This window comes from Enterococcus sp. DIV1411a (assembly GCF_050531945.1).
Lineage (GTDB): Bacteria > Bacillota > Bacilli > Lactobacillales > Enterococcaceae > Enterococcus_B > Enterococcus_B faecium.
In genome coordinates this window covers 1,425,415-1,647,500 of sequence record NZ_CP172892.1, presented here as the reverse complement: position 1 = coordinate 1,647,500, position 222,086 = coordinate 1,425,415, and the positions used below count along the sequence as shown (strand labels likewise).

The following is a 222,086-nucleotide window of genomic DNA, read 5'->3' as shown; positions in this document are numbered from 1 at the left end:
GAGTTGTCCGAGAGGCCGAAGGAGCATGATTGGAAATCATGTAGATGGTGCAAACTGTCTCAAGGGTTCGAATCCCTTACTCTCCGTAGCAAATTTACCTGGCCCGTTGGTCAAGCGGTTAAGACACCGCCCTTTCACGGCGGTAACACGGGTTCGAATCCCGTACGGGTCATTTTAATTGAATGTTGGAGGTTTAGCTCAGCTGGGAGAGCATCTGCCTTACAAGCAGAGGGTCAGCGGTTCGATCCCGTTAACCTCCATAATGAACTGGTTCCGTGGTGTAGGGGTTAACATGCCTGCCTGTCACGCAGGAGATCGCGGGTTCGATTCCCGTCGGAACCGTCGTTCTTGTTATTCAATTAATAATTTTAAAATATGGCGCGGTAGCTCAGTTGGTAGAGCAACGGATTGAAGCTCCGTGTGTCGGCAGTTCGATTCTGTCCCGCGCCACCATGGAGGAGTAGCGAAGTGGCTAAACGCGACGGACTGTAAATCCGTTCCTTAGGGTTCAGTGGTTCGAATCCACTCTCCTCCATTTTATAGGGGCATAGTTTAAAGGTAGAACAGCGGTCTCCAAAACCGTTAGTGTGGGTTCAATTCCTGCTGCCCCTGCCATGGCGAATGTGGCGAAGTGGTTAACGCACCGGATTGTGGCTCCGGCATTCGTGGGTTCGATTCCCATCATTCGCCCTTTTTATTCTTGGGGTATAGCCAAGCGGTAAGGCAAGGGACTTTGACTCCCTCATGCGTTGGTTCGAATCCAGCTACCCCAGTTTCTATAATTTATTCTTTATTTTATAGATTGATAATAGTATAATGGCGGTATAGCCAAGTGGTAAGGCAGAGGTCTGCAAAACCTTCATCACCGGTTCAAATCCGGTTACCGCCTTAGTACTAATAAATCAACTTGCCGGCGTGGCGGAATTGGCAGACGCGCTGGACTCAAAATCCAGTGCCCGTTGAGGGCGTGCCGGTTCGACCCCGGCCGCCGGTATTGACTAAGATGTCTTCATCTTAGTTTTTTATTGAGAAATTAAATAACATCTTTTATGATGGCGAATGTGGCGAAGTGGTTAACGCACCGGATTGTGGCTCCGGCATTCGTGGGTTCGATTCCCATCATTCGCCCTTTATTCTTGGGGTATAGCCAAGCGGTAAGGCAAGGGACTTTGACTCCCTCATGCGTTGGTTCGAATCCAGCTACCCCAGTTATTATTTTTAAATTTGCCGGCGTGGCGGAATTGGCAGACGCGCTGGACTCAAAATCCAGTGTCCGTTGAGGACGTGCCGGTTCGACCCCGGCCGCCGGTATAATTATCAATATAGCAACTTTCTTATAGAGAGTTGCTATATTTTTTTTGTTTTTATGTAATTACCTCCAAATCAATTCGATACAAGTATTATCATAAAACGAGTAAAAAAGATATTGATAACGCTTTTATTATGTGTTAAACTATTTTTGTAAATTATGTAGGGTGCTACTATTCAATTAGGCACGACCTAAGAAAGGGTTCTTTCTTAGGTCGTTTTTTGTCTTTAAAAATTATTTGGAGACAAAAATATGTATGAAGGAGTCTGCAAGTTGTTTTGTTTTATCATATAGAGGAGGTGAATTAACGGTGTATGTGATGAAAAAGCTGAATCATAATGCTGTATTGATCGATGACGATGGAATAGAAAAAATTGCGATGGGGAAAGGGATTGGCTTTTCTGCTAAAGTGAGTAAGCCATTTGATGTTGAGGATGCTGACAAATTATTTGTATTAGATTCTAAAGAAAAGATCAAACGATTCAGTGAGATAGTCTCGCAGATTCCAATCGAATTTATGGATTTTGCGGAAGAAGTGATTGAACTGATAACAGCTAGGATCTCCTCTCCATTAGATTCAAATATCTATATTACATTGACAGATCATATTTATTTTGCTATTCAACGAAAAAGAGAAGATAGAGATGTCACAGCAATTATGTTGCCAGAAATGAGATTCCTTTATCCAAATGAATATGATATAGCAATAGAAGTGGTCGAGCGAATCAATCATCGATATCAAACCGAGTTAGGGTCAAATGAAGTAGGATTCATCACTATGCATATCATTAATGCTGAGCTAGGAGAGCCTAATAGTTTAAAGAGCTTAAAAATAGTAGAAATGACGACCACGATTTTGTCCCATCTAGAAAAATCCTATTCAAACGTTTATGATAAAGAATCACTGACTTATCATCGCTTAATGGTTCATATCAAATTCCTGGTTAAACGCTTGATTTATCAGGAAGAAACGCCAGTAGAAAATATTGTTTTTTTTACTGAAATATTTAAACATAGCAAAGCGTATTGTACAGCACTAAAGATTAAAGATATCATCGAACAGCCATTTCAACTTGCCATTCAAGAAAATGAAATCATCTATTTGGCAATTCATCTAGCACGAATCTATTAAAATAAGGGCGTAACTATCTATAGGCGCAACCAAATGACACATAGTAAATGGACTATGATTATTTGGTTGCGCCTATTTTAGTAGAAAAAAGAAGGAGAATGAAATGGGAAAAGTGATTTTTAATTCGGATGATTTTGGCTATAGCCATGGTGTGAATTATGGGATTATGGATGCTTATCAGCGAGGAATTTTGACATCAACTACATTGATGGCAAATATGCCGGGTTTCGAGCACGCTGTGAAACTAAGAAAGGAAATGCCTAGGCTAGGTGTAGGAGTCCATTTAACATTGACGTGTGGCAAACCACTTCTCAAAACTGTCGATACTCTTATCGAAAGCGGAGAGTTCAGATCCTTATCTTATTATCAGCATCCATTAACATTGACAAAGATCAACTGTATCAGGAATGGAATGCTCAGATTCAAAAAATTTATCATGCGGGGATCATACCAACTCATTTAGACAGTCATCATCATACTCATACTTTGGATAAAAATCAGGAGGTAGTTGTTACATTAGCAAAAAAATATGATTTGCCGGTTCGGAGCAACTTTGAACGAAAAGATGAAGTTCGTCATGTCGATTATTTTGAGCCTTGTTTCGATGTCGTAGGAGAAACTGATGAAAAAAAACGACAAATCAATACGAGTGTGGAAGAATATTTGGCAAGTTTACTCATGATATTGAGAGAAGATAAAACGATCGAAGTCATGTGTCACGCAGCGTATTTGGATCAGGAATTGTTAAATGGTTCAAGTTTTGTGTATCCTCGTACCCACCAAGTCGAATTTTTAATTCATTCAGCATTTTCTCAAAAAGTGAAAAATGATTCTTTGATTGAGTTAGTAACATATGAGGATATTTAATAGAGGAGGAATAAAAATGAATGTTAAATCAAATGTGCAGAAACTTGGAAGAGCGATGCTACTTCCAGTTGCAGCGATGCCATTAGCGGGATTGATCATGCGTTTATCAGCTGATGATATGCTGAACATCCCAGTAATCGGTGCAGCTGGAAATGCCGTTTTTGGAAACTTGGATATCTTATTTGCTATAGGAGTTGCAATCGGTTTTGTCAAAAATAAGGACAAAGGAATACCTGCACTTACTGGTTTTTTAGCGATTGCTACCTTGAAAAAAGGCTTAGAAATTATGGACCCAGAAGTGAATATGGGGATTTTTGGTGGAATTATTTCCGGTTTAGTAGCGGCATGGACGTATAATCGCTTTAAAGAACAAAAATTACCAGTAGTTTTTTCTTATTTTGCGGGCGAAAAATTCCCATTGACTATGGTGATGATTCTACAAACAATCGCAGCTGTTTTTTTGGGCTTTATCTGGCCGCTCATCCAAATTGGGATTGATAATTTTGCAAAACTGCTCGTTGATATGGGGGCATTAGGTGTGGGGATATTTATGTTTTTGAATCGTTTGCTGATCCCCTTTGGACTGCACCATGTGTTGAATACGTATATTTATTACGATTTAGGAAGCTATAAATCTCCTAGCAAGGAAGTTTTCAGAGGAGAGATGACACGCTTTATCAACGGAGATCCTCAGGCTGGACTGTTTTTATCAGGTTTTTTTGTAGTAATGATGTTTGGTATACCAGCTATATGTCTAGCTATCTATAAAGCAGCTTATAAAGAAAATAAAGAGATGGTCAAAGGAATCATGGGAAGCGGTGTAGGAACTTCATTTATTGCAAATATCACTGAGCCTGTTGAATTTAGTTTCATGTTTCTTTCTCCTATGTTGTACGTGATCCATGCACTTTTTGCCGGTTTAGCAGGGATTGTATGTTACTTATTCAATATACGAATTGGTTTTACATTCGGAGCATGTATTGTTGATTATCTCATCAATTTTCGAATCGCTACCAATGCTATTTTGATTCTTCCAATCGGAATTTTCTTTTTTGCCTTGTATTACGTTACTTTTTATTATTTGATCAATAAGAGAAACATTCAGACATTAGGACGTGAAGCTAAGGCAGTGTTTGGCAATGAAGTAACCTTAGAAGAAACAGAGTTAGGGTTAGCAAGTAAAAATTATGAATATATGGCAACAAAAATGCTACAAGCGTTTGGAGGAAAAGCCAATATCCTGGATGTCTATAGTTGTAATACACGCCTACGGGTAGAGGTAGTGGATCCCACCATGGTCGAGGAACAGCGAATCAAGCAATTAGGGATAAGCGGGATCATTAAACCAACTGAAAAAAATTATCAAATTATCATCGGCTTAGAAGTGACTTATGTTATGGCAGAATTCAATAAATTATTAGAAGAATAGAAAGGAAAAGATGATGATGAAAAAACAGATTATCACTATAGCTGGAGGCGGGAGTACGTATACACCAGGAATCGTTCAAGCCATTTTGAACAATGAAAAACGGTTGCCATTATCTGAAATACGTTTATATGATATTGATGAAGAAAGAAATATGGATATGTACTTGATTGTTAAATTTATGCTGAAAAGAAAAGGTTTTTCAAATATTCGCATTCGTGCAACGGATGATCCAAAGCTTGCTTTTACAGGATGCGATTTTGTTTTCTCACAAATTCGTGTTGGAGGATTGGAGATGCGAGAAAAGGACGAAAAGATTCCACTTAAACATGGATTAGTAGGACAAGAAACGTGTGGACTCGGAGGATTTGCTTATGGGATGCGCTCAATCAAAGGTTTATTGGAAATTGTCGATCATATACAAGACTATGCCCCCAAAGCATGGATTTTGAATTATACAAATCCAGAGTCGATCGTTTCTGAAGCTGTTCGTCGTAAATATCCGAATGTAAAAATGATTAATGCCTGTGATATGACTATTTCAATTGAAGAAACGATTGCAGTGAATTACGGTTATGATCGTAAGAATTGGATCGTTACGTATTATGGTTTAAACCACTTTGGCTGGTATACATCGATTTATGATAAAGAATTGCAACGAGAAATTATGCCAGAGATTATTGAAAAACTAATAACAAAAGAAATGCAAGTCGCCGATTTTAATATAGGAGACAAAACTTGGCAAAAAACATTTCAAATGATGTCAGTCATCACGAAAAATTTTCCAAGTAATATCCCGAATAATTACTTAGAGTATTACTTATATCCTGATATGGTCGTTGAGCATACTGACAAAGAGTATACACGTGCTAATATGGTCATGGATGGACGAGAGAAAAATACCAAAGAAATGGCTGATAAAATACGCCGCGGTATTGTGGAAGAAGTATTGAACTTTAATTTTGGGGAGCATGGACAATATATCGTCGATATAGCTATTTCCTTGTTGAATGATGATCGTCGTCGCTTTATGCTAATCGTTCCTAATCAAGGGGCGATTCCGAATCTACGGTCAGATGCAATTGTTGAAATACCGGCATATGTTGGTGCAACTGGTGTGGAGCCAATTACACTAAGAAAACCAATCAGTGATTTTCATAAAGGATTGATGGAGGCACAAGTTGCAGCAGAGAAGTTACTAGTAGATGCTTACTTTGAAGGTTCTTATCAAAAAGCTTTACAAGCATTTACATTGAATCAAACCGTACCAAATGCCAGAGTCGCAAAAAAAATACTAGATGAAATGATCAAAGTAAACAAAAAATATTGGCCAGCATTAAAGTAGAGGTGATAAAAAGTGCATTTCTTTAAAACAAGAAACATTCTAAAAGCTGTAGCTAGTGGTCAAATTATTCCATTAACAGCAGTAAAAGACGAGGTCTTTTCTTCAAAAATGATAGGAGTTGGATACGCTATAACGAATCATGATGGATATATCCATGCGCCAGTTAAAGGAATAATCGATAATATATTTCCTACCCGACATGCCATAACGATCGAAAGTGAATCTGGCAGAAAAATACTGATCCATATGGGTTTAGATACGGTTGAACTCGAAGGAAGTCCGTTTCAGATACGGGTTGAAAGTAACCAGGAGGTAAAAGAAGGGACACTGTTAGCTATTATAGATTTGAAGAAGTTGGAGCAAGCACAAAAAGATACGGTGATCATTGTAGTTTCTCCAGGCATTTTTGAAGGAAATTTATTAAAACAAAACCAAGAAGTAAAGATTAAAGATAGTTGTTTTGAATTTTAGTGTACGATGAAAAAAGTTAAATAGGGTGATATTTATGGGTGAATTTACAAAATTTTTTTGAAATGATATGTTTCAATCACTAGATTTAATCATTTTGATTTTTGTTAATTATCGAATTTTTTTGTTGCTCCTATGATTTAGAAAACTTATTTTCAGGATTCTTAAAAATAAATTTGATTATTTAAGAGAATATATTGGGGAGCGTCAATAATTTTGTGTAAATAACTCGTCCTTCTGCAAAATAATGGGTTACTCAGTAAACATTGAAGCTAATGTATCCGTCACTTGTTGGAAGCCTTTATGGCTTCTATTTAAGAATTTTTGATTGTATGTATCAAAGATGGATACTAGGAAACGCTCTAGTGATTCTTCATTTTGAAACTGCTCTTTTCTGCGGCTGTATTTCTTGATTTGTTTATTGAAAGATTCGATTAAATTAGTTGAGTAAATGCTTCGGCGGATACCAGGCGGAAACTCATAAAAAGTCAATAAATCTTGATTTTTTATCAGTGACTGCGTCACTTTAGGATAAGTTTTCTGCCACTTCTCAATCATACTCCCTAAAAAGGTATTTGCCTCTTCCTTTGAGCTAGCTTGATAAACAGCCTTAAAATCATCACAGATTTCTTTTCGATCTTTGACACGTACTTTATGAGCAATATTACGGGAAACGTGAACACAGCAATGTTGGTATTTAGCTTTAGGATAAATCTGGTGAATCGTATCTTTCATGCCTTTTAAGCCATCGGTAATAAACAGTAAGACATCATGAACCCCTCTGGAGTAAATGTCCTGTAACAACTCATTCCAAACGTAGGTCGATTCAGTCGGGGCAATCGCATAACTTAGTACTTCTTTAGTGCCGTCTTCTCGTATACCAATGGCAATATAGATTGCTTCTTTGGAGACGATTTGCCGTTTTAAAGGAATATAAGTAGCATCCATGAAAATAGCGACATACTTATCATTTAGAGTTCTAACTTTAAATGCATTTACTTCTTCAGTCAGCACTTTAGTCATGTTGGACATGGTTTGGGGCGTGTAGTGATGCCCATACATTTTCTCAATCAAGTCTGCGATTTCCGACATGGTAATACCTTTTCGGAAGAGGTGAATGACGGTCTCCTCTAAGGTATCATTCGTCCGTCTATAAGCAGGAACAGTCTGTTGCTTGAACTCGCCGTTGCGGTCGCGCGGAATCTGGAGATGAAGTTCCCCGTACTCGGTCTTGACCGTACGGTCATAGGAGCCGTTACGAGAATTACCCGTGTTAAAACCAATGCGATCGTACTTTTCGTAATCGAGGAAAGCCGTTAACTCCGTTTTGAGAAGCGTATTGACAGCTTTTTCCAAATGGACACGGAATAATTCATTCAAATCGCCTTTGTTCGCTAGAGTCTTTAGAATTTCTGTAGTAAAATCGTTCATATGGAAGTCCTCTTTTCTGTGAATGTGTTGTGGTAACTCTATTCTACAGAAGGGACTTCCTTTTTTCTATTTACACAAAATATTTTACACTCTCATATATTGAAATAAAATTTCTTAATTATATAATTAGTTATGAACATTCTTTGCGTTGTCATGCAATGAATGGTTCATATTTTATTGAAAAGGAGTGGTTTTAGTGGAAAAGATGATGAAATGGGTCGAAGAGAAACTTGTCCCACCAATGGCAAAAATTGGTACACAGCGTCATTTATTAGCAATTCGTAATGGGGTTGTTTCAACATTGTCATTGATTTTGATTGGGACATTTTTTATGGTCTTTATCAATTTACCGTTTCCTGGATGGAATGAATTTATTGCCCCTTATTCGGCAACGATTGTTTTACCCTTTAGGATGACGATGGGATTGATGGCTATTTATGCAACTTTTGTTATGGGTTCGGATCTAGCTAAATCATATGGATTAGATAGTGTGACAGGTGGTATATTATCTTTAGGAACGTTCTTTATGTTACAAGTTCCTGTAAACGTTTTAACTCCTGAAGAGGCACCTCTTGGCTGGGTCTTACCTATGAGTTCTTTGGGAGCATCTGGGATGTTTGCGGGGATCTTATCTATGATTTTTGCAGTGGAAGTATATCGTTTCTTTAAAAATCGAAATATTACTATCAAAATGCCAGAACAAGTGCCACCTGCTGTTGCCCGTAGTTTTGAGGCATTGATTCCAGGTGCAGTCATTTTAACAATTACTTGGCTGATTCGAAGCGTCGCGGGCTTTGATGTAAACGCTGCCTTATTATCGTTATTCGAGCCTTTAACCAATATTTTAGGGAATAATTTGCTTGGTGTTTTACTACCAATGTTTTTGATCCATTTGTTGTGGTCATTTGGTATCCATGGCATGAGTATTGTAGGGGCTGTTGTTCGTCCAATGTGGCTGATCATGTTGGATGAGAATGCAAAGGCATTGGCAGATGGTACAGCTGCCACACAATTACCCTATATCGCTCCTGAACAGTTTTATCAATGGACGGTAACAATTGGTGGTGCAGGAGCAACGATCGTGGTATCTGTTTTGTTTATATTCTTCTGTAAATCAAAATTCTTGAAAGAGGTTGGTCGTTTTTCTATTATTCCTGGTATCTTCAATATCAATGAGCCCATGATTTTTGGAGCTCCTATGATGTTGAATCCTTACATGTTCATCCCGTTCAACTTAGTTCCTTTAGTTTTGACTATTATCAGTTATTTTGCAGTCAAATTAGAAATGGTCAATAGATTTACTGTTTTGCCAACATGGACATTACCAGCTCCAATCGGCGGTTATCTTTCAGCAGGAAATGACTGGCGTGTTGTTATCTTGATCATGATCAACACATTGATAGCATTTATTATCTATTATCCATTTGTAAAAGCTTATGATAAAAAGATGCTGTCAGATGAACAAAGTCGTGGAGAAAACGAAGTCCAAACTGTCTAAGTTTGGTTTTTAGAAGGTGGGAAACAATGTATTGGCTGACTTTATTTTTTGTTTTTATCTTTTTATTAACGGCTAGTCACCTTATATTGAATATGCTAGCTACATATCATATTCAAATCAATCGATGGATTTGGGCACTGGCATCATTTTTGATCGTGATTCTTCCAAAGATCATTGTACCGCATATGAATGTTTTGTTTTCATGGGGGACATATGTACTCTGTGGAATTTTTGCTATCAATTTTATGATCGAGCAGCATAGATGGTTTGTCACATCGAAGCTTTAAATGTTCTAAAAGTGGTTGTGACAGAAGTGGTTAGCTTCAAGAAATAAGAAGAAATTTACGAAAATTGCTTCTTAAATTTTTGTGAAATGTTGGCTTATTTTTCGTTTGGTTGAACTTATTACCGCAGATGCAAGCTTTTGACCACCGTTTATTCGGAATATGGGACTGTGACAAGGCTTTTGTCACAGCCCTTTTTTACATAAAGATTATTATTGTTTTAACTGTTTTGGCAGAAAGAAGGAGGCAAAAATGAAAATTTTATCAGCAATGGATTTAGAATTAGTAGATCTACTACCAAAGTGATCAAGTCAAATATAGATTTGGGAGCTTACAACCATATAGTAGGGGCTGCAGTATGGTGTATGAATGGTAATATGTATGATGAGAGTGTTTATTCAAATCATGAAACGTGTATAGAAATAATTGCGCTGGGAATAGCAATCAGTCATGGTGAACGTGACTTTTAGTGTATCGTTGCTGACGACATAGAACATTCTGACATGATCTACTCAATATGTGGGGATTGCTGGCAGTTTATATAGGAGTATGCATCGGATTGCGAGATCATTGTCTCAACAGAAGAGGGAGGTTGATTATCAAAGATAAAGTGGTAAATCCTACATTTGATTTAGTAATTGTTGAGGGGACTAGCGGCACAAATCTCTACAAAGCGATGCTTCTAGATCTATATGACACATTTTAAGAAAATGTATTTGCCTAATTATTATGGTCTTTCTTTTGAAGAAACGTTGAGATGATCCAACCAGAGAAAGGTGTCAAAGAATTTGACTAAGAATAAATGGCAGACGCTACCTATGCTCATTTGGATAGCGTCAGATCTTTTATTTTAAGGATGATTTTGTGTTTTTTAGACACCGTAATTTAAGTAACTCTAACTTTTCAATCCACTATTTACTTTTTTTGTATTTTCACTGTCTGGGTCTCGAATAGCGAAATTACTGATGAGTCTCTATTAAAAAAGCTTTTTCTACTTGAAACTATATTGGGTGGTTGCTCAGGAAGGTTTCGATTTCTTGAATTGCTTGTTGTGGACCATTTATTGGAAAAACGGCTTGCAGCGTGCGTGCCTGCTGACGAATCTTGGGTGAAGAAACTTCGCGCAGAGCAATCTGCAGTTTTCTTTCAGTCACTGGTTTTGTGAGGGCGATTGCGTTTCCGTATTTTACACAATAGTCAATATTACAGCTTTGCTCAAATTGCATCCCCACACCGATAAACGGTTTGCCGGATTCACAGGCAGTTTGGACGGTCCCTTCCCCGCCGTGGATAAAAGAAAAATCAATGAATTCATGCAAAAGATGACTAGACAGATATTCTGTTATTAAAAGATCTTCTGAGTCAGATTGAATGTCATCAAGCAGATAGTCAATAGGTGCAATAACCGCTAGATCCGGTTGTTTTTGTAAGAAGAACAAAATTTTGCGTAACATACGCGGATTGCCTGAACTACCCATTGCGAAATAGATAATACGTTTTCTTTCTTGTTGCTTTCGCTGTATAAAAGTTAGCACTTCTTCAGGCAAGGAAGTACTGAGCTTAGCAAAAATTGGACCAACGATTCGATAATTTTCCGGCAGCTGTTCTTCTTCCAAAAATAGTTTAGGCGTTGTGATGAGATTTAGATCAGCATCCATCATTTGTAAACTTGTTTTTGGTAAAGGAAGCATTTCTTTTTGTGCAGCGTGTTTGAAGGCATTGGGGATCCATCGGGTATTTACTATACGCTTTTTTGTCCAGTGCCAAAGGGGATTGCTTAAAGGGCCGAAGAAACGTAACTCGTGGGGCATCAGCGCATGCTCTGATTGAAAAAAAGGTTCACTCAAAGCATAGGGTTTAACATATACTAAAGGAATCTTTTTATTGCGGGCCGATAAAAAAATTGTCACATTCGAACCTGTCACAATCAGTCGAGGCTCAAACTTAGCAATCAGACTCTGTTCACTAGTGATACGAGAGGCAACCATTTCTTTGGTAAAAGGGTTTTTAAGTGTACGCAACTGGTCAAATTTTATGATTTGTTCTTCTTGTTTTTTCGTAAGGATCGGCGCTAGTAAATGATACTCAAAGCCACTTTCTGTGATCAAAGGAGCAAAAGTTTTAGAAAAGCCAAAGAATACACAGTAATAACGGTCTTTCATAGCTTTGGCAACCTCAATCATTCGTGTTGTCTCAGCTAAATTGAATACTGCAGGAGCAAAAAGAATTGTCTTCATGAAATCCTCCTTATTGGAATGAGTCTATCCCTTCGTTTCTTACTAGTATACTAAAAAACACAGCGTTCGAGTAGCCTATGTATATTTTGAATATTAAACTGTCTCTCGCTGTTTTCACAACTTCTAAATTTAAATTTTGTAATCAAGTTGAAACTCCAATTTTCAAAAAAACACGCAACAATTTTTTGATCGATTTATATGTTGTGCCAGATAAATACGAGAAGTTGTGTCATTAAAAATAAACATGAGAACATAAAAAAATAAAATAATTATATTAATTGATAGGTGTGCTGTCGTCATTATACACACGTAAGAAAGAAATAGTTATGTTTAAAAATATTCTTAGACTTTCTCGCCATGACAATTTTCACTATGTGTTATAACTGTAAACGATAATTATTCAGATAACACAAAAAGAAATCAAGGAGCAGATACGCCAGTTGTTTAATTTGAATATTATTTTAAAATTAAAATTTTTATTCTGTTCTAAACATTTTTGGTTGTTTAGAACTTTTTTTTGTGTATGATATAAAGGAGAAATAATTTTTTAAAGGGAAGGAAATTGTTTTGATTAAAGTAGATGGAGCATTACTAAAAGAATACCGAAAGAAAAAGGGGTTAACACAAGTACAATTAGCAGAAGGCATTTGTGAACAAGCAACTGTCAGCAATATCGAAAACAAGAATATGTCGCCAGGCATCAATATCTTAAGTGCGCTTTGCAAAAAGCTGAATGTCGAGATCTCCGATATATTAGTAGAAACAGAAGAAGACAAAATCAGGAAAAAAATAAATGAGATTCAATCATTGAATTCTGTATCAAAATACCAAGAATCTTATAAAATTTTACAAACGATCGACCAGGAAAAAGTAAGTAATTCTGATCTTTTAAATCAAATTTTATTTTATCAAGGACTGCTTGATCATCTTTATGCGAAAAAACCAGATGCAGCATTATTTTATTTTAATCAAGTGTTGGAACAAACGACCGAAACAGATATCCATCACTTACAAGCAGCTGCAAACGTGGCAATGATCTACTTGTCAAAAGGAGAATTAGATTTTGCGAAAGTTTATGTGGAGCGTACACTTAAAATATTGAGTGAGACTGATTTTGATAATCTGATGGTCTGCATTGTATATTATGATATCGCCACCTATTACCGTAAAATCGAGGATTATGATAAAGCAATCCAATTATGTGAGAAGGGTATTGAGTATAATAAGAAACATAAATCGACTTATGCATTGGAATACTTGCTTTATGAAATTGCTTCTTGCCATAAGCAATTAGGAGAAGATGATTATTTAGAAAGATATATGGACGCAAAAAAAATAGCGCGTTTCAACGGAAATGATTACGCGGTAAAGGTGATTGAAAACGACCTGAAATAAAGTGGTTGTGAAATCAGTGTTCTGATTTGAATACCGTTTATTCGAAAAAAGGAGGTGTGACTTTTGTCATACCTCCTTTTTTCGATATTGTTTGATTCCTATTTAGGCAACATATAACGGTTATAAAAGAAGCAATAGATTATGATGGTATCGATTGGATGGATACATCTTGGGATTCCTTTATCAATTTGAGCGTAGCGTGTTTTTCATTTATCGATAAATTTGTTATTCATTTTTTTGATAATCCTATTTACATATTTACGTCCTGGTTCTTAAAATGAATCTACTTGAATGGTTTTTATCCCCGTATTTCTGATCTCCTCTAATACTTTTTCAGAACAAAATTTATCAGTGATCAAATAATCAAAGACTGAAATATCAGCAATCTTGAACTTTGATGTCAGTCCGATTTTTCGATGATCAGCGACTAAAATCTTACATTTGATTGTCTTGTTGACCATCATTTCGTTGATCGTTGATTCATTTAATATCTTTGTTGTGACCCCATGTACTACATCGACTCCGCTACAGCCAATGATACAAATGTCTGCATTGACTGAAGAAATCGTATTTAATGCGATGTCGCCCACTAGTGCTTCTTTTGGAAAGCGCATCTCTCCACCAGTTAAAATATAACTACAATTATCTTTGTGCGGAGAGTAATTGATTTTCACGTTGTTTGTAATGACTGTCAAATGGTTAGATTGAAGAAAATCCAGTGTTTTCAACGCAGTCGAGCTAGAATTGATAAACAGCGTATCATAATCGTTAATGTATTTACTAGCTTCTCTGGCAATCGCTTGTTTAATCCTTTCAGGACCAGATTGATCAAAATCAGTCTGGTTTTTGTAATTATAAGAACAATAACCGTAATTGCGTATGATCTCGTTTTTTTCTTCTAATAAATTTAAATCTCTTCGTATCGTACTAATAGATACATCAAGGGATTCAGCTAATTCGAAAGTTGATAGTTGTTCAGTCTGCTGAAGCAGTTCCAAAATTTCTTTTTGACGTTTTTCAATATTGACAAGTGAGTTTTTCATGACTTTTGCCTCCTGAGGGACATCTTGATCCATGGATTTATTTGACTAGTTGTTCATTTAAACATTCATATCTGTCTTTATTATACTGAAACAATCATTGATTACTGAAAGAAAATCATATAAAAAACAAACGGTCATATGAAAGAGCTTTCATGGATGCTGATACACATTAATATTTACTTGTAAGTTGGAACAACGATATGGGGGGAGCAAGCAAATGAGTAAAACTGTCAATGAAGTAACAAAAGAAAAGTGGTTAGTAGAAACATTTCCTGAGTGGGGCACATACTTGAATGAAGAAATCGAAACAGAAGTAGTGGATCCTGGAACTTTTGCTATGTGGTGGCTGGGCTGTACGGGAATTTGGCTGAAAAGTCATGAAGGAACGAATATTTTATGTGATCTATGGTGTGGGACGGGAAAACGTAGTCATGGGAATGGCATGATGAAAAAAGGCCATCAGATGATGCGTATGAGTGGCGTTCAAAATATGCAGCCTAATTTACGTACTCAGCCTTTCGTAATCGATCCTTTTGCGATAAAAAATGTAGACGCTTTAATCGTTACACATATCCATTCCGATCATCTAGATATCCATACAGCCGCAGCAGTTCATCAAAATTGTCCTGAAGCAGCATTCATTGGGCCAAAAGAAGTGGTTCGCACGTGGCAAAAATGGGGAATTCCTGAAGAAAAAACGATTACAGTAAAGCCAGGTGATGCAGTCAAAATCAAAGACATCAATGTAGTAGCTTTAGAAGCGTTTGATCGGACAGCGTTGGTCACTTGTGAAGATCCAGAAGAGGTATTAAAAGGAAAAATGCCTCAGGAGATGGATCAAATTGCAGTAAACTATTTATTCGAAACATCAGGAGGGAATCTTTATCATGCAGGAGATTCACATTACTCCAATTTATTTGCCAAACATGGTAATGAACACAAAATCGATGTCTGTTTAGGGGCCTATGGTGAAAACCCACGAGGGATAACAGACAAAGTTACTTCTGTTGATATGCTGCGCATGGCGGAGTCATTGAATGCAAAAGTAGTGATTCCTGTCCACTACGATATTTGGTCTAATTTTATGGCTGATCCAAAAGAGATCACTGAAATTTGGAAATTCAAAAAGGATCGCCTGAAGTATGGATTTAAACCTTATATCTGGCAAGTAGGCGGGAAATTCATCTATCCGACAAACAAAGATGATCTTGAGTTTAATTTTTATCGAGGATTTGAAGATGTCTTCTCGATTGAAAATGATACACCGTTTCCGTCGTTTTTATAAGAAAGAAGGGGAGTTTCTTGCTGAAATACTTTTTTGACCATCAATTGATTCATTACCCAGATAAAGAAATCACGGATTGGCGTGAAGCTATCGCCGAAAGCTGTCTTGTATTGATCGATAAGGAAATTATTGATGAAACGTATGTGGAGGAGATCATCCATTGTGTAGAAAAATACGGTCCTTATATTGTGATCGCACCTCAAGTAGCAATGCCGCATTCTTCAGAAAAAAGTGATGGTGTTTTTGGAACAGCTATTTCATTTACCAAGTTGAAACAGCCAATCCGTTTTGAAAGTGAAGGGGAGAATGAGGAGAAAACGGCTAGTTTGTTTTTTACACTCGCAGCAAAAGATCCAGAAGAACATCTAGAAAATATCCAAAAATTATCCGAATTATTAATGACAGATGGATTGGTTGAGCGTCTCATCTCTACGAACTCCATCGATGATTACCAAGTTGTGATGGCAGAATATAATTAATTGATAGAGGAGAAAAAAGATGGGGGAATTTTTGTTAAGCATTTGGACGTATTTTGCAACAAATATCTTGACGCAGCCAGCATACCTGATTGGTTTTATCGTGTTATTAGGCTATATTTTGCTGAAACGCCCGCTTCATGAATGCATCGCTGGATTCTTAAAGGCAACGGTCGGTTACTTTATTTTGACTGTTGGCTCTGGTGGTTTGGTCAATAATTTTCGGCCAATCTTGGTTGGACTAAAGGAACGGTTCAATTTGGATGCCATAGTTACAGATCCTTATTTTGGACAAAATGCTGTGGATGCTGGATTAATGGAGACATTTGGCCGTACCTTTGGAGATGTGATGATTTTATTACTGATTGCATTTGTTTTAAATATCTTATTAGTCCGTTTTCAGAAATATACGAAACTGCGTTCCGTTTTCACTACCGGAAACGTTCAGGTTCAACAAGCAGCTACCGCTTTTTGGATTTTACTGTTTTGCTTTCCTGATCTAGGTAGGATACAAGTATTGATTTTTATGGGACTGATTTTAGGTTGTTATTGGGCAGTAGCTTCTAACTTAACAGTAGGAATCACGCAGGAATTGACAGAAGGTGCCGGATTTGCAGTGGCACATCAGCAAATGTTCGGAATCTTTATATTTGCAAAATTAGCTGAGTGGATGAAAAAGCGGGATGAAAAGAAAAATAGATCAATCAAGCAAGACAAAAAAATTGAAGATATCAAATTACCAGGATTCTTGTCGATTTTCAATGAGAATATGGTTGCTACTTCGTTACTCATGCTATTTTTCTTTGGGATCATTCTGATTGTACTAGGCAAAGATTATTTGATTCAAGCGCAATTCATGCAAGAAGGGCAGAGTTTCTTATTCTACATTATGACGACTTCTTTAAATTTTGCGGTATATCTGGCGATCTTGCAATTAGGTGTTCGGACATTCGTCGATGAACTAACTCAATCTTTCCAAGGAATCTCAAACACGATTTTACCAGGAGCTGTTCCAGGAATTGACGTAGCTGCTACTTTTGGCTTTGGTTCGCCAAATGCGGTAACGATTGGGTTCTTGTTTGGTGCTTTGGGACAGTTTTTGATGATTGGTTTACTGATTTTATTGAAATCACCAACGATCGTCATAGCCGGTTTCATTCCGTTGTTCTTTGATAATGCCGTTATAGCAGTTTATGCCAATAACCGAGGTGGATTCAAAGCCGCTTGACTGTTCCCGTTTCTTTCAGGAATCATACAAGTAGGCGGTTCAGCATTATTCGCTACATGGATTGGGATGTCAACATACGGTGGTTATATCGGGATGTTCGACTGGGCAACAGCTTGGCCATTGTTTACAGTAATCATGAAAGTCCTAGGTTATGCTGGAATTGCCGTAGTTGTCATTGGTTTATTGGCTATTCCGCAGTTACAATATCGGAAAAATCCTGATGGTTATTTTTTGATTGTAGAAGACTATGACACATATGCAGAAAAGCAGAGAGTATAAAAGAAAATCTGATTAGACAACACTCATAATGGAGGGATTAAGATGAGAATTTTAGTATCGTGTGCAAATGGATCAGGAACAAGCTTGATGATGATGAGAAGTGTGGAAAAAGCAATGAAAGAACTAAACGTACCAATTACCAAAATCCATCATTGTGCCATTTCAGAGGGAAAAAGTTCAGCTGGCCAATACGATGTAGTTTTTACGCCAGTCAATTTTTTGAATATGTTTACTCAGGCAGAGAAAAAAGGAGTTACAGTTATCGGTATCAAAAATGTGATGTCAGTCAAAGAAATCAGTGAAAAATTTGCTGAAACAAAGTGGTACCAAAAAAACAAGTAAAGGAAGGAACTAAGATGAGCAGGCCGAATTTGCAAATTGCGTTAGATCACAATGACTTAGAACATGCATTAGGAGATGTTATGAAAGTTGGTGATGTAGTAGATATTATTGAAGTGGGCACAATTCTTTGCTTACAGGAAGGACAAAAAGCGATTCGCTGTATTCGCAGTATGTTCCCAGATAAAAAACTAGTCGCTGATACGAAATGTGCAGACGCTGGAGGAACAGTGGCGAGTAATGTTGCAAAAGCAGGAGCAGACTGGATGACAGTCATTTGTTGTGCAACGATTCCAACTATGGAGGCAGCACAAAAAGAAATAGGTGAATTGCAAGTAGAACTCTACGGCAATTGGACTTTTGAACAAGCCATGGATTGGCATAACATCGGTATCCGGCAGGTAATCTACCATCAAAGCCGTGATGCGCTGTTATCTGGTGAAACTTGGGGTGAAAAAGATTTATCGAAGATCAAAAAACTGATTGAACTAGGCTTTAATGTTTCTGTAACTGGTGGATTAAATCCACACACATTACACTTATTTGAAGGGATCGATGTGTATACCTTTATCACTGGTCGTGGTATTACAGCAGCAAATGATCCGATGAAGGCCGCACAAAACTTCAAAGATGAGATCATTCGTATCTGGGGGTAAGGAAATGGCTCAAATTGGGATTTATGAAAAAGCGTTACCCAAAGATATTTCATGGAAAGAACGTTTTTCCCTTGTAAAAGAAATGGACTTCGATTTTATCGAGATGTCGATTGATGAGACGGATGAGCGGTTAGCACGATTAGATTGGTCTGAAGAAAAGATAGCTGAGCTGAGAGAAGAGATGTTCAGCTCCGGTGTACGTATCCATTCGATTTGTTTAAGTGCGCATCGGCGATTTCCGTTTGGTTCTGCTGATCCAGAAAAGAAAAAAGCAGCGAAACAACTAATGAAAAAAGCAATCCATTTGGCGCATAATCTAAGCGTCAAAGTAATCCAAATAGCTGGATACGATGTTTATTATGAAGAGAAATCAATGAATTCCAGAGAAGACTTTATCGAAGAAATAAAAGAAAGCGTAAAGGAAGCTTCTAAATATGGCATCATTCTTTCCGTGGAAATCATGGATGATCCATTTATGAACTCCATTTCAAAATTTTTAGAAATCAAAGAACAGATTCATTCACCTTTTCTACAAGTATATCCAGACCTAGGCAATTTGTCCGCATGGCCGGAAAATAATCCGGCTCGAGAACTTGAGAAAGGGATCGATTATATCACTGCTATCCACTTAAAAGATACTTACCCTGTAACAAAAGAATATTCAGGCCAGTTTCGTGATGTTCCTTTTGGTAGCGGTTGTGTTGATTTTCTTGGATTATTAAGACATTTGAAACGTCTAGATTATGATGGAACATTTCTGATTGAAATGTGGAGTGAAAAAAGCCAAGACTTTCGAAGAGAAATCCAGCAGGCAAAAGACTACTTAAGTTCTAAATTGAAGGAGGCTGGCTATGATGTCTTGTGAAGAAAAAATTGCAGCAATGAAGCAACGTGTCCTTGAAGCAAATCTGGCATTGCCGCGATACGGATTAGTCAAATTGACTTGGGGCAATGTGAGTGAAGTGGACCGTGAGCTAGGAGTCATCGTCATTAAGCCAAGCGGTGTCAGATATGAATGCATGCAAGCAGATCAAATGGTGGTAACAGATTTGTCGGGAAATATAATAGAAGAAGATAGCTTAAAACCATCTTCAGATCTCCCCACACATGTTGTTTTGTATCAAACTTTTGAAGATATAACTGCTATTACTCATACTCATTCCACGCACTCCGTCATGTGGGCGCAAGCAGGACGCGATTTGCCAGCTTATGGCACGACTCATGCTGATGCTTTTTATGGTAAGGTTCCTTGTACACGCCAATTAACGAAAGAAGAAGTAAGAGAAGCTTACGAAGTTCATACAGGGAATGTGATTGTCGAGACGTTTAAGGAAAGAAAATTAGATCCAAACGAAGTCCCTGGAGTACTTGTCTATGGACATGGACCGTTCACATGGGGGGATTCACCTATGAAAGCAGTAGAAAACAGTTTGATCTTAGATGAAATTTGTCTGATGGCCAAAGAAAACGAGCTGATCAACCCCAATATATGTGAAATCCCGCAATATTTACTAGATAAACATTATTTTCGCAAACATGGAAAGTATGCATACTACGGGCAATAGAGATGCTAGGGTAAGGGTAGAAAATTAAAAGATAACACTTGATAGAGAGAAACAGAGGTTGTGAAGAAAATTTATCACAACCTTTTTATTTATCAAAAAGGATGCATTCTAAAAGGAAAGAGGAATTTTAAGGAATCGAGAGAATCTTTACAGGAGAGTTATATGTGATAGATTAAATAGTCAAAGAACTGTATTATTAGAGGGAGAATTGTATAAGAAAGGAAGAAAAAAATGAATATTGATTCCCTTATGATCGATGAGATTTCTGAATTATATAAGAGCGTTGGTTGGACGAATTACACAAAAGACACTGCAAGGTTAGCTAGAGCATTTGAACAATCTGAATCTCTGATAAAGCGTAATGGGGAAGGGAAGATTATCGGAATCGTTCGTTGGATCACTGATTTTGCGACGATCGCATTTATTCAAGATATCCTCATTCATCCGAGGTATCAGCGCCAAGGAATAGGCAAAGTGCTTTTGAATGAAGCTTTGGAGAAGATCACTAGTTATGGACCAGTCCAAATCGAATTATTGACAGATGATACTGAGAAAACAAAAAAATTTTATGAATCAGTAGGATTTGTTCAAGTAAAGGAAATGGGTGGTATTTCTTATGTCATAGATACTAGAAGAAAAAAGGTGCTTTTTGGTAATGACAAATAACATATAATAACGTACAAAAGAAAAAATTCTAGCTTAGTTCTTTAGAAAAACAAGAGGATAGACTTAGTATCACTCAATCTATCCTCCAATGCTCAGCTATTTTATTTTTTTACTCACCTCTTTATCAAATACAATTTTTTGCAAATTCGAACTAATATAAAAAATGAACACATGATTTTTTTTTAAAGCAAATGCTATGCGATAATTTTTTTTATTAATTTTGACTTTCATCTCGTATATTCCTTTTGCCGAACGAGTACGCACTGGCTTTATACGAAAAAAATTATGCTCCAAATACTCTGTCACTTTGTGGGAAATTGCTTCTTTATACATGAAATGTTCTTCTTGTGGAAATTGCTTAAGTAGTTCACTGTCAAATTCAACAGTATAATCCATGTTTTATTTCCTTTCTATACTGATACATTATAAAAATAAACAATTTTATAAGTCTCTATATTTCATGATGAATGACAAGTATATTTGATTCATCTTGATATAGCTCTACGAGATCTCCAATTCCAGGATACATATTGAAATAATCATATGGTATACAAACATTTATTTTTTTTCAATTGTCAACACTGCGTCTTCTTCTTCTAATTCTATAATCTTAGCAATTTGTACGTCGCTTTTCATGTGTGATCTTCCTTTCTATACATTGGATTTACTTTTCGATGATATCTACAACAGCTTTGCCACAAGTCAGTTCTTTTTCTAGCTCGTTCTTTATTTTTATGGCACATGGTTTGGAAAAAGGAGCAGCTTCTTTCCATGAACCAAGTAAAGGATATTCGTTACTGATACCTTTCACATATTGTTTGTTTTTGACGCCTTTTGTTTTTACTTCTACATAATACATTTGATCCTCTTCGGGAGCGTCAATAATTTTGTGTAAATAAATTGTCCTCCTACAAAATAATTAGTTACTCAGTAAACATTGAAACTAATGTATCGGTTACCTGTTGAAAACCTTTATGGCTTCTGTTTAGAAATTTTTGATTGTATGTATCAAAAATGCTGACTAGAAAGCGTTCTAGTGATTCTTCATTTTGAAACTGCTCTTTTCTACGGCTGTATCTTTTAATTTGCTTATTGAAAGACTCGATTAGATTGGTTGAGTAAATGGTTCTACGAATGCTAGGTGGAAAATCATAAAAAGTTAATAAGTCTTGGTTTTCTATGAGTGACTGCGTCACTTTAGGATAGTTTTTCTTCCATTTCTCAATCATGCCGGATAAGAAGGTATTCGCTTCTTCTTTTGAGTTAGCTTGATAAACAGCCTTAAAGTCATCACAGATTTCTTTTCGGTCTTTGACACGTACTTTATGAGCGATATTACGAGATACATGGATACAACAATGCTGATATTTTGCTTTAGGATAAATTTGATGGATAGTATCTTTCATGCCTTTTAAGCCGTCCGTAATAAAAAGCAAGACTTCTTGAACTCCTCTGGAGTTAATATCCTGTAGCAGCTCATTCCAAACGTATGTTGATTCAGTTGGAGCAATCGCATAACTCAGTACTTCTTTAGTGCCGTCTTCTCGTATACCAATGGCAATATAAATCGCTTCTTTGGATACGGTTTGACGTTTTAGTGGAATGTAAGTAGCGTCCATAAAAATAGCGACATACTTATCATTTAAGGCTCTGGATTTAAAGGCATTTACTTCTTCAGTCAGAACTTTAGTCATGTTGGACATGGTTTGTGGAGTATAGTGATGACCGTACATTTTTTCGATCAAATCAGCAATTTCAGACATCGTAACACCTTTTTCGAATAAATGGATAATAGTGGTTTCCAATGTATCGTTTGTTCTTTTGTAGGCTGGTAAAGTTTGTTGTTTAAACTCACCATTACGATCTCTAGGTATTTCCAATGTTAATTCACCATATTCGGTTTTGATTGATCGAAAGTAAGAACCTTTTCTCGAATTACCTGAATTAAAACCAGTGCGATCATATTTTTCGTAATCTAAAAAAGCCGTTAATTCAGTCCGTAGGAGTGTGTTTATCGCTTTTTCTAAGTGCGAACGGAATAATTCATTTAAATCGCCTTTAGTGACTAGAGTTTGCACAATTTCTGTAGTAAAATCATTCATAGGGAAGTCCTCTTTTCTGTGAATTGGTTGTCGTTAACTTTATTCTACAGAAGGGACTTCCTTTTTTGTATGGATTTTTTCATTTACACAAAATATTTTATACTCTCTAATTGACATCGATGAAACAGATAACGTCAAGGATTTGATCAAAAAATTATTATCGGATGACCGAACGGTGATTGTCACGACCATTCAAAAAATGAATCATGTGATGCGCCGTTTTTCTGATAAAGAAGGGACTAAACGCTTTACACAATTAACGCAACTGCGCGTAGCTTTTGTTGTCGATGAATGTCACAGAGCAGTTAGCCCGGCGAAGAAAAAAGAAATCGAAGAATTTTTTGTCCAATCATTATGGTATGGATTTACAGGAACACCTATTTTTGTAGAGAATGCTCGAAAAGAAATCGGTAATCTACCAAGGACAACCAAACAACAGTATGGAGAATGCCTACATGAATATACAGTAAAAGAAGCTATTCACGATAATGCTGTACTAGGCTTTCAAGTAGAATATAAATCGACGTTTTCTGAAGAAGAATTAGACAAGACAATCATTGCGTTAGATAATTCCGGTGAATTAGACCCGGATACTCTAGAAGTAGCAGAAAAAGAAGCTCGTCTTCCTAAAAAAGTATATGAGAATGATAACCATATGTTGGAGGTCATTCATTCGATTATCAATAAATCTCGTAAAAAATTAGGATTTGCGAAAGGTGTCGGACAAACCTATAACGCTATATTGACAACGAGTTCGATTGCTCAAGCCCAACGTTATTATGATCTCATTAAAGCAGTGAAAAAAGAGGAGTCATCGGTAAAAATTGATGAAGCAACGAAGAGAGTCTTGCCAGATTTTCCTAAAGTGGCAATCACTTATTCTATTTCTGAAAATGAAGAAGCATCTATTTCAAATCAGGAAAAAATGAAAGAATCTATCAAAGATTATAATCAAGAATTTGGGACCAATTTTACCCTCGAAACAATGAGAGCTTATAATCGAAATATAAATGATCGCTTAGCTAGAAAGAAAGAGAAGTATTTAGCTAGATCAGAACAATTAGATTTGGTTATCGTAGTTGATCGATTACTTACAGGTTTCGATGCGCCTTGTTTATCTACGTTGTTCATTGACAGGGCACCTATGCAACTACATGAATTGATTCAAGAATTCTCTCGAACGAATAGATTATTTGACAAAAGCAAGAAATATGGACAAATCGTAACTTTCCAGACGCCAAAAATATTTGAACAAAAAGTGAAAGAAGCGTTGATTCTTTATTCAAATGGGGGAGAAGATGAAGTGCTTGCGCCTACTTGGCTAGAAGCTAAAGAACGTTTTGTAGAGGCAAGTGAGCAATTAATCGAAATAATGAGTGATCCAGTCAATGCTCAAATAGACAATCTAAACAAGGCAGATTTGAAAAAATTTGTTAAAGCTTTTCAAAAATTTGACAAAACCTTTACTGCGATACAAGTATATTCGGAATTCGATTCAACTCAAATGGGCACAGAATTTCCAATTTCTATTGATGAAGTAGAGATATATCATGGGAATTATGTAAATGCATTGGAACTTCTTAAAGCTGAAATAGATGATGGAAACGATCCAGAAGTAGAAATTGATATCGAATATGAATTAGAATCAATTAAAACAGAAGAAATCAATTATGAATATATACTAATGTTGATTCAAGCTTTTGTACCGAGTGGTAATACAGAATACGAATTATTTGCGAAAGAAGATAAAAAAGCAACAGAAGAAATCGATCGTTATTTAAATGATTTAGAGAAAACTAATCCGCAAATTGCACGGTTAATGCGTAGCTTATGGAAAGATATTTTAATTGATCCTGAAAATTATCGAGATAAAAATGTTTCTCATTTACTAGAAGAGATGATTCAAGCAAAACAATATGCGGCAATCAAAGATTTTTCTGATAAATGGCATGTTGAAGAAGAAGAATTAGCGTATGTCGTCGCAAATTATAATGTAAAAAAAGAAAAACAAAGTGGTGAAAGTGAGTTGAAACAATCAGCTGATTATGAGGGATACAAAGCATCCACTGAAAAACCACTTTCTAAATTGAAATATTGGAAAACGGTACGTAATGATTTTGAGAATGTAATGAAAAACCAAATATTGCCATTGCAAAGAAGATAAGGAAACTATATCGTTTTGTGGTATGTTCTTTATTAGAACGTTAATACATGTGGATGTCAGGACTTATTCGCTGTTTAAATAATCTAGTTGATTTTGCTTCTCGTAAAATAAATGATAAAAGAGTTAAAAGAAACATTTCAGAAGATTTCGAAGGTTATATTTATTTACAAAAATCAGGAAATATCTATCAAACCCTTTAACCTACAATTTAATTTATTGTTAAATATCTAATTTTGCTGAATCTATAATTGGTTCGACAAGATGTAAGTTCGAACTAGCAAAAAAGATAGATTGTTTGTTTAGACACATTAATAAAAAGCTAGTCATCGTAATAAGTAAGACTTGTTTACGATGACTAGCTTTTTATTTTAAAATTGAAGAAACTAATTCATCTTTGCGACCCAATCCCTCGCTTGCTCGATTTCGTCCATCGTCAACTGATGACCTGTTACAGTTAGCTGGATGGTCACATTTGCTTGGCGTGTTTCGAATTGATCGGCCAATTCTTTAAAGGAAGCAGGGGAAACGATTGGATCGTTATCACCATAAGAAAGCCAGACGGTTTTATCCTCTAATGTGGAATGGCTTTGATGAACACCTAGAGACATTGGATGGAAAAACAACCCTTTATTTAGCTCGGTCTCACGCTCCAATAATAGATGGGCAGCGATATTTGCGCCATTTGAATAGCCGACAAGCAGCCAATCACTTAACGGTATCTGTTCTGTTTCGCTGATTTCTTTGATTTTTTCATGGAGTTTATCTGTTTCTTTTTCCAAACTGTCCAGGTCGAATTGATTCAATCCATTACGCTTGAAAAAACGATTCATCCCATCTTCTTGGACCGTGCCACGAAAAGAAAGCAACGTACTGTTTGGTGCAAGAAAGTGAGCGATATCCAGTAAAGAATGTTCGTCTCCACCTGTGCCATGAAGTAAGATCAAATGTTTGCCACTTGTTCCTTTTTCAAAAATGTAGGTCATTTTGTTCCCTCTTTTCTGTTTCTATAGATGCAAATGAAGTAGCATGAAGAGATTATTCACGTTTTTTATTTGCATCACTTGTATCGAAAGGACGGACATAGGCTTCAATGGCTTCACGACGTTCTTCTAAGAATGGAGGAAGAGATAGTTTTTCTCCAGCGGATTCTGCTGGTTCATCTTCAAGGAATCCAGGACCATCAGTTGCTAATTCAAACAGTACGTGATGAGCGGCTAGGAAGTACTCAGATTGGAAATAGAAACGATCGACGAAACCAGAATTTGGCAATTCAATCTTATTGATTACTTGAATCCAGTATTCCAATGCTTCTTTGTCTGCTACACGCAATGCTAAGTGATGGATATTTCCAAATCCTTCGATTGCTTTTGGCAAGTCTGTCCGATGTTCAATAATGATGCTTGCACCATTTCCGCCTTCACCGATTTCAAATAAGTAGAAATCTCCTGAATGGTCTGTTTCTTTGAATCCTAAGATTTTTTCAAGAATCAAGCGGATATGCTCTAATTGACTGACACGGACAAAGACAGGTCCAAGTCCTGTGATCGCAAACTCTGTCGGTACATTGCTGTTTTTCCAAGGAATGCCAGCTGCTACACCTTGATTGTTTTCGTCAGAGATCAATTGATAATACTGATTATCGAAATCTTCAAATTCGATATATTTTTTGCCGAAACGTTCATTGATTGCTGAATGAGTAACGTCATATTTTTCAAAACGTTCCAACCAAAAGTCTAATGCTGCGTCACTTGGCACACGGAAATAAGCACGAGAGATCGTATCTGTTCCTTTTTTTCCTTTTGGCTGATTTGGAAAATCAAAGAAAGTCATATCTGTTCCTGGCGCACCAGTATCGTCTGTAAAGTAAAGATGGTAAGTTTCGATGTCATCTTGGTTAACTGTTTTTTTGATTAAGCGCATTCCTAAAATATCTGTAAAAAAGCGGTAGATTTTTGTAGCGCTAGATGTCATTGCTGTGACGTGGTGAATTCCTCTGATTTGTGTATCCATGATAAATTTCCTCCTGTTAACTTACAAAAAGTAAGTAATTGATTTAGACATAGTATAGAGGGTGCATCTCTATTTTGCAATTAATTTGTCTTCTAAAGTATCAGGAAGGAATCAAGAATGGAAAAGAGGAGGGACGGATCAATAAAATAAAAAGACTTACGACTAGCTGTATCGATTTCAAAAAAACTAGCTTTAAAAAGCTAACTTTAGAATCATTACGGGTGGTCATAAGTCTTTTTATGCTGAGTTATTTTTTCATTTTTGAGCTAATGCTTAGGATAGGATAGAATGTTGATTTCACGATCTCTTCTTGTTACTTGAAACTGCTTACCACTGTCACGATCTCTTGGTAAACGGCTTTTTCACAACCTCTTTGGTTAAGTTGAACGCACATCCAGCACAGAATAGTTCCGAACATCAAATCGGTTTCGGCTGGAAGAATATTCAATCGGCTGTCCATCTTTGAGATAGACGACTTGCTGAACTTCCAGTACAGGATCGTTTTCTGCACAGTTCAAATATTGCTGATCATATTCATCACTTTTATCTGCAGAAATAGCACGATAAGCCCCTGCAAAATGGACATTCAATTCTTGATGAAGATGATCATAGATAGAGGCTAACAAATGTTCTTTTTTTAAACCCGGCACAAGATGGACTGGCATAAAGGTATGCTCTAAAACATATGGCTCGCCATCTAAGATCCTTAACCGGTGAATATTGTAGACAGGTTGCTCGGCATCGATCATCAATCGTTCTTGGATATATTGATTAGGGAATTCAACATCAAAATGAATGATTTGACTCTTCAAAGAACGATGTCTGCGTTTCATTTGGAGACTCAAACCTTCATACTCGTTAGCGGGCGATGTGTCTTTTTGCATAAATGGATGATTCAAGATTTTCGTTCCTGATCCTCGCTGCGAATAGACAAGTCCTTCCATTGCTAAGATATTGATGGCTTTTTTGATTGTCATCCGGCTCGCACCAAATTCTTTTACCAAGTCGACTTGATTAGGCAAAAAACTATCGGGAGGATACTCTTTTGAACGGATACGTTCTCTTAAAATATTTGCGATTTCTTCGTATTTTGGCACGTTATTCACCTCTTCTAGAGTATAACGAAAGATTATGCTTCCGACAACTCGAAGTAGCATCTGGAACATTGTTTATTCGAAAAAAGAGGTCATGACAAGTTTTTGTCACAACCCCTTAATGATCTATTAAGCAATATCTAAATCTGGTTGTTTATCTAGTACTTTCAGGAATGGGTACCAGATAAAGGCAACGATGACAAAGTCGATGACTTGCAGCATACCACCAAGCCATGAATTTGTTGCTAAGACACCGCTTGCAATGATTGGCACAGTCCATGGAACAGAGACGCCAGTTGGTGCAGGGACAAGTCCAGCAGCCATTACCAAATAATTGAACGTCGTTACGATTAGAGGTGCCACAACCCAAGGAATAAGGATTGTTGCATTCAATACGATCGGTAGACCGAAGATCGCTGGTTCATTTACATTGAAAATACCAGGTGCTAAAGCTAATCGTCCAACATCACGATACTGTTTCTTTTTAAGAACAAAGGCCATCAATAAAACGACAGCTAAAGTCATTCCAGAACCACCAATACCAACAGTGAAGGTTTCCATGAATGGTTTTGTGATGATGTGTGGTAATTCTTTTCCATGTTGATAAGCTTCTAAGTTATCAAGCATCAGTGTATTCCAAATCGGGTCCATTACAGAGTTGACGATGATTTGTCCGTGAAGTCCGAAGAACCATAAGAATTGGACAAAGAACAAAGCAATCAATGTTGCAGGTAAACTACTTCCCAAACCAGTTAATGGTTTTTGGATCACTTCATAAACGACGTCATGTAAGTTAGCATTGAAAATACCAGTCATCACAGCATTGATTACTAAGAAAATAGTTAGTGTCACTACAGCAGGGATCAAAGCGGCAAATGATTTTGTTACTGCAGGCGGAACTCCATCAGGCATTTTGATCTGCCAGCCGCGTTTCGTGATTCTGCAGTAGATTTCTCCAGCCAAGAAAGCAGCGATCATTCCAATGAACATTCCTTTTGCGCCAAGACGATCAAGTGAAAGCACACCAGTCACATCTTCACCGCCAGCGGTTTTCATTGCAAAAGGCGTAAGAATCAAGAAGCTGGCAAAAGACACGGCACCACCGAAAATACCTTCAACGTCATAAGATTTTGATAAATAATAGCCGATACCAAAAGTAACAAAAACCGACATGATGCTCATTGTTGCATTTTGCCCATTACCGAATAAGTTCGATAAAGTTCCCTTTGTTGCGTCACTGAAAAAAGGCAAGTTATTGATAACGACAACGATCGAACCGAACATCGTTAAAGGGAAGGAAAGCATGAAAGCATCCCGCAGCACTGTAAGGTAACGATTTTGCCCTAATAAATTAGCTAAGGGCATGATTTTCTCAGAAAGCTTGTCCATAAAACCGTTCATTTTTATTCACCTCAAATTTATTTGCAATCGATTACATACAAAGTATAACGCCAAAAATTTTAAATGTCTAGTCATTTTCATAAAAAGTATTGATTTATTTTTTAGGGTTCGTTATGATTACGGTATCAAGAAAAAAGAGAGGAAGTAAAAAAATGAAAACCTACACATTCCCAGAAAATTTTTGGTGGGGTTCTGCTGCTAGCGGACCGCAAACAGAAGGAAGAGTAAGTGATGATGGTAAAGGAGAAAATATTTGGGATCATTGGTATGAATTAGAGCCCGAAAAATTCTTCGATCAAGTAGGACCTGAAAAAACTTCGCAAGTTTACACAAAATACAAAGAAGATGTTCAGTTAATGAAAGAAACTGGCCATAACACATTTCGTACATCTATCCAATGGAGTCGTTTGATTCCAGAAGGGACAGGTGAAATCAATCAAAAAGCTGTTTCTTTTTATCGAGATTATTTTACTGAATTGCTGGATAATGGTATTGAACCTTTTGTGAACCTTTACCATTTCGATATGCCACTACCACTGCAAGAAAAAGGCGGGTGGTTATCAAGAGAAACGGTCGACGCTTATGTTTCTTATGCAGCAGCGTGCTTTGAACTGTTTGGAGATCTGGTCAAAAAATGGTTTACTCATAATGAACCAATCGTACCTGTAGAAGGAGGCTACTTGTATCAATTCCACTATCCAAATCATATCAATATGAAAGAAGCGGTCCAAGTAGGCTATCATGAGAATCTAGCAAGCGCAAAGGCAATCAAAGCCTACCATGAAGGCGGACATGATGGTGAGATCGGAATCATCTTGAATCTGACACCAAGCTATCCGAGAGATGAAACGAACCCAGAAGATGTAAAAGCGGCGAAGATCGCTGACGCATTCTTCAACCGATCATTCCTTGACCCTGCAGTGAAAGGAGAGTTTCCACAAGAGTTGATCGAAATTGTCAAAGAATTGGCTATAATGCCAGAGATCCATGAAGGAGACCTAGAACTCATCCGTGAAAACACGATTGACCTGCTAGGAATCAATTACTATCAGCCTCGTCGAATCAAAGCAAAAGAAACTCCAATCAATCACGAACATAGCCCCATGCCAGATGATTATTTTGATAATTACGACATGCCCAATAAAAAAATGAATCCATATCGTGGATGGGAAATTTACGAAAAAGGAATCTATGATATTTTAACGAATACAAGAGAAAACTATGGTAATATCAAATGCTATATTTCTGAAAATGGGATGGGGGTCGAAGGAGAAGAACGATTTGTTAACAGCGAAGGAACTATTGAAGATGATTACCGGATTGAGTTCGTTACGGATCATTTGAAATACGTCCATCAAGCAATCCAAGAAGGAACCAATTGTGTGGGTTACCACATGTGGACATGTATGGACAACTGGTCTTGGACAAATGCTTATAAGAATCGCTATGGCTTTATCGCTGTTGATTTGGCACAAGACGGTAAACGGACGATCAAAAAATCAGGTCGCTGGTTTAAAACGGTCTCTGAAAAAAACGGATTTGATGCCTGATATTTTTTGATAAAACGTTCACAAAATGTTTGTTCTAACACTGTAATCGTGCTACACTAACAGTGAAGGAGGCGTTTACAATGGTAGATACTTATCGTAATATTTTAGTAGCAATTGATGGTTCTGAAAAGGCAGAAAAAGCATTTCTTGAGGCAATCACGATTGCCAAACGAAATCAGGCAACGTTGCACATCCTGTATGTCAATGAAGTAACAGGAAATTACTTTGGTGATTTTGCATTTGTTACAACAAGCCTTCAGGAAGAATTGGATGAGGTTGCGGAAAACCAGATGAAAGAACATCGAAACTTGGCAATTGAAAAAGGCCTGACAGATATCGAGACATATGTTCTTTACGGTTATCCAAAGACACTGATTGCTAATTTCCATGAATCGAAAGAACCAATCGATCTGATTGTCATGGGGGCGACAGGTCTGAATGCGGTAGAACGTGCACTAGTAGGTTCCACTACTTCCTATGTAGTCAACCACGCATCATGTAACGTCATGGTTGTAAAATAAATAAATTAAGGAAACAGAAAGCAAAAAAGCATAACGCTTCTTTTGCTTTCTGTTCCTTTTATTTTTTTGTAAAAAATTACTTTACCTGATGAAGTAATCATGCTATTCTAATTACAACGACAGATGGAGTAATATGGAGGAAAGAAAATGATTTCAAGTGATGGAATACGCGGATACAATGATGCGATTATTTTATCGATCCTTAACAAAAACGATTCTTATGGATATGAAATTTCTAAAACGATTCGTGAGATGACAAATGATTCCTATGTGATCAAAGAGACAACACTTTACTCCGTTTTTGCCCGTTTAGAAAAGAATCAACTGATTGTTTCGTATCCTGGAGAAGTGACTCATGGAAAAAAGCGGACATATTATAAAATCACTGAAATAGGGCGTAATCTTTTAGAAGAAAAAAAGCAAGAGTGGCTGACGACGAAAGACGTAGTCGATCAATTTTTGGAGGGAAATTAAATGGATACAATCCGTAATTATTTAGACAGTCTTTTTTATCGGAGTACCTCAAAGTACCGAGATAGATAAGCTGAAAACTGATTTGTTGGCAAATATGGAAGACCATTATCATGAATTGATGGGAGAAGGAAAAAATGAACAGGAGGCCATCGGTACAGTAATTTCGACATTTGGTTCAATCGATGAATTATTAGAAGAACTAGATGTCGAAAAAAAACATCAAGCTGACGAGACGGAAACAAACACAGCTTCTATTTATTTAAGCGAAGCAGAAAACTACTGGAAAGAATACAGAGCGGCAAGTCTCCAAGTGGCATCAGGTGTTCTATTCATTAGCTTATCTTTTGCAAGTTTTCTTTTCTTTTGTTCAGCAGGATATGTGTTCATGGGTATTTCTTGTCTGATTTTCGGTATAGCATTAGCTGTCGGTTTTTTTATTGCTTCTGGTATGAAAATCACACGTTTAAATCACTTTTTGCACCATCGGAAAATACCTGAAAAAGTATTAGCAGAAGCAAAAGAAAAAGAAGAAGAGTATCAGCGAAGTTTTGGCTTCTCACTGATTGCAGGAATTGGATTATGTATTTTTTCACTTTTCCCACTTTTGGCTTCTTTAATGTGGTATATGGATGGTAGTATCGGTGCCTCTATATTTTTTGTTACGGTAGGAACGGGAGTCTTCTTGATCATTTATGGCAGTCTGGTCCGTCATTCTTATCGTCAATTCACTCAAAGTGCTTATTACTGGTGAATGTATTCAGATTTGTAAAAATATTCTATTTATCCGGCGTAGAAAAAAAGACTGTGACACGCTTTTGTCACAGTCTTTTTTATATATAATAATTTAAAAATTCATCATCTAAATCCGTAGAATTTTCTAGATTGCTTACCCATGTAAAATCGTTATAGACAGATTTCAGTTGACTTCTGCGCCATTGTACAGGGATAAAAAGACGCATACTATCTTCATTGAATCCGACTAATAATTTCTTTCCGTCAGTAATGATGGGACGTTGTAACAAAGTAAAATGCGAGACGATCAGATCGACAAGCTCTGAGGTCGTACATTGGTCGATTTGATCTTTCAAATTTTTATAATCAATCGAGCGTTTAGCTAATAGATCGTCAAATCCGTTTTCTGTTAATGACAATAAATAAAATATCTCTTTCCTTGTTAAAGGCTGTTTAGGTGTGAAAATTCGTTCTCTGTAAGGCATTTGATGGTCTTTCAGCCAGTTTGCCATCAGATGGTAACTATGTGTGCGAGAAGAATAGATCGTAAGCATAAAAAAACTCCTTAAATAGTCCATTAATTTGTTAGATCTGTTGAGATAAATAATAGGTAAGGAGCTGTGCATAAGCATTGATCAAAACAACCCAAACATCATTAGAAATAACTTTCTAAAGTCTTAAACTTGCGACGAGAAACAACTAGACTAATAGAAAAAATGTCTTAGCCATTTGGCTTCCTGTTTGTTTTTTTGCTTATGCTGCAGCTCCTCGGGAAAGGGTTCTAACAATTTGAAGAAGGTTGATGATTGATCTAGTTTAAATTGTGTGAAATTTGAAATCTGGTGTTTTTACTAGATGAATCACCTAACAACTATGATTATAACTTATAGAACTTCTGTTTTGTATTCGGTTTTGTTATAGTTGTTATAAAGTTTTATTTTATTACAGAACATTTTTAATTAATAAAGAACAGTTAGAAGTTAAAATTGCTGATTCACATAGAGTTTATGACTTCTTGGAAATTCTTTTTCAATCAGTTTTTTCATCTGTTTATGAAATTCTTTTTTTTCAGTAAACATAAAGGTTTGGGTATCGTAACCTTCTTCATGTAGGAAATAGATTATTCCTTTTTCTGTGTTTTGCGTATAAGCTTTTATACTCCTGTCTTTTTTGAAAGAACAGATCGTATAGCCATCTATTTGGTCTGGTAGTCGTTTGATTTTCTTCAAAATGACTTTTTTATCCTCAAGTTTCATTTTTTTCACCTGACTTTATTTTTTTCATATGGAAATCATAGCGCCTTTGGTTATATGAAAACAAGAAGGATACTGAAATATATATAAATCAAATAGTGGTTATTTATTATTAGAATAGCGAATACAAATAAACGACCACTATTTTCTGATTTATTGCAAATGTTTTTTCAAATAAATTTGATTACCAAGAAAAGGTAGTGGTATATTTACTGAGGGATACTTTGAAAAACATATGATAGAAACAGTAACAGCATTATGAAAAATCTTTTTATAAAAATGGAGGAATCGATTTGATGGAAGATCAGTATGTACAAGCAATGACGATCGCAGGATCAGATAGCGATGGAAGCGCAGGGATGCAAGCAGATATGCATACATTCTTTACAAGAAATGTTTACGGTGTTTCTGTCATGACCGCATGTGTTGCAGGTAATTCTTACGGAATCGGAGCAAGTGTGACATTGCCAACAGATTTTATCGACAAAGAATTTGAACTGATTGCGAAGGACTTTCAAATACGTGCAGCTAAAACAGGTATGCTAGCAGATTCAAAGTTGATTGAGACAGTTGTAAAAAATTACCAAAAATATGATTTTGGACCATTAGTCGTGGATCCCGTAATCGTAACGAAACATGGAAATCTTTTACTAGAAGAATCTGCTTTGCAAAGCTTGAAAGAAAAGCTTGTCCCTTTGGCCGAAGTACTGACACCTAATTTTTATGAAGCAGAAAAGCTGACTGGACGGACATTAGCAGCTGAAGAAGATTTTGTGCAAGCAGCAAAAGAACTGCAAGATATGGGTGCAAAAAACGTTATGATCAAAGGACATCATGCTAAAAATGCGCAGCAAGAAACAGTCAATGACTACGTATTGCTCGAATCAGGAAAATCATTTTGGTTAAATGCACCATTTTATCCTACCGACCGGATCAACGGAACTGGCGATTCGCTATCTGCATGTATTGCAGCTGAGTTAGCGAAAGGAAAAACAGTTGAACAAGCGATCCGATTGGCAAAAGACTATGTAAACCGTGCAATTCGTGAAGAAATAAATGTAGGGCACAAATATGGCCCCATCAATCATTGGGCAGCTGGTGAATTAGAGTAAAAGAAAGAGGTCGTGAGCCTGCCGTCCAGCTCCGAGTCACAAGGAACAAGTTCAAAAAACAGCTTCTCATGTTTGTTGAATATTGTGACTTGTGACCGAGGAGTTGGCAGGAGAACACCGTTTGTTCGGAAGAAGGGACTGTGACAAGATTTTTGTCACAGTCCCTTTAATCTTAGTATATTTTTCTCTACTTGAATAAAAAAATTATAGGATTGGAGAAAATAATCGAGAAATTTGTTGCTTGAATAATAGCCAGTTAGACATTTCCTTGACTGTTTCAGTTGTCATGGATGAACAATGTGTCTCATCTTCTTTGAACTGAGTAGCAAGTTCTTCTAAAAACTCAGGATCGTAAATGACAGCACTTGTTTCAAAATTCAATCGGTAGCTACGAATATCTTGATTTGCTGAACCTACCATGCAGATTTCATCATCCATTATCAATGTTTTTGCATGGAGGAAGCCGTTCTCATAGACAAGGATTTGTACATTTTCCTTGATCAGCTGCCGAGCATAATATTGTGTTGCTCGATAAATAAAAGGATGATCCGGTTTGTTGGGAATCATGATTTTCACATCTACACCAGAGGCAGTTGCGATTTTTAAAGCAGCAATGACACTTTCATCAGGAACAAGGTAAGGTGTCTGTATCCAAACACGTTTTTTAGCAGAAGTAATCAATTTGATAAATGAAAGCTTGATTTGTTCCCTTTCGTTATTCGGTCCGCTTGAAACAAGCTGGATGGATGTATCAGCAAGCTTAGATTCATCTCGATCTGCTTTTTTAAAGAAATAATTCAAATGATAGCCGACCTTTTTTTCTTCAGGTACCGAGACGTTCCAGTCTGTTAAGAAGCGAAGCTGGAGCAAAGAAGAAGCGGCACCGAAAATCCGTATATGCGTATCGCGCCAATAGCCGAATTTTTTTGTTGTATTTACATATTGATTGGCAATATTGAAACCACCGGTATAACTAATCTTTCCATCGATCACAACGATTTTTCGGTGATCATGGTAATTCAATCGGAAACGAAGTAATGCCTTTTGTGAGGTAACAAATGTATGGACATGTCCACCATTTTTGATTAGACGATTGAAATCTTTTGCTTTTGTGCCATGAGAGCCAAATGCATCATATAATATTCGAACTTCCACGCCTTCTGCGGCTTTTTCTTCTAAAACATGTAAGACTTGCTGGCCGATATTATCTGTCACAAATGCGTAATATTCGATATGGATCGAATGTTTGGCTTTTTTTAGATCTTGAAGCAGTGAATCCAATTTCTCTTGTCCGTCTGTGAGAAGAGTGACAGAATTCATTCTTGTCAGCGGCATACGATTTAATGAAGAGAAGAAGTCAACAAATTGCTGTTTGTCTTTATCGCCCATGTCAGGATCGTAATGTTCAATGTTATCTCCTCTAAAAGACTGAAAGTTTTCTAATTCTTTCAAGTCACTTTGTCGGAGATAGAATTTTTTCTTATCCGTTAATCCACGTCCGAAAAATAAATATAATACAAAGCCCACCCCAGGAAGGGCAAACAATACTAAGAGCCATGCCCAAATGGCTGCTACATCTCGGGGTTTGATCAAAATAGCCACCAAAGCAATAAGTGCATTTAATAGATAAAGGGCGGTTATAATACTAGATACCACAAAAATGTTCCTCCTTACATACAATAACATTAGTATAGCATGATAGAAGAAAGAAGCCTACCAAGGTGAATATACTTTTCACTCCTTTCATGAAAATGTAGGTAAATCGGGCTAAAGTAGTTGCTTTTTGTAGGTTAATAAGGTAGGATATTAGTACAGTTGAATATCTCCTTAGGGGAGTAACCGGCAACGTTTGTTGCGATAATATCAACAGTAAGTTAACCAAATGGTTTTCTGGTATTGTATGAAATGGTGAGACCTAAGACAAATGCGTATTTGTCTTAGGTCTCTTTTTTTTCAGACAGGACTAGGGCCAAGATCAAAAAATGGGGGATGAAATTTGGAAAACAAGGAACAAGCACAACAAGCGGTCTATAAAGAAACGATCGACTCGTTGATGCAGCAAACGCAGAGCTCAACCGATGGATTGAGCACCACGCAAGCGAAGGAAAAATTAGAAAGAGATGGCTTGAACCAGCTAAAAGAAAAGCCGAAGAAGCCAACTTGGAAATTGTTCTTAGAAACTTTCAAAGATGCAATGGTTATCGTATTGCTGATTGTCGCACTGATTCAGATGGTCATGGGTGACTACATCGAATTCTTAGTTATTTTTGCAGTATTGATGTTGAATTCTATAATCAGTGTTGTCCAAACAAAAAAAGCAGAAGGTTCTTTAGAAGCGTTGAAAAACCTTTCAGCGCCCGATGCTCGAGTGATTCGTGATGGTAAGGAAAAAACGATTCCGGCAAACGAACTTGTGGTAGGAGATATCGTGTTGTTAGACGCAGGCGATTATGTACCTGCTGATGGACGTTTACTAGATGCGGGATCATTAAAAGTAGATGAAGGTATGCTGACAGGAGAGTCGACTTCTGCAGAAAAAGAAGTAACGGATATCACAAGTACGGTACCAATCGGAGATCGTACAAATATGGTATTCAGTGGAACGATCGTAACTTACGGACGCGGTAAATTCTTAGTGACTTCAACTGGGAATAATACGGAGATCGGACAAGTTGCTGGCCTTTTGGAATCAACAACTGAGCAAGTCACTCCGTTACAACGAGGTCTGGATAAATTCAGTAAAAAACTAAGTCTGGCTATTTTGGCATTGTCTTTATTGATTTTAGGTATCCAACTGTTTCGTATTTATCTTGGAGAAGGTACAGGAGATATGACTGCAGATATCGTCAGCGCAGTGATGTTTGCCGTAGCCGTAGCCGTAGCTGCTATTCCAGAAGCATTACAGTCTATCGTAACAATCGTGTTATCTTTGGGAACGAATAAAATGGCGAAACGTCATGCCATTATTCGGAAGCTTCCAGCAGTTGAAACACTTGGTTCGACAAGTATCATCTGTACAGATAAGACTGGTACATTGACACAAAACAAAATGACAGTTGTTGACTACTTTTTAGGTAATGGCGATACTGGGGATTTCACAAATGACCCTTCAAAATGGACAGCTGACGAACGTCGCTTGATCGAAATCAGTGTTTTAGCGAATGATGCATCGATCAGTGAAGACGGTACTAAATTGGGCGACCCTACGGAAGTAGCGTTTATCGACTTTAGTGAAAAATTAAACCAGCCTTATCAGGAAATCCGAAACAACTACCCAAGACAAGCAGAACTTCCTTTCGATTCTGATCGAAAATTAATGTCTACTGGACACACAATTGATAACAAAAATTACTTGTTTGTCAAAGGCGGACCAGATATCGTCTTCCAACGCAGTAAAAAAGTATTGCTAAATGGTGAAGTCGTTCCGATGACGGATGAATTGATGAAAAAATTCCAAGAGCAAAATGAAGCTTTTTCAACACGCGCATTACGTGTACTAGCTTTTGCTTACCGTCCACTTGATAATTTTGATTTATCATTTGAAGATGAAGACGATTTGATCCTTGTTGGTTTGCTTGCTATGATCGATCCTCCACGTGCTGAAGTGACTCAGGCGGTAACAGAAGCAAGAAGTGCAGGAATCAAAACAATCATGATTACTGGTGACCACAAAACAACAGCTGTTGCTATCGCAAAACAAATCGGGATTTTTGAAGAAGGAAACCTGGCTTTGACCGGGACGGAACTAGATGAATTGACAGAAGATCAACTAAACGAAGTTTTAGAAAAAGTCACTGTTTATGCACGTGTTTCACCTGAGAATAAAATTCGTATCGTTCGTGCTTGGCAAAATAAAGGTCATATCTCAGCTATGACAGGTGATGGTGTAAATGACGCACCAGCATTGAAACAAGCAGACATCGGAATTGCTATGGGAACGGGTACAGATGTGGCAAAAGATGCAGCAGCGATGGTATTGACGGATGATAACTTTGCTTCTATTGTCAGCGCAGTAGAAGTAGGACGTAATGTGTTTGATAATATCAAGAAAGCTATTTCTTATCTATTTGCAGGAAATTTAGGTGCGATCATTGCGATCATCTTTGCCTTAGTTGCTGACTGGTCCAATCCATTTACAGCATTACAACTGTTGTTCATCAATTTAGTCAATGATTCACTGCCAGCAATTGCATTAGGTACAGAAAAAGCTGAACCTGCTACGATGAACCGCCCGCCAAGAGATCCAAATTCAGGAATCTTTACGGACAAAACATTGATTTCTGTAACGTATCGTGGTGTGCTGATTGGGATTGCTGTTATCTTTGCTCAATGGCTTGGCATGCAGCATTCACCTGAATTCGGTGTAGCCATGTCATTTTCAACATTGATTTGGTGTCGGACATTGCAAACATTCCCAGCACGTTCAAACACACAAACAGCTATCCAAGCAGGGTTCTTCTCTAACAGAAGTGTCTTACTAGCTGTAGTTGTATGTAGCGCGCTTTACTGCTTAACAATGATCCCAGGACTGAAAGAAGTCTTCTCTATCCCATCAGCATTTGGATTGACAGAAGTCTTTACATGTATGGGAATCGCACTTGTGACAATTGTTTTGATGGAGATCACTAAATTGATCATTGTACGAGTACAAGGAAATAAATAAAACGAATCAACGAGGTTGTGAGCCTGCCGTTTAATTCTGAGTCACAAGGTGCAATTTCAACAAACAGCTTCTCATGTTTGTTGAATATTGTGACTTGTGACCGAAGAGTTGGCAGGAGAACACCGTTTAAGGAAGAAGTTGTAAAATCAGCATTTTGAGCTAATACTGAGGGTCATCTGATTGGACACTGTTTATTCGGAAAGAGGGACTTTGACACGACTTTGGTCACAGTCCCTTTTTTTATTTATGATAGACGGAAAGCCAATCATTTTATTATTCATCAAAAGAGATAGAATAGATAAAAGAGGAGAATAATTTATTCCGAAAAGTGAAAACATATAACAAAAAATTAGAGGAAATCAAATGAATGAAAAAGAATGGGATGAATTTGCTGAAGAATATTATGAAATCCAGCAAGAATCGCAAGTAACTATTGCTGAAGATGTAAAAAATTATCTGAAAACGGAGAAAGTCCTGCCTGCTGAAACAGCAGCAGACGTTGCTGGAGGATCTGGCAGATTTCTTTCCTTAGCAAAAGAAATTAATCGCTATGATTTGATCGATTTTTCTTCAGGAATGCTAGAAAATGCAAAAAAAGAAGCAGAAAAAAATGAGTTGCCAAATGTTTCCTTTATCAAACAGTCGTTAGAAGAATTTATCCAATCAAATGAGACATATGAAATGGTTTTTACAGCAGCAAATCCAGCATTGGTACATCTTATTCAATTAGAAAAATTGATGAAAAAGTCAAGCAAATGGTGCGTGATAATCAGGGTAGTGGAATCAATCGATGATGTTTTTTATCCTATCGAAAAGCAACTAGGAATGATAGAAGAAGATCCTAATACATCGCCAGTTGTAATGGATCAATTTGAAACATACTTAATTGATGAAGGATTCAAAGTGAAGAAAAAAGATTTTACTTATTTTACACAGGAATCAATTACTGAAGAATTGATGAAGCTATACTATGACGCGTACGCAAAAGATCCTGTTGTGACCAGGTACATTCGCAAACTATTCAGTGAAAAACGAGAAATCCTTAGTACGACTAAGCTGACCTATAGACTGCTCCTTTGGTCCGCAGATAAAAAAAGAACCTTTCACGACTCGTGAAGGGTTCTTTTTATGATTTTATTATATTTTGTAGTAACGAATATCATTTTCGATCTTTGTAATCGAAAAAGGTACATCTGAAGTATATTCTGCACATTCTCCGTGTTCAGGAAGCGTCTCACTGAAAATCGTTTCATATTCGTCAACAGTGATCCGTGTTCGAGAATCTAGCATCTCTTGATGAGATTGTGCGAAGAGATATTCTTGATAGTTTTCTTCCAGATAACCTGTAAAAAATTCACTTACTGCACCAGAACCGTAGCTGAATAGACCGATGCGATCTCCTGGCTGTAGTGATTTCGAATTTTCCAGTAGAGAAGTTAGCCCCAGGTATAATGAACCAGTGTAAAGATTACCGATTCGTCGGCTGTAACGGATGCTTTCTTCATAGCGAGCCATAAGACGTTCCTGATTTTCTTCGTCTGTTTGGTCTAATACGCTTTGCAATGCCTTTTTTCCCATCTTAGTATACGGAATATGGAAAGCAATCGCCTGATAATCTTCGAGTCCTCGACCCGACAATTCTTTATGTCGATTCCAAACTTTTTGGAATGATTCGATATACGTAGAATTAGATAAAGGACCATCAACAACAGGAAATTCGCTATAATCTGGACGCCAGAAATCATAGATATCTTCTGTCAGAAATACGCTGTCGTCTTCAATCGATAAAATACGCGGGTTTTGAGTGATCATCATCGCAACAGCACCGACACCTTGCGTCACTTCACCACCGCTTGCCAAGCCGTAACGAGCAATATCACTTGCTATGACTAGTACTTTTCGTTCTGGATGATTTTTGACATATTCTTTCGCCATGTGCAAAGCTGCGGTGCCACCGTAGCAAGCCTCTTTTACTTCAAAAGAACGAGCAAAAGATTGGATTTTCAGTAAATGGTGGATAATTACCGCACTCGCTTTTGAATGATCAATCCCGGATTCTGTTCCGACGATGACCATGTCGATTAGCTCACGGTCTTTTTCTGTTACGATTTTGCTGGCAGCATTTGCTCCTAGTGTAATGATGTCTTCATTTGCACGATTGACTGCCATTTGGTCTTGACCAATCCCTATATGGTATTTTGCAGGATCATCCCCACGGCTTTCTGCCAACTCTGTCATATCTAAATATAAATTAGGAATAAAAAAGGAAAGACGATCAATCCCTATTTTCATTTCAACACCTCTTTACTTATGATAAAAAACTTACTTTACTAAGGTATCATAAAAAGATTAAAAGAAATATAAAAAAGAGAATATTTAAGGATTGTTAAAATTTAATCTTAGAAAAAAATAACTGGAACAAGAGCTATTTGTTTTTACAGCAAAGAATGGTATATTTTTGTAGGAGGTGGCTTACTTGAAAGAAGTCGTTATGATAGATGCTGCAAGAACGCCGATAGGAAAGTATCGCGGAAGTTTAAGTCCATTTACTGCAGTTGAATTAGGCACACTTGTGACTAAAGGATTATTAGATAAAACAAAACTGAAAAAAGATAAAATCGATCAAGTAATATTTGGAAATGTCCTGCAAGCTGGTAATGGTCAAAATGTTGCCAGACAGATTGCTTTGAACAGCGGTCTCCCTGTAGATGTCCCAGCAATGACGATCAATGAAGTTTGCGGATCTGGTATGAAAGCAGTGATCTTAGCACGCCAGCTGATCCAATTAGGTGAAGCAGAACTTGTGATAGCCGGCGGAACAGAGAGTATGTCTCAATCACCTATGCTGAAACAGTATCAGTCAGAAACAAATGAATATGGTGAACCAATTTCCAGTATGGTCAACGACGGATTGACTGACGCATTTTCAAATGCACATATGGGATTAACCGCAGAGAAGGTTGCAACACAATTTTCTGTGAGCAGAGAAGAGCAGGATCGCTATGCCTTGTCGTCCCAGTTGAAAGCAGCACATGCTGTCGAAGTCGGTGTATTTTCTGAGGAAATCATCCCAGTCAAGATTTCTGATGAAGACGTGTTATCTGAGGATGAAGCAGTTCGTGGAAATAGTACATTGGAAAAACTGGGCACGTTACGTACAGTATTCTCAGAAGAAGGAACTGTAACAGCAGGAAATGCTTCCCCGTTGAATGACGGTGCCTCTGTGGTGATCCTTGCATCCAAAGAATACGCAGAAAATAATAATCTGCCTTATTTAGCAACCATCAAAGAAGTAGCGGAGGTCGGTATTGACCCAAGTATCATGGGAATCGCTCCAATCAAAGCCATTCAAAAATTGACAGATAGATCAGGAATGAATTTATCAACAATCGATCTTTTTGAGATCAATGAAGCATTTGCAGCTTCTTCTATCGTAGTTAGCCAAGAACTGCAGTTAGATGAAGAAAAGGTCAATATATATGGAGGAGCAATCGCATTAGGCCATCCAATTGGTGCAAGCGGTGCACGTATCTTGACTACATTAGCTTACGGATTGCTTCGTGAACAGAAGAGATACGGTATTGCTTCATTATGTATTGGTGGAGGTTTAGGCTTGGCAGTCTTGTTAGAAGCGAATATGGAGCAAACACATAAGGATGTGCAAAAAAAAAAGTTTTATCAGCTTACGCCATCTGAACGGCGCAGTCAATTAATAGAAAAAAATGTATTGACACAAGAAACTGCGTTGATTTTTCAGGAACAAACACTTTCTGAAGAGCTCTCCGATCACATGATCGAAAACCAAGTGAGTGAAGTGGAAATCCCAATGGGCATCGCGCAGAATTTTCAAATCAATGGCAAGAAAAAATGGATTCCGATGGCAACAGAGGAACCATCTGTCATTGCAGCTGCAAGTAAAGGTGCAAAAATCTGTGGAAATATCTGCGCAGAAACACCTCAGCGGCTGATGCGAGGGCAAATCGTTCTATCAGGAAAATCGGAGTATCAAGCAGTGATCAATGCAGTTAATCATCGAAAAGAAGAGCTGATTCTTTGTGCAAATGAAAGTTATCCTTCAATCGTGAAACGCGGGGGCGGTGTTCAAGATATCTCTACTCGGGAATTCATGGGGAGTTTCCATGCATACTTATCTATTGATTTTTTAGTGGATGTAAAAGATGCAATGGGCGCTAACATGATCAACTCGATTCTTGAGAGTGTGGCAAACAAGTTACGGGAGTGGTTCCCTGAAGAAGAGATTCTATTCAGTATTTTAAGTAATTTTGCTACAGAATCATTGGCTTCTGCCTGTTGTGAAATCCCATTCGAACGCTTGGGGAGAAACAAAGAAATCGGTGAACAAATTGCCAAAAAAATCCAACAGGCAGGGGAATATGCGAAGCTTGACCCTTACCGTGCAGCAACGCACAACAAAGGGATCATGAATGGTATAGAAGCTGTAGTGGCAGCTACAGGAAATGATACACGTGCGGTTAGCGCTTCGATCCACGCCTACGCGGCAAGAAATGGATTATACCAAGGATTAACAGACTGGCAGATCAAAGGGGATAAACTAGTTGGAAAACTAACGGTGCCTTTGGCTGTTGCCACAGTAGGCGGAGCTTCCAATATCCTGCCAAAAGCAAAAGCATCTTTAGCTATGTTAGATATTGATTCAGCCAAGGAACTAGCACAAGTAATTGCTGCAGTAGGGTTAGCTCAAAACCTGGCTGCTTTGCGTGCATTAGTTACAGAAGGAATCCAAAAAGGCCACATGGGACTTCAAGCTCGTTCATTAGCGATCTCAATTGGGGCTATTGGTGAGGAAATCGAGCAAGTTGCGAAAAAATTACGTGAAGCAGAAAAGATGAACCAGCAGACAGCTATACAAATATTGGAAAAAATCCGGGAAAAATAAAAAAGCAATATCTTTAGAAGAATAAAGCAAGATTTACAGTTATTTTATTTACTGCAGATCTTGCTTTTTTCTCTATCAGAAAATATGTTTATTATTAGAATTTTTTATAGTTAAGGTTAGGCATCTTAAGAAATCAGGCAACTCCAAGATATCTTCAGGTAGAAGAGAAGTCGCCTAACATTGTAGGATCATAGGTGATTTGTTGGACAGGTCAAGCTGATATTTGAGCCTGATGTTAGAAGGAATTTCTTTTTACTTGCTGTAGAAATTATTATATGACTAAAAAGGCTGGGATTTTAAATCCCAGCCTTTTATGACAAATAGAATTTTTATCGATCAGTAATCGCTGTCGCTGCAAATTGTTCGATCAAAGGAATCAAAGTCAATTTGACTTTGTATTTCCGTTCGAGTGCTTTTTCGATAACGAACTCATTTTCAGTAGTCATAGAAATAGTTGCTAATTTACGAGGTTCATCAGCATTTTTTTCATTAATAACTACTTCATGTTCATTTTGTTCTGTGTAAAATTTAGGATACTCAGCAACGGCTTTTGAAAAATCAGCAAAACTTAAAGCGGCATTCGTATCAGTTGAGCGTGTATTTTCAGTTGTGTCCGCTTTTGGTTTTTCTGTTTTTTCTTCTGGCACACTGACTGTTTCTTCTGTAACTGGTGTCGCAACAGCTTGCGCAGTTGGTTCATCGTTTTTCAATCGTTGATCATTCCAGTAAGACACGATTTCAATAAGAAGATTGTCACGGAATCGTTCGAAAATCCCGTTTTCTCCTGAACGAATTCTCTTTAATACAGTATTGAAGTTGTCATCGATTGGCACGTTGATCCGTGTATCTTCATTTGTTTTCCCAGCTAATCCGATCGTTAAGATTTGACGGTTTTTGGGATCAAGCATGACTTGTAACGGCAAACCATAACGTCGCAAGCTTTCTTCTTCTAGAGAACGGAATAATTGTCCTCTTACACCATCCAATGAAGGACGGAATTGATTTAATAATTTTTGTTTCTGTTTTTTCTTCATATGTTCTCTCCTTCGCTCATACCCTTTCGATTATAAGAAAAAAACAACCAAATGAAAAGGAGTAATGCAAAAAAACTTGCGTATACGCAAATTACAACAGAAAAATTTGCGTATTTTCCCGTTTTTTGAAAGAAAAATAAAAAATGGAACGGATTATGTATATATACATAATCCGTTCCATTCTTTCTATTTTTTCGGTATCAAGGCAAAAACAGGTAGTTCAGGTGAATAAATGACTTCATGTTCGTGCCAGGGTTTGACCATTAGCGAATGATCGAACCGTTTTTTCAGTTCTTCGATGATTTGATCATGTGTCCAGTTTCTTGCAGGAAAATGTTGGATTTTCTCTGCATCGATCAAAAAGACAAAATCGGAATGAAAAGTCTGGGTAACTTCTTCCGAGAGAGAATTCAAGCGTTCGATTGGATCCATAAAATCACCTTTCGACTTAAAATTGGGTAGTATCTGGGTCTTTTGCTTTGCCGACTACACCATCTAACTGATCGATTTGTTTCATTTCTTCTTCTGTTAATTCAAAATCAAATAATTCAGTATTTTCTTTGATTCTGCTTGGTGTCACTGACTTAGGAAGAGGAAGGAATTCGTGTTGCAGCGACCAACGCAAAGCAACTTGTGCAATCGTCTTGTCATGTGCTTCAGCGATTTGTTTCATTTCAGGCACATCGAAGATTTTACCAGTGCCTAATGGACTATATGCTTCGAGGATCATATCATGTTTTTTTGCATACTCAACTACAGTTGGCTGTAATTCGCCTGGTGCAAGGAAAACTTGATTGACCATCGGCATAATTTTTGCTGTTTTTGCTAGTGTATCTAGATGGTGGGGTAAGAAATTGCTCACACCGATTGCTTTTATTTTACCTGCTTCATACAGTTCTTCAAATGCTCGCCATGTATCTGCATTTGCTTGTTCCCAATTATCACGAAAAGCAACAGGGTTTGGCCAGTGGATCAAAAACAGATCTAAATAATCTGTTTGGAGCTTCTTCAATGATTCTTCAAAAGAAGACATCACAAGTTCATAGCTGTGGTTTGCATTCCATAATTTTGTTGTCAAGAATATCTCTTCTCTAGGAATTCCACTTTCCTTAATCGCTTGGCCGACACTTTCTTCATTCTTGTATCCTTGGGCAGTATCGATATGGCGATAACCTGCAGCCAGCGCTTCTTTAACAGAGGAAACAGCGACATCCCCATCAGGTGTTTGCCATGTGCCGAATCCTACTACCGGGATTTCGTAACCATTTGATAGACGATAAGTGCTTGTTAATGAATTCATACTTTCAGCTCCTTTTTTATTCGTTCAACTATAAGTGTAGCGCATTTTTCGAAAAAAAGAATCCATTTTGTTTCTACTCTTGAAATTTTTGTTTAAAAGAAAATGATTTTGATTCTGGTATTTTTGATTTTTTTTCCGTAAACTAAGACAGAAGGGAATGAGAAAATGGATATCTATTTAAAAAAAGCAATTCTGCATATTATTGACAGAGAAACTGGTTCTCCAGTCTTTTCACAAAAAGAGCTGGATCTGACAAAAGAATATATTCGTGATTTTCTTCAAAAGAAGATCCAAAAAATCTCTTCTGCTCAAACAAAAACTGGACAACTAGCAGAAGAAAGCATGATCGTTGAATCACTTAAAATCGCTCAAGAAAATTTTGTGGAAGCAAGTGAAGCAATCGTTCAGCGGTGGTTCGATATCTACCAAGAAAGTGAAGAAGCACCTAGTGCAGATGTATTTGTTGTTTTGTATGAATTAGATACAGTGATGTACTTATCTTTATTGAAAGTCAATTATCGTGAGGCTTACACTCACTTTGTTGAAGCAGACGAAGCAGGGATCGACAACCGCTTGATTTTGAATCGAGCAATTCTAGGGGCGAAAACACAAAAAGCAGATGAAGCATTCGCTGTGAATTTGACTGATTGGACCTACGAATTAATTGAAAAAAAATATGAGTTTTCTGGCAAAAAAGAGCTTTATTTTTCTGGAAGAGTGATCGAAAGTGTTCCTGCACCTTCTTTAGAAGAAAATGTAAAAGTGATCCAAAAAGTAGCCAAGCATCTTGGAAAAAAATTTGAGACAGAAGAATTTGATATCATGGCTGATTTGAAAGAAGCTGTCTATGATACGATAGAAGAAAAAGGTCGGTTGGATCATGAGATGATTGCGGAAAAAGTCTTCAAGGAAAACATCACGGCAAAAATGGCTTTTAAAGAAGAAGTACAAGAGCAAGGATTTGTCCCAGAAGCACCTCCTGTAAAAGAAGTACAAGAAATTTCTGAGAAAAAATTTGGAAAACAAAAATTCAAGCTATCAAACGGGATCGAACTGATCGTACCAGTAGATGTATATCGCAACCCAGATTTGATTGAATTTGTGAATAATCCGGATGGTACGATATCCGTGATGATCAAAAATGTGGATGAAGTATTGAATCGTTTATAAAAATGACTAGAACATTAGGTGTTCAAGTACCAGTGATCAGTTAAATGAATTGTGTCAAGAGAAGGATCGGAAAAGACGAATATAACAAAAAAAGAGCGTGAGACAAAAGTAAAGAACACTTTTGTCTCACGCTCTAAACACGTATAAATGGCGGAAGCAGAAGCAACTCCTTCGGAAATAAGCTGAAATTCACAAAAATTTGAAAAGCAATTTTCGTGAATTTCTTCTTATTTCTTGGAGTTAAACGCTTCTGTCCCAGCCTCTTTTTATCTAATAAAATTTTAAGACCATTTACTAATTATCGATTTTTTCTGCCGCATTTTTAGGCACTTCAGAAGCCTTTATTTCTTCCCAGCTTAATACACCTTTACGAGGATTGACTTTGAGTTTAAGATACGCATTCATCTTTAATGGATGTTCTCTTTCTTCGCGAAGCGTCACCTGTTTTTTTTCACCATCTTTATTATAAGCCGCTTGCTTGTAGGTATAAGTCGTGAATTTCTCTCCGCTATCTGCTTGGGTAGCTGACATTTCGCCATTCGTCGTGATTTTTGTATAATAAGCTTCGCCGCCGTAAAAATAATGATAAGCTGCAAAACTTCCGCCGAGAAATATGCCTAAAACGACAAGTACGCCAATTAATTTTTTCATGTACTTCACCTCTTTCCTTATTATTAACGAAATAGAAGATTTCGTCTATTGAAAGTTGTTGGCAACAGCTGAATTTTAAACTTTTCCTCATTTTGTTCTTATTGCTTCAAAAGAAAGTTAAGGACTATCTTGAAGTTTTTCTCAAAAAACACATTTTTTTATTTATAAAAGGTACTTTTTTCGCGTATAAGACAAGCGAGTGCTCTTAGTTGACTTTGACCAATATTGACGTATAATAAGCTTAGTTCTAATCTTACAAAAAGTAAGTCGGACGTATTCTTTTTGATTTAGTCAAAAAAAGACTATAATAAAAAGGTGAGAGCTGAAATTTTTCAGTGATCTATATTATTTAGGAGGTTTGTAAATTATGGCAAAAGAACATTATGACAGAAGTAAACCACACGTTAACATTGGTACGATTGGACACGTTGACCATGGGAAAACTACTTTAACTGCTGCGATCACTACAGTATTAGGCAAAAAAGGCCTAGCAAATCCTCAAGACTATGCTAGTATTGATGCAGCTCCAGAAGAACGTGAACGTGGGATTACGATCAATACCGCACACGTAGAATATGAAACAGAAAAACGCCACTACGCGCATATTGATGCACCAGGACACGCGGACTATGTGAAAAACATGATTACAGGGGCAGCACAAATGGATGGTGCAATCTTAGTTGTTTCTGCAACTGACGGTCCGATGCCTCAAACACGTGAACACATTTTATTGTCACGCCAAGTTGGTGTAAAATACCTGATTGTTTTCTTGAACAAAGTTGATTTAGTCGATGATGAAGAATTGATCGATTTGGTAGAAATGGAAGTTCGCGAGTTATTGAGCGAATATGGTTTCCCAGGCGATGACACTCCTGTGATCAAAGGTTCCGCATTAAAAGCATTGCAAGGCGATCCAGATGCTGAAGCTGCTATTATGGAATTGATGGATACAGTAGATGAATATATCCCAACACCAGAACGTGATACAGATAAACCATTACTATTGCCAGTGGAAGACGTCTTCTCAATTACAGGTCGAGGAACTGTTGCCTCAGGTCGTATTGATCGTGGTGCTGTTCGTGTCGGTGATGAGGTAGAGATCGTAGGGATCAAACCTGAAACACAAAAAGCAGTTGTAACAGGTGTAGAAATGTTCCGTAAAACGTTAGATTACGGGGAAGCTGGGGATAACGTAGGCGTGTTGTTACGGGGGATCCAACGTGACGATATCGAACGTGGACAAGTACTTGCTAAACCAGGTTCCATTACTCCACATACAAAATTCAAAGCAGAAGTGTACGTGTTGACAAAAGAAGAAGGTGGACGTCATACTCCATTCTTCAACAACTATCGTCCACAGTTCTACTTCCGCACAACTGATGTTACAGGAACAATCACATTGCCAGAAGATACAGAAATGGTCATGCCTGGTGACAACGTGACGATTGATGTTGACTTGATCCATCCAATCGCTGTTGAAAACGGAACGACATTCTCAATTCGTGAAGGCGGACGGACAGTAGGTTCAGGTATCGTTACAGAGATCGAAGCATAAGAAACGCGACTCGAATATTTTGGTAATGAAAAATGTTTAAAATAAAAGAGCGGTCCAAACAGGATTTCTGTTTGGACCGCTCTTTGTTCTTCAATTGTATAAGAAGAGATTGTAGAAGCATGAACTTTCGTTTTACTTCAGTCTCTTTTATTCATCATGAGAGTGTTCATCTATCGGTATGCAGTTTTTAATACTTTCTTCGTATCCATTTTTTCAAACCACTTATTCTACCTTGTGTCTGCTCAACTGGCGCATTATCAATAATCAGCAAAGCAATCATAACATATGCAATCCAACTATCTCTAGAATATAGAGTATAACGTGAGACCCAGTTTGTAGCGTACTTGCTTTTATATTCTCTTAATCCATGGAAAGAATAAAAATGAGAACCAAACTCGTAAACCAAGTATGCAATCCTTTCCTGTAAAAAACTCTTTCTGGAAGTTCCGACATTTGAAAGAGGGGCCATCCCTAAATTGAACCATTGGATATGTTCTTCTTTCATATAGGCAAACAAATGCAAGAACAAGAAATCCATACTGCCAGAAGGTGCTTTTTTAGGATCATATCGCATCAGATCAATCGTTCCTACTTTATTGTTCGTGTAAGTAGGCATGATCGTTGCAAAAGCGACAATTTCTTCTTGGGTATTTTTGACAACTGCAATAGGCGCTCTTTGTAGATAATCTTCAGAGAAAAAGCCTAAAGAAAACCCTTTTTCCTTTCGTGAACCCAACCAATTATCAGAGATATTTTTGAAAGTACTCATTTGCTCAGTAGAAAATGGTGGTTGTAAGACATCAAATGTAAATCCTTCTCGTTCGATCCGATTCAAGACAGCACGAGTGCCCTTCATTTTTTTCCCTGAAGTTGTAAAACTATTCAGGTCTACATAAGCTTCTTCCCCCATCTTAATGAAATCGTAGCCGAATTCATGCAAAATCATAACAATCTCTTCGCTTGTTTCGTAGAAAACTGGTAAATAGCATAGTCGATCTGTTTCTTCGATAAAAGCTTCGATTGCTTCTGGAAAATCTTCTTTCTTACCAGAAGGATCACCCATTACAATACATTTATTATTGAAGCAAGCGAATTGGAGAAGAACAGTTGGTTCACCGTCTTTTTCATAGGCAAACATCCGCTTATCTTTTAAGAAGATCAATTGACTATCGGAGTTTCCTCCATAAGTTGTAAGGATCTTCAGGGCCTTTTCTTCATTAAAGGCTTCGCCAATCTGTTTCTTTTCTCCTTGAAGGAAATGAACAAATAGAACGATCATGAAACTAACAGCGATGATGGCCAACAATCCCGAAAACCAAATCTTTTCAGAAGGAAATAAGAAAAAGGAAATAAAATGGTGACGCCGATGAGGGAAATCCGGCAGATTGTATACCCCAATAACGATGTAAAGCAAGGACAGTGCACCAATAATGATTCCATCGATCGTACGCCACTCCCATGAATAGATCAATTGTTCCCGAAATAATTCGTTTTTAGAAGCAAGAATGATCAGAAGCAGAATAGACAAGAAAACCACCGGTGTGAAACTAAAATCACTTAATAAAACATAAAGTAAAGCTAGAACAATCAAGAAGATTGTAGGCAAATATGCTCGTTTCACACGTGCTGCGATCCCTCTGCCCATAATGATTAAAAGAAATCCCAATAGTATACTAGGAAATTGGATAATAAAATGAAATTTCAATGGGTTCAAACTATGAAGCCAGCGAAACTCTGTAAAAGCTTGCGGGATAGTGGCAGAAAGTACTAGCATGATTCCAGAAAAGTATAATAAGACAACCACGATTTTATGCGCAATTTCTGTTGCTAATTGTTTAGGGATACCAGAATAACGCTGATCAAAAGTGGAACCGATATTTTTGAAGAAAAAGACGATTCCAATCAAAAACGGAATGATGTAGTAGAACAGGCGATAGAGCAAGATCCACACAACGACTATTTCTCTTGGCACACCAATAGCGGACAACCCGATAATCATCATTACATCGAAACTCCCAATTTCTCCTGGAATCATAGACACGATTCCTATCACTGAAGCAGCAATGAATAACGGAATTGTTTGCCACAGATCAATCCGGATTTCCATTAAATAACCAACAGAAAGGAAACTAAACAGGACACCGGTCCATTCCAACAATGAAACTAGCAATAGCTGTCCTTGAGTTTTAAGTGAGGTACCACCAAGGAATCCTTTCTTTTTGAAAGTAGTAAATAAAAAGACGACAGGAAAATATAGACCGCCGCCGATCAACCATATCCAATATTGCTTCAAAAAAGGAGCAACTGGCGTGAAGACTACAAGTAAAAAAGAAAGCAGACTGTAAATAGAAAGTCCAGCCATCAAAAACAAGAAAACTTTCGATAATGCTTGGATCACGTTTCTGCTCTCTTTCTTTTGTCCATATAGTTCAGAGCGAAGCCCCACACTAACAAACCCGCCGAAACCGGCAATATTGTTGATTGTATTGATCAGCCAGCTTGTCTCAAACAAGTAACGAGGATTCTGCTTTTGTTCAAGCATCCGATTCAAAATAATATCATAACCAATCATAGGTAACACAGAGACAAGACCAATCAACAGCATAAGTCCGCTTTTCCATACAGGTATAGTGGCAAACGTTTCTCCTAATTGCTGGATAGATAGAGTTTTACCGATGGACATCAATTCACCGACAATAATGACAATGACAGAAATCAAAAAGATTGTTTTGAACAGTCCTAGGTGGTTTTTCAGCCATTGTATGGTATTTTTTAACAAATAAATCACCTTCTATTCCTAATAGTTATGTTTCAGAAAGAAATTGAAGAACTTCTCGATTGAAGCGTTCAGGATCTTTTCTAGCTAATTCATGTCCTTGTTCTTTCACAAGCACAAAGGAAGCTTTTGGTATAGTTTTAGCTATATACAAAGAATGTTTTAGCTTGATTATATCTTTTTTTCCCACGATGATCAAAGTGGGGGAGTTGATTTTTTTTAAATCATTTTCTGTAAGCCCGATGTCATGCAGCAAAAGTTTGATAACTAAAAGATTTTTGCGAAGACTTGGGCGAAATAAAGAGAGTAACCATACCCATGCATAATGAATATTACTGATGACTCTGGCAGAAAAACGAACGCCTTTAACAAGCGTGTTTCCAGAATTTAAAATCAATCGATGAACTTTTTTAGGGAAGCTGCTGGCAAATACCAGTGCTAGATTTGCTCCATCACTAAATCCAAGAAAATCTGCCTGATCCATTTTTTCCAGCAACATGATCGTATTCAGATCCTCGGCCATTAACTGAAAATTCAACATAGATGCTTCGTTTGTCGAACGACCATGTCCTCGGCTATCTACTAGATACACGGTATAGTAGCGTTCGAGTACAGGGACCTGTTCTGAAAAAAAGCGGCCGCTGCCGTCATTGCCATGCAGTAAAAAGAGAGGGAAGCCTTGACCGCTCTTTTCATAGTAAATTTCGCTCCCATCTGGCATTTTTGCATATTTCTTTTCTTTTTTCACATAATCACCTACTGTGTAAAGTATAACGATTATATCAGTCATTGGGCAATTGTTTTTACTGAAAAACAACGATCATTTTCGTAAGATGACAAAAAATACAGGAAAATTCATTTTTTCTTAAGGCGTACACAGAAATCAAGGAAGAAATAGCCAAGAAGATAAAGAAATAGTAAGATAAAAAAAGATGTCAAAATAACTAGGTGATGAAATGAAGCGAAAACGATTATCTATTATCCGTATTCTTTTTTACATGATCATTCTGACGGTTATTGGTGCGGTGTTGTTTTTAGGAGGAAGAACTTATCGTTCGGTAAAACGAGTGGAAAGCTATCAAATAGAAATAACAACAGCTGCAAAAAATTATCATATGGAAAACTACGAGAATTTGATCAAGGCGATAATATTGACCGAATCAAAAGGAAAAGGGACAGATCTCATGCAGAGCTCGGAAAGTCTGCATGGAGAAGCTGAGATCATTGATAATCCAGCTGACAGTATTGATCAAGGTGTCAAATATTTGGCGGAAATGATAGTAGAAGCAAAGAAACAAGGATGCGATTTATGGACAGCTGTCCAAGCATATAATTTTGGGAAAGATTATATTGCCTATGTAAAAAATCATGGCGGAGAAAACACAGTAGAATTAGCAGAAGCGTATTCTAAAGATGTGCTGAGCCCACTTTTAGGAAATGAGGAAGGGAAACAATACCGATATTGGCGGATCCAGTCCTTGCTTTACAATGGCGGCTATCTCTATCATAATGGAGGTAACATGTTTTATCCTGATATTGTCAAAATGAATGAAAAAATAATAGAGACCTATGAAAAAGTCTTTAAGTAAAATAGCAGGAAATGTTCAATCATGAATAAAATTAAATGAAAGAAGGAGTGCGCAAATAGTGGAAAAAAGGCAAAAAATGGAAAATCAAAAAGTGGGGTACACAACCAAAGACTGGATGTTACGGTTTGTGAAGGGAATGTTTATCGGTTCAGGATTTATCTTGCCAGGAGTCAGCGGTGGTGCATTAGCAGCTGTCTTTGGCATGTATGAGCGGCTGATTTCTTTTTTAGCCCACCTTACAAAAAATTTCAAAGAAAATGTTTTGTTTTTTCTGCCTGTTGGTCTAGGCGGAGTGACAGGCATCTTTCTACTTTCTTTTTTAGTCAGTTTTTTATTAGGTGCGTATGAAACAACGATATTATGGTTTTTTGTCGGATGTATCGCTGGAACTGTTCCTGCGTTATGGAAAGAAGCAGGGAAAAAAGGAAGAGATACTTCTGATGTGATCATCATGGTTGTTACTTTTGTTCTGGCTTATTTGTTTTTATTATACGGCGCTCAATTATTTGACGGGCAAGTCGATCAGAATTTTGGAACATGGCTGATTGCCGGCGGATTGATTGGTTTGGGTATGATCGTCCCAGGATTGAGCCCTTCTAATTTTTTGGTGTATATGGGATTGTATAAAGCGATGGCTGACGGATTTAAAGAAGTACGACTTGAAGTGATTGTGCCGATCGGAATTGGTGGGATTCTTTGTGTTCTTGGATTGTCAAAAATCATGGATTACATTTTCTCAAAGGCATATAGCAAGCTATTCCATTTCATTTTAGGTGTAGTTTTTGCTTCAACGATTATGATCATTCCTACCGATTACGCGGGATTGGGAGTTGCTGGGGTACTAGCTTGTCCTGTTCTTTTTATAGCCGGTACAGCACTAGGTTGGTGGATGAGCCGTTTGGAGGAACAATATAAGTAAAGATAGATTGATAATAAAAACAGCACACGGGTGATTCAAACAAAAAGGTTGGCATCTTTTTTGTAAAATCATTCGTGTGTTTTTCTATAAATTTTATAAAAACAAGTTGTTTTTAATCTTGGAACACGCTAGACTTAAACACGTGATTATTTTTGAAAGTTGGCGGAAAATGGAGAAAAAGAAAATGAATGGACTTACACAGCAAGAGGTAGTTCAGAAAATGGCTTCTGGCCAGCAAAATGACTACCAGGAAGATGCATCAAAAAGTACAAAACAAATATTCAGCGATAATATATTGACGTTATTCAATTTTCTGAACTTTGGTATTGGGATTTGTCTGTTATTTGTAGGTGCGTATTCCAACATGGCGTATTTAGCAATTATTGTCGTCAATATCGTTATTGGAATTTATCAAGAAATACATGCAAGAAATCTTGTACGGAAATTATCGATTGTTTCCCAATCAGAAGTACTAGTGATCCGGGACGGTAAAGAACAATCGATTTCTACTAAAGAGCTGGTATTAGGAGATTTGGTAAAAATTGGAGCAGGAGAACAGATACCAGCCGATTTACAGGTTATATCTGGACGGGCAGAAGCAAATGAAGCTCTTTTGACAGGCGAATCTGATTTGATTGTCAAAGAAACTGGAGCTGAATTGCTTTCTGGAAGCTTTTTGACAAGCGGTTCTGTCATGGCTGAAGTTATCCGAGTAGGTGCAGATAATTATGCTGTCCGCTTGACTAGCGAGGCAAAGACTCACAAAGCTATTCGTTCTGAACTTGTAGATTCGATTCGCAAAGTATCCAAATTCACTAGTTTCGTGATTATTCCTTTGGGGATCATACTATTTTTGGAAGCACTGTTCATCCGCGATGCTTCTATCAAAATTTCTGTTATTGCATCTGCAGCAGCTTTGTTAGGCATGCTTCCAAAGGGTTTGGTATTGCTAATAAGTATTGCATTAACGACAGGGGTAACCAAACTGGCAAAAAAACGAATCCTTGTTCAAGACATGTATTCAATTGAAACGCTGGCCCATGTCGATACATTATGCTTGGATAAAACAGGGACCATTACTGAAGGAAAAATGAGTATCCAGCGGGTAGAAGCACTACATCCGCTGTACGAGAAAGCCATCCCAGAAATTATGGGGACGTATCTGGCAGAAAGCAGTGATAACAACATCACTATGCGGGCTATGAGAGATTATTTTGAGCTTTCTAATCGGTATGATGTGACAAACAAAGTCGCATTTTCTTCTGATCGCAAATGGGGCGCGATGGAATTTCCAGAACTGGGAGTCGTGTACGTAGGAGCGCCTGAACGTTTGGTGGAAGAAGATCGGCTTCCGGACAGTCTAAAAACAGCCCAAGCGAATGGCTATCGCGTACTTATGTTAGGGATCGCTCCAAATCAGCAATTGAACGAAGAAAAACCAGCATTTGTTGAGCCGGTTGCTCTGTTTGAAATCGATGATCCAATCCGAAAAAACGCTCAAGAAACACTAGCTTATCTTCATGAGGAAGGTGTGGATCTGAAAGTGATTTCTGGAGACAATCCTTTTACTGTCTCCAATATCGCTAGACGTGCAGGATTACCGAATTATGATGCGTATGTCGATCTTTCTCAAATTACTGAAGAAATGGAAGTGCGAGAAGCTGCTCATCGCTATACGGTTTTTGGACGAGTGAGTCCTCAGCAAAAGAAATTGCTGGTAAATGAATTGAAAGAAAGCGGCAGAACGGTTGCAATGACAGGCGACGGTGTGAATGATGTTTTGGCGTTAAGAGAAGCAGATTGTAGCATTGCTATGGCAGAAGGTGATGGAGCAACACGTCAGATTGCGAATCTGGTATTGTTGGACTCTGATTTTACTACATTGCCAGAAGTCCTGTTTGAAGGACGCCGAGTGGTCAACAATGTGACGAAAGTCTCAGGCATCTTTTTTATCAAAACGATTTATTCATTTATTTTATCGATTATATGTGCCGTTACAGCAATTGGATTTCCGTTTATCCCTATCCAAATCACGCTGATTGATTTAGCGATTGAAGGGTATCCTTCCTTCTTTTTATCTTTTGAACAAGATAAAAGAAAAATCACTTACCGTTATTTGCCTACAGCACTTATTAATGCTTTACCAAATGCCTTGCTTGTAGTAGTGAATATCATTGCGGTGTATCTACTTGGAAAAACATTCGCATGGGGAAATGCTGAAACTACTACTTTGATGTATTACTTGCTGATTGGGATCAGTTGCATGGCAGTTGTAAAAGCTTGTTATCCCTTCAACCCATTGCGCATCTTCCTAGCAGTAACGACGATCGTAGGGATATATGTAGCTGCAATGCTGTTCCATGGAATTTTGGAAGTAAACTTAGGGTTGGGAGAGAGCGTAGGATACTTCTTTGTATTCATGCTCGTAAATATTGTTCTTCGAGTTTTGTACTGGAAGGCTGATATTCAAAATCAGTTACTGAAAAGAGTAGCAAATTGATGCTTAATGAGATAGAAATGTGTTATACTTGAAAAAGCAATGAAATATGATACAATCAAACATGTATAATTGTGTCCTTTAAAATCGCACTGATTTCAGTTAGTGCGATTTTTTACCGGTTATTCTCCTGAAATATCTTCTGTTAAACCCAAAAGATATCAATAGAGCAGGGGGTGAAAAAATGGCTCAACGGATTCCTCAAGAGGTTATCGAAACAGTACGCAGTCAAACGAATATCGTTGAGGTGATTGGACAATATGTCCAGTTGAAAAAGTCTGGTAAAAATTACTTGGGGCTGTGTCCTTTTCATGAAGAACGTACACCGTCTTTTTCTGTTGCAGAAGACAAGCAGATTTTTCATTGCTTTGGTTGTGGTAAGGGCGGAAACGTGTTTACTTTTCTTCAAGAACTAGAAGGTCTAAGTTTTCCAGAAGCAGTGGTAAAAGTGGCAGACTTCGAACAGATACCGTTAGAAGATCAATGGCGTCAGCGTACTATAGCTGTCCAAAATCCTGAATCTGCTACGGGGAAACTGATTGCTGCTCATGAAAAAGCAGCGGAAATCTATCATCACATGCTATTGCATACAAAAGCTGGACAGCCAGCTTTAGAATATTTGCAAAGTCGTGGGTTGTCTTTAGAATTAATTGAAGAATTCAACATAGGTTTTGCACCTAATGAGCGTTCTTTTCTTCAGCAAGTATTCAAGAATGAATCAATTTCAAATGAATTGTTAGAACGCTCTGGATTGTTTGTCACGCATGATGATGGCCGTATGTCTGATCGTTTTTATCAAAGAGTGATGTTTCCACTTCGTAATTCTCAAGGCCAGACGATCGGTTTTTCAGGACGCTGGCTTGCACCTGAAAAAGGGCAGGAAAAAGATCAGCCCAAATACTTGAATAGTCCAGAAACAGAACTGTTCAATAAAAGACAAGTTTTATTTAATCTTGATAAAGCAAGAAGCGATATCCGGAAAAACGGAGAAATTTTGTTGTTCGAAGGGTTTATGGATGTGATTGCTGCATGGCAGGCTGGTATCAAAACTGGATTAGCTTCTATGGGGACAAGTCTAACAGCTCAACAGATCCAACAAATGGAAAAGCTGACGAAAGAATTGGTCTTTTGCTATGACGGAGACAACGCAGGTTTTGAAGCAACCAATCGAGGCATTGAATTGCTTCGGCAAAACAGTCGCTTAGCACTTTCTGTCGTAGTCGTTCCAGAAAAGCTTGATCCTGATGAATATCTCCGTAAGTATGGAGAAGCATCTTTCCAAGAATTAGTGGCTCATGGGCGCGAAACAGTCTTTACTTTTAAATCACGTTATTTAAAACAAGGGAAAAATTTAGATAATGAAAAAGACAAGATCGAATACCTCGAAGAATTACTAGTTGAACTTAGTCGAGTTGTTTCACCAATCGAACAAGATATGTATCTATCTCAACTGTCAACAGAGTTTCAGATCGGCAGAGAGACGATACAAAAACAACTGCGCGATCTTCGAAGGACAAATCAGCAAAATCGTCAAGAACCTCAGGAAAGTCAACACACTCAGGTTACGAGACAAGAAACTGCACGAAAAAAGAGACCATTGACGCAAGTAGAAAAGGCAGAGCAGATTCTATTATATCGTGCATTTAAAGAAGTTTCTGTCCGTAATATTTTAAAAGAACGAGAATTTCAGTTTATTCATGATGCATATGCAGAAGTTTATTTTTTATTCGATGCATATGTCTCACAACATTATGAATTCAACCTTGCAGAGTTTTTAGACTTTTTGCAAGATGAAAATTTAAGGCGGTTGGTGGTGGAAATCGAATATTTACCGGTGGCAGAAGAAAGTTCGCCACGAGAAATCCAAGACTTGCTAGATGTGATCAGCAAATCTGGCTTAGCTGATGAAATAACATTAAAAAAACAAATGCAGCAAGAAGCCAGACGAACTGGAAACAAACAGCTTGAGCTTGAATTGACGATTGAAATCATCAATTTAACGAAACAGTTAAAACAAGCCAAATAGCTACTCAAGGGGGGCCTTCTTTTATGGCAAATGGAACAGATAAAAAAACGTATGAAGCAGCAGTAGCAGCTTTCATCAAAGAAAACAAACCCAAACGACAAGTTGTATATGATGATTTATCCAATCAGCTTGCTACACCATTCACTTTGAATGCAGATGAAATGGACAAATTGATCCAAAAGATTGAAGACGCAGGTATCAGTGTGGTGGATGAAAATGGTGATCCATCAATTCACAGCTTGAAGAGTGCTGAGAAAAAAGCTGAACAAGCAAAAACAGAAGATCTATCTGCGCCAACCGGTGTAAAAATCAATGACCCGGTTCGTATGTATCTGAAAGAAATTGGCCGTGTCTCCCTTTTAACTGCGGAAGAAGAAGTAGCGTTAGCATTGAAAATCGAAGAAGGCGACCAAGAAGCGAAACAGCGTCTGGCAGAAGCAAACCTTCGTTTAGTAGTAAGTATCGCTAAACGTTATGTAGGACGAGGCATGCAGTTCCTTGACTTGATCCAAGAAGGAAACATGGGACTGATGAAGGCAGTTGAAAAATTTGACTACCGCAAAGGATTTAAGTTTTCAACCTATGCTACATGGTGGATTCGTCAAGCTATCACTCGAGCAATCGCTGACCAAGCACGTACGATCCGTATTCCAGTTCATATGGTTGAAACAATTAATAAATTGATACGTATCCAACGTCAATTGCTGCAAGACCTTGGAAGAGAACCTACGCCAGAAGAAATCGGTGCGGAAATGGATCTTCCAACAGAAAAAGTCCGAGAAATCTTGAAAATCGCGCAAGAACCTGTTTCACTTGAAACGCCAATCGGTGAAGAAGATGACTCTCACTTAGGTGATTTCATAGAAGACCAGGAAGCAACAAGTCCAGCAGAACACGCAGCTTATGAGTTACTAAAAGAACAATTGGAAGATGTACTAGATACATTGACTGACCGGGAGGAAAATGTCCTTCGCTTACGTTTTGGTTTAGATGATGGCCGGACGAGAACATTGGAAGAAGTAGGGAAAGTATTTGGTGTTACTCGGGAACGTATTCGTCAGATCGAGGCTAAAGCATTAAGAAAATTGCGCCATCCTTCTCGTTCAAAACAATTAAAAGATTTCTTAGAATAAGCATGAACTATTGACCAGAAGAGAAATCAGTAAAACTGTTTGGTTTATTTTAAAAGAAAAAAAGCTTGAGACTACGCAGTCTCAAGCTTTTTTTTCTATAGGAAGGAAATTCATTCATTATTTTTAAGTAAATCCTAAAAATAAGCTATTGGCGTGACGTATAGAATATGATAGATTAAATGGTAGCGTAAACCTAGTAAAGGAGCCGATCGCTAAGTGATGAAAAAATGTCCAAATTGCGGATCGAAAAAAATGGAGAAGAATACTATCTGTCCAGACTGCGGTCATCAAATAACTGCAGAAGATCAGCAAATAAAAGAATCAATTGAAGAAACAAATACAGATGCAGCTATGCAGGATAAATCAACTGAAGATGCAGTCTTTCCTGATACAGAATTAAACGATCCAATCGAATGGTCGGAATTGAAAGATTTACCTCTAGAATCTGTAATGGAATTATTCGAAAAAGCAGAACCAGAAGACGAAGAACCACCTGCTCACGATCAAGTAACTAATATAGAGAAAAATGAACAGAAGAAAGCAACTGTTCATGAGACTTCGGAAGAATCAGGAAAGAATCAAGAAGAAACGCTTGAATCAAAACAAAAAAGAAGAGTAGCTGAACTGAAAGAAATCGTCGATAATGAGGAAGAAAATTCGATACTATCCGCTTATATCAAAGCACATCGTGAAGATACAAAAGAAGAGCACGCGAAAGAGCTGCTCAAAATGATCAGTGAAAAAATTGCACAGGAAAACAAAGTAGAGCCAGAACATGAAGCTGAAAAAGACACTGAAAAAGACATTAGTGGAGTAAACGCTGCAGGTAAAGAATCATTAAAAACGAATGATCTAAAAACGAATGATCTAAAAACGGATATCCCGGAAAAAACTGAAACATTGTCTGAAAAACAATCAGAAGACGAGAAATCGAATGGGTTGCCGGAAGCAGATAAAAAAGAAATGCTCGAAAAAGCAGACAAGAAGGCAACAGAGTCGGATGGAATAAATAATGAAGCCGATGCTGAAACTCAATCTGCAAGTGAAGATAGCACTGCTCTTGAAGCTAAAATAGAAAAAGAAGAGAACCAGCCTGAGCTGATTGAAGCAGAAACAGAACCAATAACAATCGTGCCAAATACTGAAAAAACGCCTCAAGAATCAAACCCAGAAAAAAAAGATTTAGATAAGACACAAAAGAAAAAATCAAAAAAAGTGCCGTATCTCGCTTTAGCAGCAGTTCTTCTACTAGGTGGGGGAGGCTGGGCTTATTATGACCATCATCAAAAAGTAGAAGCCGAAGTAGCAGCAGAAGCAAAAAGACAGCAACAAATGGAAGAACTTCATGAGAAACTTGCTGCCTTTTATACAGATGATCACCATCAATTTATTCGTGCAGATATGATTCATCAAGATTTATCAAAACTAAAAAATGATTTATCCAGTCTTAAGAATGAAAAAGGATATTCAGAGTTAGAAACAACTTACCAAGATATCCAATCTAAGATCCGAGATATCCAAAAAGTGAATGAGTGGTTCATAGCACCTGCCATCGTCGATGATCATCTAGCAGATGACATCAAGTTGAAAGCAGATAAAGAGATCCAAGCAATCGAAACGGATAACACAGATTTTGGAAAATTGATTCAACAAGCACAAACAGAAGCTAAAAATCAATATGCTGAATTGCAAACAGCTAAAGAAAAAACAGCTATAGTCTTTAAAGACGGAAAAGTAGTGGATTCAGCAACACGCGACCAATACAAGACGGCAAAAGAAGCAGTAGAAAAAGTGAAAAATACAGATCTATCTGCTCAGTTGAATGAACAATTGCAACAAGTAGATAAGATGCTCACTGATAAAGAGAAAAAAGAAGAAGAGGAAAAGAAAAAAGCAGAAGAAGCGAAAAAAGCAGCTGAAGAACAAGCAAAACAAGCCGCTCAAGCAGCAGCTGCAGCTCAAGCCGCTCAACAAGCTGCGGTCGCACAAGCAGCACAGCAAGAAGCGGCATCCTCGACCCCTTCCTCTTCAAACTCAGCGAATCAGCCAATCAAATCTGCCAGAGCAAGTGATATTGCCGATGCATCTAATCCAGCATGGACGTGGGCACCAGGTGTCCAAAGCAAAGTGATTGCTACATGTATCCAACGTGGATATATCGTTGAAGGAGGATACAGATTAGAAAAAGCCAGAATCGAAAATGGGGAAGGCTATTACAATCTATATGCCACTTCAACAAAATCTGCATTGATGAAAGGCATTGGAGAAAGTGCTTTGCCATTTTACATCGTAACCATCAACTGTAAAACTGGATGGTTCGGAGGAAATGGGAGCAATTAATTTTAGGCAAATGAAAGAGGCTGTGAGCCTGCCGTTTAACACCGTTTATTCGAAAAAGGGGAGTATGACACAACTGTTGTCATACTCCTTTTTTCACCTTTCCAAACCAAGGCTCAGCTATTCAAGTAGATAACATTATGTTATGATAGCAAAGAAATGTATTAAGAAAACCTTTCACTATAGAGGGAGAAAAAAATGAACGATTTATTAGCAACTATATTTACAGGTATTATTATTGATGAAAATGAAAAAAACTACTTTGTCCAAAAAAACGGACAAACCTTTGGCTTAAGCAAATCAGAAGGTGAACACAAAATCGGTGAAGCAGTGGAAGGATTCGGCTACCAAAATCAAAAACATGAAAATCGGATCACTACACAAATTCCTAAAAGCCGTATCGGTCATTACGCTTTTGGAATCGTTACTGCTACACGAAAAGATTTAGGTGCGTTTGTCGATATCGGTCTTCCAGATAAAGACTTTGTCGTATCTCTTGATGAATTGCCGACAATGACAGAGCTATGGCCTAAAAAAGGGGATCGCTTGATGATTTCCCTTAGAGTTGATGCAAAAGACCGTATTTGGGGCAGTTTAGCAGATGAAAAAATATTCAAATCTTTAAGCAAATATGGAACAGAAGAAATGAAAAACAAAGATGTGATAGGAACAGCATACCGCTTGAAATTAACAGGTACGTACGTTTTAACGGAAGATTTCTATCTTGGGTTTATCCATCCTTCTGAACGATATAATGAACCTCGTCTAGGCGAGCAAATAAAAGGTCGAGTGATTGGTGTCCGACCAGACGGTGTACTGAATCTTTCATTGAAGCCAAGAGCATATGAAGCTATATCAGATGATGCACAAATGATTTTAACCATTTTAGAACGTTCTGCAGATCAGCAAATCAACTTTACAGATAAATCGGATCCAGAAGAAATCATGAAAGCTTTTGGTATCAGCAAAGGAGCATTTAAGCGCGCATTAGGTAATCTTTTGAAACAAGGATTGATTACACAAGAAAACGGTGTGACAAAACTAGTCAAAAAATCTAATTGAGAATCCCTTGCATGTTTTTCTTAACTAGCTTATAATAATTTTAATTAACATAGTGTTATATCTTTTTTTTATTTGTAATTATTATAAATTGTTGGGGTTGAGTAAATGGTCATGAATGCTATTTCGGCGATGAAAAAAACAAAACAGCAGCTACATGAAGCGGGGTTTAAGCTGACACCGCAAAGAGAAGCTACTCTGCTTGTGCTTTTGGAAAATGAGAAAGAGCATTTATCTGCAGAAGAAATCTTCTTTTTAGTGAAAAAAAAGAGTCCGGAAATTGGACTTGCTACTGTTTATCGAACCCTTGAAATCTTGACAGAATTGAAAATTGTCGATAAAGTAAGTTTTAATGATGGATTAGCCCGTTATGATTTGAGAAAAGAAGGCGCCAAACATTTCCATCATCATTTACTATGCTTGAACTGCGGCACGATCGAGGAAGTAGAAGAGGATCTTTTACTTGAAGTGGAGCAAGTAGTAGAAGAACGTTATCATTTTTTAGTAAAAGATCATCGGCTAACGTTCCATGGAATCTGTCAGGAATGCTATGAAAAAGAAAAAAGAAACCAGTCCGTCTGAGTGTCTAGACGGCTTTTTCTTTGCTCAGATTATGGAAAAAGACTATCAGAATGAAGCGGTATCTGATATGATAGAGAGGCATGAGGGGGATTATTATGAAAGAGCAAATCAACGATTATCTCCACTACTTGAATATTGAACGGGGATTGTCCGCCAATACACGACAAAGCTATGAACGTGATTTGGAACAGTACTTGCATTTTCTACAGGAGCAGAAAATTGCTTCATGGCAGGATGTCGATCGCTTTTTAGTCATCCGTTTTCTGGAGAAGTTGCATGAAGAAAAAAAAGCGACAGCAACTGTTACTCGGATGATCTCAAGTCTCAGAAGATTCCATCAGTTTTTACGGCAAGAGCGTATCACTGATCATGATCCGATGCAACATATCGATACGCCGAAGAAAGCACAGAAATTACCAAGTACATTGACTCTGACAGAAGTAGAAAAGCTGATTGAAGCACCTGATACGACAAAAACGTTAGGGATAAGAGATCGTGCAATCTTGGAAGTCATGTATGCTACAGGGATGCGCGTCAGTGAATTGATTGGATTGAAATTGGGAGATCTTCATCTTTCTCTTGGACTGGTACAGACAGTTGGAAAAGGAGATAAAGAGCGGATCATTCCTTTAGGTGATTATGCGATCCAATGGCTGGAACGCTACTTAGACGAAGCACGTCCATTACTTGTAAAGGACGCATCTGAAATGCATGTATTTGTCAATAATCATGGGAAAGGTCTTTCTCGGCAAGGAATCTGGAAAAATCTGAAGCAGCTAGTACGAGAGGCTGGGATTTACAAAGAAGTAACACCACATACGCTGCGGCATAGCTTTGCCACACATCTGCTAGAAAATGGAGCTGATTTGCGGACAGTACAGGAATTGTTAGGTCACGCGGATATCTCTACGACTCAGATTTATACACATATCACGAAGAAAAGAATGACGGATGTTTATAAGCAGCATTTTCCAAGGGCTTAGTCATAGGAAGGTGAGAAGATGTTAACACATTACCGGAAAGAAAACCGTAAAATTGCTATGGGACTATTGAGTTTCCATAAGAAACTGACAGGTAAAACTTCTTTGTTGAAGGAGATTGATACGTACGAATCTGAAGACGATTATGAACTTTTTTTCTTTACGCCAGAAGGTTCAACCAACATTCAAGGGATTATTGGTGTTTACTGGGCAACGAACGATCAGCTGATCATCCATGACATTTCTTTGAATCCGTCTTATCGCGGTGAGAATATGGGCTTTCAAATGTTAGATGAATTACAGGAAAAGTACCCGGATGTCTCCATCCGTGCAACTGAAATCACAGAGCCTTACATTGGAAAATGGCTAGCAAAGAAAAAGAAGAAAGAGTGAATGAGTTGACGGAGATCAATATTAAATTAGATGTATTCGAAGGTCCTCTCGATCTGCTGCTTCATCTGATTCAGCAAATGGAAATCGATATATATGATATACCGATCGCTACGATCACGGAGCAATATATGAATTATATCCATACAATGAAAACACTAGAGCTAGCTGTTGCAGGAGAATACTTAGTGATGGCTGCTACATTGATGGCAATCAAAAGCAAGACATTGCTTCCTGTCCAAGAATTCGTCACAGATGATGAAGAATTATGGGAAGAAGATCCTCGAGAAGAATTGGTCACTCAGCTTTTAGAATACCGTAAATATAAATATGCAGCTGAAAGACTGACAGAAAAAGCAGAGGAACGAAGTCTTTATTACACAAAAGAACCTATGAACATCGATGGGTTAGCGGATGCTGAAAAGCCGTTGAAGCGAGGACAAGTCAAAAAAATCGATTTGATCCGTGCCATGCAGAAAATCTTAGAACGTAAGAAATTTTCTCAAAAAGTGGAAAAAACGATCACGCCCGATGACACAACGATCGAAGAACGAATGGTATTTATCGAAGAGCGTATAAAAAGAAATGCGCATGGCTGTACTTTCGATTCTTTTTTTGAGTCACCTTCTAAAAGTGAAGTTGTCACTACTTTTATGGCTTTGCTAGAATTGATGAAAAAAGGGCAGATCATTGCGCAACAAAAAGAAAACTATGAATCAATTATGCTTTATCCAGCAGTAGGAGATACCGAACATGACGAAATTAAGTGAACTTGAAGCCCTTCTTTTTATTGTTGGCGAGGAAGGGATCAGTAATGAAGAATTAAGCGGACTGTTAAATCTCAGCGAAGCAGAAGTCACAAGTTTAGTGAAAGAATTAAAAGAATCTTACACTCAAAACTCGCACTCAGCTTTGCATATTTTTGAAACGGAAAGCCATTATGTATTAACGACTAAAAAAGAGCTGGCTCCCTTACTTAAGCGATATGCGCAAGGGACATCAAACACATTATCTCAAGCCGCTGTCGAAACCTTAGCAATCATCGCTTATAAACAGCCAATCACAAGAGCTGAAATCGAGCAGATTCGAGGAGTTCAGGTTTCAGGAGCGGTACAGCGTCTAGCTGCCCATAAACTGATTGAAGAAAAAGGTAGAGTAGAAGGGCCAGGTCGGCCGATATTATATGGAACAACTGGCTACTTCTTAGATTATTTTGGTTTGAAATCATTAGAAGAACTGCCTGATACACAAGAAATGGAAATTTCACTTGAAGAAGACGTGTCACCAGATCTATTCTTTGATGGAATGAATAAAGGAGAATAATTGTAATGGAAAGATTGCAGAAAGTAATTGCCCACGCTGGCATCACTTCTCGTCGAAAAGCAGAAGAATTCATCCTTGCAGGACGTGTAAAAGTAAACGGACAAGTTGTAAGGGAATTAGGGATAAAAGTTGGGAAACATGACACTGTGGAAGTGGATGAAGTCCCAATTTATCAAGAAGAATACGGTTATTATTTATTGTACAAACCTAAAGGAGTTATTTCTGCTGTTGCAGATGACAAAGGAAGAAAAGTTGTTACGGATCTTTTGCCGATGGTAAAAGAACGTATCTATCCTGTAGGTCGACTGGATTACGATACTTCGGGGATCTTGCTACTGACAAATGATGGAGATTTTGCTCAGCGCCTGACACATCCAAAACATGAAGTGGATAAAGTTTACGTTGCAAAGGTAAAAGGGATCGCTACAAAATCGATGCTTGCACCTTTGACAAAAGGAATAAAGATCGAAGGACGAAAAACATCTCCAGCTAAATTCCAAATTTTATCAGTGGATCCTAAGACAAACCACAGTATCGTGGAATTGACGATCCACGAAGGACGTAATCATCAAGTGAAAAATATGCTTCAAGCAGTTGGTCTTCCTGTGCAAAAACTAAAACGTGAAAAATACGGAGATCTGACTTTACAAGGCCTACGTCCTGGGGATTACCGTGAACTGAACAAAAAAGAAGTCAGCAGTTTGCTGAACCACTCAAAATGAACACTTACTTTTTATAAGTGTTAGATGTTGCGTTTTTTGAATAGATATGTATAATGAATATGTAAACAAAAATTATATAAGGTTCGTCTTCAGGGGCAGGGTGAAATTCCCGACCGGTGGTTATAGTCCACGACCTATTTTGCAAAAAATAGCTGAATCGGTGAAATTCCGATACCGACAGTATAGTCTGGATAAAGAAGATAGAGCTTATTTGACGACGCTTGATCAAATAACTCTAACTCTATTTTCCCTGGAAAATAGAGTTTTTTCATTTGGAGAGAAACGTCAAAAAGTTCGCTGAAGAGGAGTCCTAACAGGAGGATTTCAAATGAAGAACACCCGTGTACAGAAAATGGTTGCAGTAGCGATGTTTGCTGCGATCGCGTTAGTTTTACAGTATTTTGCTTTTCCGATCATGCCGGCTTTTAGTTTTTTGAAGATCGATTTTAGTGATATCCCGGTATTGATCAGCATGTTCTTATTCGGTCCAGCGGCCGGAGTTGCAACAGCGTTCTTGCGTTCAGTATTACATCTGCTGACTACAGGTTTTTCTCCGGATAATTTGGTAGGAGACACTGCTAGTTTCTTATCAACAACGATCTTTACATTCCCGATTTATTATTTCTTTAGTGTAAAGAAACAGCATAAAGGAAGAAACAAATTTTTAGGTGTCATTACAGGAACCATCGCTCTAACTATTTTTATGAGTATCGCAAATTATTTCGTTATTACGCCGCTTTACTTAATGTTTTTAGGACTGAACGCAACACAGATGCTAGGCATGTCTTTAGCAAACTATGTACTGATTGGGATCGTTCCTTTCAACTTGATCAAAGGATTCATCGTGAGCGCTGTCTTTTTAGTGCTGCATGCGCAACTTCTTCCATGGTTAAGTCGAAAACAACATCAGTTCGAACAACGTCATACAGCAGTCAAATAAATATCAAAAAGATCAAGAAATTTCTTGGTCTTTTTTTTTGGAAAAAAATACAAGACATGCAATAATGTAAACGTTTTATTTGTTTGTTTTGAGTATTTTTTTGATTTATGCATAAAAATCAATCAATTCTTTGCAAATGTGAAATTCTTCTCCTTTTAAAAGACGAAAATGTTTGTTTATAAAAAAAAGGAAACGCTACAATGAAAAAGAAGAAAGCTTTAAAAACCTGAAAAAAGAGGAGGGAATAGGGAAAAACGAACTTTTTGAACAAAAGTTTTACAAAATGCGTGTTATTATTTTTGTTCTGATACTCTTTTTGATAAAATAACATTAGAGCCAAAATTGTTGTCTCTAACGGAAAAGAAAGGAAGAAGAAGATGGAACAAACAAAAAAGAAAAAATTTCAAATGCCTTCAGCGTATACGGTCTTATTTATTATTATTGCAGTAATCGCTGTACTTACTTGGTTTATACCAGCTGGGCACTATAGTGTAGACGATGCAGGCAACATCGTCGCTGGATCATATGAACGAGTACAACAAAATCCTCAAGGGCTGTGGGATATTTTCATGGCGCCAATCAATGGGATGTTAGGTGTACCAGCGGGGGAGCTAACTAAAGAAACACCTGCTGCAATCCCAATCTCTTTCTTCATTTTGGTTGTTGGTGGATTTTTAGGTATTATCAACAAAACAGGGGCACTAGATGCCGGGATTGCTTCAGTTGTGAAGAAATTCAAAGGAAAAGAAAAAATGCTTATTCCAGTATTGATGCTGTTATTTGCATTAGGCGGCTCTACTTACGGAATGGCAGAAGAAACGATTCCATTCTATGCTTTACTGATCCCAGTTATGATGGCTGTAGGCTTTGATACAGTAGTAGCAGTAGCAATCGTATTAGTAGGGTCTCAAGTAGGCTGTCTAGCTTCAACGGTAAATCCTTTTGCAACAGGCGTAGCTTCACAAGCTGTTGGGATTTCGATGGGTGAAGGTATTGGTCTTCGATTCTTGATGTTCGTTATTTTGTTAGCTATTTCTATTGTATATGTGTATCGTTATGCATCAAAGATCGAAAAAGATCCAACAAAATCATTAGTATACAACCAACGTAAAGAAGATATGAAGCATTTCGATATTGAAGCAATCGGTCGTCAAGAAGTAATCACGAAAAAACAAAAACATGTTAATGTATTGTTCTTTATTACTTTTGGTATCATGATCATCAGTTTGATTCCTTGGACAACCTTGAATCCGAATTTCACGATTTTTGAATCATTGACAAACTGGTTAACAAACCTTCCGGTACTAGGTACTGTTCTAGGTAAAAGCATGCTTCCATTAGGTGACTGGTACTTCCCAGAAATTACTATGTTATTCTTAGTAATGTCCATCGTAGTAGCAATCACTTATGGCATGAAAGAGTCTGAATTTGTCTCTGAATTTTTAGCTGGTGCTTCTGATTTGATCGGTGTAGCAATCGTAGTAGCTGTTGCTCGTGGTATCCAAGTGGTTATGAACAATGGATTAATCACAGACACCATCTTACATTGGGGCGAACAAGGATTAAGTTCATTATCTTCAAGTGTATTCATCATTATTACATTTATTTTCTATATCCCTATGTCATTCTTGATTCCTTCAACTTCCGGCTTAGCTGCTGCAACAATGGGAATCATGGGACCTATGGGTGAATTTGCCGGCGTCGGTAAGGATTTAGTAATCACTGCTTATCAATCTGCATCTGGTTTAGTAAACTTAATTACACCAACATCTGCTATCGTAATGGGTGCTGTAGCAATTGCTCGTTTCGATGTTTCAGTGTGGTGGAAATTTACCGGTAAATTAATTGCGATATTATTTGTAGCCATCTGTGTGATCCTAGGTGTAGCAGCAATGTTCTAAACCTAGACAAATACAGGTACAAGGTCTATCATAAGAATGAAGAAACCGATAAACGGCTATCGATAAGCACGTGGACAAGTCAATAGCTCCATTCAGTGAGTGTTTTTTCTTTCATCATTTGTTAAGAACATTCTGCTTGCTGATGGAGCAGGCTTAAAACGTCATTATTTGAGAAGAAGAGGTTGTGTCGGAGGAATTTGACATGACCCTTTTTAACATATTAGGAGGATAATATCATGAAAAAATTTGTGACAGAACAACATCATGAACAAGCATTAGAATCATTGAGCGAATTGATCCGAATTCCTTCCGTACTAGATGAAGCAGATTCAGGACAAGGACATCCCTTCGGTAAAAAAGTGATTGAAGCTTTGGATAAAGTATTGGAAATCAGTGAAAAGCTAGGATTTAGAACATTTAAAGATCCAGAAGGCTATTACGGTTATTCAGAGATTGGCTCTGGAGATGAATTATTCGGTATCTTGTGTCATATGGACGTTGTTCCAGCAGGGGACGAAAATAATTGGGAAACAAAACCATTCGATCCAACTATAAAAGACGGCTGGTTAGTTGGTCGCGGATCCCAAGATGACAAAGGTCCTTCTATTGCGGCAATGTATGCCGTCAAAGCTTTGATTGATGCTGGCGTGGAATTCAAGACACGTATTCGTTTTATCTTTGGTACAGATGAAGAAAATTTATGGCGTTGTTTAGAAAAATATAACGAAAAAGAAGAAGGAATTACGCAAGGATTTGCGCCAGATGCTGAATTTCCTTTAATTTATGCAGAAAAAGGCTTATTGCAAGCTTACTTGACAGGACCAGGAACGAACGAGTTTTCTGTAAAAGCTGGAGGAGCGTTGAATGTTGTTCCTGATGCAGCTCCTTACTCTGGAGAAAAGCTTTCTGAAGTAAAAGAAGCATTGAAAAAACACGAATTCGATTTCGAAGAACAAGGTGAAGGCATCGTCGTTCTTGGTAAAAGTATCCACGCGAAAGATGCAGCACAAGGAGTGAATGCTATTTCTCGTCTGGCAATTGCTCTTTCAGAAGTATTCGATTTTGGCCCAATCAATTTCTTAGGAAAATTAGTTCAAGAAAATGCAACTGGTGAAGCTGTCGTGGGCAAAACAGAAGATGAACAATCCGGCGAGCTAACGATGAACTTTGCAAGTTTGGAAATCACACCAGAACAAACAAAAATCGGTGTAGATATGAGAATCCCTGTTACATTCAAGAAAGATGATTTAGTAGCTAAATTAACTAAAACAGCAGAAAAATATGGGTTGACTTATGAAGAATTTGACTTCCTTGATTCATTATACGTGCCACTAGACAGTGAGTTAGTGAAAAATCTATTGGGGACATATCGCGATATTACTGGAGACATGACTGAACCGTTTGTATCAGGCGGCGCTACTTTTGCTCGTACGATGAACCAGTGTGTGGCATTCGGTGCGATGTTCCCTGATACTCCTGACTTTATGCACCAGGCGAATGAACGATGGGAATTAAGTAGTATGTATAAAGCAATGGAAATTTATGCAGAAGCTGTGTATCGTTTATGTGCTAAATAAAAATAAACATACAAAAAGGGCGGATATTCAAATGGATATTCCGTCTTTTTTTATTTGATGCTGGAAAGTTTGCATTTCTCTCTTATTTTTTTTAAGGTATAATCATACTTGATTAAGAAAAAGGGGTCACTCAGATAGAAAAGGTGGGAGAAAGTGAAAATATTTAGACGAATACTAATTGGCTTAGTCATCATTTTAGGATTACTCGGTGGAGCCGGTTATTACTATATACAGCAAAATACGTACGAACCATCGTCAGAAGCGCAAGTGTTGGTAAAAGAAGGAAAAAACAAAGAAGATTACTTATTTTTTGAAGGAGAGAAAAAGAATCATGGAAAGTCTCCATTACTTATTTTTTATCCTGGTGCTCTCGTAGAGCCAGAAAGTTATAGTATTTGGGCGCAAGATTTAGCAAAAAACGGCTTTTCAGTCGCTATTGTCAAAATGCCACTTGATCTAGCAGTGATGGGCGGAAACAAAGCGGATAAGGTCAAAGAAGATTTTCCAAATTCCGATTATGTGATCGGTGGCCATTCATTAGGTGGCGTAATGGCAAGTCGTTATGTCAATAAGAATCATTCAGACAAACATTTAAAAGGGGTATTCTTCATGGCAAGTTATCCCGACAAAAAAGGAACATTGACAGAATCAGCTGTTCCTGTTTTATCGATCACGGCGACAAAAGATAAAGTATTGAATCAGGAAGCTTATCAAGAAGCTAAGCAGTATTTACCGGAAAGAACAGAGTATGTATCAATCAATGGCGGAAATCATGGAGGTTTTGGCAGCTATGGTGAGCAAAAAGGAGATGGAGAGGCAGAAATTTCTAACGCAGACCAGCAAACTGTGATCGTCAATACATTGGAAAACTGGCTGAAAAAGTTGAAATAATATAAATGGGTCCTATAGGGTCCGTGAAAAAACTAGTCAATTAACTATAGATAGCAAATGAATCTTTCAAAATAAGTCGGGATTTCACGGAACAAGAGAAACAGATCCCGGCTTATTTTCAAGTTTAGAGAACTTAGTGTACGTTTTTAAAGTTTCGTTTATATTTATATTTTATTTTCTAATAAAATCGCTCGAACTGGACATTTTTGATACGCTTTTTTTACATATGTTTCTTCTTCCGGCATCACGAACTGTTGATGAGCCTCTGGTTCTTGGGCAAATAAAACGATTCCTTCTTCATCATAATCGAAAATATCTGGCGCTTCGATTTGACAAAGACCGCATGCAATACAGCGTTCAGGTACAAGTTTACATAGTAGTGACATTTCTAACCATCCTAACTTAAGGAGAATAATATGATTGTTTTTATTTTATCGCTATTTTCATCAGGACACAAGCTGCGGATTAGTTCTCTTTACCAACTCCTTGTGGGAAAACGAACGACTTCAGTACTTATTTATGGATTTACCCACGAACTTTTGTTTATCCATAACAGTTTTCCAGAATTGAAGCAGGATAAGTTTTATCAAATTTTGCAAAAAATTGCGCAGCAAGGTTGGATCGAAATAAATGAAAATGAAGCAAAGCTAACGCCTGCAGGGGCTGATATGTTGTCCGAACATCAAATAGAACATACTGGTTTGCGTTTTGACCGCTATGGCAGAACAGGGGAAACTAGTTGGCGGCTCATTAAATTTGCTGTTCAAGTAATTTCTAATCTGGCAACGGGTATTCAAGACTATCTTCCAGCAGAGACAAGTCCTTTTTATACTTTCCAACTAAAAAAATGGCTTAGTGAAAGCCAATTGCCACGTGAAATTTTGATTGATACTGCGTATGAGAGTTTGGTGCAGCTGTTTTCGGAGATACCAGAAGAAGCAGCAGATTTTTTAGCTAACCAATTATCTGGAAATGAGCGAACAGGGCTGCTTCCTTATCAGCTGGCAAAAAACAATGATGAGTCAGCGGTTTATCTGCAACAAAGCAGATGTATCCACCTTTTGTTAGCACAAATCGAAAAACGGCCAGATTCGCTTTGGCACGCTTTGATCGATTCATTATTACAGCAAAATTTCAATCAAAGCATGATGATCACCAAGCAGATGTTTATGAATGGTCAGACAATTGACCAGATTATGGCAATCCGTCATTTAAAAAGAGGAACAGTAACAGATCATCTTATTGAGTGGGCCTTGTTTTTTGATGATTTTCCATACGAGCGGATTCTCTCTGCAGAAACAATCGAACGTTTGGAACCAAATAAGGATTCCGTGCGAGAGTGGCGCTTTAGCGAATGGAATGTAGATGGACAATTAGATTATGGAGAATTTCGTTTGTATCAAATCTATCTATTGAGAAAGGAAGCGATACAGAATGTTAATAAATGAATTAAAAAAATATTTTGGATTTGATTCATTTCGTCCCGGCCAAGAAGAAATCATTCAGGCGTTGCTTGATGGAGAAGATACTCTCGCTATTTTGCCTACAGGAACGGGAAAAAGCCTTTGCTATCAATTGACGGGGTATTTAATGGAAGGTCTGGTCATCATCGTGTCACCGCTGCTTTCTCTAATGGAAGATCAAGTGACGCAATTACAAAAACGAGGGGAGAAACGAGTAGCTGCTTTCAATAGTTTACTTTCGCAATCTGAAAGAAGATACGTCCTCCGTCATCTATCGCAATATAAATTTTTGTTTTTGAGTCCCGAAATGTTGACTAATCCTTCTCTTTTAGAGCATCTGAAAAAACAAAATATTGCGTTATATGTAGTAGATGAGGCTCATTGCGTGTCTCAATGGGGAGTTGATTTCCGTCCAGAATATCAACAGTTAGGAAAAATCCGAAAGCTTTTAGGAAACCCGGTCACACTGGCACTAACGGCGACAGCAACAGATTTAGTAGCAAGAGATATACGTCATGTACTATTTGATCGACCACCAAAAGAGATCAGACAATCAGTCAATCGGCAAAATATCTCGCTTTTTGTTCGGAAAACGCAGCAAAAAGAACAAGAACTTGAACACTTCATGGAAAGAGCACAAGGAGCGGCAATCATTTATTGTGCAACAAAAAAAGAAGTCGAACGATTGTATCATTTATTCAGGGAACGTTTTACAGTTGGATACTATCACGGTGGTCTTGATGCAGCTCAAAGAAGACAACTTCAACAGCAGTTTGTAAAAAATCAGCTGCAGTTTCTCATTGCTACGAATGCATTTGGTATGGGGATCGATAAATCTGATATCCGTTATGTGATCCATTATGATTTGCCAGACAGTCTAGAAAACTATGTACAAGAAATCGGTCGAGCAGGCAGAGATCAGGAAGAAAGTGCAGCAATTCTTTTTTATCAAAGTGGGGATGAACGTATCCATTATTTCTTTAATCAACTTTCTAGAGAACAGCGACAAAGTTTTGAGCTTTATTTGGAATATGCCACAGAGCAAGCTCCCTTTGATGAGCTGCAAAAAAAATGGATGGAGCTGATCCAGCAGTCTGAAAAACCAGAAAATTGGGTGGAACGGCTCAAACATCAGGAAAAAGAAAAAGAATTCCGCCTGCAGCAGATGCTTCGCTATATTAATGAAGAAAACTGCCGCAGAAAATTCATCTTAGCTTATTTTGGCGAAAAACTCTCCGAAAAGCCGCAGAATTGTTGTGATATTGATGGAGCAAAAGCAGAACTTCTGCCAAAGAGGAAGCTTTTTTCTAAGACTGAACAACTTCATTGGGAAACGATTTTACTAAATTTATTTAAAAAAAACATGGAACATTGATTTTTTAGGACAAGACACTTTTTCCTATGGTATAATACACACGATAGAGTTTAGGAGGTAAAACAGTGAGCAGAAAAGATAGACATCAATCTACAGAAAATAACGAAACACAAGAACCATGGGAACAACCAATCTACGATACAGATGATGAAGTTTCATCAAGAAGTTCTCAGAGACAACAAAAGAAAGGAAATACATTATTTCTTTCGCTATTTTTGATTTTACTGGTCTTATGTATCGCTATTCCAGCAGGTGCTTATTTCTGGATCAGAAATGGATCAAGCAACAATGCAACAGCAGCAACTTCTTCTGAAACTTCGACATCAGTAGTAGAAAGTTCTACAAGTACAACAAAAGAGGAGTCAACTGAGACTTCAACAGTAGAATCTAGTACAATCGCGGAAGAATCTACTGTGTCTCAAGATACAGGTGTAACGTCAGAAAGCAGTATTGCAGCAGAGACAACACCGACTTCCTCAAGTGAGGCAACTTATCAAGCAGGGGATTCAAGCAGCAATGCAGCAGAAACAACACCTTCTTCATCAGCTGCAGCCGGTTCAACAACGACTGTTCAAGCAGGCGAAGGTCCAAAACAAGTGGCTGAGCGTGCAGGGATCACCACTGATCAATTGTTTGAATTGAATGGCTTAGATCCAAACAACTTTATGCTTTACCCTGGTCAAGAATTAAGAATTAAATAATAATAGCCGCGCTTTGCGGCTTTTTTTTTGAGAAAAAGGAGTTATATCATGACACAAATCAGTATTGCAATCGACGGGCCTGCTTCATCTGGGAAAAGTACCGTTGCCAAGATATTAGCAAAAGAATTGAATTATATTTATACAGATACCGGTGCCATGTATCGCGCAGTAACTTATTTAGCTATTACGAACAATGTATCTTTTTCAGATGAAGAAGGGCTAGTTTCGCTGATCAAAAAGTATCCTATCTCTTTTTCGCAACAAGAAGATGGACAGCATGTATTCATAGCATCAAAAGATGTGACTTTAGAAATCCGTCAACCAGATGTCACAAAAGCTGTTTCTGAAGTCTCTGCACATGGAAAAGTCAGAGAAGAATTAGTTGCTATCCAACGAAAAATAGGGGAACGCGGTGGCGTTGTCATGGACGGAAGAGACATCGGGACAGCTGTATTACCGAATGCAGAAGTGAAAATCTTTTTAGTAGCAAGCGTAAGTGAGCGCGCAGAAAGACGTTTCAAAGAGAACCAAGAAAAAGGAATTCCGACTGATCTTGAAACACTGACGAAAGAGATACAGGAAAGAGACCATTATGATTCAACAAGGGACGTCTCTCCGCTGAAGCAAGCAGAGGATGCTGTTCGTATCGATACGACTGGCAAATCGATTCCAGAAGTCGTTGCAGCAATAAAAGCTGTTGTTTTGAAAAAAGGTTATCTTCTTTTTTAAATTAAGAAAAAAAATGAAAAACAATTGTTTTTTCAAGGAAAACGAACGAAATCGCTTTATTTTTTTTGAATAATCAATTAAACTAAAAACAGTACCGTACTTACGGCAGAATGTTGGTTAGGAGGACAAGTGTTATGACAGAATTTGATCAAAATCAAGAGAACAACCAGTCAATGGAAGACGCAATGAAAAGCGTACAAGAAGTAAAAGTTGGCGATGTTGTTAAGGGCGAAGTTTTAGTCATTGAAGACAAACAAGTGATTGTCGGAATCGAAGGGGCTGGAGTTGAAGGAGTCGTTCCGGCAAAAGAATTATCAACTTTGCCGGTAGAAGATATCAGCGAAGTAGTAAAAGTCGGTGATGTATTAGACTTAGTCGTTATCAGTACGATCGGCAAAGATAAAGAAAACGGCAGCTACCTACTTTCAAAACGCCGTTTAGATGCTAAAAAAGTTTGGGAAGATATCGAAAGAGATTTCCAAGAGGGCAAGGTGATCGAAGCACCTGTTACAAATGTTGTCAAAGGCGGTTTAGTCGTTGACGTCGGTGTACGTGGTTTTGTCCCTGCATCAATGGTGGAAGATCATTTTGTTGCAGACTTTTCAGACTATAAAGGCAAAACATTGAGCTTTAAAATCATCGAAATCGAACCATCAGAAAATCGTTTGATCTTATCGCATAAAGCGGTAGTGGAAAACGAAAGAGAAGAAAAGAAAAAAGAAATTCTTTCAACTATCCATGAGGGAGATGTTCTCAGTGGACGTGTTGCACGTCTTACTGATTTTGGCGCATTTGTCGACCTAGGCGGAATTGACGGTCTAGTCCATGTCTCAGAGATTTCACATAGTCATGTAGCAAAACCAAGTGATGTATTGGCTGTCAATGATGATGTAAATGTCAAAGTGTTGTCTATCAATCCTGAACAAGAACGTGTTTCCTTGTCCATCAAAGACACACAGCCTGGACCTTGGTCAGAAATCGATACAAAAGCTCCAGTTGGCACAGTATTAGACGGAACAGTTAAACGTTTGACAAGCTTCGGTGCCTTTGTTGAAGTGTTCCCTGGAGTAGAAGGGCTAGTCCATATCTCTCAAATTTCACATAAACATATTGCGACACCACATGAAGTGCTTCATGAAGGTGACGAAGTGAAAGTGAAAGTATTAGAGATCCATCCAGAAGAACATCGTATTGCATTGAGTATCAAAGCTTTAGAAGAAAAACCAGCTTCAGAAGAAGAACCAGCTTCAGAAGAAGAACCAAAAAATGTTGAGTCTTATGAATTACCAGAAGAAAATACTGGATTTACTATGGGAGACATTTTAGGTGATGCGTTGAAAGAAGAAGTAGAAGAAAAAGCAACCGATGATTCTGAAAAATAATTGATTTTGTATCTGTGACTGAGATGAAAGCAGCTGCTTTTGTCTCAGTTTTTCTTTTGAAAAGCGATTAGTATTTCAATAAGGAATAAAAATACTTCGTTTAATTGACAATCTATGCTTGAAAGTTGGCAATGCATTCGTTAAACTAAGTGAGATTGGAAACTTGTGAGGAGGAAATAATATGGCAAATCCAACAATTGCAATCGTTGGCCGCCCGAACGTCGGTAAGTCTACGATTTTTAACCGCATCGCTGGTGAGCGTATCTCGATTGTCGAAGATACTCCTGGAGTAACTCGTGATCGTATTTATGCAAAAGGTGAATGGTTAGGTCGAGAATTCAGCGTGATCGACACAGGCGGAATTGATCTTGGCGATGAACCCTTTATGGATCAGATCAAGCATCAAGCAGAAATCGCGATTGAAGAAGCAGATGTAATCATTTGTGTAGTCAGCGGACGCGAAGGCGTGACAGACGCAGATGAGATGGTTGCGAAAATTTTATACAGAAGTAATAAACCAGTGATTTTAGCAGTCAATAAAGTAGATAATCCAGAAATGAGAAACGATATCTATGAATTTTATTCCTTAGGGCTAGGCGATCCTTATCCTGTTTCAGGAAGCCATGGACTAGGGATTGGTGATATTTTAGATGAAGCAGTGAAGTATTTCTCTGAAGAGACTGAAGAAGAGGACGACGACACGATTAAGTTTAGTTTGATTGGTCGCCCAAATGTTGGTAAATCCTCTTTGATCAATGCGATTTTAGGAGAAGAACGTGTAATTGTTTCGGATATTGAAGGAACGACCCGAGACGCAATCGACACCCACTTCGTTTCTGAAAGTGGTCAGAAATTCTTAATGATCGATACAGCTGGTATGCGTAAACGCGGAAAAGTATACGAAAATACTGAAAAATACAGCGTGATGCGTGCAATGCGTGCCATTGACCGTTCTGATATCGTTTTGATGGTACTGAATGCTGAAGAAGGGATTCGGGAACAAGACAAGCGAGTAGCGGGTTACGCCCATGAAGCTGGTCGTGGAATTATTATCGTCGTGAATAAATGGGATCTTGTAAAGAAAGAAACCAATACAATGCGTGATTTCGAACAAGAGATTCGTGATGAATTCCGGTATCTTGATTACGCTCCAATCGTTTTTGTTTCTGCAGTGACTAAACAACGGTTGGAACGTCTGCCTGAAATGATCGAACAAGTAAGTATGAACCAGAATCTTCGTATCTCTTCGGCTGTGTTGAATGATATCATTATGGATGCTGTAGCAATCAATCCAACACCAACAGATAAAGGAAAACGCCTGAAGATTTTTTATGCTACACAAGTCGCTGTCAAACCACCTACATTTGTCGTTTTTGTCAATGAAGAGGAATTGATGCATTTTTCTTATGAACGTTTCTTAGAAAATCAAATCAGAAAAGCATTTACTTTTGAAGGGACGTCCATCCGAATTATCCCTCGTAGGAGAAAATAGGCATTTTACCATATCGACGTTTTTTTTCAAAAGAAAAAGACAGTTTCGTTTGTTACGTTTCTATGACTAAAAAAAGCATGTGAAAATTGGTAAAAACCTTGCTATTAAGCGGTTCATATGATATCGTGATAACAGAATATTGAAGTTAATCAATATTTCTTTTTAAACTTCTGGACCACTCAGAAAGTTTTAACTAAATGATATTTCTATCATATCTCTTGTGGAGGAGGTGAATCTATCCATGGCAAACAAAGCAGAATTAATCGAAAAAGTTGCTTCAGCTACTGATTTAACTAAAAAAGATGCAACTGCAGCAGTAGATGCTGTATTTTCAACTATTCAAGATGCTTTAGCTAACGGCGAAAAAGTTCAATTAATCGGTTTTGGTAACTTTGAAGTTCGCGAACGCGCAGCTCGCAAAGGTCGCAACCCACAAACTGGTGAAGAAATCGAAATTCCAGCTAGCAAAGTACCTGCATTCAAACCAGGTAAAGCATTAAAAGACGCTGTTAAATAAGACAGTTGAAAAAGCGCTTGTGGCTCTAGGGCTACAAGTGCTTTTCTTTTTATTTCCTAGCAGAAAAGGAATAAATAAGAGACAGAGATTCCGAATCCGTATGTCATACATAGAAAACACATGTATTTTATTTAATTTTTATTTATTTCCAAGTTATGAGGTGAGCTTTGCTCTTATCTTTTCTAGAATTTGCTTACTAATGGTAAAATAAAAATAAGAAGAGGAGGGATGCGTATGGAACTTGATTATCAAGTAGAAGATGCGTTGACGAAAGTGTTTTACGGAGAAACGCTAGTCAGCCAGCTAAGAGAACTTTCCATTGATCAGCCAATCTTATTTTTAACGAATCAGCGCTATTATGATTTGTTTGCAGATAAGATCAACCCGTTATTTGCAAATCAAGCAAACAATGACTGGTATATTTGTGCCAACACTCAATGCAATCATTTAACAGAATTAAAGAACCTGCTTGATTTCGTCAAACGCTATCCCGAAAATCAATCCATGTTTATCATCGGATTTGGAAATGAAGGGATCATGGATCTGGCAGGTTTTTTTCAAAAACATACAACCCTTGATTCATCACTATGGATGATCCCTGTATCGATCCGTTCTCTAAGCCGAGCATTAACACCGCAGCGGACGATTTTGCAGCTACCAAATCGTGTAGTACTGCAAACCATCAATCTGCCAGAACGCATCGTTTATGATCAAACAATCAGCGAGCGGCAAGTGGACGGAAAGCAGATTGACTTTTTGACTTTTATCTGTTGCGGAATGATTTGTGATCATCGTTTTTTGCAAAATCTGTATAAAAACTATCCAAATAAAAAGCAATCAACGACTCGGCCGTTTGCCGGGATGATCGAAGAAATGATCTATTTTTATCAATTAGAGGCAGAAAACCTGTCAAATTATGGTAAACTGTTTGAACAAGCTTTTTATCTGACCGAAAATGGCCATCTACTTTCTGCTAGTATGAAAAAATTTTTAGGAATGATGTTTCATTTCGTGTGGAATCTCCAAGCATATCCTTTTGATTTCCAACTAAAAAACTTTTTTGTGTGGCTGGACTTGCTTGGCTATCCAATCCACTGGCTGGAACAGATTTCAAAGATGGAGTATTTGGAAAAAGTTCTTTTTTTGGCAGAAAAAAGCAAAAAAATACTTGTTTTAGAAAAAATAGGTATAATAGACGGATACCAACGTCCAAACGAAAAAGAATTATTGAGAACAATGACGGTATTTCAACAAATCGTCAGTGAGATAAGAGGGAATTGAAATGAATACAAATAGCGAAAAAATGTTGCAAGCTTTATCAGATGAAGACTTGTCACAAGCACAAATCTTTTTAGAAAAAGCATTAAAAGAAGACCCAGCAGATATATTAGCTGAACTAGGCGAAGAATTGCTGGCTATTGGCTTTTTGATCGAAGCAAAACAGATTTTTGAACAACTGATCAACCAATACCCAGAAAATGACGGACTGAACATCCCGTTAGCAGAAATTGCAATCGAAGATAATGAGATCGACTTAGCTTTTGAATACCTGGAAAAAGTGGATAAGCAAAGTGATTACTATCCGCAAAGCTTATTGGCGATAGCTGATTTGTACCAAGTTATCGGAATCCCTGAAGTGAGTGAAGCAAAATTGAAAGAAGCAGCTGGGTTGCTTCCTGATGAACCATTGATCCAGTTTGCGCTAGCTGAATTGTATTTTTCAGTTGATCGTTTCAAAGAGGCAGCAGTGGTTTATGAAACATTGTTGGCAAGCGGGATAAATGAAATTTCAGGAATCTCGATGCAGGAACGTTTAGGACAATCCTTAAGTATGCAAGGAGAATTCGAAGCAGCTATCGCACCTTTAGAAGAAGCACTGAAAGAAGAAAGGACAGATGATCGACTGTTCCAGCTAGCTTTTACGAATCTTCAATTGAAAGAAAATCAGCAGGCAATCAACTATCTGGAAGAACTTCGAGAAGTTAATCCGCATTATCAATCGTTATATCTATATCTAGGACAAGCTCTTCAAGAAGAAGAAATGATTGAAGAAGCACAAACAGTGTTAGAAGAAGGAATCAAAGAAAATCCTTACCAAGTCGAACTTTATCACCTGGCCTCGGAAAATGCTTTCCGTCTGCATGATAGACAGCGAGCAGAAGAACTTTTACTGAAAGCTTTAGAAGTAGGAGACAAACAAGATGAAACATTACTTACTTTAAGCAATCTTTACTTGGATGATGAAAGATATGAAGATGTGATACAAGTGATCAATCAGATGGAAGAAACTGCTAATCCTTATGCAGAATGGAACCTAGCCCATGCTTATAATGAATTAGAAGACTTTACCGTTGCAGCTGTACACTATGAACAGGCTTATCATGAACTATCACATGAACCAGATTTCTTGAAAGAGTATGCCTTTTTCTTAAGAGAAGAAGGGCAGCTGAAAAGAGCGCAAGAATTATTGACTTATTATTTAACACTTGAACCAGGAGATATGGAGGCACTGTCATTATTAGATGACCTAACAGAGAGGTGAGAAAAATGCTAATTGATGTACGGGAAAAGAAGAATTTTTTAACGTGGATGGTCAATCATGTATCTTTTAGCCGAAGAGAAGTTTTTTGGATCTTGAATTATCTTGCCAATCATGAAGCGATTTTAAGCAATGTCCACTTTGTTGAAGGGGCGAATTTTGCGGATCGAGGACTGCAGATCAGTGATCTATCTGTTGAAGGGGAACCCATGAAATTGTTTTTGCAGGGAAAAGAATTTACGGACACAGACCAGATTTTTCATGAAATCCGTTTGAATTGGAAAAAGCCTTTATATGTGGAATGTATATTCGAAAATGCTTGGCAGACAAGAGAATATCTATCTATCTTAGAAGACAATCCATTTTCTTCTTGGGATTCTTCAGTCAGTGAAGAAGATACTGAATTAATTGAACGATATTTTCAAGAAAAAGAAGAAGAGGCAAAACTAAAAATGCTTTATGCTCAAATCGATCAAGCACTAGAAGATGGAGATAGGGATGCTTTTTTGAAATTATCTGATGAAGTTAACCGAAAGATCCTTTTGCAGACACAAAAGAAAAGTAACCGGGTAAGTGAACATAACAATTAGTTAAAAATAGTATAGTACTAAAAAAGACAAAGATCAGCTGGATGTGGAATCTTTCCTCATAGCCTATCTTTGTCTTTTTTCTTATAGTTTTTTCAGTAATCTTGTCTGTGGCTTCAAATAAGTAAAGCCTTGCCCTTCCACTTCATGCACATTGATGATTGAAAGGAAAGCTTTTTCGTCAATCTCGTGGACGATCCTCTTAGCTTCAGTTAATTCACTAGAGCTAACGACCATATAGATGATTTTTTTTGAATTACCAGAGAATGCGCCTTCTCCAGAAAGAAAAGTCACACCTCTTTGCAGACCGGTCATCAGTAGTGGTGCAATCTCTTCGCTTTTGTTGGAGACGACAAGTAGACCTTTTGCAGAATATCCGCCATCTAAGATCGAATCAATCACACGACTGAAAACATACGAAACAATCAACGTATACATCATACGTTTCAAGTCGATATAGGTTAATGAAGCAAGTAAGACGATGATATCAAATGCCAATAGGGAACGCCCCATAGTGATGCCGTAATTTTGTTCTAAAATCCGAGCAATAATATCGCTGCCACCTGTTGTTCCACCCATGCGGTAGACGATCCCGCTTCCTACACCTGCAACTAAACCCGCAAGTAGAGAAACGATCAGTAGATCATGCTGTAAATTGATTTCTAGTGGAACCCTTTGCCAGATCCATAAAAAGAATGACAAAGAAAGTGTACCTAGAACTGTATAGGCCAAGGAACGTTTACCGAGGATCTTTCCTCCTAGTAAAATCAATGGGATGTTGATTAATAAAGTCGTATAAGCTGGATCAATTCCGAATAAAGCTCTTAAGATCAAGGTGATCCCTGAGACGCCCCCTTCTGCTAAATGATTAGCGATGTTCAAGTAAACAAGACCAAATGCATAAATACTTGTTCCTATAATGATAAAAAGAACTTCTTTTACTGTTTTTCGTTTGACCATATGAATTCCAGCTTTCAATTATGTATTTTCACAGAATTTCCATTTAGAAATTCCTTTCTAAATGTAGCATGGAAATTCGATTTTCTCAATTGCTCTTATCTAGGATTTGCGTTAAAGTTTTGGTAAGATAGTTTTGGAGGGAAAAAGATGGATAAAAAGCGTTCTTTATACAGTATGCAGCAGGAAGTGGATGAATATATCCAGCAATTCAAGGTGGGGTATTTCTCTCCATTAGCTCAGATGGCTCGATTAACTGAAGAAGTAGGTGAATTGGCAAGAGAAGTCAACCACACTTATGGAGAAAAAAGCAAAAAGGCTTCTGAACCAGTTAACTCGGTAGCAGAAGAACTTGGTGATGTTTTATTCGTTACGATGATCATGGCTAATTCATTGAATATCGACTTAACTGAAGTTTTTGAAAAAAACATGGAAAAATTCAATCAAAGAGACCATAATCGCTTTGAGCGTAAGGACGAGTAAACAAGATGAAGTGGTCCTGGCCTTGAAGACTCTGAAACGGACTTGTCAAACAGTCACCATGCAACTGAGTCTTTATCTCAGTACAAGAAACACGCAGGAAAGGTTGGAAAAATGAAATTAAAACAATTACCTCTGGAATACCAAAAGGCAATTCCAGTTCTGAAAAAATTAGAGAATGCAGGATATGAAGCTTATTTTGTAGGTGGAAGTGTACGTGATATCTTGCTGAACCAGCCAATCCATGATGTGGATATCGCAACAAGCGCATTTCCAGAAGAAATCAAACAGCTTTTTCCAAAAACGATAGATATTGGGATCGAACATGGAACTGTGTTGGTATTAGAAAATGATGAACAATATGAGATCACCACATTTCGGACGGAATCAACTTATCAGGACTACCGCAGACCAGATCATGTCGAATTCGTTCGTTCGTTGGCAGAAGATTTGAAAAGAAGAGATTTTACGATCAATGCGTTTGCTTTGAGAGAAGATGGAGAAATCATCGATTTGTTCGATGGTCTGCAAGATTTAGAAGAACAGATCTTGCGAGCTGTAGGCAATCCTCATGAGCGGTTCCATGAAGATGCCTTACGAATGATGCGCGGGTTGCGTTTTGTCAGTCAACTAGGGTTCAAATTAGAGGAAGAAACCTTCTACGCCATCAAAGAAAACCACGAGCTATTAGGTAAAATATCTGTAGAACGTATAAATGTGGAATTCATCAAGATGCTCTTGGGAAATGAACGGGCCGCGGGAATCCATGCATTTATTGAAACAGAGTGCTACATTTGCTGTCCCGGTTTGAAAGAAGAAGGCGAAGCACTTTTACGTTTTGCTGAATTACCATCCGTCCCATTGAAAGAAGAGAGCCAAGTATGGACATTATTGATCAGCCAACTGGGTCTAAAAGAAAATGAGATTCGTTCCTTTTTGAAATCGTGGAAGTGTTCTAACCAAATGATTAAAGACGTTCAAGCACTTGTCCAAGGACTACGACAACGAGAAACTGGAGCTTTGGAACCATTCGAATTGTACTTCTTAGGCAAAAAACATGCACTGCAAGTAGAAGAATTGATGATCTATTTTGACGAAACACCTCAGATGGATGCCGTAGGAGAATCCTATGATCGTTTACCTATCAAGTCATTAAGCGAATTAGCAGTAGATGGTAAAATCTTGCTAGAAGAAACTGGAAAAAAACCTGGTAAGTGGGTTAGTGAAGCTTTGCAATTAGCTGAAAAAGCCGTCGTAGAACAAAGAATAAAAAATGATAAAAAACAGGTTTTGGATTTTTTATCGAAAGAAAAATTGATTTAAAAAACACTAGACTGTATCTGCTCAGCTTTGTTGGCTACTTAAAGTGGGCAGATAAGTCATTAGAAGAAAAAACATAAGATGTGACCACTTACATAAATTTGTGCTAAACTGAGGTAGTACAAGAATAAATTACATCATAAAGGAGTCTTTTTAATGAGTAAAGAAATGACAGCGCTAAAATTTTATTTTAGAAATGGAGAAACCTGGACGATCAACCGCCGTCATATCGGCGATCTTTGGATCAAACAAATCACAACAAGTTTTGGACGAATCAATGGCAGTGAATTTGTTGAAATCCATCCGTGTGCTGGATTTAAAATCGAAATCTTCCATGAAGGGGACGCAGTTGCGACACATGATATCAACCTAGGCGGACTGGAAATGGGCATGTTTAATCGCGCATTGAAATACGAAGATATCGAGCGAATGGAAATCCTTTACCGAAATGGCACACCTGATCTTGTGTACTTCCCATATCTAGATAAAGGAACAGAAGGATTAGACAATCAATATCAATCAACAAAAATCAGCGAAAAAACAGGTAACTTGTATATCGTGATCAATCCAGATCAACGTGTAGAAGATGTATACGGGGAATTTTTCGAATAAATCGATTTTTACGCAAAAATGAGGCTGTGAAAGAGATGTGTCTTATTACTACTGATAGGCTGTCTCTTCCACACCGTTTATTCAGAATAAGGGACTGTGACAAGATTTTTGTCGCAGCCCCATTTTTTTGTTGTGATAAAAGAACAAGAAAGGCAGGAATGGAAAAGTAAACATCCTTTTGTCAGAAACTTTTATCTTTCTTAAGTTTTACTTGATATCTGATACTATTTGGAATAGAATGAGGCGTTGAAAAATTTATGGAAATTTCTAACTAGCAATAAACGATGAAACAATGAAATATTTTTCATCCAAAAAGAACTTTGCTATAATGATGGAAGTTTGTGTATAGGAGATCTGGAAAATGAGAGAGAGTTTTGAACAACAAAAAAAACTGTTGCATGATCGCTATGGCGCCCTTTCGATGGATGACCGCCGTCAAATACTTTGTAAGTTGCGTAAAAGAAATATATTGATGTATCGTCAGTTGGAACGTCTGAAACATGATCTGCTTCGTTTGGAGTCAAAACGTGTACAGTGTGAATTAGAGGGTAACCAAACACAGGTTGAAGTAGTCGAAACCAAAATTTTAAAGAAAAAAGAACAATTTTTAAAAATGCTTACACAAAATAAAAAATAAAGGGGATGGACGATGGAATTTGCTGAGTTAGTTATTGTATTTGCAGTAACGATCACCTTATCGAACATAGCTAGCCGCATTTTGCCAATGATTCCAGCTCCACTGATCCAAATTTTCCTTGGAGTGGTATTAGGTCTGACAGAGTGGGGACAATCAATCGATTTTGAACCTGAATTGTTCTTAGTTATGATTATTGCACCATTGTTATTTAGAGAAGGAGAAAAAGCAGATATTTCTTCGATTCTCAAAAATTTCGGGACAATTTTGTTCTTGGCATTTGGAGGAGTCATTTTGACCCTTGTCGGGGTAGGTGCGACGTTATCATTCCTGTTGCCAAGTGTCCCACTTGCTGCCTGCTTTGCTTTTGGAGCAGCGTTAGGTCCGACAGATGCGGTAGCAGTCAGTTCTCTTTCTGGACGAGTGAATATCCCTAAAAAGGCGATGCATATTTTGGAAGGAGAAGGTCTTTTGAATGATGCATCTGGTGTTACTGCCTTCCAGTTTGCTCTTGGTGCGCTGATCACCGGATCTTTTTCAGCAGTAAACGCGGGGATGAGTCTAGTAGTTTCTAGTATTGGGGGAGCTTTGATCGGCTTTTTGCTTGTCTGGTTCAAACAAAAAATAATTCATTTGATCGAAAAAGCATCAGCACAAGATGTCACAGGGTATCTGCTGATCGAACTTTTGCTTCCTTTTCTAGCCTATGTATTGGCAGAGGCATTTGATGTATCTGGAATCATTGCTGCAGTGGCAGCAGGTATTCTCCAAGCTTCTGGTTTTAGGAAAATCTCTGTGTTTGATGCAGAATTGTCGAGCTTGTCCCACAGTACATGGACAACTATTGCTTTTACACTGAATGCATTAGTATTTATATTTTTAGGAATCGAATTGACGCAAGTGTTCTCGCCAGTATGGGGAGACGGTTTATATCCAAACGGTCTTTTATTAGCGATTATCGTATTAATCTCTGTCATGCTTTTTGTGATCAGATTCATTTCTATCAGTCTTTTTTATGTATTCAAAGATGGCAGTAAAAAGTTCAAAAAACAGTTGAACGAGATCTTGATCTTAACATTTGGCGGTGTAAAGGGAACAGTCAGTTTGGCTACGATTTTTATTTTGCCATTTTCAATCAATAATATGATGTTTTACCAGCGGTCTTTGCTTTTGTTTCTGACGGCGGGTGTCATCTTAGTGACTTTGGTCATAGGGATCATTGTCTTGCCTATGCTGACGGAAACAGAGGAAGCGAAAAGCACGGATTTGAATGCTTTGATGATTTTAGAAGAGGTCGTTGAAGTTTTGCGAAAAGAAATAAAGGAAATTGATCGTAATACAAAAGAATTTTTAGCCACTGAAGCAGTGATAGAAAATTATCAAGAACGGATACGTGATCTGTACTTGGAAGATTTAACCGATGATGAAAAGCAAGAAGTACAAGAAATACAAGCACTGATTTTGTCGATCGAACGGGATGGATTGGATGAAAGTTATCGTTCGGGCAAGCTTTCTTCTAATGGTTATCGTTTTTACTCCCGTTTTCTTTCTCGATTCGAACATTCTATCACAAGCCAGATTTTGTCTTTTATCGGCTTTTGGTTCATTGTTGTCCGTAGGTTAATGCGAATCGTTCTCCATCCGAAAATGTTTTGGCAAAGAAGACATGCTGATCGTCAGACATTTATTAGTGATGAAGATATCCAAGAAATCAGAGAGACATATCAAAAAAATACTCAGTTGATTATTGAAAGTTTAGATAACTTGACTGATATTTATGATGAAACGATGGTTCAATTTTTTATCCAGCAACGCAAACTTGAAGGAATAAAAATGAACTCGGGGAATTTGATTTCTTCGTGGATGATCCAGCAAGATAGTCTGTTTACAAAAAAAATGCTAAGAGGTTATTATCTTGAAAGAAAAATCATTGATGAATACGAAGTTGCTGAGAAAATCACGACGTTTTCTGCGAACAGCTATCGCAGGAATATCAATTTGTTAGAATCTTATACGATGAACAAACCATCTGATAACTTTTCTTTCCGATTTGCGTTTCGAGCAAAGTCAAAAAAACGAGTCCAATAAAATAAAAAGGTAAAAATTTTCAAGTTTTATAAAAAACAAAACATATCAGAACAGGATCGAATCGGTCCTGTTCTTTTTTTGAGAACACAAAAAGAACAAATACCAAAAAAATTTTCCTGAAGTTCACTATTTTTATGATACAATATCCAAGATAAGGAGGGAACATGTTGAAAGAATTAAAAGTAACTGACCTCAAAAAAACTTATGGTGAAAAAGATTTGTTTGACCAGATTTCTTTTTTGGTCCACGAAAAAGACCGTATCGGGTTGATTGGGACGAACGGGACGGGTAAAACAAGTCTCTTAAATATTATTGCCGGTATCGATAGCGGCGACGGTGATCGGCAAACAGTGTTTTATCCAACTGATTACCGTATTGGTTATCTTTCTCAAGCAGCTGAATTTTCCGATGAATTAACTGTTCTCCAAGCAGTCTTTCAAGGAAACAGCCCCTTGATCCAAACTGTTCGAGCATATGAGGAAGCATTGATCGAACTAGGGGAAAACGGAGAAGACCCTGATGTGCAAAAACGTTATGCTAAAGCAGAAGAACAAATGAATAAAGAAGATGCTTGGACTACAGATACCAACGCAAAGATTATTTTGCAAAAATTAGGAATCAGTGAATTAGATAAAAAAATCAGTACTTTATCAGGTGGTCAGAAAAAACGAGTTAGTCTGGCGCAAGTGTTGATTGATGAACCCGATTTACTATTACTAGACGAACCAACAAACCATTTAGATTATGAAGCGATCGAGTGGTTGGAAAACTATTTGAAACAATACCGTGGCGCACTATTGATGGTTACCCACGATCGTTATTTTCTAGATAGAGTAGCAAACCGAATCTTCGAACTTTCATTTGGAAAATTATACGAGTATAAAGGAAATTATGAAGCTTACGTCTTAGAAAAAGCAGAACGTGATCGTGTAGAAGTAGAACAAGAAGAAAAGCGCAAGCGGCTTTATAAACAGGAATTAGCTTGGATGAGGGCTGGCGTACAGGCACGTGGCACCAAGCAGCAAGCACGGATCAACCGTTTCGAAGATCTAAAGGAGAACTTGTACCAAGTAAACCAAGAAGATGATTTAGAGCTGAACCTAGCGACACAACGTTTAGGGAAAAAAGTACTGGAAATCAAAGATGGCAGTTACCGTATAAATGACCAAACACTGCTAGAACATTTAGATTTACTGATTCAATCTCGGGAAAGACTAGGTATTACTGGTAAAAATGGTGCGGGAAAATCGACATTGCTTAATATTCTAGCTGGCAGAATTCCCCTGGATAGCGGTACAATGTCTATCGGTGAAACGGTTCATCTTGCGTATTATACACAAGAAAATGAAGAAATGGCACCAGATAAACGGATGATTGCTTACTTACAAGAAGCTGCTGAAGAAGCAAAAACAGCAGATGGCAGTCAAATCGGAGTAGCAGAATTACTTGAACGATTTTTATTTCCAAGATTTATGCATGGGACACTGATAGGCAAACTTTCAGGCGGAGAAAAACGCCGGTTATTTTTGTTGAAACTGCTGATCCAGCAACCTAATGTTTTATTATTGGATGAACCGACCAATGATTTGGACATAGCAACATTGACGATTTTGGAAGATTATTTTAGAAGTTTTCCAGGTGCTGTGATCACTGTTTCCCATGACCGTTATTTCTTGGACAAGGTAGCAGATAAGTTATTAGTATTCCAAGGAAACGGAAAACAAGAACTTTATTACGGAAACATGTCCAGTTATTTACTGAAGCAAAAAGAGACCCAGCAGCCTGCTGAAAAAGCGAAACCAAAAATACAGAGCAAGGAACCTGCTGAAAAGAAGAAATTATCTTACATGGAACAAAAAGAATGGGAAACGATTGAAGATGAGATTGCAGAACTTGAAGAAAAAATCTCATTGCTCCAAGAAGAGATGAATCATCAAGGAGATAATTTCACTCGATTACAAGAATTGCAAAACGACGTATCTGAAACAGAAGCACAACTTGAAGAAAAAATGGCACGGTGGGAATACTTGAGTGAATGGGTAGAAGATTAGGAGGAAAAAGGATGGAACAAGCGTATCTTGACTTAGGAAGAAAATTGTTGGAAGAAGGGCATCGTAAAGAAGACAGAACAGGCACAGGCACATTAAGCTTATTCGGATACCAAATGCGGTTTGATCTGCAAAAAGGGTTTCCTTTGTTAACAACGAAACGAGTACCTTTTGGATTGATCAAAAGCGAATTGCTTTGGTTTTTAAAAGGAGATACGAATATCCGCTATCTATTACAAAATAAAAACCATATTTGGGATGAATGGGCATTTGAACGCTACATCAAAAGTCCAGACTATAATGGACCAGATATGACTGATTTTGGCCATAGATGTTTGACAGATCCTGAATTCAATGAAGAATATAAAAAGCAGAGCAAGCTTTTTTGCGAGAAGATCCTAACCGATGATTCCTTTGCTGAAACATACGGCGATCTTGGACACATCTACGGCTATCAATGGCGTCACTGGGAAACAAAAGACGGTGGCTTTATCGATCAAATCAAAGAAGTGATCGAAGCAATCAAAAAGACTCCTGATTCTAGAAGATTGATCGTTTCTGCATGGAATCCGGAAGATGTTCCTAGCATGGCTTTGCCTCCTTGTCATACGATGTTTCAATTTTATGTTCAAGAGGGACGGCTAAGCTGCCAATTGTATCAACGCAGTGGAGATGTGTTTCTAGGCGTTCCGTTCAACATTGCAAGTTATGCGTTGCTGACTCACCTAATTGCACATGAAACAGGTTTAGCGGTTGGCGAATTTGTTCACACATTAGGAGACGCTCATCTTTATATCAATCATATCGAACAAATGAAAGAACAATTGAGCCGAGAAATACGCGCATTTCCGACTTTAGTTTTGAATCAGGAAAAGCAGTCAGTATTTGATTTTGAGATGGAAGATATCCAATTAGAAGGATATGACCCACATCCGGCGATCAAAGCTCCTATCGCTGTTTAGAATCAGAAAGGATGAGAAAATGTTAGCTGCAATTTGGGCACAGGATGAAAACGGATTGATTGGAAAAGAAGACCGTCTTCCTTGGCGTTTGCCAAATGATCTGAAATTCTTCAAACAAATGACAGAAGCAAATACACTAGTGATGGGACGAAAAACTTTCGAAGGGATGGGTAGCCGTCCGTTGCCGAATCGTCAGACGATTGTTTTGACGAGAGATTCTTCCTATAAAGCAGAAGGCGTGCATGTCATGCATAGTGTGGAAGACGTGCTTGCTCTGGAAAAAGAAACAGACGGTATCTTTTTCATCGCTGGAGGGTCAGCTGTTTATCAAGAATTTCTGCCATTTTGTACGATATTATACCGTACAGTCATCCATCATGTATTCGATGGAGATGCTTATTTTCCACCTGTTGACTGGTCTGATTGGTCACTGATCAATACTAGTCAAGGAGAAATAGATGAAAAAAATCGTTATCCGCATCAATTTGAAACGTATCAGCGTAATGAGAATCCTGTAAAAAGCGGGACAGGCGAATTGACGATATAAAAAAGCTATGGATAGACTAGCTGTTATTTAGAGCTGTCCCATCCATAGCTTTATTTTTTTTATTAAGTAAAGAATAAAACAGAGAAGTACATAAAACCTGCACCTAACATAACAAACAAATGCCAAACAACATGCATATAGCGGATAGAATTCAAGCTATAAAAGAATGCGCCTATCGTGTAAGAAAGCCCGCCTGCTACCATCAAAATAACACCAGTCATTCCAAGAGAGTGATAAAGAGGAACAGCAGCCACGACACAGAGCCACCCCATAAAAATATAGATGATCGTAGATACTTTTGATACTCTCTCCCGTTTATGCAACGTCAACGCTTTATATATAATGCCAAGAATCGCAAACAACCAGATTAATACAAATAAAGTCCAACCTAGCCATCCTCGGATACTCAGCAAACAAAAAGGAGTATAACTTCCTGCAATCAAAAGAAAAATCGAACTATGATCGAATACTTGGAACACCTTTTTTGCTTTTGTAAAAATCAATGAATGAAACAAAGTAGACGTTAAAAATAAAAGAATCATCATCGATCCATAGATAGCATAAGAGACAATATGGAGGGAGGAATGCAAGTGGGCACCTTTTACTAAAAGAACCACTAGTCCCGCGATACTCAATCCAGTCCCAATTCCATGGGTGACTGCATTAAACACTTCATTTAATATTTCATACGTTCGATTAAATTTCGTTTTTTCCATGAAAACGGCTCCTTTACTAGGTGTAATTAATGAAAAATCATTATTTGTCTGTTATACTAAAAATAGAAATTGTCTTACATGTAGTTTAACATGAATAAGGCATCTTGTTAAAGAAAGAGAGAGAGAAAATAATGACAAATGTAAAAATCGTAACAGATTCTTCATGTACGATGGAAAAAAATGTACGCGATGCTTTAGGCATTCGTGTCATGCCGCTATCCATCATGATCGACGGAACAGTATATCCCGATGATGACCAACTAGACGGCGAAAGATTTATGGAAATGATGGCAAAAGCAAAAAATCTGCCCAAAACAAGCCAACCACCGATTGGAGAATTTATCTCGATGTATGATGAGCTAGGAGAAGACGGCAGTGAAGTGATTTCGATCCATATGACAAAAGGCTTGAGTGGAACAGTAGAAGCAGCAAGACAAGCCAGTAATCTAACAAAAACGAAAGTAACGGTTATCGACAGTGATACCACTGACCAAGGATTATCTTTTCAGGTAATTCGAGCAGCTGAATTAGCAAAAGAAGGTAAAACAGTAGAGGAAATCCTTGAAGAAGTCAAAAAAGTACAAGACAATACAAAATTATACATCGGAATATCCACACTAGATAACTTGGTAAAAGGTGGAAGAATCAGTCGAACAACTGGTTTGCTGTCTAGTGTTTTGAACATACGCGTGGTGATGAATTTCGCCCATTCTGAATTAATCCCTGTAACTAAGGGGCGAGGAAAGAAAACGTTCGATAAATGGTTTAATAATTTGAAAAATGAACTGAAAGAATTGCCAAATGTGCGACAAATCGGTATTTCACATGCGGATGCAAAAGAATTGGCGCAAGAATTCAAAGAGGGTTTGCAAGAATTATTCCCGGACATGCATATCCCTGTACTGCATACGAATCCGGTTATCGCTACGCATACTGGTAAAGACGCGTTTGCAATCATGTATTATGTAGATTAGTCGAAAAGAGGATAAGCCCTCAGCCTGAAAGGCTTGCAGCTTATTCTCTTTTTCTTCGCCGTTTGTATAATTAAGCGAGACAAATAAAAAAGCCATTTATGTTACACTCAAATTGTAATACCCGCTAAAGCATACAAGGAGAGTGAACATAAATGACTTATACCCATCTTACACCAAACGAGCTTGTAATGATAGAAGCATATTTTCATCAAGAAACTCCGGTTGCTATCGTTGCGAAGCAGCTTAAACGTGGACGCCAAACAATTTACAATGTCTATAACTTTCTCAAATGTGGTGGAACAGCACTTGAATACTTTGAACAATACAAAGAAAATAAGCGACGTTGTGGGAGAACCGAAATCATTTTTCCTGCTGAGGAAAAAGAATACATTGCAAAAAGATCAACTGAAGGTTGGACCCCAGACGTCATTATTGGCCGTGCAGAGCGAACCTTCTCTTGTTCAGTAAGTACCCTCTATCGCCGGTTTAAAACGGGAGAATTCAATGTTTTACATTTACCGATGCAAGGAAAACGAAAACCAAATGGTTATAAGGAAAAACGTGGAAAACAGGCATTCAAAAGAAATATTTCTGAACGTAAAAAAGATTATGTCGTTTTCGAAGAAGAATTTGGACATTTAGAGGGTGATACGATTGTCGGCATCCGCCATAAAAGTGCCGTCATCACACTCGTTGAGCGACTTTCAAAAGCCATTATCGTCTTGAAACCAGAAGGCCGTAAGGCAGTTGATATTGAAAATTCGATTAATGAATGGCTTCAATCCGTACCCAAAAATCTTTTCAAATCAATTACCTTTGATTGTGGAAAAGAATTCTCTAATTGGAAAAGTATTAGTAATACGAATGATATTGATATTTATTTCGCAGACCCAGGAACGCCTTCCCAACGGGGATTAAATGAACATTCAAACGGACTCCTCCGAAAAGATGGACTACCAAAAGAAATGGACTTCAACCAAGTCAATCAAGGATTCATCTCATCCGTTGCGTCCAAAAGAAACCATATCCCTAGAAAATCACTAAATTACCAAACACCATTAGAAGTTTTTTTGAGTTACGTAAATGGAAAGTTTTGTCTCGCTTAATTTGACAAATAATACTTTATAAAATTAGGAAAATAATTGTTTTCTTTTTTCATAAAGACTACCTTTTTGATAAAATTTTTGATAACATTAGAACCAATCGAATACAAGAGGTGAAAAAATGAAATTAACGAAACGACATCTGATCCTCGTTTTGTTCCCATTATTAATTGCGATCATCATCTATGCAGGTTTAGCTGCTTCTATACCGAAAGCTGGCCCACTAATGAAACCAGTAACTACTGTGAGAGAAGATCCAAATAAAAAAGAAAAACTTCACTACATAGCTATCGGAGATTCGCTGACTGAAGGAGTAGGAGATCAAACCAAGCAAGGAGGATTCGTTCCCCTTGTCGCAAATGATCTAAAAGACCGTTATAATTTGACCGCGGTTGAAACAGAAAACTATGGTGTAAATGGTGAACGAAGTGACCAGATCTTAAAGCGAGTAAAAACAAAAGAAGAAATTCGAAACAATATCAAAACAGCTGATTTTATCACACTGACTGTTGGCGGTAATGATTTGATGAAAGTTATCCAAAATAATTTATTCGGGTTAACGGTCAATTCCTTTAAAAAGCCACTGAAAAACTATCAGGAAAATGTCACAGAACTATTGGAAGAATTTCGATCCCTCAATAAAACCGCACCTATTTACATTTTAGGCATCTACAATCCATTTTATTTGAACTTTCCTGAGATCACTGACATGCAGACAATTGTTAACAATTGGAACAAAGGAACAGAAACGGTGACAAAAAAAATGCCGAACTGCTACTTTATCCCAATCAATGATTTGCTTTATCAAGGATTGAATCAGGAAGTAGGTGTCACAGAAGAAGGAACAGATCAAACAACTAGCACGACAGAAAATCTAAATGGCATCAAAAATAATGTGCTCTATGAAGAAGATCATTTCCATCCAAATAATTTAGGTTATCAATTGATGGCAAATGCAGTGAGAGATCAGCTGATCGAGACACAAAACCAATGGCTAGAGAAGGAGGATGATCAATAAACATGAAAACAAGATCTGACGTATCTTCAAACAAAACAAAGAAAACAAATTACTGGAAATTCGCCTTCCTTATCCTTCTTGGGGTAGTACTTGGTTCGACCGTATTTTTAGGCAGCCGTATTTTTGCTAATCGGGAACCAGAACTCCCAGAAATACCAGCTCTTACGGAAAGACAAGGAGATCCTGTCTTAACGATCAATTCAAATAAAGAAAAAGTCAATCAAATCATCAGCTTTTTCCTTAGTGAGTATCAAAAAGATAGTGATATTGAATATAAATTTTATTTGGAAAATGAAGCACTACTCAATGGTACTTTCGAAGTACTAGGTTTTCCTATCGATTTCTATTTATATTTTGATCCGTATGTGATGGAAAACGGAAATGTCCAACTAAAAGCTAGAAGTCTTTCTATCGGAACATTGAGTTTGCCAATCAAAGATGTGATGAATATGATCAAGAGAAACTATAAATTACCAGATTGGATCGAAGTCAATACAGATGATCTGACTATCATGCTTAGGTTGGATCAATTCCGAATGCAAAACGGGATGTATATTAAAGCAGATAAAATCGACTTAGTAAATGATGACATTCGGTTTAGTCTATATTTGCCAAAAGATACCTCTGATGCTTCAAACAACTCAAATACCAACAAAACTAGCACCAGCAGTACTGAAAGCAAGACAAAAGAAAATAAAAAATCATCGGATGAGTAGTATTAGAGGGGGAATCATAATGGAACGAGCAATATTTGCAGGAGGCTGTTTCTGGTGTATGATCCAGCCTTTCGACACGCTTCCTGGTATCCATACAGTGATGTCAGGATATACTGGAGGGCATGTACCAGATCCGACTTATGAACAAGTAAAAAGCCAAACGACTGGACATACAGAAGCAGTGGAGATTATCTATGATCCAACATTGATTTCATATGAACAATTAGTAGAACTTTACTGGCAGCAAACTGATCCAACTGACGCTTTCGGACAATTCGAGGATCGCGGTGACAATTATCGCCCGGTGATCTTTTATTTGACAGAAGAACAGCGGATCATTGCTGAAAAAAGTAAGAAACAGTTAGCTGAAAGTGGACGTTTCGAACAGCCAATCGTTACAAAAATCGAACCAGCCCAACCATTTTATCTAGCAGAAGAAGACCATCAAGAGTATTATAAAAAGCATCCTGAAAATTTTAAAAGAAACCATGCACGCCGGGCTGCCTTTATCGAAGAAAATTGGAGGAACGAAGGGTGAATCGAAGCTTTTTTCATTATTTAATGACACTGCGAGGCGGTGGCACACATGATGCTTTATCTGTTTTCGCTACAGAAGCCGGTAAAGACATCCAATTTCCTAAGCACAGCTCTAGCTACGAAGAAATTTCTAATTATCTGGAACTGAATGTCGACTATTTGCCGTCCATGGATATCTTTGACGAAGCATGGGAAAAATATTTAGAAAATAATCATGACATATAAGAGATAGTTTTGTACTTTATGATCAAAAAAGTTTTTTGTCCAATAGCCTAATTGAAAGAATTATTTTTATTTCAGCTATCTAGTCGCATTTTTTTGATATTTTTCTTATAATAAAGAAAGAATGAAAAAACGAGGGATGGATTGATAGAGATTGACAAAAAAACAACGCTATATTAATCGCTTCTGGCTTGTATTCAAATACTTACTTGTTTCTGTATTCCTTGCGTTCATGTTGCGGGGATTTTTATTCATCCCGGTACCAGTGGAAGGCAATTCAATGGAAAACGTGTTGAAGCAAGGTGATATGGTTGTGATGGAAAAATTTTCGGAGATCAGACGATTTGATATTGTTGTTTTTCAATTAGCAGATGGCACGATTTATATCAAACGAGTAATCGGTCTTCCAGGAGAAAATGTCAGCTACCAAAATGATCAATTGAAGATCAATGGGAAAGTAGTTAAGGAACCTTATCTAACTAAAAACCTGAAATCAGATCATGCAAATGCATCCTATACGACGGACTTTACACTACAAGAGCTAACGGGACAATCCAAGCTTCCGGAAGATAATTATTTTGTACTTGGAGATAATCGAAGAGTTTCAAAAGATAGTCGTTCGTTTGGCACGATCAATAAAACTGATATTCTAGGTAAAGCAAGATTTGTCTATTATCCACTTGATGAAATAAAATGGATCCAGTGAGAAACAATAAAGCGTGCAATCTGTTGAGACTGCACGCTTTATTGTTTAATCCAAAATCAGTTTACTACCTTAGTACGTAAAATCAAACAGCTCGTTTAAACACTTTTCTAGCCTCTAAAGTTTTGATAAATGAATAAACAACCATTATTTGAATAGGGATTTGGATCATATTCCTGATGACTCTACCTAGAAAAATCACTTTGAAATCTGCACCAAACAAAACAGACATCAGCCAAGAATTGATAAAAAGGCTGACTGGGATCATAATCAATAATTGGGCAGCGATGACGGAAGGCAGGTTTATCTTTTTATGATATAAAAATAAGCCATTAATAAATCCACCAAGGAAAGCCGTGATAAGAAAAGCAGCTTGAAACGTTCCTGAACCAAATATCGTGAAATTTAAAGTGTTCGACAACATTTCAAGCAAACCAGCCCAGATCGGTCCATATAGATAACCCATAAGCGCCATACTTAAAAATCCGAATGTGATTTGAAAATAAGCAGGACCAATCGCTATCTTGTATAAGATGACATCAAGGGCTAATAAAAGAGCAGAGGTCGACAACAATCTTGCATTTATTTCGGGCAATCTAAAAACGTCTTTTGCAATCAAAGTGTTCAAAATATTCTCTCCTTCGTCAGTTAATAATAAAAGGATACCATAAAATCACCAATGTGTCATGACACATTGGTGATTTACATACACTGGCATCTAACAATTAAAAAAAGGGTGAGAAGACTGCTTTTATAAACTGTAAAAAAGAGATTGTACGAATGAAAAAAATAGAGGCGGAGAATACTTATCGTATCATCCGCCTTTGTTTTTTTGTTATAAAAAACGTCAGATTAGTTATCTGCTTACATCTTCATCCATACGGGTTCTAATGTATTTCCGTCTAGATCTTGGACTTCTAATGAAAACATTTCTTCTTCAGGCATTCCCATATCTACTTCGTGGAAAGTACCACCATTTTCTTTTGCAATTTGAGCAAATTTTTTTACTTCATCCGCGTTTTCAACACTAAACGAAATCAAAGCACCACTTGTTTTTTTATTATCAGCTATTTCTTTATCTTTTATAAATTTTTTATAAAAATCATGAGAGAGAAGCATTACCCAAAAAGTGTCATCCCATACCATTGAACCAGCTTCTTCAGTAGAAAATTCTTCATTTTTTTTTAAACCCAGCTTTTCATAAAAAGCAACGGAACGATTGACATCAGCAACAGGAAAATTAACAAAAACCATACTATTCATTTGTTTCGTCTCCTTTCTGTTTTGTTCGTCTATCATCTCTTATTTAGGAAACGTTGTCAAAAATTTAGATTCATATATAGAAACCAAAATAAAAATTTACATCATCAAAAAAGTGAAGATGTGATAGAATGAGGACTGGTTCACTTTCACTTAACTAATAGATGGAATTTCTTTATAATAAAAAAGTGAATTTATATTGAAAAAGAAAAAAAACAAGTAAAGCCGGGGAATATTCCGGTATGAAAGGAATGGAGAGAACAATGACCATCCAATGGTTTCCGGGACATATGGCAAAAGCCCGACGAGAAGTTTCTGAAAAAATGAAATATGTGGACATCGTATTTGAATTGGTAGACGCACGATTACCTTTATCTTCTCGTAATCCAATGCTAGATCAGATCATTCAGCAAAAACCTCGCCTTGTTTTATTGAATAAAGCGGATCTGGCAGATCCACAACAGACAAAGCTGTGGCAAGAATATTTTCGTAAACAAGGCCATCTTGCATTAGCTATCACGGCACAAGAAAGTAAAGGAATTAAAGGTCTAGTACCTGCGGCTAAAGAAGCATTGAAAGAAAAACGGGCAAGAGATGCTGCTCGGGGGATCAAGCCTCGCGCTATTCGGGCAATGGTCTTAGGTATTCCAAATGTTGGGAAATCTACGTTGATGAATCGACTAGTAGGCAAGAAAATTGCACAGACAGGAAATAAGCCTGGCGTAACAAAAGGTCAGCAGTGGCTTCGTTTAGGTAATGAGTTGGAATTGTTAGACACACCAGGGATTTTATGGCCCAAATTTGAAGATGAAGAAATCGGCAAAAAACTAGCGCTGACAGGCGCGATCAAAGACCAGCTTGTCCATTTAGATGATTTAGCGATTTACGGATTAGACTTTTTTGCCCGATATTATTCAGGAAGAATCAGCGATCGTTATGGTTTATCAATCGAGCAAGAAGAAAAATTGGCACCGGAATTACTGATGGATATTACAGCAAAACGTGGGTATAAAGAAGACTATGATCGCGGCAGCGAATTAGTCGTGCATGATATTCGCCAAGGAAAACTTGGACGATACACACTGGATCGTTGCGAAGAAATGGAGCAAAAAAGTGATGACTGAATCCATCCAAAGTATCAAAGAACGATTGAAAAGCATACAGAGAATAGATGATCCTACACTAGAATCATTAAGAAATGATCCACGCAAAGGCGTGCAGCAAGCACTGGCTTCTTTTGAACGACGATTGAAAAAGGAAGCATTAATTAAGGAAAAATATGAAGAAATGTTTTGCTTTGAAAAGCAAGGGTACGCACAAGGTCACCAATGGATTGCCGGCATTGATGAAGTAGGAAGAGGACCATTAGCTGGACCTGTCGTGGCAGCTGCAGTTATCTTGCCGAAAAATGAGATCATATTAGGGCTGAATGACTCCAAACAATTATCAGAGAAAAAGCGAGAACTTCTTTATCAACAAGTTCAAGAAAAAGCCCTGGCAATCGGGATCGGGATCGTTGATCAGCAGACAATCGATGATGTGAATATTTATGAAGCAAGTAAATTAGCGATGATCCAAGCAGTAGAAAAATTGTCCATTGTACCAAGCTATTTGTTGATCGATGCGATGACCTTGGATTTGCCTATCCAGCAGGAAAAAATAATCAAAGGGGATGCACGATCTGTGTCGATTGCTGCTGCAAGTATCATTGCTAAAGTATATCGAGACCAATTGATGAAAGAATATGACGTGCTTTATCCTGGATATGGTTTCTTGCATAATGCAGGTTATGGAACAAAGGAACACTTAGAAGGACTTGAACGACAAGGAATTACGCCAATCCATCGTAAAAGTTTTGCACCTGTAAAAAAATATTTACAATAAAAAACAGCCGCTTTTACGTATCTTATTAGAAAGAGAGACGAAAGGCGGTTTTATGATGTATCAAATAGAAGAGAATTTATTGAAACTTGCTTATGCAAAAGGAATCAGTAGTCAAGGAAAATGGGCACTTGCTAACTGGATGATGCAGTATCCTTATAAAGAAATCGGATTTGAAGACATCATTAAGATAGGTAAAATAACCACACATCGGGAGCTGTTTCGCAAAAGTTGGCAGGAAATTCACGCTAACTGGGGCAAAATCCAATCGAAACAGTCGTTTATCACTTGCTTTGATCCCAAATATCCCCCTCAGCTACTTCACTTGACCTATCCGCCAATTGTACTGTTTTATAATGGTGATCTATCTTTACTTTCTTGTAACATGTTAAGCGTTGTTGGTGGAAGACACACTTCTGCTTTAGCCAAAAAAACAGTTTATTATTTACTAAAACCAGTGGTAGAAGCTGGATATGTGATCGTCAGTGGCTGCGCGAAAGGGATAGATACATACGGTCAACAAGCAGCAATCTCTCATGGTGGACGGACAATCGCAGTCATTGGAACAGGGATAGAGCAAGTCTATCCTGCTGAAAATCGTGACTTGCAAGAGGTGATTGCAAATGATCATCTTCTTTTGAGTGAATATCCTCCTCAATCCGGCCCGAAAAAGCATCGTTTTCCAATGAGAAATCGGATTATCGCAGCTTTGTCTAAAGGAACATGTGTCTTTGAAGCCAAGAAAAAAAGCGGCTCTCTGATAACAGCACAGCAAGCATTGGATCTTGGAAGAACAGTTTTTTCTGTTCCAGGAAATATTTTAACAGAACATTCTACCGGATGTCATCATTTGATCCAAGACGGTGCAGTTTGCACGGTTTCGGGTGAAGATATCTTGGCAGAATTTAAAGAATAACACCATACTTTTCATTTGCTTTTCTTGACAAACGTTTTCTGAATGGATATGATTAGCTACGATTTGTATGAATCCTCTTTTAATAGTAGGAACACGACAATGGAAAGGAGTCCATTCAGTAATGGCGTATAAATATTTAGTGATTGTAGAATCACCTGCAAAAGCCAAGACAATTGAGAAATATCTTGGACGAAACTATAAAGTAATGGCCAGTGTTGGCCATATAAGAGATTTACCGAAAAGTAAAATGGGTATCGATTTTGAAAACAATTATGAACCCCATTATATTTCTATACGCGGAAAAGGCGATGTCATCAAAAGCCTTAAAGCCGCAGCAAAAAAAGCTCAAAAAGTTTACTTGGCAAGTGACCCGGATAGAGAAGGAGAAGCGATTGCTTGGCATTTAGCGTACCTACTTGGGTTGGATCTGAAAGAAAAAAATCGGGTGGTCTTCAATGAAATCACAAAAGACGCAGTCAAAGCAGCTTTTAAGGAACCAAGAACGATCGATGTAGATTTAGTAGATGCACAGCAAGCTCGTCGTACCTTAGACAGAATCGTTGGTTATTCGATCAGTCCTATTCTCTGGCGTAAGGTCAAGAAAGGGTTAAGTGCAGGACGTGTCCAATCTGTCGCTTTAAAAATTATTATTGACCGTGAAAAAGAGATCCGAGAATTTGTTCCAGAAGAATATTGGAGCATCGACGGTAATTTTAAAAAAGCTCGCAAGAAATTCAAAGCAAATTTCTGGGGAATCGACGGTAAGAAAAAGAAATTACCAGATGCACAAAGTGTAAAAGAAGTCACTGCTAGAATTGATGGAACAGACTTCGAAGTTAAAAAAGTAGAAAAGAAAGAGCGCAAAAGAAACCCTGCGAATCCTTTCACTACAAGTAGCCTGCAACAAGAAGCTGCCCGTAAGTTAAACTTTCGAACAAGAAAAACCATGATGGTAGCACAGCAATTATATGAAGGAATCACTTTGGGTAAACAAGGAACAGTCGGCTTGATTACATACATGCGTACTGATTCTACCCGGATTGCCGATACAGCAAAAGCAGAGGCCGCAGCATTTATTGAAGATACGTATGGAAAAGAATTTTCTAGACATGATCACCGAAAGATCAAAAATGCTCAAGGCGCACAAGATGCCCATGAAGCTGTGCGTCCAACGAGTGTGCTTCGTACACCAGATGAACTCAAACAATATTTAGATAAAGATCAATTGAAACTTTATACATTGATCTGGTCACGTTTTGTGGCTAGTCAGATGACACCAGCTATTTTAGATACAATGAAAGTGACATTAGAACAAAATGGTGTCATCTTCATTGCGAACGGTTCAAAAATCAAATTCAAAGGATTCATGCAAGTGTATGTGGAAGGTAGAGATGACGGCAAAGAAGAGAAAGAAAATATTCTTCCAGAACTTGAAGAAGGCGATATAGTCCAATCTGTTGATATTGAACCAAAACAACATTTTACTCAACCACCAGCACGTTTTAGTGAGGCTACGTTGATTCGTGCACTAGAAGAAAACGGGGTAGGGCGACCTTCCACTTATGCACCAACACTTGATACGATCCAAAGACGCTACTATGTAAAATTGACACAAAAAAGATTTGAGCCGACTGAACTAGGAGAAATTGTCAATTCACTGATCTGTGAATTCTTCCCTCAAATCGTCGATATCCATTTCACAGCAGAAATGGAAGGAGATTTGGATAAAATTGAAGAAGGCACGGAAGCGTGGGTCAAAGTGGTTGATCGTTTCTATAAACCGTTTGAAAAAGAACTGACGAATGCGGAAGAAAAAATCGAAAAAATTCAAATCAAAGATGAACCAGCAGGATTCGATTGTGATGTCTGTGGACATCCGATGGTAATAAAATTAGGGAAATATGGGAAGTTTTATGCTTGCAGTAATTTTCCTGATTGTCGGAATACGAAACCAATCGTAAAAGAAATCGGTGTGACTTGCCCAGTATGTCATGAAGGACAAGTCATTGAACGAAAATCTAAGAAAAACAGACTATTCTATGGTTGTTCCCGTTTCCCAGAATGTGAATTCACTTCTTGGGATAAACCAGTGGGCAGAAATTGTCCAAAATGTGACGGATATCTGGTCGAGAAGAAAGTCAAAGGCGGTAAACAAGTAGTCTGTGTAAATGGAGATTACGAAGAAGACATCCAAAAATAATAGAAAAGAGGTTCTTTCATTGAAAATGGTAAATGTTGTTGGAGCAGGGCTTGCCGGAAGTGAAGCTGCTTGGCAAATCGCACAAGCAGGAGTCCCTGTCCGTTTATATGAAATGCGTCCAGTCAAATCGACTGAGGCGCATCACACAAGTAATTTTGCTGAACTAGTATGTTCCAATTCATTAAGAGGAAACAGTTTGGCTAATGCAGTAGGGTTATTGAAAGAAGAAATGCGCCGATTGGATTCGGTAGTAATCACTTCGGCAGATGAAACAGCAGTGCCAGCTGGTGGTGCCTTAGCTGTTGACCGCGATTCTTTTTCTGAAACAATTACCCGAAAAGTCAAAGAGCATCCATTAGTAACAGTGATAAACGAAGAAATTACTGAAATACCGGAAGGAATCACCGTAGTAGCAACAGGACCTTTGACTTCTCATCCATTAGCAGAAAGCATCAAAGCATTCAATGGTTCAGATGGTTTTTATTTCTATGATGCAGCTGCACCAATCGTAGACAAAGCTACGATCGATATGGATAAAGTATATTTGAAGTCCCGCTATGACAAAGGAGAAGCAGCTTACTTGAACTGTCCGATGACAGAAGAGGAATTCAAAGCTTTCCATGAGGCACTAATCAATGCCGAAGTGGCAGAACTTAAATCTTTTGAGAAAGAAAAATATTTTGAAGGATGTATGCCAATTGAAGTAATGGCACAGCGAGGATTCAAAACGATGCTTTTCGGACCTATGAAACCAGTTGGATTGGAAGATCCTAAAACTGGCAAACGTCCTTATGCTGTTATCCAGCTGCGTCAAGACAATGCTGCAGCTTCTTTATACAACATCGTGGGCTTTCAGACTCACTTGAAATGGGGCGAGCAAAAACGTGTTTTCCGGATGATTCCTGGGTTAGAAAATGCTGAATTCGTTCGCTATGGTGTGATGCACCGAAACAGCTTTATGAATTCGCCAGAATTGCTGAAACCGACTTACCAATCAACGAAACGCGAAGATCTGTTCTTTGCAGGTCAGATGACTGGTGTAGAAGGCTATGTTGAAAGTGCAGCGAGCGGACTACTTGCTGGAATCAACGCCGCACGCTTAGCAAAAGAAATGGAACCAGTCGAGTTTCCACAAGAAACAGCTATTGGAAGTATGGCATACTACATTACTCATGCGGAAGGAAAACATTTCCAACCGATGAATGCCAACTATGGTCTGTTTCCTGAACTGCCAGAGCGCATTCGAGACAAAAAAGCAAGATATGAAGCAATTGCACAACGAGCTTTAAAAGCTAATGAGGCAATAAAAACAGAATTAGAAAAAACTGCAATCCCAAATGAGTAAGGAAACTCCATGAAGAGGGTGAGACGGATAGTCTCGCTCTTTTTCTTGCGTTTTTCTTAAGAATTTCTCAAACAAAATGTGAGGAATTGCGCCAATTGTGAACAAACTTAGAAATATTGGTTAAATTCTGACAATTTATTTGTCTTTTTATAAACGCTGTGCTAAATTATTCTCTGGGACAAAAGGAAGGTGAGAAAATGACAGAAGCCACGTGGGAACAAAAATTTTTGCGTTATTTGATTGTCGAAAGAGGATATTCAGAAAAAACGAAAGAAGCATATGAAGAAGACATTCTCCATTTCAAACATTTTTTGGAGGAATCTGGAGACGCTGATCTGCTGAAGGCGGAATATTTTACGGTTCGTGTCTATTTGAGTGCATTAGCTGATCATCGTCCTAGCTATAGCAGAAATTCTATCAGTCGCAAGATAGCCAGCCTACGTTCGTTTTATCAGTATCTTCTCAAAGAAGAAGTGATAAAAGAAAATCCATTTTCTTACGTTCATCTCAAAAAGAAAAATTTGAGACTGCCACGTTTTTTTTATGAAAATGAAATGCAAGCACTTTTTGACAGCGTAGCAGGAGATAGTCCTTTGGATTTGAGGAACCGCGCTTTACTGGAAGTCCTTTACGGGTCAGGCATCCGTTTAAGTGAGTGTAGCAGTTTGTCGGTATCAGACATTGATTTTGATTCAGAGGTCATGTTGATCCATGGTAAAGGGAACAAAGAGAGATATGCTCCTCTAGGTTCTTTTGCTCAAGATGCTCTGCAAGAATATTTCAGGGAAGGCCGCCAGGTATTGATGACAAAATATCACGAAGAGCATGATATCGTTTTTGTGAATCATCATGGAAAACCAATCACGCCTACTGGAATTGAATATGTCTTGAATCAAATGATCAAAAAAAGCAGTTTGGATAGTGATATCCATCCTCACATGCTGCGCCATACATTTGCTACTCATTTATTAAATAATGGGGCAGATTTGCGGACAGTCCAAGAATTGCTAGGACATGCCAATTTATCGACTACCCAGATCTATGCCCATGTAACAAAAGAAAGTTTACAAAAAAACTATCGTTCTTTCCATCCAAGAGCGTAAAAATAAGGAAAAGAACAAATTTAGGAGGAAACAAACATGGTCGAATCACCATTTCATTCAACCACTATCTGTGCCGTCGAAAAAGACGGGAAATTTGCTATGGCTGGAGATGGCCAAGTAACAATGGGTGAATCTGTTGTCATGAAAGGCACTGCAAAGAAAGTACGACGTATCTACAATGGAGAAGTTGTTGTAGGTTTCGCCGGAAGTGTTGCAGATGCGTTTACTTTAGAAGAAAAATTTGAAGGCAAACTAAACGAATATAACGGGAATCTACAACGCGCAGCTGTCGAATTAGCTCAAGAATGGCGGACACAGCAATCTATGCAAAAACTTGAAGCGATGCTGATCGTAATGAATGATAAAGAAATGCTTCTTGTTTCAGGTACAGGAGAAGTTATCACACCAGATGATGGTATCTTAGCTATCGGATCAGGAGGGAATTTTGCGTTGGCTGCAGCCCGAGCAATGAAAAACTATGCTCAAAACGACATGAGTGCGAAAGAAATTGCAGAAAATGCGTTAAATATTGCCGCAGATATCTGTATCTTTACTAATCATAATATTATCGTAGAAGAACTGTAAGAGGTGAGTAGATATGTATGAATTAAAACAAACACCAAGACAAATCGTAAGTGAATTAGATGAATATATCGTAGGACAGCACGCAGCAAAAAAATCTGTTGCCGTTGCTTTGCGTAACCGCTATCGCCGTTTGCAGTTAGATGAAAAAATGCAACAAGATATTACACCAAAAAATATGCTGATGATCGGACCTACAGGGGTCGGTAAAACAGAAATCGCACGACGTTTGGCAAAAATCGTCAATGCACCATTTGTCAAAGTCGAAGCAACAAAATTTACTGAAGTCGGTTATGTCGGAAGAGATGTAGAATCAATGGTTCGGGATTTAGTAGAAAATGCGATCCAAATCGTAGAAAAAGAGCAGTACAGCCGTGTATACACAAGTGCTAAAAAAAATGCAGAAAAACGTTTGGTAAAAATCTTGGTACCTGGTATCAAAAAAGAACAGAAACAATCCACTAATCAATTTGAACAAATGATGAATCTTTTTAATGCTAGTCAGCAAAATACCGCTGAACCGCAAGAAGAAGTGACAGAAGATATTCGAATCAATCGCCGTACAGTCTTGGAACAACTACAAAAGGGTTTACTGGATAGTCGTGAAGTAACCATTGAAGTTGAAGACCAAAAGAAACCTGCACCAATGATGAACAATGGATTGGAGCAAATGGGGATCGACCTAAATGAAACTCTAGGTGCTTTGACACCGAAGAAAAAAGTGGAAAGGACGGTAACAGTCAAAGAAGCTTTAGAGTTATTGATCAAGGAAGAATCAGCAAAATTAGTCAAGGATGCTGATATCCATAGTGAGGCAATCAAATTAGCGGAAGAAAGTGGAATTATTTTTATCGATGAAATCGATAAGATCACTTCTAAATCACAGCAATCTGGAGAAGTATCCAGAGAAGGCGTCCAAAGAGACATATTGCCAATCGTCGAAGGTTCACAAGTAAATACAAAATACGGGATCATCCAAACAGATCATGTCTTATTCATTGCTTCAGGAGCGTTCCATTTATATAAACCGAGTGATTTGATTCCAGAACTCCAAGGGCGTTTCCCAATACGGGTAGAATTAGATGATTTGACAGCTGAAGATTTTGTGAAAATTCTGACTGAACCGAATAATGCTTTAATAAAACAATATGTAGCATTGATTGGTACAGAAAATGTGTCAGTTACGTTTACAAAAGAAGCAATTGAACGGATCGCTCAAATCGCTTTCGATGTCAACCGTGACACAGATAATATCGGCGCACGCAGACTGCATACCATTTTGGAAAAACTACTAGAAGATCTATTATTTGAAGCACCAGATATGCAAATGGGAGAAATAACGATCACAGAAGCATATGTGGATGACAAACTTGGCTCAATTGCGGCAAATGAAGATTTAAGTCGCTATATTTTATAAAAAATCGGAGGACGACAATGACAGACTTGCTAACGAAAACCCGCAAGATAAACACACTTTTGCAGCAAAAGAATACTTTTGACATGCAAGCAGATTTGCCTTACGATAAAATGGCTGTCACACTAGGTGGTATTCTTGACAGCAACACCTATATCATAGGAAGTGACGGAGTATTACTAGGTTATAATGAACGTCACGATGTGAACAATGAACGAATCAAAACAATGTTTGTTGAGAAACAATTTCCTGAATCTTATACTGATACAGTGGCACAGTTGATGAAAACTGAAGCTAATATCCCAATTACTAGTGATATTACTGCATTTCCGGTAGAGTCAAGAGAGAAATATCCATTTGGTCTGACGACTGTCGTTCCGATCTTTGGAGCTGGCGAACGTTTGGGTACGATTATCTTATCTCGTATGGAACAATCGTTTGCAGATGACGATCTAGTCTTAGCAGAATATGGAGCTACGGTTGTCGGTATGCAGATCCTTTATCAGAAGTCTCGAAGCATCGAAGCAGATGTACGGAGTGCAACGGCTGTCCAAATGGCAATCAACACATTATCTTATAGCGAATTGAAGGCTGTACAAGCTATCTTTGAAGCATTGGATGGAGATGAAGGTCGTCTGACTGCTTCTAATATTGCCGATAGTATCGGCATCACTCGTTCTGTGATCGTCAATGCTTTACGAAAATTGGAATCAGCTGGAATCATTGAATCTCGTTCGTTAGGCATGAAGGGAACTTATTTAAAAGTATTGAATTCCCGTTTTAAAGACGAGTTAGCAAAACACAGTTATTAGAAGTAAGGGGACTGGGGCAGATAGAAATGTTTGTTCCAGCCTTCCCATTTTAAAAAGTAAGTCGAAGTTGGAGGAATGGCAATGACTGTTATTATTCAAAATGACCAGCTGATCGCCGAAATCGCTGAACACGGTGCGGAATTGATCAGTCTGAAATCAAAAGAACATGGTTTAGAGTATATCTGGCAAGGTGATCCAGCGTATTGGGGCAGACATGCACCGGTTTTATTCCCTTTTGTTGGACGTTTAAAAGATGATCAGTATGTTTATCAAGGGAAAACATATCAAATGGGGCAACACGGATTTGCTCGGGATATGGATTTTGAAGTCATTGAACATGGACAAGAAATGGCTAGTTTCATCTTAAGGAGTACGCCGGAGACATTAGAAAAGTATCCATTTGATTTTGAATTAGTGATCAGCTATGAATTAGGAGGAGACGGCATCACGGTTCATTATCAAGTGGCAAATACCGGTGAAAAAGAAATGTTCTTTTCTATCGGTGGACATCCTGCTTTCAATGTACCTCTTGAAGAAGGATTGTCATTTGAAGATTTCTATCTGGCATTTTCTCCATTGAAATCAAGATTACGCCTACCATTGAAAGGCCCATTCATCGATATGGATCAAAAGACGTTAGGTCAGACAAATACGAATCTGGCTTTGAATCGTGAACTTTTTGAGCAAGATGCCTTGGTTTTTGAAACAAGGGGTCTAAATGCGTATGCCATTCGAAGTGAAAAATCTTCCCATAGCGTAACTTTAAGCTATAAAGATATGCCTTATGTAGGGATCTGGTCTCCTTATCCAAAAGAAGCGCCTTTCGTTTGTATCGAACCGTGGTGCGGAATCGCTGACGCGGTGAACAGTAGTGGAAACTTGATGGAAAAAGTAGGGATCAATCAACTAGGTGCCCATGAAATCTTCAAGACAAAATATTCCATCACAGTGAAGTAAGAGGTTGTGACCGAGAAGTTAGCAGGGAACACCGTTTACCAAGGTGTGTAAAAAAGCTATCCTGTAAGTAATAAGGGAGTGTGACATCGATTTGTCACACTCCCGTTTTATCTCTTTGGAATGAAAAAGTATCAGGATTTTTTCTTGCTGCTATTCAAACCAAACGGGATTCGACTTTCAGTATGGTTTCTGATACGCTTGATATTGTCTTTATGCCGATAAAAGATAAAGGAAGAAACTAAAAAGGCAATGATCGTCAGTAACCAATTGGGCTTAGCCAAAATCACAGGAGCTACATAAGGAAGGACGATCGTAGATAAAGTGATCAATACTGCACTGATCATACTGCTCAAACTCACCATACTTGTACAAAATAAACTAACGATAAAGATGATACAAGAATAAACAAAAAATACAGGATTAAATCCTAAAAGCATTCCTGCACTTGTCGCAACAGCTTTTCCTCCTTTGAACCCAGCAAAAATCGGAAATGTATGGCCAAGAATGGCGCATACCCCAAACCAAAGAGGGTTAATCCCAGAAAGGTGGAAGATCATCGGCAAACAAGTAGCCAATGTACCTTTTAAAATATCCATAAGCAGGACAACAATCCCGGCTGTTTTGCCTAATACACGAAATGTATTGGTCGTTCCAGTATTACCGCTCCCGTGTTGTCGGATATCTTTTTTGAAAAACAATTTGCCAATCCAGACACCGGAAGGAATAGAACCTAAAAGATATGCTAAAATAAGTAATAAGATCAATTTCATTTTTTACCCTCTTTCAAGTTGAAAACTATCCTTTATTTTAGCATGAATAGGTAACAGGAACAATTGAAAAAATGAAAGATACAAGTATAATAGATGGAATAAAAAGAAAAGCAAGGGGTGGCAGAAATGTCTGTAAAAAATCCAACACAAGAAACGATTTTCAACTATTTGGAAGAAGCAAAAAATATTGCCGTCGTAGGCTTGAGCAATAAACCAGAACGAACAAGTTACATGGTTGCACAGGTATTGCAAGACAATGGATATAAAATCATACCAGTAAATCCATTATTGGCTGGTGAAGAAATTCTAGGCGAGAAAGTCTATGCGAATTTGACAGAAATCGATGATCCAATCGATATCGTAGATGTATTTAGACGGAGTGAATTTTTACCTGAAGTAGCAGATGATTTTTTGAAAACTGATGCTAAAGTGTTCTGGGCACAATTAGGGATTGAAAACAAAGAAGCAGCTGAGATGCTAAGAAAAGCAGGACGTACAGATATCGTGATGGATCGTTGTATTAAGATTGAACTTGGTAAGTTGAAAGAAAACCAAAAATAAAAATGACCACAAAGAAGAGATGATCGATAGAGGGGAATGTCGAAAAAGCGGTTAGGAGATAATTAAAATTGATTTCTCGTCTACCCTCTTTTTTTTCACGACCTTTTCTAGTATGATAATCGTGGTGCGGTTTTGCCGCAAAGTATTATTGAAGGAGCGTTTGCCTTGGCAAAAAAAGTAAACAACGAATACAATGACTCGTCCATCCAAGTATTGGAAGGATTAGAGGCAGTTAGAAAAAGACCAGGGATGTACATTGGATCCACTGACAGCCGAGGCTTGCATCATTTAGTCTATGAAATCGTCGATAATGCAGTTGACGAAGCATTATCAGGTTATGGCAGTGAGATTGATGTGACCATCCATGAAGACAATAGTATAACTGTTGCAGATAGCGGACGTGGGATGCCTGTAGGAATGCATGCTTCCGGAATACCAACAGTTGAAGTGATTTTTACTGTGCTGCATGCTGGCGGAAAGTTTGGTCAAGGAGGGTACAAAACTTCTGGTGGACTGCACGGTGTAGGAGCCAGTGTGGTAAATGCCTTATCGAAATGGCTAACTGTAACGATCGTTAGAGATGGCGTAGAGTATCAGCAGAAATTTAAAAACGGCGGTAAACCTGACGGTACGTTGAAAAAGATAGGAAAAACAAAAAAAGCAAACGGGACGACTGTCCATTTTTTACCAGACGATACAATATTCAGTACAACGAAATTTTCATATGAAATTTTAGCCGAACGGTTAAGAGAATCTGCCTTTCTTCTAAAAGGCGTTAAAATCTCTCTTTCTGATCTTCGTGGAGAAGTACCAGTCAAGGAAATTTTTCATTACGAAGAAGGAATCAAAGAATTTGTTGATTATCTGAATGAAGAAAAAGATACATTGACACCAGTTGTTTATTTTTCAGGAGAAAAAGAAGGTATCGAAGTAGAGGTCGCTTATCAATACAATGACGGGTATTCAGAAAATGTCTTATCTTTTGTCAATAACGTTCGGACAAAAGATGGGGGAACCCATGAAGCTGGAATGAAAGCGGCAATGACGAAATCTTATAATGAATATGCGAGAAAAGTTGGTTTGCTGAAAGAACGGGACAAGAATCTGGAAGGTAGTGATTTCAGAGAAGGGTTAGCTGCTGTACTTTCTATCCGTGTACCTGAAAATCTTCTGCAATTTGAAGGGCAAACAAAAGAAAAACTTGGTACGCCAGTTGCTCGTACCGTAGTAGATAACGTCATCAGTGAACAAATGGGCTTTTATTTGCAGGAAAATAGCGAAATGAGCCAGATGTTGGTCCGTAAAGCAATCAAAGCCAGAGAAGCGAGAGAAGCAGCACGTAAAGCCAGAGAAGAAAGCCGAAATGGGAAGAAGCGTAAAAAAGGCGAATCTCTTCTTTCAGGAAAATTGACACCCGCACAATCCCGAAACCCTAAGAAAAATGAATTGTATTTAGTCGAAGGGGATTCTGCTGGCGGATCTGCTAAACAAGGAAGAGACAGAAAGTTCCAAGCAATTCTACCTTTACGAGGAAAAGTCATCAATACCGAAAAAGCTAAAATGCAAGATATCTTGAAAAATGAAGAAATCAATACGATGATCTATACGATTGGTGCAGGAGTCGGTCCTGAGTTTTCTATCGAAGACTGTAATTACGACAAAGTAATCATCATGACCGATGCGGATACAGACGGCGCCCATATTCAAGTATTACTGCTTACTTTCTTTTATCGTTATATGAAACCGCTGATTGAAGCTGGGAAAGTATATATCGCGTTACCGCCTTTATATAAAGTATCCAAAGGACAAGGAAAGAAGCAAGTCATTGAATATGCGTGGACAGATGACGAATTGGCAGCAATGATTAAAAAAGTCGGCAAAGGATATATGCTGCAGCGATATAAAGGACTTGGAGAGATGAATGCGGAACAATTGTGGGAAACAACGATGGATCCGACTTCCCGTACGTTGATCCGCGTCCGTATCGATGATGCTGCGCAAGCTGAACGTCGAGTAACCACACTGATGGGTGACAAAGTAGAACCTCGAAGAAAATGGATCGAAAATCACGTGCAATTTACGCTCGAAGAAGATGGCAGTATCTTAGATAAAAAAGAGGATACTGAAATCTCTCCTTCAGTTTCTAATGATTTATTAGATGAAGAACGAGCAGATAAAAATGAAAACAATCAGTTATTTGAAGTAGAATAGGAGGTCACCTGATGGAAAATCGACAAGAAGTACAAGAATTAACTTTAGAAGAAGTGATGGGTGACCGCTTCGGACGTTATTCCAAATATATTATCCAAGAACGTGCACTGCCTGATATCCGTGATGGATTGAAGCCAGTGCAACGCCGGATATTATTTGCCATGAACAAAGATGGCAATACGTATGACAAAGGATTCCGTAAATCAGCAAAATCTGTCGGAAATATCATGGGGAATTATCATCCTCATGGTGACAGCAGTATTTATGAAGCGATGGTCCGCATGAGCCAAGACTGGAAGTTGCGGGAAGTACTGATCGAAATGCACGGGAATAACGGGAGTATGGACGGTGATCCACCTGCTGCGATGCGTTATACTGAAGCCAGATTATCCAAGTTAAGTGGAGAGATGCTAGCAGATATCGAAAAAGAAACAGTCGATCTCGTGTGGAATTTTGATGATACAGAAAAAGAACCAACAGTCCTTCCAGCTCGATACCCAAACCTTCTCGTCAATGGATCGACAGGTATATCTGCTGGATATGCAACAGAAATCCCGACTCATAACTTAGCTGAAGTGATTGATGGCACAATCTATATGATCGATCATCCACAAGCGAGCCTTGAAAAATTGATGGAATATATTCCTGGACCTGACTTTCCAACAGGAGGGATCTTGCAAGGAAAAGATGAAATCAAAAAAGCTTATGAAACAGGGCGAGGAAAAGTTATTCTTCGTTCGAAAACAAAGATAGAGGCAATGAAGGGTAATAAACAGCAAATCGTGATCACAGAAATCCCATATGAAGTAAATAAAGCGACCTTGGTGAAAAAAATGGATGAGATCCGTTTGAATAAGAAAATCGATGGAATAGCTGAAGTACGAGATGAAAGTGATAGAACAGGTCTGCAAATTGTCGTCGAATTGAAAAAAGACGCCAATGCTCAAGGAATTTTGAATTATTTGTTCAAAAACACTGAGCTACAGATCAATTACAATTTCAATATGGTCGCTATCGACCATATGACTCCGCATCAAGTTGGACTGAAAGACATTTTAAGAAGTTATATCGAGCATCGAAAGCAAGTCATAACAAAACGTAGTCAATTCGATTTAGCCAAAGCTCAAAAAAGACAGCATATCGTAGAAGGATTGATGAAAGCTTTATCGATTCTGGATGAAGTAATCGTAACGATTCGTGAAAGTAAAGACAAAAAAGACGCCAAAAAGAATTTAGTCGACGTCTTTCAATTTACAGAAGAACAAGCAGAAGCAATTGTCACATTGCAATTATACCGTTTGACGAACACGGATATCACAGAGCTTCAAAAGGAATCCGAAAGCTTGATTGCGCAAATCACAGAGTTGAATAAAATCCTTTCAAATGACAAAGAGCTTTTCTCTGTTATGAAAAAAGAATTGCGAGAAGTGAAAAAAAATTATTCTTCCGCTCGTCTAACGACAATCGAAGACGAAATCGAAGAAATCAAAATTGATACGCAAGTCTTAGTGGCACAAGAAGACGTAATTGTCAGTGTGACGCGAGAAGGCTATGTGAAGCGAACAAGCCTTCGTTCTTATAGTGCTTCCAAACCAGAAGAAATCGGGATGCGAGAAGGCGACTACTTGCTATACTCAGGTGAATTGAGTACATTGGACCATGTTCTTCTGATCACAAATAAAGCAAATGTGATCTACCGCCCTGTCCATGAACTACCCGATTTGAAATGGAAAGATGCTGGTGAGCACATTTCTCAAACAATCTCCAATCTGTCTGTAGACGAATCGATTTTAGCTGTTTTCCCATATCAAAAAATTCAAGCAGAGAAAACATTTGTATTCATCAGCAAGAATGGATTGATCAAGCAAACACGAATGACAGAGTTCGAACCATGGCGCACCTATAAGAGCCGTCCGCTCAGCTGTATGAAGCTAAAGGCGGAAGAAGATGAACTGATTGCTGTGTATCTGAAAGAAGATCAGCCAGGCTTAGATGTTTTCTTAGTAACGCATCAAGGAATGGGTTTGCGCTATCCTTTAACAGATGTTCCCGTTGTTGGAGCAAAGGCAGCTGGAGTGAAGTCTATGAATTTGAAAGATGGAGATAGGATTATCAACGGGCTGCTTGTGTTAGCAGAAGGTGATACGCCGATCGTAATCGTTACTCAGCGAGGAGCTGTTAAACGCATGCTTGCTCAAGAAATCAGCCAAACTTCACGTGCGAAGCGGGGAGTGACGGTCATGCGTGAGCTGAAAAAAAATCCGCACCGTATTATCTATATGTCGGAAGGAAGATCAAAAGAAATAACCTTGATGAATCAAAAAGGGCAGCAGTTAACGATTGACCCAACTGATTTCCCTATAGGTGATCGAACATCGAATGGATCATTTGCGATGGATGAGAAAAAAGGTGGAGAAGTCATCGAAGTTATCGATGCTCCTGAGATTTTCATCGAGTCGTAACTGTTGTAGTATTTTAATGAAGAGACGCCATCTGTATTAATACAGGTGGCGTCTCTTTTTCATTCATTTTTAATAAATCCTTATACGTTTGCAAAAAAAGATGAAAGTGTTCACAATGCTTAAATGTTGGTATGTCAACGTTGATTTAAATATATGTAAATAAAACATAAAAATTGTTAAATAAAAAACAAGAAAACCCTTGCAAAGATAGGGTGCTGTGTTATACTAATCACGTAAAAACTGTTACATAAAACAGAAATTTAGGAGGTCCATACAATGGAGCAATGGAATGGATTTAAAGGTACCAAATGGAAAGAAGGCGTAGACACTAGAGACTTTATTCAAAATAACTACACTGAATATCGCGGTGATGACAGCTTTTTGGAAGGCCCAACAGAAGCAACAGAAAAATTATGGGATGAATTGCAAAAGTTAAATGATATCCAATTCGAGCGTAACGGTGTCTATGATATGGACACAGAAATCGTATCAACTATTACTTCACACGATGCAGGCTATTTGGATAAAGATTTGGAAAAAATCGTCGGTCTACAGACAGACAAACCTTTGAAACAAGCATTCATGCCGTTCGGCGGAATCAATATGGCTAACAATGCGCTAAAAAGTAATGGCTATACACCAAACGATGAATTGACACATATTTTCACTGACTGGCGCAAAACACATAATCAAGGTGTATTTGACGCTTATACTGCTGAAATGCGTGCTGCTCGTAAAAACAAAATCATTACAGGGCTTCCAGACGCTTACGGTCGCGGACGTATCATCGGTGACTATCGTCGTGTGGCATTGTATGGAATCGACTATTTGATGGAACAAAAGAAAAAAGATCATGATATGACTGGTTATCATACAATGAGTGAAGAAGTGATTCGTTTACGTGAAGAAATCACTGAACAATATCGTGCATTAGCGCAAATGAAAGAAATGGCTGCGAAATATGGCTATGATATTTCTAAACCAGCTGCAAATGCAAAAGAAGCTGTCCAATGGCTATACTTCGGATATTTAGCAGCAATCAAATCACAAAATGGTGCTGCGATGTCAATCGGACGTATCTCAGCATTCCTTGATATCTATATCCAACGTGATTTGGATAATGGAGTAATCACAGAAAAAGAAGCACAAGAATTGATCGACCACTTAGTAATGAAATTACGTATGGTCAAATTCGCGCGTACACCTGAATATAACCAATTATTCTCAGGATTCCCTATCTGGGCTACTTTATCCATTGCAGGTATGGGATTAGATGGTCGTTCATTAGTTACAAAGAATGATTTCCGTCTGCTTCATACATTAACAAATATGGGACCTTCACCAGAACCAAACTTGACTGTTTTGTATTCTGAACACCTTCCAGAAGGATTCAGAACATATGCTAGCAGAATCGCTATCGAAAGTTCTTCGATTCAATTCGAAAATGATAATCAGCTTCGTGAACAATGGGGTTCTGATGATTGTGCGATTGCTTGCTGTGTATCAGGAACAGTTGTCGGAAAAGACATGCAATTCTTTGGTGCTCGTGCTAACTTGGCTAAAACACTATTATATGCCATCAATGGCGGAGTCGATGAAGTGACTGGCGCCCAAGTTGGACCAGAATTTCGTCCAATCACATCAGAAATACTAGACTTTGAAGAAGTGAAACATAACTTCATGAATATGATGGATTGGTTAGCAGAACTATATGTCAATACGTTGAACATCATTCATTATATGCATGATAAATATTCTTATGAAGCAGCTCAGCTGGCTTTGATGGATTCTGACTTGCAACGCACATTTGCTACAGGTATTGCTGGGATTTCTCATGCGGCAGACAGCTTGTCAGCGATCAAATATGCAAAAGTAAAAGCAATCCGTAATGAAAAAGGAATAGCAGTTGATTTTGAAGTGGATGGCGACTTCCCTAAATACGGAAATGATGATGACCGTGCAGATGAATTAGTTTCATGGATCTTGGAATACTTCATGGGACAAATCAAACGTCATAAAACTTACCGCAACTCAAAACCAACAACTTCATTATTGACGATTACTTCAAATGTTGTTTACGGTAAAAATACAGGAAATACTCCTGATGGCCGTGAAGCTGGAAAACCACTTGCGCCAGGAGCAAATCCAAGTTACAATGCGGAACAAAGTGGGTTATTAGCTAGCCTGAACTCAACAGCTAAAATGAATTACGGCTGTGCATTGGATGGAATTTCAAATACCCAAACAATCAATCCTTCAGGTCTTGGAAAAGAACAAGATACAAGAATCGAAAACTTGCGTAATGTCTTAGATGGATACTTCTCAAAAGGAGCTTATCATTTGAATGTCAATGTATTCAGTAATGATTTATTGCGTGATGCAATGGAAAATCCAATGAAATATCCGAACTTGACGATCCGGGTATCTGGTTATGCAGTTAAATTCCGTGACTTGACAAGAGAACAACAATTAGATGTCTTGATGAGAACTTCACACGACAGAATGTAAAAAGTTCGTGAAAAAAGTTTTTCGACTTAGCGTCGAAAGGACGTTGAATAGCCATCGCATCAAAATCGAATAATCAGTATGCTTATTTGAAAGAAACGATTTACAGGGGCAGGACTTGTATGTTCCGTCCCTGTAAATTTTACACATAACGAAGCGGCAATTGCGAAAAATTTTGTTCAGAAAGCTTCGCTTCGACAGCTAACTTGTACTTAAAATGAAATCAAAGAAAAGATGTGAACTTAAATGGAAGAAAAAACAATCGGCTATGTTCATTCTATCGAAACTTTCGGTTCAGTAGACGGACCTGGACTGCGCTTTGTCGTGTTTATGCAAGGATGCCGCATGCGTTGCCAATTTTGTCACAATCCAGATACTTGGAATATTGGCGGAGGGAAAGAATACACAGCAGATGAACTTTTAGATAAAGCAGAACGCTTCAGACCTTACTGGGGAAATAAAGGTGGTATTACTGTTAGTGGTGGAGAACCTCTATTGCAGATCGATTTTTTGATCGAACTATTTAAAAAAGCAAAAGAGCGGAAGATGCATACTACATTGGATACATGCGGAAAACCTTTTACGTATGAAGAACCTTTCTTTTCACGTTTTCAAGAATTGATGAAGTATACAGATTTACTGTTATTTGACATCAAACACATCGATAATGAAGAGCATAAAAAACTAACGCATTGGGACAATGAAAATATTTTAGAAATGGCTCAATATTTGTCAAAAATCAACAAACCGGTTTGGATTCGCCATGTACTAGTTCCTGAGCGAAGTGATTATGATGAATATTTGATCCGACTAGACAACTTTATTCAAACCTTGTCAAATGTAGACAGAGTAGAGATTCTTCCTTATCATACGATGGGAAAATACAAGTGGGAAACACTTGGTTTGAAATATCCATTAGAAGGGATCGAACCACCTACAAAAGAACGTGTCGAAAATGCTAAACGATTGCTTCATACAGAAGAGTATACAAAATATTTAACGCGATAGGTCGCATCGGAAAGAAGATAAGTATTGCTTCTTTCCGTTTTTTTGCTATTATTAAATAGGAGAAATCACAAAGGAGCGAATGACATGTCAAAAATTTTAGTTTTTGGTCACCAAAATCCAGATACAGATGCAATCGGGGCAGCCATTGCGTTTTCACACTTGCAAAATGAATTAGGTAAAGAAACAGAAGCAGTTGCTCTAGGTACACCTAATGAAGAAACACAATACGCATTAGACCACTTTCAGCTATCTGCACCACGAGTAGTAGAGTCAGCTAAAGCAGAAAATGCAGATGTCATGCTTGTGGATCATAATGAATTCCAACAAAGTATTTCAGATATCAGCGAAGTAAATATTTTAGCTGTAGTAGACCACCATCGTATTGCAAACTTTGAAACAGCTAATCCATTGTACTATCGTGCAGAACCAGTTGGATGTACAAGTACGATTATTTTAAAACTATATAAAGAAAACCAAGTAACAATTCCTAAAGAAATCGCAGGAATCATGCTCTCAGCTATCATTTCAGATACATTGTTGTTCAAATCACCAACATGTACGCCTGAAGATGAAGCAGCTGCAAAAGAACTTGCAGCAATCGCTGAAGTCGATCTAAACACTTATGGACTTGAAATGTTGAAAGCAGGAACAAATCTAAGTGATAAATCAGCTGCGGTTCTTCTTGATTTGGATGCAAAAAGTTTCCCAATGGGCAGTTCCAATGTTCGTATCGCTCAAGTCAATACAGTGGACCTTAATGAAGTGATGGATCGACAAGCAGAGCTAGAAGCAGCAATGGAAGATGAAATGAAAGCAAATGGCTACGATCTGTTCGTATTAGTTGTCACAAACATCTTAGACAGTGATTCAGAATTACTTGTTGCTGGTAAAGGAAAAGAAAAAGTAGAAGAAGCTTTCCAAACAACTTTGACCAACAACCGTGCTTTGCTTAAAGGTGTCGTTTCACGTAAAAAACAAGTCGTACCTCAATTGACGGCTGTATTTAGCTAATCAAAGGGTAGTATGAAGCATTCAAAATGAATGGATAAGCGATTGATATAAAAAGAAACATAGAACATACTAAAGGCCGAAGAAATGGAGGAGAATAACAGTCAATTATGACTCTTGTTCTTCCTCCTTTTTACGTAAAAGCCTTTTAAGTAAAATAAAACGGATAGAAAAGAGAACATATATGAACTATTATTATTCAAAAAATAAGGAAAACTTTTATCAAAAACTGACCGATGATCCGCTTTTTTCTTCATTGACCGATTATCTATATGAACATCGAGAACAAGAAACGATTCTAAGAGAATTGAAAAAAGAATTTTCGCAAAATAAATTTTCCCATTTTCTTGATCTATTGATCGATGCAGGATTAATCAAGAGGGAAGAACGAAGATATCATTTGAACTTTCCAATATTTGATCCTAAAGATTACTTGCAACAAGCCACTTCGGCTGCTGAAACCATAGCTGAACAATTGAAGAGACTCTCTGTTGATGAACAAAAATTAGCGATGGGAGAAGTTATTTGGGCGTATTGTTTCGAAGATGAACGGAAAGAAGCGTATTTTTATGGAGTAAGAAACAGCCGAGAGACAGAATTGCTGAGGGCAACTGCAGGAAATGAGAAGTACCGTTTTATCACACTTTCCTCTATAGAACACTTCCCGCTTACTTTGGCTAATTACTTTTTTGTACAGAAGAATCAGCTTCCTGTAACGAAGGCATTCAAAGAATTAGCCGAACTTATTGGAGACGTAAATGAAGCGTACTTTTTTGATCAAATAGAAGTTATCGTTGACAGGATACGTAAGAATAAATATAAAAATCGCCGGCCTAGTATTTTCCATCAGTCTCTACTTGTGACGAATACTATAAAGGAAGAAGAATCATTCACATTAGAATTACCTATTGTCGAAAAAAACAATTTTGAGATTGAATTACCAACATTGGATCCTTCATTGACAATGGAGGAAACGGCCTTTCTTAAACGACAAATCTTTTCTGAGCTGAGCAAGAAATTTATACCGCATGCATTTTCTTATATCAAAGAATATAGAACAGTTTTAGTGAGTAAAACCTAAGAGAGCAGTAAGCAAAAATTATACTGACTCTTGCAGGAGGAGCCTTTCTCTTCCTTTATGGTTAAAAGAATTATTTGAGTATTTTGCCTATCTACCACCTATTGGATTCACTACATGGTCTGGAAACAAAGGAATGCAAAAAAATGGTGAGAAATGTGGAATGACAAAGGAAGTAGTGATAAGAAAAGTTAGATTTTTAAATAATCAATATTATGATTCAGTCAAGTATGGCATTTTATGGGAAGAACTAGCTGCTTAGATTAGGAAGTCCATTTGATGATCCAGAATCACTAAGAAACGAATGGCGAGTCATTAATAATTTATACAATCTTGGGTTATTCTTTTAGATTGAAGTGTTTAAAACTAAAAAAGCATTTATGAAGTCGTAATAGTCAGGCTTCAAAATGCTTTTTATTTTGTTTGTTTTTTCTTTGCCACATAAATACACCTAGACTGACGATGAAGAGCATATCCAACAGATTTCCTGCGACTTGGATCGTCGAAGGGTTGGTCAGTGGCATTAAAGCAAGGACAAAAAAGGAAAACAAGCTGTAAATAAAACAGGTGACAGGAACTAATCGAAAGAAGAGTGGACATTTCAATTGGCTAAAAATGAGTGAAAAAATAAAATAAGTAAAAATGGATAAAATCACGACTAAACCATTCATGATAAAGAAGAAAAGCGTATTGTGATTAAACGAATAAAAAAGAATTGCTAAAAAAGAAAACGTTTTAAATGCAATCAATACGCTTGAAGCTTCGTTTAACGTACCAGGATGTCGATGAAAAAAATAGGCACCGAAATAAACAGAAAACAGTAAGCCGCAAAGAGAAGACAAAATCAAAAAAAACGGATTTTCTTCGGCTTCTGTGATATCAGAATGATCCAAAAGCAACCAGCCTAATGCACTAGAAGGCGCATGTGAGGTCTTAAGGTATGAATAACATAGAAAAAATAAGATCGTCAAAGTTGCAAAAAAAGAGCCTAAATGTAAAAAATTAGTGGTTCTACGTTGAATTTCCATAATATCTCCAAATTAAATTGATAAGTATATAAAGTATAATAACAAATTGATGAGTATATGTCGATGTTTTTTAATCAAAATAATAAATAAAAACTGTCTAACATTTAAAATTTAATTTAGATATTAGACAGTTTTTAAGTTTGTGAGTTATTTTCCTTGTCGTTTTCTCACTTTTTTAGTCCAGAAACCACCTGAAATATATTTTGGCTCATAAGAAATGATAAAAGCACGCTCTTCGATTTCTTTGATCAGGCGATACAGTTCACGTTCGCTTTTTCTAGGAGAAAGTATTTCGAGAACTAGCCGCTCACCTTCCAGCCCCATTGCAGAAGTCTGTGTCACACCATAACCGTGTTCTCTCAGTATACCCGGCAAACTTTTATCTTCTGCGCTATTTGCTGGCAAAATCGTTGTGACCATGATGTATCCTAATGCCAATTTGTCTTCAATCAAAATTCCGACACTGATACCTACTGCGTAACCTAACGCATAGACAAATAAATTCAGTGGATTATCTAAACGATCTAAAACAAGGGATAAGCCGACGATATAAATCGTGATCTCGACCATACTGACAAGTGGAGCAATCAGTCGATAGCCTTTCATTGTCAACATGAAACGTAACGTGTTCAGAGTGATATAAGCAAAATTAATGAGGAAGATCATCCCCAACATTTTTGGATCAATCATTTGTAAAACTCCTTTCATTTATATAACAACAATATCAAAAAAAATCGTAAGTGAAGAAAAATTGAAACTTTATACATACAAAAAAATGATAAAATGATTATAATAGAATTATAAAGATAGGTTAGGTGATTAAAATGAAAACGGTCAATCGTGTGTTTTGTGCCAGCCACGTGCTAAGTCTCCTTCTCAGTATATACTTAGGTGTCTATTCGATTCAACAGCCAATTGAGGTAGAGAACATTGTTTTTCAGATGTCGCTGACAGATGGTTTAATTTTAAGCGTTTTTTTCTTTTTGATACTGTTTATTGGTAATATTTTCGGTAGCGTTGCCAGTTTTTTGAATTTTTCTATTTATCCACTCCTTTCGCTAGCATTAGGAGTGGTGGGACTTTGTTCTCTGTGCTTATTTCCCGAGCCATTCAGTCCTGCATTTATATTATTTGGTACACTGAACCTGTTCCAGACAACTGTTGGAGCATGGTTGCTATGGCGATCAGGAAATTTAATGAAAATAGGTGAGTAACAATTGAATCCAATTATATTGAAACGTTCTGTCCATCATATTCCAGTGTTAGAAGTTGTTCTGAAAGAATTAAGAGAGGAACGTATTCCCGTTGTCATCTATTATCACGGATGGCAGACAAGTAAGGAGTTAGTTTTGACGCAAGGAAGAAAAATTGCGCAGCAGGGCATTCGTGTGATCCTGCCAGATGCGATGAATCATGGGGAGCGCAAACAGCCGGTTTCTTCTATTCCATCCTATACATTTTGGGATAGTATCTACGGAAATCTGTTTGAATTTGACACACTTATCAAGCATTTAGAAAAAAGAGGTCTTCTACATGATCAGCTTGCAGTTGGCGGGGTTTCGATGGGGGGAATGACAACATGCGCCTTGTTGGCTAAACATCCTCATATAGTAGCGGGCGTGTGTTTGATGGGTTCCCCTGCACCTTTGGAATATGGAAAAGAAATCGTAAGGCGCGGATCGGAATATAATTATGTCGTACCAAAAGACTATTTTGATTTGATTTCATGGGTTAAGAGCTATGATTTGTCATTGCAGCCGGAAAAGTTAGCTGGACGTCCTCTGTTCTTTTGGCATGGACAAGCTGACGAAAAAATCCCTTATATACAAACGGAACGATTTGTAGAAAAAAATCGGCATAAGTCTTACGGAAAAGAAATTGTTTTTCGTTCCTCAAAAACACAGCGACATATGGTACAAATACCACTAATGGAAGAAGCTTCCACTTTTTTAGCAAAAAATTTGATAAAAAAGTATAAATAATTGAAACGGAAAATCACTCATGACGATAGAGGATTTTCCGTTTTTTATTTTGGGCTATAATAAACTCTGTTAGGAAAATTTGGTATAATTGATAGTAAGAATGACAACATGTTAGAAAGGAAGAGAGCATGCCCACTTTAGCAGATGTTGCAAAACGTGCCAATGTTTCAAAAATGACGGTCTCTCGAGTCATCAATCATCCGGAACAGGTGACTGACGAATTGAAAGAGTTAGTTTTCTCAGCAATGGCTGAACTGGATTACCGTCCAAATATTGCTGCAAAAGCACTTGTCACGAATCGGTCGCAGATCATCAAATTATTTATACTGGAAGAAATCGACACAACTGAGCCCTATTACATGAATTTGCTGATGGGAATCGCTAAACGGATCGGTAAAGCGCATTATTCTCTCCAATTAGTTACAAATGATGCCTTCGACGTCGGTTCTTGTGATGGATACATCATCACAGGTGTCAGAAAAAAAGACTTCGATTGGATCGATCGTTTGGAAAAACCAGTTGTCTTGTTTGGGGAAAATTCTGAAGGATATGATTATGTAGACAGCGATAATGAATATGGTACAGCAAAAGCAACGCAATATGCCTTAGAAAGAGATTATCAAACGATTATTTATATCGGTATCGAAGTGGACGAGCCTTTTGAAATTTCAAGGGAAACTGGTTATTTATCTGTGATGAAGGAAGTTGATCTTCCTAGTAAAATCTTGCGGTTTCCAAATCATTCGACAGAAGTAGAAAGATATATGACAGAAAACTGGGCAGATTTTACAGATAAAACTTGTTTTGTATGTAGTTCAGATCGGCTAGCACTAGGAGCAGTAAGAGGGATTATAAATGCTGGAGGACACTTGCCCGAAGAATTTGGTGTGATTGGATTTGATGGGGTATTTTTAGACCAAATCAGTTCACCTAAATTGACAACGATCAAGCAAGATATTATACGTATGGGTGAAGTATGTGGAGAAATGTTGTTAAAAAAAATAGAAGAAAAAGGGGCGAGTCAAGGTTATCGTCGTTTTTTTCCTGAACTAGTTATCAGAGAGACAACGAATTAAGTCTTATTACTATATATATATTTATGAAATTCATCGCTATTTTCTTAAAATAATCAGCGCATTGCTACTGAAAACAATGAATCTGTGCTATTATTGAGAAAAGTTCCATTTTTGAGAAGGATGGTTTGAATGAAAGAAATCAGACGAAAACATTTCCGTTTTCCTGCGTACGATGATGAGTTAGGCGTAAAATTAACCAACGACAAGAAGCGAGTATTATTTGACGGACAAGAAGATCTTTTGACTGAACAGAATCAGTCCCCGTTTGAGCAGATGAAAGAATTTCATTTCACGAACACGAACACCGAGAAAATCCGTCGCAAGCGTCGTGCAACAAATGGATTGAAGTCAGCTCCGCGTAAGGGAAATTTGGAAAAGCATAAAGGAAAATTACCGGATTATACCGGCCATTACCAATCAGAAATCACATCGACAGGACGAAAAAAACTTTTTGGTGATTCCTCTCGTTCTGTCAGACAAAGTGAAACAAGGACAGAGTCCAAGCATACTACACGAAACGCATCTGTTGACACGAAGGTGCGGGAGCGTTCTTATTTTGTTCCTAAATATGTACCCGCATCGATTATCCCAGACCCTAGAGAAAGCAAAATTTCTGAGGATCATTTAATCGAATCGATGAAAAAAACGGATGACTCTTATCTGTTGTTCGATACTGAACCGACGCCGTATCAAGAAAAAAGAAATGGTGAGCCGTCTGTACGAACATTCAATCGAACAAAAATGTTAGAGGAAACAAAGCAGTCAGAAGAAAAAAAATCGAAAAAAAGCCATGGTATTTTAGAACGCTCATTACAAGGATTGATCGATGATCAAGGAAACTCTTTGGGAGAAAATAGCTATTTTAAATAAGTGATATACAAATTTATATTCGGCTACAGTTGGAAAGGAAACGCTGCGGCGTTTCCTTATTTTATACTCTATCCGAAAGTTTATATCGTATCCTCAGATTTTTTTGAGCTTAAGCGAATTTTTTCTCCCAATAAGTAAGAAAATAATGGCAAAATAAAAAAACAAACTATTTTCGCAGATCGTTTGCAAAAATAGTTTATTTTTTATTTTTTTATAAAGAAGATTTTACTGAATAATATCATTTTAGTTTACATAATGATATTTCTGTAAATAAAGTAGTGAAAAATAAGAATCAGTGCTCTAACTGTTCAAGAGGGTCAAGTGGTTCAAATGTTTCTGTAGTCTGTTTTGCTTCCAATTGGGGCAAAACAGATCCAATTTCCAGATATTTCACTTTATTCAATGTATAAGATAGAATAGAACAGCTAAGTAATGTATACAGAAAATGTGTGAGATCCAAATAAAGCAAGGAGACAACTAAAATACCAAAAGTAATCAAGAAAAGACTTTTGCCAATCTTAATATGAAAATATTTTTCAATGGCTTGATAAATGATATCTGTTCCGCCTGTGCTTCCGCCGAATCGAAAGACGAGACCGCAACCAATGCCAGAAAGAATACCTGTCATCAAACTATTGATCAGTAGACTATCTACAGCAAAATGTATATGAAGGCTCTCCCATAAATGTAAAAAGAAAACTAGCGCAAATGTTCCGACGATCGTCCGGAGAAAAGCGTGTTTTCCAAAAAGAAACAATGAGATAAGCAATAAAGGTAAATTAAAAAGCAGTGAAGTGACAGAAGGAGCGAATCCAAAAAGATTATGCAAGAGCAAAGCAATACCAGTAACCCCACCATCTGCCAGCTTAGATGGAATATTGATTCCTGTCACAGCTAATCCGTAGATTCCTGCGCCTAAAATGATTCCGCACAATTCTGTAAATAAATTTAATTTTTTCATTTCTAGCCTCTTTTCTTTTGAAAATTTTCAGCAACTTCTTTATTATACTGACTTATACTCTTACTTCAAGAGGAAAATGAAAAAAAATTATTTTTGGCTGTTTCTTTTTATTTATCAAATAAGGAGTGGAAAAATGCGAGCAGCAGACTTATTGACAATTCTTACAAAATCACCCAAAAAAACAGAGTATCAAGGAGTTTTTTTGGCTCAAGAACAAAAACTGGTGCCTGTGACAATGGTCCAGATAAATAAAGCAAATCAATTTATCTTTTTATTTGAACACGGCAAAGCACCACTTGCTATGAAAGACATCTTTCTTTTTTTGATGAAGAACCGTGAGAAAGCTGTTTATTATCAGTCAAAAGAAGAACTCATTCCGCTTTATGGAGTGAAAGAGATAGAAAATAAAGTGGTGATATAAGTAAAAATAAGAAAACAAGACGTTTATGATGTCAAAACAACCGTTTTTTACATTTTTGGCAAAAAAGTGTCATGATACAGTATAATATTCGTTGAACAGGCCAATAAAGGTGTTCTCCCCCACGAGATTTCTACTTTATTGGCTGTTTCTTTTTATTAAAATAAAAGTTGTGTGTGTAAAAAAGATATAGCTGATTCCAAGTGACAATTTCGTATAGATTTTTATGGTATTCGTAGTGAAAAAACGAGAACCAAAAAGTTGATCCGACTTTGTTGCTTGGATTCTTTTTTGTCAGCATATTTAGAGGTATTTTTTTCTTTTTTTTTGTTCGTGCTGTAAGGTTAAGGCAAGACAAGTTAGTTGGGAAAAAGGAAAGAAATGTTTATACTTAAAGAATAACAGAAAGGAAGGTCGCATGAATAATTTTATACAAACATTAAGTGAAAGAAAAGGCGAGTTGCTGGAAGCTGCATTTCAACATCTGTCCATTTCTCTCATTTCTTTGCTGATTGCAGCACTGATTGCTATTCCTTTAGCGATTTGGGCAGCCAATCATAAAAAAATGGCAGAAGTCTTATTGCAGATCACGGGTGTGCTCCAAACGATTCCTTCACTTGCCTTATTAGGTTTACTTATCCCATTTGTAGGGATCGGAACTGTTCCAGCATTGATTGCACTTGTTATTTACGCTTTGCTTCCGATTTTCCAAAACACGTATATTGGTCTAGCTGAAATTGACCCGTCTATTGAAGAAGCAGCGGTAGCATTTGGTATGTCCAGAATGAGACGCTTGCTGAAAGTAGAGCTTCCCATCGCATTACCTGTCATTATCTCAGGTATCCGAACTGCCTTAGTTTTAATCATCGGTACGGCTACTTTGGCAGCATTGATCGGAGCAGGTGGATTAGGGACATTTATTTTGTTAGGTATTGACCGAAATACACCTGTTTTGACATTGATTGGTGCGATCAGTTCTGCCTTGCTTGCAATTATATTCAGCGGACTGATTCGCTGGTTGCAGCATAAGAAACCTCGATATTCCATCATTACTTTAGCAGCAGTGGTGTGTTTATTTGGCGGCGTTTCTTTATATCAGTCTGCCTTGTTTAAAAATGAAACCATCACGATTGCTGGAAAATTAGGAGCGGAACCTGAAATCCTGATCCAAATGTATAAAGAATTGATTGAAGACAACACAAAAACAGAAGTTGAATTAAAACCGAATTTTGGCAAGACGAGTTTTTTGTTCAATGCACTGGATCAAGGTCAAATCGATATCTATCCTGAGTTCACAGGTACTGTCCTAGAAAGCTTGGTGAAGGTACCTGAAGCAATGAAAAGTGCTGATTTGACAAAAGAAAAAACATATGACGAAGCAGAAGAATTATTGAATAAGCAATTCGATATGACATTATTAAAACCAATGGCTTACCAAAATACGTATGCCTTGGCAGTCAAGAGATCTTTTGCGAACGAACATCAACTTAAAAAGATTTCCGATTTGGCAGCTATCTCTGATCAGATCAAAGCGGGATTCACACTGGAATTTATTGATCGTTCAGATGGATATAAAGGAATCCAAGAAGCATATGGCTTGAATTTTTCAAGTGTACAAAGCATGGAGCCAAGTTTGCGTTACCAAGCAATCAATAATGGAGATGTCAATATTGTGGATGCCTATTCCACAGATAGCCAGCTCAAGGAGTACGATCTAGTGACTCTAGAAGATGATCGAGGGTTATTCCCAGCTTATCAAGGCGCACCGCTGATGAAAAAAGATTTTGCTAAAGAACATCCTGAAATCGTTAAAGCACTGAATAAATTAAGCGGAAAAATAACAGAGGATCAAATGATTGATATGAATTACCAAGTCAATGTCGAAAAGAAAAAGCCGACAGAAGTAGCACGAATCTTCCTGAAAAATGAAGGATTAGTAAAGGAGGAAGATCAGTGACTAAATTAATCGAGTTCAAACATGTGCAAAAAAAGTATGATAGAAAGTATGTCATCGATGACCTAAATCTGGCAATCAAAAAAGGAGAAATCTTTGTTTTGGTTGGTCCTTCCGGTAGTGGAAAAACAACTACTTTGAAAATGATCAATGGATTATCTAAACCATCAGCAGGAGACATCTACTTCAAAGGAAAATCGTTAAATGAATATAATCTGCAGAAAATGCGGTGGAATATGGGATATGTGCTGCAGCAAATCGCTTTGTTCCCGACCATGACAGTCAAGCAAAATATTGAAGTCATCCCTGAAATGTTAGGTTGGGAAAAGCAGAAAAGAGCAGACCGTGTAGATGAACTTCTTCAAAAAGTTGGCTTATCTCCTGATATTTATCGAGATCGTATGCCTAGAGAGTTGTCTGGAGGAGAACAGCAACGGATCGGGATCATCCGAGCTATTGCTGCAAGCCCAGATGTGATTTTGATGGACGAGCCATTTAGCGCATTAGATCCGATTTCAAGAAACTCATTACAAGAATTGGTTTTGTCCTTACACGAAGAATTGGGCACGACCATCGTTTTCGTTACGCACAATATGGAAGAAGCAATCAAGCTAGGTGATCGTATTGCATTTATGAAGGATGGAGAAATTATCCAATGTGACACACCAGAGCAGTTATTGATGAATCCTAAAAACGACTACGTTCGGCATTTCTTTAATGAACCGAAACAGACGAAAGAGTGGCGAGTAGAAGATTTAGTCGTCAATGGATATTTCTTAAATGAAATACCAGAAAATGCTCGTCAACAAGTTTGCTTTGATACGCCTATGAAAGAAGTATATTCGCTTCTTTCGGTGTATCCAAGCATTGTGATAGTAGAAAAGCAAAGAAGTATTGGGTCGCTGACAAGTAAAGAAATCTTTGCTTTTTTAAGTCGAGAGGAGGAAGGAAATGAAAACATATGATGCAATCGTCATCGGTTCAGGTGTGAGCGGCTTAAGTGCTGCTTATGGATTGAAAGAAGCAGGTAAAACAGTACTAGTGGTCGAAGAAGATCTATGGGGCGGGACTTGTCCTAACCGTGGATGTGATCCTAAAAAAGTCTTGTTAAGTGCAGTAGAGGCACGTAATCGGGTAAAACAATTGAGTGGAAAAGGTTTTAACGAGATCCCAACTGCCAACTGGGAAGAACTTCAAAAATTCAAACGAACATTTACGGATCCAGTCCCAGAAAGCCGAAAAAAACAATTAGCAGAAGCTGAAATCGATCATCTTTCAGGAACCGCTCGTTTTTTGGATGATTCATCTATTGAAGTCAACGAAGAAGTCTTCCATGCGGATTACTTTGTTTTGGCAACCGGGCAAAGACCTACGATCTTACCAGTGGAGGGAAAGGAATACTTGAAAACTAGTGCAGACTTTTTATCATTGCCTGTACTGCCTAAAGAAATCATTTTTATCGGTGGTGGTTATATTGCTTTTGAGCTAGCTACGATTGCCAATGCTGCAGGGAGCAAAGTAACCATTGTCCATCATAATCAACGGCCATTAAAAGAATTTGAGGCGTCTTTGGTAGAGGAAGCCGTCCATCAAATGGAAGCATCTGGCATTCAGTTTGCTTTTGGTGTTGAAACCCAAAAGATCATTTCAGAAGGTACTCGCTATCGTTTAGTCGGAAAAGAGACGGAATTAGTAGCAGATATGATTTTTTGTGCGACTGGGAGACAGCCGAATACAGAATCTTTAGCACTTGAGCAAGCGAATGTCGTCTTTGATAAACACGGAATTGCAGTCAATGATTATCTGCAAACGAGCAATCCAAAAATTTTTGCGTGTGGAGATATTGTTTCAAGGAAAACCCCCAAATTGACACCAGTCGCCACTTTTGAAGGAAATTATGTAGCTAAGCGGATAACGGATGCAACAAGCGAACCTATCAAATATCCGATTATACCTACGATCGTCTACGCCAGTCCTAAACTTGCTGAAGTAGGTGTTACAAAAAGTCACGCTTCTTCGTCAGATCAAGTGGTAGAGATGGATCTTACCAGTTGGTTCACCTATCATCGTGTCAATGAACCAGTTGCTAAGGCTGAATTGACCTTTGACCAGCAAAATTATTTGATTGGTGCTGCAGTGATTAGCGAGCAAGCAGACGAATTGATCGATGATTTGACACTAGTCATCAATCAAAAATTGACTAAAAAAGAGTTGGATAGCTATATCATGGGGTATCCGACATTGGCAAGTGATCTCTCCTATTTATTGAAATAATCAGCATGATAACTAAAGCGCTTGTTGCTTTTTCCTTCTTGTGCTACACTTTAAAAAATGAATACCTGTTTCTGGGGATGTCGTAGACGACATGAGAGTAAGTTGTGAACTTAGACCCATTGAACCTGTCAGTTAATACTGGTGAAGGGAGAAACATAGCAGACGCTTGAAGCGGGTTACTATGTCGTGCCCATTTCAAGCGTTTTTTGTTATTCATATTAGAAGAAAGGAGGTAACAAAATGAAGAAAAATCTTTATCCAGCAGTCAGTATGGCATTCATTTTAATTATTTGGCAGATTGTTGTCATAGTTTGGAAAATACCTGCCTTTATTTTACCCGGACCTGCTGCTGTATTTTCTGCATTAGCGGCAGATGCACAAGTATTACTTTCCCATTCTGTCACGACATTAAATGAAGCAGTGCTTGGTTTGGTAATAGCTAGCGTTCTTTCTTTTATTACTGCCTTGGCAATGGATTATTGGAAGTTTTTAGAAATGTCTTTTTATCCGTTACTAGTGATTTCACAAATGTTGCCAATCATGGTGTTAGGGCCATTACTTACCCTATGGTTTGGTTTCGGTATGCTTCCAAAAGTGATCCTTGTTGTCTTGATAAGCTATTTTCCGATCGTAGTTTCTTTTTCGGATACATTGAGGAAAGTATCAAAAGAGCAAATCATCTTTTTGAAAACGATGGGGGCAGATACAGGGAAGATTTATCGAATATATAAAATACCAGCGGGTTTATCCGGCTTCTTTTCCGGTTTAAAAGTGGCTGCTACTTATTGTGTCAGCGGAGCAGTCGTTGGAGAATGGCTAAGTGCTCAAGCAGGCTTAGGGTATTACATGATACGCGTAAAAAACAGCTACCAGATCGATAAAGTTTTTGCTGCGATCATTTGTGTCATTCTATTGAGTTTATTGCTGAATGGCGCTTGTTCATTATTGAAAAAAGGGTATTATCGTATGCTTTATATTTTTTAAGAGAAGGGGATCAAATGAAAAAATTATGGCTTTTATTACCGCTACTGTTGCTTTTATCCGCTTGTGGCACTGCAAAAGAAACAAGTAGCAAACAAGAAACAAAGGATTTGAAAAAAGTGACACTTGTTTTGGATTATGTACCGAATACTAATCATACTGGCATCTACCTAGCAAAAGAAAAAGGCTATTATAAAGAGGCTGGTTTAAATGTCCAAATCATCGAACCAGGAGATAATTCGACAAGTATTGGTCTAGTAGGTGCGGACAAAGCACAATTTGGTGTAAGTTATCAAGAAGATGTCACTTATGCTCACGCAGATGGACAGAATATACCAGTCAAAGCAATTGCTACAGTGATCAAACATAATACTTCTGGATTCGCCACCCTATCAGACAGTAACATCCATTCACCAAAAGATTTTGAAGGAAAAACATATGCAGGTTGGCAAAGTCCAAGTGAAGAAGCTGTCTTAAAAGCTGTGATGGAAAAAGACGGCGGGGACTTTTCAAAACTGACAATGGTAGGAAGCAATGGAGAAGGGCCAGAAAGCTTAGGAAAATCCTCAGATATCCAATGGTACTTTGAAGGTTGGGATATGATCAAAGCAAAAGAAGCGGGTATTGAACTAAACTATATCCCATTGAAAGAATTAGATGAACGGTTAGATTACTATACTCCGGTAATTATTACGAATGATCAACTGATCAAAAGTGATCCAGAATTGGTACAGTCTTTTATGGATGCCACGAAAAAAGGCTATCAGGAAGCTATTAAGGATCCAAATGACAGTGCTAAACTGTTGCAAAAATATGCAAAAGAAAATGATCGGACGTTTTTAGAAGAATCACAAGCATTCTTGTCAAAAAATTATACGGATAATCCTGAGAATTGGGGATTGATGGAAGAAAAAGTTTGGCGCAATTATACAGCTTTTATGCAGGAAAACGGATTGATCAAGCAAGATGTACCTTCGCAAGAACTATTCACTAATCAGTTTATAAAATAGGAGTGATAGATATGTCAATCCAAATCAGCCACTTGAATGTAGTCATTGAAAACCTGAAAATATTAGAAGACATCCATTTCACTATCCCTAAAGATACCTTTACATCGATTGTCGCGCCAAGCGGAGCCGGTAAGTCAACATTGCTGAAAACTTTAACAGGAGTCCAGCCTATGACTTCTGGAATGATCAAAGTAGACGATCAAAAAGTAACTGGTCTCCATACAGCATTTAGTTATATGCCGCAAGAAGATATGTTACTTCCTTGGCTGAGCGTCTATCAAAACGTTACGTTATATCAAAAAATCAATCATCTAACAATCAATGAAGAACAAGTAAGGGATTATCTGGATATCTTTGGGTTAAACGGATATGAACATTTTTTGCCGGAACAATTATCTGGCGGGATGAAGCAGCGAACGGCCTTGTTACGAACAATCATGAATCCTTCTTCTTACTTGCTTCTTGATGAACCATTTGGAGCGTTAGATGCTATGACCAGAGGGCAGATGCAAGACTGGATGTTGAAGCTGCCTAAAAAAGCAAAGCGGACTACTTTACTTGTGACGCATGATATCGAAGAAGCAATTTATTTATCAGACAGGATTCTTGTGCTTTCCGCCCGTCCGGCACATGTGATTGCTGAGATTCAAGTGCCTGAAAAACGACGGTCACGTGAATGGCTACTGCAGCAATCAGAGTTGAAGCAAACGATTTATCAGTTATTGGCAGGTGAATTAGATGTTAAGTGATGCTCATTGTCATTTAGATGGGAGTCAGAGTTTAGCACTCCTTCAGCAGGAACACACGATTTTGACGATCATCAATTGTGATTCGCCAGAAGAATGGAAGGAAAACAGACAGCTTGCAGCAAGTAAGACTCAAGCCTTAAGTTACGGTATCCATCCTTGGAAAGCAGATAGCTATACGTTTGAACAAGTTGAGCCTTTTTTGAAAAAAGCAAGGATCATCGGTGAAATAGGGTTAGATAATATTTGGACGAATGTACCGATGACTACACAAAAAAAGTATTTGAGCGACAGCTTGCTTTTGCAGCCATAAATGAGAAACCTGTTGTACTGCATACAAAAGGATGCGAAAAAGAGATCTTAAATTATATCCAATCTTACCCTAATCACTATTTGATTCATTGGTATTCTTCTTTGGACTATCAACAAGACTATATTGATTTAGGCTGTTATTTCAGCATTGGTCTTGATTTGAAAAAGAACCCAGCAGTCTGGCAACTAGCTAAAACAGTCCCAATCGACCACTTACTTATTGAAACGGATGGACTACATGCAGCAGAGTGGGCTTTAGGGGGGATTTTTTCAGAAAAATATTATGTCTCACTGCTTGAAGAACAGTTAAAGACAATCGCTGAGATCAAAGAGCTATCAGTTGAAGAAGTTAAGAAAAATACTTATCAAAACTTGGAACGTTTCATTAGATTAGGTAAATAAAAAGGAGGTGTGACACTAGTTGTGTCACACCTCTTTTTGGCTTTCTTTGTATAAAAGTAAACCGTTCGATTAATAAATGAATCTTAGTACCAACCGTTTGCTTCCCAGAATGCTTTCGCCGCTTCCCAAGAACCATAACGTGAAGTAACATATTGTTCTGCTACTCTTTCTTGGTTTGCAGCAGAGTAGTCACCATTTAAGTAAGAAGAATCTAATTGGTAACGTCCGATGTAACGTCCGTTCGTTGCTGTGTAAGAACCGCTTGATTCTTTTTGTGCGATCCATTCTTTTGCAGAGCTTGTACTTGCTGGAGTAGCAGCAGTTTCTGTTACAGCAGGAGCAGGTTGTGTTTCAGCAACAGGCGCTGCTTGTGTTTCCGTTTGAACCGTTTCTTGTACAACAGGTTGTTCAGCTTGGACTGGTGCTTCTTGAACGGCTGCTTGAGGTTCAGCAGCTGCTTGTGCAGAGCCTTCTGTTGGGATTGTTAATTGTTGTCCTGAGTAAATCAGGTTAATATCAGAAATTGAATTTGATTCTGCAATGGCATTGATCAAGGAGTTATCACCAACGTATTTTTGAGAAATCGTTGATAGAGTATCACCTGATTGAACGGTATAAGCTTCGTCCGCATGAGCAGTCGTTCCCATGAAGAATGCAGCGCCGGCAGCCAAAGTTGTTCCAAAAAGTAAAGTTTTAAGTGATGTCATGAAAAATCTCCTTTATTCGTTAAAAAGTTTTATTTGTTGTGTTCAACGAGGAATACTTTAACACGTGAAAATATTTCATAGGTAAAAGAAGCATGACAATTTATGACAAATCCACGTTTTTTGTAATAAATACAGTAATCTATGAAATGAAAAGGGTTACGTTTAATAAAACTTGCTTTTTTGTTTTTGTTCACCATAAATATTTATTTAAGAAAGTATTAACCTGCATTTTTCTCTATAAAAAAGATTTTTTAAATAGATAAAAAAGGAGGATTAAATGAGTATTTGATAGTATTTATATTAAAATTACATATGTAATTTAAAAACGCTTGACATTGTGTTTGAGATCACTTACTTTTAGTATGTAAAAGTATTGGATTAAGGAGCTATGCAAATGAAAAAGAAATTTATTACTGGTGGGATTGTCGTTGCATTTCTATGTCTAATTGGCTACACAGGCACGCGGTACGCAAATGAAATTATTTTGTGGGGTGGAGAGACAGATATTGATACAATCAATGAGAATCTGACACAGCTTGATCATACATTGACAGATAAAGAGCAAGCGATTACAGATCTTACCGCTCGACTAGCACAAAAAGAACAGACATTGCAAGATTCAAAGGCAGATGTCCAAGAATACCAAACAAAAGTAAATGAATTAGAAAACCAAAAAAATCAATCGGCAGCAGAAAAACAAAACTTAGAAAGTCAATTAGTCAGCAAGGATGCACAACTACAAAAATGATGAAATCAATCATCTGAATGCAGATTGGACAGCAAGACTACAAGAAGCACAAGCAAAACTTTCAGAATTACAAAATACTGTAAATGGTTTGAATCAACAAATCGCAACACTGACACAAGAAAAAACAAATGTAGAAACTCAGTTAACAGATACACAAAAGAAATTAGACGAAGCAACTGCTGAAAACTCAAGCTTGAAACAATATATTCAAAAGTTAGAAAAAGCAAAAGATGAAGTGGAAGATACAGCTGATAAATCTCAGCAAATTGTTGAAGAACATTTGCGTAAATAATCTTTCTTAACAAGTAAACCTAAATTAGTAAAGAAGCAACAGTAATCTATACTGCTGCCTCTTTTTTTTAGTACATGTCCTTCATCTTCGCAGGAAGTGCAATATGATTTTAAGAAAGGTAATAGACAAAAAGTCAAAAAGATAAAACAGAGTTTCTTCTTTACAAAGGGAATGTATGTTCGTATAATGGTATTGAGGTAAGGTTATGGAGAAAAAATATGGAACAGTAGATAAGATCCGTACTTTGCAAGTTAGTGCCAGACCGTTGATCCGTTTCAGTTTAAATGGGGTCAATTGTTTGATTGCTTCCCATAGTTTGAACTTCCTAGCTGAAGTAGACGAAGGGATGAAGTTAGTCGTTACAGGTTATTATAATAATAGAAAGCAATTTGTTGTGAGATCCTATCATGTGTTAGGGAAACCCAAAATTGTGGTAGAATATGAGAAAAGTCTATACCCAAGAAAAAAGGTCCGACAAGATGAAAGAATAAACTAGAAAACAAGCGGCTGAGACAAAAATGTCCTAGCCGCTTGTTTTGGAAAGATGGATGCAGACGATGGGATTTGAACCCACACGAGCATACGCTCACAAGAACCTCAATCTATATATAACTACATGTATTTAAGTATTTGTGATGAATCACTAAACTTTCCAAACTCATTTGAGGGATATTGCTTAAAGATTGAACAGATCAATTCGAAGCCCTATTAGTATTCGCTCAATGGGGGGATCAGAGGCCATAAAAAGAGACTAGTCATTACTAGTCTCAGGTAGTGGAATTGTAGGATTTTAAACGTTCCTGGAGAGTACCGGTATGTAACTCGAAGAGGTGATTATCATAGTCGTAAAAGTAAATTGAAGAAGCCTCGTCTTTCACACGAGAACGTCCTGGTTCGACAGTTAAACCTAACATTTGGATTTTTGAGACAAACGAATCTATATCTTGTTCGTCAATTTTAAAAGCAATATGATTGTATGTCTTTGGCAGTTTATTCGACGAATTCTGCATTACTGCAATCCATAGGTCCTTAACTAAGAAAAATTTTTCTGGATATAATGAAAATTTTTTTTGTTGACTATCGTAGATTTCTTTTGCATCAAATAAGGTATTTAACAATTAAGTATTTAAAAGATAACTTTTAAGTTATCTTTAAGTAATGCTTAAAGCTATGTTATACTCTATTAGGAAATATAAGAAGGAGTATAAAAATGAACAAACATAATAGAAAAATAACGAATAACAAAGAACTGATCTTGTTACTAATAGGGATTTGGGGTATCTTTTTACTCTTTAATATGTATATGCCGACTATGAGAGCGGATGACGTAGTTTATGCAAGTAGATTAGATGAACTTGGCTATTTGGGTGCTTCGATAGAACATTATAAGAGATGGAGTTCAAGAATTATTATAGAACTATTCTTAATGTTCTTTTCTAAACACTTTATGCTATGGAAATTATTAAATTCTACGATTATGTTAGGAATTGTAGTATTACTTTGCAAGTATGTTTTTGAGAAAATAAATGTTAAAAATTTATTATTGGTTTGCTCTATATACTGTTTAATACCATTGACAGTAATGGGGGAAACCGGTTGGAGAGCAACCACCTTGAACTATCAGTGGCCAGTAGCATTTAGTTTACTAACTTTTTATCCGTTTTTTCAACTCTTAAGAGGAGAAGAAATAAATAGAAAAATATATTGGGTAAGTATTCCTTTATTGATATTTTTAACTAATCAAGAACAAGTCAACGCCTGTTTTTTTGTTCTAACAAGTATAGTTAGTTTATATTTGATTGTCAATGGACGATATAATTATAAGTTATCAGTATTTTCAATAATAAGCTTAGCAGAATTAATTTTCTCTTTGACAACTCCAGGGAATGCATTACGTGCTGCACATGAAATTAATAAATGGTTTCCTGAATATAAAAATTTCAACTTTCTTAATAAGTTAGATTTAGGTATTTCATCATTTGGAAAGCCGTTTTTTTTAGACATGAATATCTTATTTTTATTGCTATTTTTCTTAATTTTCCTTCTAACATATAGGAAATGTCAAAACTATTATGTGCGTATATTGACTGCATTACCGTTTTTCTTAAACCTGATTATTTATTTTGGTAATACAATGGGTCAAAGCTTTACTTACGTCAATGGAAATAAAAGGGCAATGATTTGGAGTAGTAGTAACCTGAATAATCTCTTTACAGAGTTAGGAACGAAACTGTCACTTTTTTATCCAGGTACTTGGATAGCTACTTTAGTAGTCTTGGCATTATTACTATGTTTAATTGTTGGAATTTATTTAAGTTTTGACAATAAGAAAACTTCTATTTTTTTAGTTATTTTGATGATAATGGGATTTTGTTCAAGGTTAATTATGGGATTTTCTCCCACAGTATGGGCTTCCGGAATGCGGACGTACTATATACTTTATGTTGTTATCGCCATCTTAGTACTAATGGCAGTTAAAGAGCTAATGAAAAGCATGAGTTTACAAAAAAATGAATTTATGCAATTTGGATTAACCGTGCTTGGTATTTGTACCTTTATAATAACGGTGATAAACAGATAATATACAAAAAATCCCTCGCTCTAGTATTAGGTGAGGGATGGATTTGAGTCAATACCTCGGACACGATTTGTGAGAATTTTTTCGAGATTCCAGCGGGTGAGTATCTCATCGTTTCGACCAGCGGTCAAACCAAAACCGTTTGACCGCTGATCGAAGCGATGAAGTTGAAACCCTGTGGAAATCTCGCCAAAAAAATGTAGGTGGTAGCTAGGAACTAAGCTTGCAATGCCAACTCCTCCATCTGATTTGGTGTTAAATAGTTGATACTACTATGGATTCGCTTGCGATTGTAAAATCCTTCAATGTATTGAAATAACGCTAAATGAGCAGCTTCAAAGTTTTCATACGCTTTTGATGGATAGACTTCTTCTTTTTTGAGTGAGGCGTGAAACGATTCGATACCGGCATTATCGTAGGGACAGCCCTTACGACTGAAGGAGTGCCGAATGTTCAATTCATTCAGCTTTGCCTCATAGGCTTCGCTAGTGTACTGAGAACCCAAATCTGAGTGGATGATCAAGTTCTCGGAGGGTGTTTGGTTTAAGAGCGCATTGTCAAGGGTTTCGATAACCAATTCTTTCGTCATCTGCTTGCCAAACTTCCAACCGATGACTTTCTTTGTGTGGAGGTCTTGAATAGTGGAGAGGTAGGTCCAGCCATCTTTTAGGGTATGAATATAGGTAATATCTGTCACCCATTTTTGATTGATCGACGTAGTGGTAAAATCTTGGTTTAACAGGTTTTTACGTCCTTCACTTTTAACTTTCGCTTGTTTGCCAGGCTTGTACTTCTTGAGGGTGACTGAACGCAAGCCTAATTTTCTCATCAGTATTTGTACTTTCTTTAAGGACAAGGTCTCGCCACGGCCAACAAGAATCTTATGAATTTTAGGCGCACCATAGATACCCTTGTTTTCAAAGTAGATTCCTGAAATCAAGCGGTTTAAGCGTTTGTTTTCTGATTGGCGCTTGGAAGGTTTCTTTTTCTTCCAGTCATAGTAGCTGGATTTCGGTGCTTCCAAAACGGTACACATTTGTTTTACGTCATGATCATGAACATTTGATTGAATAAATTCGAAGACATCACTCATTTTTACTTTTGAGCGAATATGGTTAAAGCCTTTTTTAGGATAGTGTTTTCCTCCTGCATGCGGGCCATTTCCTTTTTCATCGCTAGGATTTCTGCCTCAGTCATGCCGGTTGCTACATTCTTTGTATGAAGCTTCTTCCAACGATAAATCGTTTGTGTAGCGATACCATATTGCGCTGCCAGTTCTTCGACCGATTGGCCAGACTGGTTTAAATCTAAGATCATCTTCTTAAAGTCTTCATCAAATTTTTTCTTGGCTTTTGCCATCGTGGACACGTCCTTTTCTTAGTAGTTAGATTCTACCAAATCGTGTCCATGAAATCATCCTAACATCAGGATTTTACTCGTTTTTCGATTAATTGTTTTAACACTTGCAAGTTTCTACGAGTAGCTTGTTTCCGACCTTCATATACTCACCTCAGGCTGTTTACATGATTGTACGTTCTTTTTGTAAAGGATACAGTGATATGTATATAATGGCATAAAGAAACGTTCAAACAAAAAAACTCGTGAAGCAAAATTAACTTCACGAGTTGTAGTGCAGATGATGGGACTCGAACCCACACGAGCTAACGCTCACATGACCCTCAATCATGCTTGTCTGCCAATTCCAACACATCTGCGTAATAATAACACAATAATGATAGCGAGGTTTTACATAGTTGTCAAGCTCAAAAATGGGAGGACTTATTAAGATGGAGAAATATGACGGAGAATTTTCAGGACTGGGAATGATCTTAGGTGTATTGATTGGACTTGCATTCGGACGTTTTTTGCTTGGTTTTATGCTAGGAATCATTTGTGGAATTGCAATGGATTGGGCAGCGAATCTATGGAATGACTATCATGACAATTAAGTTCTTAACGCTTGTTTGTGTTTTTTTAATACTTACGTTTTTCCTAAATAAGTGGCAAAATTTTCTAGGATGGAGTATGATATTGAAATAGTAAATAACAAAAAATTTGGAAAGTTCTAACTTTTTGAAATGAGGGATTGGCTAAGTGATGAGAGAATTTGAAAAATCCAACAAATTAGAAGGTGTCAGTTACGATGTTCGCGGTCCCGTTCTAGAAGAAGCGGAGCGGATGCAAGAAGAGGGCATTAGTATTTTAAAATTGAACACGGGAAATCCCGCACCTTTTGGATTTGAAGCACCAAACGAAGTCATTCGTGATTTGATCATGAATGTCCGTGACTCAGAAGGCTACTCAGATTCCAAGGGGATCTTTTCTGCTAGAAAAGCAATTGAGCAATATTGCCAACTGAAACATTTTCCGAATGTGACGATCAATGATATCTACACCGGCAACGGAGTGAGCGAATTGATCACGATGTGTATGCAGGGGTTGCTGGACAATGGAGATGAAGTACTGGTTCCAATGCCGGACTATCCGTTGTGGACGGCTTCTATTGCATTAGCTGGAGGCACACCTGTTCATTATATTTGCGATGAAGAGGCAGAATGGTATCCTGATATTGATGATATCACATCAAAAATAACGAGTCGGACAAAAGCTATTGTTATCATTAATCCTAATAATCCTACTGGGGCACTTTATCCAAAAGAATTATTAGAAGAAATCGTTGAAGTAGCTCGACAAAATAACCTGATTATTTATTCCGACGAAATCTATGATCGCTTAGTGATGGATGGTCTAGAACATATTCCGATTGCTACATTAGCGCCTGATTTGTTCGTTGTTACGCTGAATGGTCTATCCAAATCTCATCGTGTAGCAGGATTTCGAGTAGGCTGGATGGTCCTAAGTGGAGATAAGTCACACGTTAAAGGCTATATAGAAGGGCTGAATATGTTGTCCTCCATGCGTTTGTGTTCCAATGTATTGTCTCAGCAAATTATCCAAACCGCGCTAGGCGGTTATCAAAGTGTCGATGAGCTGCTCCTGCCAGGCGGAAGGATCTATGAACAAAGAGAATATATCTATAATGCAATCAATGATATTCCTGGTCTTTCAGCCGTAAAACCAAAAGCTGCTTTTTATATATTCCCAAAAATTGATACAAAGCGATTCAATATTTTGGATGATGAAAAATTCGTTTTGGACTTTTTACATGAACATCATATTCTACTTGTACATGGTGGTGGATTTAATTGGAACCAGCCAGATCATTTTCGAATCGTTTATCTTCCTAAAATGGATGATTTGAAACAAACAGCTAAGAAAATGAGAGAATTCCTAGCAACCTATCGCCAAAAATGATTTTAAAAACCAAATTTTTCAGTAGGAGGGCCACAGACAAACACACTGAGGCTCTCTTTCTAGTGGAGTTTTCTTAAATAACTAAAGTATATTATTTAGTTGCAAGTCTTTTCTTGAAGTTTGCGACTTCCTAAAGTAAAATACGAATAGAATGCGAATACGCATATTTTGGGGAGGATACTTATGGAAACGTTAATCGAGTCCTTTGGCACGATCATTAAAGAGATTCGAAAAGAACAAAAAATGACGCAAAAAATGCTTTCGCAAGATATTTGTTCACAAAGTGTATTAAGTCGGATCGAAAATAATGAGGAACTGCCGAATGTATTGGTGATGATGCAGATTTGTCAACGGCTAGGGGTAACGATTGATCATGTGATGAATCTCTCTCGAAAAACTACTCGGACAAACGATAAATTATTTGAACTGTTGGATAGTTGTTTCCAAAAACGTGATTATCGGAAGTTAGAACAAGTACTAAAATCTTCTGATATTTCTGAAAATCTGTATCAAGCAACTGACTTTCAACGCTATTATTATTATCTCGGTGTTTGCGAATTCACGTTGCGTCAAAATATCTCTCAGTCCCTTTATTATTTGAAAGAAGCATTAAGCTACTCTAGCCAAAAAGAAAGAATCCATGTTTCTGACACAGAAATACAACTGATCAGTTGCATTGGAAAAATATATGGTGTTGCAGGAAAAACGGCTGAAGCACGCTATTATTTGAGTCGAAGCATTCAACTGTTGCACCAATCAGCTGACGAACGATCAAAAAGTGAATTTTCGCAAATTTTTTATAATTATGGAAATTTCTTATTCCATCAAAATGAAATCGACGAAGCGTTAGAACAGGTGAATCAAGGAATCTATTGGGCTCAAGAGAAGAATAGCTACTATTACCTCAATGATTTATTTGTGCTTAAAAGCTTAATATACAAGCGTAAAGAAGAACCAGAAAGAGCAGCATTCTATGAAGGCTTAGCACAAGCTGTGAAACAAATTTCAAAAAATTTGTAAATGGTGTAGACCATTCTTGACTTCTTCTCTAAATAAGAGTACTTTAGAGGTAGAAAAACAAAGGGAGAGAATAGAATGAGAACTTTTATCTATGCTGACAAATTCTTTTTAGCGTCAGGTGTCAAACATGCAGGCTATCTTGAAATTACCGATGGACTTTTTGGTGAATACACCAAAGAACTACCTGAGGGAGAAGTCAACATCATTGACCAAAGCGGCAAATGGATTGCTCCTGGTTTGGTAGATACACATATTCACGGCTATATGAATCATGATGTAATGGATAATGATGCAGAAGGCATCAAAGTGATGTCTGAAGGTCTGTTATCTTGTGGAGTGACTTCATTTTTACCAACAACATTGACGTCAAGCAAAGAACGTTTAAAAGATGTAGCTGAGACAATCGGCAAAATGTATCAGGAAGCACCAGGAGCTAAAATCAAAGGAATCTATTTTGAAGGTCCTTTCTTCACAGAAGAACACAAAGGGGCACAAAACCCAAGTTATTTCGGGGATCCTGATTTGGATACTTTCCATGAATGGCAAGAAGCTTCAGGCGGTTTAATCAAAAAAATTGCTTTAGCACCGGAACGTCAAGGTGTAGAAGAGTTTGTCAAACAAGTGACTGAAGAAGGAGTAGTTGTTTCTCTAGGTCACAGTAACGCTACGCTAGAAGAAGCGCAAAAAGCTGTTGAAGCTGGCGCCAGTGTATTTGTCCATGCTTTCAATGGTATGCGTGGATTGAATCATCGCGAACCAGGTATGGTGGGTGCGTTATTATCTTTAGAACATGTCTTTTCTGAATTGATTTGTGATGGCCATCATGTACATCCAAATGCTGCGGGAATCCTAATGGAAAAAGCAGGACATGATCATGTCGCATTAATTACAGACTGTATGATGGCCGGTGGGATGCCTGATGGAAATTACAATTTAGGCGAATTTCCAGTAGTAGTAAAAGAAGGAACAGCACGTCTAGAATCTGGCAACTTAGCTGGAAGTATATTGAAATTGAAAGAAGCAATTAAAAATGTTGTAGACTGGGGATTAGCAACACCAGAACAAGCAGTCATGATGGCTAGTCTGATTCCAGCAATCAGCTGTAAAATCGATGATACATGTGGAAAAATCGCTCAAGGACGCGATGCAGACTTTATCGTATTGAACCCTGATATGACATTGGAAGCAACTTATCTAGATGGCGTGGAACGTTTCCACGCATAATATAATTTAAGTTAACCTTAAAACTAAACTTCTTAAGTTTGGTTTTAAGGTTTTTTTTGTGTTCTAGTAAAAATCACTTTACATAAGTTTCAAAAGTTTCTTTAATTTCCTATTGTTCAATAAGTAACAATGTAAAGATAAAATTAAAAATGTTAATACGTATTAGCAAAATAAAAGCGTTTTTTATTGTGAATAAATGAACATAATTAGGAGGAGAAAGTCAAGTCCATAATCCTGTGTAAAATACTATACAATGTTTTACCGGTCTCTCATTGATCAAACTTAATATATTTTCTTGTAGAACTGAGCCATTCGTCATGAAGGTCCATAAGGACAGCTCCAATTAATCGATTGGCAGACGTTCGGTTGGGAAAAATCCGAATAATCTTTTCTCTTCTGCGGACTTCCTGGTTCAGTCGTTCAAGAAGGTTGGTGCTTTTTAGCCGATTATGACTATTTCCGATAACCGTGTATTGAAAGGCATCTTCGAAGCCATTATCCAATATTTCGCAGGCTTTTGTATATTTAGGCTGGTCGATATATTCACCGACTAAGGCATTCTTAGCTGTTCGAGCGAGTTCAATATCCGTAAACTTAAAGATCGCTTTTACTGCTTCTCTAAACGGTTTTGAATTCTTTTTTGGAATGGAACTGAAGATGTTTCTTAAAAAATGGACCTGGCATCTCTGCCAACTTGCGTTGGTAAATGACTTACGAATCGCAGACACTAGGCCTTTATGGGCATCAGAAATGATGAGTTCTGTCCCCTTTAGGCCGCGTTCTTTTAAGTATTCAAAGAAGATGGACCATGTGTCATCACTTTCTTCATTTTGAATCATGAAGCCAATGATTTCACGGTCGCCACCTTCTGTTATCCCGATCGCAATATGGCAGCTTTTAGAAAGCACTCGATGGTCCTCACGGACTTTTATGTAGAGAACATCAGTCATCAGATAAGGATAATTCGTACCTGAGAGTGAACGGTTCTGCCATTCGTTGACCATCGGGTCTAACTGCTCAGTCAGGCTAGAAACAAAAGATTTCGATACAGATTTTCCACATAGCTCTTCAACAATCTTTGAAACTTTACGTGTCGAAACGCCCGAAACATACATCTCAAGCATTGAAGCGAGCAGTGCCTTTTCATTTCGCTGATAACGCTCAAACACCGTCGGTGAAAATTCACCATCACGTGTTCTAGGCACTTTTAATTCGAGTGTACCCACACGAGTCGTAAAGTCTCGCTCATAATAGCCATTTCTTTGACTCTGACGACTTTCTGAACGTTCATAGTCATCGGCTTGAATATATTCTGTTCGTTGATTTTCCATCAATTGGTTGAAAACAGTGGTTAAAATATTTTTAGAAACATCATCTTTTACCGAATGTTCAATAATACTTTGAACCTCTTCGTTGTTCAGTGTAAAATGTACTTGGGTCATGTAACGTCCTCCTGGGTATGTTTTTGTGGTTAAAAACATTGTACCGTAAAAGGGCTGTTACATGGCCTTTTATCTTTTACACAATTATATGGACTTTATCGAGGAGAAAGATGAACTTATTTGACATTTTTCGATCGACTTTGACAGATATGTCGATTGTCAGTGCAATCACTTCAACAGTTTTTATTATATTATTAGGGTTTGTTTGTAGAAAAAAGGGGATTTTTTCTGAATCTGTTGGAAAAATTCTATCGAAAGTCGTCTTAACAGTGGCTTTGCCAGCACTGGCATTTCGAGCTTTCATGCAAGATATCAATACAGAATTACTGATGCAAGGAATCAATGTCTTGATTTGGGGATTAGTTATTTATATTATTCTTATTCTAGTTTCAAAACCTTTTTTCTTAAGCTATAAAGGGGATAAGCAAACAACGTTGCGTGTCCTGACGATCTTTGGTTCTACGACCTTTTTCGGAACGCCTATCGTCAGTGCGATTTATGGTCCTGTCGGCGTGATGTATTCCTCAATTTTCAATATTGGCTACCGAATCTTTTTGTATTCTTATGGATACATAAAAATGAGTGGCTTGAAGATGGAAGCTAAAAATATCAAAGCGATGTTCGTCAATCCAATCATTATCGCTACTTTTGCCGGCCTTTTCATTTGGCTGTTCCAAGGGTATCTGCCACAAGTGTCAGTTACAGGTGCAGAAGGAGAGATAAGCCAAGTAGCGTTTTTGCGAATTGACCAGACTGCACCGTGGCTATTTCAGCCGATGGATTATTTAGCTGGTTTAAGTTCACCATTGGCGTGGCTAGCAATCGGCGCAACATTAGGTGAAGTAAGCTTCAAAAAAGCTGCATCTGAAAAAACTTCATGGTATTACAGTCTAGTCAAAGTGGTATTTGTACCTGCATTGAATATCGTGATTCTAGCAGTTTTGACGGCAACGAATATTCTACCAGTCAATTTTGAAGCACTGGCAACAATCGTTATCATGATGGCTACACCAGCTGCAACAGTGGCAGCAGCCTATGCTATCAGTTTTGATAGGGAGGCACTTTTAGCCTCCAATGCATCCTTACTGTCAACTATTTTTGCTGTGGTACTGACACCTGTATGGATCGTTGTATTACAAATGATTCATGGCATAGGTTTATTTTCATAAGAAATGGAGGAAGAAAGTATGAGAATCGCATGTTACGGTGTTCGTCCGAACGAGATAGATTTTTTTGAAAAATTGAATATTTACCATTATGATCTCAGTCTTTATGAAGAACTGTTGACACATGACAATATCGTGTCAGCAAAGGACCATGATGCTGTATTGTTGAGGGGAAATTGTATAGCAGATGAGACCAATCTTGCAAAAATGCAGGAATATGGGATTTGTTATGTTTTTACACGGACTGTGGGAGTCAATCATATCGATCTACAAGCGGCAGCTGATTTTGGTATGACAGTAGCCCGTGTACCATCGTATTCGCCAAATGCGATAGCAGAGTTATCTTTGACTTTTGCCATGATGCTTTTGAGAAATACTGCGTATACGACGATCCGAACATCTTTCAAAGATTTTCGAGTGGATGAGCAAATGTTTAGTCGTGAAATCAGAAATTGCACAGTAGGGATCATAGGAACAGGCAGGATAGGGTTGACGGAAGCTGTTTTGTTTAAGGGACTAGGAGCCAAAGTTATCGGCTACGATATTCATCAGACAGAAGCTGCTAAAAAAGTATTGACGTTCCACTCGCTTGAAGAGTTATTAGCCAAAAGCGATATCGTCAGTATTCATGTACCTCATATCCCAGGTGAAAACGATCAAATGATCAATGAAGGATTTTTAGCTCAAATGAAAAAAGGCAGCATCTTGATCAATACAGCCCGTGGAGAGCTTCAAGATAATGAAGCTATTTTAAGAGCTTTGAAAAGCAATCATTTAGCTGGTTTTGCAACCGATGTTTTTGCAAATGAAACAGAGGTTTTTTTCCGATCCTTCAAGCCATGGGAGACGATTCCAGACCCTGCTATCCAGCAATTAGTAGAAATGTACCCTAGAGTTCTTGTAACCCCGCATGTAGGTTCAAATACAGATGAGGCATTATCAAATATGATTTCGACAAGTTTCGAGAACTTTCGTGAAATAATAGAAACTGGAAAAACGAAAAATGAGGTATCTCTTCCTAAAGCCCGTCAATTAAGATAAGAAAACATGGATATTCGTCAATAAAATGTTTAAAAATAGTCCAAGTAAACAGTTGTTACTTCTGTATACTTGGACTATTTTGTATGGGATAATTCGATGACTCAACAGTAATCTGTGAGCTTTTTCCGCCCATTCTTTGTCAATTCATAACAGGTTAGCGGCCGGCCGATTTCCAAATATTTGATTCTTTCGTTCAATATATCTTGTTCTACCAAAAAATTCAAATATTTCTTGACTGATATACGTGACAGTGAGCTTTTTTGAGCCAGTTCTTTTGTTGAAAAAATAGTATCTTCTTTTAGAATAAATGCACTTATTTTTTTTAAAGTCAGTTTTGACAGACCTTTAGGCAAATCGATGAATGATGGTATTTCGTGAATGGGAGTGGTGTGGTTGAATACTTGATCGATCAATTTCTGATCGGCTTTTTCAGTCGTTTGGATTGTCTGAGAGAAAGCAAGATACTTTTCGATCGCCAGCTGAAAACGTTGCAAAGTGAACGGTTTGATCAAATAATCTAAGGCACCGTAGCGGATCACATTCTTTATGGTTTCGATATCATCTGCAGCAGTGATCAAAATCACTGGGATATCATTTCCTTGCTGTCTAAGCCAAGATAAAAAATGGATACCACTTTCGCCAGGCATGTATACATCAAGCAGCAGCAGATCTGCGTTTTTTTGTCTGAAATATTTTTTTCCTTCTTCTACATTTCTGAAACTTTCGATTACGTTCATATTAGGGATGCTTTCCACAAAAGTACGATTCAATTCTGCAACCATTGGATCATCTTCGATTATCAGGACATTTGTCATCATTTTGATCTTCCTTTTTTGGTAATTCTAGATAGACGATTGTACCGCCATTTGTTTGTTTGGAAAATTCTAAAAATCCACCGTGGCGTTTGACGATTGAATGGATGAGATTCAATCCAAACCCACGATTGATTCCCTTCGTCGAAAAACCTAGCGTAAATATTTTTTCTGAGATTTCTTCTGATATCCCGACACCGTCATCGCAGACGGTCACGATGAATACTTCAGCTTCTGTGTCATAGTTTAAATGAATCCGGACCTGTCCGTTTCTTTCATGTTTTTGTAGCACGGCTTCTTTTGCATTATCAAGTAAGTTCCCTAACACTTGCAAAAGTGAATGGATGGAGTCATCCATCTCCATTTTAGGGATAAAAGAATCGCTTTCTAACAGCATTTCAACAGATTGTTCTTTGGCTTCGTTTATTTTGCCTAATAAAAAACCGGCAATTGCAGGTACTTTGATCAGACTTGAGACTTGGCCAATCTCTTTTTTATAATTTTGATTTAGCTGCTGGATAAAATGGGTGACTTCTTCATACTTCTTCAAATCAATCAAACCAGAAATGACATGAAGTTTATTCATGAATTCATGGGTTTGAGCTCTCATGGAGTTTATATATTGTTTCGTCCCCCCAAGCTCCTCCATTAATTTCATTACTTCTGATCGATTTCGTAAAGTTGCGACTGCTCCTAAAAAACGGTCATTGCTAAAAAGAGGTGTAACGCTAGAAATAGTTTCTATCCCATTTAAATACATGGATTGAGTCCGAACGGTCGTTTGATGCTCAATCGTCTCTTTAAACAAAACGTCATATAGATTATCACTGATTTTTTTTCCTACTTCGAAATCCAATAGCTGCTCTGTTTGGTAGAAAATGTTTTTTGCAGGTGTATTGATCAAGAGGATAGTTTTATCAGAAGAGATGGCTAAGATTCCTTCATCTACTTCATTTTCGATAATCGTTTTTTCACTTAACTGTTCTGCTATTTCTTGTGGTTCAAGTCCAAGCAGTACTTTTTTCATTTTTTGGGCAAGAAAAACGGCGCCTATGATGCCTACGCTAAGTCCAATAATCAATGAAAAAACAATCATTTTTTGTCCATCTTTGACTTGATTGTCAATCGTGTTGTTTGTTAAGCCAACACAAACTGCACCAATAATCTCTTGATCATAATAAATAGGGACGAAATAGCGGAAGCCGAACCCTAACATTCCTTCTTTTTCAGAGAAAAATTCTTGTCCTCCAATCACTTTTTTCACATCTTCATGACTTGAGAAAGGAAGACCGATGTAACTTGGGTCTGCGTGAGAATATCGAATGCCTTCAGGGTCCATGACAACGATAAAATCTAAATTCGATGCAATCATGATTTCATTTGTTATTCCTTGAATCGCATGTGTCGGGTCACCAGTCTGCAGCTTTTTTTGGATGAGTTTATCATTGGCAACGATTTTAGCAATGCTAGAGATTTTATCTGACACACTAGATCGGTTCATCGAAAGAATAAAATTCCTGATCAATATGGCAGAAACAATCAAAGAAACGAATGTGGAGAAACAAACGACAAGGATGATCGTGTTCTGGAGCTTTAATGGTTTTTTCTTAAAAAAAGGAAACATAGGCTACCTCGAAAGAATTTATTGTGAAAATTTTAACATGAAAACAAAAATTTAACAAATTGTCAACGATAAACACAACCTTCCTATAAAAAACACCACTGAGTCGGTAAAAGAAGCTATACAGAATTTTCAAACATTGGTATGATAGACGTAGAAATGGAAGGAGGCGTGTATATGATAGGGGGAATCGCACTTGAGACGATTTATTGGTATACATTGCTGATTTGTGCAGGATTGGCAGTCCTATTGATTATTTTTGGAGATGTATTCGATTTTGATGGCCCGCTTGATCCGATGCTTATTATCCCTTGGTTAACTTTCACAAGCTTATTTGGTTTTCTAGGTGAGCGTTTAACAGATCAATCATCTTTATTTTTATTTATTGCTAGTGGAGGCATATCGATAGTGTTGGTATTTTTGCTTAATTTCTATATATTGATGCCGATGAAACATGCCGAATCAACGATGTCGTCTTCTGAAAAAACTCTGGAAGGACAAGTAGCTGTTGTGATCACACCGATCCCTGTACGAGGTATGGGAGAAATTCAGTTGAAAAGTGTTACCGGTTCCATTAGTCGTCCAGCTTGTTTTTACAGCCCCCAAGAACAGACAGCTGAGCGGGGAACGAAAGTATTGATCATTGAGATCAAGGAAAGAATCTGTTATGTCATGCCTTATGAAAGCATGATAAAAGCTTAAAGGAGCGTGTGTTAAATGGAAATACCAGTTGTTTTTATCGCGATCGCAATCGCAGCTTTGATTTTACTGATGTTGCTGATCGTCTTTGTAGCGAAGTACCAGACAGCAAAACCGGATGAAGCGTTGATCATCAGTGGAAGTTATTTAGGAAGCAAAAATGTGCACATTGATGAAAGCAATAACAAAATCAAAATTGTGCGTGGAGGTGGCGCATTCGTCTTGCCAGTTTTTCAACGTTCGAATCGGATCAGTCTATTATCGAGTAAATTGGACGTCTCCACCCCTGAAGTGTATACGGAACAAGGCGTACCGGTGATGTGTGATGGTACTTCGATCATCAAAATCGGTTCATCTGTAGAAGAGATTGCTACAGCAGCAGAACAGTTTTTAGGCAAGACAAGAGAAGAACTGGAAAATGAAGCAAGAGAAGTATTAGAAGGACACTTGCGCTCGATTCTTGGTTCTATGACTGTAGAAGAAATCTATCAAAATCGCGATAAGTTCAGTCAAAGCGTACAAGAAGTCGCTTCTGTAGACCTTGCAAAAATGGGGTTGATCATCGTTTCTTTCACTATCAAAGAGGTCAGAGACAAAAACGGTTATCTTGACTCTTTAGGGAAACCAAGAATCGCCCAAGTCAAAAGAGATGCAGATATAGCAGAAGCGGAAGCTCTAAAAGAAACGCGTATCAAAAAAGCTCAAGCAGAAAAAGAATCACAAGCAGCTGAATTACAGCGACAAACAGAGATCGCAGAATCATTAAAAGAAAAAGAACTGAAATTAGCAACCTACAAACAAGAACAAGATGTTGCTAAAGCAAAAGCAGACCAAGCCTACAATTTAGAAAGTGCCCGAGCACAACAACAAGTAATCGAACAGGAAATGCAGATTAAAATCGTAGAACGTCAAAAACAAATCGAACTGGAAGAAAAAGAAATCACACGTCGTGAAAAGCAATATGATTCGGAAGTGAAGAAAAAAGCAGATGCCGATCGGTACGCTAAAGAACAAGAAGCACAAGCTCAAAAAGTCAAAGAAGTGACTGAAGCCGAAGCAGAACGATTCCGTGTGGAAGCACTGGCAGAAGCGGAAGCCAATAAGACACGTTTAGCTGGACAAGCAGAAGCCGAAGCAGCACTAGCAAAAGGAAAAGCCGAAGCCGAAGCAAAACAAAAGATCGCCAATGCCTTCAAGGAATATGGCGAAGCAGCTGTCTTGAGTATGGTTATCGATATGCTACCGCAATTGATGCGCGAAGCAGCACAGCCGCTAGGAAATATCGAAAAAATCTCTGTTGTCGATACAGGAAGCAGTTCAGGAGAAACCAGTGGAGCGAACCGAGTGACAAATTATGCCACAAATTTGCTTTCTTCTACTCAAGAAACACTAAAAGCGACAACAGGACTTGACTTGAAGGAAATCGTAGAGAATTTGTCGACACGTGGGACTACTAGCCAAGTAAATATGTATGAAGCGCCAAAAGAGGCAGAACAAAACTCGATGAATGAAGAATAAAATAGTACACTTCACCGTTCAATCAAAAATGGAGGAAGACTTTTTAAAGTTCTTCTCTCCATTTTTTTATTTTATTGCAAAAGAAAATTAGTCCTCGCTATTTTTCTTTTGTTTTTGGATCTTAGCTTCTATCTCTTGTAAATTTGTTCTTAGCAATCGTTCTTTCTTTTGGAGTTCGACCAAATCTTCTGATAGTTCTTCCTTCTTTTCTGTTTCAGGAGGACGAAGAAAGAAATTGATACCGATTGCAATGAATGTCCCTATAAAAGTATCTAGTACACGTTGGATAGCATACAAAGCGGATTCGCCTTGAGGGATGCTCAACGCAATCAGCAACAACGTAGCGATTGCGGAAATGATACCGGAATTATTGTTAATACCATCTGACACGACGATCACAATAATAACTAGAATAGGAAGCAAGATCAATTCTACCAAAAAATCATTGTGAAAATAGCTTTTGACAAAAAAATAAATGATAGCTAATGTACCACCTAATGTATTGCCGATGATCCTAGACTTTCCAAAAGAAACGGTTGTAGTCAAGTCCTGACGCAAAGAAAAAACAGCAGATAATGCAGCAATCATCGGGATTCCTCGTTGAGTCAAATGAAAAAACAAGATACATAAAAAAACAGCTAAGGCACTTTTGATCGTACGCATACCTAGTCGAAAACGGCCAAATTGCATAGAGATTCTCCTTTTTGGTCTTTTTACTATCATACCTAAACTTTTGTCTGATAGCTAGTTTTTCATTATTCAAGTATAATTAAAATAAAAAAAGGGGGAAGTAAATGCGTATAGGAATGCGAACAGTCAAAACAGTGATCAGTGTCTTCTTTTCGATGGTCACAGCGGGTAGCTTATCGCTGTTGTATTGGCCAGCTGCAGGGATCATTGCATTATTAAGTGTAGGAAATACCAAGCGCTCTACATTGCGTACGGGCATGAATCGAATCGCAGCCTTTATATTAGCTACGGCAACAGCACTGTTCAGTTTTTTTGCTGTTGGGTATACTATTTTTGGCTTCAGTCTTTTTTTATTCCTGTTCATCCCGCTTGCCTCTCGCTTCAAATTAACCGAAGGGATCGTAGTAAATTCGGTTTTGGTCACTCATTATTTAGTGGAGGAAAACATGTCTTGGCAGCTGATCGGCAATGAAGCGGGATTAATGGCGATTGGATTAGTATTTGCTTTGCTTGCAAATGTTTACATGCCAGATCGTACGAAGCAGCTGAAGGAAAACCAAATACAGATCGAAAAAGAATTTCGAAATATTTTGAGACAAATGGCAGAATTTCTTTTATCAGAAAATAAAGAAGATGTGCAGATCAAATGCGAACGTTTACTGACATTCATTCGCGAAAGCCAAGAAGATGCCAGAGAACATCAAGAAAACTACTGGCTCAGACAGCCGCTATACTACGAAACTTACTTCTCTATGAGAAGAGCACAGGCCAATGTGATTAAAGACATGCTGGAAAATCTAGAGAGAATCCAGCAACCAGCTTATTATGGAAAACATATCTATGGTTTATTGATTTATACTGCAGAAACATTTTCAGAGTCAAATGATGGCAGACAAATTTTAGCACGTATTGAAGAAGTTTATGTATTGTATCGGCAAATGCCTCTGCCGACTAGTCGCCCTGAATTCGAGGATCGAGCAGAATTGTTCCAGTTTTTGCAGTCTTTTAAAAGTTTTATTGAAATCAAGGCAGAATTCTCCCAACAAAAAATCCAAAAATAGAGGTTGTGAATTCAGCTAATATTCAGGTCAAAAAGCTGAGTTCACAACCTCTTCTTTAAACGGTGTTCTCCTGTCAACTCCTCGGTCACAAGTCACAATATTCAACAAACATGAGAAGCTGTTTTTTGAAATTGCTCCTTGTGACTCGGAGCTGAACGGCAGGCTCACGACCTCTTCCTTAAACGGTGTTCTCCTGTCAACTCCTCGGTCACAAGTTACAATATTCAACAAACATGAGAAGCTGTTTTTTGAAATTGCTCCTTGTGACTCGGAGCTGAACGGCAGGCTCACGACCTCTTCCTTAAACGGTGTTCTCCTGCCAACTCCTCGGTCACAAGTTACAATATTCAACAAACATGAGAAGCTGTTTTTTGAAATTGCTCCTTGTGACTCGGAGCTGAACGGCAGGCTCACGACCTCTTTCTTAAACGGTGTTCAAAAGCTTGCATCTGCGGTAATAAGTCCAGCCAAACGAAAAATAGGAGGAGCTATTTTTGTTTGGCTGTTCTTATTACTTGATGCAGAACAGCTTTTTCACAACCTTTTAAAATTACATATTTTTCCATAGAACTTGCATTTGATCCAAGATTTCGATGACATCTTTTGTCAAGAAGAGAGAGCGATTGGGCAAGTCACCTTCAATCATGTGTATCATATTCTTTATTTCGTAATTCATTGCTTCAGATGTATTCCCGCTTTCGATGAATTCCTTTGTACCATCTGTAAATAAGATCTCCGCACGATCAGCACGCGGGTAATCAGCAATCGTCACATAACCGTTCTCAAAGGCAACGATACCGACTTTTGGCATTTTTGCCTGAAAAGTCAAGCTGACAGCAGCAAGTTCATTTTCTTTGTTACGCAAGATAGTGACTGATTGTTCGTCCACGCCTGTTTCAAAAGGAACCATTGTAGAGGCAACTACTTCAGGTTGAGAGCTCAAAAAGAAACGAGCGAAAGATACAGCATACGTACCGATATCCAACAGTGCTCCTCCAGCTAATTCTGGATTGAAGAACCGGTTTTTAGGGTCTGGTTCTTTGTAACTGCCGAAAGGTGCTTGGATCATTTTTAAAGCCCCCAGTTTTCCTGTATCCATTATTGAGCGTAACTGCTGATAAAGTGGCATGTTGAAGATTGTCATCGCTTCTGCTAAGATCAAATTCTTTTCTTCTGCTAAGCGCATAGCGTCAGCCAGTTCTTTTTTATTCATCGTGATGGCTTTTTCACATAGAACGTGTTTGCCTGCTTCCAATGCTGCCAAGATATGGTCGATATGCTGTCTATTTGGTACAGCAATGTACACGATGTCGATTTCAGCATCGTCTAACATTTCTTGATAGCTTCCGTAAGCTTTTGGAATATTGTAACGGTGAGCGAAGTTTTCCGCTTTTTCTGAAGTTCTGGAAGCAACTGCTGTTAGTTCGCTCGTCTCTTGATTGAAGCTTTCGGCAAACTCATGTGCGATGGTACCAAGACCAACGATTCCCCATTGATATTTTTTCATCTGAAAACGCTCCTTCATAATTGGATTGAGTTTCTTGTCTGTCTATTATTATAACAAAAATCACGAAGAATAAAGAGGAGAGGACTTGAAACATTAAAAAAAATGAAAGCAGCGATTTAAGAGGTGCTTTTTGATCAAAACTTAAGTAGAATAGTTAAAAGGAGGGGATAAACGTGCATCAAGTATATATTGATCTTATTATGAGTGTATTATTAGAACAGTTTGAAACTGAAAAAAATTTTTTAGATGAATACTTGCTGATCAGTCCAGAACAATGGCAAAAATGGAAAGATGGCGAGAAAAACCTGCCATCTGAAGCGATGCAGAAAGTAAAAAATCTTTTCACTGATTATGAATGGATGCTAACGCAAAAGATTTTGCGTCAAACGATTATTTTTCCCGAAAAACGAAACGTTGCCGTTGCAGAGTACAAGCAAATCAAAACACGCATCGCGCAAAAATGGCTTAGCAGCAAAGCAGCAAAAGTCGAGCTGATCCCTTTGAAAAATAATCAGCAGGCTGGTAGATACCTTGACTTGAAAGTAAGTATTCAATATGATGAATGGGGCTATGATGATATTTTGAATTTTCGTCTGCCAGCAGATGTTCAAAAACAGATCGAAGGAGAAAAAATCGAACTTCTCGATTGGGTGAATGAAAATCTGGAAGAAACTTACGTTCATGAGGCGAATGGGGAACGTGAAGAACAACGAAAGGATTTTTCAAGTGAATAAATTTTTAGGATTTGGAGCAGTTGTGATTATGATCGCAGCAATGGGCTATGTTATTTTTAGCGATGATGATTCGCATGTTCAAGCCGGCAATCAAGCAGTCGAACGAACAAGCACCAAAACAACTGCTAGTAAAGAAAAGAACAATCAAACAACCAGCAGCAAGGTAAAGGACAAAGAAACAAAAGATCGTACGTCCAAACAATTGCCAGATGTTAAAACAGACGATTGGAAGCTAGTTTTGGTTGGTCCAGATCACAAATTAGAAAAAGAAATCGATGAGTCTACTCAATTGGCATCATTAAGTAACGGATACTTGATCGACAAACGCATTGCTCCAGAATATGAAGCATTTGCTAAGGCAGCTGAAGCAGCTGGATTTCCATTAGTGATGGTCTCAGCTTACCGGTCTGTATCATCCCAACAACAAGTTTTCAAACAAAATGTCCAAGATGTGATGAGTCGTCAAGGTGTATCAGAAGAGGAGGCGACAAAGATTACTAAAGAGACGATTACGGAGCCAGGATACAGCGAACACCACACAGGTCTGGCAGTCGATGTCGTCGATCAAAACTGGTACAACAGTTATCCTTCTACTGTATTGGATGCAAGTTACGGAGATCAGCCTGGAGCTAAATGGATCGCAGATAATGCTGCGCAGTATGGATTTATCGTTCGTTATCCAAAAGGACACGAAGATATAACTAAGATCACATATGAACCTTGGCACTTACGTTATGTCGGTAAAGAAAATGCTGAGTATATCACCAAACACCAATTGACGCTAGAAGAATATCTGAATGAATTAAATGAAAAGTAGGAATTGATCATGGCGAAAAAAAAGTGGAAAAAGCAAAAGCGCAAGAATATCCGTTGGCCAGCAGTGGTTGCCGGTGTAGCAGTGATACTCTTAGCCTTTGTTTTTTCCTTGAAGAATCTGTCTTCTCCTTTTACTGATAATCAGCAAGAAAATGAAGCGCAATCCCATCAGAAATTTATTGAACGGCTTGTTCCGCATGCCCAAGAACTACAAGATGGTTATGGAGTGCTTCCTAGTATCATTTTAGGACAAGCTATATTAGAATCAAATTGGGGAAAAAGTACCTTGGCTAGCAAATACAATAATCTTTTCGGGATCAAGGCTTATGGGGATCAGAAGAAAGTAAGCCTGGAAACAAAGGAATTTGTTAACGAAGAATGGATAACTATCCAAGGAGACTTCAAAGTGTATGATTCATGGGAACAGTCCATGAATGACCATACACAACTGTTCGTCCAAGGAGTAGATTGGAATCCTGCGCTGTATGAAAAAGTGATTACGGCCACCAACTATCAGGAAGCCGCACAAGCATTGCAAGATGCAGGTTATGCGACAGACCCCGGTTATGCGCAAAAAATCATCCAGGTCATCGAGACGTATCAATTGAATCAGTATGACCGGAGATAGCAAAGGAGAAGTGGCTGATGGCAGAACAATTTACGCCAGAAATCATGACGGAATTGAGAAAAGATATCGTAAGAGTACCGGAAATCATTTTAGAAGCAAGCGGGATCAAGATATTTGGAAAATTGATCCGTTCCATCATCTTTACTACGGATATTGCGATCATACGTAATACAAATGCGAATGCAGTAATTGCTGTGTATCCTTTTACACCTCATCCAGCGATTACTAAAAGCATTATTGAGGCAGCTGACATTCCAGTTTTCTCTGGTGTAGGTGGTGGTTTGACACAAGGTACTCGTTCTTCCTACATGAGCATGTTCGCAGAAGCGCAAGGTTCGTTAGGGGTCGTTTTGAACGGTCCTACGCCTTTAGAGACAGTAAAAGAAGTTTGTCGAGTAGTTGATATTCCAGTTATCAGTACGGTAACGTCGAAATATACAGAAATAGATGAAAAGTTAGCAGCTGGTATTTCGATTATCAATATCAGTGCAGGTAAAGAAACTGCAGAAGCAGTACGCCATTTTCGTAAAAAATATACTGAACTTCCTATCATTGCGACAGGTGGTCCAACGGAAGAAAGTATTGCTGAGACCATTCAAGCAGGAGCAAATGCCATCACATATACGCCACCAAGTAGCGGAGAACTTTTTAGTCGTAAAATGGAAAAATATCGGGAAACTGAGAAAAAGAATCATGAATAACAGGTGAGAATCAAAAGACGAGGAAGAGCAGATAGTGGCTCTTCCTCGTCTTTTGTACTCCAGTACTATTTGTTCAGAATTCAAAAAAAAGAGAAATTTTTTTGTTTTTTTATCTGTAATGTACATAAGAAGAGTTAAAACCTTTTGTTATTATTAGCATTCTAACAAAAAAATGTCTTGATTTATTGAAGCGCTTTCTATAGAATGAAAAACGAATAAAAACTAAAAAAAGGCACCCGACAATTTAGTAGCAGCTAAATTGTCGGGGCTTGAAAAGTCAGCGGGAACTGACCAATCAAGTTGCCATAGTCAATGCTTGTGCATCGACGTGTATATTGTACCTAATTTCATACAGAATTACTAGTTATTTTTCTGTTTTTTAGGGAAGAGCGTACACGAAGAAGCATGCTTATTTAGCTATGTCAAGGATATTGGACAGTTGTCTGATATCCTTTTTTCTTTGCGTAATTATCCTCCCATCATTGAAGCAAGAAGTGTTTTTAGCGATGAAAGAAGAATCAGCACTATCTAATTTTCCTTGAAAGTATTGAGTTGTTCATCCTAGGCAGAACGATAAGGCAAGTCTTGGTTTTTATTCCCCTTGAAAAAGATCGTTTAATAAATATGTTCTGTATAAAAATACAGTATATTGAAAAATAACAATGGAAGTAGAGGTGCAGAGAATGAAGAAAAGAATGAGAATCATCTTAGCTTTAAGTGTTATGTTATTCTTCTTGACGGCTTGTGGGCAAGAAGATGACAAAAAAATCACGCTGAACATGGCTTGGTGGGGTTCGCAAGTCCGACACGATGCAACAGTAAAAGTAATCGAGCTTTATGAAGAAAAAAATCCCCATGTGACGATCGATTATGAATTTTATGATTATGAAGGATATTACACAAAATTAGGTACACTAGCAGCATCAGATGATATCTGGGACATTTTCCAACTGAACAATCAATTTCCTCAATACATCAATCAGATTGAACCATTAGATGAATATGTGGAGCAAGGGATAATTGATATTTCTAATGCAGATGAATCCTATTTAGCAACGACGACTTACGACGGGCAATTAGTTGGACTGTCTAACGGGGTGAATTCGTTTGCGATTGCTTACAATAAAAATATATTTGAACAATTAAATATCCCTGAACCAGCTTCAAATTGGACATGGGATGAATTTGAACAAATCAGCTATCAAATCACTGAAGAATTAGGAATCTATGCTATTTCAAGATTCGAAGATTTTATAGCTGGCTGTATTATTCAAATACCACAAGTTGAGAAAGGATTGAATTTTTATAATCGGGAAGATCTATCTAACAGCTTGGGATTTGAAAATCCAGACTATCTACCAGATTTTTTCCAGCTGCGTAAAAATCTGGTAGACAAAGGGGCCCATCCAGAACCAGGTGGTGGAGCTGCAAGTACGACGGATCTGTCTTTTCAGGCGGTTAGGGATAGAGAAGCGGCAATGGTGTTTCTATCAAGTAACCAGTTGACAGAAATATTGTCAGGGGCTCCTGAAGATATGGAGATTCAGTTGATTAATCCACCTCGCAGAAAAGCAGATGGAGAATCTGGTATCCCTTTACGTTCTTCGCAAATGCTGAGTATGGCAAAAAGCTCAGCCCATAAAGAAGAAGCTGCTAAGTTTATTGATTTCTTTCAAAACAGTGAAGAAGCCAATGAAATTTTAAAAGGAGAACGTGGTGTACCAATCATGTCGAATATTCGAGAACAGCTCGCTCGTGCAGATGATGCAACTTTGCAAGCGACATTTGATTATTTAGAAATGATTTCCGATATGGACAACGGCGAAGTGAATGTCTTTGATAGTGCTTTGAATCCGGAAATTCAAGACCAATACAATCTTTTAGTTGAAAAAGTCATTTATGAAGAAGTAACAGCAGAAGAAGCAGCAGAGAGTCTTTATGAGTTTGCGTCAAACATTCTAGGATAGCAGCAGGAGGAAGGCATGAAAAAAGAAAAACTAAAACGGTTCTTGGATCAAGACAATGTGGTCGGTTACGTATTTGCTTCTCCATTCATCCTAGGATTTCTATTGATAACAGTGATACCGATGATCTTGTCACTTTATTATTCGTTCACCGATTATCGTTTGGGAAATCCAGTCTCATGGATCGGCTTGGATAATTATATAAAGATGCTGAGTGATGCCCGTTTTTTGAACTCCATCCGAGTCACTTTTCTCTATGTATTTGCATCTGTACCTGTGAAACTGATCTTTGGTCTATTGATTGCTTATCTTTTAACGAGGAATATCAAAGGAACGACTTTCTTTCGTTCTTTGTATTATGTGCCTAGTTTGATCGGTGGCAGTATTTCTATCGCTCTAGTTTGGCGGGAGTTGTTTTCTAAAAACGGGTTAGTGAATATTTTCCTGGAACGATTAGGCGCACCTGCGCTTTCCTGGTTTAGCGATCAAAAACTGGTCATGATCCCTCTTGTTTTGATGTCTGCTTGGCAATTCGGTTCGGCAATGATCATCTTTGCTGCAGGTATCAAAGAGATCCCAGGCTCGTATTATGAAGCGGCAGAGATCGATGGAGCGAACAAATGGCAGACGTTTTACAAGATCACGTTACCTCTTCTTTCGCCGATCATTTTGTATAACTTGGTTATGCAGACAATCGCGGCGTTTATGACTTTTACGCAGGCATTTATCATTACCCAAGGTGGTCCGAATGATGCCACGAACTTTTATGCTCTTTATGTGTATAACCAAGCTTTTTCTTTTAATTCTATGGGGTATGCTAGTGCTATTTCGTGGATCATGCTGTTGATTATGGGAGCTGTCACCTTTCTGATTTTCAAATCATCAAAAAAATGGGTCGTTGTGTGAATGAGAGGAGGAAGAAATGAATAATACAGTAACGAAATGGTTTCAATACGGTTTTATTTTGCTATTAGGTCTAGTCATGATTTATCCGGTCTTATGGATGATCGCAGGTTCTTTTAAAACGGATCAAGAGATTCTGAGTGGTTCGCTGAATTTGATTCCAGAGACTTTTCAATGGGAAAATTACGCAAAAGGATGGGCGGGGTTTGCTGGAATTTCATTTTTTACTTTCTTTAGGAATTCGTTTGTCATCTCTGCAGTTTCGACGATAGGGACAGTTCTGAGCTCGACTTGTATTGCTTACGCATTATCGAGAATCGATTTCAAAGGAAAAAGATTCTGGTTCGTCGTCATGTTAGTAACGATGATGATTCCTGCACAAGTGATTTTGATTCCGCAGTTTATTATTTACAATCGGCTGAATTTGGTTGGGACGTATGTGCCGCTGATTTTACCACATTTTTTTGGACAAGCATTTTTCATTTACCAGATCATGCAATTCATGGTCAGCATCCCCAAAGAGTTAGATGAATCAGCGATTATTGACGGATGCAGCAAGTATAGTGTCTTTACCAAAATTATTTTTCCTTTGCTGAAACCTTCGATCATCACGACGATCATCATCCAGTTTTATTGGAAATGGGACGACTTCATGGGACCATTGATTTATTTAAACAAGCCGAGATCTTACACGGTATCGATTGCCATCAAATTATTTGCAGACGCTGGATCTAGTATGACTTACGCGAGTATGTTTGCGATGTCTACGTTGTCGCTGCTACCGGTTTTTCTGATTTTCTTATTCTTCAATAAATATCTTGTCCAGGGGATCAGTACAAGCGGTCTGAAGGGCTGAATATGAAAAAGCCAATAGAAGAGATGTTTCTTTACAAGCTCAACTACTATGTCTGTCGGATTTTTTTAACCAGTCTTATCAGTAATGCTCTTTTCGCTTTAGTTCTAGGATGTTTGTTCACTTTAGGATTAGTGCTGTCTGCTCGTGTTGTCTATCTGATTTATTTTTTGATGATGTATCCTTCTTATTATCTATCTGTCCATTACTTGGCAGAAAAAAAGGTATGTTGGAGGAAAGGAAAAATCAAACGGATGTGTTTCATCATTACGTTGTTTCAGCTGTTTGTCATTATTTTTGCAGTTGATTGGTATTTATTAGTGGGAAAGATTGGAGCTTGGTATCTGATTCCTTTTCTATTGTGTCTGTTGCTTTTTGTATCCCATAGTTTTTTTAGTACGCTAATTGATATCTGCAAAGAAGATAAAGCAGATAGTCTTGTTTATTTGATCAAAAGGAATATCTGGCTGTTGTCAAAAAACGTCAAGGGGTTTCTGTGGTATTTATGCCTTTTGTATGGACTGTTCTGGTGTATACAGCATGATTTTTTACTCACTGCATTACTGTATCCAGGGCTGCCATTTGTCACAGTATTTTGCTTAAAAGAAAAGGAGAATGACTTTAAATGAAGAAAAAATATGTACAAGTCGGACTTGGTGGGAGAGCGCGTTTTTTTTATGAGGCAATTGCCTCTACGTATCATCAAACTTGTGAACTAGTCGGTTTTTGTGATGTATCTCAAACAAGGATGGATTATGCAAATCGGATACTTGTGAACAAGTATGGACAGAAAAAAGTAAAGACATGTATGCCATCACAATTTGAGCAACTACTGGATGACGTACGGCCGGCTGAAGTCATTATTACGTCAGTAGATCGAACGCATCATGATTATATCATTCGTGCAATGAAAAAAGGATATGATGTTATTTGCGAAAAACCTCTGACTATCGATGAGGAAAAAGCTCAAGAAATAATAACGGTCCAAAAACAGACGGGAAGAAGCCTGCGAGTCACTTTTAATTATCGTTATGCACCGTATCACACGAAGATAAAGGAACTGATAGAAAGTGATGTGATTGGTGATGTGTTTTCTATCCACTTCGAATGGCTGTTAAATACGCAACACGGGGCAGATTATTTCAGAAGATGGCATCGAAATAAGCACAATAGCGGCGGGCTTCTTGTTCATAAATCTACCCATCATTTTGATCTAGTGAATTTTTGGTTGAACAGCCGTCCCCAAAAGGTATTTGCATTCGGTGGATTAAACTTTTATGGGATGCATAATGCGGAGAAACGCGGAGTAGAAACATTTTACAGTCGATGCTATGGAAGCGAACTAGCTAAAGCTGATCCATTTGCTATAGACCTGTCAGCCAATGAGGAATTGCGAGAAATGTATTTAGAAGCAGAAAAAGACAGTGGATATATTCGTGACCGCAGTGTATTTTCCGATGATATCTCTATTGAAGATACACTAGGCGTAACGGTCAAATATGAAACTGGTGCGATTTTGACGTATTCGCTAAACGCGTATATGCCGTGGGAAGGATTCAATGTTTCTTTCAATGGCAGCAAAGGACGGATCGAAATGAAAGTGATCGAAAAGTCTTACATCAATGCAGGTGGAGATAAAAAGGATGAAGGAGCAGCCGTTCTTCAGTCCATCCATGTCTATCCGATGTTCGGTGAGCCATATGAGGTAATCGTCGAACAAGAAGCGGGCGGACATGGCGGAGGAGATCCGCGTTTATTAGATGATCTATTTGGTGAAGAAAAAGAAGAAGATCCGTGGAATCGGGCAGCAACTCACGTAGATGGTATTTTGTCGATTTTGACAGGAATCGCAGCAAATCATTCTATTGCTTCAGGAAAAGCAGTAGTGATTGACGAGCTTGTCAGCTTAAAAGAATAAGAATAGATTTACGGAAATTACTTCCCGTAGTTTATAAAATCTTGCCTTATTGCCGATAGGCTGTCTTTTGAACACTATTTATTCGGAAAAAGGGGCTATGACATGCTTTTTGTCATGCCTTCTTTTTATGTGGGCTGCTTTTTTAGATAGGAGAAAATAAAAATAACTATTTAAACCCGAACAAAAAGGAATAATGCATTAAAAATCATTAGATTTTACAAAAAAATAAGTAAACCACGTTGTCAGTTTCAGAAAGTAGTGTTAGACTGTTTTCAATATTTGAAACAACATTTTTTATTCAAATATGGCAAACTGCCTTCACGTGCAAAACAGTTGCAAGAAAATGAATTTACACTATTATTAGTTTTACATACCTACTTATATATCGTCATAATATGGATGACAGTTTCTAGCCAGTACCGTAAATGCTGGACTATAAGTAAAAGATTGGCTATTTCACCCTTCTTTTCTTATGATAAAGTGGAGGGTGTTTTTCTTTAACAGAAACATAGTAGGTTTTTGCACAAAAGCGGTTATTTCGGTATTAATAAATGATAAAGGAGCAAATAAAGTGAAAGAATTAGTTGAACGTATTCAAAAAGACGGACGTATATTAGGCGAGGGCGTATTAAAAGTCGACAGCTTCGTCACTCACCAAGTAGACCCTGTATTGATGGAACAAATGGGAAAACGGTTTGCAGAAGTATTTAAAGAACAAGGAATCACGAAAGTTGTGACCATTGAAGCTTCTGGGATCGCACCAGCTTTATTTGCTGCAAGAGAATTAGATGTTCCAATGATCTTCGCTAGAAAAGCAAAAAGTTTGACGATGGATGAAGAATTATTGACAGCTTCTGTTTATTCTTTTACGAAACAAGTGACAAGTACGATTTCTATTTCTCGTAAATTTTTATCTTCAGAAGACAAAGTATTGATTATCGACGATTTCTTGGCAAACGGACAAGCGGCAAAAGGATTGATCGAATTATGCCAGCAAGCTGGAGCGCAAGTAGAAGGAATCGGGATCGTCATCGAAAAGTCTTTCCAAGATGGACGTCAGTTACTTGAAGAAATGGGATTGAGAGTCGTTTCTCTTGCGCGTATTGCTTCCTTGACGAATGGACAAGTTGAGTTTCTTGAGGAGGACGCATAATCGTGGAAAAAGAAACACAAAATGGAAAAGCTGCGGTTTTAGGGCTGCAGCATCTGCTAGCGATGTATGCAGGAGCAGTAGCGGTGCCTCTTTTGATCGGTACAGGACTAGGCTTTAATCAAGAACAGATGACTTATTTGATTTCAATTGATATCTTTATGTGTGGATTAGCGACATTATTGCAATTGACAGTTAACCGATTTTTCGGAATTGGCTTGCCTGTCGTTTTAGGATGTGCGATCCAAGCAGTAGCTCCACTGATCTTGATCGGAACCAATGAAGGAGTAGGAGCTATCTACGGATCTATTATCGCTTCTGGGATCTTTGTTGTGTTAGTTTCTGGTGTCTTTTCTAAAATTAAAAAACTATTCCCTCCTATAGTAACAGGAACGGTTATCACCGTTATTGGTTTGACTTTGATTCCTGTAGCAATCGAGAAAATGGGTGGAGGTAATGCAACAGCAGCTGATTTTGGTGACAAAACAAATCTGCTACTTGCATTTGTGACGATTCTCCTAATTGTAGGCGTGCAAATGCTGGCAAAAGGGTTCATTCGTTCAATCGCGGTATTGATTGGTTTAGTCGGAGGAAGCATCTTAGCTGCTTTCATGGGAATGATTGATCTGAGCGCGATTGGAGATGCGCCGTTGTTCCATGTTCCACAACCCTTTTATTTTGGTAAACCAACTTTCGACGTATGGTCGATTTTACTAATGATCATCATTTCCATGGTCAGCATGGTAGAATCAACAGGTGTATATTTTGCACTTGGTGACATTACTGGGAAAAATGTTGGAGAAGAAGAATTGAAAAAGGGATATCGTGCAGAAGGACTTGCCGTTATCTTAGGCGGTATTTTCAATACATTCCCTTATACTGGCTTTTCTCAAAATGTCGGATTGGTTCAACTTTCGGGAATCAAAACAAGAAAACCCATCTATTTCTCTGCATTCTTCTTGATTGTTTTAGGATTATTCCCTAAAATCGGTGCGTTAGCACAAATCATCCCTGAGCCGGTACTTGGTGGAGGAATGTTAGTCATGTTCGGGATGGTGGCAGTCCAAGGAATCCGTATGCTGTTGGAAGTTGATTTCAGCAATGATAAAAATCTATTGATTGTTGCTGTTTCTGTTGGATTTGGGCTGGGTTTCAATGTTACGCCGACATTATTCAGTCAAATGCCGCAAACATTGCAAATGTTCACTGGAAATGGCATCGTAATGAGTAGCATTACGGCTATCATATTGAATTTGATCTTTAATGGATTGAAAAAAGATGAAGAAATATTGGAAGAAGCCTTCAAGAAGTAATAGAGCAAAAGAAAGGTTGTGAAATCAGCGTTTTGACCTGATTGTTAGAGAAACAAACGGAAAAATAGTTCCTCGTATTTTGCCGTTTGTTTGAGCTAATACCGAGGGTCAGCTGATTGAACACCGTTGAAGGAAGAGGTCGTGAGCCTGCCGTTCATCTCCGAGTCACAAGGAACAATTTCAAAAAAAAGCTTCTCATGTTTGTTGAATATTGTTCCTTGTGACCGAGGAGTTGGCAGGAGAACACCGTTTATCCATAAAAAGGAATGTGACCTAACTTTTGTCACATTCCTTTTTTTCATCTTTAATAAACACGAACAATAAAATGTTTTTCTTTGTTAACATTCGAAATTTCTTTGACATCAAAAAAAGTGATTGTTAAAATATGAATGTAGAAAAACTGGGAGGAAAAACAATGACAGCAAAAATCTCTGTGATTATGGGGAGTACTTCAGATTGGGAAACAATGAAAGAAGCATGTCAAATATTGGATGAATTCGGTGTGTCTTATGAAAAAAAGGTCGTTTCTGCTCATCGAACCCCAGATTTGATGTTTGAATATGCACAAAACGCTCGAAAAAAAGGAATCAAAATCATTATTGCAGGAGCAGGGGGAGCCGCGCATCTGCCGGGTATGGTCGCATCAAAAACAACTTTGCCGGTTATCGGTGTACCGGTCCAATCACGAACATTAAATGGTTTGGATTCGCTTCTTTCGATTGTCCAAATGCCTGGAGGAGTACCTGTAGCTACTACAGCAATCGGAAAAGCGGGAGCAATTAATGCTGGACTACTTGCGATACAGATGCTTTCCATGTATGATTTAGAATTGGAGGCTAAATTGGCTGAAAGACGTTCAATGTTGGCTAAAACTGTTATAGAAAGTAGTGATCAACTTGGTTAAACCTTTGTTGCCTGGTTCAACGATCGGGATCGTCGGTGGCGGTCAATTAGGTCGTATGATGGCGATTAGTGCAAAAGAAATGGGCTTTAAAGTAGGTGTGCTGGATCCTGTGAGCGATTGTCCAGCCGCACAAGTTGCAGATTGGCACATTGAAAGTGTCTATGATGACACCTTTGCGCTGAAAGAGCTTGCCAGAAGAACAGATGTCATTACCTATGAATTCGAAAATGTCAGTGTAGAGGCGTTAAATGCGATTTTACCCATGTCATTTATTCCTCAAGGGACAGACTTGCTTGCGATTACGCAAGACCGCCTGTTAGAAAAATCTTTTTTGGAAACGAACAACATCGTGATTGCTCCTTATGCAACGATCGTCAGTCCGACGGATATCCAAGATGCGATTGACGGGATCGGCTATCCTTGTGTTTTGAAAACCACTCGAGGCGGCTATGATGGCAAGGGGCAGTATGTTTTGAAAAGTCGGGCGGATCTAGCTCCTGCCATGGACCTTTTAAGAGAAGGAACCTGTGTTTTAGAAGCATGGATCCCGTTTGAAAAAGAGATTTCGATCATGGTGGCAGGAAATGGTCAAGGAGATTTCACGACTTTTCCGGTCGTGGAAAACATCCACCACAACAATATTCTTCATGAAACGATTGCTCCAGCCGCGATTGATCAGGATGTGATCGAGGAGGCTGAGCGTATTGCCCGTGTGATTGCAGAAGCAGTGAGCCTTTCAGGTGTTTTAGGGGTAGAAATGTTTTTAACAAAAACAGGCGGGCTATATGTGAATGAATTAGCTCCTCGTCCTCACAATTCTGGACATTATTCTATTGAAGCTTGTTCTATGAGTCAGTTCGATGCCCATATTCGAGGTATTTGTGGTTGGCCATTAGGAGAAAAAGTACGTTTGATAAGCAATGCAGTAATGGTCAATGTTTTGGGAGAACAACTGCTGGAAAGCTATCGCTTGATTGAGAATAAGCCAGACTGGCAATTCCATTTCTATGGAAAAAAACAAGCAAAAAAAGGTCGCAAGATGGGACATATCACTATCTTGACAGAAGACATCCAGCAAACGCTGGAAGAAATCAAACAAACGAATATTTGGGATTAGAGGAGAAAAAACATGTTAGAACGTTATACACGCCCTGAAATGGGGAATATCTGGACGGAAGAGAACAAATACCGTGCGTGGCTCGAAGTCGAGATTTTAGCAGATGAAGCTTGGGCAGAACTTGGTGAAATCCCGCAAGAAGATGTGAAAAAAATTCGTGAGCATGCATCATTTGATATCGATCGGATCTTGGAAATCGAAAAATTAACACGCCATGATGTCGTTGCGTTTACACGAGCGGTTTCTGAAACATTGGGAGAAGAAAGAAAATGGGTCCATTATGGTCTAACAAGTACGGATGTCGTAGATACTGCTTATGGCTATCTCATCAAGCAAGCAAATGATATTTTACGGGAAGACTTGAAACGTTTTACGGAAATCATTGGCGAAAAAGCAAAAGAACACAAATATACAGTGATGATGGGTCGGACACACGGTGTCCATGCTGAACCAACTACTTTTGGATTGAAACTTGCCACATGGTATTCAGAAATGAAACGGAACATCGAACGATTTGAACATGCGGCAAAAGGAGTAGAAGCAGGAAAAATCTCAGGAGCAGTGGGGACGTTCGCAAATATCCCGCCATTTATTGAAGAGTATGTATGTAAACAATTGGGGATCCGTCCACAAGAAATCTCTACTCAAGTTCTCCCTCGGGATCTACATGCTGAATATTTCTCAGCGATGGCGCTTATTGCTACAAGTATTGAACGTTTTGCAACAGAGATACGCGGATTGCAAAAATCCGAAACACGTGAAGTAGAAGAATTTTTTGCGAAAGGTCAAAAAGGTTCTTCTGCTATGCCGCACAAAAGGAATCCGATCGGTTCAGAAAATATGGCTGGTCTAGCCAGAGTGGTGCGCGGACACATGGTCACTGCCTATGAAAATGTCACATTATGGCATGAAAGAGATATTTCTCATTCTTCAGCAGAACGAATCATCTTGCCTGATACCACGATTTTATTGAATTACATGTTAAATCGTTTTGGCAATATCGTTAAAAATCTAACGGTCTTTCCTGAAAACATGAAGCGGAATATGTCTGCAACATTTGGTTTGATTTATAGCCAGCGCGTTATGCTGAAATTGATCGATAAGGGAATGACAAGAGAAGAAGCTTATGATCTTGTTCAGCCAAAAACTGCGTACGCTTGGGACAACCAAGTGCAGTTCCGCCCGCTGTTAGAAGAAGATCCAACCATCACATCGGTATTATCTAAAGAAGAAATAGACGATGCCTTTGATTATCATCATCATTTGAAAAACGTTGACGTGATATTCAAACGAGTAGGTTTGGAATAAAGAAGAGTGAGTTGCAAAATTCAATTAAAATAGAATAGCAAAAATAACCAAAAAAGAAGCAGATCCGTTAGCGGTTCTGCTTCTTTTAGTTTATTATATTTTCTTATCAATAATAGGAACCTGATTTTAAAAGCGGCTACCTCTTTACCGTGCCTCTTTACATACAAAAAATAGAGGAATTAAGCGTAAATGGCTTGGCTATTATAACTAAAATGCTGGTTATGGAGATGTTGCAGCAAGTTTTCGAGAAAAGCGTATTCCATCTCTTGTCCATTGAATAAGATCTGGATACGATAATGATTTTTGAAACGCTTCTGTTCATGAATCTGACTGATTGAAAGTTCGCCTTTGTGTTCTGTTTGATAAAGAAAAGTCCTTTTACGGCATTCAGCACAGCGCTTGGTTGCTCGGCGGATTTTTCGGAATGTATAAAAACTAGTATCTTTATTGCATAAATAAACGTCTTTGATCGACAGCAAATCATTATATAGACAGGAACGTTCTTCAGCTGTTAATTCTGATAAAAAAAGCTGACCTTGTTTTATTGCATCTTCCATCGGCAAGTGCCTCCTCGAACCCATTATCCAAATTTTTAGTTAATTCTAATATACCATCATTAAGTATAAATGTAAACGCTTGTTGATGGTATAAGATTTTCGTTTCTGATAAAACACGAACATTAAAAGAATCTAATGCCTTAAATGTACATATTTTTGTTGATTTATAAAAAGATGATTGCTAAAATTTAAAGTGAAAACACGAACAAAAAACGATGTATTTGCTTTTAATGTAAATAAAAAGGAGAGACGTACATGGAGAAGAAAGAACTTTTGTATGAAGGAAAAGCCAAAAAAATATATCTTACTTCTGATGAGAACTTGATTTGGATAGAATATTTAGATCAAGCAACTGCGTTGAATGGCGCGAGGAAAGACCAGATAAGTGGAAAAGGAGAATTGAATAATCAAATCACAAGTGCAATTTTCCGTTATCTGACTCAAAGAGGAATAAAAAATCATTTTATTGAACAATTGTCTAAAACCGAACAATTAACAAAAAAAGTACAAATTATCCCTCTGGAAGTGGTTATCCGAAATATTGCAGCAGGAAGTTTCTCAAAACGTCTAGGTGTTCCCGAAGGTAAAGAATTCATCAAACCAATCATTGAATTCTACTATAAGGATGACCAGTTGGATGATCCATTTATCAATGAAGAGCATATCTATTTCTTACAACTTGCAAAACCGGAAGAAATCAGTGAGCTGAAAGCCCAAGCGTTGGCTATTAATGAAATTTTGACCGAATTATTTGCTAAGGTCGGTTTGGTTTTAGTAGATTTCAAGCTAGAATTTGGCCGGTCGAATGGACAAATTTTGCTTGCGGATGAAGTAACACCGGATACTTGCCGATTATGGGATGAACGTACGAATGAACATATGGACAAAGACGTTTACCGCAGAGATCTAGGTGATTTGATCCCAGTCTATCAAGAAGTATATAACCGTCTATCGGAACTAACTGAAGAAAAGGAGCGAGTATGATGTATTTCGTAAAAGTATATGTAACCTATAAAGATTCAGTGTTAGATCCTCAAGGGGAGGCAGTAAAAAAAGCAGTCCATCGTATGGGATATGAAACAATCGAAGATATCCGAATAGGAAAATACTTTGAGATACAACTTGCTGATGCAGAAGAACCAATCGATACAGTGATTGAAACGATTTGTGACAAGCTGCTTGCAAATGTAAATATGGAAACATACCGATATGAAATCAAAAAAATGGAGGAAGTATAACATGAAATTTGCGGTCATCGTTTTTCCAGGTTCAAATTGTGACGCAGATATGTTATGGGCAGTTCGCGAGATCATGGGCGCTGATGCCGAATTTGTACGGCATGATGAGTCCTCTTTAGAAGGATTTGATGGGGTTTTACTGCCGGGAGGATTCTCCTATGGTGACTATTTGAGATGCGGTGCGATTGCTCGGTTTTCTACAATCATGGAAGAAGTGATTCGTTTTGCTGAAGAAGGGAAACCGGTATTCGGTACATGCAATGGATTCCAGATATTGACAGAAGCAGGACTTTTGCCAGGTGTACTGAGACGAAATGAGTCTTTGCATTTTATTTGCAAAACTGTACCATTGAAAGTCAACTCCAAGACGGCCTTTACTTCAGAGTATGAAGCCGACGAAATAATCTATCTTCCAGTTGCTCATGGGGAAGGAAATTATTTCTGTGACGAAGAAACACTTCAAGAACTAAAAAAAAATAATCAGATTGCCTTTACTTATAATGACAACATCAACGGCAGCGTGGAAAACATTGCAGGGATTACGAACAAAGCAGGGAATGTGTTAGGAATGATGCCTCATCCAGAACGTGCAGTAGAAGACTTGCTAGGATCAGAAGATGGGAAACGGTTCTTTGCTTCCATTTTAAAAAACTTCGGAAAGGTGACCGTATAGATGAAAACATTGAAAGAACCGACAGCTGAAGAGATCAAGAAAAAAAGAATCTATGCCGAATGGGGATTGACTGATGAAGAATATCGAATGATCGAAGAAGATATCTTAGGAAGAATGCCTAATTATACGGAAACTGGACTGTTCTCTGTTATGTGGAGCGAACATTGTTCCTATAAAAATTCTAAACCGGTTCTACGCAAATTTCCTACTAGTGGACCTCATGTGTTGCAAGGCCCTGGAGAAGGCGCAGGCATCGTCGACATCGGTGATGGACTAGCAGTTGTCTTCAAAGCAGAAAGTCACAATCATCCTTCAGCCGTGGAGCCTTATGAAGGAGCTGCGACAGGAGTTGGCGGAATCATCAGAGATATTTTCAGCATGGGGGCTCGTCCAATTGCGTTGCTAGATTCATTGAGGTTCGGCGAATTAGATAATCCAAGAACGAAATATTTACTAGAAGAAGTAGTTGCAGGTATCGGCGGATACGGCAATTGTATCGGCATACCGACTGTAGGCGGCGAAATTGCATTTGATCCTTGTTATGAAGGAAACCCATTAGTCAATGCAATGTGCGTAGGTTTGATTGAACACAAACATATCCAGAAAGGGCAAGCCGCTGGCGTCGGTAATTCGATCATGTATGTAGGCGCAAAAACAGGTCGCGACGGTATCCACGGAGCAACTTTTGCCTCAGAAGAATTTAATCAAGAAGAAGAACAGCAACGTTCTGCTGTACAAGTAGGCGATCCTTTTATGGAAAAGCTGCTGCTTGAAGCGTGTTTGGAATTAATCTTGCATCATTCGGATTCTCTAATAGGTATACAGGATATGGGAGCAGCAGGACTTGTTTCATCTAGTGCGGAAATGGCTTCAAAAGCTGGTTCAGGACTTATATTGACATTAGATGAAGTCCCACAAAGAGAAACTGGAATGACGCCTTATGAAATGATGCTATCGGAATCACAAGAACGGATGTTGATTTGTGTCAAATCAGGAGAGGAAGAAAAAATCCAAGAACTATTTCAGAAGTATGATCTAGATGCAGTCACTATCGGGAAAGTAACAGATGACGGGCAATATCGGCTATATCATCAAGGAGAAGAAGTAGCAAATCTGCCAGTCGATGCATTAGCTGAAGATGCACCAGTCTATCATAAAGAAATGAAAGAACCAGCTCGAATCGCAGAATTTCAGCAGTTAGCTCCTTATCAGCCAGTTATCGAAGAACCTGGACAAGTATTGCTTGATCTGCTGCAGCAACCGACGATTGCTTCGAAACGTTCAATCTATGAAACTTATGATTCACAAGTACAAACCAATACAGTTGTCCGTCCAGGAAGCGACGCTGCTGTGATGAGGGTTAGAGGGACGAATAAAGCGTTAGCTATGACCACAGACTGCAACGCGCGCTATCTGTATTTGGATCCAAAAATCGGAGGACAAATAGCAGTGGCAGAAGCTGCTAGAAATATTATTGCTAGCGGTGGCAAGCCCTTGGCGATCACCGACTGCCTGAACTATGGTTCTCCTGATAAACCAGAAGTTTTTTGGGAATTATCGACTTCAGCTGATGGAATTGCTGCTGCGTGTGAAACGTTAGGAACTCCTGTTATTTCAGGAAATGTCTCTTTATATAATGAAACGGATGGTCAAGCAATCTATCCAACACCAATGATTGGTATGGTCGGATTGATTGAGGATCATAAACATATCACTACTCAGGAATTCAAAAAATCAGGGGATCTAATCTATATATTAGGTAAGACGTTTGCAGATTTTGATGGCAGTGAATTACAAAAGATGCAGCTTGGAAGAATCGAAGGTGTGATCCGAAACTTTGATCTATCCATTGAAAAGAGAAACCAAGAGTTAGTATTGACAGCCATCCAAAACGGATTGATTGAAAGTGCTCATGACTGTTCAGAAGGTGGCTTGGCAATTGCACTGGCAGAATCAGCTTTCAAACATCAGCTAGGGATATCTGTACAGTTTGAATTGTCCTCTGCTCAATTATTTGCAGAAACTCAATCAAGATTTGTGTTGACAGTCGCACCGGAAAATAAGACACGATTCGAAGAAATGATGGGAGATGCTGCTGTTTTAGCAGGTAAGGTGACGGATGAAGCGATAATCGAAATTTCAGCAACTGACGGTCAGATCAAAATAGAAACTGCAGTAGCAAGAAAGTGCTGGGAGGATGCAATCGTATGTCTTATGAAGTGAAGAGTTTAAATGAAGAATGCGGGATCTTCGGCGTTTGGGGTCATCCGGATGCCGCTAGTGTGGCATACTTCGGGCTCCATAGTCTTCAGCATCGAGGACAAGAAGGTGCGGGCATCGTGTCCAATGATCGAGGAAAGCTTATGGGTCATCGAGATCTGGGGCTGCTTTCTGAGGTATTCAAAGATCAAAGAAAACTGCAGCAGTTAACAGGAGAAGCTGCAATCGGACATGTACGTTATGCAACAGCAGGCAATGGAAGTGTGGACAATATTCAGCCTTTTCTATTCAAATTTCATGATCAGTCGATCGGCTTAGCGCATAACGGCAATTTGATCAATGCTCGTTCACTTAGAAAAGAGTTAGAAGAAAATGGAGCGATCTTCCATTCTAACTCCGATACGGAGATATTGATGCATTTGATCCGACGAAGTGAAGAAACAGATTTTTTAAATAAATTGAAAAGTGCTTTAAATGAAGTCAAAGGTGGCTTTGCCTATTTATTAATGACAGAAACGGCAATGATTGCCGCTTTGGACCCAAATGGTTTTCGTCCATTAGCAATTGGGCAAATGAAAAACGGAGCATACGTGATTGCCTCGGAAACTTGTGCATTAGAAGTTATCGGGGCACGTTTTATAAGAGATGTCCAGCCTGGAGAGATAGTGATCATCAATGACGAAGGAATCCAGATTGATTGCTTTACGAAGAATACGCAGCTTTCCATTTGTTCGATGGAATATATCTATTTTGCCAGACCAGATTCAAACATCGCAGGGATCAATGTGCATACTGCACGGAAAAATATGGGACGGAATTTAGCGAAAGAATCGCCAGTAAAAGCAGATATGGTCGTCGGCGTACCTAATTCTTCTTTGTCAGCCGCAAGCGGTTATGCGGAAGCTAGTGGAATCCCTTATGAAATCGGATTAGTAAAAAATCAATACATTGCCCGAACATTTATCCAGCCAACGCCTGAGCTAAGAGAGCAAGGTGTTCGAATGAAATTATCTGCTGTACGAGGAGTAGTGGAAGGTAAAAAGGTGATTATGGTCGATGATTCAATTGTTCGGGGTACGACAAGCAGACGGATCGTCCATCTTTTGAAAGAAGCAGGAGCAAAAGAAGTCCATGTGAGGATTGCTTCTCCTCCTTTGAAATATCCATGTTTTTACGGGATTGATATTCAAACGCGTAAAGAACTCATTGCGGCAAATCACACGATTGATGAAATCAAAGAATGTATCGGTGCAGATTCTTTAGGATTTTTAAGTGAAGAGGGTCTGATCGAATCGATTGGACTGAAAAAGGATGGCCCGTATTCAGGATTGTGTATGGCTTATTTCAACGGAGATTATCCAACGCCGTTATATGACTATGAAGAAAAGTATCAGGAATCGCTAAAAGAAAAAGTATCGTTCTTTTAAAAGCAGACCAAGAAGGGAGTATATGAATTCAATGGCAAATGCATACGCAAAAGCTGGCGTAGATGTCGAAGCTGGATATGAAGTAGTAGAACGGATCAAGAAGCATGTCAAAAAAACGGAACGTTTAGGTATGATGGGCGCTATAGGAGGATTCGGCGGTTGTTTTGATTTATCGGTCTTTCAATTAAAAGAGCCAGTCCTTGTCTCGGGGACCGATGGTGTGGGGACGAAATTAGCAGTGGCAATCGAAGCAGACAAACACGATACAATCGGGATCGACTGCGTAGCGATGTGTGTCAATGATATCTTAGCACAAGGCGCAGAGCCGTTATATTTCTTAGACTACTTAGCAACGGGGAAAAATGATCCGATACGTTTGGAAAATGTAGTAAAAGGTGTAGCAGATGGATGTGTTCAAGGAAATATGGCGCTGATTGGCGGAGAAACAGCTGAAATGCCTGGTATGTACTCAGGTAATGATTATGATCTAGCCGGATTTGCTGTAGGGATAGCTGAAAAATCTCAATTATTGACAGGAGAAACGATCAACCCAGGAGATGTGTTGCTTGGAATAGCATCTAGCGGGATCCATTCAAATGGGTACTCTCTTGTTCGCAAAATTTTCTTTGAGCAGCAGCAGTTTTCTTTATCATCAAAACTGCCAGAATTGAAAAAAACACTTGGCGAAGAATTGCTTGAGCCAACGAAAATCTATGTTTCTTCCTTGCTTCCGCTGATCAAAGAAAAGAAAATAAAAGGAGCTGCACATATCACTGGTGGAGGGTTTGTAGAAAATATCCCGCGAATGTTACCAGAATCTATGGCTGCACAAATCAAACTTGGCTCATGGCCGATTCTTCCAATATTCGGCTGTTTACAAAAATATGGTGAAATTCCTGAGATGGAGATGTATGAAATCTTCAATATGGGCATCGGCATGGTCCTGGCAGTCGAAGAATCGAAAGTAAAAGAAATAGTACACGAAATTGAGCAAGCTGGCGAAAAAGTTTATGAAATCGGGAAAGTGATCGCCAAAGAAAAACATCGTGTGGTGTTTATAGGAGAAGAACGATGAGAATCGCTGTTTTTGCTTCTGGAAACGGAAGCAACTTTCAAGCGCTAGCCGATTATCTATCGAAAAAAGGATTGGAAGCTTCGATTGACTGGTTGTTTTGTGATCAGCCTGAAGCATATGTTTTGAAACGTGCAACTGCGTTGAGTGTACCGGCAGATTGTTTTTCACCTAAAGAATTTGATTCAAAAAAAGAGTATGAAGAAGCAATTTTGCATAAATTGAAAGAAAAAAAGATCGATTTGATTGTATTAGCTGGATACATGCGAATCATTGGACCAGTATTGCTGGAAAATTATGATAAAAGAATCATCAATATCCATCCATCTCTTTTACCTGCATTCCCTGGTTTGCATGGCATTCGTGATGCATTTGAAGCTGGAGTAAAAGAAACGGGTGTCACAATTCATTATATCGACCAAGGTGTAGATACCGGACCAATCATCCGGCAGGAAAAAGTGAGAATTGAACAGGAGGACACGTTCGATTCTTTAGAAGGAAAAATCCATAGAGTAGAGCATCGAATCTATCCAGAAGTGATTAGTGAAATTATTGAAAATGGAGGCTATCTGAAATGACAAGAGCATTGATCAGTGTATCAGATAAAACTGGGATTGTAGCATTTGCCCAAGGTTTGATTGAACAAGGAGTAGAAATCATTTCAACAGGAGGAACAAAGCATGCGTTGGATCAAGCTGGGATCAATACGCTTTCGATCGAAGAAGTGACAGGGTTTCCTGAAATGATGGATGGCCGTGTCAAAACACTTCATCCTAAAATCCATGGTGGTCTTTTAGGAAGACGCGATCTCCCTAGCCATATGGAGGCAATGGAAACGGAAAATATCCAACCAATCGACTTTGTTTGTGTCAATTTATATCCTTTCAAAGAAACGATTATGAAACCAGATGTCGAAATAGCAGAAGCTATTGAAAACATTGATATCGGTGGTCCTAGTATGCTCCGTAGTGCAGCAAAAAACCATGAATTTGTCACCTCTGTTGTTGATCCATCTGACTATGAAGAAGTACTTTCAGAATTACGTCAGTATGGGCATACTTCACTTTCTTTCAGACAAAAACTAGCGGCAAAAGTCTTTCGTCATACTGCGGCATATGATGCACTGATCGCTCAATACTTAACGGATTGGGTGGAAGAAAAAGAACCGGAAAAATTGACACTTACGTATGAACGAAAACAAACGCTTCGTTACGGTGAAAACAGCCATCAAGCCGCTGCCTTTTATCAGTCCGCTCTTCTGGAAAAATATTCGATCGCAGCAGCAAAACAACTCCATGGGAAAGAACTTTCTTATAATAATATCCGAGATGCAGATGCTGCGCTACGGATCATGAAGGAATATGACGAGCCAACGGTAGTCGCCTTGAAACACATGAATCCTTGTGGTATTGGGACAGCATCTACGATTTTAGAAGCGTGGGAAGCAGCGTATGAAGCAGATCCTGTTTCAATCTTTGGTGGGATCATCGTTTTGAATCGAGAAGTAGATCTGCCAACAGCAGAACAGATGCATAAGCTGTTTCTAGAAATCATCATTGCCCCTTCTTATACACAAGAAGCTTTGGAATTACTGCAAAAAAAGAAAAACATCCGATTACTGACAGTAGACTTTGCGCAGGAAGAAAATCAAAAGCGAGAAGAAACGGTCTCAGTCTTAGGTGGACTTCTTGTACAAGATCAAGATCTGGCAATAGAAAATGAAGAAGAGTGGAAAGTCGTGACAAAACGTAAGCCGAATCCAGCAGAAGCAAAAGCATTAGCGTTTGCTTGGAAAGCTGTCAAACATGTGAAATCTAATGCGATCGTACTGGCAAACGAACGTCAGACAGTAGGAATCGGAGCCGGGCAGATGAATCGAGTCGGTTCAGTAAAAATTGCGATTGAACAAGCGCAAGAGAAAATGGAAGGTGCAGTTTTAGCTAGCGATGCTTATTTTCCAATGGATGATTCGGTTGAATATGCAGCCAAACATGGTATAAAAGCAATCATTCAGCCAGGAGGAAGCATCAAAGACCAAGATTCTATTGATATGGCGAATAAATACGATCTAGCAATGGTCTTTACTGATGTTCGGCATTTTAGACATTAGAGAGGAGTCGGATAAATGAACGTTTTGGTAATCGGTGCAGGTGGTCGTGAACATGCAATAAGTAAAAAACTTTTAGCCAGTCCGAAGGTGGATACGGTGTATTGTGCGCCAGGAAATCCGGGGATGACAAAAGATGGTATCAATTGTGTCGCTATCAGTGAGCGAGATCATTCAGCGTTAATCCATTTTGTTAAGAAAGAGGCTATTGATTGGAGTATCGTTGGTCCTGAAGTTCCTTTGTTAAATGGGATCGTCGATGATTTTATGGCGGAAGGATTGAAAATCTTCGGTCCGACAAAAGCAGCAGCTCTGATCGAAGGTTCGAAAAGTTTTGCTAAACAATTAATGGATACTTATCAAATCCCGACAGCTAAATCCAGAAGTTTTGAATGTTACGAAAAAGCAGCAGCGTATATCAAAGAAAATGGTGCGCCAATCGTAGTGAAAGCAGATGGCTTAGCAGCTGGAAAAGGTGTAGTCGTGGCTACAACAGTGAAGGAAGCGCTGGATGCGGCAGAACAAATGTTGAACCAGCATCGATTTGGGAACAGCAGCAAAAAAATCGTCGTAGAAGAGTTTTTGGCAGGAGAAGAATTCTCCCTTTTGGCGTTTGTCCGTGATACCAAGGTGTATCCGATGGTCATTTCGCAAGATCATAAGCGGGCATTTGATAACGATAAAGGGCCAAATACAGGCGGAATGGGTGCTTATTCACCAGTACCGCAAATTCCAAAAAAGATGATTGAAGAAGCTGTGGAAGAAGTTTTAAAACCAGCGGCTTTGGGAATGAAAGAACTAGGACGCTCTTTCACGGGTGTTTTATATGCGGGTTTGATTGCTACGAAGGAAGGACCAAAAGTGATCGAATTCAATGCGCGTTTCGGTGATCCTGAAACGCAAGTCGTTCTTTCTCGGTTGAAGAGTGACTTTGCGCAAGTAATCGATGACTTATTAGAGAATCGTGCAGTAGAGTTAAAGTGGCAGCAAGAAGGATACAATGTAGGCGTTGTGGTGGCAGCTGCCGGTTACCCCGAAGAATATGAGACAGGAATGGTTCTACCAGATTTTCCGGAAGAAGAGCTTTCTGTTTACTATGCTGGAGTTTCCTCAAATAACGGCAAACTAGTTGGAGCAGGAGGACGTCTTTATTTAGTAGAAGCATACGGTGAGACGATCAAAGAAGCACAGGAAAAAATCTACACCGCGTTAATGGATAAAACGACAGATGGAACATTTTATCGTACAGATATTGGAGAAAAAGCTGCCAATAGCGAACTGATCGTGAAGTAAATCAGCTGCTTCCATTTATAAAAAATACAACAAACATAATCGGAAGCGCCGATTTTAGTGAAGCCTTTTCATAAAGAGTGTGGTACACTTTTGTTGTGTATATAAATAAGGAGGAGTTCAGATGAAAAAAATTCAATTAGGTACTTCTGATCAGAAAGCAGCTGCAGTGATCTTAGGCTGTATGCGTATCAATAATGCGGAAGATCCAGTAAAAGTGATTGAGACAGCTTATGAAAACGGCATTGATTTTTTTGACCATGCAGATATTTATGGAAACGGTGAATGTGAAGAAATCTTTGCAGATGCTCTAGCAAAAACATCAATCAAACGAGAAGATCTTTTTATTCAAACAAAATGTGGAATCGTTCCAGGTGTGATGTTTGATTTTTCTAAAAAACATATCATTGAATCTGTGGAAAAAAGTTTGACCCGTCTGAAAATGGATTATGTGGATGCTTTACTTCTTCATCGTCCAGATACATTGGTAGAACCAGAGGAAGTAGCTGAAGCGTTTGATGAATTGGAACGGTCAGGAAAAGTTCGTTATTTTGGCGTCAGCAATCAAAAACCAATGCAGATCGAATTGCTGAAAAAATATGTTCGTCAACCATTAGTAGCTAATCAGCTCCAATTTGGCTTGAAACATACTGGAATGATCGATCAAGGGATTCATGTCAATATGACAGATGAAGCAAGTATCGATCATGACGGTAGTGTACTTGATTATTCCCGATTGCATGATATGACGATCCAAGCATGGTCACCATACCAGTATGGATTTTTTGAAGGTGTATTTATCGGGAACGAAAAATTCCCTGAATTAAACCAAACATTAGAAGAACTAGCAGCTAAATATCAAACAACACCAACTGGCTTGGCTTCTGCTTGGATTTTGCGCCATCCAGCCAATATGCAAGTGATCGCCGGTACGATGAACGTAGGGCGAATCAAGGAAATCGCTCAAGCTTCAGAAATTAATATGTCTCGGGAAGATTGGTACGAATTGTACCGTGCTGCTGGAAACATTTTACCTTAAAGATTGTCATAAGCAGGTCAAAAGGGCTATAAATTAAAAAGACAGAATAACTTGAAAGCTGTTTTCGGCTTCGAGATATTCTGTCTTTTTTAATTGCAAATGGAAAGAGTATCATTGTACGGATTTCGTTTATTGGTTATTTTTGTTTTTAAGGAAAAGTTGTGTCCGATATTCTTTTGGAGAAATCCCTTGTTTTTTCTTAAATAAATAACTGAAATAGTTAGGGTCATTATAACCAATTTCAAAAGCAATATCTGAAATACGATAGTCTGATTGCTGCAATAATTTTTTTGCTAATTCGATTCTTTGTTCTGTCAGATAATCGATGAATGTTTGGTTAAACGATTGAGAAAAAATCGTACTGAAATGAGAGGGACTTAATGCAACTTGTTGAGCGACCCAAGTTAAGGACATATCTGGATCGGTAAAATTTTCTTTGATAAAATCCAATGCATGGTTCAAAATTGGCTGATATTTGTTCCTTGAAGGCTGTGAGGGCAGAGCAGTTAAGAAAGAAATGAACATATAAACTGTCGAACGGTAAAGCGAGTCGTCGGTGCTGATTGCTAAGCGTTGACTGGTGGATGTGCAATGAACCATTTCTTGCGGGATTTTCTTTTCTTTCAGGCAGACATGCTGGAGTAGCTTAGTCAAGACAAATAAACGATATAATCGTGTTCGAGTTGGTGTGCCTTGTGGTTTCGTCAAGTGTTCGATGTACTTAGATACTTCGTTTTTCGATAATGAAGACAAATCAAGTGAGAGGTCAAAGTAAAAGACAGAATCAACTGGAAGTTTCGCTTCTTGAATCAAATCCTCATAGCTGATAATTTGTTCTTTAAGGGAACTGGCGGTTTCAAGTATCATCTGCGTGATCTCAAAAGATGCAGGTAATTCGCTGATTCTTTCTGCGACAGGACCAATGGCGACAGAAAAATTATTTTTTTGTCCCTTTTCTAATTCATGGACCAACGTTTGGGCTACCTGATAACTGGTCTCGATCACATTTTCTTCAAGAGAATCAACTATTAAAAATTTGATGAATCGAGAGGAAACAGCAGAGAAGATCACTTGTTGATTCTCCCTAAATAAAAACTTTAAATAATCACTGAGATGAGCGTAATCTTCAAAGTCTGTACTAACTTGGTTTGCTGCTAATAATACGGTCATTTTTTTCCCTGCTAAAGAGCGATTGAAAGATTCAGCAAGTTTCAATGTTTCACTGATCGTAAGTGAGCCTTTGAACAAACCGTTCAAGAAATGATTTTTTTTCAATTCGAAAACAAGATCAGAAGAAGTGTGCGTTTCTTTTTGCTGCAAATCTAAAGCAGTTACTGCTTTTTCTATTGCTTGTTTCAATTCGTTACTTTTAATCGGTTTAAGCAGATAATCATCTGCCTGTACCTGGATTGCTCCTTTCATATAATCGAAATCGTCGAATCCACTAATAAATATGAGACGAGTCCAAGGAAGTAGTTTCCTTGCTTCTTTTGAAAAATTCAACCCGTCCATGAAAGGCATTTGGATATCAGTCAGAATGATGTCGGGCTGTAAGTCGATAATTGAAGACAGTGCCATCTCACCATCTCCAGCTTCGCCGACATAAGTGATTGGATAATAAGAACCAAGGACAGTTATTTGTTCCCGCAAGTTATTGCGAATGAGGTATTCGTCTTCGATGATAAAAACTTTATACATGTTTGTTTCCTCCAATTGTTTTGGGAGATAGAGGGATCATCAGTGTGACAGTTGTTCCTTCTCGGTATTTGCTGTCAATCGTGATAGGTTTTTGATCATTTCCGTAATAAAGAAGGAGACGCTTGTTTACGTTGTAAAGTCCGTAGCCGATACTGAAATCTGAATCGATCCCTTTGGCTAACTCTTTACGTATTTCTGCCAGTTTTTCTGCAGGGATTCCAATCCCGTTGTCTATGACTTTGAATTGGATCATCTCATCGATTTTGCATGCGGTAATACGAATAAATCCTTTGTGACGGACGTACTTCGTTCCATGGTACACAGCATTTTCAATCAATGGCTGCAAGATCATTTTTAAAATAGAAACAGGAAAAAGTGTTTCTGGTATATCGATCTTATAGTCAAGCATATGGCCGTATCTTATTTTTAAGATGACTAGATAATCATTGATATGGCTAATTTCTTTTTCAAGAGGAATCCAGTCTTGTCCTTTGCTTAAAGACGTACGAAAAAAGCCGGAAAGTGCATGGGTCATAGTCAGAGCTTCTTCAAAGCAGTCTTGTTCGATCAAAGAAATAATGGCATCCAAACTGTTATAAATAAAATAGGGAGTAATCTGAGCTTGCAATACACGAACTTCACTTTGTGCTAAATGGTATTGTTTCAAAGCGTTCTCCCGTAAAGACTGGTTTAGATCTTCCGCCATTTTATTCATGCTAGCGGTAAGTGTTTGTAATTCCAGTGTTTCCGGCAGGGTTAAACGAAAGCCAAGGTTCCCTGAAGAAAGTTGTTCTGACATCTCGATCAGCTGATTGATCGGTTCTTGGACCTTTCTCTCTAAAAAGCGACGATTCTTTTTCGCATAGAAAAAAATGGTACTAAGAACTCCAAGTTCCACTATTGTTAATAGAATGAGCGAGCGGACAAGTGTCGTATTTTTTTTGCTTGCTAAGTCGATCTCCACACGAACAAAATCTTGTAAGATATCTGACAGCAGTTGAGTGACAGAATCTACCTGATTGATGATCTCTTCATTGGTATCCATAAAATCTTTTGCCAAGATATTATTGATCAGCTCGTTTTGATAATCTTCCAGTGTATCGATCGTACGTAGCGATACATCTAACGTACTAATTTCTTTAAGTGTATTTGTATTACCTGAATAATTCATACTTTTAATTAAAACCATGTGAAACTGCCTCACGGCAGCTTACAATTACTTTTTCATCTTCACCCGTTAAGTGATGAAAAAAGAACCCCTTTCTGCTATGGTTAAAGTGACTAAACCAACCAAAAGAAAGGAGTTCTTTTCATGACTAGCTTACACAAAAACCAAGTAAAATTCAATTCAAATATCACTATTTCTCATACAGGTGGTCAATTATCGAGTGATTCGGGTCTCGTCCTAGTGAAAGAGCTGATGAACATCTTTGGTTTTTCTGAACTGGCTAAGCAACACATTCACATTGAAGACGAACGAGCGTATTTTACTCATGACAACTTATCCATACTTGAGCAGTTCATTATGCAATTAATTGCTGGTTACTCAGCTGATTCTGCAGCTAATCTCCTGAGACAAGATCCTGTGTTTAAAGCTGTTTTAGATAGGAAAGAACTCGCTTCTCAATCTTCACTTTCCCGATTTTTAGATCGACTATCTGAGGAGAATATCCATGAACTTCAAGCTTTGAACCAAGAACTTATCGATAAAGCACGCCTCATCCGTAATGATACGGAATTAATCATTGATTTAGATTCGACCCATTCAGATACATTTGGTCACCAAGAACAAACGAATTATAATACACACTACCAAACCTATGGTTACCATCCATTGGTAGCTTTTGACGGATTGACTGGTGACTTCTTAAAAGCTGAACTACGTTCAGGAAATCAATATACATCAAAAGGCGTAAAGGAGTTTCTCACACCTTTATTAGAGCACTATAATCACTCTCTACCAAACACTGACATCTTGGTTCGTGGAGACAGCGGGTTCGCTACACCTGGTGTGTATGATTCGTGTGAATCAAAAAAGAGTCATTATGTTATTCGACTGAAGAATAATCGTAGACTAGGTCAAATAGCTGAGAAATCAGTACTTTATGGCGATAATCAAAAGTGGGAAGAACGAGAAGTTCAGTACTTCTCGACCACTTATCAAGCACAATCCTGGTCACAAAGTCGTCGCGTGTGTATACGCTCAACACGTGAAGCGGGCGAACTACTCTTTCGACATGAATTTATCGTGACGAATCTATCAGAAAATGTTTCTCCTGATACCATCTTTTCTATCTATGCCAAACGTGGCACAATGGAGAACTTCATTAAAGAAGCGAAAGCTGGCTTTTACTTTGACAAAACAGACAGTCCTCGCTTTTTGGAGAATCATGTCCGAATGATGCTCAGCTTGATAGCTTACAACTTAGTCAACTTCTTAAGAACGATTGGCTTTGAAGAAGTCCAAAAGGGAATGACCATTCATTCTATTCGATTGAAGTTTCTGAAAGTTGCTGGGAAATTAGTCCAAACGGGTAGACGAGTCTATCTCAAATTATCTAGTTATCATGTGTATCAGAATGAATTCTACAGGGTCTTTGCTCGCCTGAGGCGAGCCAGTCAATGGATCTAATCCAACAATCTAACGATTTTTTTACTGGGAAGTTATCCAGGGAGAAGTATGCTCAAAATGCCTTACACCCAAAATTTATTCCTCAATATTTTTGAACAGTGAATGTTTGAAGTAACTTTTTAGTCAAAATCAGTTGATAGGGATATTAGTGATACATATTTCAATAAAATGTGCCAAAGAATTAAAGCTATGAATTATTCAGGGTATTATTTTTGATCTCTCGAATATCATTCCTAAGTTCTTCTAGGATATTTTCCTCATTGAACTCATCTACGGTTACTTGGCCAGAAATCAAGTCCCACATACTTTCCAAAACTTTTTGATCAACCTTCAAAGCAATTGCATCTGCTTTTTGGATATTTGCGATCGTCTGTTGATAAATCAAAAGCTGTTGCGAATATAACAGTATGCTCAGTAGCAAAGGGATAACAGCAAATAGAAGCATGGCTTTGTTTGCTTGGGCAAAAATCTGTTTTATGCTTAAATTTTTTGTCATGATACTTCTCCAGTCAATAATTTCTGGTTGGGATGTTAGTTATATTCTGCTGGGAAAAGACAGTCTCGGAAATAAAAATATCTTTAGGTAATGTTTTTCCTGTTTGAATATTTCCAAAATAACGAGTAACGGTATTGGCTACATACCAGCCGACATCAGGTTTACACTCGACTACACAATTGACGATTCCTGAGCGTAGCTTCTCGATCATATCTTCTTGTCCATCAATCGTTACAATGATCAAATCTTCTCCAGGTTTGATTGATGTTTCTTTTATCGCAGCTAAAGCACCGTGAGTCATTTCATCACTATGGCTGTATAATACATCGATTTCGGATAAATCATTTGTTTCTAAATATCGTTTCATCTGGTCTTTTCCTTTCATCCGAATAAAATCACCGACAATTCGGTGAACAATAGTCATCGGAGGTTTATGGTCGATGGTTCCATCTTTTTTTAGGGTTGGTTTACGATTGATTGATTCCAAAAATCCTTCGGAGCGTAGCTTGGTCGGTGTGGAGTTCTCTGAACCAGCAAGTTCTAGGATTCTGATTTCCTGTTTCTTTGAATTTGTGAAGTGATTGCTGACAAATAAACCCGCCCGATTTCCTTCTGCTTTGAAACTGGGGCCAATGTGGGTGACGAAAAGCTCGGGATCATTCGTTTGAATATGTCTGTCGACAAGTATGACAGGGATCCCTGCTCGCTTTGCTTCTTTTAATACAGAGTCCCACCCGGATTCTTGCAAAGGAGTAAAAATGATCATATCCACTTTATAGGCAATGAACGTCCGTATATCTTGGATTTGCCGTTCCTGATTCATGTAGCCATTTCGGTAGAGAACTTGGTAATCTTCTTTTTCAAGCGCAGTGATAATTGATTCAGTATGCTTTTTCCGCCAGCTACTCTCCGTTCCTGATTGCGAAAAACCAACGACTAGTGGGTCAGGTGCTTCCTTTGTATTAGGTGTACACCCCATCATTTGGTAAGCGATTACAACAAGGGCTAAAAAAAATAAAACACGTTTCACTTTAAATCACTCCATCTGGATTTGTTAGTACTATCTTATCAGATAAAAGGGAAAATCAAAGTCAAAAGGAATCAATCGAAAAAAATCCAAGAAACTTAAAAAAATCCAAGACAAAAAAAGTACACCTAAAAAATTTAAAGTAAATCCCATAAAAAAATCAATGTTAACGCTTTCTTTATTAGCTATACTCGGTGTATCAATTGAAATGGGGGATAAAAAATGAAAAACAAATTTAGAAAGATTGTTGGGAGTATCGCTATTTTGACCGCAAGCATTCTATTAAGTGCGTGTGGCAATTCAGGATCTGCAGATGATAGTACGGGGTATGTAGGAATCGCTATGCCGACCAAATCAGCAGAAAGATGGATCGCTGATGGGAACAACATGGTCTCGGAATTAGAAAAACTGGGTTATAAAACAGATCTTCAATATGGAGAAGATAAAGTAGAAAATCAAGTAGCACAAATCGAAAATATGATTACAAAAGGGGTAGATACACTTGTGATTGCTTCTATCGATGGTTCGGCTTTAACTGATGTGTTAGCTAAAGCAAAAGAAGCAGATATCAAGGTGATCGCCTATGATCGTTTACTGATGAATTCAGAAAATGTCGATTATTACGCGACTTTTGATAATTTTGGAGTAGGTGTATCGCAAGCAGCTTATATTGAAGAGCACTTAGGATTGAAAGAAGGAAAAGGACCATTCACGATTGAATTATTTGGTGGCTCGCCTGACGACAACAATGCACTAATTAATTACAACGGAGTGATGTCTGTTTTACAACCATATATGGACAACGGTCAGTTGGTTGTGCCATCTGGACAGACGAGTTTCAGTCAAATCGCTACGCTTCGCTGGGATGGTTCTACGGCGCAAGCAAGGATGGATAATCTGTTAAGCGCAAATTATACTGACCAAACATTGGATGCTGTTTTGTCGCCATATGATCCAATAAGTTTAGGGATCATTTCGTCATTAAAAGGCGTGGGGTATGGGAGTGAAAGTAAACCTTTACCTGTGATTACTGGACAAGATGCGACAGTTGCTGGCGTTAAATCGATCATTGCCGGGGAACAAACACAAACGATCTTTAAAGACACACGTATCTTAGCAAAAAATACGATTGAAATGATCAAAGCAATCAGTGATGGAGAAGAGGTCCCGGTCAACGATACTGAAACTTATGATAATGGGGTGAAAACTGTCCCTACGTATTTAGCAAATACAGTATCTGTCGATAAAGATAATTATCAAGCAGAGCTGATCGACACCGATTATTATAAAGAATCCGATCTGAAAAATTAAGAGGAACCAAACAAGGAACTAAAGAGATCTAAGTCAGAGAGAGGATAAGAATTATGGCGGATTGTATTTTAAAAATGGCAGATATCACCAAAAAATTTTCTGGAATCCGAGCGTTAGATTGCGTGAATCTGATGATTGGACGTGGGGAAATCCATGCATTGTGCGGAGAAAACGGAGCGGGAAAATCAACATTGATGAATGTCTTGAGCGGCTTGTATCCATATGGCTCCTATGACGGGGAAATCTTTTATGATGGAAAGCTGTGTCAATTTAAAGATTTGAAAGATAGTGAAGAAAAAGGCATCGTCATCATTCATCAAGAATTAGCACTAAGTCCTTATCTTTCAATAAAAGAGAATATTTTTCTCGGAAATGAACAAGCAGAAAGAGGCGTGATTGATTGGGAACTGACAGAAAAGAAAACGTATGAACTGCTGAATAAAGTCGGTTTGTCTATCGACCCGAATCTTCTAGTATCCCAGATTGGCGTAGGGCAACAGCAATTAGTTGAAATAGCTAAAGCATTATCAAAATCCGTCCGTCTGTTGATTTTGGATGAGCCTACCGCTGCATTGAATGAAGAAGAAAGCGCGAATTTGCTGAGATTGATCCGAGAGTTGAAAGAGCAAGGTGTAACCTCCATCATTATTTCACATAAGCTGAATGAAATCGTGGATATCGCAGATCGAATCACCATTTTACGGGATGGACAGACGATTGAGACACTAGAAAATGAAATGATCAGCGAAGAGCATATTATTCGCGGGATGGTGGGCAGAGATTTAGTTGATCGTTATCCTGAAAGAAAACCGGATATTGGAGAAGTTTATTTTAAAGTAGAAGACTGGACGGTCTATCACCCTCTTGATCATGAGCGAATCATAAATGACCACATCAACTTGCATTTGAAAAAAGGAGAGATTGTAGGAATAGCTGGACTGATGGGAGCGGGCAGAACTGAATTCGCTATGAGTCTATTTGGACATTCTTATGGAAGCAAGATATCCGGACGTATATTAAAGGAAGGGGCAGAGATATCAGTTAAGACCGTTCCTTCAGCCATTGCAAACGGACTCGCTTATGTCTCGGAGGACCGAAAATCTTTAGGACTGAATCTGCTGATGGATATTCGGGAAAACGTGACGCTGAGCAGTTTGGATAAAATAAGTCAAACAGGAGTATTAGATAAAGAAAAAGAAGTAACTGAGGCAGAAAATTTCCGGAAAAAGATGCGTATAAAAACAAACTCCATCCATCAAATTGTCAGTAGTCTTAGTGGTGGGAATCAGCAAAAAGTCGTTTTATCCAAGTGGCTGATGACACAACCCGATATTCTTTTTTTGGATGAGCCAACCCGTGGGATAGATGTTGGGGCAAAATATGAGATCTACACGATTATCGAAGAAATGGCAGCAAATGGCAAAGCTGTCTGTCTTATCTCTTCTGAACTTCCTGAAATATTAGGGATGTGTGATCGAATCTATACGATGAACGAAGGACGTATTACAGGAGAAGTCTCGCGAGAAGATGCAGATCAGGAAGTCTTGATGAAATTAATGACGAAAGAAGAGGTGGGTTAAGTTGGAACAGGCAAAAAATCTTACGGATAAAAAAGAGAAAAAACTAAATTTGAAAAGTAGAGCAGCTGATCTTTTTGGTCGCTACAGCATGGTGATCATTTTAGCGGGACTACTTATTGCGTTTCAATTGATGACGGATGGTATTTTCTGGCGTCCATTGAATATAACTAACCTTGTTCTGCAAAATAGCCATATATTAGTACTAGCTGCAGGGATGTTATTAGTTGTGCTCTTAGGTCATGTGGATTTGTCGGTAGGGTCAGTGATGGCGTTTGTTGGTGCAATTGCGGGCATGATGATGGTCAATCGCCAAATGAACCCGTGGATGACAGTTATCGCATGTCTTGCAGTAGGCGGGCTGATCGGCGCATGGCAAGGTTTTTGGGTAGCTTATGCAGGGATACCGGCGTTTATCGTGACTTTAGCAGGATTGCTGATGTTTCGTGGACTGACACAAGTTGTTCTAGGAGGCCAATCTCTAGCACCTTTTCCAGCTGTTTTCCAAAAAATGTCTACGGGTTATTTACCAGACTTAAGCGAAGGAAGCAGCCTTCACTTCTTGACATTGATTTTAGGAATGATCATCACGATCGTGTTAGTTGTTGGTCAATGGCGAACAAGAAATCGTCGGAAAAATCATTTATTTGAAGTGGAATCTCCAGCAGCTTTCTTGGTAAAGGCGGTATTTACAGCAGTCGTTGTACTAGGAATAACTTATATCTTTGCCTCTTATCAAGGGTATCCGATTATTTTGATCATTCTTGGTTTGATCGTTGCAGCATATGGGTTTTTGACAAATAAAACAGTAGCAGGTCGACAGATTTATGCGACGGGCGGAAATCGAAAAGCGGCTGAACTATCAGGGATCAAAACAAAGCGAATCACGTTCTGGGTATTCGTCAACATGGGAGTCATGGCAGCTTTAGCTGGATTAGTTTTAGCTGCTCGATTGAATGCGGCAACACCTCAAGCAGGTACATCGATGGAACTGGATGCAATGGCGGCAGTATATTTTGGTGGTGCTTCGACTTCCGGCGGCATTGGAACAATCATGGGTGCGATTGTCGGTGGCTTGGTCATGGGTGTATTGAACAATGGCATGTCGATTTTAGGCGTCGGGGTAGACTGGCAGCAGGCAATCAAAGGATTGATCTTGCTTTTAGCCGTTGTGTTAGACTTGTATAATAAGAAAAAACGAACAACGTAGGAGAACGCCGGTTATTCAGAAAAAAGACTGTGACAAGACATTTGTCACAGTCTTTTTTTTGCTAAAAGCGAACATTCATTGTTTCGTTTGTATAGACTAAAAATAATATATGTTTTTTTACCATTCGTATAAATTCTCTTTTTGCTCTTGATTTTTTTGCTTAATTGAGTTAAATTACATAGGGCGCTAAAAAAAGCCTTGATTAAATTAATAATGTTCGTGTTTTGCTAGATGTGAACATCAGGAGGATAATGTAATGAAAGTATTTGATTACGAAGATATTCAATTAATTCCTAATAAATGTATCGTAAATAGCCGTTCTGAATGTGATACAACGGTCACATTAGGTAAACATACATTCAAAATGCCAGTAGTGCCTGCCAACATGCAGACGATTATTGATGAAACAATCGCAGAATTCTTAGCGGAAAATGGTTATTTCTATATCATGCATCGGTTTGATGAAGCAGCTCGAATTCCGTTTATCAAAAAAATGAAAAAGCGTGGATTGATTACCTCAATCAGTGTTGGCGTCAAGAAAGAGGAATATTCCTTTATAGAGAAGTTGGCAGAAGAATCGCTAAATCCTGATTATATCACTATCGACATCGCACATGGACATGCTAACTCAGTTATTGATATGATTCAGCATATTAAAAAATATTTGCCTGAAACTTTTGTGATTGCCGGTAATGTTGGTACACCGGAAGCCGTCCGTGAATTGGAAAATGCGGGCGCAGATGCAACAAAAGTCGGGATTGGTCCAGGAAAAGTATGTATTACAAAAATCAAGACAGGCTTTGGGACTGGAGGCTGGCAACTGGCAGCTCTTAGATGGTGTGCGAAAGCAGCTCGCAAGCCGATCATCGCTGACGGTGGGATCAGAACACATGGCGATATTGCAAAATCTGTCCGTTTTGGTGCGACAATGGTCATGATTGGTTCATTGTTTGCCGGTCACGAGGAATCTCCTGGCGAAACAAAAGTCGAAAATGGAATCGTGTATAAAGAATACTTTGGTTCTGCTTCAGAATTCCAAAAAGGCGAAAAACGAAATGTTGAAGGAAAGAAAATCTGGATCCAGCATAAAGGATCTTTGAAAGATACACTAGTGGAAATGCAACAAGACCTTCAATCATCTATTTCTTATGCTGGAGGAAGAGATCTGGAAGCCATTCGAAAAGTTGACTATGTCATCGTGAAAAATTCGATTTTTAATGGAGACACAATCTAAAAAATAAATAAAATATTAGGATGTTGTGAAAAAGTTGTCCTGCATTAAGTAATAAGAACAGCCAAACAAAAATAGTTCTTTATATGTTTTGTTTGGCTGGACTTATTATCGCAGATACAAGCTTTTGAACATCATTATTCAGAATAAGGGACTGTGATAAGACTTTTGTCACAGTCCCTTATGTTTTGCAAAAAAAGTTTTTCTTTTTTCTCGTAAATTCGGTAAAATCAAAAGAAAAAATAGACAATAGAAAAGAGAAGCTTATGTGGGAAAAAGTAGAGAAAAAACAAGGACCGATTTATCGTCAAATCATGGAACAGATTATGAGAGAAATCGAAAACGGAAGGATCAATCCTGGAAGTCAACTTGAATCAGAACGAAAACTAGGGCAACTTTTTGGTGTGAATCGTTCCACCGTTGTCCATGCATTGGAAGAGCTTAGGGAGCTTGGGGTACTAACGAGCAAACGTGGCAGCGGATGGTTTGTTAATCAGACTGAATGGGGGAAATTCGCTGTTCCAAGAATCGATTATCGGCAAATGATCTCTCCTCGTTATGAGCAGATGGACTGGTATGAGCAAAAAATAAGAGAAGCAAAGCAGATCCAAAAAACATCGTTTCTTGATTTATACGCTAGCGAGATGCCAGATGAGCTTTTGCCGAATTTTGAGTTTCCTTCTTATTCTCTTGAAGAAATCTTAGCGGAAGAAAAAGAAATGGATCTTTTAGGCTATACTCCGTTACGTAACAAAATCAAACGGTATTTGGAAAGTAAATTTGAATTGGCATTTTCCCCCAACCAGCTTCTTGTGACTGGTGGCGGTCAGCAAGCAATCTTTTTGATTTTACAAACGATTCTTTCAGCTGGAGAGGGGATAGCTGTAGAGTCACCTTCTTTTTTTTATCGATTACCTCTTTTCAAAGCTTCAGGAACGCGTTTATTTGGGATACCGATGGATGAAGAAGGGATCGACTTAGAAAAACTGAAAGAATCGATCCATAAAAATAAATTGAAAGCAGTGCTTATCAACCCGAATTTTCAAAACCCTACAGGAAAAGTGATGAGTCAAAAACGACGAGAAAAGCTAGTAGAATTGTGTCGACAGTATCGGCTTCCAATTATTGAAGACGATGTATTTACGGATCTTTCATTTCTAAATCAAGAAGAAGTCCTTCCTATACGAACGATTGATCCGGATAATGTGTTATACGTCGGTTCGTTATCTAGGGTTTTAGGAAAAACAACGAAAATCGGTTGGGTGATAGGACCTGAGACTTTTATCTCGCAACTAGCTCAAGCGCAAGAAATGATGGAGTTTTCGATGAATATCCTTACACAAATCACAGTGGCTAATGTATTTAATGAAGCAATTGATTTGAAAATGCAAGATGTAAGAAAAAAGTTGAAAGAAAAAAGCCGACTGATAAGCGCTTGGGGAGATTCACAATCGTTTTTCAAGCTTCATTCAATTTTAGGTGGTTACTATGCCTGGATTACTTGGGATGGGAAAAAACTAGACCCCGAACTAGCAGAAAAAGTAGTAGATATGGGTCTTGGAATTGCACCAAGTCTACTTTTTGGGCAAGATATAAATGGAATCAGAATCAATTACAGTAGGCTGGATGAAACCCAAATACCGTTGTTTTATTCAAAGATGAAAATTCTAGAAAAGTGGTTAACAGAATAATTTAACAAAGTAAATAGATTAAAGAATATAACAGCTTGGATTTAAATTTCAAGCTGTTTCTTTTTTTTCGGAAAAAGAATACGATATAAAGAAACTAAGAAAAAACCATTATTTGTACGTCCGTTCACGATGTGTAAATAAAATAAATATTTGCAACAAAACTGTATAACACCAACGTTTCTAAATAGAAACAGATGGTTGTAAGTTTGATTAGAAAATAGAAAAAATGCAGATGAAATATAAAACGCTTTCCTTATTGTGATTATATTCACTAATGCTGTTAATATGCGGATTGGCATAATTTCCTTTCATCGTGAAAATTTGTGCTTTTAGCTTGTATTTCTCATAAATCCATGATAATTTATTAATGAAGACGGTTAAATAGTGATACAGTTTTATTCACTGTTTCAATCGCAGAATGAAGAGATTTTCTTATAGATGAGAGAGGAATGTGTGACAAATGGCAAACAAAAAAGCACCGATCGACTTCCAAGCACTGCTAGATGAAGTCAATGCAGATTTCCCAGTATATCAAGCAATTGATCAAGATGGAAACGTAGTTAACAAAGATTTAGTACCTGATTTATCCGATGATGAACTCGTTGAATTAATGACTCATATGGTATGGTCTCGTGTATTAGACCAACGTTCAACAGCGCTGAACCGCCAAGGACGCCTAGGCTTTTTTGCACCAACTGCTGGACAAGAGGCAAGTCAGCTGGCTAGTGCTTACGCATTTGATAAAGAAGATGTTCTTCTTCCAGGTTATCGGGATGTACCTCAACTAGTAAAACATGGTTTACCTTTATCTCAAGCTTTTTTATGGTCTAGAGGACATGCTGCAGGTAATTCTTATCCGGAAGAATTGAAAGCTCTACCACCACAAATCATCATCGGTGCACAATATGTACAAGCAGCCGGTGTTGCATTAGGTTTGAAGAAACGAAACAAGAAAAATGTCGTCTTCACTTATACTGGTGATGGCGGTTCATCACAAGGTGATTTTTACGAAGCAATCAATTTCGCTGGCGCTTACCATGCAAATGCCGTATTTTATATCCAAAACAACGGGTATGCGATCTCTACACCTCGTGAAAAACAAACTGCAGCAAAAACACTTGCACAAAAAGCTGTCGCAGCTGGGATTCCTGGTATTCAAGTCGATGGAATGGATCCGCTTGCAGTATATACTGTATCTAAAATGGCACGGGAATGGGCAATCAGTGGAAATGGACCAGTCCTAATCGAAACACTGACTTATCGTTATGGACCACATACACTATCTGGTGACGATCCAACCCGCTACCGTACAAAAGACACAGATGACGATTGGCAGAAAAAAGATCCATTGATCCGCTTCCGTAAATATTTGACGGAAAAAGGACTTTGGTCTGAAGAAAAAGAAGAACAAGTCATCGAAGCAACTAAAGAAGAAATCAAAGCAGCTATTGCTGAAGCCGACAAAGTACCAAAACAAAAGGTTTCAGATTTCTTGAAAAACATGTTCGAAGTATCTCCACAATCAATCAAAGAACAAATTGCAATTTATGAAGCGAAGGAGTCGAAATAATCATGGCACAAAAAACAATGATCCAAGCAATCACAGATGCCTTAGCACTTGAACTAGAAAATGACGAGAATGTCGTTGTTTTTGGTGAAGATGTTGGGAAAAACGGAGGAGTTTTCCGGGCAACTGAAGGATTGCAGGAAAAGTTCGGAGAAGACCGAGTATTCGATACTCCTTTAGCTGAATCTGGAATCGCAGGATTGAGTTTCGGTCTTGCGTTAGAAGGATTTCGTCCAGTTCCTGAAATCCAATTCTTTGGTTTTATTTTCGAAGCAATGGACGAAGTAGTAGCTCAAATGGCTCGTACAAGATATCGAATGAGCGGCACTAGAAATCTACCCATCACAATTCGTTCGCCATTTGGTGGCGGTGTTCATACACCAGAATTGCATTCGGATAATTTAGAAGGTTTGATCGCTCAGTCTCCTGGTATTCGAGTAGTGATTCCTTCCAACCCTTATGATGCAAAAGGACTATTGATTTCTTCTATTAGAAGTAACGATCCGGTTGTTTTCCTAGAACACATGAAACTATATCGCTCATTCCGAGAAGAAGTGCCGGATGAAGCTTACGAAGTTCCTTTGGATAAAGCAGCAGTTACTCGTGAGGGAACAGATGTATCTATTATCACATACGGAGCAATGGTGCGTGAAGCAATCAAAGCAGCAGACAATCTTGCAAAAGAAAATATATCTGTTGAAATCATTGATCTGCGTACAGTTGCGCCATTAGATGTAGAAACGATCATTCAATCCGTGGAAAAAACTGGTCGCGTAGTTGTTGTCCAAGAAGCACAACGACAAGCGGGCGTTGCCGCGCAAGTAGTTTCTGAGATCTCAGAACGCGCTATCCTTTCATTAGAAGCCCCAATCGGACGAGTTTCTGCACCTGATACAGTCTTCCCATTTGGACAAGCAGAAAATGTCTGGTTGCCAAATGCAAAAGATATCGAAGACAAAGTAAAAGAAATCGCGGAATTTTAAGAAAAGAAGGGACGAAACAAAGTCATGGCTTATCAATTTAAATTGCCGGATATCGGTGAAGGAATCGCAGAAGGTGAAATCGTCAAATGGTTCGTCAAACCAGGAGATACGATCAATGAAGATGATACATTACTAGAAGTTCAAAATGACAAATCAGTAGAAGAAATCCCGTCACCTGTTACAGGAACGGTTAAAAATGTGATTGTTCCAGAAGGTACCGTAGCAAATGTTGGGGATGTATTAGTAGAAATCGATGCACCAGGACACGAAGACAATGAAGGGGACAGTGGTGTAGCCGCAGAATCCCAAACTCCAGCTAAACCGGCTGCTGAACCCACTGTTGATACAGAATCAGCTGGATCGTCAAGCGAAGGAGTCTTCCAATTTAAGTTACCGGATATCGGTGAAGGAATCGCAGAAGGTGAAATCGTCAAATGGTTCGTCAAACCAGGAGATACGATCAATGAAGATGATACGTTACTAGAAGTTCAAAATGACAAATCAGTAGAAGAAATTCCGTCACCTGTCACAGGGACAGTTAAAAACGTGATTGTTCCAGAAGGCACTGTAGCAAATGTTGGGGATGTATTAGTAGAAATCGATGCTCCTGGACACAATAGTGCACCGTCAACTAGTGCGCCATCAGCTGAAGCACCAAAAGAAAAAGTGGAAACATCAGATTCAGCAAGTGTCGTTGAAGCTGCCGATCCAAATAAACGTGTATTGGCTATGCCATCTGTTCGTCAATTTGCCCGTGAAAAAGATGTAGATATCTCACAAGTAACTGCAACTGGAAAAGGTGGCAGAGTAACAAAAGAGGACATCGAAAACTTCTTGGCAGGAGCTCCAAGCAGCGCACCAGCGAAATCAGAAGCGCCAGAAGCGGCAACTCCGAAAGAAGCAGCTCCTGCAGCAGAAAGCAAACCCGCTGAACCAGCAAAACCATTCAAGTCCAACTTAGGAGATTTGGAAGAGCGTGTAGCAATGACACCAACACGTAAAGCTATTGCTAAAGCAATGGTCAATAGTAAGCATACAGCTCCACACGTGACATTGCATGATGAAGTAGAAGTGTCTAAACTATGGGATAATCGGAAACGATTCAAAGAAGTAGCTGCTGCAAATGGTACGAAACTTACTTTCTTGCCATATGTCGTGAAAGCTTTAACAGCGACTGTTAAGAAATACCCAGTATTAAATGCATCTATTGACGATGCAAACCAAGAAATCGTTTATAAACATTACTACAATATCGGTATTGCAACAGATACGGATCACGGATTATATGTACCAAATGTAAAAGATGCAGACCGCAAAGGAATGTTTGCTATTGCAGATGAAATCAATGAGAAAGCAAAATTAGCTCATGACGGCAAACTATCTGCAGAAGATATGCGCAATGGAACAATTACGATCAGCAATATCGGATCTGTAGGTGGCGGTTGGTTTACACCAGTCATCAACTATCCAGAAGTAGCTATTTTAGGTGTAGGAACGATTGCGCAACAACCAATCGTAAACGCTGAAGGCGAAATCGTTGTCGGTCGTGTGATGAAACTATCACTAAGTTTTGATCACCGTATCGTAGATGGAGCAACTGCGCAACAAGCAATGAACAATATCAAACGTCTTTTAGCTGATCCAGAGCTATTAATGATGGAAGGATGATAAACAAATGGTAGTTGGAGATTTTGCTGTAGAATTAGATACAGTTGTAATCGGTGCGGGACCTGGCGGCTATGTAGCTGCCATCCGTGCTGCTGAAATGGGACAAAAAGTAGCAATCATTGAAAGAGAATATATTGGCGGTGTTTGTTTGAACGTCGGCTGTATTCCTTCAAAAGCATTGATAGCTGCGGGACACCATTATCAAGAGTCACTAGATTCCGAAATGTTTGGAGTAACTAGCGAAAATGTCAAACTAGATTTTGCGAAAACACAAGAATGGAAAGAAAACAAAGTTGTCCATACGTTGACTTCTGGTGTTGGTTTTCTATTAAAAAAACATAAGGTTGAAACAATCGAAGGCGAAGCGTTCTTCGTAGATGATCACACACTACGCGTCATTCATCCAGATTCAGCTCAAACTTATTCGTTCAATAACGCAATCATCGCAACAGGTTCCCGTCCAATCGAGATTCCAGGATTTAAATTCGGCGGACGTGTGTTAGATTCTACTGGCGGATTAGCATTGAAAGAAGTACCTAAGAAATTTGTGATCATCGGTGGCGGTGTGATTGGTGCCGAATTGGGCGGAGCGTACGCAAACTTAGGAGCAGAAGTAACGATTCTTGAAGGCTCACCACAAATTTTACCAACTTACGAAAAAGATCTCGTAAAATTAGTAGAAGATGATTTCAAGAAAAAAGGTGTAACAGTCGTAACGAATGCGATGGCAAAAGAAGCAGTCGATAACGGTGACAGTGTGACAGTGAAATATGCAGTGGACGGGAAAGAAGAATCTGTTACTGCTGACTATGTGATGGTCACTGTAGGACGTCGTCCAAATACGGATGATATGGGCTTAGAACAAGCGGGTGTCGAAGTAGGAGAACGTGGATTGATCACAGTAGATAAACAAGGACGTACGAACGTACCTAATATCTATGCCATCGGTGATATCGTTCCAGGGGCGGCATTAGCGCATAAAGCTAGTTACGAAGCAAAAATCGCTGCTGAAGCAATCTCTGGCAAAAAAGTAGCTGTAGATTATAAAGCAATGCCAGCAGTTGCCTTTACTGATCCGGAATTGGCTTCTGTAGGTATGACAATCAAAGAAGCAAAAGACGCAGGTATCGAAGCGAAAGCATATAAATTTCCATTCTCAGGGAACGGTCGAGCATTATCGCTAGGTAAAACGGAAGGATTCATCCGTTTAGTCACGACGATCGAAGATAACGTGCTTATTGGCGCGCAAATCGGTGGAGTCGGCGCAAGTGATATGGTCTCTGAATTAGCTTTAGCAATCGAATCAGGAATGAATGCTGAAGATATCGCCTTGACGATTCATCCTCATCCATCTCTTGGCGAAATCGTCATGGATGCTTCGGAATTAGCATTAGGTTTACCAATCCATATTTGATTTGAATAATACAGGCGAAACGCAACTGAAAAATCAGTTGCGTTTTGTTTTTTAGAATTATTAATAATATTATTATGTAAACTTAAAAATATGACAACTTCTTGGTTTATTACCACTTCCTATGCTACACTGAAGAGGAATATGAAATAGGAGAGTTGAAGATGCAAGAATATCAGTATCCACTTGATTTAGATTGGACAACAGACGAAATGGTCATTGTAATGAAGATGTGGGAAGATCTGGAACGTGCGAATGAAAAAGGGATAAACAATGAAGCTTTTTTGAAGACTTATCAGCAGTTTAAAACTGTTGTCAAATCCATTGGTGAGGAAAAACGATTGGGACGGGAATTTGAAAAAGCTTCCGGTTATTCTTTATATCGTACAGTGCAGCAAGCAAAAAAAAATCCAAACAAAACTTTGAGAATGAACGGGTGAGATAAATGGAACAGATGATTGATCATATCAAGTCCTGGCTTGAAGAAGCTGGTGAGAAAATCAAATCTTCTCAACAAACATTAACAATCTCGCAAAAATCAAATCGAACGGATCTAGTAACAAATGTCGATCGAAACATCCAGAATTTTCTAATCGAAAAAATCCATTCCTTTGATCCAGAGGCGAAAATATTGGCAGAAGAAGAAGGGTGTAATCAATTATCGGATCTCGATGGAAGAGTCTTTATCATCGATCCTATTGATGGCACCTTGAATTTTGTGATTGAAGGGGAAAATTTTTGTATTATGCTCGCTGTTTATGAATCCGGCGTTGGAAAGCTTGGTTTCATTTATGACGTGATGAGAAATGAACTTTTTTGGGGTGGAAAAGGAATAGGCGTGTATAAAAATGATGAGCCATTGCCTAGACCAGCAAATAAATCCTTATCGGAAGGCTTACTTGGTGTGAATAGTTATCTTTTCGGTCATAATAAATATGGAATCCGAGAAATTGCGGAAAGCAGCATGGGGACACGTATGTACGGATGCGCTGGTCTTGAACTAGTGGCAATCTTGAAAGGAAACCACATTGCTTATATTTCAAACCTTAGCCCTTGGGATTATGCAGCGGGAAATGTCTTATTGGAAGAGTTTGGTATGGTAACAAGCGGTCTTTTTGGTACTCCTTTGACATTTGAAAAAAGGGAATACTATTTAGCAGGGACTTCTTGTGCATATGCAGAAATCGCAGACCTTTTGAAAAAAGAAGGCTGAAAAAAGGTAGAAATCATTCACAAAAATGATAAAAACGGGCAAAAGATTAATTTTCTCGAAAAAATGAAAACATTTTACTATATTTCATGAAAAAAGTCTGCTATAATTAGCAGTCGAGTAAAATTTGCCCTGTCATAAAGAACCAATAAAAAAGGAGTTAGTTACATTGAATTATAGAAACGATATCCGTAACGTCGCAATTATTGCCCACGTTGACCACGGAAAAACAACATTAGTTGATGAACTATTAAAACAATCAGATACATTAGACGCACATACGCAATTGCAAGAACGTGCGATGGACTCAAATGCGCTAGAAAAAGAACGTGGTATCACGATTTTAGCCAAAAACACAGCTGTAGACTATAAAGGAATTCGCGTAAACATCATGGATACTCCAGGACACGCGGACTTCGGTGGCGAAGTAGAACGGATCATGAAAATGGTTGACGGCGTTGTGTTGGTCGTAGATGCGTATGAAGGAACAATGCCTCAAACACGTTTTGTATTGAAAAAAGCACTGGAACAACATATCACACCAATCGTTGTCGTAAACAAGATTGACAAACCTTCTGCTCGTCCTGAGCATGTCGTAGATGAAGTTCTTGAACTATTCATCGAATTAGGAGCAGATGATGATCAGTTAGACTTTCCTGTGATTTATGCATCTGCACTAAATGGTACGTCAAGCTTGTCAGATGATCCAGCAGATCAAGAACCAACCATGGCACCTATTTTTGATACAATTATTGAAAAAATCCCTGCTCCTGTCGATAACAGCGACGAACCATTACAATTCCAAGTTTCATTACTTGACTACAACGATTATGTAGGTCGTATCGGAATCGGACGTGTATTTAGAGGAACAATCAAAGTAGGAGACCAAGTAGCATTAATTAAATTAGACGGAACAGTTAAGAAATTCCGTGTAACGAAATTATTTGGTTTCTTTGGACTAAAACGTCTAGAGATTCAAGAAGCAAAAGCTGGAGACTTGATTGCTGTCTCAGGTATGGAAGATATCTTTGTCGGTGAAACAGTTACTCCTGTGGATCATCAAGATGCGTTACCTATCCTTCACATTGACGAACCAACATTGCAAATGACTTTCTTAGTTAATAATTCACCATTTGCCGGTCGAGAAGGTAAATTCGTAACCGCTCGTAAGATTGAAGAACGTTTGATGGCAGAACTTCAGACAGATGTATCCTTACGAGTTGAACCAACAAACTCTCCAGATGCATGGACAGTTTCTGGTCGTGGAGAATTGCATTTGTCTATCTTGATTGAAAACATGCGCCGTGAGGGATACGAATTGCAAGTATCTCGTCCAGAAGTTATTGAAAAAGAAATCGACGGTGTAAAATGCGAACCGTTTGAACGCGTGCAAATCGATACACCAGAAGAATATATGGGTAGTGTTATCGAGTCCTTGAGCTTACGTAAAGGTGAAATGCAAGATATGGTCCATACAGGAAACGGACAAATCCGTTTGACATTCTTAACACCTGCCCGAGGTTTGATTGGTTATTCAACTGAATTCCTTTCAATGACACGTGGTTACGGAATCATGAACCATACTTTTGATCAATATCTGCCAATGCTTCCTGGTCAAATTGGCGGACGTCACCAAGGGGCGCTTGTTTCGATCGATACAGGAAAAGCAACGACTTATTCTATCATGAGTATCGAAGAACGCGGTACAGTCTTCGTAGAACCAGGTACAGAAGTATATGAAGGAATGATTATCGGGGAAAACAGCCGTGATAATGATTTGACTGTCAACATCACGAAAGCAAAACAAATGACAAACGTACGGTCTGCTACTAAAGACCAAACATCTGTCATCAAAAAACCAAAACAATTGACGTTGGAAGAATCTTTGGAATTCTTGAATGATGATGAATATTGCGAAGTAACACCAGAAAGCATTCGCTTGAGAAAACAAATTTTAGAGAAAAATGCTCGTGAAAAAGCATCTAAAAAGAAAAAATAATCTGTAAAAGGATGAAGAGAGAAACCAGCTTGTTATAAAAAATAGCTGGTTTCTTTTTTTGTCCAACTCTTTTCTGTGGAGAAGTCATCTTTGTCAATGGACATAAATTCAGAAAATACGCCAAAAGACGTTTAAAAGACTTTTAAAAAACTTATTTCTAGAGAGTTTTTGTTTCATAACAAGATAATGTTTCACGAAAGGAGATCAACTTGTCCTTCGAAGAAAATCGAAGTAAAATGGCAAGAGAAAGGAGCGGGAAGATGAACGACTTATTAAAACAATACTTTGGCTATGATGAGTTTAGACCTGGTCAAAAAGAAATTATCCAGAAAGTCATTGATCAGGAAAATGTATTAGGAATCATGCCTACCGGAAGTGGGAAATCAATCTGTTACCAGCTTCCAGCTTTACTATTAGATGGGCTTACTGTGGTTGTGTCCCCTTTAATCTCTTTGATGAAGGATCAGGTGGACGCGGCGAATCAATTAGGTATACCCGCCACTTTTATCAATAGCTCGTTAGATGGTTACGAAACAGCTAGACGCTTCCAAGAAATCGATAGACAGCAGTACCGTTTACTTTATATCGCTCCTGAACGTTTTATCATGCCAGATTTTATCCAAGCAATGAAGCGATGGAACGTCCGTATGATCGCTATTGACGAGGCACATTGTATCTCTCAGTGGGGGCATGATTTCCGCCCAAGTTATTTACAGATGGCGAACCAGCTAGATCAACTGCCAAATCGTCCTGTAATTGTTGCTTTGACAGCTACAGCGACTGTGCAAGTAGCTGCTGACATAAAAAGACTTTTAAAAATTCCAGAAAACAACCATATTCAGACTGGTTTTGAACGAGAAAATCTACGATTTCAAGTAATTAAAGATCAAAAAAAAGAACAATATCTAATCGAATATTTAAAGATCAACAAAAATCAATCTGGTATCATTTATGCAGCAACGAGAAAAGAAGTAGACCGTCTCTATCATTTGCTTAAAAAATTCGATTTTTCCGTGGGTAGATATCATGGTGGTCTAAATGAGAATGAGCGAACAGAAATGCAAGAAGCCTTTTTATACGATCGCTTGCAGCTGATTGTAGCGACAAATGCATTTGGTATGGGTATAAATAAAAGCAATGTCCGTTTTGTTATCCATTATCAAATTCCTGGCTCTCTAGAAGCATACTATCAGGAAGCTGGTCGGGCGGGAAGAGATGGTCTTTCCAGTGAAGCCATCCTGCTTTTCTCTCCTCAAGATATCCAAGTCCAAAAGTTTTTTATCCAGCAGTCCCAAAGAGAAGAAGGGCAAAAGCAAAAAGAATATGAAAAATTAAAAGCGATGACAGAATACGTGTATATTGAGTCCTGTCTTCAGCAATACATCCTAAACTATTTTGGCGAGACAAGCAGTCCGTGCAACCGTTGTGGTAACTGTTTAGATGACAGAGAAATAGTAGAAGTAACGACAGAAGCACAGATGGTTCTTTCTTGCTTAAAACGTATGGGTGAGAACTATGGTAAACAAATGCTGATGAAAGTCTTAGCAGGATCGAAAGAACAAAAGCTGCAAGCTTTAGGTTTTGGACATTTATCTACCTATGGACTGATGAAAAACCAATCGCAAAAAGAAACGATGCAGTTAATTGAATATTTGATATCGAATGGCTATCTTCTGACCATCAATGGTGAGTATCCTGTTTTGAAAGTAACAGAAAGAGGGATACAAGTATTGAAAGGACAAGAATCTGTTTATCGAAAGGAACCCAAGAAAGTCCAGCAGCTATCGGATGAAGAAACCGATACACTATTTGAAGTGCTGCGGGAACTGCGAACGGATCTAGCATCAGAAGCAGGCGTTCCCCCGTATGTCGTATTTTCAGATTCCACATTGAAAGAAATGAGCCGAATACGTCCATCAAGCAGATTGGAGATGCTTCAGATAAAAGGGGTTGGCCAAAGCAAGCTTGATAAATATGGCGAAGCCTTTTTATCTCGGATAAAAAATGCGGACTCTAACGTTCTGGATAAGTAGAAAGAACGAATACGTAAAAATGAATAAAAACAACTGGTTAAATCTGTTTTTTTTGCTCCTTATGAAAATCAAATATGTTATAATTAAGGAATTAGAATGGGAGGTAAGCACAGATGGATTCTTTGTCGAAAAAACTTGCGATCCAAGTATTAAATGATGAAGCAGAACGGATCAAACGATTAATCCGAAATCAAAACAACAGTCTCTGTATCTCACAATGCAAAGCCTTCGAAGAAGTGGTAGATACACAGATGTACGGCTTTTCCCGGCAAGTCGGTTTTGCTGTCCGTATAGGAGTAATCGGAAAGAACGAGGGCCAGCTGATGTTAAGTGAGCTAGAACGAGAATTGAATCAGTTATATAGTGAGGTTTACCAAGAAAATTATGATAAAAAAGAAGTTGGCAAGGAGGAATAGACTTGCCTAAGAAAGTGAAAAAAAGGCATCTATTAGACTATAGCATCTTGATTCCCTATTTAATTTTATGTGTATTGGGATTGATCATGGTATATAGTTCTACGTCGTATCTATTATTAGAAAACGGACAAAATCCGTCCGCATCAGTCATTAACCAGAGTATTTTTTGGGTGCTTAGCTTGATTGCTATCGCACTACTTTATAAAATGAAAACAGATGTTTTGAAAAACCAGCGTTTGATCATGGCAGCCATCGCAGTTTTGACGATTTTGCTGCTGATTGTTGTGTTTTTTGGTAAGGAGATCAATGGGGCGAAAGGTTGGCTGCAAATTGCAGGATTCTCGATCCAACCTGCCGAATACCTAAAAATCATTTCTATCTGGTACCTGTCTCTGACTTTATCTAAAAGACAAAACAGTGTACAAAAAGATTTTCTTGGGACTGTGAAACGTCCACTTGCAATGGTTATCGGACTTACTGCATTAGTCGCTATTCTTCCCGATTTTGGTAATGCGGCAGTTATCTTTTTGATTATTTTGGTTCTGCTTTTAGCCAGCGGAATCAATTATGTGTATACTTTGATTGTAGGAGTAGGAGGCTTTTGTCTAAGTACTTTTACGATCTGGCTGATCAATATCACAAACGGAAAGATCTTACCTGGACGTTTACAGTATATCTATAATCGATTTGCTATTTACCAAAATCCTTTCTCAGACGAATTAAATAAAGGGCATCAACTAGTCAACGGCTACTATGCCATGTTCAACGGAGGACTATTTGGCAGGGGATTAGGTAACAGTATCCAGAAAAAAGGATTTTTACAAGAAGCACAAACCGATTTTATTTATGCAATCGTAGTGGAAGAACTGGGAGTGATTATGGGGATTTTGATATTAGCGTTGCTATTCTTTATGATTGTGCGCATTGTCCTTGTAGGTATCCGTTCAAAAGATCCGTTCAATTCGCTTTTGTGCATTGGGATCGGCGCAATGTTTTTGATCCAAGTATTTGTCAATCTTGGAGGAATTACTGGTGTTATTCCTTTGACAGGGATCACGTTCCCATTTTTAAGTCAAGGAGGCTCCAGTTTGCTGATGCTTTCGATTTGTGTCGGCTTTGTCCTCAACATCAGTGCGGATGAAAAACGCAAGAGCTTAGGTTTATAATAAAAAAAGATGTAGGAGTGGTTCGATGAAAAAAGTTTTAGTTGCTAACAGGGGTGAAATCGCTGTACGTGTATTTCGTGCTTGTACAGAATTAGGAATTAAAACTGTTGGAATCTATGCAGAAGAAGATGAATATTCCGTACACCGTTTCAAAGCGGATGAAGCATATTTAGTAGGACAAGGAAAAAAACCGATTGATGCGTATCTAGATATTGAAGGGATCATTTCTATCGCGAAAGAATGCGGAGCTGACGCTATTCATCCGGGTTACGGTCTTTTGTCGGAAAACTTGAATTTTGCGCAACGGTGCGAAGAAGAAGGCATCATTTTTGTTGGACCCAAACTGCATCATTTAGATATTTTTGGAGATAAAATCAAAGCAAAAGCTGCAGCTATCGAAGCGGGGATTGCTTCGATTCCAGGCACAGATGGACCAATCGCTTCTATAGACGATGCCTTGGAGTTTGCGAAACAATACGGTTATCCGATTATGATCAAGGCAGCTCTAGGCGGCGGCGGACGCGGCATGCGTGTAGCTCACGATGAAAAGAGTGCAAGAGAGGGCTACGAACGTGCGAAAAGCGAAGCAAAAGCAGCCTTTGGTAGTGATGAAGTGTATGTTGAAAAATACATCGCTAATCCTAAACATATCGAAGTACAGATTCTCGGGGATACGCATGGAAACGTCATCCATCTTTTTGAAAGAGATTGTTCTGTTCAGCGCCGTCACCAAAAAGTAGTAGAAGTAGCGCCTTGTGTCTCTATGAATGAACAGCAACGTCAAAAAATCTGCCAGGCAGCTGTCCAATTGATGAAATATGTCGGGTATGTCAACGCAGGTACAGTAGAATTTCTTGTTGAAGGAGATGATTTTTACTTTATCGAAGTCAACCCTCGCGTCCAAGTGGAACATACGATCACAGAAATGATTACAGATATTGATATCGTAACAACGCAACTGTTGATTGCTCAAGGTTTGGATCTGCATAAAGAAATCGGATTGCCTCAGCAAGAAGGAATCAAATTAAATGGTTCAGCCATTCAATGCCGAATCACTACAGAAGACCCGTTGAATAACTTTTTACCAGACACAGGGAAAATCGATACGTATCGTTCACCTGGTGGTTTTGGCGTACGTCTGGATGTCGGAAATGCTTACGCGGGCTATGTAGTGACACCGTATTTTGATTCATTGCTAGTAAAAGTATGTACGCATGGTGCTACTTTTGAAACAGCCATTCAGAAAATGGAACGTTGCTTGAAAGAATTTAGAATCCGTGGAGTGAAAACAAACATTCCATTTATGCTCAATGTCATCACACATCCTGAATTCCAATCAGGAAATGCAAAAACAACCTTCATTGATAGTACAGCAACATTATTTGAATTTCCTCGACTACGAGACCGCGGAAACAAAACGATGAAATATATCGGTGAAATTACTGTGAATGGTTTTCCAGGTATCGAAAGTGGCGAAAAACCATTTTATGAAGAACCACGTATGCCTAAAGATCTAATCACAAGAACTGATTACGTAACGGCTAAGAATGTATTAGATGCGAAGGGTGCCGATGCTTTGGTCGAATGGATCAAAGGACAGGAAAATTTGTTGTTGACGGATACGACATTTAGAGACGCCCATCAAAGTCTGCTAGCAACTCGTGTTCGGACAAAGGATTTCAAGCAGATTGCACGTTTGACTGGAGAAGGTCTTCCTGAACTCTTTTCAAGTGAGATGTGGGGGGGAGCAACATTTGATGTGGCTTACCGCTTTTTGAATGAAGACCCTTGGCAACGGTTGAGAAAAATTCGTTCTTTAATGCCTAATACGTTGCTGCAAATGCTTTTCAGAGGTTCAAATGCCGTTGGGTATTCTAATTATCCTGACAATGTATTGGTGGAATTTGTCAAAGAAGCAGCAGCGCAAGGAATCGATGTATTTCGAATCTTTGATAGTTTGAACTGGACTCCACAAATGGAAAAAAGTATCCAAGCTGTACGGGATACTGGTAAAATCGCAGAGGCAGCTATTTGCTATACTGGCGATATCAACGATCCAAGTCGGGCAAAATACAATGTTCAGTATTATAAAGACATGGCAAAGGAACTAGAACAACTGGGTGCGCATATCATTGCAATCAAAGATATGGCTGGGCTGCTTAAACCGCAGGCAGCTTATCGTTTGATTAGTGAATTGAAAGAAACGACAGATCTGCCAATCCATCTGCATACTCATGACACCAGCGGGAATGGAATCATCACTTATTCTGCTGCTTCAAAAGCAGGAGTAGACATCGTTGACGTGGCAATGAGTGCAATGAGTGGGAATACTAGTCAGCCTAGCATGAGCAGCTTGTATTATGCACTGGTCAATGGTCCACGGCTGCCAGAAATCACGATTGAAAATGCACAGAAATTAAACCATTATTGGGAAGATGTGCGCATGTATTACAAACCGTTTGAAAACGGCTTGAATGCTCCTGAAACAGAAGTATATATGCATGAAATGCCAGGAGGACAGTATTCGAATCTACAGCAACAGGCAAAAGCTGTCGGATTAGGTCATCGCTGGGATGAAATCAAACAAATGTATCATACTGTCAACTTGATGTTTGGCGATATCGTTAAAGTAACTCCATCATCTAAAGTAGTTGGAGATATGGCACTATTTATGGTCCAAAATGATCTTACAGAAGAAGATATTTATGAAAAAGGCGAAACACTAAGTTTCCCTGAATCTGTTGTGACTTTCTTCCAAGGAGAACTAGGGCAACCCGTTGGCGGATTTCCTAAAAAATTGCAAAAGATTATTCTTAAAGGCAGACCTGCATTGAATGAACGTCCAGGTCTTTTGGCTGAATCAGTCGACTTCAACGAAGTAAAAAAAGAATTGGCAGAAAAAATTGGCTATGAACCAAAACAAGACGAAGTATTAAGCTATTTGATGTATCCGCAAGTCTTTTTGGACTATCAAAAAGCATATAATCAATTTGGCGATGTTACATTACTGGACACACCAACATTTTTCCAAGGTATACGTTTGGGTGAAACAATCAATGTACAAATCGAACGCGGAAAAACGCTTATCATTCGTTTAGATGAAATCGGAGAACCCGATATCGAAGGGAATCGCGTACTGTTCTTCAATTTGAATGGACAAAGACGTGAAATCACTATCAAAGATAATTCGATCATCAGTACGGTCCAAACCCGATTGAAAGCTGAACCGACAAACCGAGAACAAATTGGAGCAACGATGTCTGGTTCTGTTTTGGATGTATTAGTGAAAAAAGGCGATAACGTTAAAAAAGGTGATACGTTGATGATTACTGAAGCGATGAAGATGGAAACGGCCATCGAAGCACGTTTTGACGGAGAAGTCGCACATGTATATGTGTCTTCAGGAGACACTATTTCGTCTGGTGACCTTTTGATTGAAGTGACTGAGAAATAATAAGCGAAAGGTGGGGAAACATGAAAAGACTGGGTTTGTTTTGGCTGATTCTGCTATTAGTTATTGTGGCATTCTACATGGAACCAGTCTTGTTTCCGCCAAAACTTGAAGTGAAGGAAAACTCTGATCAACAAATAGCAAACCAAATGACAACGTGGAAATACCAGGAGCTTAAAGCAACTGGTTTTTCTACTTATATCGGAAAACCGATCGATCAGCTGGAAAAGGATTTTGGCCAAGCCTATGATCGATTAACTAGCGGATTTGGTTTTGAAACAAGATATTATGAAAATAAAGCTAGTCATCTCACATTTGAAGCGAACATCCAAGACAGCAGAGTCACAACTGTTAAAGTACTGCAAACAGGGCCTGCTGATATCGCGCCGTTTTATTTAGGGATGACGATGCAAGATCTTACGAAAATCACTACTATCTATACTAATTTCACTTTTGAGTACCATGATACAGAAGTTGGAATCGAACTAATGGAAGAGGATATGAATTACCGTCCGCTAATTGCTTTTGATAACGACACTTTTGCTATTTTATTTTTTGATCAAACAACAAACGGCCTATTTTCAGTTGTGTATTTAGATAAAGATAGTCTTTTGAAACTATTGCCATATCAAGTGTTTGGTGAAGGCCTTCCACATTATCAAGCAGATAAATCGGCTGATTGGGAATCAATCAATCGCGTTAAAGAACGAAAAAGTACGACTTTATTAAATATGCTTAGAAGAGAAGACGAACTTCCCATATACAATCAAACACTTGCCTTTCAAAACCACAGTCAGCTGCTACTACATGATTTTTTGACAAGGCCTGAGGAAATATTGTCAGAGGAACGTATGGCTGATTGGCAAAAATCGCTAGGCAGTGCTCAAACGACAGTGAAATTCTCACTGACGAATGATGAATTGGAGAAGTTAATCAGTAAACAAAAATTAGAAAATACTAGTGGGCTATTTATTCATCCGGCGATCGACGCTACTTTTTCGTTTTTATATTGGTACAGCGATCCTTACAACCATGACCGTTTCATGGACCCGGGAACGGATTCTGTAGGCATTGCTTTTTCTAAAGAAAATATGTTAGTCTTATTGCAAGAAGAAAACGGAGAAAGTAGTGATAGCAGTGATCGTTAACGAAGAGCTGTTTCAACTGGAGGATCAATGCCTCCGAGTCGCTGAAATGATAAAAAAGAGTAAAACGATGGCTTCTTATCTTGAACATAAACAGTCAATGGAAGAATCTGCAAAAGTTTGCCAGTTGAAAGAAGCGTTCTTGTCTAAGAAAGAAGCGTTTGAAAATGTAGCGGCATATGGTGAGTATGCACCTGATTATCGTGAAAAAAAACGAGCTGTTCGAAAAGCAAAAAGACAGCTTGATATGGATGAGCATGTTGCAGCTTTCCGATATAGTGAAACACAGCTGCAAAGTCTGTTGGATCAAATTGTCCAAGTACTTGCCGAAGAAGTTTCTAATGAAATCAAAGTAGATGCAGGTAGCCCGTTTTTTGAAACGAAAAAACACTTTGGATGCGGAGGTAATTGTCATGCAATTAGACAATAGTGAATTTGAAATAACAAAACGACGCGGGCTGATCGTATGGGTCTACAGCTTAAAACAATTAAAGAATCTGAAAAAGTTCGGCTTGTTGCATTATGTCTCAAGAAGAATGAAATATGTCGTGCTTTACTTAAATGAAGAGACATTTGAAGAAACAGAAGAACGAATCCGTAAATTACATTTTGTTCGAAACGTGGAACGTTCTTACCGACCGGATATCGAAATGAATTTTGCCGAAAAAATAGGAAACAAAACAGTATTAAAAGACGAAGGTTTCGAAATCGAAGAGCTAAATACAGAAATCCGATTAGCTGAACATCTTTAAAAATCTCTTATGAGCAGTTTTTAAATAAAAAATAACTTGGATAACGATCGATTTTTGATCATTGTCCAAGTATTTTTTTGTCTTTTTTTTGGTATACTAGTACCAGTACCATTTCTAAGGAGTGAGTAGATGCGGATAATATCAGGAAATTATGGCGGGCGCCGTTTAAAAAGTTTAGCAGGGGCGAACACCAGACCAACTACAGATAAAGTAAAAGAATCCATATTCAATATGATTGGACCATATTTTGATGGAGAGACAGTATTGGATCTGTTTGCAGGAAGCGGTGGTTTAGCTATCGAAGCAGTATCTAGAGGCTGCAGTCATGCGGTATGCGTAGACAAAAATTACCAAGCGCTAAAAATCATCAAAGAAAACATCGAAATTACGAAAGAACCAGAGAAATTTACCACAATAAAACTTGATGCGGACAAAGCAATCGAACGACTAGCAGCGGAGAAACAACAATTCGACTACTTCTTTCTTGATCCGCCATATGCAAAACAAAAAATAATCGATCAAATCCATAAAATGGAAGAACTGGGACTTTTTTCTAAAACCGCAGTTATCGTATGCGAAACGGATAAAACAGTCGAATTGCCAGAAACTGTGGCTGGATTCCATCAAATAAGAAAACAGATTTATGGCATAACGGCCGTAACTATCTATAGAAAAGAGGGAAATCAATGAAACGTGCATTATTCCCAGGAAGTTTTGATCCTTTTACAAAAGGTCACTTAGATACGGTGGAACGTGCGGCTAAATTATTCGATGAGGTAGTAATTGGTGTTTTTATCAATACTTCAAAGAAAAGTTTGTTTCCCCCAGAAGAAAGAGTGACATTGATCACAAAAGCTGTTTCTCATCTTCCTAATGTAAAAGTCATGAATCAAGAAAATCAATTGACGGTAGAAACAGCAAAAGAGATTGGTGCAGATGCGTTGATCAGAGGCATACGAAGTATCAAAGACTTTGAATATGAACGAGAGATTGCTCAGATGAATCATCATCTATATGATGAATTGGAAACTGTCTTCTTATTAGCAAAACCAGAATATAGTCACGTGAGTTCCAGTATTTTAAAAGAAGTACTGCACTTTGGCGGAGATGTGAGCAGCTACTTACCGCCAGTGATCAACGAAGCTTTAGCTGGAAAGCGTGAATCAAATGAAAGCTAAACAATGGTTGAAAACAGTACTGATTATCATATTTGGAATGTTGATCATTGGATTTGTAGTAGTTCCCTTGCCGTATTATGTAGAATCACCGGGAGCCACGATCGATCTGAAAGAACTAATTACGGTCAATGATAAGGAAGATAAAGGTTCTGGGTCTTTCTCTCTTACCTCTGTTGGTATCAGGCAAGCTACAGGTTTCTTAGCTTTAAAAGCTAAAATGACCCCTTTTGAAGAATTGATCAGTGAAGAAGAATTGACTGGTGGGGCGACAAATGAAGAATATAATCAAATGCAGCAGTATTATATGGATTCTTCCCAAAATGCAGCAATCGAACAAGCGTTAAAACTTGCAGACAAGCCTTATAAAATGGAATTCAAAGGCGTATATGTCATGAGTGTAGAGAAAACATCGAATTTCTTTGGCAAGCTTTCAGTTGGAGATACAGTAACAAAAGTAGACGGGAAAAGCTTTCAAAGTACAGAAGCATTTATGGATTATGTAAAAAGCCAAAAAGTTGGACAAACAATCGAAATCAGTTATTTGCATAATGGTGAAGAAAAAACAGCTTCTGGTGATCTGATCGAGTTACCAACAGATAAAAAGGCAGGAATAGGTATCACGCTTACTGACCATACCGAGATCGAATCAGATACAGATGTTCGTATTAATTCTGGCTCTATCGGTGGGCCATCAGCGGGATTGATGTTCACTTTAGAAATCTATGAACAAGTCACTGGTAAAAACTTGCGACATGGTAAGCAAATTGCAGGAACTGGAACGATCAACAGTGAAGGAGAAGTTGGCCGAATCGGAGGAATCGATAAAAAAGTGGCAAGTGCGGATAAAGCTGGCGTAGAGATTTTCTTTGCACCAGATGATACGATTTCAGTCGATGTTAAGAAAGAATATCCTGAAATAAAAACCAACTACGAAGAAGCAAAAGCTGCCGCTAAAAAATTGAATTCCTCAATGAAAATCGTACCAGTAAAAACAGTACAAGAAGCGCTTGACTATCTAGAGAAAATGAAATGAAACTAAATAATTAAAGAGGGGTTGTGACACGAGTTCTGTCACACCCCCTCTTTTTCGTCAAAAATCTTCACGATAAAAATAAAAACAAAAGAAAAAATTGACGTAATTAGATGTTGAAGGGACGATTTTGCCAGAGCTCACTGTTTCTTCAATTTTAAATGAAAGGAGTAATGAATGATTTTTACTGGTCATTCTTTGAAAAAAGAACAATGATAGAAAAAATCAGCAAGAAAATACTAGCTTCACCCAAATTGATCATTTGGATGTCTATGATAGTTCTTATCTTTTGTATCGCAAGTGGTTTTTTATTGTCAAATCTGCTATTTTATAGAGAACCAGAAGAGACTGCTGCAAAAGAAATACTTTCTCCGTTTAGTTCCAGTGGAGAAGATCCATCAGCTGAAGGAAACGATGTAGAAGAGGATGCTCGTCCAAAGGTCATGTACACCGATATCAAAGGAAGTGTGAAGGAGCCTGGTATCTATTCCTTTTCTTCAGAAGAACGGGTCTATGATGTACTAAAGCGTGCAGGTGGATTATTAGAAGAAGCGGATAGCGATCGAATCAACTTTTCTGCGAAGATAGAAGATCAGCAAGTCCTATATATCCCTGCTGTAGGTGAAGAGCTGCCAGAACATCTTGATCAGTTGGCATCCTCGGAAGGAAAACAGCCTACAGCAGATTCCGAGCCTCCCAAAATAAATATCAATACAGCCACTCCATCAGAACTTCAGCAGATTCCTGGGATCGGATCAGTCAAAGCGCAAGAAATCATTCGATTTAGAGAAGAAAACGGATCCTTCCAGAAAGTGGAAGACCTGCAGGAGATTTCTGGTATCGGTGAAAAGACAGTTGAAAAACTAAAAAACTTCGTTACAATTAAATAGAATGATTCAAAATCGACTGGCACGAGCAATAAATGGACGCTAATGGATACTAAGAATAATCCAATTCTAAGAGCTTGGCAGGACGAGGAGGTAGTATTTTTGGATAGGAAATAGCTTGATTGTTCGCAAAGAAACATTAAAAAAACCAATGCTGAATGTCTATCTCCAAAATAAAATATCTGGGATTCATATTATGAATACGGCTGTCAGCGGCAATAACAGTCAAGCTCTACGAGAACGCTTTGCCAAAGATGTACTTAGCTATACAGCAGATAAAGTATTTATTCTCATTGGGACGAATGATCTAGCAGAGCATAAACAACTTTCTAAAGAAACGTACCAAAAAATCTGCAGTGGATGATAGTTCAGCTGAAAAAAGACTATAGTTCTGATCATGCTTTCTTTATCACGCCACCAGCAGTCGATGAGACAAAACAAAAATATCGGAATAACAAGTTGATCAAAGAATATATCTCTGTTCTCACAGAAGTAGCAAAACGCCATGATTGTGAAGTATCGATTTTTATACGGAATTTCTTGAACAAATGGATTCGAAGAATTTTTATAATGGGCTAATGGATGACGGACTTCATTTCGGCAGTGAAGGGTAGGATCTTTTGTCAGACAGGATGATTCGTTATATTTAAAGAATATTTTGTTTAAGCAATGAGTACTTTTTAATCAACTTGAAAAAAGGGAGGAATATAAAACATGTTAGAAAAATCTTCAAAAGCATGCGATACGAATAAAGAAAAAGTTACTGATAAGTCACATAATGAACGCATTCCTTGGGACCAGTACTTTATGGCTCAGGCAGTACTGTTATCTTTACGTAGTACGTGTACACGTTTAGAAGTAGGAGCGACACTCGTTCGAGAAAAAAGGATCATTGCTGGCGGCTATAATGGAGCAGTCAGTGGAGATGTCCACTGCATAGATGAAGGGTGTTACGTCGTGGATGGACACTGCTTGCGAACGATCCATGCAGAGATGAATGCACTCCTACAGTGTGCAAAACTTGGTATCCCGACGGAAGGTTCAGAAATCTATGTCACACATTTTCCATGTTTGGCCTGTACAAAGGCTTTGTTGCAAGCTGGTGTGAAAGGGATCAATTATCTCCATGACTATCGAAATGATCCTTATGCCCAAGCGTTGATCGAACAATTAGGTGTATCTGTACACCAAGTTGCTTTAGACTCACAGCATTTTTCAAAACTTCAAAATGAATTAACAGGAAAACATGTCTAGCGTTTTAGAAAGGCATGTTCGAAATCGGTTGATTTTTCCGGCAATTACGTCGATGATTATCTGTTTGTTGTATTACACTGACAATTGGGGTTATCGTTTGCTTCTTGCCGGAATTTTTTTATGGTTTTCGCTAAAAGAAGGACGTTTTATCGCGTACTTGTGTATTTTGTGTAGCATAACGGTATCCATTTCTTATAGGCTACAAGAGTATTCATTTTTAGAGGAAAAAACAACATCTGCGCAAATTACTGTATTTACAGATACGATTCGTGCAAATGGTAATTTTTTGACAATGGAAGGAAGGTTATCAGAGAATAAACAAAAGCTCCAGCTTTCTTATCAAGTAAACACAGAAGCAGAATTGAAAACATGGCTTAACTTCCGAGGAAAGGGAATAGAATTGACTGCTGAAGGCGAGTTCATCTCTCCAGCAAAAAAGCGGAATCTTTATAATTTTGACCAAGAAGCTTACTTCAGGAACCATAGAATTTCTGGACGGTTCCAAATTCAAAAGATTGAACAGATCACCATGCAAAATCACTGGCGAAACTGGCTTCAGAGAAAAAGAGGATCTTTTATCTCCTTTGTCCAATCTGAATTTCCGCAAAAAACAAGTGTATATATTAATTCTTTATTATGGGGCTATAAAGATGCAGGATTCAGAGAATCAGAAGAAATTTTTAGGGAGAGTGGTTTGCTGCATCTGTTCAGTCTATCGGGTCTACACATCCAATTTTATTTAGGGTGGCTGTATTATTTATTTCGACGTATCGGATGGCCACTACACGTCAGTATTATTCCGTTGAGTCTACTAACTATCTGTTATGTTTCTATTGCAGGAAGTTCTATTTCTGTTTTGCGTGCTAGTTTGCTGTTTTTATTGCGATTGCTAGTCAAATTGCTGAA

At 38.2% G+C, this 222,086-nt stretch carries 199 protein-coding genes, 15 tRNA genes, 7 pseudogenes and 3 riboswitches (2 of these 224 only partly in view); of the genes and pseudogenes, 177 read left to right on the top strand and 44 right to left on the bottom strand.

Annotated features, from left to right (window positions below; translation table 11 throughout):
* From IGJ87_RS07980 to IGJ87_RS07890, 19 genes and pseudogenes are all read left to right on the top strand, one after another.
* Window positions 1–86: transfer RNA gene (locus tag IGJ87_RS07980), tRNA-Ser, on the top strand (it extends 3 nt beyond the left edge of the window).
* Between the two features lie 14 nt (window positions 87–100).
* Window positions 101–172 (top strand) — tRNA-Glu (locus IGJ87_RS07975).
* A 15-nt stretch (window positions 173–187) separates the two neighbouring features.
* Window positions 188–260 (top strand) — tRNA-Val (locus IGJ87_RS07970).
* A 9-nt stretch (window positions 261–269) separates the two neighbouring features.
* Window positions 270–342 (top strand) — tRNA-Asp (locus IGJ87_RS07965).
* A gap of 35 nt (window positions 343–377) precedes the next feature.
* Window positions 378–453, top strand: a tRNA-Phe gene (locus IGJ87_RS07960).
* Between the two features lies 1 nt (window position 454).
* Window positions 455–535, top strand: a tRNA-Tyr gene (locus IGJ87_RS07955).
* A gap of 6 nt (window positions 536–541) precedes the next feature.
* Window positions 542–615, top strand: a tRNA-Trp gene (locus tag IGJ87_RS07950).
* Window positions 616–617: 2 nt separating this feature from the next.
* A tRNA-His gene (locus tag IGJ87_RS07945) sits at window positions 618–690 on the top strand.
* A gap of 11 nt (window positions 691–701) precedes the next feature.
* Window positions 702–773 (top strand) — tRNA-Gln (locus IGJ87_RS07940).
* A gap of 45 nt (window positions 774–818) precedes the next feature.
* Window positions 819–889: transfer RNA gene (locus IGJ87_RS07935), tRNA-Cys, on the top strand.
* Window positions 890–909: 20 nt separating this feature from the next.
* Window positions 910–994 (top strand) — tRNA-Leu (locus tag IGJ87_RS07930).
* A gap of 61 nt (window positions 995–1,055) precedes the next feature.
* Window positions 1,056–1,128 (top strand) — tRNA-His (locus IGJ87_RS07925).
* Between the two features lie 9 nt (window positions 1,129–1,137).
* Window positions 1,138–1,209, top strand: a tRNA-Gln gene (locus IGJ87_RS07920).
* A gap of 17 nt (window positions 1,210–1,226) precedes the next feature.
* A tRNA-Leu gene (locus tag IGJ87_RS07915) sits at window positions 1,227–1,311 on the top strand.
* Between the two features lie 254 nt (window positions 1,312–1,565).
* Entirely contained in the window at window positions 1,566–2,441 is an 876-nt protein-coding gene (locus IGJ87_RS07910; RefSeq protein WP_104771080.1) for a PRD domain-containing protein, read from the top strand.
* A 103-nt stretch (window positions 2,442–2,544) separates the two neighbouring features.
* Window positions 2,545–3,308: pseudogene (locus tag IGJ87_RS07905) on the top strand (carbohydrate deacetylase).
* Window positions 3,295–4,737: a PTS transporter subunit EIIC gene (locus IGJ87_RS07900; RefSeq protein ID WP_317724225.1), complete on the top strand. Its 1,443-nt coding sequence runs from the start codon at window positions 3,295–3,297 to the stop codon at window positions 4,735–4,737. Before IGJ87_RS07905 ends, IGJ87_RS07900 begins: the two are co-directional and overlap by 14 nt.
* A 10-nt stretch (window positions 4,738–4,747) precedes the next feature.
* A complete protein-coding gene (locus IGJ87_RS07895) occupies window positions 4,748–6,079 on the top strand; it encodes a maltose-6'-phosphate glucosidase (RefSeq protein ID WP_073981263.1) in 1,332 nt (443 codons plus the stop codon).
* Between the two features lie 12 nt (window positions 6,080–6,091).
* Window positions 6,092–6,550, top strand: coding sequence for a PTS glucose transporter subunit IIA (locus IGJ87_RS07890; protein WP_002288815.1), 459 nt, complete (start codon window positions 6,092–6,094; stop codon window positions 6,548–6,550).
* A 249-nt stretch (window positions 6,551–6,799) separates the two neighbouring features.
* On the opposite strand, the gene IGJ87_RS07885 is transcribed toward IGJ87_RS07890, so the two are convergent.
* The gene (locus tag IGJ87_RS07885) at window positions 6,800–7,978 is read right to left on the bottom strand and encodes an IS256-like element ISEfm2 family transposase (protein WP_430609108.1); all 1,179 of its coding nucleotides are present in this window, start codon (window positions 7,976–7,978) and stop codon (window positions 6,800–6,802) included.
* Window positions 7,979–8,174: 196 nt separating this feature from the next.
* On the opposite strand from IGJ87_RS07885, the gene IGJ87_RS07880 reads away from it, so the two are divergent.
* A complete protein-coding gene (locus IGJ87_RS07880) occupies window positions 8,175–9,476 on the top strand; it encodes a PTS sugar transporter subunit IIC (protein ID WP_317724192.1) in 1,302 nt (433 codons plus the stop codon).
* 26 nt (window positions 9,477–9,502) lie between these two features.
* Entirely contained in the window at window positions 9,503–9,763 is a 261-nt protein-coding gene (locus tag IGJ87_RS07875) for a hypothetical protein (RefSeq protein ID WP_002327136.1), read from the top strand.
* Between the two features lie 998 nt (window positions 9,764–10,761).
* On the opposite strand, the gene IGJ87_RS07870 is transcribed toward IGJ87_RS07875, so the two are convergent.
* Complete coding sequence (locus tag IGJ87_RS07870; protein ID WP_002288819.1) at window positions 10,762–11,997, bottom strand: glycosyltransferase; 1,236 nt, start codon at window positions 11,995–11,997, stop codon at window positions 10,762–10,764.
* A gap of 567 nt (window positions 11,998–12,564) precedes the next feature.
* Between IGJ87_RS07870 and IGJ87_RS07865 the strand changes: the two genes are divergently transcribed.
* Window positions 12,565–13,392, top strand: coding sequence for a helix-turn-helix domain-containing protein (locus IGJ87_RS07865; RefSeq protein ID WP_002288821.1), 828 nt, complete (start codon window positions 12,565–12,567; stop codon window positions 13,390–13,392).
* Between the two features lie 272 nt (window positions 13,393–13,664).
* Here IGJ87_RS07865 and IGJ87_RS07860 read toward each other — a convergent pair whose 3' ends face one another.
* Entirely contained in the window at window positions 13,665–14,435 is a 771-nt protein-coding gene (locus tag IGJ87_RS07860) for a DeoR/GlpR family DNA-binding transcription regulator (RefSeq protein ID WP_002288823.1), read from the bottom strand.
* A 217-nt stretch (window positions 14,436–14,652) separates the two neighbouring features.
* Here IGJ87_RS07860 and ulaG point away from each other — a divergent pair, with 217 nt between their 5' ends.
* From ulaG to IGJ87_RS07820, 8 genes and pseudogenes are all read left to right on the top strand, one after another.
* A complete protein-coding gene (gene ulaG, locus IGJ87_RS07855; protein WP_002323295.1) occupies window positions 14,653–15,720 on the top strand; it encodes an L-ascorbate 6-phosphate lactonase in 1,068 nt (355 codons plus the stop codon).
* A 17-nt stretch (window positions 15,721–15,737) separates the two neighbouring features.
* Window positions 15,738–16,199, top strand: coding sequence for a PTS sugar transporter subunit IIA (locus IGJ87_RS07850; RefSeq protein ID WP_002295331.1), 462 nt, complete (start codon window positions 15,738–15,740; stop codon window positions 16,197–16,199).
* A 19-nt stretch (window positions 16,200–16,218) separates the two neighbouring features.
* Window positions 16,219–17,703: pseudogene (locus IGJ87_RS07845) on the top strand (PTS ascorbate transporter subunit IIC).
* Between the two features lie 42 nt (window positions 17,704–17,745).
* Entirely contained in the window at window positions 17,746–18,045 is a 300-nt protein-coding gene (locus IGJ87_RS07840; RefSeq protein ID WP_002288830.1) for a PTS sugar transporter subunit IIB, read from the top strand.
* A 14-nt stretch (window positions 18,046–18,059) separates the two neighbouring features.
* Window positions 18,060–18,698: a 3-keto-L-gulonate-6-phosphate decarboxylase UlaD gene (locus IGJ87_RS07835; RefSeq protein WP_002288832.1), complete on the top strand. Its 639-nt coding sequence runs from the start codon at window positions 18,060–18,062 to the stop codon at window positions 18,696–18,698.
* A gap of 4 nt (window positions 18,699–18,702) precedes the next feature.
* Window positions 18,703–19,563: an L-ribulose-5-phosphate 3-epimerase gene (locus IGJ87_RS07830; RefSeq protein ID WP_002323298.1), complete on the top strand. Its 861-nt coding sequence runs from the start codon at window positions 18,703–18,705 to the stop codon at window positions 19,561–19,563.
* Window positions 19,553–20,263, top strand: coding sequence for an L-ribulose-5-phosphate 4-epimerase (locus tag IGJ87_RS07825; protein ID WP_002295327.1), 711 nt, complete (start codon window positions 19,553–19,555; stop codon window positions 20,261–20,263). Before IGJ87_RS07830 ends, IGJ87_RS07825 begins: the two co-directional genes overlap by 11 nt.
* Before the next feature lie 231 nt (window positions 20,264–20,494).
* Window positions 20,495–20,929 carry a GNAT family N-acetyltransferase gene (locus tag IGJ87_RS07820; RefSeq protein ID WP_002289050.1) on the top strand — a complete coding sequence of 145 codons (435 nt, stop codon included), beginning with the start codon at window positions 20,495–20,497 and terminating at the stop codon, window positions 20,927–20,929.
* 96 nt (window positions 20,930–21,025) lie between these two features.
* Here the strand turns inward: IGJ87_RS07820 and IGJ87_RS07815 are convergent, their stop codons facing one another.
* The 3 genes from IGJ87_RS07815 to IGJ87_RS07805 all read right to left on the bottom strand — a co-directional run bounded on the left by IGJ87_RS07815 (window position 21,026) and on the right by IGJ87_RS07805 (window position 23,031).
* Window positions 21,026–21,325, bottom strand: a complete 300-nt coding sequence (locus IGJ87_RS07815; protein WP_002289065.1) for a hypothetical protein — start codon at window positions 21,323–21,325, stop codon at window positions 21,026–21,028.
* Window positions 21,326–21,593: 268 nt separating this feature from the next.
* Window positions 21,594–21,788 (bottom strand): hypothetical protein, encoded by a 195-nt coding sequence (locus tag IGJ87_RS07810; RefSeq protein WP_002289063.1) that lies wholly within the window; start codon window positions 21,786–21,788, stop codon window positions 21,594–21,596.
* A gap of 64 nt (window positions 21,789–21,852) precedes the next feature.
* A complete protein-coding gene (locus IGJ87_RS07805; protein ID WP_430609097.1) occupies window positions 21,853–23,031 on the bottom strand; it encodes an IS256-like element ISEf1 family transposase in 1,179 nt (392 codons plus the stop codon).
* Between the two features lie 73 nt (window positions 23,032–23,104).
* Between IGJ87_RS07805 and IGJ87_RS07800 the strand changes: the two genes are divergently transcribed.
* Window positions 23,105–25,195 carry a type I restriction endonuclease subunit R, EcoR124 family gene (locus IGJ87_RS07800; protein WP_317726802.1) on the top strand — a complete coding sequence of 697 codons (2,091 nt, stop codon included), beginning with the start codon at window positions 23,105–23,107 and terminating at the stop codon, window positions 25,193–25,195.
* Between the two features lie 383 nt (window positions 25,196–25,578).
* Here the strand turns inward: IGJ87_RS07800 and IGJ87_RS07795 are convergent, their stop codons facing one another.
* From IGJ87_RS07795 to celB, 4 genes are all read right to left on the bottom strand, one after another.
* Window positions 25,579–26,178 (bottom strand): alpha/beta hydrolase, encoded by a 600-nt coding sequence (locus IGJ87_RS07795; protein ID WP_002323563.1) that lies wholly within the window; start codon window positions 26,176–26,178, stop codon window positions 25,579–25,581.
* 52 nt (window positions 26,179–26,230) lie between these two features.
* Entirely contained in the window at window positions 26,231–27,205 is a 975-nt protein-coding gene (locus IGJ87_RS07790) for a ring-cleaving dioxygenase (RefSeq protein WP_430609095.1), read from the bottom strand.
* A 377-nt stretch (window positions 27,206–27,582) separates the two neighbouring features.
* The gene (locus tag IGJ87_RS07785; RefSeq protein WP_002294363.1) at window positions 27,583–28,302 is read right to left on the bottom strand and encodes a GntR family transcriptional regulator; all 720 of its coding nucleotides are present in this window, start codon (window positions 28,300–28,302) and stop codon (window positions 27,583–27,585) included.
* A 126-nt stretch (window positions 28,303–28,428) separates the two neighbouring features.
* On the bottom strand, window positions 28,429–29,700 hold the full coding sequence (gene celB / locus IGJ87_RS07780) for a PTS cellobiose transporter subunit IIC (protein ID WP_002294365.1): 1,272 nt from the start codon (window positions 29,698–29,700) through the stop codon (window positions 28,429–28,431).
* A 152-nt stretch (window positions 29,701–29,852) separates the two neighbouring features.
* Between celB and IGJ87_RS07775 the strand changes: the two genes are divergently transcribed.
* The 4 genes and pseudogenes from IGJ87_RS07775 to IGJ87_RS07760 all read left to right on the top strand — a co-directional run bounded on the left by IGJ87_RS07775 (window position 29,853) and on the right by IGJ87_RS07760 (window position 32,996).
* Window positions 29,853–31,250, top strand: a complete 1,398-nt coding sequence (locus IGJ87_RS07775) for a glycoside hydrolase family 1 protein (protein ID WP_002323562.1) — start codon at window positions 29,853–29,855, stop codon at window positions 31,248–31,250.
* An 80-nt stretch (window positions 31,251–31,330) separates the two neighbouring features.
* Complete coding sequence (locus IGJ87_RS07770; RefSeq protein ID WP_002289467.1) at window positions 31,331–31,771, top strand: universal stress protein; 441 nt, start codon at window positions 31,331–31,333, stop codon at window positions 31,769–31,771.
* A 147-nt stretch (window positions 31,772–31,918) separates the two neighbouring features.
* On the top strand, window positions 31,919–32,245 hold the full coding sequence (locus IGJ87_RS07765; RefSeq protein WP_002323561.1) for a PadR family transcriptional regulator: 327 nt from the start codon (window positions 31,919–31,921) through the stop codon (window positions 32,243–32,245).
* Window positions 32,246–32,996, top strand: a pseudogene (locus tag IGJ87_RS07760) (permease prefix domain 1-containing protein). It abuts the gene before it with no gap.
* Between the two features lie 79 nt (window positions 32,997–33,075).
* Here IGJ87_RS07760 and IGJ87_RS07755 read toward each other — a convergent pair.
* Window positions 33,076–33,531, bottom strand: coding sequence for a Spx/MgsR family RNA polymerase-binding regulatory protein (locus tag IGJ87_RS07755; protein WP_002289471.1), 456 nt, complete (start codon window positions 33,529–33,531; stop codon window positions 33,076–33,078).
* A gap of 426 nt (window positions 33,532–33,957) precedes the next feature.
* Window positions 33,958–34,233, bottom strand: coding sequence for a hypothetical protein (locus IGJ87_RS07750; RefSeq protein WP_002289474.1), 276 nt, complete (start codon window positions 34,231–34,233; stop codon window positions 33,958–33,960).
* A gap of 293 nt (window positions 34,234–34,526) precedes the next feature.
* Here IGJ87_RS07750 and thiD point away from each other — a divergent pair, with 293 nt between their 5' ends.
* Window positions 34,527–35,342, top strand: coding sequence for a bifunctional hydroxymethylpyrimidine kinase/phosphomethylpyrimidine kinase (gene thiD / locus IGJ87_RS07745; protein WP_002323558.1), 816 nt, complete (start codon window positions 34,527–34,529; stop codon window positions 35,340–35,342).
* A gap of 204 nt (window positions 35,343–35,546) precedes the next feature.
* Here thiD and cls read toward each other — a convergent pair whose 3' ends face one another.
* Window positions 35,547–36,998, bottom strand: coding sequence for a cardiolipin synthase (gene cls, locus IGJ87_RS07740; RefSeq protein WP_002323261.1), 1,452 nt, complete (start codon window positions 36,996–36,998; stop codon window positions 35,547–35,549).
* A 340-nt stretch (window positions 36,999–37,338) separates the two neighbouring features.
* Here cls and IGJ87_RS07735 point away from each other — a divergent pair, with 340 nt between their 5' ends.
* Together IGJ87_RS07735 and IGJ87_RS07730 are read left to right on the top strand one after the other, a co-directional pair.
* On the top strand, window positions 37,339–40,005 hold the full coding sequence (locus IGJ87_RS07735) for a cation-translocating P-type ATPase (RefSeq protein ID WP_002294372.1): 2,667 nt from the start codon (window positions 37,339–37,341) through the stop codon (window positions 40,003–40,005).
* A gap of 363 nt (window positions 40,006–40,368) precedes the next feature.
* On the top strand, window positions 40,369–41,121 hold the full coding sequence (locus IGJ87_RS07730) for a class I SAM-dependent methyltransferase (RefSeq protein WP_002289269.1): 753 nt from the start codon (window positions 40,369–40,371) through the stop codon (window positions 41,119–41,121).
* Window positions 41,122–41,142: 21 nt separating this feature from the next.
* Here IGJ87_RS07730 and IGJ87_RS07725 read toward each other — a convergent pair whose 3' ends face one another.
* Window positions 41,143–42,297 (bottom strand): hydroxymethylglutaryl-CoA synthase, encoded by a 1,155-nt coding sequence (locus IGJ87_RS07725; protein ID WP_002289270.1) that lies wholly within the window; start codon window positions 42,295–42,297, stop codon window positions 41,143–41,145.
* Between the two features lie 184 nt (window positions 42,298–42,481).
* Between IGJ87_RS07725 and IGJ87_RS07720 the strand changes: the two genes are divergently transcribed.
* Window positions 42,482–44,923: a hydroxymethylglutaryl-CoA reductase, degradative gene (locus IGJ87_RS07720; protein ID WP_104770876.1), complete on the top strand. Its 2,442-nt coding sequence runs from the start codon at window positions 42,482–42,484 to the stop codon at window positions 44,921–44,923.
* 329 nt (window positions 44,924–45,252) lie between these two features.
* On the opposite strand, the gene IGJ87_RS07715 is transcribed toward IGJ87_RS07720, so the two are convergent.
* The 3 genes from IGJ87_RS07715 to IGJ87_RS07705 form a co-directional block, all read right to left on the bottom strand.
* On the bottom strand, window positions 45,253–45,957 hold the full coding sequence (locus IGJ87_RS07715; RefSeq protein WP_002289272.1) for a hypothetical protein: 705 nt from the start codon (window positions 45,955–45,957) through the stop codon (window positions 45,253–45,255).
* Between the two features lie 186 nt (window positions 45,958–46,143).
* Window positions 46,144–46,389, bottom strand: coding sequence for a hypothetical protein (locus IGJ87_RS07710; RefSeq protein WP_002289275.1), 246 nt, complete (start codon window positions 46,387–46,389; stop codon window positions 46,144–46,146).
* 16 nt (window positions 46,390–46,405) lie between these two features.
* Window positions 46,406–47,257, bottom strand: coding sequence for an aldo/keto reductase (locus tag IGJ87_RS07705; protein WP_002319269.1), 852 nt, complete (start codon window positions 47,255–47,257; stop codon window positions 46,406–46,408).
* Between the two features lie 165 nt (window positions 47,258–47,422).
* Between IGJ87_RS07705 and IGJ87_RS07700 the strand changes: the two genes are divergently transcribed.
* Entirely contained in the window at window positions 47,423–48,427 is a 1,005-nt protein-coding gene (locus IGJ87_RS07700) for a nucleoid-associated protein (RefSeq protein WP_002294378.1), read from the top strand.
* A gap of 294 nt (window positions 48,428–48,721) precedes the next feature.
* Here IGJ87_RS07700 and IGJ87_RS07695 read toward each other — a convergent pair whose 3' ends face one another.
* Complete coding sequence (locus IGJ87_RS07695; RefSeq protein WP_002323408.1) at window positions 48,722–49,078, bottom strand: YxeA family protein; 357 nt, start codon at window positions 49,076–49,078, stop codon at window positions 48,722–48,724.
* Window positions 49,079–49,445: 367 nt separating this feature from the next.
* On the opposite strand from IGJ87_RS07695, the gene tuf reads away from it, so the two are divergent.
* Window positions 49,446–50,633: an elongation factor Tu gene (gene tuf / locus IGJ87_RS07690; protein WP_002289463.1), complete on the top strand. Its 1,188-nt coding sequence runs from the start codon at window positions 49,446–49,448 to the stop codon at window positions 50,631–50,633.
* A 187-nt stretch (window positions 50,634–50,820) separates the two neighbouring features.
* Here tuf and mprF read toward each other — a convergent pair whose 3' ends face one another.
* Together mprF and IGJ87_RS07680 are read right to left on the bottom strand one after the other, a co-directional pair.
* Window positions 50,821–53,412, bottom strand: coding sequence for a bifunctional lysylphosphatidylglycerol flippase/synthetase MprF (gene mprF, locus IGJ87_RS07685; protein ID WP_002300997.1), 2,592 nt, complete (start codon window positions 53,410–53,412; stop codon window positions 50,821–50,823).
* Between the two features lie 25 nt (window positions 53,413–53,437).
* Window positions 53,438–54,199 carry an alpha/beta fold hydrolase gene (locus tag IGJ87_RS07680; protein ID WP_172597241.1) on the bottom strand — a complete coding sequence of 254 codons (762 nt, stop codon included), beginning with the start codon at window positions 54,197–54,199 and terminating at the stop codon, window positions 53,438–53,440.
* A gap of 166 nt (window positions 54,200–54,365) precedes the next feature.
* On the opposite strand from IGJ87_RS07680, the gene IGJ87_RS07675 reads away from it, so the two are divergent.
* From IGJ87_RS07675 to IGJ87_RS07595, 17 genes are all read left to right on the top strand, one after another.
* The gene (locus tag IGJ87_RS07675; protein ID WP_002289460.1) at window positions 54,366–54,998 is read left to right on the top strand and encodes a lysozyme family protein; all 633 of its coding nucleotides are present in this window, start codon (window positions 54,366–54,368) and stop codon (window positions 54,996–54,998) included.
* A 58-nt stretch (window positions 54,999–55,056) separates the two neighbouring features.
* Window positions 55,057–55,917, top strand: a complete 861-nt coding sequence (locus IGJ87_RS07670; protein ID WP_002298152.1) for a DUF368 domain-containing protein — start codon at window positions 55,057–55,059, stop codon at window positions 55,915–55,917.
* Between the two features lie 184 nt (window positions 55,918–56,101).
* Window positions 56,102–58,417: a cation-translocating P-type ATPase gene (locus IGJ87_RS07665; RefSeq protein ID WP_002303731.1), complete on the top strand. Its 2,316-nt coding sequence runs from the start codon at window positions 56,102–56,104 to the stop codon at window positions 58,415–58,417.
* 181 nt (window positions 58,418–58,598) lie between these two features.
* The gene (gene dnaG, locus IGJ87_RS07660; RefSeq protein ID WP_002289497.1) at window positions 58,599–60,440 is read left to right on the top strand and encodes a DNA primase; all 1,842 of its coding nucleotides are present in this window, start codon (window positions 58,599–58,601) and stop codon (window positions 60,438–60,440) included.
* Window positions 60,441–60,463: 23 nt separating this feature from the next.
* Window positions 60,464–61,573, top strand: a complete 1,110-nt coding sequence (rpoD, locus tag IGJ87_RS07655; protein WP_002289498.1) for an RNA polymerase sigma factor RpoD — start codon at window positions 60,464–60,466, stop codon at window positions 61,571–61,573.
* Window positions 61,574–61,792: 219 nt separating this feature from the next.
* On the top strand, window positions 61,793–63,913 hold the full coding sequence (locus IGJ87_RS07650) for a cell division site-positioning protein MapZ family protein (protein ID WP_104770878.1): 2,121 nt from the start codon (window positions 61,793–61,795) through the stop codon (window positions 63,911–63,913).
* A 195-nt stretch (window positions 63,914–64,108) separates the two neighbouring features.
* The gene (locus IGJ87_RS07645) at window positions 64,109–64,972 is read left to right on the top strand and encodes a virulence factor B family protein (RefSeq protein ID WP_002290060.1); all 864 of its coding nucleotides are present in this window, start codon (window positions 64,109–64,111) and stop codon (window positions 64,970–64,972) included.
* Window positions 64,973–65,077: 105 nt separating this feature from the next.
* Complete coding sequence (locus IGJ87_RS07640; RefSeq protein WP_002294385.1) at window positions 65,078–65,551, top strand: Fur family transcriptional regulator; 474 nt, start codon at window positions 65,078–65,080, stop codon at window positions 65,549–65,551.
* 95 nt (window positions 65,552–65,646) lie between these two features.
* A complete protein-coding gene (gene xerD / locus IGJ87_RS07635) occupies window positions 65,647–66,534 on the top strand; it encodes a site-specific tyrosine recombinase XerD (RefSeq protein WP_002294386.1) in 888 nt (295 codons plus the stop codon).
* 18 nt (window positions 66,535–66,552) lie between these two features.
* Window positions 66,553–66,924, top strand: a complete 372-nt coding sequence (locus tag IGJ87_RS07630; RefSeq protein WP_002298147.1) for a GNAT family N-acetyltransferase — start codon at window positions 66,553–66,555, stop codon at window positions 66,922–66,924.
* Window positions 66,921–67,691, top strand: coding sequence for a segregation/condensation protein A (locus IGJ87_RS07625; RefSeq protein ID WP_002298145.1), 771 nt, complete (start codon window positions 66,921–66,923; stop codon window positions 67,689–67,691). Before IGJ87_RS07630 ends, IGJ87_RS07625 begins: the two co-directional genes overlap by 4 nt.
* A complete protein-coding gene (scpB, locus tag IGJ87_RS07620) occupies window positions 67,675–68,244 on the top strand; it encodes an SMC-Scp complex subunit ScpB (RefSeq protein WP_002296975.1) in 570 nt (189 codons plus the stop codon). The genes IGJ87_RS07625 and scpB overlap by 17 nt, the downstream gene beginning before the upstream one ends.
* A 5-nt stretch (window positions 68,245–68,249) precedes the next feature.
* On the top strand, window positions 68,250–68,966 hold the full coding sequence (locus IGJ87_RS07615) for a pseudouridine synthase (RefSeq protein WP_002294391.1): 717 nt from the start codon (window positions 68,250–68,252) through the stop codon (window positions 68,964–68,966).
* 81 nt (window positions 68,967–69,047) lie between these two features.
* A riboswitch (FMN riboswitch) is annotated at window positions 69,048–69,172 on the top strand.
* Window positions 69,173–69,294: 122 nt separating this feature from the next.
* Window positions 69,295–69,906 (top strand): ECF transporter S component, encoded by a 612-nt coding sequence (locus tag IGJ87_RS07610; protein WP_002294393.1) that lies wholly within the window; start codon window positions 69,295–69,297, stop codon window positions 69,904–69,906.
* Window positions 69,907–70,283: 377 nt separating this feature from the next.
* Window positions 70,284–71,807 (top strand): YfcC family protein, encoded by a 1,524-nt coding sequence (locus IGJ87_RS07605; RefSeq protein WP_104770875.1) that lies wholly within the window; start codon window positions 70,284–70,286, stop codon window positions 71,805–71,807.
* 236 nt (window positions 71,808–72,043) lie between these two features.
* Window positions 72,044–73,384, top strand: a complete 1,341-nt coding sequence (locus IGJ87_RS07600) for a M20 family metallopeptidase (RefSeq protein WP_002294399.1) — start codon at window positions 72,044–72,046, stop codon at window positions 73,382–73,384.
* A 153-nt stretch (window positions 73,385–73,537) separates the two neighbouring features.
* Entirely contained in the window at window positions 73,538–74,275 is a 738-nt protein-coding gene (locus tag IGJ87_RS07595) for a thioesterase (protein ID WP_002294400.1), read from the top strand.
* Window positions 74,276–74,439: 164 nt separating this feature from the next.
* Here the strand turns inward: IGJ87_RS07595 and IGJ87_RS07590 are convergent, their stop codons facing one another.
* On the bottom strand, window positions 74,440–74,661 hold the full coding sequence (locus IGJ87_RS07590) for a ferredoxin (protein ID WP_002294401.1): 222 nt from the start codon (window positions 74,659–74,661) through the stop codon (window positions 74,440–74,442).
* A 30-nt stretch (window positions 74,662–74,691) separates the two neighbouring features.
* Here IGJ87_RS07590 and IGJ87_RS07585 point away from each other — a divergent pair, with 30 nt between their 5' ends.
* The 10 genes from IGJ87_RS07585 (at window position 74,692) to IGJ87_RS07540 (ending at window position 85,063) form a co-directional block, all read left to right on the top strand.
* Window positions 74,692–75,723 carry a helix-turn-helix domain-containing protein gene (locus IGJ87_RS07585; protein WP_002298137.1) on the top strand — a complete coding sequence of 344 codons (1,032 nt, stop codon included), beginning with the start codon at window positions 74,692–74,694 and terminating at the stop codon, window positions 75,721–75,723.
* On the top strand, window positions 75,710–77,113 hold the full coding sequence (locus IGJ87_RS07580; RefSeq protein ID WP_002323412.1) for a RecQ family ATP-dependent DNA helicase: 1,404 nt from the start codon (window positions 75,710–75,712) through the stop codon (window positions 77,111–77,113). Before IGJ87_RS07585 ends, IGJ87_RS07580 begins: the two co-directional genes overlap by 14 nt.
* Window positions 77,114–77,178: 65 nt before the next feature.
* Complete coding sequence (locus IGJ87_RS07575) at window positions 77,179–77,814, top strand: SAG1386/EF1546 family surface-associated protein (protein ID WP_002294404.1); 636 nt, start codon at window positions 77,179–77,181, stop codon at window positions 77,812–77,814.
* A gap of 48 nt (window positions 77,815–77,862) precedes the next feature.
* On the top strand, window positions 77,863–78,543 hold the full coding sequence (gene cmk / locus IGJ87_RS07570; protein ID WP_002294405.1) for a (d)CMP kinase: 681 nt from the start codon (window positions 77,863–77,865) through the stop codon (window positions 78,541–78,543).
* A 134-nt stretch (window positions 78,544–78,677) separates the two neighbouring features.
* Complete coding sequence (gene rpsA, locus IGJ87_RS07565; protein WP_002323414.1) at window positions 78,678–79,925, top strand: 30S ribosomal protein S1; 1,248 nt, start codon at window positions 78,678–78,680, stop codon at window positions 79,923–79,925.
* A 181-nt stretch (window positions 79,926–80,106) separates the two neighbouring features.
* Window positions 80,107–81,417: a ribosome biogenesis GTPase Der gene (der, locus tag IGJ87_RS07560; protein WP_002296982.1), complete on the top strand. Its 1,311-nt coding sequence runs from the start codon at window positions 80,107–80,109 to the stop codon at window positions 81,415–81,417.
* Between the two features lie 241 nt (window positions 81,418–81,658).
* Window positions 81,659–81,934 (top strand): HU family DNA-binding protein, encoded by a 276-nt coding sequence (locus IGJ87_RS07555; protein WP_002290178.1) that lies wholly within the window; start codon window positions 81,659–81,661, stop codon window positions 81,932–81,934.
* Window positions 81,935–82,168: 234 nt separating this feature from the next.
* Entirely contained in the window at window positions 82,169–83,215 is a 1,047-nt protein-coding gene (locus IGJ87_RS07550; RefSeq protein WP_104770874.1) for a hypothetical protein, read from the top strand.
* A gap of 1 nt (window position 83,216) precedes the next feature.
* The gene (locus IGJ87_RS07545; protein WP_002298134.1) at window positions 83,217–84,476 is read left to right on the top strand and encodes a tetratricopeptide repeat protein; all 1,260 of its coding nucleotides are present in this window, start codon (window positions 83,217–83,219) and stop codon (window positions 84,474–84,476) included.
* A gap of 5 nt (window positions 84,477–84,481) precedes the next feature.
* On the top strand, window positions 84,482–85,063 hold the full coding sequence (locus IGJ87_RS07540) for a ReoY family proteolytic degradation factor (protein WP_002289878.1): 582 nt from the start codon (window positions 84,482–84,484) through the stop codon (window positions 85,061–85,063).
* A gap of 81 nt (window positions 85,064–85,144) precedes the next feature.
* On the opposite strand, the gene IGJ87_RS07535 is transcribed toward IGJ87_RS07540, so the two are convergent.
* Window positions 85,145–86,020 carry a YitT family protein gene (locus tag IGJ87_RS07535; RefSeq protein ID WP_002294412.1) on the bottom strand — a complete coding sequence of 292 codons (876 nt, stop codon included), beginning with the start codon at window positions 86,018–86,020 and terminating at the stop codon, window positions 85,145–85,147.
* A 147-nt stretch (window positions 86,021–86,167) separates the two neighbouring features.
* Here IGJ87_RS07535 and IGJ87_RS07530 point away from each other — a divergent pair, with 147 nt between their 5' ends.
* From IGJ87_RS07530 to IGJ87_RS07495, 8 genes are all read left to right on the top strand, one after another.
* Window positions 86,168–86,500, top strand: a complete 333-nt coding sequence (locus tag IGJ87_RS07530) for a nucleotide pyrophosphohydrolase (RefSeq protein ID WP_002290045.1) — start codon at window positions 86,168–86,170, stop codon at window positions 86,498–86,500.
* 111 nt (window positions 86,501–86,611) lie between these two features.
* Window positions 86,612–87,820, top strand: coding sequence for a CCA tRNA nucleotidyltransferase (locus tag IGJ87_RS07525; RefSeq protein WP_002323415.1), 1,209 nt, complete (start codon window positions 86,612–86,614; stop codon window positions 87,818–87,820).
* Window positions 87,821–87,973: 153 nt separating this feature from the next.
* Entirely contained in the window at window positions 87,974–88,429 is a 456-nt protein-coding gene (locus tag IGJ87_RS07520) for a hypothetical protein (RefSeq protein ID WP_002290187.1), read from the top strand.
* A gap of 361 nt (window positions 88,430–88,790) precedes the next feature.
* On the top strand, window positions 88,791–89,066 hold the full coding sequence (locus IGJ87_RS07515) for a hypothetical protein (RefSeq protein WP_002290188.1): 276 nt from the start codon (window positions 88,791–88,793) through the stop codon (window positions 89,064–89,066).
* Window positions 89,067–89,078: 12 nt separating this feature from the next.
* Window positions 89,079–91,151 (top strand): cation:proton antiporter, encoded by a 2,073-nt coding sequence (locus IGJ87_RS07510; protein WP_002298130.1) that lies wholly within the window; start codon window positions 89,079–89,081, stop codon window positions 91,149–91,151.
* 167 nt (window positions 91,152–91,318) lie between these two features.
* A complete protein-coding gene (locus IGJ87_RS07505) occupies window positions 91,319–93,202 on the top strand; it encodes an ABC-F family ATP-binding cassette domain-containing protein (RefSeq protein WP_033581979.1) in 1,884 nt (627 codons plus the stop codon).
* Window positions 93,203–93,213: 11 nt separating this feature from the next.
* Window positions 93,214–94,161 (top strand): thymidylate synthase, encoded by a 948-nt coding sequence (locus tag IGJ87_RS07500; protein WP_002298126.1) that lies wholly within the window; start codon window positions 93,214–93,216, stop codon window positions 94,159–94,161.
* A gap of 19 nt (window positions 94,162–94,180) precedes the next feature.
* Entirely contained in the window at window positions 94,181–94,708 is a 528-nt protein-coding gene (locus IGJ87_RS07495; protein ID WP_002298124.1) for a dihydrofolate reductase, read from the top strand.
* Between the two features lie 62 nt (window positions 94,709–94,770).
* Here IGJ87_RS07495 and trhA read toward each other — a convergent pair whose 3' ends face one another.
* Window positions 94,771–95,424: a PAQR family membrane homeostasis protein TrhA gene (gene trhA / locus IGJ87_RS07490; protein WP_002288393.1), complete on the bottom strand. Its 654-nt coding sequence runs from the start codon at window positions 95,422–95,424 to the stop codon at window positions 94,771–94,773.
* A 131-nt stretch (window positions 95,425–95,555) separates the two neighbouring features.
* Here trhA and IGJ87_RS07485 point away from each other — a divergent pair, with 131 nt between their 5' ends.
* The 7 genes from IGJ87_RS07485 to lepB all read left to right on the top strand — a co-directional run bounded on the left by IGJ87_RS07485 (window position 95,556) and on the right by lepB (window position 100,700).
* The gene (locus IGJ87_RS07485; protein WP_002298122.1) at window positions 95,556–96,398 is read left to right on the top strand and encodes a DegV family protein; all 843 of its coding nucleotides are present in this window, start codon (window positions 95,556–95,558) and stop codon (window positions 96,396–96,398) included.
* Window positions 96,399–96,550: 152 nt separating this feature from the next.
* Window positions 96,551–97,504, top strand: a complete 954-nt coding sequence (locus tag IGJ87_RS07480) for an IS30 family transposase (protein WP_010721888.1) — start codon at window positions 96,551–96,553, stop codon at window positions 97,502–97,504.
* Between the two features lie 118 nt (window positions 97,505–97,622).
* A complete protein-coding gene (locus IGJ87_RS07475) occupies window positions 97,623–98,519 on the top strand; it encodes an SGNH/GDSL hydrolase family protein (protein WP_002288395.1) in 897 nt (298 codons plus the stop codon).
* 2 nt (window positions 98,520–98,521) lie between these two features.
* Window positions 98,522–99,235 carry a YpmS family protein gene (locus tag IGJ87_RS07470; RefSeq protein ID WP_002288396.1) on the top strand — a complete coding sequence of 238 codons (714 nt, stop codon included), beginning with the start codon at window positions 98,522–98,524 and terminating at the stop codon, window positions 99,233–99,235.
* A gap of 19 nt (window positions 99,236–99,254) precedes the next feature.
* Window positions 99,255–99,773 carry a peptide-methionine (S)-S-oxide reductase MsrA gene (gene msrA / locus IGJ87_RS07465; protein WP_002288397.1) on the top strand — a complete coding sequence of 173 codons (519 nt, stop codon included), beginning with the start codon at window positions 99,255–99,257 and terminating at the stop codon, window positions 99,771–99,773.
* A complete protein-coding gene (locus tag IGJ87_RS07460; RefSeq protein WP_002288398.1) occupies window positions 99,770–99,997 on the top strand; it encodes a YozE family protein in 228 nt (75 codons plus the stop codon). Before msrA ends, IGJ87_RS07460 begins: the two co-directional genes overlap by 4 nt.
* A gap of 151 nt (window positions 99,998–100,148) precedes the next feature.
* On the top strand, window positions 100,149–100,700 hold the full coding sequence (gene lepB, locus IGJ87_RS07455) for a signal peptidase I (RefSeq protein ID WP_002294418.1): 552 nt from the start codon (window positions 100,149–100,151) through the stop codon (window positions 100,698–100,700).
* 82 nt (window positions 100,701–100,782) lie between these two features.
* Here lepB and IGJ87_RS07450 read toward each other — a convergent pair whose 3' ends face one another.
* Together IGJ87_RS07450 and IGJ87_RS07445 are read right to left on the bottom strand one after the other, a co-directional pair.
* Window positions 100,783–101,325, bottom strand: coding sequence for a folate family ECF transporter S component (locus IGJ87_RS07450; RefSeq protein WP_002323416.1), 543 nt, complete (start codon window positions 101,323–101,325; stop codon window positions 100,783–100,785).
* Between the two features lie 236 nt (window positions 101,326–101,561).
* On the bottom strand, window positions 101,562–101,960 hold the full coding sequence (locus IGJ87_RS07445; RefSeq protein WP_104770896.1) for a VOC family protein: 399 nt from the start codon (window positions 101,958–101,960) through the stop codon (window positions 101,562–101,564).
* A 260-nt stretch (window positions 101,961–102,220) separates the two neighbouring features.
* Here IGJ87_RS07445 and ylqF point away from each other — a divergent pair, with 260 nt between their 5' ends.
* The 10 genes from ylqF to IGJ87_RS07395 all read left to right on the top strand — a co-directional run bounded on the left by ylqF (window position 102,221) and on the right by IGJ87_RS07395 (window position 113,167).
* Window positions 102,221–103,081, top strand: coding sequence for a ribosome biogenesis GTPase YlqF (gene ylqF, locus IGJ87_RS07440; RefSeq protein WP_002296988.1), 861 nt, complete (start codon window positions 102,221–102,223; stop codon window positions 103,079–103,081).
* Window positions 103,074–103,841, top strand: a complete 768-nt coding sequence (locus tag IGJ87_RS07435; protein WP_002323420.1) for a ribonuclease HII — start codon at window positions 103,074–103,076, stop codon at window positions 103,839–103,841. Before ylqF ends, IGJ87_RS07435 begins: the two co-directional genes overlap by 8 nt.
* Before the next feature lie 55 nt (window positions 103,842–103,896).
* On the top strand, window positions 103,897–104,754 hold the full coding sequence (gene dprA / locus IGJ87_RS07430) for a DNA-processing protein DprA (RefSeq protein ID WP_002323421.1): 858 nt from the start codon (window positions 103,897–103,899) through the stop codon (window positions 104,752–104,754).
* Between the two features lie 121 nt (window positions 104,755–104,875).
* Complete coding sequence (gene topA / locus IGJ87_RS07425; protein WP_002298115.1) at window positions 104,876–106,954, top strand: type I DNA topoisomerase; 2,079 nt, start codon at window positions 104,876–104,878, stop codon at window positions 106,952–106,954.
* A complete protein-coding gene (trmFO, locus tag IGJ87_RS07420) occupies window positions 106,923–108,299 on the top strand; it encodes an FADH(2)-oxidizing methylenetetrahydrofolate--tRNA-(uracil(54)-C(5))-methyltransferase TrmFO (RefSeq protein WP_045135963.1) in 1,377 nt (458 codons plus the stop codon). The genes topA and trmFO overlap by 32 nt, the downstream gene beginning before the upstream one ends.
* Before the next feature lie 197 nt (window positions 108,300–108,496).
* Window positions 108,497–109,402: a tyrosine recombinase XerC gene (gene xerC / locus IGJ87_RS07415; protein WP_002288415.1), complete on the top strand. Its 906-nt coding sequence runs from the start codon at window positions 108,497–108,499 to the stop codon at window positions 109,400–109,402.
* A 36-nt stretch (window positions 109,403–109,438) separates the two neighbouring features.
* Window positions 109,439–109,987, top strand: a complete 549-nt coding sequence (gene hslV, locus IGJ87_RS07410; RefSeq protein ID WP_002288419.1) for an HslVU peptidase proteolytic subunit — start codon at window positions 109,439–109,441, stop codon at window positions 109,985–109,987.
* A 13-nt stretch (window positions 109,988–110,000) separates the two neighbouring features.
* Window positions 110,001–111,401, top strand: a complete 1,401-nt coding sequence (gene hslU / locus IGJ87_RS07405; protein WP_104770894.1) for an ATP-dependent protease ATPase subunit HslU — start codon at window positions 110,001–110,003, stop codon at window positions 111,399–111,401.
* A 17-nt stretch (window positions 111,402–111,418) separates the two neighbouring features.
* Window positions 111,419–112,210, top strand: coding sequence for a GTP-sensing pleiotropic transcriptional regulator CodY (gene codY / locus IGJ87_RS07400; RefSeq protein WP_002290223.1), 792 nt, complete (start codon window positions 111,419–111,421; stop codon window positions 112,208–112,210).
* A gap of 81 nt (window positions 112,211–112,291) precedes the next feature.
* On the top strand, window positions 112,292–113,167 hold the full coding sequence (locus tag IGJ87_RS07395; RefSeq protein ID WP_002298108.1) for an aldose 1-epimerase family protein: 876 nt from the start codon (window positions 112,292–112,294) through the stop codon (window positions 113,165–113,167).
* Between the two features lie 131 nt (window positions 113,168–113,298).
* On the opposite strand, the gene plsY is transcribed toward IGJ87_RS07395, so the two are convergent.
* On the bottom strand, window positions 113,299–113,937 hold the full coding sequence (plsY, locus tag IGJ87_RS07390; protein WP_002296995.1) for a glycerol-3-phosphate 1-O-acyltransferase PlsY: 639 nt from the start codon (window positions 113,935–113,937) through the stop codon (window positions 113,299–113,301).
* A gap of 126 nt (window positions 113,938–114,063) precedes the next feature.
* On the opposite strand from plsY, the gene IGJ87_RS07385 reads away from it, so the two are divergent.
* The 8 genes from IGJ87_RS07385 to IGJ87_RS07350 all read left to right on the top strand — a co-directional run bounded on the left by IGJ87_RS07385 (window position 114,064) and on the right by IGJ87_RS07350 (window position 125,032).
* Window positions 114,064–114,498, top strand: coding sequence for a CoA-binding protein (locus tag IGJ87_RS07385; RefSeq protein ID WP_002298106.1), 435 nt, complete (start codon window positions 114,064–114,066; stop codon window positions 114,496–114,498).
* A 165-nt stretch (window positions 114,499–114,663) separates the two neighbouring features.
* Window positions 114,664–116,709: a DNA topoisomerase IV subunit B gene (parE, locus tag IGJ87_RS07380; RefSeq protein WP_002317668.1), complete on the top strand. Its 2,046-nt coding sequence runs from the start codon at window positions 114,664–114,666 to the stop codon at window positions 116,707–116,709.
* A gap of 11 nt (window positions 116,710–116,720) precedes the next feature.
* Window positions 116,721–119,171: a DNA topoisomerase IV subunit A gene (gene parC / locus IGJ87_RS07375; protein WP_002298103.1), complete on the top strand. Its 2,451-nt coding sequence runs from the start codon at window positions 116,721–116,723 to the stop codon at window positions 119,169–119,171.
* A gap of 276 nt (window positions 119,172–119,447) precedes the next feature.
* Window positions 119,448–121,679: a formate C-acetyltransferase gene (gene pflB, locus IGJ87_RS07370; RefSeq protein WP_430609069.1), complete on the top strand. Its 2,232-nt coding sequence runs from the start codon at window positions 119,448–119,450 to the stop codon at window positions 121,677–121,679.
* Window positions 121,680–121,922: 243 nt separating this feature from the next.
* A complete protein-coding gene (pflA, locus tag IGJ87_RS07365; protein WP_002298101.1) occupies window positions 121,923–122,684 on the top strand; it encodes a pyruvate formate-lyase-activating protein in 762 nt (253 codons plus the stop codon).
* An 84-nt stretch (window positions 122,685–122,768) separates the two neighbouring features.
* On the top strand, window positions 122,769–123,695 hold the full coding sequence (locus IGJ87_RS07360) for a manganese-dependent inorganic pyrophosphatase (protein ID WP_002289263.1): 927 nt from the start codon (window positions 122,769–122,771) through the stop codon (window positions 123,693–123,695).
* Between the two features lie 181 nt (window positions 123,696–123,876).
* On the top strand, window positions 123,877–124,773 hold the full coding sequence (locus IGJ87_RS07355) for a DUF1803 domain-containing protein (RefSeq protein ID WP_002298098.1): 897 nt from the start codon (window positions 123,877–123,879) through the stop codon (window positions 124,771–124,773).
* A 133-nt stretch (window positions 124,774–124,906) separates the two neighbouring features.
* Window positions 124,907–125,032, top strand: a complete 126-nt coding sequence (locus IGJ87_RS07350; protein WP_002323505.1) for a GNAT family protein — start codon at window positions 124,907–124,909, stop codon at window positions 125,030–125,032.
* Between the two features lie 133 nt (window positions 125,033–125,165).
* Here the strand turns inward: IGJ87_RS07350 and IGJ87_RS07345 are convergent, their stop codons facing one another.
* Together IGJ87_RS07345 and IGJ87_RS07340 are read right to left on the bottom strand one after the other, a co-directional pair.
* Complete coding sequence (locus tag IGJ87_RS07345) at window positions 125,166–125,798, bottom strand: hypothetical protein (protein ID WP_002289266.1); 633 nt, start codon at window positions 125,796–125,798, stop codon at window positions 125,166–125,168.
* A gap of 147 nt (window positions 125,799–125,945) precedes the next feature.
* Window positions 125,946–126,488 (bottom strand): DUF2179 domain-containing protein, encoded by a 543-nt coding sequence (locus IGJ87_RS07340; protein WP_002289260.1) that lies wholly within the window; start codon window positions 126,486–126,488, stop codon window positions 125,946–125,948.
* A gap of 134 nt (window positions 126,489–126,622) precedes the next feature.
* On the opposite strand from IGJ87_RS07340, the gene IGJ87_RS07335 reads away from it, so the two are divergent.
* The 4 genes from IGJ87_RS07335 (at window position 126,623) to IGJ87_RS07320 (ending at window position 129,726) form a co-directional block, all read left to right on the top strand.
* On the top strand, window positions 126,623–127,012 hold the full coding sequence (locus IGJ87_RS07335; RefSeq protein WP_002297001.1) for a hypothetical protein: 390 nt from the start codon (window positions 126,623–126,625) through the stop codon (window positions 127,010–127,012).
* Window positions 127,013–127,015: 3 nt separating this feature from the next.
* Complete coding sequence (locus tag IGJ87_RS07330; RefSeq protein WP_002298096.1) at window positions 127,016–127,780, top strand: alpha/beta fold hydrolase; 765 nt, start codon at window positions 127,016–127,018, stop codon at window positions 127,778–127,780.
* Between the two features lie 128 nt (window positions 127,781–127,908).
* Window positions 127,909–128,856 (top strand): LacI family DNA-binding transcriptional regulator, encoded by a 948-nt coding sequence (locus IGJ87_RS07325; protein ID WP_002289258.1) that lies wholly within the window; start codon window positions 127,909–127,911, stop codon window positions 128,854–128,856.
* Window positions 128,857–128,985: 129 nt separating this feature from the next.
* Window positions 128,986–129,726 (top strand): hypothetical protein, encoded by a 741-nt coding sequence (locus tag IGJ87_RS07320; RefSeq protein ID WP_002299391.1) that lies wholly within the window; start codon window positions 128,986–128,988, stop codon window positions 129,724–129,726.
* 292 nt (window positions 129,727–130,018) lie between these two features.
* Here the strand turns inward: IGJ87_RS07320 and IGJ87_RS07315 are convergent, their stop codons facing one another.
* Window positions 130,019–130,687 carry a YitT family protein gene (locus tag IGJ87_RS07315; RefSeq protein WP_002297002.1) on the bottom strand — a complete coding sequence of 223 codons (669 nt, stop codon included), beginning with the start codon at window positions 130,685–130,687 and terminating at the stop codon, window positions 130,019–130,021.
* 133 nt (window positions 130,688–130,820) lie between these two features.
* Here IGJ87_RS07315 and IGJ87_RS07310 point away from each other — a divergent pair, with 133 nt between their 5' ends.
* From IGJ87_RS07310 to IGJ87_RS07275, 8 genes and pseudogenes are all read left to right on the top strand, one after another.
* Window positions 130,821–131,108 (top strand): hypothetical protein, encoded by a 288-nt coding sequence (locus IGJ87_RS07310; RefSeq protein ID WP_002289767.1) that lies wholly within the window; start codon window positions 130,821–130,823, stop codon window positions 131,106–131,108.
* Window positions 131,109–131,523: 415 nt separating this feature from the next.
* Window positions 131,524–133,062: an ABC transporter permease/substrate-binding protein gene (locus IGJ87_RS07305; RefSeq protein ID WP_002289765.1), complete on the top strand. Its 1,539-nt coding sequence runs from the start codon at window positions 131,524–131,526 to the stop codon at window positions 133,060–133,062.
* Window positions 133,059–134,024, top strand: coding sequence for an ABC transporter ATP-binding protein (locus IGJ87_RS07300; protein WP_002299396.1), 966 nt, complete (start codon window positions 133,059–133,061; stop codon window positions 134,022–134,024). The genes IGJ87_RS07305 and IGJ87_RS07300 overlap by 4 nt, the downstream gene beginning before the upstream one ends.
* Entirely contained in the window at window positions 134,011–135,333 is a 1,323-nt protein-coding gene (locus IGJ87_RS07295; protein ID WP_002301479.1) for a dihydrolipoyl dehydrogenase family protein, read from the top strand. The genes IGJ87_RS07300 and IGJ87_RS07295 overlap by 14 nt, the downstream gene beginning before the upstream one ends.
* A 62-nt stretch (window positions 135,334–135,395) precedes the next feature.
* Window positions 135,396–135,500, top strand: a riboswitch (TPP riboswitch).
* Between the two features lie 73 nt (window positions 135,501–135,573).
* Window positions 135,574–136,317 (top strand): ABC transporter permease, encoded by a 744-nt coding sequence (locus tag IGJ87_RS07290; protein WP_002297003.1) that lies wholly within the window; start codon window positions 135,574–135,576, stop codon window positions 136,315–136,317.
* A gap of 14 nt (window positions 136,318–136,331) precedes the next feature.
* Complete coding sequence (locus IGJ87_RS07285; protein WP_002301478.1) at window positions 136,332–137,324, top strand: ABC transporter substrate-binding protein; 993 nt, start codon at window positions 136,332–136,334, stop codon at window positions 137,322–137,324.
* 11 nt (window positions 137,325–137,335) lie between these two features.
* Window positions 137,336–138,073 (top strand): ABC transporter ATP-binding protein, encoded by a 738-nt coding sequence (locus IGJ87_RS07280; protein ID WP_010726005.1) that lies wholly within the window; start codon window positions 137,336–137,338, stop codon window positions 138,071–138,073.
* Window positions 138,063–138,784 (top strand): annotated as a pseudogene (locus IGJ87_RS07275) (TatD family hydrolase). Before IGJ87_RS07280 ends, IGJ87_RS07275 begins: the two are co-directional and overlap by 11 nt.
* Before the next feature lie 83 nt (window positions 138,785–138,867).
* Here the strand turns inward: IGJ87_RS07275 and IGJ87_RS07270 are convergent.
* Entirely contained in the window at window positions 138,868–139,491 is a 624-nt protein-coding gene (locus tag IGJ87_RS07270; protein ID WP_002299583.1) for a LysM peptidoglycan-binding domain-containing protein, read from the bottom strand.
* A 394-nt stretch (window positions 139,492–139,885) separates the two neighbouring features.
* On the opposite strand from IGJ87_RS07270, the pseudogene IGJ87_RS07265 reads away from it, so the two are divergent.
* Window positions 139,886–140,531 (top strand): annotated as a pseudogene (locus tag IGJ87_RS07265) (DNA-directed RNA polymerase subunit omega).
* 205 nt (window positions 140,532–140,736) lie between these two features.
* Complete coding sequence (locus IGJ87_RS07260) at window positions 140,737–141,027, top strand: hypothetical protein (RefSeq protein WP_002295437.1); 291 nt, start codon at window positions 140,737–140,739, stop codon at window positions 141,025–141,027.
* 271 nt (window positions 141,028–141,298) lie between these two features.
* Here IGJ87_RS07260 and IGJ87_RS07255 read toward each other — a convergent pair whose 3' ends face one another.
* Entirely contained in the window at window positions 141,299–141,649 is a 351-nt protein-coding gene (locus IGJ87_RS07255; protein WP_002317672.1) for a VOC family protein, read from the bottom strand.
* A 92-nt stretch (window positions 141,650–141,741) separates the two neighbouring features.
* Between IGJ87_RS07255 and IGJ87_RS07250 the strand changes: the two genes are divergently transcribed.
* Window positions 141,742–143,112 (top strand): DUF6056 family protein, encoded by a 1,371-nt coding sequence (locus tag IGJ87_RS07250; protein WP_002333533.1) that lies wholly within the window; start codon window positions 141,742–141,744, stop codon window positions 143,110–143,112.
* A 214-nt stretch (window positions 143,113–143,326) separates the two neighbouring features.
* Here IGJ87_RS07250 and IGJ87_RS07245 read toward each other — a convergent pair.
* A protein-coding gene (locus IGJ87_RS07245; protein ID WP_100970418.1) for an IS3 family transposase occupies window positions 143,327–144,468 on the bottom strand; the annotation gives its coding sequence in 2 pieces (ribosomal slippage) (window positions 143,327–144,240 and window positions 144,240–144,468; 1,143 coding nt in all).
* A 272-nt stretch (window positions 144,469–144,740) separates the two neighbouring features.
* Window positions 144,741–144,824: transfer RNA gene (locus IGJ87_RS07240), tRNA-Leu, on the bottom strand.
* 54 nt (window positions 144,825–144,878) lie between these two features.
* Between IGJ87_RS07240 and IGJ87_RS07235 the strand changes: the two genes are divergently transcribed.
* The 4 genes from IGJ87_RS07235 (at window position 144,879) to nagA (ending at window position 148,668) form a co-directional block, all read left to right on the top strand.
* The gene (locus tag IGJ87_RS07235; protein ID WP_002303756.1) at window positions 144,879–145,058 is read left to right on the top strand and encodes a hypothetical protein; all 180 of its coding nucleotides are present in this window, start codon (window positions 144,879–144,881) and stop codon (window positions 145,056–145,058) included.
* Between the two features lie 148 nt (window positions 145,059–145,206).
* Window positions 145,207–146,424, top strand: coding sequence for a pyridoxal phosphate-dependent aminotransferase (locus IGJ87_RS07230; RefSeq protein ID WP_233130569.1), 1,218 nt, complete (start codon window positions 145,207–145,209; stop codon window positions 146,422–146,424).
* 183 nt (window positions 146,425–146,607) lie between these two features.
* Window positions 146,608–147,444 carry a helix-turn-helix domain-containing protein gene (locus tag IGJ87_RS07225; protein ID WP_002292704.1) on the top strand — a complete coding sequence of 279 codons (837 nt, stop codon included), beginning with the start codon at window positions 146,608–146,610 and terminating at the stop codon, window positions 147,442–147,444.
* A gap of 75 nt (window positions 147,445–147,519) precedes the next feature.
* The gene (gene nagA / locus IGJ87_RS07220) at window positions 147,520–148,668 is read left to right on the top strand and encodes an N-acetylglucosamine-6-phosphate deacetylase (protein ID WP_002289803.1); all 1,149 of its coding nucleotides are present in this window, start codon (window positions 147,520–147,522) and stop codon (window positions 148,666–148,668) included.
* A 269-nt stretch (window positions 148,669–148,937) separates the two neighbouring features.
* Here the strand turns inward: nagA and IGJ87_RS07215 are convergent, their stop codons facing one another.
* Window positions 148,938–150,110: an IS256-like element IS1542 family transposase gene (locus IGJ87_RS07215; RefSeq protein ID WP_002323245.1), complete on the bottom strand. Its 1,173-nt coding sequence runs from the start codon at window positions 150,108–150,110 to the stop codon at window positions 148,938–148,940.
* 167 nt (window positions 150,111–150,277) lie between these two features.
* Here IGJ87_RS07215 and IGJ87_RS07210 point away from each other — a divergent pair, with 167 nt between their 5' ends.
* On the top strand, window positions 150,278–151,279 hold the full coding sequence (locus tag IGJ87_RS07210; RefSeq protein ID WP_079291926.1) for an AEC family transporter: 1,002 nt from the start codon (window positions 150,278–150,280) through the stop codon (window positions 151,277–151,279).
* A gap of 18 nt (window positions 151,280–151,297) precedes the next feature.
* On the top strand, window positions 151,298–152,317 hold the full coding sequence (locus tag IGJ87_RS07205) for a 2-hydroxyacid dehydrogenase (protein ID WP_002299757.1): 1,020 nt from the start codon (window positions 151,298–151,300) through the stop codon (window positions 152,315–152,317).
* Window positions 152,318–152,418: 101 nt separating this feature from the next.
* On the opposite strand, the gene IGJ87_RS07200 is transcribed toward IGJ87_RS07205, so the two are convergent.
* The gene (locus IGJ87_RS07200; protein ID WP_002321172.1) at window positions 152,419–153,135 is read right to left on the bottom strand and encodes a response regulator; all 717 of its coding nucleotides are present in this window, start codon (window positions 153,133–153,135) and stop codon (window positions 152,419–152,421) included.
* Window positions 153,104–154,753: an ATP-binding protein gene (locus IGJ87_RS07195; protein ID WP_002295446.1), complete on the bottom strand. Its 1,650-nt coding sequence runs from the start codon at window positions 154,751–154,753 to the stop codon at window positions 153,104–153,106. The genes IGJ87_RS07200 and IGJ87_RS07195 overlap by 32 nt, the downstream gene beginning before the upstream one ends.
* Window positions 154,754–154,927: 174 nt before the next feature.
* On the opposite strand from IGJ87_RS07195, the gene IGJ87_RS07190 reads away from it, so the two are divergent.
* Window positions 154,928–155,452, top strand: a complete 525-nt coding sequence (locus tag IGJ87_RS07190) for an NfeD family protein (protein WP_002295447.1) — start codon at window positions 154,928–154,930, stop codon at window positions 155,450–155,452.
* A gap of 15 nt (window positions 155,453–155,467) precedes the next feature.
* Window positions 155,468–156,967 carry a flotillin family protein gene (locus IGJ87_RS07185; RefSeq protein WP_002299759.1) on the top strand — a complete coding sequence of 500 codons (1,500 nt, stop codon included), beginning with the start codon at window positions 155,468–155,470 and terminating at the stop codon, window positions 156,965–156,967.
* An 87-nt stretch (window positions 156,968–157,054) separates the two neighbouring features.
* Here the strand turns inward: IGJ87_RS07185 and IGJ87_RS07180 are convergent, their stop codons facing one another.
* On the bottom strand, window positions 157,055–157,657 hold the full coding sequence (locus tag IGJ87_RS07180) for an FUSC family protein (protein ID WP_002295450.1): 603 nt from the start codon (window positions 157,655–157,657) through the stop codon (window positions 157,055–157,057).
* Between the two features lie 104 nt (window positions 157,658–157,761).
* Between IGJ87_RS07180 and IGJ87_RS07175 the strand changes: the two genes are divergently transcribed.
* Window positions 157,762–158,718, top strand: coding sequence for an aromatic acid exporter family protein (locus tag IGJ87_RS07175; protein ID WP_002299760.1), 957 nt, complete (start codon window positions 157,762–157,764; stop codon window positions 158,716–158,718).
* Between the two features lie 550 nt (window positions 158,719–159,268).
* Here IGJ87_RS07175 and IGJ87_RS07170 read toward each other — a convergent pair.
* Window positions 159,269–160,225, bottom strand: coding sequence for a Gfo/Idh/MocA family protein (locus IGJ87_RS07170; RefSeq protein WP_002298741.1), 957 nt, complete (start codon window positions 160,223–160,225; stop codon window positions 159,269–159,271).
* 173 nt (window positions 160,226–160,398) lie between these two features.
* Here IGJ87_RS07170 and IGJ87_RS07165 point away from each other — a divergent pair, with 173 nt between their 5' ends.
* The 14 genes from IGJ87_RS07165 to purB all read left to right on the top strand — a co-directional run bounded on the left by IGJ87_RS07165 (window position 160,399) and on the right by purB (window position 174,534).
* Window positions 160,399–160,959 carry a hypothetical protein gene (locus IGJ87_RS07165; RefSeq protein WP_002295457.1) on the top strand — a complete coding sequence of 187 codons (561 nt, stop codon included), beginning with the start codon at window positions 160,399–160,401 and terminating at the stop codon, window positions 160,957–160,959.
* Window positions 160,952–161,776, top strand: coding sequence for a M15 family metallopeptidase (locus IGJ87_RS07160; protein ID WP_002298742.1), 825 nt, complete (start codon window positions 160,952–160,954; stop codon window positions 161,774–161,776). The genes IGJ87_RS07165 and IGJ87_RS07160 overlap by 8 nt, the downstream gene beginning before the upstream one ends.
* A 9-nt stretch (window positions 161,777–161,785) precedes the next feature.
* A complete protein-coding gene (locus IGJ87_RS07155; protein WP_002323363.1) occupies window positions 161,786–162,403 on the top strand; it encodes a glycoside hydrolase family 73 protein in 618 nt (205 codons plus the stop codon).
* A 17-nt stretch (window positions 162,404–162,420) separates the two neighbouring features.
* Window positions 162,421–163,104: a hypothetical protein gene (locus tag IGJ87_RS07150; protein WP_010726002.1), complete on the top strand. Its 684-nt coding sequence runs from the start codon at window positions 162,421–162,423 to the stop codon at window positions 163,102–163,104.
* Window positions 163,105–163,787: 683 nt separating this feature from the next.
* Window positions 163,788–165,071, top strand: coding sequence for an ABC transporter substrate-binding protein (locus IGJ87_RS07145; protein ID WP_002323396.1), 1,284 nt, complete (start codon window positions 163,788–163,790; stop codon window positions 165,069–165,071).
* A gap of 15 nt (window positions 165,072–165,086) precedes the next feature.
* Window positions 165,087–165,974 (top strand): carbohydrate ABC transporter permease, encoded by an 888-nt coding sequence (locus IGJ87_RS07140; protein WP_002295465.1) that lies wholly within the window; start codon window positions 165,087–165,089, stop codon window positions 165,972–165,974.
* Between the two features lie 16 nt (window positions 165,975–165,990).
* A complete protein-coding gene (locus IGJ87_RS07135) occupies window positions 165,991–166,827 on the top strand; it encodes a carbohydrate ABC transporter permease (RefSeq protein ID WP_002323397.1) in 837 nt (278 codons plus the stop codon).
* 2 nt (window positions 166,828–166,829) lie between these two features.
* The gene (locus IGJ87_RS07130) at window positions 166,830–167,453 is read left to right on the top strand and encodes a hypothetical protein (RefSeq protein ID WP_002289649.1); all 624 of its coding nucleotides are present in this window, start codon (window positions 166,830–166,832) and stop codon (window positions 167,451–167,453) included.
* A complete protein-coding gene (locus IGJ87_RS07125; protein ID WP_002306874.1) occupies window positions 167,450–168,742 on the top strand; it encodes a Gfo/Idh/MocA family protein in 1,293 nt (430 codons plus the stop codon). Before IGJ87_RS07130 ends, IGJ87_RS07125 begins: the two co-directional genes overlap by 4 nt.
* Before the next feature lie 358 nt (window positions 168,743–169,100).
* Window positions 169,101–169,198, top strand: a riboswitch (purine riboswitch).
* A gap of 115 nt (window positions 169,199–169,313) precedes the next feature.
* Window positions 169,314–169,895, top strand: coding sequence for a xanthine phosphoribosyltransferase (locus IGJ87_RS07120; RefSeq protein WP_002295469.1), 582 nt, complete (start codon window positions 169,314–169,316; stop codon window positions 169,893–169,895).
* Between the two features lie 2 nt (window positions 169,896–169,897).
* Complete coding sequence (locus tag IGJ87_RS07115; protein ID WP_002295470.1) at window positions 169,898–171,205, top strand: nucleobase:cation symporter-2 family protein; 1,308 nt, start codon at window positions 169,898–169,900, stop codon at window positions 171,203–171,205.
* 415 nt (window positions 171,206–171,620) lie between these two features.
* Window positions 171,621–172,109 carry a 5-(carboxyamino)imidazole ribonucleotide mutase gene (gene purE, locus IGJ87_RS07110; protein ID WP_002303771.1) on the top strand — a complete coding sequence of 163 codons (489 nt, stop codon included), beginning with the start codon at window positions 171,621–171,623 and terminating at the stop codon, window positions 172,107–172,109.
* A complete protein-coding gene (gene purK, locus IGJ87_RS07105; RefSeq protein WP_002288025.1) occupies window positions 172,102–173,226 on the top strand; it encodes a 5-(carboxyamino)imidazole ribonucleotide synthase in 1,125 nt (374 codons plus the stop codon). Before purE ends, purK begins: the two co-directional genes overlap by 8 nt.
* Before the next feature lie 12 nt (window positions 173,227–173,238).
* Window positions 173,239–174,534 carry an adenylosuccinate lyase gene (purB, locus tag IGJ87_RS07100; protein ID WP_002288023.1) on the top strand — a complete coding sequence of 432 codons (1,296 nt, stop codon included), beginning with the start codon at window positions 173,239–173,241 and terminating at the stop codon, window positions 174,532–174,534.
* Window positions 174,535–174,713: 179 nt separating this feature from the next.
* Here the strand turns inward: purB and IGJ87_RS07095 are convergent, their stop codons facing one another.
* Window positions 174,714–175,091, bottom strand: a complete 378-nt coding sequence (locus tag IGJ87_RS07095; RefSeq protein WP_002297115.1) for a hypothetical protein — start codon at window positions 175,089–175,091, stop codon at window positions 174,714–174,716.
* 255 nt (window positions 175,092–175,346) lie between these two features.
* Here IGJ87_RS07095 and purC point away from each other — a divergent pair, with 255 nt between their 5' ends.
* The 10 genes from purC (at window position 175,347) to IGJ87_RS07045 (ending at window position 186,157) form a co-directional block, all read left to right on the top strand.
* The gene (gene purC / locus IGJ87_RS07090; protein ID WP_002323448.1) at window positions 175,347–176,075 is read left to right on the top strand and encodes a phosphoribosylaminoimidazolesuccinocarboxamide synthase; all 729 of its coding nucleotides are present in this window, start codon (window positions 175,347–175,349) and stop codon (window positions 176,073–176,075) included.
* Entirely contained in the window at window positions 176,075–176,329 is a 255-nt protein-coding gene (gene purS / locus IGJ87_RS07085) for a phosphoribosylformylglycinamidine synthase subunit PurS (RefSeq protein ID WP_002295474.1), read from the top strand. Before purC ends, purS begins: the two co-directional genes overlap by 1 nt.
* Window position 176,330: 1 nt before the next feature.
* Window positions 176,331–177,002, top strand: a complete 672-nt coding sequence (gene purQ / locus IGJ87_RS07080) for a phosphoribosylformylglycinamidine synthase subunit PurQ (RefSeq protein ID WP_002302316.1) — start codon at window positions 176,331–176,333, stop codon at window positions 177,000–177,002.
* Window positions 177,003–179,225: a phosphoribosylformylglycinamidine synthase subunit PurL gene (purL, locus tag IGJ87_RS07075; protein ID WP_002299012.1), complete on the top strand. Its 2,223-nt coding sequence runs from the start codon at window positions 177,003–177,005 to the stop codon at window positions 179,223–179,225.
* Entirely contained in the window at window positions 179,210–180,649 is a 1,440-nt protein-coding gene (gene purF / locus IGJ87_RS07070; protein WP_002299010.1) for an amidophosphoribosyltransferase, read from the top strand. The genes purL and purF overlap by 16 nt, the downstream gene beginning before the upstream one ends.
* Window positions 180,650–180,671: 22 nt before the next feature.
* Window positions 180,672–181,724 (top strand): phosphoribosylformylglycinamidine cyclo-ligase, encoded by a 1,053-nt coding sequence (gene purM, locus IGJ87_RS07065; protein ID WP_002323447.1) that lies wholly within the window; start codon window positions 180,672–180,674, stop codon window positions 181,722–181,724.
* Complete coding sequence (purN, locus tag IGJ87_RS07060) at window positions 181,721–182,299, top strand: phosphoribosylglycinamide formyltransferase (protein WP_002299006.1); 579 nt, start codon at window positions 181,721–181,723, stop codon at window positions 182,297–182,299. The genes purM and purN overlap by 4 nt, the downstream gene beginning before the upstream one ends.
* Window positions 182,296–183,831, top strand: a complete 1,536-nt coding sequence (gene purH, locus IGJ87_RS07055) for a bifunctional phosphoribosylaminoimidazolecarboxamide formyltransferase/IMP cyclohydrolase (RefSeq protein WP_002302313.1) — start codon at window positions 182,296–182,298, stop codon at window positions 183,829–183,831. The genes purN and purH overlap by 4 nt, the downstream gene beginning before the upstream one ends.
* Before the next feature lie 15 nt (window positions 183,832–183,846).
* Window positions 183,847–185,121 (top strand): phosphoribosylamine--glycine ligase, encoded by a 1,275-nt coding sequence (gene purD, locus IGJ87_RS07050; protein ID WP_002299002.1) that lies wholly within the window; start codon window positions 183,847–183,849, stop codon window positions 185,119–185,121.
* A 121-nt stretch (window positions 185,122–185,242) separates the two neighbouring features.
* On the top strand, window positions 185,243–186,157 hold the full coding sequence (locus IGJ87_RS07045) for an aldo/keto reductase (protein WP_002288005.1): 915 nt from the start codon (window positions 185,243–185,245) through the stop codon (window positions 186,155–186,157).
* Window positions 186,158–186,286: 129 nt separating this feature from the next.
* Here IGJ87_RS07045 and IGJ87_RS07040 read toward each other — a convergent pair whose 3' ends face one another.
* Together IGJ87_RS07040 and IGJ87_RS07035 are read right to left on the bottom strand one after the other, a co-directional pair.
* A complete protein-coding gene (locus tag IGJ87_RS07040) occupies window positions 186,287–187,855 on the bottom strand; it encodes a response regulator transcription factor (protein WP_010726001.1) in 1,569 nt (522 codons plus the stop codon).
* Window positions 187,848–189,011 (bottom strand): annotated as a pseudogene (locus tag IGJ87_RS07035) (sensor histidine kinase); the annotation flags it as partial. The pseudogene IGJ87_RS07035 and the gene IGJ87_RS07040, both read right to left, overlap by 8 nt.
* A gap of 156 nt (window positions 189,012–189,167) precedes the next feature.
* On the opposite strand from IGJ87_RS07035, the gene IGJ87_RS07030 reads away from it, so the two are divergent.
* Window positions 189,168–190,487: an IS1380-like element IS1678 family transposase gene (locus IGJ87_RS07030; RefSeq protein WP_000202380.1), complete on the top strand. Its 1,320-nt coding sequence runs from the start codon at window positions 189,168–189,170 to the stop codon at window positions 190,485–190,487.
* A 202-nt stretch (window positions 190,488–190,689) separates the two neighbouring features.
* Here IGJ87_RS07030 and IGJ87_RS07025 read toward each other — a convergent pair.
* Together IGJ87_RS07025 and IGJ87_RS07020 are read right to left on the bottom strand one after the other, a co-directional pair.
* Window positions 190,690–190,983 (bottom strand): annotated as a pseudogene (locus IGJ87_RS07025) (hypothetical protein); the annotation flags it as partial.
* A gap of 13 nt (window positions 190,984–190,996) precedes the next feature.
* Window positions 190,997–192,013, bottom strand: coding sequence for an ABC transporter substrate-binding protein (locus IGJ87_RS07020; protein WP_010725999.1), 1,017 nt, complete (start codon window positions 192,011–192,013; stop codon window positions 190,997–190,999).
* A gap of 219 nt (window positions 192,014–192,232) precedes the next feature.
* Here IGJ87_RS07020 and chvE point away from each other — a divergent pair, with 219 nt between their 5' ends.
* From chvE to IGJ87_RS06995, 5 genes are all read left to right on the top strand, one after another.
* Window positions 192,233–193,321, top strand: a complete 1,089-nt coding sequence (gene chvE, locus IGJ87_RS07015; RefSeq protein WP_002298998.1) for a multiple monosaccharide ABC transporter substrate-binding protein — start codon at window positions 192,233–192,235, stop codon at window positions 193,319–193,321.
* Window positions 193,322–193,374: 53 nt separating this feature from the next.
* On the top strand, window positions 193,375–194,901 hold the full coding sequence (mmsA, locus tag IGJ87_RS07010; RefSeq protein ID WP_104770864.1) for a multiple monosaccharide ABC transporter ATP-binding protein: 1,527 nt from the start codon (window positions 193,375–193,377) through the stop codon (window positions 194,899–194,901).
* Window position 194,902: 1 nt separating this feature from the next.
* Window positions 194,903–196,108: a multiple monosaccharide ABC transporter permease gene (mmsB, locus tag IGJ87_RS07005; protein ID WP_002298996.1), complete on the top strand. Its 1,206-nt coding sequence runs from the start codon at window positions 194,903–194,905 to the stop codon at window positions 196,106–196,108.
* A gap of 256 nt (window positions 196,109–196,364) precedes the next feature.
* Window positions 196,365–197,342, top strand: coding sequence for a GMP reductase (guaC, locus tag IGJ87_RS07000; protein ID WP_002287992.1), 978 nt, complete (start codon window positions 196,365–196,367; stop codon window positions 197,340–197,342).
* A gap of 263 nt (window positions 197,343–197,605) precedes the next feature.
* Window positions 197,606–199,030: a PLP-dependent aminotransferase family protein gene (locus tag IGJ87_RS06995; protein WP_430609068.1), complete on the top strand. Its 1,425-nt coding sequence runs from the start codon at window positions 197,606–197,608 to the stop codon at window positions 199,028–199,030.
* A 41-nt stretch (window positions 199,031–199,071) separates the two neighbouring features.
* On the opposite strand, the gene IGJ87_RS06990 is transcribed toward IGJ87_RS06995, so the two are convergent.
* Complete coding sequence (locus IGJ87_RS06990) at window positions 199,072–199,329, bottom strand: hypothetical protein (protein WP_073460623.1); 258 nt, start codon at window positions 199,327–199,329, stop codon at window positions 199,072–199,074.
* A gap of 161 nt (window positions 199,330–199,490) precedes the next feature.
* Here IGJ87_RS06990 and pdhA point away from each other — a divergent pair, with 161 nt between their 5' ends.
* The 22 genes from pdhA to IGJ87_RS06880 all read left to right on the top strand — a co-directional run.
* Window positions 199,491–200,600: a pyruvate dehydrogenase (acetyl-transferring) E1 component subunit alpha gene (gene pdhA / locus IGJ87_RS06985; protein ID WP_010725998.1), complete on the top strand. Its 1,110-nt coding sequence runs from the start codon at window positions 199,491–199,493 to the stop codon at window positions 200,598–200,600.
* 2 nt (window positions 200,601–200,602) lie between these two features.
* Complete coding sequence (locus IGJ87_RS06980) at window positions 200,603–201,580, top strand: alpha-ketoacid dehydrogenase subunit beta (RefSeq protein ID WP_002289688.1); 978 nt, start codon at window positions 200,603–200,605, stop codon at window positions 201,578–201,580.
* A 24-nt stretch (window positions 201,581–201,604) separates the two neighbouring features.
* Complete coding sequence (locus IGJ87_RS06975) at window positions 201,605–203,248, top strand: dihydrolipoyllysine-residue acetyltransferase (RefSeq protein ID WP_002324121.1); 1,644 nt, start codon at window positions 201,605–201,607, stop codon at window positions 203,246–203,248.
* Between the two features lie 7 nt (window positions 203,249–203,255).
* Window positions 203,256–204,662 (top strand): dihydrolipoyl dehydrogenase, encoded by a 1,407-nt coding sequence (gene lpdA, locus IGJ87_RS06970; protein ID WP_002289686.1) that lies wholly within the window; start codon window positions 203,256–203,258, stop codon window positions 204,660–204,662.
* A 161-nt stretch (window positions 204,663–204,823) separates the two neighbouring features.
* Complete coding sequence (locus tag IGJ87_RS06965) at window positions 204,824–205,099, top strand: UPF0223 family protein (protein WP_002292206.1); 276 nt, start codon at window positions 204,824–204,826, stop codon at window positions 205,097–205,099.
* A 5-nt stretch (window positions 205,100–205,104) separates the two neighbouring features.
* A complete protein-coding gene (locus tag IGJ87_RS06960; protein WP_002295483.1) occupies window positions 205,105–205,872 on the top strand; it encodes an inositol monophosphatase family protein in 768 nt (255 codons plus the stop codon).
* A gap of 166 nt (window positions 205,873–206,038) precedes the next feature.
* The gene (gene typA, locus IGJ87_RS06955; protein WP_002288735.1) at window positions 206,039–207,868 is read left to right on the top strand and encodes a translational GTPase TypA; all 1,830 of its coding nucleotides are present in this window, start codon (window positions 206,039–206,041) and stop codon (window positions 207,866–207,868) included.
* A 260-nt stretch (window positions 207,869–208,128) separates the two neighbouring features.
* Entirely contained in the window at window positions 208,129–209,901 is a 1,773-nt protein-coding gene (gene recQ / locus IGJ87_RS06950) for a DNA helicase RecQ (RefSeq protein WP_002288736.1), read from the top strand.
* A 113-nt stretch (window positions 209,902–210,014) separates the two neighbouring features.
* Entirely contained in the window at window positions 210,015–210,317 is a 303-nt protein-coding gene (locus IGJ87_RS06945) for a YlaN family protein (protein WP_002298990.1), read from the top strand.
* 2 nt (window positions 210,318–210,319) lie between these two features.
* Entirely contained in the window at window positions 210,320–211,483 is a 1,164-nt protein-coding gene (locus IGJ87_RS06940; protein ID WP_002298988.1) for an FtsW/RodA/SpoVE family cell cycle protein, read from the top strand.
* Window positions 211,484–211,508: 25 nt separating this feature from the next.
* Window positions 211,509–214,937, top strand: coding sequence for a pyruvate carboxylase (locus IGJ87_RS06935; RefSeq protein ID WP_002288741.1), 3,429 nt, complete (start codon window positions 211,509–211,511; stop codon window positions 214,935–214,937).
* A 20-nt stretch (window positions 214,938–214,957) separates the two neighbouring features.
* Window positions 214,958–216,082: a CAP-associated domain-containing protein gene (locus IGJ87_RS06930; protein ID WP_002298986.1), complete on the top strand. Its 1,125-nt coding sequence runs from the start codon at window positions 214,958–214,960 to the stop codon at window positions 216,080–216,082.
* Window positions 216,063–216,509, top strand: coding sequence for a YlbF family regulator (locus IGJ87_RS06925; RefSeq protein ID WP_002298984.1), 447 nt, complete (start codon window positions 216,063–216,065; stop codon window positions 216,507–216,509). The genes IGJ87_RS06930 and IGJ87_RS06925 overlap by 20 nt, the downstream gene beginning before the upstream one ends.
* A complete protein-coding gene (locus IGJ87_RS06920; protein ID WP_002295490.1) occupies window positions 216,493–216,831 on the top strand; it encodes a YlbG family protein in 339 nt (112 codons plus the stop codon). Before IGJ87_RS06925 ends, IGJ87_RS06920 begins: the two co-directional genes overlap by 17 nt.
* A gap of 129 nt (window positions 216,832–216,960) precedes the next feature.
* Window positions 216,961–217,521 (top strand): 16S rRNA (guanine(966)-N(2))-methyltransferase RsmD, encoded by a 561-nt coding sequence (gene rsmD, locus IGJ87_RS06915; RefSeq protein ID WP_002323577.1) that lies wholly within the window; start codon window positions 216,961–216,963, stop codon window positions 217,519–217,521.
* Window positions 217,518–218,009, top strand: a complete 492-nt coding sequence (gene coaD / locus IGJ87_RS06910) for a pantetheine-phosphate adenylyltransferase (RefSeq protein ID WP_002298982.1) — start codon at window positions 217,518–217,520, stop codon at window positions 218,007–218,009. The genes rsmD and coaD overlap by 4 nt, the downstream gene beginning before the upstream one ends.
* On the top strand, window positions 217,999–219,042 hold the full coding sequence (locus tag IGJ87_RS06905) for a SepM family pheromone-processing serine protease (RefSeq protein WP_002298980.1): 1,044 nt from the start codon (window positions 217,999–218,001) through the stop codon (window positions 219,040–219,042). The genes coaD and IGJ87_RS06905 overlap by 11 nt, the downstream gene beginning before the upstream one ends.
* A gap of 158 nt (window positions 219,043–219,200) precedes the next feature.
* Complete coding sequence (locus tag IGJ87_RS06900) at window positions 219,201–219,929, top strand: helix-hairpin-helix domain-containing protein (RefSeq protein ID WP_025477425.1); 729 nt, start codon at window positions 219,201–219,203, stop codon at window positions 219,927–219,929.
* Between the two features lie 115 nt (window positions 219,930–220,044).
* Window positions 220,045–220,290: an SGNH/GDSL hydrolase family protein gene (locus tag IGJ87_RS06895; protein ID WP_002297231.1), complete on the top strand. Its 246-nt coding sequence runs from the start codon at window positions 220,045–220,047 to the stop codon at window positions 220,288–220,290.
* Window positions 220,287–220,505 (top strand): esterase, encoded by a 219-nt coding sequence (locus IGJ87_RS06890; RefSeq protein WP_002295502.1) that lies wholly within the window; start codon window positions 220,287–220,289, stop codon window positions 220,503–220,505. Before IGJ87_RS06895 ends, IGJ87_RS06890 begins: the two co-directional genes overlap by 4 nt.
* Before the next feature lie 135 nt (window positions 220,506–220,640).
* The gene (locus IGJ87_RS06885; protein WP_002295503.1) at window positions 220,641–221,180 is read left to right on the top strand and encodes a ComE operon protein 2; all 540 of its coding nucleotides are present in this window, start codon (window positions 220,641–220,643) and stop codon (window positions 221,178–221,180) included.
* Window positions 221,173–222,086: the beginning of a DNA internalization-related competence protein ComEC/Rec2 gene (locus IGJ87_RS06880; RefSeq protein WP_002323575.1), read on the top strand. The gene runs 1,360 nt beyond the window's last position; only the first 914 of its 2,274 coding nucleotides appear in the window; it begins with the start codon at window positions 221,173–221,175; its stop codon lies off the right edge, out of view. Before IGJ87_RS06885 ends, IGJ87_RS06880 begins: the two co-directional genes overlap by 8 nt.

What these genes read in the sequence shown, in the direction of transcription:
- IGJ87_RS07910 (WP_104771080.1), top strand. Translation starts at nt 1,566, where the DNA reads ATGAAGGAGTCTGCAAGTTGTTTTGTTTTATCATATAGAGGAGGTGAA.
- IGJ87_RS07900 (WP_317724225.1), top strand. Translation starts at nt 3,295, where the DNA reads ATGAGGATATTTAATAGAGGAGGAATAAAAATGAATGTTAAATCAAAT.
- IGJ87_RS07895 (WP_073981263.1), top strand. Translation starts at nt 4,748, where the DNA reads ATGATGATGAAAAAACAGATTATCACTATAGCTGGAGGCGGGAGTACG.
- IGJ87_RS07885 (WP_430609108.1), bottom strand. Translation starts at nt 7,978, where the DNA reads ATGAACGATTTTACTACAGAAATTCTAAAGACTCTAGCGAACAAAGGC.
- IGJ87_RS07875 (WP_002327136.1), top strand. Translation starts at nt 9,503, where the DNA reads ATGTATTGGCTGACTTTATTTTTTGTTTTTATCTTTTTATTAACGGCT.
- IGJ87_RS07870 (WP_002288819.1), bottom strand. Translation starts at nt 11,997, where the DNA reads ATGAAGACAATTCTTTTTGCTCCTGCAGTATTCAATTTAGCTGAGACA.
- IGJ87_RS07860 (WP_002288823.1), bottom strand. Translation starts at nt 14,435, where the DNA reads ATGAAAAACTCACTTGTCAATATTGAAAAACGTCAAAAAGAAATTTTG.
- ulaG (WP_002323295.1), top strand. Translation starts at nt 14,653, where the DNA reads ATGAGTAAAACTGTCAATGAAGTAACAAAAGAAAAGTGGTTAGTAGAA.
- IGJ87_RS07840 (WP_002288830.1), top strand. Translation starts at nt 17,746, where the DNA reads ATGAGAATTTTAGTATCGTGTGCAAATGGATCAGGAACAAGCTTGATG.
- IGJ87_RS07835 (WP_002288832.1), top strand. Translation starts at nt 18,060, where the DNA reads ATGAGCAGGCCGAATTTGCAAATTGCGTTAGATCACAATGACTTAGAA.
- IGJ87_RS07830 (WP_002323298.1), top strand. Translation starts at nt 18,703, where the DNA reads ATGGCTCAAATTGGGATTTATGAAAAAGCGTTACCCAAAGATATTTCA.
- IGJ87_RS07825 (WP_002295327.1), top strand. Translation starts at nt 19,553, where the DNA reads ATGTCTTGTGAAGAAAAAATTGCAGCAATGAAGCAACGTGTCCTTGAA.
- IGJ87_RS07820 (WP_002289050.1), top strand. Translation starts at nt 20,495, where the DNA reads ATGAATATTGATTCCCTTATGATCGATGAGATTTCTGAATTATATAAG.
- IGJ87_RS07815 (WP_002289065.1), bottom strand. Translation starts at nt 21,325, where the DNA reads ATGGATTATACTGTTGAATTTGACAGTGAACTACTTAAGCAATTTCCA.
- IGJ87_RS07810 (WP_002289063.1), bottom strand. Translation starts at nt 21,788, where the DNA reads ATGTATTATGTAGAAGTAAAAACAAAAGGCGTCAAAAACAAACAATAT.
- IGJ87_RS07805 (WP_430609097.1), bottom strand. Translation starts at nt 23,031, where the DNA reads ATGAATGATTTTACTACAGAAATTGTGCAAACTCTAGTCACTAAAGGC.
- IGJ87_RS07795 (WP_002323563.1), bottom strand. Translation starts at nt 26,178, where the DNA reads ATGACCTACATTTTTGAAAAAGGAACAAGTGGCAAACATTTGATCTTA.
- IGJ87_RS07790 (WP_430609095.1), bottom strand. Translation starts at nt 27,205, where the DNA reads ATGGATACACAAATCAGAGGAATTCACCACGTCACAGCAATGACATCT.
- celB (WP_002294365.1), bottom strand. Translation starts at nt 29,700, where the DNA reads ATGAACGGTTTTATGGACAAGCTTTCTGAGAAAATCATGCCCTTAGCT.
- IGJ87_RS07775 (WP_002323562.1), top strand. Translation starts at nt 29,853, where the DNA reads ATGAAAACCTACACATTCCCAGAAAATTTTTGGTGGGGTTCTGCTGCT.
- IGJ87_RS07770 (WP_002289467.1), top strand. Translation starts at nt 31,331, where the DNA reads ATGGTAGATACTTATCGTAATATTTTAGTAGCAATTGATGGTTCTGAA.
- IGJ87_RS07765 (WP_002323561.1), top strand. Translation starts at nt 31,919, where the DNA reads ATGATTTCAAGTGATGGAATACGCGGATACAATGATGCGATTATTTTA.
- IGJ87_RS07755 (WP_002289471.1), bottom strand. Translation starts at nt 33,531, where the DNA reads ATGCTTACGATCTATTCTTCTCGCACACATAGTTACCATCTGATGGCA.
- IGJ87_RS07750 (WP_002289474.1), bottom strand. Translation starts at nt 34,233, where the DNA reads ATGAAACTTGAGGATAAAAAAGTCATTTTGAAGAAAATCAAACGACTA.
- thiD (WP_002323558.1), top strand. Translation starts at nt 34,527, where the DNA reads ATGGAAGATCAGTATGTACAAGCAATGACGATCGCAGGATCAGATAGC.
- IGJ87_RS07730 (WP_002289269.1), top strand. Translation starts at nt 40,369, where the DNA reads ATGAATGAAAAAGAATGGGATGAATTTGCTGAAGAATATTATGAAATC.
- IGJ87_RS07725 (WP_002289270.1), bottom strand. Translation starts at nt 42,297, where the DNA reads ATGAAAATAGGGATTGATCGTCTTTCCTTTTTTATTCCTAATTTATAT.
- IGJ87_RS07715 (WP_002289272.1), bottom strand. Translation starts at nt 45,957, where the DNA reads ATGAAGAAAAAACAGAAACAAAAATTATTAAATCAATTCCGTCCTTCA.
- IGJ87_RS07710 (WP_002289275.1), bottom strand. Translation starts at nt 46,389, where the DNA reads ATGGATCCAATCGAACGCTTGAATTCTCTCTCGGAAGAAGTTACCCAG.
- IGJ87_RS07705 (WP_002319269.1), bottom strand. Translation starts at nt 47,257, where the DNA reads ATGAATTCATTAACAAGCACTTATCGTCTATCAAATGGTTACGAAATC.
- IGJ87_RS07700 (WP_002294378.1), top strand. Translation starts at nt 47,423, where the DNA reads ATGGATATCTATTTAAAAAAAGCAATTCTGCATATTATTGACAGAGAA.
- IGJ87_RS07695 (WP_002323408.1), bottom strand. Translation starts at nt 49,078, where the DNA reads ATGAAAAAATTAATTGGCGTACTTGTCGTTTTAGGCATATTTCTCGGC.
- tuf (WP_002289463.1), top strand. Translation starts at nt 49,446, where the DNA reads ATGGCAAAAGAACATTATGACAGAAGTAAACCACACGTTAACATTGGT.
- IGJ87_RS07680 (WP_172597241.1), bottom strand. Translation starts at nt 54,199, where the DNA reads ATGACTGATATAATCGTTATACTTTACACAGTAGGTGATTATGTGAAA.
- IGJ87_RS07675 (WP_002289460.1), top strand. Translation starts at nt 54,366, where the DNA reads ATGAAGCGAAAACGATTATCTATTATCCGTATTCTTTTTTACATGATC.
- IGJ87_RS07665 (WP_002303731.1), top strand. Translation starts at nt 56,102, where the DNA reads ATGAATGGACTTACACAGCAAGAGGTAGTTCAGAAAATGGCTTCTGGC.
- dnaG (WP_002289497.1), top strand. Translation starts at nt 58,599, where the DNA reads ATGGCTCAACGGATTCCTCAAGAGGTTATCGAAACAGTACGCAGTCAA.
- rpoD (WP_002289498.1), top strand. Translation starts at nt 60,464, where the DNA reads ATGGCAAATGGAACAGATAAAAAAACGTATGAAGCAGCAGTAGCAGCT.
- IGJ87_RS07650 (WP_104770878.1), top strand. Translation starts at nt 61,793, where the DNA reads ATGAAAAAATGTCCAAATTGCGGATCGAAAAAAATGGAGAAGAATACT.
- IGJ87_RS07645 (WP_002290060.1), top strand. Translation starts at nt 64,109, where the DNA reads ATGAACGATTTATTAGCAACTATATTTACAGGTATTATTATTGATGAA.
- IGJ87_RS07640 (WP_002294385.1), top strand. Translation starts at nt 65,078, where the DNA reads ATGGTCATGAATGCTATTTCGGCGATGAAAAAAACAAAACAGCAGCTA.
- xerD (WP_002294386.1), top strand. Translation starts at nt 65,647, where the DNA reads ATGAAAGAGCAAATCAACGATTATCTCCACTACTTGAATATTGAACGG.
- IGJ87_RS07630 (WP_002298147.1), top strand. Translation starts at nt 66,553, where the DNA reads ATGTTAACACATTACCGGAAAGAAAACCGTAAAATTGCTATGGGACTA.
- scpB (WP_002296975.1), top strand. Translation starts at nt 67,675, where the DNA reads ATGACGAAATTAAGTGAACTTGAAGCCCTTCTTTTTATTGTTGGCGAG.
- IGJ87_RS07615 (WP_002294391.1), top strand. Translation starts at nt 68,250, where the DNA reads ATGGAAAGATTGCAGAAAGTAATTGCCCACGCTGGCATCACTTCTCGT.
- IGJ87_RS07610 (WP_002294393.1), top strand. Translation starts at nt 69,295, where the DNA reads ATGAAGAACACCCGTGTACAGAAAATGGTTGCAGTAGCGATGTTTGCT.
- IGJ87_RS07605 (WP_104770875.1), top strand. Translation starts at nt 70,284, where the DNA reads ATGGAACAAACAAAAAAGAAAAAATTTCAAATGCCTTCAGCGTATACG.
- IGJ87_RS07600 (WP_002294399.1), top strand. Translation starts at nt 72,044, where the DNA reads ATGAAAAAATTTGTGACAGAACAACATCATGAACAAGCATTAGAATCA.
- IGJ87_RS07590 (WP_002294401.1), bottom strand. Translation starts at nt 74,661, where the DNA reads ATGTCACTACTATGTAAACTTGTACCTGAACGCTGTATTGCATGCGGT.
- IGJ87_RS07585 (WP_002298137.1), top strand. Translation starts at nt 74,692, where the DNA reads ATGATTGTTTTTATTTTATCGCTATTTTCATCAGGACACAAGCTGCGG.
- IGJ87_RS07580 (WP_002323412.1), top strand. Translation starts at nt 75,710, where the DNA reads ATGTTAATAAATGAATTAAAAAAATATTTTGGATTTGATTCATTTCGT.
- cmk (WP_002294405.1), top strand. Translation starts at nt 77,863, where the DNA reads ATGACACAAATCAGTATTGCAATCGACGGGCCTGCTTCATCTGGGAAA.
- rpsA (WP_002323414.1), top strand. Translation starts at nt 78,678, where the DNA reads ATGACAGAATTTGATCAAAATCAAGAGAACAACCAGTCAATGGAAGAC.
- der (WP_002296982.1), top strand. Translation starts at nt 80,107, where the DNA reads ATGGCAAATCCAACAATTGCAATCGTTGGCCGCCCGAACGTCGGTAAG.
- IGJ87_RS07555 (WP_002290178.1), top strand. Translation starts at nt 81,659, where the DNA reads ATGGCAAACAAAGCAGAATTAATCGAAAAAGTTGCTTCAGCTACTGAT.
- IGJ87_RS07550 (WP_104770874.1), top strand. Translation starts at nt 82,169, where the DNA reads ATGGAACTTGATTATCAAGTAGAAGATGCGTTGACGAAAGTGTTTTAC.
- IGJ87_RS07545 (WP_002298134.1), top strand. Translation starts at nt 83,217, where the DNA reads ATGAATACAAATAGCGAAAAAATGTTGCAAGCTTTATCAGATGAAGAC.
- IGJ87_RS07540 (WP_002289878.1), top strand. Translation starts at nt 84,482, where the DNA reads ATGCTAATTGATGTACGGGAAAAGAAGAATTTTTTAACGTGGATGGTC.
- IGJ87_RS07535 (WP_002294412.1), bottom strand. Translation starts at nt 86,020, where the DNA reads ATGGTCAAACGAAAAACAGTAAAAGAAGTTCTTTTTATCATTATAGGA.
- IGJ87_RS07530 (WP_002290045.1), top strand. Translation starts at nt 86,168, where the DNA reads ATGGATAAAAAGCGTTCTTTATACAGTATGCAGCAGGAAGTGGATGAA.
- IGJ87_RS07525 (WP_002323415.1), top strand. Translation starts at nt 86,612, where the DNA reads ATGAAATTAAAACAATTACCTCTGGAATACCAAAAGGCAATTCCAGTT.
- IGJ87_RS07520 (WP_002290187.1), top strand. Translation starts at nt 87,974, where the DNA reads ATGAGTAAAGAAATGACAGCGCTAAAATTTTATTTTAGAAATGGAGAA.
- IGJ87_RS07515 (WP_002290188.1), top strand. Translation starts at nt 88,791, where the DNA reads ATGAGAGAGAGTTTTGAACAACAAAAAAAACTGTTGCATGATCGCTAT.
- IGJ87_RS07510 (WP_002298130.1), top strand. Translation starts at nt 89,079, where the DNA reads ATGGAATTTGCTGAGTTAGTTATTGTATTTGCAGTAACGATCACCTTA.
- IGJ87_RS07500 (WP_002298126.1), top strand. Translation starts at nt 93,214, where the DNA reads ATGGAACAAGCGTATCTTGACTTAGGAAGAAAATTGTTGGAAGAAGGG.
- IGJ87_RS07495 (WP_002298124.1), top strand. Translation starts at nt 94,181, where the DNA reads ATGTTAGCTGCAATTTGGGCACAGGATGAAAACGGATTGATTGGAAAA.
- trhA (WP_002288393.1), bottom strand. Translation starts at nt 95,424, where the DNA reads ATGGAAAAAACGAAATTTAATCGAACGTATGAAATATTAAATGAAGTG.
- IGJ87_RS07485 (WP_002298122.1), top strand. Translation starts at nt 95,556, where the DNA reads ATGACAAATGTAAAAATCGTAACAGATTCTTCATGTACGATGGAAAAA.
- IGJ87_RS07480 (WP_010721888.1), top strand. Translation starts at nt 96,551, where the DNA reads ATGACTTATACCCATCTTACACCAAACGAGCTTGTAATGATAGAAGCA.
- IGJ87_RS07475 (WP_002288395.1), top strand. Translation starts at nt 97,623, where the DNA reads ATGAAATTAACGAAACGACATCTGATCCTCGTTTTGTTCCCATTATTA.
- IGJ87_RS07470 (WP_002288396.1), top strand. Translation starts at nt 98,522, where the DNA reads ATGAAAACAAGATCTGACGTATCTTCAAACAAAACAAAGAAAACAAAT.
- msrA (WP_002288397.1), top strand. Translation starts at nt 99,255, where the DNA reads ATGGAACGAGCAATATTTGCAGGAGGCTGTTTCTGGTGTATGATCCAG.
- IGJ87_RS07445 (WP_104770896.1), bottom strand. Translation starts at nt 101,960, where the DNA reads ATGAATAGTATGGTTTTTGTTAATTTTCCTGTTGCTGATGTCAATCGT.
- ylqF (WP_002296988.1), top strand. Translation starts at nt 102,221, where the DNA reads ATGACCATCCAATGGTTTCCGGGACATATGGCAAAAGCCCGACGAGAA.
- IGJ87_RS07435 (WP_002323420.1), top strand. Translation starts at nt 103,074, where the DNA reads ATGACTGAATCCATCCAAAGTATCAAAGAACGATTGAAAAGCATACAG.
- dprA (WP_002323421.1), top strand. Translation starts at nt 103,897, where the DNA reads ATGTATCAAATAGAAGAGAATTTATTGAAACTTGCTTATGCAAAAGGA.
- topA (WP_002298115.1), top strand. Translation starts at nt 104,876, where the DNA reads ATGGCGTATAAATATTTAGTGATTGTAGAATCACCTGCAAAAGCCAAG.
- trmFO (WP_045135963.1), top strand. Translation starts at nt 106,923, where the DNA reads ATGGAGATTACGAAGAAGACATCCAAAAATAATAGAAAAGAGGTTCTT.
- xerC (WP_002288415.1), top strand. Translation starts at nt 108,497, where the DNA reads ATGACAGAAGCCACGTGGGAACAAAAATTTTTGCGTTATTTGATTGTC.
- hslV (WP_002288419.1), top strand. Translation starts at nt 109,439, where the DNA reads ATGGTCGAATCACCATTTCATTCAACCACTATCTGTGCCGTCGAAAAA.
- hslU (WP_104770894.1), top strand. Translation starts at nt 110,001, where the DNA reads ATGTATGAATTAAAACAAACACCAAGACAAATCGTAAGTGAATTAGAT.
- codY (WP_002290223.1), top strand. Translation starts at nt 111,419, where the DNA reads ATGACAGACTTGCTAACGAAAACCCGCAAGATAAACACACTTTTGCAG.
- IGJ87_RS07395 (WP_002298108.1), top strand. Translation starts at nt 112,292, where the DNA reads ATGACTGTTATTATTCAAAATGACCAGCTGATCGCCGAAATCGCTGAA.
- plsY (WP_002296995.1), bottom strand. Translation starts at nt 113,937, where the DNA reads ATGAAATTGATCTTATTACTTATTTTAGCATATCTTTTAGGTTCTATT.
- IGJ87_RS07385 (WP_002298106.1), top strand. Translation starts at nt 114,064, where the DNA reads ATGTCTGTAAAAAATCCAACACAAGAAACGATTTTCAACTATTTGGAA.
- parC (WP_002298103.1), top strand. Translation starts at nt 116,721, where the DNA reads ATGGAAAATCGACAAGAAGTACAAGAATTAACTTTAGAAGAAGTGATG.
- pflB (WP_430609069.1), top strand. Translation starts at nt 119,448, where the DNA reads ATGGAGCAATGGAATGGATTTAAAGGTACCAAATGGAAAGAAGGCGTA.
- pflA (WP_002298101.1), top strand. Translation starts at nt 121,923, where the DNA reads ATGGAAGAAAAAACAATCGGCTATGTTCATTCTATCGAAACTTTCGGT.
- IGJ87_RS07360 (WP_002289263.1), top strand. Translation starts at nt 122,769, where the DNA reads ATGTCAAAAATTTTAGTTTTTGGTCACCAAAATCCAGATACAGATGCA.
- IGJ87_RS07355 (WP_002298098.1), top strand. Translation starts at nt 123,877, where the DNA reads ATGAACTATTATTATTCAAAAAATAAGGAAAACTTTTATCAAAAACTG.
- IGJ87_RS07350 (WP_002323505.1), top strand. Translation starts at nt 124,907, where the DNA reads ATGCAAAAAAATGGTGAGAAATGTGGAATGACAAAGGAAGTAGTGATA.
- IGJ87_RS07345 (WP_002289266.1), bottom strand. Translation starts at nt 125,798, where the DNA reads ATGGAAATTCAACGTAGAACCACTAATTTTTTACATTTAGGCTCTTTT.
- IGJ87_RS07340 (WP_002289260.1), bottom strand. Translation starts at nt 126,488, where the DNA reads ATGATTGATCCAAAAATGTTGGGGATGATCTTCCTCATTAATTTTGCT.
- IGJ87_RS07335 (WP_002297001.1), top strand. Translation starts at nt 126,623, where the DNA reads ATGAAAACGGTCAATCGTGTGTTTTGTGCCAGCCACGTGCTAAGTCTC.
- IGJ87_RS07325 (WP_002289258.1), top strand. Translation starts at nt 127,909, where the DNA reads ATGCCCACTTTAGCAGATGTTGCAAAACGTGCCAATGTTTCAAAAATG.
- IGJ87_RS07320 (WP_002299391.1), top strand. Translation starts at nt 128,986, where the DNA reads ATGAAAGAAATCAGACGAAAACATTTCCGTTTTCCTGCGTACGATGAT.
- IGJ87_RS07315 (WP_002297002.1), bottom strand. Translation starts at nt 130,687, where the DNA reads ATGAAAAAATTAAATTTATTTACAGAATTGTGCGGAATCATTTTAGGC.
- IGJ87_RS07310 (WP_002289767.1), top strand. Translation starts at nt 130,821, where the DNA reads ATGCGAGCAGCAGACTTATTGACAATTCTTACAAAATCACCCAAAAAA.
- IGJ87_RS07305 (WP_002289765.1), top strand. Translation starts at nt 131,524, where the DNA reads ATGAATAATTTTATACAAACATTAAGTGAAAGAAAAGGCGAGTTGCTG.
- IGJ87_RS07295 (WP_002301479.1), top strand. Translation starts at nt 134,011, where the DNA reads ATGAAAACATATGATGCAATCGTCATCGGTTCAGGTGTGAGCGGCTTA.
- IGJ87_RS07290 (WP_002297003.1), top strand. Translation starts at nt 135,574, where the DNA reads ATGAAGAAAAATCTTTATCCAGCAGTCAGTATGGCATTCATTTTAATT.
- IGJ87_RS07285 (WP_002301478.1), top strand. Translation starts at nt 136,332, where the DNA reads ATGAAAAAATTATGGCTTTTATTACCGCTACTGTTGCTTTTATCCGCT.
- IGJ87_RS07280 (WP_010726005.1), top strand. Translation starts at nt 137,336, where the DNA reads ATGTCAATCCAAATCAGCCACTTGAATGTAGTCATTGAAAACCTGAAA.
- IGJ87_RS07270 (WP_002299583.1), bottom strand. Translation starts at nt 139,491, where the DNA reads ATGACATCACTTAAAACTTTACTTTTTGGAACAACTTTGGCTGCCGGC.
- IGJ87_RS07260 (WP_002295437.1), top strand. Translation starts at nt 140,737, where the DNA reads ATGGAGAAAAAATATGGAACAGTAGATAAGATCCGTACTTTGCAAGTT.
- IGJ87_RS07250 (WP_002333533.1), top strand. Translation starts at nt 141,742, where the DNA reads ATGAACAAACATAATAGAAAAATAACGAATAACAAAGAACTGATCTTG.
- IGJ87_RS07235 (WP_002303756.1), top strand. Translation starts at nt 144,879, where the DNA reads ATGGGAGGACTTATTAAGATGGAGAAATATGACGGAGAATTTTCAGGA.
- IGJ87_RS07230 (WP_233130569.1), top strand. Translation starts at nt 145,207, where the DNA reads ATGAGAGAATTTGAAAAATCCAACAAATTAGAAGGTGTCAGTTACGAT.
- IGJ87_RS07225 (WP_002292704.1), top strand. Translation starts at nt 146,608, where the DNA reads ATGGAAACGTTAATCGAGTCCTTTGGCACGATCATTAAAGAGATTCGA.
- nagA (WP_002289803.1), top strand. Translation starts at nt 147,520, where the DNA reads ATGAGAACTTTTATCTATGCTGACAAATTCTTTTTAGCGTCAGGTGTC.
- IGJ87_RS07215 (WP_002323245.1), bottom strand. Translation starts at nt 150,110, where the DNA reads ATGACCCAAGTACATTTTACACTGAACAACGAAGAGGTTCAAAGTATT.
- IGJ87_RS07205 (WP_002299757.1), top strand. Translation starts at nt 151,298, where the DNA reads ATGAGAATCGCATGTTACGGTGTTCGTCCGAACGAGATAGATTTTTTT.
- IGJ87_RS07200 (WP_002321172.1), bottom strand. Translation starts at nt 153,135, where the DNA reads ATGATGACAAATGTCCTGATAATCGAAGATGATCCAATGGTTGCAGAA.
- IGJ87_RS07195 (WP_002295446.1), bottom strand. Translation starts at nt 154,753, where the DNA reads ATGTTTCCTTTTTTTAAGAAAAAACCATTAAAGCTCCAGAACACGATC.
- IGJ87_RS07190 (WP_002295447.1), top strand. Translation starts at nt 154,928, where the DNA reads ATGATAGGGGGAATCGCACTTGAGACGATTTATTGGTATACATTGCTG.
- IGJ87_RS07185 (WP_002299759.1), top strand. Translation starts at nt 155,468, where the DNA reads ATGGAAATACCAGTTGTTTTTATCGCGATCGCAATCGCAGCTTTGATT.
- IGJ87_RS07180 (WP_002295450.1), bottom strand. Translation starts at nt 157,657, where the DNA reads ATGCAATTTGGCCGTTTTCGACTAGGTATGCGTACGATCAAAAGTGCC.
- IGJ87_RS07175 (WP_002299760.1), top strand. Translation starts at nt 157,762, where the DNA reads ATGCGTATAGGAATGCGAACAGTCAAAACAGTGATCAGTGTCTTCTTT.
- IGJ87_RS07170 (WP_002298741.1), bottom strand. Translation starts at nt 160,225, where the DNA reads ATGAAAAAATATCAATGGGGAATCGTTGGTCTTGGTACCATCGCACAT.
- IGJ87_RS07155 (WP_002323363.1), top strand. Translation starts at nt 161,786, where the DNA reads ATGGCGAAAAAAAAGTGGAAAAAGCAAAAGCGCAAGAATATCCGTTGG.
- IGJ87_RS07150 (WP_010726002.1), top strand. Translation starts at nt 162,421, where the DNA reads ATGGCAGAACAATTTACGCCAGAAATCATGACGGAATTGAGAAAAGAT.
- IGJ87_RS07145 (WP_002323396.1), top strand. Translation starts at nt 163,788, where the DNA reads ATGAAGAAAAGAATGAGAATCATCTTAGCTTTAAGTGTTATGTTATTC.
- IGJ87_RS07140 (WP_002295465.1), top strand. Translation starts at nt 165,087, where the DNA reads ATGAAAAAAGAAAAACTAAAACGGTTCTTGGATCAAGACAATGTGGTC.
- IGJ87_RS07135 (WP_002323397.1), top strand. Translation starts at nt 165,991, where the DNA reads ATGAATAATACAGTAACGAAATGGTTTCAATACGGTTTTATTTTGCTA.
- IGJ87_RS07130 (WP_002289649.1), top strand. Translation starts at nt 166,830, where the DNA reads ATGAAAAAGCCAATAGAAGAGATGTTTCTTTACAAGCTCAACTACTAT.
- IGJ87_RS07125 (WP_002306874.1), top strand. Translation starts at nt 167,450, where the DNA reads ATGAAGAAAAAATATGTACAAGTCGGACTTGGTGGGAGAGCGCGTTTT.
- purE (WP_002303771.1), top strand. Translation starts at nt 171,621, where the DNA reads ATGACAGCAAAAATCTCTGTGATTATGGGGAGTACTTCAGATTGGGAA.
- purB (WP_002288023.1), top strand. Translation starts at nt 173,239, where the DNA reads ATGTTAGAACGTTATACACGCCCTGAAATGGGGAATATCTGGACGGAA.
- IGJ87_RS07095 (WP_002297115.1), bottom strand. Translation starts at nt 175,091, where the DNA reads ATGGAAGATGCAATAAAACAAGGTCAGCTTTTTTTATCAGAATTAACA.
- purC (WP_002323448.1), top strand. Translation starts at nt 175,347, where the DNA reads ATGGAGAAGAAAGAACTTTTGTATGAAGGAAAAGCCAAAAAAATATAT.
- purS (WP_002295474.1), top strand. Translation starts at nt 176,075, where the DNA reads ATGTATTTCGTAAAAGTATATGTAACCTATAAAGATTCAGTGTTAGAT.
- purQ (WP_002302316.1), top strand. Translation starts at nt 176,331, where the DNA reads ATGAAATTTGCGGTCATCGTTTTTCCAGGTTCAAATTGTGACGCAGAT.
- purL (WP_002299012.1), top strand. Translation starts at nt 177,003, where the DNA reads ATGAAAACATTGAAAGAACCGACAGCTGAAGAGATCAAGAAAAAAAGA.
- purF (WP_002299010.1), top strand. Translation starts at nt 179,210, where the DNA reads ATGTCTTATGAAGTGAAGAGTTTAAATGAAGAATGCGGGATCTTCGGC.
- purM (WP_002323447.1), top strand. Translation starts at nt 180,672, where the DNA reads ATGAATTCAATGGCAAATGCATACGCAAAAGCTGGCGTAGATGTCGAA.
- purN (WP_002299006.1), top strand. Translation starts at nt 181,721, where the DNA reads ATGAGAATCGCTGTTTTTGCTTCTGGAAACGGAAGCAACTTTCAAGCG.
- purH (WP_002302313.1), top strand. Translation starts at nt 182,296, where the DNA reads ATGACAAGAGCATTGATCAGTGTATCAGATAAAACTGGGATTGTAGCA.
- purD (WP_002299002.1), top strand. Translation starts at nt 183,847, where the DNA reads ATGAACGTTTTGGTAATCGGTGCAGGTGGTCGTGAACATGCAATAAGT.
- IGJ87_RS07045 (WP_002288005.1), top strand. Translation starts at nt 185,243, where the DNA reads ATGAAAAAAATTCAATTAGGTACTTCTGATCAGAAAGCAGCTGCAGTG.
- IGJ87_RS07040 (WP_010726001.1), bottom strand. Translation starts at nt 187,855, where the DNA reads ATGTATAAAGTTTTTATCATCGAAGACGAATACCTCATTCGCAATAAC.
- IGJ87_RS07030 (WP_000202380.1), top strand. Translation starts at nt 189,168, where the DNA reads ATGACTAGCTTACACAAAAACCAAGTAAAATTCAATTCAAATATCACT.
- chvE (WP_002298998.1), top strand. Translation starts at nt 192,233, where the DNA reads ATGAAAAACAAATTTAGAAAGATTGTTGGGAGTATCGCTATTTTGACC.
- mmsA (WP_104770864.1), top strand. Translation starts at nt 193,375, where the DNA reads ATGGCGGATTGTATTTTAAAAATGGCAGATATCACCAAAAAATTTTCT.
- guaC (WP_002287992.1), top strand. Translation starts at nt 196,365, where the DNA reads ATGAAAGTATTTGATTACGAAGATATTCAATTAATTCCTAATAAATGT.
- IGJ87_RS06995 (WP_430609068.1), top strand. Translation starts at nt 197,606, where the DNA reads ATGTGGGAAAAAGTAGAGAAAAAACAAGGACCGATTTATCGTCAAATC.
- IGJ87_RS06990 (WP_073460623.1), bottom strand. Translation starts at nt 199,329, where the DNA reads ATGCCAATCCGCATATTAACAGCATTAGTGAATATAATCACAATAAGG.
- pdhA (WP_010725998.1), top strand. Translation starts at nt 199,491, where the DNA reads ATGGCAAACAAAAAAGCACCGATCGACTTCCAAGCACTGCTAGATGAA.
- IGJ87_RS06980 (WP_002289688.1), top strand. Translation starts at nt 200,603, where the DNA reads ATGGCACAAAAAACAATGATCCAAGCAATCACAGATGCCTTAGCACTT.
- IGJ87_RS06975 (WP_002324121.1), top strand. Translation starts at nt 201,605, where the DNA reads ATGGCTTATCAATTTAAATTGCCGGATATCGGTGAAGGAATCGCAGAA.
- lpdA (WP_002289686.1), top strand. Translation starts at nt 203,256, where the DNA reads ATGGTAGTTGGAGATTTTGCTGTAGAATTAGATACAGTTGTAATCGGT.
- IGJ87_RS06965 (WP_002292206.1), top strand. Translation starts at nt 204,824, where the DNA reads ATGCAAGAATATCAGTATCCACTTGATTTAGATTGGACAACAGACGAA.
- IGJ87_RS06960 (WP_002295483.1), top strand. Translation starts at nt 205,105, where the DNA reads ATGGAACAGATGATTGATCATATCAAGTCCTGGCTTGAAGAAGCTGGT.
- recQ (WP_002288736.1), top strand. Translation starts at nt 208,129, where the DNA reads ATGAACGACTTATTAAAACAATACTTTGGCTATGATGAGTTTAGACCT.
- IGJ87_RS06945 (WP_002298990.1), top strand. Translation starts at nt 210,015, where the DNA reads ATGGATTCTTTGTCGAAAAAACTTGCGATCCAAGTATTAAATGATGAA.
- IGJ87_RS06935 (WP_002288741.1), top strand. Translation starts at nt 211,509, where the DNA reads ATGAAAAAAGTTTTAGTTGCTAACAGGGGTGAAATCGCTGTACGTGTA.
- IGJ87_RS06930 (WP_002298986.1), top strand. Translation starts at nt 214,958, where the DNA reads ATGAAAAGACTGGGTTTGTTTTGGCTGATTCTGCTATTAGTTATTGTG.
- IGJ87_RS06920 (WP_002295490.1), top strand. Translation starts at nt 216,493, where the DNA reads ATGCAATTAGACAATAGTGAATTTGAAATAACAAAACGACGCGGGCTG.
- rsmD (WP_002323577.1), top strand. Translation starts at nt 216,961, where the DNA reads ATGCGGATAATATCAGGAAATTATGGCGGGCGCCGTTTAAAAAGTTTA.
- coaD (WP_002298982.1), top strand. Translation starts at nt 217,518, where the DNA reads ATGAAACGTGCATTATTCCCAGGAAGTTTTGATCCTTTTACAAAAGGT.
- IGJ87_RS06905 (WP_002298980.1), top strand. Translation starts at nt 217,999, where the DNA reads ATGAAAGCTAAACAATGGTTGAAAACAGTACTGATTATCATATTTGGA.
- IGJ87_RS06900 (WP_025477425.1), top strand. Translation starts at nt 219,201, where the DNA reads ATGAAAGGAGTAATGAATGATTTTTACTGGTCATTCTTTGAAAAAAGA.
- IGJ87_RS06890 (WP_002295502.1), top strand. Translation starts at nt 220,287, where the DNA reads ATGATAGTTCAGCTGAAAAAAGACTATAGTTCTGATCATGCTTTCTTT.
- IGJ87_RS06885 (WP_002295503.1), top strand. Translation starts at nt 220,641, where the DNA reads ATGTTAGAAAAATCTTCAAAAGCATGCGATACGAATAAAGAAAAAGTT.